General features: G+C 43.1%; 166 protein-coding genes, 5 tRNA genes, 2 rRNA genes and 1 pseudogene (1 of these 174 running past the window's edge). 65 read left to right on the top strand and 109 right to left on the bottom strand.

All coding sequences use genetic code 11. The features are described 5' to 3' along the window. The 4 genes from GKO22_RS12760 to GKO22_RS12745 form a co-directional block, all read left to right on the top strand. Nucleotides 1-2547 (top strand): 23S ribosomal RNA (locus tag GKO22_RS12760); the annotation flags it as partial. A 194-nt stretch (nt 2548-2741) separates the two neighbouring features. Further along, nucleotides 2742-2853 (top strand): 5S ribosomal RNA (gene rrf, locus GKO22_RS12755). Between the two features lie 113 nt (nt 2854-2966). Beyond that, nucleotides 2967-3872, top strand: coding sequence for a hypothetical protein (locus tag GKO22_RS12750; RefSeq protein ID WP_166335593.1), 906 nt, complete (start codon nt 2967-2969; stop codon nt 3870-3872). Between the two features lie 236 nt (nt 3873-4108). After that, nucleotides 4109-5530 carry a Gfo/Idh/MocA family protein gene (locus GKO22_RS12745; protein ID WP_166335591.1) on the top strand — a complete coding sequence of 474 codons (1422 nt, stop codon included), beginning with the start codon at nt 4109-4111 and terminating at the stop codon, nt 5528-5530. Nucleotides 5531-5625: 95 nt separating this feature from the next. Here GKO22_RS12745 and asnS read toward each other — a convergent pair whose 3' ends face one another. Together asnS and GKO22_RS12735 are read right to left on the bottom strand one after the other, a co-directional pair. Continuing rightward, the gene (gene asnS / locus GKO22_RS12740; protein WP_166335589.1) at nt 5626-7071 is read right to left on the bottom strand and encodes an asparagine--tRNA ligase; all 1446 of its coding nucleotides are present in this window, start codon (nt 7069-7071) and stop codon (nt 5626-5628) included. 88 nt (nt 7072-7159) lie between these two features. Further along, complete coding sequence (locus GKO22_RS12735) at nt 7160-7480, bottom strand: DUF3817 domain-containing protein (protein ID WP_240920287.1); 321 nt, start codon at nt 7478-7480, stop codon at nt 7160-7162. Between the two features lie 213 nt (nt 7481-7693). On the opposite strand from GKO22_RS12735, the gene lpdA (GKO22_RS12730) reads away from it, so the two are divergent. Then, nucleotides 7694-9082: a dihydrolipoyl dehydrogenase gene (gene lpdA, locus GKO22_RS12730; RefSeq protein ID WP_166335585.1), complete on the top strand. Its 1389-nt coding sequence runs from the start codon at nt 7694-7696 to the stop codon at nt 9080-9082. A gap of 99 nt (nt 9083-9181) precedes the next feature. On the opposite strand, the gene GKO22_RS12725 is transcribed toward lpdA (GKO22_RS12730), so the two are convergent. Next, nucleotides 9182-9676, bottom strand: coding sequence for a Dps family protein (locus GKO22_RS12725; RefSeq protein ID WP_206367894.1), 495 nt, complete (start codon nt 9674-9676; stop codon nt 9182-9184). 201 nt (nt 9677-9877) lie between these two features. Here GKO22_RS12725 and GKO22_RS12720 point away from each other — a divergent pair, with 201 nt between their 5' ends. Further along, a complete protein-coding gene (locus GKO22_RS12720; RefSeq protein WP_116773897.1) occupies nt 9878-10288 on the top strand; it encodes a BrxA/BrxB family bacilliredoxin in 411 nt (136 codons plus the stop codon). 134 nt (nt 10289-10422) lie between these two features. Then, nucleotides 10423-12063 (top strand): amidohydrolase, encoded by a 1641-nt coding sequence (locus tag GKO22_RS12715; protein WP_166335583.1) that lies wholly within the window; start codon nt 10423-10425, stop codon nt 12061-12063. A gap of 14 nt (nt 12064-12077) precedes the next feature. Here the strand turns inward: GKO22_RS12715 and GKO22_RS12710 are convergent, their stop codons facing one another. Further along, nucleotides 12078-13004, bottom strand: a complete 927-nt coding sequence (locus GKO22_RS12710; protein WP_166335581.1) for a hypothetical protein — start codon at nt 13002-13004, stop codon at nt 12078-12080. 45 nt (nt 13005-13049) lie between these two features. Next, a complete protein-coding gene (gene lipA / locus GKO22_RS12705) occupies nt 13050-13931 on the bottom strand; it encodes a lipoyl synthase (protein WP_166335579.1) in 882 nt (293 codons plus the stop codon). 213 nt (nt 13932-14144) lie between these two features. Between lipA and GKO22_RS12700 the strand changes: the two genes are divergently transcribed. The 3 genes from GKO22_RS12700 to carB all read left to right on the top strand — a co-directional run bounded on the left by GKO22_RS12700 (nt 14145) and on the right by carB (nt 19854). Beyond that, nucleotides 14145-16403 (top strand): glycoside hydrolase family 20 protein, encoded by a 2259-nt coding sequence (locus tag GKO22_RS12700; protein ID WP_166335577.1) that lies wholly within the window; start codon nt 14145-14147, stop codon nt 16401-16403. An 18-nt stretch (nt 16404-16421) separates the two neighbouring features. Next, nucleotides 16422-16883, top strand: coding sequence for a hypothetical protein (locus tag GKO22_RS12695; protein WP_166335575.1), 462 nt, complete (start codon nt 16422-16424; stop codon nt 16881-16883). A 151-nt stretch (nt 16884-17034) separates the two neighbouring features. Next, complete coding sequence (gene carB, locus GKO22_RS12690; RefSeq protein ID WP_166335573.1) at nt 17035-19854, top strand: carbamoyl-phosphate synthase large subunit; 2820 nt, start codon at nt 17035-17037, stop codon at nt 19852-19854. Nucleotides 19855-20114: 260 nt separating this feature from the next. On the opposite strand, the gene hemB is transcribed toward carB, so the two are convergent. The 7 genes from hemB to GKO22_RS12655 form a co-directional block, all read right to left on the bottom strand. Then, complete coding sequence (gene hemB, locus GKO22_RS12685) at nt 20115-21092, bottom strand: porphobilinogen synthase (protein WP_166335571.1); 978 nt, start codon at nt 21090-21092, stop codon at nt 20115-20117. Between the two features lie 4 nt (nt 21093-21096). Next, on the bottom strand, nt 21097-22683 hold the full coding sequence (hemC, locus tag GKO22_RS12680) for a hydroxymethylbilane synthase (protein ID WP_166335569.1): 1587 nt from the start codon (nt 22681-22683) through the stop codon (nt 21097-21099). A 97-nt stretch (nt 22684-22780) separates the two neighbouring features. After that, complete coding sequence (gene hemA / locus GKO22_RS12675) at nt 22781-24022, bottom strand: glutamyl-tRNA reductase (RefSeq protein ID WP_166335567.1); 1242 nt, start codon at nt 24020-24022, stop codon at nt 22781-22783. Nucleotides 24023-24216: 194 nt separating this feature from the next. Then, nucleotides 24217-24837, bottom strand: a complete 621-nt coding sequence (locus GKO22_RS12670) for a hypothetical protein (RefSeq protein WP_166335565.1) — start codon at nt 24835-24837, stop codon at nt 24217-24219. Between the two features lie 33 nt (nt 24838-24870). Beyond that, nucleotides 24871-25554: a leucyl/phenylalanyl-tRNA--protein transferase gene (gene aat / locus GKO22_RS12665; protein ID WP_166335563.1), complete on the bottom strand. Its 684-nt coding sequence runs from the start codon at nt 25552-25554 to the stop codon at nt 24871-24873. Between the two features lie 16 nt (nt 25555-25570). After that, nucleotides 25571-25951, bottom strand: coding sequence for a 30S ribosome-binding factor RbfA (gene rbfA / locus GKO22_RS12660; RefSeq protein WP_166335561.1), 381 nt, complete (start codon nt 25949-25951; stop codon nt 25571-25573). 435 nt (nt 25952-26386) lie between these two features. Beyond that, entirely contained in the window at nt 26387-29227 is a 2841-nt protein-coding gene (locus tag GKO22_RS12655; RefSeq protein WP_166335559.1) for an alpha/beta hydrolase family protein, read from the bottom strand. A 216-nt stretch (nt 29228-29443) separates the two neighbouring features. Between GKO22_RS12655 and argH the strand changes: the two genes are divergently transcribed. Further along, nucleotides 29444-30778, top strand: coding sequence for an argininosuccinate lyase (argH, locus tag GKO22_RS12650; protein ID WP_166335558.1), 1335 nt, complete (start codon nt 29444-29446; stop codon nt 30776-30778). 130 nt (nt 30779-30908) lie between these two features. On the opposite strand, the gene GKO22_RS12645 is transcribed toward argH, so the two are convergent. The 7 genes from GKO22_RS12645 to GKO22_RS12615 form a co-directional block, all read right to left on the bottom strand. Beyond that, nucleotides 30909-32510: a calcineurin-like phosphoesterase C-terminal domain-containing protein gene (locus tag GKO22_RS12645; protein ID WP_166335556.1), complete on the bottom strand. Its 1602-nt coding sequence runs from the start codon at nt 32508-32510 to the stop codon at nt 30909-30911. Between the two features lie 12 nt (nt 32511-32522). Further along, on the bottom strand, nt 32523-33959 hold the full coding sequence (locus GKO22_RS12640; RefSeq protein ID WP_166335554.1) for a tetratricopeptide repeat protein: 1437 nt from the start codon (nt 33957-33959) through the stop codon (nt 32523-32525). A gap of 11 nt (nt 33960-33970) precedes the next feature. Next, nucleotides 33971-37141: a SusC/RagA family TonB-linked outer membrane protein gene (locus GKO22_RS12635; protein ID WP_166335552.1), complete on the bottom strand. Its 3171-nt coding sequence runs from the start codon at nt 37139-37141 to the stop codon at nt 33971-33973. A gap of 113 nt (nt 37142-37254) precedes the next feature. Then, nucleotides 37255-38196 (bottom strand): FecR family protein, encoded by a 942-nt coding sequence (locus tag GKO22_RS12630; protein WP_166335550.1) that lies wholly within the window; start codon nt 38194-38196, stop codon nt 37255-37257. A 109-nt stretch (nt 38197-38305) separates the two neighbouring features. Then, nucleotides 38306-38914 carry an RNA polymerase sigma factor gene (locus GKO22_RS12625; protein WP_166335548.1) on the bottom strand — a complete coding sequence of 203 codons (609 nt, stop codon included), beginning with the start codon at nt 38912-38914 and terminating at the stop codon, nt 38306-38308. Between the two features lie 165 nt (nt 38915-39079). Beyond that, the gene (locus GKO22_RS12620) at nt 39080-40597 is read right to left on the bottom strand and encodes a redoxin family protein (RefSeq protein WP_166335546.1); all 1518 of its coding nucleotides are present in this window, start codon (nt 40595-40597) and stop codon (nt 39080-39082) included. Nucleotides 40598-40676: 79 nt separating this feature from the next. Next, the gene (locus tag GKO22_RS12615) at nt 40677-41738 is read right to left on the bottom strand and encodes an aldose epimerase family protein (RefSeq protein WP_206367893.1); all 1062 of its coding nucleotides are present in this window, start codon (nt 41736-41738) and stop codon (nt 40677-40679) included. 146 nt (nt 41739-41884) lie between these two features. Between GKO22_RS12615 and GKO22_RS12610 the strand changes: the two genes are divergently transcribed. Next, nucleotides 41885-43231, top strand: a complete 1347-nt coding sequence (locus tag GKO22_RS12610; RefSeq protein WP_166335544.1) for a deoxyguanosinetriphosphate triphosphohydrolase — start codon at nt 41885-41887, stop codon at nt 43229-43231. A 31-nt stretch (nt 43232-43262) separates the two neighbouring features. Beyond that, the gene (gene topB, locus GKO22_RS12605) at nt 43263-45380 is read left to right on the top strand and encodes a type IA DNA topoisomerase (protein WP_166335542.1); all 2118 of its coding nucleotides are present in this window, start codon (nt 43263-43265) and stop codon (nt 45378-45380) included. A 5-nt stretch (nt 45381-45385) separates the two neighbouring features. Here topB and GKO22_RS12600 read toward each other — a convergent pair whose 3' ends face one another. Continuing rightward, the gene (locus GKO22_RS12600) at nt 45386-46471 is read right to left on the bottom strand and encodes an acyloxyacyl hydrolase (protein WP_317165712.1); all 1086 of its coding nucleotides are present in this window, start codon (nt 46469-46471) and stop codon (nt 45386-45388) included. A gap of 182 nt (nt 46472-46653) precedes the next feature. On the opposite strand from GKO22_RS12600, the gene GKO22_RS12595 reads away from it, so the two are divergent. Next, a complete protein-coding gene (locus GKO22_RS12595) occupies nt 46654-47637 on the top strand; it encodes a hypothetical protein (RefSeq protein WP_166335540.1) in 984 nt (327 codons plus the stop codon). Between the two features lie 85 nt (nt 47638-47722). Further along, entirely contained in the window at nt 47723-48175 is a 453-nt protein-coding gene (locus tag GKO22_RS12590) for an energy transducer TonB (RefSeq protein WP_166335539.1), read from the top strand. Here the strand turns inward: GKO22_RS12590 and uvrA are convergent. The 6 genes from uvrA to GKO22_RS12560 all read right to left on the bottom strand — a co-directional run bounded on the left by uvrA (nt 48172) and on the right by GKO22_RS12560 (nt 57399). After that, entirely contained in the window at nt 48172-51033 is a 2862-nt protein-coding gene (uvrA, locus tag GKO22_RS12585) for an excinuclease ABC subunit UvrA (RefSeq protein WP_166335537.1), read from the bottom strand. The genes GKO22_RS12590 and uvrA overlap by 4 nt on opposite strands. A gap of 79 nt (nt 51034-51112) precedes the next feature. After that, complete coding sequence (locus tag GKO22_RS12580) at nt 51113-52168, bottom strand: DUF4097 family beta strand repeat-containing protein (RefSeq protein ID WP_166335535.1); 1056 nt, start codon at nt 52166-52168, stop codon at nt 51113-51115. A gap of 10 nt (nt 52169-52178) precedes the next feature. Continuing rightward, nucleotides 52179-53051, bottom strand: a complete 873-nt coding sequence (locus GKO22_RS12575) for a hypothetical protein (RefSeq protein ID WP_166335533.1) — start codon at nt 53049-53051, stop codon at nt 52179-52181. Beyond that, nucleotides 53041-53595, bottom strand: coding sequence for an RNA polymerase sigma factor (locus tag GKO22_RS12570; protein WP_166335531.1), 555 nt, complete (start codon nt 53593-53595; stop codon nt 53041-53043). Before GKO22_RS12570 ends, GKO22_RS12575 begins: the two co-directional genes overlap by 11 nt. Nucleotides 53596-53759: 164 nt before the next feature. Continuing rightward, a complete protein-coding gene (locus tag GKO22_RS12565; protein ID WP_166335529.1) occupies nt 53760-55007 on the bottom strand; it encodes a hypothetical protein in 1248 nt (415 codons plus the stop codon). After that, nucleotides 54997-57399, bottom strand: a complete 2403-nt coding sequence (locus GKO22_RS12560; protein WP_166335527.1) for a TonB-dependent receptor domain-containing protein — start codon at nt 57397-57399, stop codon at nt 54997-54999. The genes GKO22_RS12565 and GKO22_RS12560 overlap by 11 nt, the downstream gene beginning before the upstream one ends. 173 nt (nt 57400-57572) lie before the next feature. Between GKO22_RS12560 and GKO22_RS12555 the strand changes: the two genes are divergently transcribed. The 9 genes from GKO22_RS12555 to GKO22_RS12515 all read left to right on the top strand — a co-directional run bounded on the left by GKO22_RS12555 (nt 57573) and on the right by GKO22_RS12515 (nt 65437). Beyond that, nucleotides 57573-58772 carry an alpha/beta hydrolase gene (locus tag GKO22_RS12555; protein WP_166335525.1) on the top strand — a complete coding sequence of 400 codons (1200 nt, stop codon included), beginning with the start codon at nt 57573-57575 and terminating at the stop codon, nt 58770-58772. A 29-nt stretch (nt 58773-58801) separates the two neighbouring features. Next, the gene (locus GKO22_RS12550; protein ID WP_166335523.1) at nt 58802-59848 is read left to right on the top strand and encodes a YncE family protein; all 1047 of its coding nucleotides are present in this window, start codon (nt 58802-58804) and stop codon (nt 59846-59848) included. A gap of 40 nt (nt 59849-59888) precedes the next feature. Beyond that, nucleotides 59889-60863, top strand: coding sequence for an ABC transporter permease (locus GKO22_RS12545; RefSeq protein ID WP_206367892.1), 975 nt, complete (start codon nt 59889-59891; stop codon nt 60861-60863). Further along, a complete protein-coding gene (locus GKO22_RS12540) occupies nt 60860-61810 on the top strand; it encodes an iron chelate uptake ABC transporter family permease subunit (protein ID WP_166335522.1) in 951 nt (316 codons plus the stop codon). The genes GKO22_RS12545 and GKO22_RS12540 overlap by 4 nt, the downstream gene beginning before the upstream one ends. Further along, nucleotides 61807-62574, top strand: a complete 768-nt coding sequence (locus GKO22_RS12535; protein WP_166335520.1) for an iron ABC transporter ATP-binding protein — start codon at nt 61807-61809, stop codon at nt 62572-62574. The genes GKO22_RS12540 and GKO22_RS12535 overlap by 4 nt, the downstream gene beginning before the upstream one ends. Beyond that, entirely contained in the window at nt 62571-63512 is a 942-nt protein-coding gene (locus GKO22_RS12530) for a siderophore ABC transporter substrate-binding protein (protein ID WP_166335518.1), read from the top strand. Before GKO22_RS12535 ends, GKO22_RS12530 begins: the two co-directional genes overlap by 4 nt. A gap of 2 nt (nt 63513-63514) precedes the next feature. Continuing rightward, nucleotides 63515-64324 (top strand): siderophore-interacting protein, encoded by an 810-nt coding sequence (locus tag GKO22_RS12525; RefSeq protein ID WP_166335516.1) that lies wholly within the window; start codon nt 63515-63517, stop codon nt 64322-64324. Nucleotides 64325-64331: 7 nt separating this feature from the next. Then, nucleotides 64332-64991, top strand: a complete 660-nt coding sequence (locus GKO22_RS12520; RefSeq protein WP_166335514.1) for a class I SAM-dependent methyltransferase — start codon at nt 64332-64334, stop codon at nt 64989-64991. A 122-nt stretch (nt 64992-65113) separates the two neighbouring features. Continuing rightward, nucleotides 65114-65437, top strand: a complete 324-nt coding sequence (locus tag GKO22_RS12515) for a transcriptional repressor (RefSeq protein WP_166335512.1) — start codon at nt 65114-65116, stop codon at nt 65435-65437. Nucleotides 65438-65444: 7 nt separating this feature from the next. Here GKO22_RS12515 and GKO22_RS12510 read toward each other — a convergent pair whose 3' ends face one another. After that, nucleotides 65445-66314, bottom strand: coding sequence for a UbiA prenyltransferase family protein (locus GKO22_RS12510; RefSeq protein ID WP_166335510.1), 870 nt, complete (start codon nt 66312-66314; stop codon nt 65445-65447). 181 nt (nt 66315-66495) lie between these two features. Between GKO22_RS12510 and acs the strand changes: the two genes are divergently transcribed. Next, on the top strand, nt 66496-68400 hold the full coding sequence (gene acs / locus GKO22_RS12505; RefSeq protein WP_394352160.1) for an acetate--CoA ligase: 1905 nt from the start codon (nt 66496-66498) through the stop codon (nt 68398-68400). A 94-nt stretch (nt 68401-68494) separates the two neighbouring features. On the opposite strand, the gene GKO22_RS12500 is transcribed toward acs, so the two are convergent. The 4 genes from GKO22_RS12500 to rsmA form a co-directional block, all read right to left on the bottom strand. After that, the gene (locus GKO22_RS12500; RefSeq protein WP_166335506.1) at nt 68495-69268 is read right to left on the bottom strand and encodes a hypothetical protein; all 774 of its coding nucleotides are present in this window, start codon (nt 69266-69268) and stop codon (nt 68495-68497) included. Between the two features lie 79 nt (nt 69269-69347). Beyond that, a complete protein-coding gene (locus tag GKO22_RS12495; RefSeq protein WP_166335504.1) occupies nt 69348-70277 on the bottom strand; it encodes an NAD(P)-dependent oxidoreductase in 930 nt (309 codons plus the stop codon). Continuing rightward, nucleotides 70277-71446, bottom strand: a complete 1170-nt coding sequence (locus tag GKO22_RS12490; RefSeq protein ID WP_166335502.1) for an FAD-dependent monooxygenase — start codon at nt 71444-71446, stop codon at nt 70277-70279. The genes GKO22_RS12495 and GKO22_RS12490 overlap by 1 nt, the downstream gene beginning before the upstream one ends. Then, nucleotides 71443-72225 carry a 16S rRNA (adenine(1518)-N(6)/adenine(1519)-N(6))-dimethyltransferase RsmA gene (gene rsmA, locus GKO22_RS12485; RefSeq protein ID WP_166335501.1) on the bottom strand — a complete coding sequence of 261 codons (783 nt, stop codon included), beginning with the start codon at nt 72223-72225 and terminating at the stop codon, nt 71443-71445. Before rsmA ends, GKO22_RS12490 begins: the two co-directional genes overlap by 4 nt. Before the next feature lie 117 nt (nt 72226-72342). Between rsmA and pdxA the strand changes: the two genes are divergently transcribed. The 5 genes from pdxA (at nt 72343) to GKO22_RS12460 (ending at nt 77133) form a co-directional block, all read left to right on the top strand. Beyond that, complete coding sequence (gene pdxA / locus GKO22_RS12480) at nt 72343-73398, top strand: 4-hydroxythreonine-4-phosphate dehydrogenase PdxA (RefSeq protein ID WP_166335499.1); 1056 nt, start codon at nt 72343-72345, stop codon at nt 73396-73398. A 78-nt stretch (nt 73399-73476) separates the two neighbouring features. Then, nucleotides 73477-74898 carry a CCA tRNA nucleotidyltransferase gene (locus tag GKO22_RS12475; RefSeq protein WP_166335498.1) on the top strand — a complete coding sequence of 474 codons (1422 nt, stop codon included), beginning with the start codon at nt 73477-73479 and terminating at the stop codon, nt 74896-74898. A 37-nt stretch (nt 74899-74935) separates the two neighbouring features. After that, entirely contained in the window at nt 74936-75529 is a 594-nt protein-coding gene (locus GKO22_RS12470; RefSeq protein WP_166335496.1) for a plasmid pRiA4b ORF-3 family protein, read from the top strand. Nucleotides 75530-75561: 32 nt separating this feature from the next. Further along, the gene (miaA, locus tag GKO22_RS12465) at nt 75562-76482 is read left to right on the top strand and encodes a tRNA (adenosine(37)-N6)-dimethylallyltransferase MiaA (RefSeq protein ID WP_166335494.1); all 921 of its coding nucleotides are present in this window, start codon (nt 75562-75564) and stop codon (nt 76480-76482) included. 30 nt (nt 76483-76512) lie between these two features. Then, a complete protein-coding gene (locus GKO22_RS12460; RefSeq protein ID WP_166335492.1) occupies nt 76513-77133 on the top strand; it encodes an L-threonylcarbamoyladenylate synthase in 621 nt (206 codons plus the stop codon). An 11-nt stretch (nt 77134-77144) separates the two neighbouring features. Here GKO22_RS12460 and GKO22_RS16810 read toward each other — a convergent pair whose 3' ends face one another. The 6 genes from GKO22_RS16810 to tilS all read right to left on the bottom strand — a co-directional run bounded on the left by GKO22_RS16810 (nt 77145) and on the right by tilS (nt 81733). Next, the gene (locus tag GKO22_RS16810) at nt 77145-78068 is read right to left on the bottom strand and encodes an EamA family transporter (protein WP_166335490.1); all 924 of its coding nucleotides are present in this window, start codon (nt 78066-78068) and stop codon (nt 77145-77147) included. 28 nt (nt 78069-78096) lie between these two features. Beyond that, the gene (locus tag GKO22_RS12450) at nt 78097-78411 is read right to left on the bottom strand and encodes a DUF721 domain-containing protein (RefSeq protein ID WP_116773947.1); all 315 of its coding nucleotides are present in this window, start codon (nt 78409-78411) and stop codon (nt 78097-78099) included. After that, nucleotides 78398-79510 carry a DNA replication/repair protein RecF gene (gene recF, locus GKO22_RS12445; protein ID WP_166335488.1) on the bottom strand — a complete coding sequence of 371 codons (1113 nt, stop codon included), beginning with the start codon at nt 79508-79510 and terminating at the stop codon, nt 78398-78400. The genes GKO22_RS12450 and recF overlap by 14 nt, the downstream gene beginning before the upstream one ends. A gap of 22 nt (nt 79511-79532) precedes the next feature. Further along, nucleotides 79533-79838, bottom strand: coding sequence for a DUF4834 family protein (locus tag GKO22_RS12440; RefSeq protein WP_166335486.1), 306 nt, complete (start codon nt 79836-79838; stop codon nt 79533-79535). Nucleotides 79839-79919: 81 nt separating this feature from the next. After that, nucleotides 79920-80399: a hypothetical protein gene (locus GKO22_RS12435; protein ID WP_166335484.1), complete on the bottom strand. Its 480-nt coding sequence runs from the start codon at nt 80397-80399 to the stop codon at nt 79920-79922. A gap of 8 nt (nt 80400-80407) precedes the next feature. Continuing rightward, a complete protein-coding gene (gene tilS, locus GKO22_RS12430; protein WP_166335482.1) occupies nt 80408-81733 on the bottom strand; it encodes a tRNA lysidine(34) synthetase TilS in 1326 nt (441 codons plus the stop codon). A gap of 143 nt (nt 81734-81876) precedes the next feature. On the opposite strand from tilS, the gene GKO22_RS12425 reads away from it, so the two are divergent. After that, nucleotides 81877-84138, top strand: a complete 2262-nt coding sequence (locus GKO22_RS12425) for an OstA-like protein (RefSeq protein ID WP_166335481.1) — start codon at nt 81877-81879, stop codon at nt 84136-84138. A gap of 65 nt (nt 84139-84203) precedes the next feature. Continuing rightward, nucleotides 84204-85529: a PQQ-dependent sugar dehydrogenase gene (locus GKO22_RS12420; protein WP_166335479.1), complete on the top strand. Its 1326-nt coding sequence runs from the start codon at nt 84204-84206 to the stop codon at nt 85527-85529. Nucleotides 85530-85726: 197 nt separating this feature from the next. On the opposite strand, the gene GKO22_RS12415 is transcribed toward GKO22_RS12420, so the two are convergent. The 4 genes from GKO22_RS12415 to GKO22_RS12400 form a co-directional block, all read right to left on the bottom strand. Beyond that, nucleotides 85727-86143, bottom strand: a complete 417-nt coding sequence (locus tag GKO22_RS12415) for an OsmC family protein (RefSeq protein ID WP_166335477.1) — start codon at nt 86141-86143, stop codon at nt 85727-85729. Nucleotides 86144-86285: 142 nt separating this feature from the next. Continuing rightward, nucleotides 86286-87563: a hypothetical protein gene (locus tag GKO22_RS12410; RefSeq protein WP_166335475.1), complete on the bottom strand. Its 1278-nt coding sequence runs from the start codon at nt 87561-87563 to the stop codon at nt 86286-86288. Nucleotides 87564-88034: 471 nt separating this feature from the next. Beyond that, complete coding sequence (locus GKO22_RS12405; protein ID WP_240920285.1) at nt 88035-89357, bottom strand: SGNH/GDSL hydrolase family protein; 1323 nt, start codon at nt 89355-89357, stop codon at nt 88035-88037. An 11-nt stretch (nt 89358-89368) separates the two neighbouring features. Further along, nucleotides 89369-90583, bottom strand: coding sequence for an OmpP1/FadL family transporter (locus tag GKO22_RS12400; protein WP_166335472.1), 1215 nt, complete (start codon nt 90581-90583; stop codon nt 89369-89371). A gap of 200 nt (nt 90584-90783) precedes the next feature. On the opposite strand from GKO22_RS12400, the gene tpx reads away from it, so the two are divergent. Beyond that, complete coding sequence (tpx, locus tag GKO22_RS12395) at nt 90784-91281, top strand: thiol peroxidase (protein ID WP_166335470.1); 498 nt, start codon at nt 90784-90786, stop codon at nt 91279-91281. An 82-nt stretch (nt 91282-91363) separates the two neighbouring features. On the opposite strand, the gene GKO22_RS12390 is transcribed toward tpx, so the two are convergent. From GKO22_RS12390 to gltB, 15 genes are all read right to left on the bottom strand, one after another. Continuing rightward, complete coding sequence (locus GKO22_RS12390; RefSeq protein ID WP_166335469.1) at nt 91364-92758, bottom strand: peptidylprolyl isomerase; 1395 nt, start codon at nt 92756-92758, stop codon at nt 91364-91366. 144 nt (nt 92759-92902) lie between these two features. Then, nucleotides 92903-93340, bottom strand: a complete 438-nt coding sequence (gene mnhG / locus GKO22_RS12385) for a monovalent cation/H(+) antiporter subunit G (RefSeq protein WP_166335467.1) — start codon at nt 93338-93340, stop codon at nt 92903-92905. Then, nucleotides 93333-93605, bottom strand: a complete 273-nt coding sequence (locus tag GKO22_RS12380; protein WP_116773960.1) for a monovalent cation/H+ antiporter complex subunit F — start codon at nt 93603-93605, stop codon at nt 93333-93335. The genes mnhG and GKO22_RS12380 overlap by 8 nt, the downstream gene beginning before the upstream one ends. Next, entirely contained in the window at nt 93602-94078 is a 477-nt protein-coding gene (locus tag GKO22_RS12375; RefSeq protein WP_116773961.1) for a Na+/H+ antiporter subunit E, read from the bottom strand. Before GKO22_RS12375 ends, GKO22_RS12380 begins: the two co-directional genes overlap by 4 nt. 6 nt (nt 94079-94084) lie before the next feature. Then, entirely contained in the window at nt 94085-95593 is a 1509-nt protein-coding gene (locus tag GKO22_RS12370) for a proton-conducting transporter transmembrane domain-containing protein (RefSeq protein ID WP_166335465.1), read from the bottom strand. Further along, on the bottom strand, nt 95590-95946 hold the full coding sequence (locus tag GKO22_RS12365; protein ID WP_166335455.1) for a Na+/H+ antiporter subunit C: 357 nt from the start codon (nt 95944-95946) through the stop codon (nt 95590-95592). Before GKO22_RS12365 ends, GKO22_RS12370 begins: the two co-directional genes overlap by 4 nt. A 4-nt stretch (nt 95947-95950) precedes the next feature. Continuing rightward, nucleotides 95951-96364, bottom strand: coding sequence for a Na+/H+ antiporter subunit B (locus GKO22_RS12360; RefSeq protein ID WP_116773964.1), 414 nt, complete (start codon nt 96362-96364; stop codon nt 95951-95953). 6 nt (nt 96365-96370) lie between these two features. Beyond that, nucleotides 96371-98680 carry a putative monovalent cation/H+ antiporter subunit A gene (locus GKO22_RS12355; protein ID WP_166335453.1) on the bottom strand — a complete coding sequence of 770 codons (2310 nt, stop codon included), beginning with the start codon at nt 98678-98680 and terminating at the stop codon, nt 96371-96373. Nucleotides 98681-98894: 214 nt separating this feature from the next. Next, on the bottom strand, nt 98895-99335 hold the full coding sequence (locus GKO22_RS12350; RefSeq protein ID WP_166335451.1) for an SRPBCC domain-containing protein: 441 nt from the start codon (nt 99333-99335) through the stop codon (nt 98895-98897). Further along, on the bottom strand, nt 99326-99700 hold the full coding sequence (locus GKO22_RS12345) for an iron chaperone (protein ID WP_166335449.1): 375 nt from the start codon (nt 99698-99700) through the stop codon (nt 99326-99328). The genes GKO22_RS12350 and GKO22_RS12345 overlap by 10 nt, the downstream gene beginning before the upstream one ends. 107 nt (nt 99701-99807) lie before the next feature. Further along, nucleotides 99808-100257, bottom strand: coding sequence for an SRPBCC domain-containing protein (locus GKO22_RS12340; RefSeq protein ID WP_166335448.1), 450 nt, complete (start codon nt 100255-100257; stop codon nt 99808-99810). A 3-nt stretch (nt 100258-100260) separates the two neighbouring features. After that, nucleotides 100261-100677: a VOC family protein gene (locus tag GKO22_RS12335; protein ID WP_166335446.1), complete on the bottom strand. Its 417-nt coding sequence runs from the start codon at nt 100675-100677 to the stop codon at nt 100261-100263. Nucleotides 100678-100784: 107 nt separating this feature from the next. Continuing rightward, nucleotides 100785-101357 (bottom strand): Crp/Fnr family transcriptional regulator, encoded by a 573-nt coding sequence (locus GKO22_RS12330; protein ID WP_166335444.1) that lies wholly within the window; start codon nt 101355-101357, stop codon nt 100785-100787. 113 nt (nt 101358-101470) lie between these two features. Beyond that, nucleotides 101471-102937 (bottom strand): glutamate synthase subunit beta, encoded by a 1467-nt coding sequence (locus GKO22_RS12325; RefSeq protein ID WP_166335442.1) that lies wholly within the window; start codon nt 102935-102937, stop codon nt 101471-101473. Nucleotides 102938-102949: 12 nt separating this feature from the next. Next, nucleotides 102950-107464 (bottom strand): glutamate synthase large subunit, encoded by a 4515-nt coding sequence (gene gltB / locus GKO22_RS12320; protein WP_166335440.1) that lies wholly within the window; start codon nt 107462-107464, stop codon nt 102950-102952. A gap of 305 nt (nt 107465-107769) precedes the next feature. Between gltB and GKO22_RS12315 the strand changes: the two genes are divergently transcribed. Genes GKO22_RS12315 through GKO22_RS12305 form a run of 3 tightly spaced genes read left to right on the top strand, consistent with a single transcriptional unit; the run spans nt 107770 to nt 109892 of the window. Beyond that, a complete protein-coding gene (locus GKO22_RS12315) occupies nt 107770-108750 on the top strand; it encodes a deoxyhypusine synthase family protein (protein ID WP_166335438.1) in 981 nt (326 codons plus the stop codon). A gap of 7 nt (nt 108751-108757) precedes the next feature. Continuing rightward, on the top strand, nt 108758-109324 hold the full coding sequence (locus GKO22_RS12310) for a hypothetical protein (protein ID WP_166335436.1): 567 nt from the start codon (nt 108758-108760) through the stop codon (nt 109322-109324). After that, nucleotides 109317-109892 carry a non-canonical purine NTP diphosphatase gene (locus tag GKO22_RS12305; RefSeq protein ID WP_166335434.1) on the top strand — a complete coding sequence of 192 codons (576 nt, stop codon included), beginning with the start codon at nt 109317-109319 and terminating at the stop codon, nt 109890-109892. The genes GKO22_RS12310 and GKO22_RS12305 overlap by 8 nt, the downstream gene beginning before the upstream one ends. Before the next feature lie 25 nt (nt 109893-109917). Here the strand turns inward: GKO22_RS12305 and GKO22_RS12300 are convergent, their stop codons facing one another. Genes GKO22_RS12300 through GKO22_RS12280 form a run of 5 tightly spaced genes read right to left on the bottom strand, consistent with a single transcriptional unit; the run spans nt 109918 to nt 114371 of the window. Then, the gene (locus GKO22_RS12300) at nt 109918-110925 is read right to left on the bottom strand and encodes a LacI family DNA-binding transcriptional regulator (RefSeq protein ID WP_166335432.1); all 1008 of its coding nucleotides are present in this window, start codon (nt 110923-110925) and stop codon (nt 109918-109920) included. 15 nt (nt 110926-110940) lie between these two features. Then, complete coding sequence (locus GKO22_RS12295; protein WP_166335431.1) at nt 110941-112650, bottom strand: S41 family peptidase; 1710 nt, start codon at nt 112648-112650, stop codon at nt 110941-110943. A 45-nt stretch (nt 112651-112695) separates the two neighbouring features. Then, nucleotides 112696-113235, bottom strand: coding sequence for an HAD family hydrolase (locus GKO22_RS12290; RefSeq protein ID WP_166335429.1), 540 nt, complete (start codon nt 113233-113235; stop codon nt 112696-112698). Nucleotides 113236-113244: 9 nt separating this feature from the next. Next, nucleotides 113245-113703, bottom strand: coding sequence for a hypothetical protein (locus tag GKO22_RS12285; RefSeq protein ID WP_166335427.1), 459 nt, complete (start codon nt 113701-113703; stop codon nt 113245-113247). A gap of 11 nt (nt 113704-113714) precedes the next feature. Continuing rightward, entirely contained in the window at nt 113715-114371 is a 657-nt protein-coding gene (locus GKO22_RS12280; RefSeq protein ID WP_166335425.1) for an ABC transporter ATP-binding protein, read from the bottom strand. A 125-nt stretch (nt 114372-114496) separates the two neighbouring features. Here GKO22_RS12280 and sucC point away from each other — a divergent pair, with 125 nt between their 5' ends. Further along, entirely contained in the window at nt 114497-115690 is a 1194-nt protein-coding gene (sucC, locus tag GKO22_RS12275) for an ADP-forming succinate--CoA ligase subunit beta (RefSeq protein WP_166335423.1), read from the top strand. Between the two features lie 141 nt (nt 115691-115831). On the opposite strand, the gene GKO22_RS12270 is transcribed toward sucC, so the two are convergent. The 6 genes and pseudogenes from GKO22_RS12270 to GKO22_RS12245 form a co-directional block, all read right to left on the bottom strand. Further along, the gene (locus GKO22_RS12270; protein ID WP_116773982.1) at nt 115832-116233 is read right to left on the bottom strand and encodes an acyl-CoA thioesterase; all 402 of its coding nucleotides are present in this window, start codon (nt 116231-116233) and stop codon (nt 115832-115834) included. A 91-nt stretch (nt 116234-116324) separates the two neighbouring features. Continuing rightward, nucleotides 116325-117743: pseudogene (gene lpdA / locus GKO22_RS12265) on the bottom strand (dihydrolipoyl dehydrogenase); the annotation flags it as partial. Between the two features lie 125 nt (nt 117744-117868). Continuing rightward, nucleotides 117869-118399, bottom strand: a complete 531-nt coding sequence (locus GKO22_RS12260) for a plastocyanin/azurin family copper-binding protein (protein WP_166335420.1) — start codon at nt 118397-118399, stop codon at nt 117869-117871. A gap of 78 nt (nt 118400-118477) precedes the next feature. Beyond that, a complete protein-coding gene (locus tag GKO22_RS12255; RefSeq protein WP_166335418.1) occupies nt 118478-120085 on the bottom strand; it encodes a response regulator in 1608 nt (535 codons plus the stop codon). Between the two features lie 104 nt (nt 120086-120189). Further along, nucleotides 120190-121026, bottom strand: a complete 837-nt coding sequence (locus GKO22_RS12250) for a CheR family methyltransferase (protein ID WP_166335416.1) — start codon at nt 121024-121026, stop codon at nt 120190-120192. After that, a complete protein-coding gene (locus GKO22_RS12245; RefSeq protein WP_166335415.1) occupies nt 121014-124442 on the bottom strand; it encodes a response regulator in 3429 nt (1142 codons plus the stop codon). Before GKO22_RS12245 ends, GKO22_RS12250 begins: the two co-directional genes overlap by 13 nt. A 167-nt stretch (nt 124443-124609) precedes the next feature. Here GKO22_RS12245 and floA point away from each other — a divergent pair, with 167 nt between their 5' ends. The 3 genes from floA (at nt 124610) to GKO22_RS12230 (ending at nt 126820) form a co-directional block, all read left to right on the top strand. After that, nucleotides 124610-125587, top strand: coding sequence for a flotillin-like protein FloA (floA, locus tag GKO22_RS12240; RefSeq protein ID WP_166335413.1), 978 nt, complete (start codon nt 124610-124612; stop codon nt 125585-125587). 107 nt (nt 125588-125694) lie between these two features. Continuing rightward, entirely contained in the window at nt 125695-126213 is a 519-nt protein-coding gene (locus tag GKO22_RS12235; protein WP_166335411.1) for a KdsC family phosphatase, read from the top strand. Between the two features lie 4 nt (nt 126214-126217). Next, nucleotides 126218-126820 (top strand): Maf family protein, encoded by a 603-nt coding sequence (locus GKO22_RS12230; protein WP_166335409.1) that lies wholly within the window; start codon nt 126218-126220, stop codon nt 126818-126820. Between the two features lie 83 nt (nt 126821-126903). Here the strand turns inward: GKO22_RS12230 and GKO22_RS12225 are convergent, their stop codons facing one another. From GKO22_RS12225 to GKO22_RS12215, 3 genes are all read right to left on the bottom strand, one after another. Beyond that, a complete protein-coding gene (locus GKO22_RS12225) occupies nt 126904-129510 on the bottom strand; it encodes a TonB-dependent receptor domain-containing protein (protein ID WP_166335407.1) in 2607 nt (868 codons plus the stop codon). Nucleotides 129511-129579: 69 nt separating this feature from the next. Beyond that, on the bottom strand, nt 129580-130032 hold the full coding sequence (locus tag GKO22_RS12220; RefSeq protein WP_166335405.1) for a hypothetical protein: 453 nt from the start codon (nt 130030-130032) through the stop codon (nt 129580-129582). 60 nt (nt 130033-130092) lie between these two features. Next, the gene (locus tag GKO22_RS12215; RefSeq protein WP_166335403.1) at nt 130093-131265 is read right to left on the bottom strand and encodes a trans-sulfuration enzyme family protein; all 1173 of its coding nucleotides are present in this window, start codon (nt 131263-131265) and stop codon (nt 130093-130095) included. Nucleotides 131266-131416: 151 nt separating this feature from the next. Here GKO22_RS12215 and GKO22_RS12210 point away from each other — a divergent pair, with 151 nt between their 5' ends. Further along, on the top strand, nt 131417-132652 hold the full coding sequence (locus GKO22_RS12210; RefSeq protein ID WP_166335401.1) for a hypothetical protein: 1236 nt from the start codon (nt 131417-131419) through the stop codon (nt 132650-132652). Nucleotides 132653-132682: 30 nt separating this feature from the next. On the opposite strand, the gene GKO22_RS12205 is transcribed toward GKO22_RS12210, so the two are convergent. The 3 genes from GKO22_RS12205 to GKO22_RS12195 are packed head-to-tail and all read right to left on the bottom strand — an operon-like array spanning nt 132683 to nt 135686. Then, nucleotides 132683-133525: a transglutaminase-like domain-containing protein gene (locus tag GKO22_RS12205; RefSeq protein WP_166335399.1), complete on the bottom strand. Its 843-nt coding sequence runs from the start codon at nt 133523-133525 to the stop codon at nt 132683-132685. Between the two features lie 19 nt (nt 133526-133544). After that, entirely contained in the window at nt 133545-134246 is a 702-nt protein-coding gene (locus GKO22_RS12200; RefSeq protein ID WP_166335397.1) for a response regulator transcription factor, read from the bottom strand. Between the two features lie 9 nt (nt 134247-134255). Then, entirely contained in the window at nt 134256-135686 is a 1431-nt protein-coding gene (locus tag GKO22_RS12195; RefSeq protein WP_166335395.1) for a sensor histidine kinase, read from the bottom strand. A 203-nt stretch (nt 135687-135889) separates the two neighbouring features. On the opposite strand from GKO22_RS12195, the gene GKO22_RS12190 reads away from it, so the two are divergent. Genes GKO22_RS12190 through GKO22_RS12180 form a run of 3 tightly spaced genes read left to right on the top strand, consistent with a single transcriptional unit; the run spans nt 135890 to nt 141265 of the window. Beyond that, the gene (locus GKO22_RS12190) at nt 135890-136588 is read left to right on the top strand and encodes a basic secretory protein-like protein (RefSeq protein ID WP_206367891.1); all 699 of its coding nucleotides are present in this window, start codon (nt 135890-135892) and stop codon (nt 136586-136588) included. A 25-nt stretch (nt 136589-136613) separates the two neighbouring features. After that, nucleotides 136614-138926 carry a GH92 family glycosyl hydrolase gene (locus GKO22_RS12185; protein WP_166335393.1) on the top strand — a complete coding sequence of 771 codons (2313 nt, stop codon included), beginning with the start codon at nt 136614-136616 and terminating at the stop codon, nt 138924-138926. Continuing rightward, nucleotides 138926-141265 carry a GH92 family glycosyl hydrolase gene (locus GKO22_RS12180; RefSeq protein WP_166335392.1) on the top strand — a complete coding sequence of 780 codons (2340 nt, stop codon included), beginning with the start codon at nt 138926-138928 and terminating at the stop codon, nt 141263-141265. Before GKO22_RS12185 ends, GKO22_RS12180 begins: the two co-directional genes overlap by 1 nt. 89 nt (nt 141266-141354) lie before the next feature. Here GKO22_RS12180 and GKO22_RS12175 read toward each other — a convergent pair whose 3' ends face one another. The 7 genes from GKO22_RS12175 to GKO22_RS12145 all read right to left on the bottom strand — a co-directional run bounded on the left by GKO22_RS12175 (nt 141355) and on the right by GKO22_RS12145 (nt 152143). Beyond that, on the bottom strand, nt 141355-142020 hold the full coding sequence (locus GKO22_RS12175) for an ABC transporter ATP-binding protein (RefSeq protein WP_166335390.1): 666 nt from the start codon (nt 142018-142020) through the stop codon (nt 141355-141357). A gap of 159 nt (nt 142021-142179) precedes the next feature. Further along, complete coding sequence (locus tag GKO22_RS12170) at nt 142180-143139, bottom strand: glycoside hydrolase family 43 protein (RefSeq protein WP_166335388.1); 960 nt, start codon at nt 143137-143139, stop codon at nt 142180-142182. A gap of 361 nt (nt 143140-143500) precedes the next feature. Continuing rightward, nucleotides 143501-143803 (bottom strand): GIY-YIG nuclease family protein, encoded by a 303-nt coding sequence (locus GKO22_RS12165; protein WP_166335386.1) that lies wholly within the window; start codon nt 143801-143803, stop codon nt 143501-143503. 94 nt (nt 143804-143897) lie between these two features. Further along, complete coding sequence (locus GKO22_RS12160; RefSeq protein WP_206367890.1) at nt 143898-146162, bottom strand: ABC transporter permease; 2265 nt, start codon at nt 146160-146162, stop codon at nt 143898-143900. A 127-nt stretch (nt 146163-146289) separates the two neighbouring features. Next, a complete protein-coding gene (locus tag GKO22_RS12155; RefSeq protein ID WP_166335384.1) occupies nt 146290-148701 on the bottom strand; it encodes an FtsX-like permease family protein in 2412 nt (803 codons plus the stop codon). 11 nt (nt 148702-148712) lie between these two features. Beyond that, nucleotides 148713-149684, bottom strand: coding sequence for a DUF4097 domain-containing protein (locus GKO22_RS12150; protein WP_166335382.1), 972 nt, complete (start codon nt 149682-149684; stop codon nt 148713-148715). Between the two features lie 62 nt (nt 149685-149746). Then, nucleotides 149747-152143, bottom strand: a complete 2397-nt coding sequence (locus GKO22_RS12145) for an ABC transporter permease (protein ID WP_166335380.1) — start codon at nt 152141-152143, stop codon at nt 149747-149749. A gap of 234 nt (nt 152144-152377) precedes the next feature. On the opposite strand from GKO22_RS12145, the gene GKO22_RS12140 reads away from it, so the two are divergent. Next, the gene (locus GKO22_RS12140; protein ID WP_166335378.1) at nt 152378-152743 is read left to right on the top strand and encodes a hypothetical protein; all 366 of its coding nucleotides are present in this window, start codon (nt 152378-152380) and stop codon (nt 152741-152743) included. A gap of 12 nt (nt 152744-152755) precedes the next feature. Here the strand turns inward: GKO22_RS12140 and GKO22_RS12135 are convergent, their stop codons facing one another. The 6 genes from GKO22_RS12135 to GKO22_RS12110 all read right to left on the bottom strand — a co-directional run bounded on the left by GKO22_RS12135 (nt 152756) and on the right by GKO22_RS12110 (nt 156888). After that, entirely contained in the window at nt 152756-153673 is a 918-nt protein-coding gene (locus tag GKO22_RS12135) for an NAD(P)/FAD-dependent oxidoreductase (RefSeq protein WP_166335376.1), read from the bottom strand. Between the two features lie 226 nt (nt 153674-153899). Beyond that, complete coding sequence (locus GKO22_RS12130) at nt 153900-154460, bottom strand: type 1 glutamine amidotransferase domain-containing protein (RefSeq protein WP_166335375.1); 561 nt, start codon at nt 154458-154460, stop codon at nt 153900-153902. 97 nt (nt 154461-154557) lie between these two features. After that, a complete protein-coding gene (locus GKO22_RS12125; protein ID WP_166335373.1) occupies nt 154558-154764 on the bottom strand; it encodes a hypothetical protein in 207 nt (68 codons plus the stop codon). Between the two features lie 153 nt (nt 154765-154917). After that, nucleotides 154918-155559: a DUF2911 domain-containing protein gene (locus GKO22_RS12120; protein WP_166335371.1), complete on the bottom strand. Its 642-nt coding sequence runs from the start codon at nt 155557-155559 to the stop codon at nt 154918-154920. A 19-nt stretch (nt 155560-155578) separates the two neighbouring features. Continuing rightward, nucleotides 155579-156436, bottom strand: a complete 858-nt coding sequence (locus tag GKO22_RS12115; protein ID WP_166335370.1) for an AraC family transcriptional regulator — start codon at nt 156434-156436, stop codon at nt 155579-155581. Nucleotides 156437-156540: 104 nt separating this feature from the next. Next, complete coding sequence (locus tag GKO22_RS12110) at nt 156541-156888, bottom strand: hypothetical protein (protein ID WP_166335368.1); 348 nt, start codon at nt 156886-156888, stop codon at nt 156541-156543. Nucleotides 156889-157108: 220 nt separating this feature from the next. On the opposite strand from GKO22_RS12110, the gene GKO22_RS12105 reads away from it, so the two are divergent. After that, entirely contained in the window at nt 157109-157501 is a 393-nt protein-coding gene (locus GKO22_RS12105) for a hypothetical protein (protein ID WP_166335366.1), read from the top strand. Nucleotides 157502-157560: 59 nt separating this feature from the next. Here GKO22_RS12105 and GKO22_RS12100 read toward each other — a convergent pair whose 3' ends face one another. The 8 genes from GKO22_RS12100 to GKO22_RS12065 all read right to left on the bottom strand — a co-directional run bounded on the left by GKO22_RS12100 (nt 157561) and on the right by GKO22_RS12065 (nt 174241). Next, nucleotides 157561-159963 (bottom strand): ABC transporter permease, encoded by a 2403-nt coding sequence (locus GKO22_RS12100; RefSeq protein WP_166335364.1) that lies wholly within the window; start codon nt 159961-159963, stop codon nt 157561-157563. 23 nt (nt 159964-159986) lie between these two features. Then, nucleotides 159987-162413, bottom strand: coding sequence for an ABC transporter permease (locus GKO22_RS12095; protein WP_166335362.1), 2427 nt, complete (start codon nt 162411-162413; stop codon nt 159987-159989). Between the two features lie 29 nt (nt 162414-162442). Then, on the bottom strand, nt 162443-164848 hold the full coding sequence (locus GKO22_RS12090; protein ID WP_166335360.1) for an ABC transporter permease: 2406 nt from the start codon (nt 164846-164848) through the stop codon (nt 162443-162445). 145 nt (nt 164849-164993) lie between these two features. Next, entirely contained in the window at nt 164994-167372 is a 2379-nt protein-coding gene (locus tag GKO22_RS12085; protein WP_206367889.1) for an ABC transporter permease, read from the bottom strand. A 42-nt stretch (nt 167373-167414) separates the two neighbouring features. Then, a complete protein-coding gene (locus GKO22_RS12080) occupies nt 167415-169808 on the bottom strand; it encodes an ABC transporter permease (protein ID WP_166335358.1) in 2394 nt (797 codons plus the stop codon). An 11-nt stretch (nt 169809-169819) separates the two neighbouring features. Continuing rightward, nucleotides 169820-170497, bottom strand: a complete 678-nt coding sequence (locus GKO22_RS12075) for an ABC transporter ATP-binding protein (protein WP_116774016.1) — start codon at nt 170495-170497, stop codon at nt 169820-169822. A 101-nt stretch (nt 170498-170598) separates the two neighbouring features. Next, nucleotides 170599-172968, bottom strand: coding sequence for an ABC transporter permease (locus GKO22_RS12070; protein WP_166335356.1), 2370 nt, complete (start codon nt 172966-172968; stop codon nt 170599-170601). Nucleotides 172969-172987: 19 nt separating this feature from the next. Then, nucleotides 172988-174241, bottom strand: a complete 1254-nt coding sequence (locus GKO22_RS12065; protein WP_166335355.1) for an efflux RND transporter periplasmic adaptor subunit — start codon at nt 174239-174241, stop codon at nt 172988-172990. A 307-nt stretch (nt 174242-174548) separates the two neighbouring features. On the opposite strand from GKO22_RS12065, the gene GKO22_RS12060 reads away from it, so the two are divergent. The 3 genes from GKO22_RS12060 (at nt 174549) to GKO22_RS12050 (ending at nt 178658) form a co-directional block, all read left to right on the top strand. Beyond that, nucleotides 174549-175862, top strand: a complete 1314-nt coding sequence (locus tag GKO22_RS12060) for a TolC family protein (RefSeq protein WP_166335353.1) — start codon at nt 174549-174551, stop codon at nt 175860-175862. 99 nt (nt 175863-175961) lie between these two features. Beyond that, a complete protein-coding gene (locus GKO22_RS12055) occupies nt 175962-177320 on the top strand; it encodes a sigma-54-dependent transcriptional regulator (protein WP_166335351.1) in 1359 nt (452 codons plus the stop codon). 18 nt (nt 177321-177338) lie between these two features. Further along, the gene (locus GKO22_RS12050) at nt 177339-178658 is read left to right on the top strand and encodes a sensor histidine kinase (protein ID WP_166335349.1); all 1320 of its coding nucleotides are present in this window, start codon (nt 177339-177341) and stop codon (nt 178656-178658) included. Between the two features lie 65 nt (nt 178659-178723). Here GKO22_RS12050 and GKO22_RS12045 read toward each other — a convergent pair whose 3' ends face one another. Genes GKO22_RS12045 through GKO22_RS12035 form a run of 3 tightly spaced genes read right to left on the bottom strand, consistent with a single transcriptional unit; the run spans nt 178724 to nt 182667 of the window. Further along, a complete protein-coding gene (locus GKO22_RS12045; protein WP_166335347.1) occupies nt 178724-179968 on the bottom strand; it encodes an acyl-CoA dehydrogenase family protein in 1245 nt (414 codons plus the stop codon). A 24-nt stretch (nt 179969-179992) separates the two neighbouring features. Further along, on the bottom strand, nt 179993-181243 hold the full coding sequence (locus tag GKO22_RS12040; RefSeq protein WP_166335345.1) for an SfnB family sulfur acquisition oxidoreductase: 1251 nt from the start codon (nt 181241-181243) through the stop codon (nt 179993-179995). A gap of 29 nt (nt 181244-181272) precedes the next feature. Further along, the gene (locus GKO22_RS12035) at nt 181273-182667 is read right to left on the bottom strand and encodes an LLM class flavin-dependent oxidoreductase (RefSeq protein WP_166335343.1); all 1395 of its coding nucleotides are present in this window, start codon (nt 182665-182667) and stop codon (nt 181273-181275) included. A 369-nt stretch (nt 182668-183036) separates the two neighbouring features. Between GKO22_RS12035 and GKO22_RS12030 the strand changes: the two genes are divergently transcribed. Beyond that, nucleotides 183037-183378: a hypothetical protein gene (locus tag GKO22_RS12030; protein ID WP_166335341.1), complete on the top strand. Its 342-nt coding sequence runs from the start codon at nt 183037-183039 to the stop codon at nt 183376-183378. Between the two features lie 75 nt (nt 183379-183453). Here GKO22_RS12030 and GKO22_RS12025 read toward each other — a convergent pair whose 3' ends face one another. Then, nucleotides 183454-184611 (bottom strand): BamA/TamA family outer membrane protein, encoded by a 1158-nt coding sequence (locus GKO22_RS12025; RefSeq protein ID WP_166335339.1) that lies wholly within the window; start codon nt 184609-184611, stop codon nt 183454-183456. Nucleotides 184612-184897: 286 nt separating this feature from the next. Between GKO22_RS12025 and GKO22_RS12020 the strand changes: the two genes are divergently transcribed. The 8 genes from GKO22_RS12020 (at nt 184898) to nusG (ending at nt 187709) form a co-directional block, all read left to right on the top strand. After that, nucleotides 184898-184970 (top strand) — tRNA-Thr (locus GKO22_RS12020). A 26-nt stretch (nt 184971-184996) separates the two neighbouring features. Then, a tRNA-Tyr gene (locus GKO22_RS12015) sits at nt 184997-185080 on the top strand. 49 nt (nt 185081-185129) lie between these two features. Further along, nucleotides 185130-185205, top strand: a tRNA-Gly gene (locus tag GKO22_RS12010). Nucleotides 185206-185299: 94 nt separating this feature from the next. Further along, a tRNA-Thr gene (locus tag GKO22_RS12005) sits at nt 185300-185371 on the top strand. A gap of 75 nt (nt 185372-185446) precedes the next feature. Beyond that, nucleotides 185447-186634, top strand: a complete 1188-nt coding sequence (gene tuf, locus GKO22_RS12000) for an elongation factor Tu (RefSeq protein ID WP_116774028.1) — start codon at nt 185447-185449, stop codon at nt 186632-186634. 212 nt (nt 186635-186846) lie between these two features. Next, nucleotides 186847-186917: transfer RNA gene (locus GKO22_RS11995), tRNA-Trp, on the top strand. 32 nt (nt 186918-186949) lie between these two features. Next, entirely contained in the window at nt 186950-187144 is a 195-nt protein-coding gene (gene secE / locus GKO22_RS11990; protein WP_066756859.1) for a preprotein translocase subunit SecE, read from the top strand. Between the two features lie 19 nt (nt 187145-187163). Next, nucleotides 187164-187709, top strand: coding sequence for a transcription termination/antitermination protein NusG (gene nusG / locus GKO22_RS11985; protein WP_116774030.1), 546 nt, complete (start codon nt 187164-187166; stop codon nt 187707-187709). A 218-nt stretch (nt 187710-187927) separates the two neighbouring features. Here the strand turns inward: nusG and GKO22_RS11980 are convergent, their stop codons facing one another. From GKO22_RS11980 to GKO22_RS11965, 4 genes are all read right to left on the bottom strand, one after another. After that, the gene (locus GKO22_RS11980; protein ID WP_166335337.1) at nt 187928-189397 is read right to left on the bottom strand and encodes a glycine--tRNA ligase; all 1470 of its coding nucleotides are present in this window, start codon (nt 189395-189397) and stop codon (nt 187928-187930) included. Nucleotides 189398-189458: 61 nt separating this feature from the next. After that, a complete protein-coding gene (gene bcp, locus GKO22_RS11975) occupies nt 189459-189920 on the bottom strand; it encodes a thioredoxin-dependent thiol peroxidase (protein ID WP_166335335.1) in 462 nt (153 codons plus the stop codon). 12 nt (nt 189921-189932) lie between these two features. After that, nucleotides 189933-191654, bottom strand: a complete 1722-nt coding sequence (locus tag GKO22_RS11970; protein ID WP_166335333.1) for a M23 family metallopeptidase — start codon at nt 191652-191654, stop codon at nt 189933-189935. 3 nt (nt 191655-191657) lie between these two features. Beyond that, nucleotides 191658-192269, bottom strand: coding sequence for a fumarylacetoacetate hydrolase family protein (locus tag GKO22_RS11965; protein ID WP_166335331.1), 612 nt, complete (start codon nt 192267-192269; stop codon nt 191658-191660). Between the two features lie 381 nt (nt 192270-192650). Between GKO22_RS11965 and GKO22_RS11960 the strand changes: the two genes are divergently transcribed. From GKO22_RS11960 to GKO22_RS11930, 7 genes are all read left to right on the top strand, one after another. Next, entirely contained in the window at nt 192651-195800 is a 3150-nt protein-coding gene (locus GKO22_RS11960; protein WP_166335330.1) for a SusC/RagA family TonB-linked outer membrane protein, read from the top strand. 40 nt (nt 195801-195840) lie between these two features. After that, a complete protein-coding gene (locus tag GKO22_RS11955; protein WP_166335328.1) occupies nt 195841-197304 on the top strand; it encodes a SusD/RagB family nutrient-binding outer membrane lipoprotein in 1464 nt (487 codons plus the stop codon). A 168-nt stretch (nt 197305-197472) separates the two neighbouring features. Continuing rightward, the gene (locus GKO22_RS11950; protein ID WP_166335326.1) at nt 197473-197952 is read left to right on the top strand and encodes a gluconate 2-dehydrogenase subunit 3 family protein; all 480 of its coding nucleotides are present in this window, start codon (nt 197473-197475) and stop codon (nt 197950-197952) included. Nucleotides 197953-197959: 7 nt separating this feature from the next. Beyond that, nucleotides 197960-199675, top strand: coding sequence for a GMC oxidoreductase (locus tag GKO22_RS11945; RefSeq protein ID WP_166335324.1), 1716 nt, complete (start codon nt 197960-197962; stop codon nt 199673-199675). 209 nt (nt 199676-199884) lie between these two features. Beyond that, the gene (locus GKO22_RS11940) at nt 199885-203013 is read left to right on the top strand and encodes a SusC/RagA family TonB-linked outer membrane protein (protein WP_166335322.1); all 3129 of its coding nucleotides are present in this window, start codon (nt 199885-199887) and stop codon (nt 203011-203013) included. A 24-nt stretch (nt 203014-203037) separates the two neighbouring features. Beyond that, the gene (locus tag GKO22_RS11935) at nt 203038-204612 is read left to right on the top strand and encodes a RagB/SusD family nutrient uptake outer membrane protein (RefSeq protein WP_166335320.1); all 1575 of its coding nucleotides are present in this window, start codon (nt 203038-203040) and stop codon (nt 204610-204612) included. A 188-nt stretch (nt 204613-204800) separates the two neighbouring features. After that, nucleotides 204801-205988 (top strand): YbfB/YjiJ family MFS transporter, encoded by a 1188-nt coding sequence (locus GKO22_RS11930; protein WP_166335318.1) that lies wholly within the window; start codon nt 204801-204803, stop codon nt 205986-205988. 58 nt (nt 205989-206046) lie between these two features. Here the strand turns inward: GKO22_RS11930 and nrdF are convergent, their stop codons facing one another. The 7 genes from nrdF to GKO22_RS11895 form a co-directional block, all read right to left on the bottom strand. Next, entirely contained in the window at nt 206047-207033 is a 987-nt protein-coding gene (nrdF, locus tag GKO22_RS11925) for a class 1b ribonucleoside-diphosphate reductase subunit beta (protein WP_166335316.1), read from the bottom strand. Between the two features lie 92 nt (nt 207034-207125). Next, nucleotides 207126-209231, bottom strand: coding sequence for a class 1b ribonucleoside-diphosphate reductase subunit alpha (nrdE, locus tag GKO22_RS11920; protein ID WP_166335315.1), 2106 nt, complete (start codon nt 209229-209231; stop codon nt 207126-207128). Further along, entirely contained in the window at nt 209191-209598 is a 408-nt protein-coding gene (gene nrdI, locus GKO22_RS11915; RefSeq protein ID WP_166335313.1) for a class Ib ribonucleoside-diphosphate reductase assembly flavoprotein NrdI, read from the bottom strand. Before nrdI ends, nrdE begins: the two co-directional genes overlap by 41 nt. Nucleotides 209599-209628: 30 nt before the next feature. Next, a complete protein-coding gene (locus GKO22_RS11910; RefSeq protein WP_066756813.1) occupies nt 209629-209862 on the bottom strand; it encodes a glutaredoxin family protein in 234 nt (77 codons plus the stop codon). A 478-nt stretch (nt 209863-210340) separates the two neighbouring features. Beyond that, nucleotides 210341-211840, bottom strand: coding sequence for a RagB/SusD family nutrient uptake outer membrane protein (locus GKO22_RS11905; protein WP_166335311.1), 1500 nt, complete (start codon nt 211838-211840; stop codon nt 210341-210343). 11 nt (nt 211841-211851) lie between these two features. Next, entirely contained in the window at nt 211852-214860 is a 3009-nt protein-coding gene (locus tag GKO22_RS11900) for a SusC/RagA family TonB-linked outer membrane protein (RefSeq protein WP_240920283.1), read from the bottom strand. Nucleotides 214861-215230: 370 nt separating this feature from the next. Continuing rightward, nucleotides 215231-216391 carry the 3' portion of a serine hydrolase gene (locus tag GKO22_RS11895; protein ID WP_166335309.1) on the bottom strand. The gene runs 636 nt beyond the window's last position, so only the last 1161 of its 1797 coding nucleotides appear in the window; the start codon falls outside the window, past its right edge; the stop codon is at nt 215231-215233.

The following is a 216391-nucleotide window of genomic DNA, read 5'->3' as shown; positions in this document are numbered from 1 at the left end:
ATAAGGGTGACAGCCCCGTACAGGTAAAGAATGACAGCATAGTGGTATCCTGAGTAGGGCGGGACCGGAGAAATCCTGCTTGAATCTACCGGCACCATCCGGTAAGGCTAAATACTCCTGAGAGACCGATAGTGAACCAGTACCGTGAGGGAAAGGTGAAAAGAACCCCGAACAGGGGAGTGAAAAGAACCTGAAACCGTGTGCTTACAAGCGGTCGGAGCGGATTTATTCTGTGACGGCGTGCCTTTTGCATAATGAGCCTACGAGTTACTCTTGTCCGGCAAGGTTAAGTCGTTCAGCGACGCAGCCGAAGCGAAAGCGAGTCTGAATAGGGCGCATAGTCGGATGAGGTAGACGCGAAACCTTGTGATCTACCCTTGGGCAGGTTGAAGTTGCAGTAACATGTAATGGAGGACCGAACCGATAAACGTTGAAAAGTTTCCGGATGACCTGAGGGTAGGGGTGAAAGGCCAATCAAACTGGGAAATAGCTCGTACTCCCCGAAATGTTTTTAGGAACAGCGTCGGCATAGAGTCTTGTAGAGGTAGAGCTACCGATTGGGTGCGGGGGAGTCAAATCCTACCAAATCCAGACGAACTCCGAATGCTACAAGATATGGCCGGCAGTGAGGCTTTGGGTGCTAAGGTCCAAGGCCGAGAGGGAAAGAACCCAGACCATCAGCTAAGGTCCCTAAATATACGCTAAGTTGAACTAACGAGGTCCGGTTGCCCAGACAGCTAGGATGTTGGCTTGGAAGCAGCCATTCATTTAAAGAGTGCGTAACAGCTCACTAGTCGAGCGACCGGGCGTGGATAATAAACGGGCATCAAGTGTATTACCGAAGCTATGGATTTGTAATTTATTACATCTGGTAGGGGAGCATTCTATCGTCGGGGAAGCAGCAAGGTGACTTGTTGTGGAGATTATAGAAAAGCAAATGTAGGCATAAGTAACGATAAGGCGGGTGAGAAACCCGCCCACCGAAAGAACCAGGTTTCCTGATCAACGCTAATCGGATCAGGGTTAGTCGGGGCCTAAGGCGCATCCGAAAGGAGGTAGCCGATGGACAACGGGTTAATATTCCCGTACTTTTATATACTGCGATGTGGTGACGGAGTAGTGACACTGCCGCGAACTGACGGAATAGTTCGTTGAAGTGCGTAGGTATATTTTCTGTAGGCAAATCCGCAGAGAATGCTGAAACACGATAGTACTGCAAAGCTTCGGCGGCGCAGATAGTGCAGGTAATCAGACTTCCAAGAAAACCCGCTAAGCTTCAGGTATATAAAACCCGTACCGCAAACCGACACAGGTGTTCGAGGAGAGAATCCTAAGGTGCTCGAGTGAATCATGGCTAAGGAACTCGGCAAAATGGCCCTGTAACTTCGGGAGAAGGGGCGCTGTCTCTAGCGATAGAGCAGCCGCAGTGAAAAGGCCCAGGCGACTGTTTAGCAAAAACATATGGCTTTGCAAAATCGAAAGATGAAGTATAAGGCCTGACACCTGCCCGGTGCTGGAAGGTTAAGAGGGGATGTCATCGCAAGAGAAGCATTGAATCGAAGCCCCAGTAAACGGCGGCCGTAACTATAACGGTCCTAAGGTAGCGAAATTCCTTGTCGGGTAAGTTCCGACCTGCACGAATGGTGTAACGATCTGGGCGCTGTCTCAGCCATGAGCTCGGTGAAATTGTGGTATCGGTGAAGACGCCGATTACCCGCAACGGGACGGAAAGACCCCATGAACCTTCACTATAGCTTAACATTGGAATTGGATACAGGATGTGTAGGATAGGCGGGAGATGTTGAAGCGGCTTCGCTAGGAGTCGTGGAATCAACCTTGAAATACCGCCCTTTCTGTATTCGGTTTCTAACTCGGATTCTCCGAGGACATTGTTTGGTGGGTAGTTTGACTGGGGTGGTCGCCTCCAAAAAGGTAACGGAGGCTTTCAAAGGTGGGCTCAGTACGCTTGGTAACCGTACGAGGAGTGCAATGGCATAAGCCCGCTTGACTGTGAGACCAACAAGTCGATCAGGGTCGAAAGACGGACATAGTGATCCGGTGGTTCTGTATGGAAGGGCCATCGCTCAAAGGATAAAAGGTACTCTGGGGATAACAGGCTGATCTCCCCCAAGAGCTCATATCGACGGGGAGGTTTGGCACCTCGATGTCGGCTCGTCACATCCTGGGGCTGGAGAAGGTCCCAAGGGTTGGGCTGTTCGCCCATTAAAGTGGCACGCGAGCTGGGTTCAGAACGTCGCGAGACAGTTCGGTCCCTATCTGTTGTGGGCGTTGGAAGTTTGAGTGGATCTGTCCTTAGTACGAGAGGACCGGGATGGACTGACCGCTGGTGAACCAGTTATGCCGCCAGGTGTACGGCTGGGTAGCTACGTCGGGAATAGATAAGCGCTGAAAGCATCTAAGTGCGAAACTAGCCACGAGATGAGACTTCCTTATAGGGTCGTTGCAGATGACAACGTTGATAGGTCATAGGTGTAAAGGTAGAGATACCATAGCCAAGTGATACTAATAGCCCGAAGCTTTCGCAATGATAGAAAACGTGTTCTGTTGTTTCCTGTGTTTCTTAGCTAGCAATAGCAAATGATCTACAGATTATATTTTCTGATTGTCCTTCTTTCTTTCAACTATGTTATTTAAAAAACTTGAATGTAGAAGTTTGAAATGAGAAGTTAGAAATGTTTTTCTTACTTTTTAGTTCCCGCTTCTTACTTATCACAAGATATTCAGGTGCCTATATCGGCGGTGTCCACCTCTTCCCATTCCGAACAGAGTAGTTAAGCCCGCCAGAGCCGATGGTATTGCCGTAACAGGTGGGAGAGTAGGTCGGTGCCTAATTTTATACCAAAGCCCTTGCAACAACTTTGCAAGGGCTTTTTTGCGTTTAGAGATTTTCTAATTCCCTATCAAAGAGAAAAGACGTATATTACATACGATAACAATTTATTGATATGTATAATTTATTTTACTTCCGTAGTCTGGCCGTAGTTGTATTAGTATTTTTATTTACTTGCAGCAGCTTGTACGCACAAGAACCTCGATTCACGATTGCTCCGCGTATAGGTTACGGTGTCCAAAATCTAGACTGGTCTATAGCGGGTAATTTAGATGGTACAAGTCCTAATGTTTTCTCAGAGTTGATTTGGGATCAAATTCAGGGTATGAATTATGGAATACAAGGAACGATCCGTATACTGCCAAAATTAGATATCGTTCTAGAAGGTGATTATCAAAAGACACGCAGAGGTAGTGCACGAGATACAGATTACGATTTTGATAATCGCACAGGTCCTTTTTACGATGAGCAATTCAGTAGTGACGAAGGATATTTCTATAATTTTCGAGTTTCAGCGCGATATGTCCTTCCTGATCTTGGACCGGTTTCGCCGCGCCTCTTGTTGGGTTATGAGCAGCTCGGTAATGAACTTTTTCTATTGCCATTAGCCGATGGTAGTAGTGATCCCGATGTGCGTACTATTTACCAGACTGATTGGTATGGTGGACAAATGGCTTTAGAGCTTGCTTATGCTTATGATTCATTTTATGCATTAGGTAGCTATGGCTTCGGTTTGTTTGATTACAAGGCGAAAGCTAATTGGAATTTGAGGGATGAATTTCAGCAGCCTGTCAGCTTTCGACATTCGGCATTAGGTTTAAAACATAATGGTGTATTACGACTGGGGTATCAGGTTCATCCGGCGGTTGCTATCGAACTTTCTGGTCATTACACCAGTGCCTTTACTAACCAAGGCCTAGACGAACTATATACTCGCAACGAAGGTACAAAGTATACGCGTCTAAACGGAGCCAATCTTTCGCAATACAGCGGATCTTTAGGTCTTCGTTTCACTTTTTAAGGTTTAGAAGCATTGTTTTAAGCTTGTTCTCTACATGTAATGTAGATCTTCCTGCTATTTCTACTCACCAAGCTTAGGTCTCTTGTATCGATCGATTAAGCAATCGATTGCGTTGTCTGCCAAGTTTTATTTGTCCCTAAATTGATTTATACTTGCTGAGTCAGTGATTTCAAGCGTCTCTTAGTGTTGTTTCATAAGAGATGTCGCTGTGCATGACCTATAACACCTCATTTACTATGGATTCCTCAAGACGTTCCTTTTTAAAACAGGCCAGCCTGCTTTCCAGCTTAGCCATTTCATTGCCCAATATCGTCCATTCCGGGACTGCTTTTTCCTCAAACAATATGTGTGGATTCCGTGCCCCTAAAATCGATCAAGTACGCATGGCGATCGTTGGCTTGGGAAATCGTGGTTCGGGAGCTGTTTCTCGATTCACTTATATAGAAGGCGTCACGATAGTGGCGCTATGTGATCGGCATGAAGACCGCGTGCAACAAGAGCAGCAGAAAGTGAAAGATGCAGGTCTACAGGCTCCTAAGACCTACTCGGGAGACGAGGGCTGGAAGAAAATGCTATCAGAAAATGAACTTGACTTGGTATACATTTGTACGCCCTGGGATTTGCATGCGCCAATGTCTATCGCTGCCATGCAAGCAGGAGCACATGTAGGTTGTGAAGTGCCCATTGGATTAACTGTAAAGGAATTGTGGAAAGTAGTACAAGTTTCTGAACAGACACAAAAGCACTGCATGATGCTTGAAAATTGTTGCTATGACTTCTTTGAGTTAATTACACTCAACATGGTACAGCAGGGTTTGTTTGGTGAACTGATACACGCGGAAGGTGCATACATTCACGATCTATTGGATCTTAACTTCAGCAAAACCTATTATGATGACTTCTGGCGGTTGAAAGAAAACATCCGTTTGCACGGAAATCTTTATCCCACACATGGTATTGGCCCGATTGCGCAGTGCATGAATATCAATCGAGGCGACCAGATCGCTACCTTAGTCAATATGCAAAGTGCTGACTTTCATATGCGCGCAAAAGCATCCGAATTAGCCGCTACCGATGCAGATTTTGCGCCATTCGCTAGCAAATCCTACCGAGGAAATATGAATACTACCTTGATGAGGACACAGAAAGGCAAAACCTTAATGATACAACATGATGTGAGCTCCCCTCGCCCGTATTCTCGTATACACCTGCTGAGTGGCACGATTGGCTTTGCGCAAAAGTATCCTACCAAAGGCTTGTCTTTTAAGGATTATAAAGACGGACACGCATGGCTACCGCAAGAAGAAATGGCAGAGCTAGAGGCTAAATATACGCCGGACATGGTGAAGCTGATTGGTGAACAAGCTAAGGCGGTTGGTGGACATGGTGGAATGGATTTTATTATGGATTGGCGCTTGATTGATTGCTTGCGCAATGGTTTGCCATTGGATCAGGATGTGTATGATGCTGCATCGTGGAGCGCCATCATACCACTTAGTATACAATCGTCGGCACAAAATAGTCGGCAGTTGAATTTTCCAGATTTTACGAAGGGAAATTGGAAGAACAATAAACCAGTAAATCTGAGTTTAGCAGGTGGTGGCAATACGAAGATTCGTGCGGTAGCAAAAGCAAGCGAGGGACAGTTGCAGGTTTAAGGTTTTTTTGTCTTCGACTTCTGATAAAAAGCCCATCTCAACGCAATTTTGAGATGGGCTAATTTATTTTTTATATCACAAGGGTTGATTGACCTTTAGAACTCTGCGTTTTTCGGAGTACGTGGGAAAGGAATCACGTCACGGATGTTGCTCATACCGGTGGTGAATAGTACCAATCGCTCGAAACCAACTCCAAATCCAGCGTGCGGTGCCGAACCAAATCGTCTGGTATCCAAGAACCAGTCGATCTCATGTTCTGGAATACCTACTTCCGCCATACGCGCCAATAACTTTTCTAAGTTTTCCTCGCGTTGCGATCCTCCTACCATTTCTCCGATGCCTGGAAACAGGATATCCATAGCACGCACGGTGTGGCGGCCTTGTGCATCTGGTTCATTCTGCTTCATGTAGAATGATTTGATTTCCCTTGGATAATCCGTTAAGATCACCGGTTTTTTAAAGTGCTTCTCTACCAAATAACGTTCGTGCTCCGATTGCAAATCAGCGCCCCATTCTTCGATCAAGTATTTAAACTGTTTCTTTTGGTTAGGCTTACTGCGTTTCAAGATTTCAATGGCATCTGTGTACGTTACCCGTTCAAAATCATTGGTCAATACAAATTGCAATTTATCGACCAGATTCATTTCAGAGCGTTCACTCTGCGGCTTCGATTTTTCTTCCTCTACCAATCGGTTGCTCAAGAAAGCAATCTCGTCCGGACAGTTTTTCAGCGCATAGTTAATGACGTATTTCAATAACTCCTCTGCGAGATCCATATTGTCTTCCAACTCATAGAAAGCCATTTCTGGTTCGATCATCCAAAACTCCGCCAAGTGACGTGTGGTATTTGAATTCTCTGCACGGAACGTCGGTCCGAAAGTGTAGATATTCCCCAACGCCATCGCTGCCAGCTCACCTTCCAGCTGCCCAGATACCGTTAAATTGGTGGATTTCCCGAAGAAATCCTCCTTATAGTTTACTGTACCGTCTTCGTTACGGGGGACATTGTCAAAATCGATCGTCGTTACACGAAACATTTCACCTGCACCTTCTGCGTCAGAACCTGTCACGATAGGCGTATGTATATACACAAAGTCGCGTTCGTTAAAAAACTGGTGTACGGCAAATGCCAAGGCATTACGTACTTTGAATATCGCATTGAACGTGCCCGTACGGAAACGTAAATGTGCAATCTCTCTCAGAAATTCTAAGGAATGTTTCTTCGGTTGTAATGGATATTTCTCTGGATCAGAATCGCCCAAAATGGTCAATTCATTGACCTTGATCTCCACGCGTTGTCCTTTGCCCAACGATTGTATCAACTCGCCTTTTACGCGAACGGCAGCGCCAGTCGTCACGCGGCGTAGTAGCTGCTCATCGGTATTCTCGAAGTCCACTACAGCTTGGATATTATTCAGTGTGGAGCCATCATTAATGGCAATAAATTGATTGTTGCGAAAAGTCCGCACCCATCCTTTAACGATTACCTCTTGACCAAAGTCTTCTGCGATCAGCAGTTGTTTAATACGTGTGTGTTCCATTATAATTATCTATACCCTGCGCGATTGCGCTTTTGCTATGCAAGGATACGAAATTATGAGGTATTGCCGAAAATAAAGCCGATTTCCGCTAGATCTTTTCTTTGTTAATAATCTTCAGCACATCGCGCTCTACCCAGAAGGAAACGATGGGAATCAAAGATGCCGCAAAGTACATCACTACGCGTTTGAATTTCCAATGATACGATTGCCAACACGTAATCAATAGCACCACGAATATCACGACTAAAAAGCCATGAATAGATCCGGCGACACGTACTGTACCGAGACGAATATCATCAGGTACCTCCATAAAGCGAGGTAACACATACTTAATAGGCATCGCGACAAAGAATAAAAATATGGTGGAGATCGCCTCCCACAGCGCAACTTGTCTAAAAATTCTGAGCATAACTTTATTAATCGCGTTTGAACGGTTCGCAAAGAAAGGTATAAAAAGGGGATGTGTAGAATTCTTTTTCCGGAACTGACTTACACCTGACAAAATCTTGATGTTCATTGTCTTGTTCGTAAGTATTTTGACAGGGAATTTGCGGAATACAATTTAGAAAGGTGTATTTTTGGTATATTTGTCTAATAGAATCAAAACGACAACGTTATATTTATGAATTACGATATTATTGTTATTGGTAGTGGTCCAGGTGGGTATGTTGCTGCCATTAGAGCATCCCAACTCGGTTTTAAAACAGCGATTGTAGAACGTGAAGCATTAGGTGGAATCTGTTTGAACTGGGGCTGTATTCCTACAAAAGCATTGTTGAAAAGTGCACAGGTTTTCGAATACCTGAACCATGCCGAAGAATATGGTATTAAAGTGAATGGTGGAGAAGCAGACTTCGGTGCGATCATAAAGAGAAGCCGTGGTGTTGCTGATGGAATGAGCAAAGGTATCCAGTTCTTGATGAAAAAGAATAAAATCGACGTCATCATGGGAACGGCCAAAATCAAAAAAGGTGGTAAAGTCGAAGTAAAGGGTGCCGATGGTGCCACTAAAGAATATACGGCTAAACATACGATCTTAGCCACAGGAGCTCGCTCTCGCGAATTGCCTAACTTGCCTCAAGACGGTAAAAAAATCATTGGATACCGCCAAGCGATGAACTTGCCTACACAACCTAAATCTATCGTAGTAGTGGGTTCTGGCGCTATTGGTGTCGAGTTTGCTTACTTCTATAATACGATCGGTACTAAGGTTACGATCGTAGAATTTATGGATCGTATCGTACCGGTAGAGGACGAGGAGATCTCGAAACAATTGGAGAAATCACTGAAAAAAGCAGGCATCAATATCCTAACTAAATCGGAGGTTACCGGTGTTGATACGAAAGGTGATGTATCTAAAGTGAAAATCAAAACCGCCAAAGGCGAAGAGGTTATCGAAGCCGAAATTGTACTTTCAGCAGTAGGTATCACACCAAATATCGAAAACATCGGGCTTGAAGAAGTTGGTGTAAAAGTAGATAAAGGCCGCGTAGTGGTAGATGATTTTTATAAAACGAATGTAGATGGCGTATACGCTATCGGTGATATTGTAAAAGGTCAGGCTTTGGCACACGTAGCTTCGGCAGAAGCGATCACTTGTGTGGAGAAAATCAAAGGCTTGCATGTAGATGCCATTGACTACAACAACATCCCGGGATGTACGTACTGTTCGCCAGAGATTGCTTCTGTAGGTTACACAGAGAAAGCAGCGAAAGACGCTGGCTACGAAGTAAAAGTGGGTAAATTCCCATTCTCTGCTTCAGGTAAGGCATCCGCAGCTGGCGCAAAAGATGGTTTCGTAAAAGTAATCTTTGATGCGAAATACGGTGAGTTCTTAGGAGCACACTTAATTGGTGCTAACGTAACGGAGATGATTGCTGAAGTGGTAGTAGCACGCAAGCTAGAAACTACAGGACACGAAATCATCAAATCAGTACATCCACACCCGACCATGAGCGAAGCGATCATGGAAGCGGCAGCGGACGCTTACGGAGAAGTAATCCACTTGTAGACACTACAAACTATAATCAAATAAAGAAGCCGCTTGCCGAGTTGTCAATCAACAAGGTAAGCGGCTTCTTCGTAAATTAACTATAATAAACAGTTTCTTTTAACCGAGGTGAGAGCGCAACATCCAAGCGGTTTTTTCGTGCTCTTCCATCAATCCAGTTAAGAAATCTTCCGTACCAGTATCACCTGCCGATTCTGCTAATTCGATTCCTGAACGAATTACCATAATGACGGTTTCATAGTCAGAAGTTAATTCCTTGATCAACCCTTGGCTATCGGTGCCTCCATGTTGTATTTCTGACAAGTGTGTTAGTTGCAGGTATTTCGCCAATGATCCCACGGCATAATGACCCAACATACGTACACGCTCGGCTACGTCATCAATATTAACCGCTAATTGATTGTATAGCTCTTCAAAAAATAAGTGCTGTGAGTGAAAATCTGGTCCTTCCACATTCCAGTGTGCATGTCTGACTTTCGTATATAATACAGTATAGTCTGCTAACAATTTATTTAAAAATTCAGACACATTCGCCATATCTCTTTCTTGCAAGCCTATCTCAGGTTGCTTATGTGTTTTTGATAGTGTACTCATAATCTTTCTACTTTTTATACCATTAGGTATGCAAAATATATGCCTGATTAGTTGTTTTCCGTAAGGAAAATGTCAATTTTGAGCGGACTCGAAATACGAGGAAAATAGGGCATCTTACAAATCTTACATTCTTCTGATTCCTTGCTCTTGACCTGCTAGCGGTTTCCTATTATATTTGTAAATAATCAAAAACGAGAAGATATGTATCCAGAATATTTAGTAACCCCTATGCGTCAAGAATTGGTAGATGCTGGGTTCGAAGAACTAAAATCTGCAGAAGCAGTAGAAAGTGCTATTCCTTCGGAAGGAACCGTGTTTGTGGTGGTTAATTCTGTATGCGGATGTGCGGCAGCCAATGCACGCCCAGCGGCTAAAGCAGCCGTTAAAAACGAAAAACATCCAGACAAATTAGTAACCGTATTTGCTGGTATGGAAAAAGATGCTGTAGATAGAGCACGTCAATATATGTTGCCGTATCCTCCATCATCTCCAGCGATGGCCTTGTTCAAAGATGGTCAGTTGGTACATATGATCGAGCGCCACATGATCGAAGGTCGTCCGGCACAAATGATTGCAGACAACCTAGTGGCTGCATTCGACGAGTACTGCTAGTTAGTCTTTTGATTTTTTGAATGATAGGAAAGCTTTTCGCCCTCGCGAAAAGCTTTTTACGTATTCTATACCCGTATTTACAACTACAATCTCCACCAATTCTTTTGTAAATTAGCACAAAGCCCCAAAGATACATGAAATCAATACTTGCCGCTCTAGGTTTACTCTTTCTGTTTGCCTCCTGTACCACCAATCATGAGGTGGATCTAATCGTGTACAATGCGCGCGTGTACACGGTAGATTCCGCGTTTACCATCGCAGAGGCTTTCGCGATACGAGGAGGCGTATTCGTGGAGATCGGAAGTTCGGAGCGCTTGCTTCAACGCTACGAAGCAAAAGAAACGATTGATGCGCAAGGCGCGGCCGTTTATCCGGGGTTTTACGATTCGCACACGCATTTCTTAGATTTTGCTGCTTCGCTAGACATGGCGAATCTGTACGGAGCAAAATCATTTCATGATGTATTGCTACGTTTACAAGCACATCACAAAACCTATCCCGATCGTCCGTGGCTCGTCGGCGCTGGCTGGGATCAGGAGCGCTGGGACGACGAATCTTTTACCGTCCGCGATTCCTTGGATAAATATTTTCCAGATATTCCCGTTTATCTTTCTCGGGTAGATTATCAAGCAGCTTCGGTTAATTCTAAAGCATTGGAGCTCGCGAGTATAGACACGGCATTCTATGTAGAAGGTGGTTTGATTCTCACCGATTCTCTCGGCCGATTAAGTGGCGTATTGATGGATAATGCCATGGACTTGGTAAAATCACATATTCCAGAAGTAGACGATAATCAGGAGTTACTAGCGCTTACCAAGGCAGAACAATTGTTGTTTTCGGTCGGGCTTACTAGCATTGTTGATGCCGGCGTTAATGAAAGAGATCTGGAATTTCTACGAAATCTCTATACCAGCGAAAAGCTGAAAATTCGGAATTATGCGATGATCGAAGATAATCTCCGAACCGTGCGTCGGATGATTCGTAGTGGATACTATGATGATGGCCGCCTCCATATTCGTGCAGTCAAATTGACTGCAGATGGCTTGTTGCGCACGCGTGATGCCAGTTTGTTAACTCCTTACTCTGATGACAGTACCACAAGAGGTTTCTTGCTGCAAACGCCAGAAGAATTAGAGCGAACGATTAAAGAGATCGCTGCCACGAACTTCCAATTAAGTACACGTGCTGTTGGGGATTCCGCTGCGCGGCTGATATTGGATCTTTATGGCAAATACCTTGGTCAAAATAATGAAAGACGTTGGCGTATAGAGCATGCTCAAGTGGTGAATGAATTAGATTTTGAGAAATTCGATCGTTTCCGTGTTTTCCCTTCGTTACAACCAGCAAATGCGACTTCTGATATGTATTGGGTGAAAAATAGAATCGGAGAGGAGCGCTTGCACAATGCATACGCCTTAAAGCGCTTGGTAGATAATTATGGTATGCTGGCTATTGGAAGTGGTTTTCCGGGAGAAAATTTTAACCCTCTTAATAGTTTTCATGCCGCCGTGACTCGTGTCGATGCCAATGGGCTTCCAGAAGGTGGTTTTGAAATCAAAAATGCACTTACACGGCGCGAAGCATTAATGGGAATGACCATCTGGGCGGCGCAAGCCTGTTTTCAGGAAACCCGACGCGGTAATATTCAACGCGGAAAAGATGCCGACTTTGTGATCTTGTCGCAGGATATTATGACCATTCCTGACGGTGAATTGCGTCGCGTGGCCGTGCTTCGTACGGTGATCAACGGCGAAACAGTTTATCAGAAAAAGTAAGAATCCTACGGTTCTTATTCGATATGACGCAAAGACTGTTCGTCATCATCTTCCATTGCGATCAGATAAAGAATGATCAGCCAATAAAGAGGTATTACAATGAGTAGGAATCCCAACAGCGTGTACACAAAGTAACGCAAAGAAATCCAATCGCGATCCACGGAATTACCTTGGTATACGGCGCTGTAGGAGCTTTTAAAATAGGAGTGATTACGAGCTAGTTGTGTTAATACCTGTTTTTCTAGCCCTTGATCGTACAATTCAAAATACAAAAAAGCACCTACGTTGATCTTTTTAAAATGGCTCAGCGATTGCTCAAAGTAAGCACGACCTTTATTACGTGCAAATTCCTCTTTCGAAATCGTGTTTTCGTATTTAAATGCCAGCCAAGCTTTGGCCGCATTTTGATATGCATTCTTCTGGGAGAAAATTGGTAGTAAGAAAAGTGATTTGAGGTGAACCTTATCGTAGTTCCAGCCCTTTCCATTTTCGTAAGTATGAATAGGTATCACACGCATCCGATCCACATGCCATTCGCCAAGCGAAAGGAAAGTAGGTTGCTCGTATGGAGGCATTTCTTCTACGCTTTGCAAGTGCAATACCTTACCTACATTGTACCGAATACTCGTGGATAAAGGCTGAAATAAAACAATCGCAGTAGCGGTCAGGATGAACGTCAGCGTAAAACGATGCGCTGCATAGCGTTCAGCAGGAAGCAGGAGAACGTAGAAATTATTTTTCTGATAGAGGTGGGAAACAAATGCGCTGCTGATAGCAGCGCCCACCCCAAGTGGAAGCAAAATTCGGGTGATGAAAAAGGGAAGGCCGTCATCTTGCGTGTGAATGTACCAAGCATATAGCAACGAACTGACCAATAAAATAAAAAGCAATGCGATTAGCATTGCTCCTATAAAATATCGTCTATGTTTTGGCTGCTTCATGTTTTACTAATGTAATCAAAAACAGCTTAATAATCAATTTGATGCTTATTGCATGTCGAAGAGATGTTTCTCTGCGTGGTACGAAGATCTTACCAAAGGGCCAGATTCTACATACTTAAAGCCCATTTCCAGACCGATTTCTTGATAGCGTTTGAATTGATCTGGTGTGATCCATTCTACCACAGGATGGTGTGCTTTACTTGGTTGCAAATATTGACCGATGGTCAAAATATCTACCCCCACTTCGTACAAATCGCGCATCGCTTCTACCACATCTTCTTCTGTCTCACCAAAGCCCAACATAATACCAGATTTGGTACGTAATCCTGCTTCCGCAATACGACGAAGGCATTCTAATGAACGGTCGTATTTGGCTTGGATACGCACTTCGCGCGTAAGACGTCGCACCGTTTCTAGATTGTGCGATACCACCTCTGGACGCACGGCTAATACGCGATCAAGATTGTCCCATTGCCCTTTAAAATCAGGAATCAAAGTTTCCAGAGTAGTTTCCGGGCTTTCGCGACGAATAGCATTGACCGTTTCTGCCCAGATGGTAGATCCACCATCTTTCAAATCATCACGATCCACCGAAGTGATCACGCAATGTTTTACTTGCATCAGTTTTACCGATTGTGCCACACGATTTGGCTCATCCAGATCTACGGCTAATGGTCTTCCTGTAGCTACCGCACAGAAAGAACAGGAACGTGTACAGATATTTCCCAAGATCATAAAAGTAGCCGTGCCGGCACCCCAGCATTCGCCCATATTCGGGCAATTGCCACTCTCACAGATCGTATGCAATTTGTGCTCATCAACCAGTCCGCGCACATGGCGATATTCCTTGCCTACAGGTAGTTTTACACGTAGCCAATCAGGTTTTCGCTGTGTTTGTTGCGCTGGAATAACGGGTAATTCAATCATAACACAAAGTTACGCATTATTTCATTTTTTATGCAATGCATTTGTTGAGCCAGTTTCATATGTTTATCACATTTAGACAAAAGCTCGCTAAAGATTTTCTCAACACTTTGTTTTGCAAAAATTATAAGTTGTCTCATAAAAGTTTTACAATCCGCAGATTGTCGGTTCACACTTTATTTAGGATCTTTGGGTACAAACTATTACTGCTTTCCTATGAAATTTTCGCGAGTCACACTACTTAGTTGTTTCTTCCTAATAACGTGGTGCAACAGCAGGGCGCAAGAACTGCATGCCGATTTAATTCCTCGTCCGGATAAAGTCGTAATTAATGAAGGAGCGCTTGCATTGGATCAGGCATTTCCAGTATTCTACAGCGAACGTTTTATGGAGTTGAGTCAATTACTTGGCGATATTCCTAATTTACAAATCACTTCTTCCGAACTCTTTAAGCGAGTGAAAAAACAGCAACCCGCTGCCATTTGGATTCTAGAGTCTAAAGCATCGGATAATCTACGCCCAAGCGAATATACACTGTTAATCAATCCAGCAGGGATCACGATCAAATCTCCTGATGTGGCAGGTGCCTTAGCTGGAGTGCAGAGTTTGCATCAGCTCAGTATGTTACAGCATTCGGTAGTGCTTCCTTTTGTGGAAATAAAAGATAAGCCGCGTTTTGCGTATCGCGGATTACATTTGGATGTTTCCCGTCATTTTATGCCTTTTGAGTTTTTGAAAAAGTACATAGATGTGATGGCCTTATATAAGTTCAATCAGTTTCACTGGCATCTGACTGATGGCGCCGGATGGCGCTTGGAGATCAGTCGCTACCCTGAACTAACTAAAAAAGCAGCATGGCGACCGCAGGCGCATTTTGCGGATTGGGATAAGTATGGTAAACGCTATGTGGAGCAAGGCACACCCAATGCACACGGTGGATTTTATACGCAAGCGCAAGCACGTGAACTCGTCGCTTATGCAGCCAGAAAGGGCATCAATATCATTCCTGAAATCGAAATGCCAGGCCACTCCGAAGAGGTGTTAGCCGTATATCCAGAGCTTTCTTGCACTGGTCTGCCTTATACACAAAATGAGTTTTGTGTGGGCAATGAGCAGACTTTCACCTTTTTGAAAAATGTGCTGGATGAAGTGTTGGATATTTTCCCTTCGGAATACATTCATATCGGTGGCGACGAAGCGGATAAATCCCATTGGAAAACCTGTCCGAAATGTCAGGCCTTAAAAGAAAAAATCCAAGTAAAGACGGAAGAAGAACTGCAAAGCTATGCTGTGCAGCAAATGGATGAATACTTGCAATCCAAAGGTCGTAAAATGATAGGTTGGGATGAAATCTTGGAAGGTGGATTGACCGAAGGAGCCACCGTAATGAGTTGGCGTGGCGAAGAAGGCGGCATCGAAGCCGCCAATAAAGGGCACGACGTGATCATGACGCCACAAAGTCATTTGTACTTCGACTTTTATCAATTCGATCCGCGTACACAACCCAAAGCATTTGGCGGTTACTTACCATTGGAACGCGTATACAGTTACAATCCAGTATCTGATAAGATTGCAGCCGATAAGGCCAAACATATTTTGGGCGCGCAAGCAAACTTGTGGACGGAATATATGCCCAATCCGCAGCAAGTGGAATACATGGCTTTTCCTCGGGCTTTGGCCTTAGCAGAAATTAACTGGACGGCTCAGGATCAGCGTGATTTTCCGGATTTCAAACGCCGTTTGCAAAAACATTACACTATACTGCAAGATCTACAGATCAATTATTACCGTCCGAGCTTTGATGTACTGTATGATGTGGTATACGATGCTGCCAAGAAATCAAATCGTATTACTTTAACGTCAGAGCAGTTTGACCCGTCGATACGATATACCACCGATGGAACCGAGCCAAATAATCAATCTCCGCTTTATATCGCGCCGATTGATTTGGCCGTAAGTGCCACGCTCAAAGCAGCTTCTTTTTTAGATTCCGCTCGTATGGGTCCTGTCAAAACAGTAGAACTGGATATCCACAAAGCGATCGGAAAAACAGTACAATACAACACAAAGTGGAACGAGCGCTATGCCGCGCAGGGCGAGCAGACCTTGGTCGACGGTCGCAAAGGCGGCGTCAGCTACCAAGATGGTAAATGGCAAGGATTCACCTCCGATATTGAGTTGGTAATCGATTTGGATCGCCGCGAGGAAATCAACCGGGTGGCTGCGCGCTTTATGCAAATGCCAGGGCCGGGGGTATTCTTCCCAGGTTTGATCAAAGTTTGGATTTCTGACAATGGCAAAAGCTACCGCGAGGCGGGATCATTCGTGCCACATGTAGATAAAAATCCGGAAGTACTCGATATTCAATCTTTCGAAATCAAATTCGATAAACCGGTAATGGCGAAATTCATTAAATTCGAAGCGAAGAATACGAAGAAAGCCTTTTTATTCATTGATGAAATTGTTGTTGATTAATATTCAAAATCCCCTATCATGAAAAACACGTTACTACTAGTAGCTGCCGTAGTTTTCTTTGCCTCGTGCAACAAAATACCTCAGCCCAATGATGAATTCCGAAATTTGGTTGATCAAATGCATTTCCAAAAGGATACGGCAGATGCATTCAATAGCGTACTCAATACCTTGGATCATCAAAATGTATTGTTCGGTGATTTTTACAAATATTACCACTATACGATACAAGATTCTTGTGATCAGGTAGCCAATGCAAAGTATGACGATGGAGAATACCTTTACCGCGAAAAATCAGATGAAGAACACGAATTCTTATATCAAATCACAGTTAAGGCCATTGATGATTACCATCAGCGACTAGCCGTAGATACCGCTTTGCTACCGCTGGTAGAGGAGAAGGTAGTGCTCACACCGGATCTTAAAAGATATATCAATCAGCATTTTGATCTGCAAATGTATATCCCGGAGGAGAGCAACTAAAAATCTACGTAAATAATTGCTGGATTATTACAAAAAATACTGTAATTTTGCACTCCGACAAAGCAGTCGGAATTCCGCACTCTACCATGCACGTTTCGTTGCGCTGTCCCACAATTAACAATTTGTATTTTAACATTTTGAATTAAAAAAAATGCCAAGAAACACTTCCATCAACTCGGTTTTAATTATCGGTTCAGGGCCTATTGTCATCGGACAGGCGTGCGAATTTGATTATTCAGGCTCACAAGCCGCCTTATCTCTTAAAGAAGAAGGTATCCGAGTTTCGATCATCAACTCCAATCCAGCAACGATTATGACAGATAATATCGTCGCGGATAATGTGTATCTATTGCCACTTACTTGCGAAAGTATCGAGCAAATATTGGAAGAGCAACAAATTGATGCTGTATTGCCAACGATGGGCGGACAGACGGCATTGAACTTATGTATTGAGGCATCCAATAGAGGTATCTGGGACAAATACAATGTTAAAGTGATCGGGGTAGATGTTGCCGCCATCGAAAAAACCGAAAACCGCGAAGAGTTTCGCCAACTGATGATCGATATTGGTGTTGGTATTGCCAACTCTAAAATTGCGAACTCTTTTCTAGAAGGTAAAGAAGCGGCACAATTAATCGGTTTCCCATTAGTTATTCGTCCATCCTACACACTAGCTGGTACAGGTGGTGGTTTCGTACACAAAAAAGAAGATTTTGATGCGGCGTTGAACCGCGGTCTACACGCTTCACCAACGCATGAAGTATTGGTAGAGCAAGCGGTATTAGGTTGGAAAGAATTTGAATTAGAGCTTTTGCGTGATACCAACGATAATGTGATCATTATCTGTACGATCGAAAACTTCGATCCGATGGGTATCCACACAGGAGATTCGATCACGGTAGCGCCAGGTATGACATTATCTGACAAGTGTTACCAAGATATGCGTAATCAGGCGATCTTGATGATGCGCTCCATCGGTACATTCGCCGGAGGCTGTAACGTACAATTCTCGGTAAATCCTGAGAACGAAGAGATCATTGCGATTGAGATCAATCCGCGTGTATCCCGTTCATCGGCACTAGCATCTAAAGCAACAGGATATCCTATTGCAAAGATCGCTGCCAAATTAGCCATCGGCTACAACTTAGATGAGTTGCAAAACCAAATCACCAAAACTACTTCGGCTTACTTCGAGCCAACGTTGGATTACGTGATCGTGAAAGTACCTCGTTTTAATTTTGATAAATTTAAAGGCGCTAACAAAGAATTAGGTCTACAGATGAAAGCCGTAGGGGAAGTGATGGCAATCGGGCGTACCTTTATTGAGGCGTTGCAAAAAGCAGCACAATCGTTGGAGACAGGCCGAGCTGGTCTTGGAGCCGACGGACGTCAATCACGCGATCTAGAAGAGATCATGTACTCTTTGGAGCATCCAAGTGCAGATCGTCTATTCCACGTCAAAGATGCTTTCGAAATGGGCGTTCCTTTGGAATCCATCCGCAAGGTGACACATATCGACAAATGGTTCTTAGTGCAAATCCAAGAATTGGTACACTTAGAAACTGAATTACGTCGTTACCAATTGAATAATATTCCACGTGATTTCTTCTTAACCTTGAAACAAAAAGGATACTCTGACGTACAGATTTCTTGGTTGTTGGGCAATGTGACAGAAGATCAAGTATACGACCGCCGTACCGAATTAGGCATTCGTCGCGTGTACAAAATGGTAGATACCTGTGCGGCAGAATTCCCAGCACAAACGCCATATTACTACTCGACCTTTGAGGACGAAAACGAATCGCAAGTATCTGATCGCAAAAAGATCGTGGTATTAGGTTCTGGTCCTAACCGTATCGGTCAAGGTATCGAGTTTGATTACTCTTGTGTGCACGGTTTGTTAGCCGCCAAAGAATGTGGTTACGAAGCGATCATGATCAACTGTAATCCTGAGACGGTATCTACCGACTTCAATATGGCAGACAAATTGTACTTCGAGCCTGTATTCTGGGAGCACGTACGTGAAATCATCGAGATGGAAAAACCAGAAGGTGTGATCGTACAATTGGGTGGTCAGACGGCGTTGAAAATGGCGAAGCAATTGGAAGAGTTAGGGGTAAAGATCATCGGAACATCTTTTGCTAATATGGATTTGGCAGAAGATCGTGGTAGCTTCTCTGATTTGTTGAAAGAACTAGAGATTCCTTATCCGAAATATGGTGTTGCAACTTCTGCTGAAGAAGCTATCGTAGTAGCGAATCAAGTTGGTTACCCGGTATTGGTTCGTCCTTCGTACGTGTTGGGTGGACAAGGCATGAGCATCGTGATCAACGACGAAGATTTGGAAAAAGCAGTGGTGAAATTGTTGCGTACGCTTCCAGGAAACCAGATCCTGATCGACCATTTCTTAGATCGTGCAGAGGAAGCAGAATCGGATTCGATCTGTGATGGCGAAGATGTACACATCATCGGTATGATGGAGCACATCGAGCCTGCGGGTATCCATTCTGGAGATTCATCGGCGGTATTGCCACCATTCAGCTTGTCTGAAAACGTGCAATCCAAGATGGAAGAGTACTCCCGTAAATTAGCCAAAGCGCTGAATGTACGTGGTTTGTTGAATATACAATTCGCGATCAAAGATGAGCAAGTGTATGTAATCGAAGCTAATCCACGAGCATCTCGTACCGTACCATTCATCGCAAAAGCATACGATGTACCATATATCAATATCGCAACAAAAGTGATGTTGGGAGCGAATAAACTAAGCGATTTCACGATCGAGCGCAAGCTAAAAGGTTATGCGATCAAGGAGCCAGTATTCTCTTTCTCTAAATTCCCAGAGGTAGATAAGCAGCTCGGCCCAGAGATGAAATCAACTGGTGAAGCGATTCGTTTTATCAAAGATTTGGAAGATCCACATTTCCGCGAGTTATACAGTCAGAAATCCATGTTCTTAAATGCGCAGTAGAGATTAGATATTAGTATTTAGATATATGAACGGTGGCCATCCTTTTAGGATAGCCACCGTTTTGCATTTTAGAGCTTTGTGATTACACATTTATTCACTACATCATTACTAACCCGAGGCACGAGGGTGACGTAATCTATAAAACAAATAAGTCCCTTCGGCTAACCGAAGGGACTTATTAAATTCATCATTGCGAAACCGAAGAGGATCGCCGTAGCAAATGAACCTTAGTTTATAATCCTATCAACTTTTCTCTCAACCTATCTACTTAACCAACCATTCGCCAATACTTCTTTAGCATGGTAGGTAAGGATAGAAGAGGCGCCTGCACGGCGGAAGCTCAACAGCGTTTCCATCGTTGCGCGTTCTGCGTCTAACCAACCATTTTGTGCTGCAGCTTTTAGCATGGCGTATTCGCCACTCACGTTGTATACAGCGATTGGTAGATCAAAATTATCATGTAATAACTTTACGACATCCAAGTACGGAAGTCCTGGCTTAACCATCAAGAAATCTGCGCCTTCCTCGGCATCAAGCTGTGCTTCAATCAGCGCTTCGCGCACATTAGCAGGATTCATCTGATAGGTCTTCTTATCGCCTGATTTAGGTGCGGAGTTTAACGCATCGCGGAATGGTCCATAGAATGCAGAAGCGTATTTTGCGGTATACGACATCAACGATACATGGGTAAAGCCGTTCGTGTCTAGTACGTCGCGAATATAGCCAATACGGCCGTCCATCATATCCGAAGGCGCGATAATGTCTGCGCCAGATTCGGCGTGTGCCAAAGCCATTTTGCCTAAGATATCCAAGGTTTCATCGTTCAGGATTTCGCCATTCTCGACAATACCATCGTGTCCGTCCGAACTATAGGGATCCATCGCCACATCCGTCACCACGCAAGCTTCTGGGAAATTCTTCTTCACTGCTTCAATAGCACGTAGGTACAAGTTGCCTTTTTGATAACTAACCGTAGCATATTTATCTTTTAGCGAATCTTCGATGTTGGGAAATAGATCAAAAGCCTTCAATCCAAGATTCATACAGCTTTCTACTTCACGCAGTAGATTGTCTATACTATACCGAAAAATGCCCGGCATCGATTTTACTTCTGTCTTTTGGTTTTCACCGTCGACAATAAATAACGGAAAAATCAAGTTGCCCGCGTGTAGGTGTGTTTCTTGCACCATATCACGAATTACAGCCGATTTTCTATTTCTACGTGGTCGATTCATCATCTTATTATATATCTAATCCAAATACCGCTTCTGCCAATCCCACCTCATCCGGGGAGAATGGTAAAACGTAAGGAATGCCCATTTCATCAAATTTCTTACCAGTCGATGTACCAATCGAAATTACTTTCTGTCCCGGATCTAATAAATGTTCGCGGAAATATGCCTCTACATTGCTTGGCGATGTAAAGATCAATACCTGTGCATTGGTTTTGTCTACATCTTCCAATTGTACCGTTTCATAGATCGGAATGGTGATCACCTCCGTATCCGCACTCAAGGCATCACGAACCGTATTCATGCTTTCTTTGGCACAAGGAATCACGACTTTGGTGCCGTTTGCCACTTTGGCAAATTCCGCCGCAAATTCTTCGGCAGTTACACCAATCTGGTCGCCCGAAAAATCAGCAACGCGATCGTACTTGCGCAATGCCTGCTCCGATCCCTGTCCTAATACGGCGATCTTCGTTTTCTTCATCAGGAATGGCTCCAACTTGAAGAAATGATCGATGGCATTTTTACTACCGAAAAACAACCAATCCACATGCTTTAGGATAAAAGAATCCAAGTGCTTGATGATGGGGAATATTTTAATGAGTGATCTACCTTCTACCTCCACTTTGTGCTTGTTCAAGAAGCGAGAAAGGTACGACTCTTCGTCCAAATCACGTGTGATAAAAACGGACTGAGGAAGGGCACGATCTTTCTGGAATTTCTCAAATATATGTTGCGCCAAACCTTCGGTGCTTTCTGCACGTACGAATAAGCGATCTGGAAATTCTTCATTGTCTTCTGCCACCGATGTCCACACTTCATACAGACCGTTGTGCTTGCGACAATAGCAGCCAAGTGGTGCATGACAGCCGGCATCAAAAAGATTCAACACTTTACGTTCCACCGCTATGGTTTCTTGCACTGCCGTGTCATTAATGGGTTGCAAGATGTCAAATAGCTCCTGGTCGTTATCCCGAATCTGGATCGCAAGTACACCTTGTGCCGGTGCTGGAATGATTTTAATCGGTGGAATTTCTTCTACATGAAATTCTGATAGATCCATCTCCACACGCTCAATACCCGCTTTGGCCAGCATGATCGCGTCATATTTCCCATCACGCAATTTCTGTACACGCGTTTGTATGTTGCCTCGCAAATCGGCGAAGTCCAAATCCTCCCGCAAAGAAAGTAATTGTGCTTTACGGCGGTTGGATGACGTACCTACGTCTGCTTTCAGTTTCAGGGATAAACGCTGTGAGATATCCACCGCCTCGGGTCTGATGATCAGTAGTTCAGATGGATCTTCGCGCTCAGAAACTGCGGCAATAGATAAGCCCGGTGGGTTGATCGTCGGTAAATCTTTGTGTGAATGTACTGCCAAATCAATTTGGCTAGAGAGTAATTCCTCTTCTAATTCTTTGGTAAAAAAACCTTTTCCTTCTAATTTATCCAAGCGAAGGTGTTGTACAATATCACCTTGCGTTTTGATGATCTTGAGTTCGGATTCTACGCCAATCTCTTGTAGTCTATCTTTGATATAGTTAGCCTGCCATAGTGCCAAAGCACTTCCTCTCGTGCCGATTGTAAGTTTTCTTTTCACAATGAAATAGTAAAGGTATAAAGATGTGGAGCTATATTACCCAAAATGATGCTAATATGCCAGAGAAAATAGAAGAAAAAGGGCGGAAAGAATATATTTAATTCTGCGCGACGTCGGAAGATTGTACTAAAATCTCCTTCGCCATGACCATTGGAACTTTAATGTATTTCTTTTCCATGTAATTGATGACTTTCTCCAAAACTTCTAAAGCTTGAGGATCCAACCCATTCAATTCACGAGCAAATACTTCATTCATTGCGGTAGCGCGTATCTCCTTGATTTTATCAGGAACCTGACGCATAGCAACTTCTACCCGTCTTTGTTTGATCATCGGAAGAAATTCTTCGATGTTTTGATGTATGATTTTCTCCGCATGATGTAGCTCATCATAGCGTTCTTTAATGTTTTTCTGTGCAATAGCTTGCAAGCTGCTCACCTCAATGTAGTGAATCGGGTTTTGCGCGATCACTTCGGCATCGATATCATTTGGAATAGCCAAATCGACCACCACTTTCTTATCCACTTCACCGTTGCACAGGGAGGTGTACAATGCTTGGTCGACAATTGGTTCTGATGATCCTGTACAGGTAATCATCACATCAAAACCTTTTTTATAGTTAGCCAACTCCGATAATGGATATGCAGTTGCTTGCAGCTCGGAAGCCAAAGCATACGCTTTCTCCACGGTTCTGTTGAATACTACGAAGTTTTTATACTTATGTTTTTTAAGGTATTTTGCTAGATTTTGGTTGGTTTCACCTGCTCCAATAACAAGGATACGAGGATTTTCTACCAATTTCACTTCTCTTAGCTTACGGTAAGCCAAAGAAACGACAGATATCGGATTGCGAGAGATATTGGTATGGGTATAGACCTCCTTAGCAGTTTTGACCAAGCGATCCATCATCATACGCATGAAATCTCCAGTAAAACCGGCATCGCGACAGCGTTCATAAGCACGGCGAACCTGTGCAAGGATTTCTTTCTCACCAACCACTAAGCTCTCAATTGAGCAAGACATACGAAGTAGGTGATTAAGAGCGTCCATTCCAGCATACTTGTTTACCTGACCTAAGTAGCATTGAAGTCGCTCGGTAGGAACACAAAAATTCATGCTATGCATGAACTGCGAAATAAACTCGTCTGTAAGTTCATGCGCCCCGTAAAAGACAAACTCTACGCGGTTACATGTACCAATGTAAAAGATTTCAGGAATATCCAAGTTGTTCTTGAGATTGATCAATCTGTGGTTCAACTCTTCGTTGCAGATTACCAAATTTCCCAAGTCCTTCAACTCGACATGTTTGTGTGTAAACGCTATTACTTTTAAATTTTCCAAAGTCTGCTACTCGCGCTATGATTCGTCCTGCAAATGTAGATCAAAAGCCGTCTGTTTCTGTCAAAAATCTGTCAAAGCGACAAATTTAGAACGATTTTAAATAGTGTGAAAATTATTTTATGTATCTTATTTTCAATGATTTAACTTCCTTGTACGAAGCTTTGAACGAGTATTCGTTCCAATTATATGACCGTCTACTTACCGAAATCTTTTAATCGTTGTAATCCAATGTCTTTTTTCTCTATATCAAGCTGGGTGACCCAAGCTTTTTCAGAGAGTAAATCTAATCTTGTTTTCGGATCACTAAGCGATATCGGTTTGATGCGAATTTCTTCTTCCAATACTGGTTGGGCAGTGTGTAAGTTATTGCTGTGTCTGATCATACGGATTGTAAAAATAGGCCATTTGCCTACAGCAGAAAAATTAGCTTTATGAAATTCTACCGTTTTCTTTGCGCCCAGCAAGGAACTGAATAAGCCTTCCTGCTTGCCAGCTTTCGTTTCGCCAATGGATATCAATAATTGAAACGACGTTTCATTCACGATCCAGAATCGCGCTAATCCTTCTTTCTGTTCGCCGGTAACAGCGAGATAAATACCTTTCTCGATGAACTGGCCTACGATTTCTGCCGGAGCATCTTCATCGTCTTGGCGCTTCATGTCGCCATGCACTGCTGTTATTTTAGTGATCGATACAGGGATTTCAAATCCAGATTCGTCTGTAACGCCGATAATATCGTCGCTCAGAAAAGACGTGATATGGCCCTCAATAGCCTCATCCACAAATCGTACAAAGTCACCTATTTTGAAGTTCATATGCTATCTCCTTATGTTGTAAATCTAATTCTTCTATGTATTCGATTGGATCAATATATCCAAACCGTTCTTTGTGTATTCCTGCTGATCCAATAATCTCAGATAAGTTTCTTGAGAGATCATACTAGCGCCAAGGCTTTCCAAATGAGCGGAATGGATCTGGCAGTCGATCAGTTGAAGATCAAAATGTTTGGCAAATTGAATCAAGGCGTATTTGGAGCTATTACTGACGTGAGAAAACATACTTTCGCCACTAAAAACCTTCCCGAACAAAACACCATACAATCCGCCAATCAGTTCGTTGTCGGTATTCCACACCTCAATAGAGTGTGCAAAACCGAGTTCATGCAATTGGATGTAAGCGGCGCGCATATCGGCTACGATCCATGTGCCATCCTGATCTTTGCGACTTGCGCTTGCGCAAGCATCTATTACGTCTGCAAAAGCCTGATTATACGTCCAGTGGAAGCGGTCTGATCGCAATACTTGTCGCATGCTTTTGCTGATGCAAATGTTTTTTGGATCCAATACAAAACGTTCATGTGGTGCGTACCATAGAATTGGCGTTTCTTCACTATACCAAGGAAATATACCATTTTGATACGCGTGTAGCAATCGGGTAGGAGATAGGTCGCCGCCGACGGCGAGCAAACCATCTTCGTCGGCCAGCGCTGGATCAGGCATCTGCGTCGGATCTGCATTCAGTTGAAAGATCATGAACTATCGGTGTTCCTTAATCTTCTTCGTCTGGTTGACGAGGCTCCTTGCTAATTTGGTCAAATATTTTGTCCATATGTTCCACATATTCATTCGTGTCGTCTAAGAAGAATTCTAGATGCGGTACGATACGAGCATTGTTCTTAATGCGTGTGCCTAGTTTATAGCGGATTTCATTGGATTTGGATTTGATTTTCTCCAAATCCTCTTTCGCGGTCTGTGTATTGATGAAGCTCAGGTACACGCGTGCAATCGCCAAATCTGGCGTCACGCGTACTCTAGTCACGGTAATAAATGCATTCGGCGCCCACTGATGTGCTTCCCGTTGAAATATCTCTGCTAAATCTTGCTGGATCACACCAGCAAATCTTTGTTGTCTTTTGCTCTCAGTTGCCATGATAATATGAGGTTATAAGGTAACGCTATATTAAGCTACAAATATAGGCAAAATAGATCACATGAATTTTCGCTTAGAATAAGGCATGCCATGGGAAAATAAAATACCGTTAAAAGGAAAAAGCTTGTCTTAGGATTAGACAAGCTTTTCATCAAAAACTAGTTTATAATTGGATAGCATGAATTTCGTGTAAGTTTTAAGACTTTTTAGGTCTATCAAGTTTAAAGTTTACTGGTGGCAGTGATGAGTAAGGGTAAGCTTACTCAGATTTTTTTTTCATCTCCCTTTACATCACAAACATAGGGTTTTGATTTAGACCTCACAAACTAAAACTCAAAAAAAAGTAAGTGGTTACTTTCGTTGTTAAATCACATTTAGACCCACACTTTGCTAAATCGTATAAAGCAACGCTTAACCACTTACTAACGCATTTTATTAAAAAGCGCGATCTTCCAAATGTTTGTCCATATCCAGGTAATCAATACCTTTTTCCCACCAATCGGGAGAAGTTGCTCCCTTCAAATAGTGATCAAAAAATTCCATCATGCGCACGGCGTAGTCTTTTTTATTCACTTCTTTCGCTAAGCCGTGATTTTCTCCATTATAGGTTAGCATCGTTACCGGCTTCTGCAATCGGCGTAATCCATTGAAGTATTCTATCCCCTGCGTATAGTCCACCGCCCCATCTTTATCATTATGCAAAATGACCAAAGGCGTGTTCACATTTTTGATGTGGTAGATGGGAGAATTGCGCGTGTACGCATCCCAATTGTCCCAATAACCCGTCGTCAATCTGCCTTGCGAAGACTCAAAAATGCTTTGATTCGTCGTTCCCGAGTTCCAGTAAATCAAGCTGTACATACTAATCATATTCGTCAGCGGCGCTCCGGCCACGGCTGCTTTGAAAATATCCGTTTGTGTGATTAAGAACGAAGTCTGATATCCGCCCCAAGAATGTCCGTGAATACCCACGCGTTCTTCATCTACGATGCCCGTTGCCACCGCTGCTTTTACTGCTGGCACAACGCAAGCCACGGCAGACATGCCCGGATCATTCAATTTATAAGCGATATCTGGCATAAGGACAGCATAACCATTACTCGTGTATACGGCGCGATTAAAACCTCCGCCCGGAAAAGCAGGTTGAGAATAACTGTTCGTACCATCTGTTAATCGCTCGTAGATGTACGTGATTGTAGGGTATGATTTTCCTTCAACATAATCGGCAGGCAAGAAAAGTGTCGCTTGCAAAGTATCACCAAAGTCATTGACATAATCAATCAGTTTTGCACCGCTGGATAGCGCGTAATCATCTTTCTTCGGCGTATTCTCGGTCAGCTTTCTGGTTTTATTGAAAGTGCTGTTCTCCGCGATGTATAGCTCGGGCGATGTCGTATTATTCTCTTTTACGAAAAATAGGTCATTCGCTTGTTTCGGCTTGCTGATATACGAATACAAGTCAGCCGAATGTTGTACGATCGCTAGCTTGTTGCTGCCAGATTTCAGTACCGCAATGCCCGATTGCTTATCGCTTTCGTTGAACACCATAAAATACTGATCCTTCTTCGTGTCGGTAAAGTCATCATCTGGGTACAAATTGGACAAAAGTCGGTTGGCTGTCCATTGCTGATTTTTCCAACGGTCAGTTAATGCCACCGCCGATTTGCCATCTGCAGAAACCTTCCACAAATCAAAATTATCTCGTAAAAGCACGTATTTGCCATCAGCTGTCCAGCCAAAGTTGGGTGTGCCAGGCTTTTCGACGTTGTTATCTACTTTTTCCGCAATAAAGCTGGCTTTGATCTTATCGGTCAAGTTTGTAGAAGCCAGGCTGCTTGTATTCAGGTTGTGATAATGCCCGTTTTGGTAATACAATAAATATTTGCCATCCGGCGAGAAAGAGAGATTTCGTATGGCATTCAGATACAGTTTCTCAATCGCTTTACGGCTTTGGCCAGTAGTGATGTCTACCAGATACAAATCGGCAAATTGTTGTCCATCCAAGCTAGATGCCATCTCGTAAGGCGTGTAATCAAGTGCATAACCCAAATCTTGATTTGGTGCTAGCGCAATGCTCTTGCGCGCGCTATCTGCCAACGATACAAATTGCTTGCTTTTGATGTGATAAGCCGATTGCGCCGTATAGTTCTTATCGCGGTTAGATTGCGTGCGCTGCGCCGATTGTAATCTTTTATCCTGCCAGTTCCAAATGATCATGTCTGGCTTCTCGGCATCCTTATCGGCTTTTGGAGCAGGTTTTTTCTCGGCGATTTTGGTAGAATCTTGCGCCGTACTATCGGCCGCCGCTTTGTTTTCTGTCTTTTCCAGTTTGGCGATGCCAAAGAAAAGTGTGTTCAAGTCTTTCGACCAAAATGGCGTGCTGTTTTCGCTAATGCCAAAGCCAGCGCTGATTTCTTTATCATCCAATCCGGTGTAGCTGATGATGTTAGACGCATTTCCTTTGATATCTTTCACACCGATAAGCGTGTAAACAGGCGTTTTATACGCTTTATCTGTTTTTGCTTTCAACAAGGCTAGCGCCGTACCTTCTTTGTTCCAATTGATTTTGCTGTAGGCTGCTTTATCATTGTCTAATGCGTAGGTTGTACCGCTTTGCATATCGCGCAAGAATACCCCATTTCCGTTTTTGTTATTCGCGTCAATGGTGTACACGAGGTATTGTCCCGATTTGTTGAATTGAAATTCATTGACATTACCGATGTTGAACGTTTGCTTATTCTGTAAGTTATACAATAGTAAGTCACTTCCTTTAGCCGCGTCTGGGCCTTTTGGGGCATCACCCGAAGATTCAAATCTTACCGCCAGCCAGTTGCCGCCTTCGTTCGAAAATTCGAATGATCTTGCGCGTTCGAATAAAGTGCTGCTGGTGTCTTTCACCGTTACCAAACGTAAATTTTTGAAGCTAGGTTTCTTCGCTTTTTCGTTCGCTTTGATGGTTTTGTAAGGTGCGGCTTCAAAGAAAGCGATATGACTCGCCGATTCGTTGAAGCGAATTGGCCCTGCTTCGCCGCCTATATTGTATTGGTATTTCGTCGTGTCAAAAGCAGATTTCAATAACAGGTTGAGATCGCCTTGGGTTGGTCCTTCTGCGTAAGCGTACCATTTCGCATTGTTGGAGATCGTCATGACGTTCATGCGCAGGTATTCCCATTTCGGGATATCTTTCCAGGTAATGGGCGGTTTGCTTTCTTGTGCTTGGCCACCTAAAGCTGACGCTAAAAGGAAACCCAGAAGTATGCATTGTTTTAATTTCATAGTGAGGAATTCGTTGATCGTTATTTTGGATTTTCGAATATATTGAATTTTCTTTCTTTTTCCGGTAGGTATCAGCAAGGTTACCGTTGCCAAACAATTGATTTAACGGTCTGCAATTGCTACTTTTGGTGGATTTAACTCGATCCTTCGAAATGGAGTTGGCGCAATGATCACCAATTTTCCAAACTAGCAGGGCACAAGCACGAATATAGAAATATGAAGATTTGGCAAAAGAATATAGACGTTGATACTTTCGTAGAAAACTTTACCGTAGGCAATGACCGCGCAATGGATCTACATCTAGCCGGAGCAGATGTGCTGGGATCGCTAGCACATACGCAGATGCTACACAGCATTGGTTTGATGACGGCCGAAGATCTTGCGGCAGTACAAGCGGAGCTAAAAAATATTTATCAAGATATACAGGCGGGCAACTTCGAAATCGAAGCCGTGGTAGAAGATGTGCATTCGCAGATCGAGATGTTGCTGACGCAACGGGTTGGCGATGCAGGCAAGAAAATCCATTCGGGGCGCTCCCGCAATGATCAGGTTCTAGTAGATCTTAAATTATATTTCCGGACGGAGATCGAAAGCATGGTTTCGCACACCGAAGGTTTATTCCGTCAATTAATCGAGTTGAGCAATACGCATCGTGATGTGCTGATGCCAGGTTATACACATTTGCAAATCGCCATGCCTTCTTCTTTTGGCTTGTGGTTTGGTGCCTACGCAGAAAGCTTGGTAGATGATTTGCACATGATGAAAGCCGCTTGGCAAGTGTGCAATAAGAATCCGCTGGGTTCGGCCGCCGGTTACGGTTCGTCGTTTCCGTTGGATCGTACGATGACCACACGTTTATTAGGTTTCGAAGATTTGAACTACAATGTGGTGTATGCGCAGATGGGCCGCGGTAAAACCGAGCGCATTCTAGCGCAGGCTATGAGCTCTATCGCGGCGACATTAGCCAAATTCGCGATGGACGTGTGTTTGTTTATCAACCAGAATTTTGGGTTTATTTCTTTTCCAGCACACCTAACTACAGGTTCAAGCATTATGCCGCACAAGAAAAACCCCGATGTGTTTGAGTTGATTCGTTCGCGTTGCAATAAGATTCAGGCCTTGCCGAATGAGATTGCTTTGATGACCACTAACTTGCCGGTAGGCTATCACCGCGACCTACAATTATTGAAAGAAAACCTTTTCCCAGCGTTCCAATCGTTGAAAGATTGTTTGGAGATTGCCACCTTTATGCTACAGCATATCGATATCAAGAAAGACATTCTAGAGGATCCAAAGTACGATTACCTCTTCAGTGTGGAAGTCGTGAATAACGAGGTGCTGCAGGGTATCCCATTCCGCGAAGCGTACAAAAATATTGGCTTAGCGATTGAAGAAGGTACTTTCAGTCCGGAGAAATCTGTGAATCATACCCACGAAGGCAGTATTGGCAATTTGTGCAACGATCAGGTTGTTCGTTTGTTCGAAGAAGCAAAATCTTCATTTGGCTTTGATCAGGTGGAGAAATCGTTGGCTGATCTGTTAGCAGATTAAATAGCGTAATATGCTATAACATGAAAGAGGGCAGTCTATCCACAGGCTGCCCTCTTTGCTATTAACGTCCTTTGCAACGACGCTTTGTGTCGGCTTTCCATGCCCTTTTCAGGCGGCGCCTTTTATCCGATTATTTGAGATCCGGATAATCCTTTGTTGGTTCGATGCGGTAGGTACTCGTCGCTTCGTGTACTCGACCGTAATCATCTGTTGCACGTACTTTAATTTTATGTTCGCCGACGGCCAAGTCAATTGGTAATCCAACGCGCCACAAATGTGTGCTAGTCATGCCATCTGTCGGACGACGACCTGGAAGCAAAGTTTCCAGATTGTCCCAAGGATATAAAATCGCGGTATAAGCGGGGTCGATTGTTCTGGCCGGCATCATCTTTTCCCATTTGCCACCATCGATCGCAAATTCGACTTTATTACCATGATGACCCATAAAGAAGTTAGCAAAAATTGCCGCGCGAGTGCGTTTCCCTTGCCCAACTACTTTCGGATGGTACAAGTTGATCTGATAGGTGGAATCCTTGCCCGATGGTTTGTAACTAATGCGATAATCGTGTTTGTTGAAATCGATAAAGGCATAGCCATTTGGCGTACCATCGCGCATCGTTGCTGCTGGCACACCACGCTCATCCAATTCGCCGCTGTACCAATCTCCTGACGTTGTACCAGCGTTATATTCATGATGCGGTTTCGATTGTTGCCAGCCATCCGCTTTACCGTAAAAATGCTGTGTCTGCGTATGCATGTGTGCAGAAAGCGACAAGGTATGCGGATAATCTTTTAACAGATCAAACAGACGCTGTCTATCTTCCGCACGGAATGTATCGCCATTGCGATGCTCCAACGGAATATGGAACGCCAAAACAATTAATTTGGAATGATCCACGTGCTTGAGGTCATTCTCTACGAAATCCAGTTGATCTTTACGGAATCCACCCAAATATCCTTTTCCAGTGCGTGGATTCGGGTAGCGGACATTATCTAACACGATGAAATGTACGTGGCCGTAGTTGAAGGAGTAATTGGCAGGACCAAAGTTTCTTTCAAATGTTTCGTCTGATAAACTATCGGCCGTCACGTCATAGTTCATGTCGTGGTTGCCCTTTAGATTATACCAAGGCACGCCGATGCGTGCCACGCTAGCGCGATAGGATGGGTGTAAGCTCAGATCGTCGCCCACCAAATCTCCTAAACTCAAACCGAAAGCAACATTCTGAATGCCGACCACTTCATCTACAATCGCACGATTGAAAAAGGTCATTTCTTGTGCCGTGTACGCTTGTGGATCGCCAAATAGCAACATACGAAATTCTTCTTTTTCTGCATTTTTATGCAACGCAAAATCAATAGATTTCGGCAAGGGGCCGGTTGGATCCACACCCGCATAGGTCAACTCCTTTGGCGAACCTTTGGGTTTGTGGATGTAGTAAGATTTGTGCAGATAGTGCTCGTTTAGAGGCACAGTATATCCGCTTGGTTTGATAACAAATACAATATTGTCTTCGCCAACAGGAAGTTCGTACTGTCCTTTTGCATCGGTCAATACCACTTGAACGCCATTACTCACGGCTACTTGGGCAACGCCTTGCTCGCCTTTGTCCCATTTTCCATTCTTGTTGAGGTCTTCGTAAACCTTGCCTTTGGCCAATTCTTGTGCGTTGCCTGTTAGCGCTGCGAATACTAAGCCCGTAGCCAATAGGCCAAATAGATTCTTCTTCATAGTTCTTATAGATTATTTAATGAATGGCATCACGTAAGGCGATGCTTTGTGTTGAACCAATACTTTATTCATATCATACGCCATGGTCACCGTGGCATTCGCACGATCGTACGTAAAATCATCCAAGCCTCTGTTTTTTGGAATGAAATCTGGAATAATCGCCTTGATATGCTGCTCGCTCACGTTGCGGTTGTTCAACTGCTCGCGCTCCGAAACCGGGAAACGAATCCCTAAGTCCGTCATGCGACGACCTTCCGCGATAAAGATTTCTTGGCGCAGTAGATAGATCAGATAAAGCGCCTCGTCTTGCGATTGTATGGCATCGATTTCTACATTGGTGATGTGCGTGCCGGATACCGAGTAAGCCGGAATAGTTCCTTTGGCGCGATCCAGTACGAATCCAGATAGCGCTGGGCTTTGCGCGTCGAACTTGACCTGCACGGCCGTAATAGCATAATCGGTTCTATTACCGCCATTACGCGTGTCGTTCTTGTCGTTAAGCTGCGTTACGGGCCTTTTACTGACGGTATTGCTCAACAGATCTTTCAAGGTCTGCTTTACCGCAGTCAAATTATTCTGTACGGCTTGGGCTTCTGCCAAGATCAGGAATGCTTCTTCGGCTTTGGCGATAGCAATAGGCTTCTCATCGTCGAAGATATTGCTGGTTTGGTGAAAGTACTTTGGATCTAGAAAGTCCAATCGCGGCAGCGGAGCAAACCAATTAGTTGTGCTCGAGAAAATGGCGCTTTGGAAATTGTTAGACGGACCGCTCTGTGTACCATATTTTACTTGACGTAGCAGCAGTGGCGTTGCTACGATCTGATTCGCAAAGGTGGTGGCTTCAGTCATATTGCCTAAACCATAATGACAGCGCGCAATCAACAGCGTGCAAGCATTCTTATCGGCAGCAGCACTATATAAGGTTGACGCTTCGTTGAGTAATGCAATAGCCAGATTACGTAATTCTACGGGCGATTTTACTTCGCCCAATACCGTAGTCGGCAATCCTACATATAATTCTGCTCCTAAAATATGGGCATATGCTTTTGAAAACAGCAGTTCCGCACGGATTTGCTGGTCCTCTGGCGACTCAGAAAAGGTAAATTTGGTCAAACCAAATTCGCTCATCTCCAGCAACTTTTGGATGTTGGCCTGAATATTCGTGACGTCACGATCAAAGTGGTTGATCTCTGGATTGTCAAAAACCTTACTACTTTGCGTGTAATTGTTGAAGTAATTATCAGATACGATTTCGGTAAACTCCACCACGGTACCCACGGTCAGGCTGGTTTGGCGACGCACACCATTCAGCCAAGTAGGCAATGATTGTTGCCCGTCGATAAAACGTTCTTCGGTGACGTACGGATTTTCAACTTCGAAAAGTTCGCAAGAGCTCAGCATAAGGGTAGCGCCTGCTAATAGATATAATGGATTGAATGCTAATTTCATGGTATTATTTATTAAAAGGACATTTTAACAGAGATCAGGTATTGTCTAGGTGCAGAGTAAGTCGCGTAAGAAATACCGCCCGTCGTTGCGCGACCTTGACCTTGTGCCGATCCACTAATGGTTGCTTCTGGATCAAAGCTGGAGGTTGCAAAGTTGAACGGATTCATTACGGTGCCGCTCACGACCAGGCTTTTAGCGAAAGAACGGGTCATTTGTTGTGGCAATGTATAACTGGCTCCAATGGTTCTGATCTTGATGTAATCGGTTTTCTCTACAAACATGTTCGTGAATTGCAACCAACGAGTACGCTTGAATGCGGAGTTGATTTCGCCTTCGGGAATACCTTCGTTGCCAGCGCCATAATTGTATCGAAATTGGCTGTCCCAGTTGTTGGCATAAGCGCCTTGTTGGTAATCTGCATTGGCAAATAGGTTAAGTGATTTCCATTGGAAGTTGACGCCCATACTACCGAAAAGATCGGGAATCGTGGTACCCAAGTTTTGTAATGGCGTGGTACTCTCCAAGACACCATCTTCACCAAATACGCCATATGCACCGCGTATAAATCCGATCGGATAACCTTCCTGTACCACAGTCTGTATGGTACGCTCGCTAAATCCGGCCAAGTTGAATGGCGCAGCGCCATTAGAAGACAATACTTTGTTGTAAAGCGTGTTTACTGCTAGATTAAAACGCAGGGAAGTATTTTCTTTCTGAATTGCGACAATTTGTGTCGAGAACTCCAAGCCACGATTCAGGATCGTGCCGACATTTCTAAGCGCTAATGCTTCACCGGTGGAAGGTGCTGCTGGTACAGAAAATAAGGCATCATTCGTTACCGCATGATATAGGCCCGCCGACAAAGTAATGCGGTCTTTCCAGAAACCTAAATCCAAACCTGCTTCAAACGTGGTGGTTTTCTCTGGGCGCAAGTCTACGCCCGGCATGCCAAACATCGCCGCTTGACTGCCCAAATATCCTTCGAAACTCACGGTTCTCAAATTGAGAAAAGCAGGTGGAAAGTTTCCGGCCACACCATAGTTACCACGCAATTTGGCAGAAGGTAAGAAAGGAAGATGGTCACTCCACCAACCTTCGGAAGAAGGAATGTAGGAGAATCCGACTTTCGGATAGTACTGCACACCAATATCTTTACCGAAGGCACTATTGCCATCGCCACGAAGACCCAAATCCAAGAAAAGTTTGTTTTTCCAACCTAAGTTCGTTTGCGCGTATACACCGTAGTTAACCACTTCGTCTACAAAGTTGTCACTGCTCGTAGCGATCGCTTCGCGAATGGTTCTTGCGCCATCGCGCACATTCGTGCCATTGTAAGCTACTTGCTTGTCTTCGTTACGGAATAATTGTCCACCAACGGTTGTTACGGCCGAAAAGTCGCCGATCTCTGCACGATGTTGTCCGTTTAATTCCAAGGTTAATCCCCAGAATTTCCGTTCACCATTATTGATACTGCCACGATCTGTGGTCAAGTTACCTGTGGTGTGCGTTAGGTATTCATTCGTTTGGATCGTTTGGTTGCGTACCACACGGTAATCAATACCACCGACCGCTTTAATGTTGATGTTGTGAACGGGTTTATATTGAAAAGTTTGTCCGGTTTGGAAACGATTCACCACAATCTCATTATCCTGAAGTCGTTCTGCGGTGTGTACAAACGTTTTCATCTTTTCAAATTCCTCCTCAGATAGATCATCAATACGCGGATTGAATCTTGGCGTTGGTCCAGTTACAGCCGAAGCGCCACTTTCTGCATACCACAATCCAGTATAGCCGCCTTGGTTACCATTACGTGTACGTTTGAAGCTGTTGTTGACAAAAGAGAAACTACTTTCATACGATACTTTTTCATGCAATTCGGCTTTGAATCCTGTGCGCAGATCGAAACGTTTATTTTGATTTTGCTTGAATAGCTGTACGCCCGAACTGCTGAGATACGCACCTGTCACGCTGTATCCTACTTTTCCGCTGTTGCCATTCACCGCCACATTATAGCGTTGGAAAAGTCCAGGCTCAAACAAAAGTTCTTTCGTCCGTTGGAAATGTAGGAAATCTGTCGTTGCACGTTCCGCACCTAGCGTCGCCTCGGCTGATACGCTGGTGCGATCTGCGCCGCCTTTTTTGGTGAAAATCTGAATGACGCCATTCGCCGCATCCGAGCCATATAAAGTCGTGGCCGCACCACCGTTTACATATTCTACCCGTTCGATATTATCGATCGGAATATCCGCCAGCGCACTCACGCCAGCGCCTTGTGCGCTACCACCACCAATCGCCGAGGCGGTATTTAGATTATCCATACGTACCCCATCCACATATATCACGGGCGTAGAATTCATAAAGGCAGAAACGACACCGCGTGCGCGAATGATGGACGTTGCGCCAGATTGTCCACCCGTCAGGCGGATTTGCGCATTCGGCAGTTTGGATTGTAGGAGCTGGTCAAATCGGGTTGCCGGTACTTTCGCTAACTCGTCGCCACCAATGCTGGCAATGTTGGTAGAAAGCCTTCTTTTATTGATGTCGAGACCTTGACCAGTGATGACCACTTCATCCAATCCGAAAAGATCTTGTGCGAGGTCAATTTCCAATTTTTGTGATAAGCTGCTGCGCGAAACGGTAATATCTTTGGTTTTATATCCCATAAAGCTCACGCGAATGATCCAGCTTTCCGCCGTAGGAAGATCCAGCTTAAAATTTCCATCTACTCCCGCTTTGATGGATCTATTTTTAGCCACCACAGCAATCGTGGCTTCCGATACAGGTTGGCGCGTTAGCTCGTCACGCACAATACCGCGAAGTACTGATTGTTGTTGCGATTGGCTACGGGTCTCTACTTTTGGCGCCGGGTTTTCAGTCGATGCATGCAGCAAAATAATGTCGCCTTTGATTTGGTAGGCGATACCCGTGCCCCGTAGCAATTCTTCCAGCATCCGCGGTAGCGAATGATTTTTGTCGTAACTAGCCGCTTTTTTTCCGATCAGGATCTCTTTGTCGTAGACCAATCGTTTGTTGGCATTTTTGGCGATATTCTCCAAAGAGACAAGCAAAGCACTTCCATCTGCCTGCGTGGTGTACATGGAGACGGTCGTCAGCATCTTACCTTGTGTGGGAGCAGCCCCTAAAAGGCAGGCTCCGGTAAGCAGCAATAGGTAACTTTTCATTTTTTGTGGTTGATGTTTGTTTGTTTGATTAATAAGGAATGAAGTGGTGTATTTGGCTAGATTATATAGTTTGCGCGCGATCCAGCCTGTGTACAAGCACTCTTTCCAGTTTGTTATTTGGATTGAATAATTATTTTTCCATTTTCCTGTCGGTAGGTGGTTCCGGTAGCTAAGCAGATCATCTCCAAAATGTCTTCCATGTCATCCTGCGCTGTGAATTCGCCCGAAAATTTGTGGTCGTCTGCTAAGGATGGTTCGAGAATAATAGCGATGCCGTAGCGTTGCTTTAGCTTTTGGGCAATATTTTGAAAGTTGTCATCATGGAACAGCAGAGAACCCGATGTGGTTGCAGGATGTATAAATTGTCTTACTTGATCGTCTGTCTTGCTGTACACTAGACTGTCGGCAGCGATTAAGGTGTATTTTTTACTCGGATTATGCAGTGAGGATACGGCCACTTTTCCAGTCTTTACAGCGATGTGCCACAGCGATTCGTTTTCGTAAGAACGAATTCGAAATGAAGTACCAAGTACTTCGGTTTGCATCGCTGGGCCTTTAATCCTAAAAGGTCGGGAAGCATCTTTCTGCACTTGAAAGAAAACCTGTCCAGTGACCAAATGAATAGTACGTGCGGTATCCGACTGAAATTCTGGGCCAACTTCCATCTGCGAATTTTCCTCCAATATGATGGTCGAACCATCTGCTAGTGTGATGTGCTTCGTTTCGCCAGCACCTGTTTGGTAGATCAAGTGTTCCGGTTGAAAGAAATGATATAGACCAAAGGTCAGTAACAGCGAGGCAGCCGCTGCGGTAGCAGCACTCCAGATGGAAATGTGGTTATTCCCTGTTTTTGGTTCTTCATAATCTGCTGTACGCGTTGCTTCCTCGATGTGTAACCACATCTTTTCGCGGATGGCTTCCTGCTCATCTTGGCTATGCGGTAGCGGTTTTTTTGCTAAAAAGGAAAGCCACTGTCGCAGTGCTTCCGTCTGTTTTATGGTGTTTTTCTTTTTAAGGTAGTTTTCTACGATTTGCTGAATTTCTTTCCGCTGCATATAAGTACTGTTCGTTACTTATAAGTCTCGAAAAGATAGGGGGAGGACTAGTGAGCCGTGTTATGAAATCGTTACCTACCTATTAAAGATTGGTGCACGAATCTCCGGTTTACAACTGGTTCAAGAAAAATGCTACAGCTAAATAGGCCGCATCGCCCAATTGTGTACGCAGTTTGCGTCGGGCGGCAGCCAAGTGGTTTTTTACGGTAGCCTCTGAGATGAGCAATTTTTCCGCGATTTGCGGAATAGAAAGGCATTCTACGGTTCGTAGGTAAAAAACCTGTCGCATTTTTTCAGGTAAGAGTTTGACCTGTCGGTCGATTTCCTCTTGTAACTCTTGCACCAAAATTGGATCAACGGCTTCTGCAAAGCTGTCTACTAAAGCGTTTTCTAATGGGATATTTCGCTTGTTGTGACTTAATTTGGTCTGCAGTCGGGTGAGGGTTTTATAACGAACTGCTCCAAAGAGGTAATTGTCGATGCTAGTTTGGATTTGTAGTTCGTAGCGTCGATCCCAAAGGTTGATAAAAACCTCTTGTACCACATCTTGCGCATCATCATTATCCTTTAACAAATGGTAAGCAAGTCGATACAGTCGTTCCCAGTTACGTTGAAAAATAATGGATAGTTGAGCATGACTCAGCACATGGTGCGTCGCCAAATCCAGCGAATTATCTAAGTCGCTGATATGATCTTCATGGGTAGGTGATACGGGCATCGACCACAAAGGTCGTAAGCAAAGATTAAGGGAAAATTAAAAGAGCGTAAGGATACTGTTATAGTTTGTTGCTACAGATATCTGTTTTGATTACAGCAAAAAAAATCCTCCGGAAGAATTCTTCCGGAGGATTTTCGATACATTCAATATGTTATTAAAGGTAATTTAACCGCGTTTTGCTAAGGCAATCTTCGTGTCTAATTCTTTTACCAACTTATCTACATTGGGTTCCGATCCAGAGTTTTGGAAACGGATAAAACCTTCTTTGTCGATAATGACTTTCGCAGGGATACCTTGGATACCATAAGCCGTTACCGTTGCTTTTGAGCGATCTTTCATTTCGTCAAATAGCACGTTGAAGTTATAGTTGTTTTTGGCGATAAACTCGTCCACTAGTTCTTTGTAGTTTTCTTCGCGTTGCCATGTATCGATAAACAAAAACTCCACTTCATCATCGTTCGCATATTTGTTCACGGCTGCTTGCATACCAGGGAATGAAATGATACATGGTCCGCACCAAGTCGCCCAGAAATCTAATACGACTACTTTACCTTTCAAAGAAGCTAAGGAAACTTCTTTGCCTTCGCGGTTCATTAATGTAAATGCAGGCGCTTCCTCTTTCTTCATCTCTTGCTCATATTTTGCAAAATATGCTTCTGTCATTTGCTTGTCCAAGTTGGCAAGATGTGCTTGGAAGTCAGCTTTGTCACCATGTACGTCTTTGTACAACACCTGTGCTTCTGCTACGATCGTAGAGTCCTTGCCATTCGCGGCGATGAACTTTTCGTAAGTTTCCAAAGCTTTTGCTTTGTCCCCTTTTTGCGCGTAGGCGTTGCCTAATGACCGAGCATTTTGCAAGGCATAATAACCGCCATCATGAGATTCTTCCAACGAAGATTGCGTAATCGCTATGGCTTCATCATAGTTTTTTTCTTCAGTCAGCAACGTAGCGTATTGTGGCGCTATTGCATTATACGAATACGCATTATTACTTCTCTTAGTTTGGGGATCTTCTGATTCCGCGGCAGCCTTACCAACAGCATAAGCATCTTTCAATAAGGAAGAGTACGTGCTCAGATCCTGTTTTTCTGCTTCTGCCTTGGCAAAGGCATTCGAGATGGCGGTCACATAGTAATCAGAACCTTTTAGTTGTTTTAAGAGTTCTTGTGTCTTCGCTGTATTCGACTCTTTGATATAGCGGGACGATAAGTGATATAGACCAGCTTGATAGATGGCTTGATCTTTTTCGGCATAATTAGCAGCAGGATATTTCTGTGCCCAAGCAGTATATTGTTGCTCTAAATCAGTTGCCGAAGCATCTTCGCCAACTTCTTTCATCATGTCAGAATACGCTTTGTTGCGCACAAACTTTCCTTGAGGATATTGAGTTTCAATTGACGCTCGAATTTCTTGTGCACGTGCTTCATCATCGAGAGCTCTCTCGTATACCATGGCCGCTAGACTCATTTGGTCTTCATCTTTTTTCAGAACCAATGCTTCAGCTTCTTTTTTCAAGAGGACTTTGTCTTCGGCTGTGCCACTTGTTGCTAATTTGTTGATCTGTGCTACAATTTCTTCGTAGGTCGCCCCCTCTTTAGCGGCCACTACTTCCTGCGCATTAGCTTGCTGGAAATATAATACAGCGCTGCAGGCCAGCGCGATCCATTTTATCTTTTTCATCATGTTGTACCTTACTTTAGTTTCTCAGATAGATGTTTATGACCTTCCGTTGTTGGGTGAAGATCTGTTTGTGTATACTTTCTTATTTGTGTAATGAAAATTTGTATATCGTCTTAGACTGATATTCTTGCCCTTTGTCAAGGACCACCGAAGGAAATTCGGGCATATTTGGCGAATTGGGGAAGTGCTGCGTTTCAAAACACAAGCCCGTGTACGGTGTGTAGGCTTTTCCAGCCTTGCCCGTATCTTGGCCAAATAAATGATTGCCGGTATAAAAATGTACCGATGGCTCTGTGCTGAAAACTTCCAGCTGAATGCCCGAAGAAGCTGATCGTACCGTAGCTAAAGGTTCTTGATCACCAACAGTTACGACATAGCTGTGGTCAAATCCTTTGGCTACTTCCTGTTGCGGATTACTTAAGTCCAGTTGATCCGAGATAAGTGTTTCGGCTCGGAAATCAAATGGCGTATTCGCAACCTCTTCGCCCGTATTTAGTGGGATTTGATCTGCATTGGTCGGGATATATTGACTAGACGGAATGCGTACATAATGATCCAGTATTTCACCTTGGCCTTCGCCATGCAAATTGAAATACGCGTGATTAGTCAGATTAAGCACTGTCTTTTGATCCGTGACTGCTCTGTAAGCAATTTTCAATTCATTTGCATCCGTCAACTCGTAAGATACATGCACATTAAGATTGCCGGGAAACCCGCTTTCCTCGTCATTTGCTGTATAATAAAAGTCGACTTTATGCTGCAAGCTTACTTGGCGATCCCATACGCGATCATGAAATCCATCGCTACCACCGTGCAGGCAGTTGCTACCGTTGTTTTTCTCCAGCAGATATTCTCGTCCGTCTAGCTCAAAGCGCGCATTCGCAATGCGATTCGCATAGCGACCCACCGTAGTTCCTAAAAACTTTGCTTCTGCGGTCAAATAATCTCCAATGTTATCAAAACCTAAGATCACATCTGTCGGTGCACCTTGTTGGTTGGGCACGATAATGCTCACAATCCGTGCGCCATAATCGGTGAGCGCAACCTGCATACCGGCCTGATTTTGAAGCACAATAAGATGCGTATTTTTGTCGCGATGTTTTGTTTTGAATTGTGCTGGATCAGGTAGCTGATAAGTGATCATATGAGATTGTTGTTTCTATTTGGTGACTAAAGATAACGAATATTTTCAATCTCGGCAAATGGTAGATCAGCGTCTAAAAGTGGATCGCTGAGCATTCCCCTTCTCCCGATTAAACCGTATATTTGGCGGTCAAAACACGATATTGCATGCAGTGGAAACAACTATTATCGGCTAAAAGGTGGGGCTACGAAGCCCGAGAAATGAATGATCAGATTGATGCGCGCTCTGAGTTTCAGCGTGATTATGATCGTCTGATATTTTCGTCACCTTTTCGCCGATTGCAAAATAAAACGCAGGTATTTCCATTGCCCGGATCCGTGTTTGTACACAACCGATTGACACATAGTTTAGAAGTAGCCAGTGTGGGCAGGTCTTTAGGTCGATTATTTTACATGATGACCAAAAAGAGTAATCCCAATATCGATATCGAGGTTCCTTTCCTACAAGAGGTAGGCAATATTGTTTCGGCAGCTTGTCTGTCACATGATTTGGGAAATCCCGCTTTCGGTCATTCCGGCGAAGCCGCTATCTCTTCTTACTTCACCGACGGTGCAGGCTTACATTTTAAAGAACAGGTTACAGAGGCGCAATGGGCAGATCTAACCCATTTTGAAGGTAATGCCAATGCGCTACGCATTTTGACGCATCCTTTCAATGGTAAAGATGATAAAGGTTTTGCGCTCACGTATACCAGTCTGGCAGCGATTGTTAAATATCCTTGTCGTGCTATTGATGGCCATATAAAAGGTAATCATCATCGTAAGAAATATGGCTTCTTTGAGGGTGAAAAGCCTATTTTTGACAAGATTGCGGCCGAACTTGGTTTGAACACCGACCCTGAAAATCCAGACGGATATTTGCGTCACCCGTTGGTCTATCTGGTAGAAGCCGCCGATGATATTTGTTATAATATTATCGATCTGGAAGATGCGCATCATTTACGGATTCTGTCGTATCAAGAAGTAGAAGCGCTATTGTTGCCGCTTTGCGGCGATGCGAATCTGCGCGAGCGATTGGATGGATTGGCCGACGAAGGAAGTCGCGTGTCCTTGTTGCGTGCAAAAGCCATTAATACCTTAATCCACGGTTGTGCCAAGGTGTTCACGGATCATCAAGTCCAATTATTAGAAGGAACTTTTCAATCTTCTTTGATGGACGCGCTGGATCAGCCATTGGTCGATCAGATGAAACGCATTGAAAAACTGTCCATAAAACGGATCTATAACGCACCAAATGTGGTACAGATCGAGATTGCTGGTTTTAAGGTAATGAATGCTTTGTTGGGCGAATTCTTGCCCGCTTATCTTAAAACCAATAAAACTAAGTTCGATGAAAAGGTCGTCGCGATGATTCCAGAACAGTTTCATGCCGCATCAGATGATGTGTATAGCAAGATTCGCTCTGTGCTAGACTTTGTGTCGGGCATGACCGATGTGTATGCCGTAGATTTGTACCGTAAAATTCAAGGAATCACCATTCCTTCCTTAGACTAAACAAGATCCTGACGTTTCGATACGAAAAAGCATGAAAGTAGTAATTGCGGAGAAGCCATCTGTCGCGCGAGATTTGGCGCGAGTGATGGGAGCGAAAGATATTAAAGATGGCTATATCGAAGGAAATGGTTATGCTTTTACCTATGCGTTTGGGCATTTGGTGCAATTATGCACCCCGCAAGCGTATGGTTATCATAGCTGGGCGGCCAGCAACTTGCCGATCATTCCGCCTGCGTTTGCACTGGAAGTAAAAAAGGTGCGCAAAGATGGCCGTCAAGTAGATGATGGCGGCGCAGCGAAGCAATTGAATACGATCAAAGGCTTGTTGGACAAAGCCGAAGAAATCATTGTGGCAACGGATGCAGGGCGCGAAGGCGAATTGATTTTTCGCAATATTTATTATTACCTCAAATCTGATGTGCCGTTCAAGCGTTTGTGGATTTCGTCGCAAACGGACAAAGCCATCAAAGCGGGCTTTGCCGCACTGAAAGAAGGGAAGGAGTACGATAGCTTGTATATGTCGGCGCGATCTCGTTCGGAATCCGACTGGCTGATTGGTATCAATGCCACGCAAGCTATTACGCTGGCAGCCGGCAACAAAGGTTTACTTTCCTTGGGTCGTGTGCAAACACCAACTTTGGCCATGATCTGCGCGCGCTATCTGGAAAATCTTGATTTCAAGCCGCAAGCCTTTTTTAAGATTCAAGCTGGTTTTGAAAAAGACGGTATTTCTTTCACGGCGACTTCCAATAAGTTCGACAAAAAAGAAGATGCCGATGCACGATTCGCGCAGCTCAAAGTCGGAGATAACGCGGAAGTGATGCAGGTAGAAGCCAAAGAAACGAAAGAGCAACCACCGCTCTTGTACGATCTGACTACGCTGCAACAAGATGCTAACAAGAAATACGGTTATTCTGCCGATCAAACGCTCAGCATTGCACAAACATTGTACGAGAAAAAAGTGATTACTTATCCACGTACGGGCTCGCGGTATATTGGAGAAGATGTGTTCGAAACCATCGATCCTTTATTCCAACATTTGGCAGCTACTGCTCCAGAAAATATTGCGGCGATTAGTCGAAACCTGATTGGAGCGAAGCTCAATAAGCGCTCGGTAGACGACAAGAAAGTCACTGATCACCATGCTTTGCTCGTGACCGATGAAAAACCGGGACCGATGCCCAAAGATCAACAACATGTGTATGAGATGATCGCGAAGCGAATGGTCGAGAGTTTTTCCGAAATATGTATTAAAGACATCACGACCGTGGTGCTCAAAGCCGCAGATACGGAACTTATTGCCAAAGGAACGGTGATCCGTCAGTACGGCTGGCGCTTATCTGCCGAACAAGTAGAACCCGCCGCAGAAGACGAAAAAGGCAATGAAGATCAGGATAATGAAAATGCGCAATTGCCCAAGTTGACGACGGGTGAATGGCATGCCATGCGTTCGCTGGCCTTGTCCGAGCGCTTTACCAAAGCCAAGCCTGTGCATACCGAAGCTTCGTTATTAAAGGCAATGGAAACTTCGGGTAAGGAAATCGAAGACGAGGAAATGCGTCAAGCGATGAAAGACTGTGGATTAGGAACGCCAGCCACGCGCGCTGCGACCATCGAAACTTTGTTTCAACGAGAATACATCCGTCGGGAAAAGAAAAAATTGGTACCTACCGATAAGGGATTGACGATCTATAATCTGGTGAAGGATCGCTCGATTGCCAAAGTCACCCTAACAGGTAAGTGGGAGCAGAAACTTGAAGAGATGCGCGCCAACAAAGTGTCTTACGACGTATTTATGAAGCATATCAAAGATTACACGGCGAAGATTACGGGTGAGTTGCTGCAATTGAAAATTGCCATTGCACAGGAAGAAGCCAAGCCGCAGCAAAAAGGCAAGATTAAGTGTCCGAAATGCGAACCGGGCAACATCCATCTCTACGAAAAAATCGCGCAGTGTGATCGCTATGCACAAGGTTGCGACTTTAAGATTTGGCGCACCTTGAATGGCGTATTCTTGGAAGAAAAGGAAATGAAAAACCTGTTGGAGAAAGGAAAAACTTCGGTGCTGAAAGGCGTGAAGAATAAGCAAGGCCAACTGGTAGAGGCGGCCTTGACATTCGAAAATCTGCGCGTTAGCCCGGTAGAATAAACGAGCTAGCGATTAAAGGTATAACCGACGGTCCATTCGATGAAATCGGCCTTGCCCATATGTGCTTTGATCGATACACCGGCATTGATATTTTGGTATACATAATAACGTGCTCCTGCACGTAGAAAGAACTTGTTTATTTCTCCATTGAAGACCTGATTGTGGATATAATATCCCACATTGCCATTCAATACTAATCGTTGATTGAGCACATGCGCTAAATAAAACGACGGGCCGCCCGAAATTTTCGAACCTAGATCGCCTGATTTATCGCCCGCAATTTCATTATCATTGCCAGAAGAAGAATAGAAAAGGTCTAAACCGCCTCCGATACGCCATTTATGGCTCACGTGCCGGCTCGCATAGGCGCTTACGGTAGATTTGAAATACAGATGATCATTATCTTCACTAAGCTGTTTAACACCGGCGCCATAGTTGATGTGGAAAAGCGTTCGTCTGCTGTAAGACGGAATATCGGCTTTTCTTGCATGTACGGGCATCGGGTTCGGTTGATAATTAACCGAAATCGTGACGGGAACTAGATTCACACCAGAATTGGGCAAAGCCAATGCGCCATTGGAAAAATGATGGAAGGCCAAACCTAATCCTGCACGCCATTTGGGGTGAAACGTATATTGAGCGCGAATACCGAAATCTATAAATACATTGTTCTTCGAGCCAATAACAAGATTCAAAGGATTATCCTCCTCATCGAATGGGTAAAAATTTCCTGATAAACCTAATCCAATGCGATAATCATAAGACCAGCGGCTGTGCTCACGCGGTGCGATCGGCGTCTGTACGAATCCATACAATGCATATGGATTACCGATGATATCATTATTGAACGTGCTGGAGTAAAATCCTATTCCATAAATCGGATTGTTGTATAACTCAAAATAAGGATCTGTTTTATCACGTTGCTGCCAGCCAATTTTGAAGTTTACGCCTTCATAATAGGCGTCTTGATAGGCTACACGCGCATTTTTCTGCTGCAGAATACCGCCATTCTCTATCTCCATTTCAAAAATAATAGGAGATTTTCGCTTTGCGATAGAATCCGTTTGTGCGTATACATTATTTGCAGACACGATAAAAAAGAAAATGTATAGCGTAAGTAGACCTCGCACGAATAGAATTTATTGAATAAGGCGCAAAAATACGTACATTTTTAGAATTTTTTGTTTCGCTGTAGTCATCATCCGCCATTTTTTCGTCATTAGCTAATCAAACTATCAAATAACTTATCCAAAGCCCTACCTTTGTTTGAGATATGGCGACACGACTCTACAACCCTTTTCAAGACTTCACATTTGATAATAAGACTTGTTTTTTGACCGGCAAAGCCTTGCATTCTGCCGATGAACAAATTCAGGTATTTCCAGTATGGATGATGCGTGCTTTCAATTTGGAAGAACAGCCCTTCAAGATGCTGGATGAAAGTTTTTCTACCTACAAAAAGTTGAAGTTGCCCTGCTCTGCGGACGCAGCTCTGCAGCTAGAATCGGTAGAATCTGCGGTAGAACGCGCTATGGCTGTTGGTTATGATGCGGTGAAGGAATTGCCAACTACCATTTTATTCCAGTGGGTAGCCAAGATTCTGTATGGTGTCGTGTTTAATGAAATACAAGCCGGAATTCGACAAGCTACCATGAGCGGGGAGGAGATGAACTTCTCGCAGGCTTTGGTGCACAAATTTCGCAATCTGCATACGATGTTGCAATCGGCCATTCACCCCATGGAATTTGAAAATAGAAACCCATTCTCGGTGTTGGTTCTTCCTGTGGAGAATGCGCCGGAAACCTTTATCTACCGTGACGAGATCAATACCTTGATATTCTCCTTGCGGATGAATGATTTTGCGATCATTGCTACGCTACAGGATAATGGCACACATGCTATCTATCATGAAGATGTGCTGGCAATGATACATGGTAAGGTATTGCATCCGATTCAATTCGAAGAAATCTGTGCACGTTATTTCTACTCGGCTTATTTATTTAATAAGTTGCCAGAATACACCTATATGGATACACCCAACATGATCTACGTAGAGCCAATGCCGATGCAAGATTGGACGATGAAACCTATTTTCGATCATTGGCAGGTGAAAACTTATGGACAGGTGTTGGAGAATTTTTGGAAACCTTGGGGATATACGCTTTTTGAGATCATCAAAAATCCTGAAGAGCCGATGAGCTTTATCTCCGATGAAGACGGAAATTTTCGGGATAAGGTCGATCTTCCCCTTGCTTAAGCGGTCTTGGTCTGCGCTGCACACTTCTTCTTACTTCGTGGAGTGATTTTTGTTTCTTTCCTCTCTGAAAGGTAGGAACAAACATATGCAGACGATAAAATACATATTCTCGATCGCGCTTGGGCTTTCGCTGAGCGCCGTGATGACCTCGGCTTATGCCCTTAAAAAAAATCATATCTCGGTGGATACCATTTATACCGAGGTAGATGTTATTCCACGATTTTCGGGTGGTGCGAGAGGCTGGAGCAACTTCCTGAATAAAAATCTGAACGTTCGTAATATACAAGAAAGCATCGACGAAGATAGCTACATCAGCTTCGGACTAGTGCAGCAAGCCAATCTGGAGTTTACCGTGTGTGAAGATGGTAAAGTCTGCGACATAGAAGTGCTCAACGCCGATAAGATCAGTCCCGAGTTCAAAGAAGAAGTAATGCGCGTGATGCAACGTTCACCACGCTGGAAACCAGCGCTGCGCGATGGTCAGCCTGTGAAGACCCGTTTCCGGCAACCGGTCGTGATCAATTTAAAAGACCGTTAAACAGCAGCGGCTTTTTGCGGTTTCATTTCTTCTTTCAGGAATCTACCCGTTTCACTTTTCTTCACTTTGATCAGATCTTCTGGTACGCCAGCAAATAGCATTGTGCCGCCTGCTGCTCCACCTTCAGGTCCCATATCAATCACCCAGTCTGCTGTTTTGATCACATCCAAGTTGTGCTCAATAATCAAAACACTATTTCCGCGATCTACTAAACGATTGATGACGCCCATCAAGACATTCACATCCTCAAAGTGTAATCCAGTGGTTGGCTCATCCAGGATGTAAAACGTACTTCCTGTATCTTTCTTGGATAATTCGGTCGCTAGCTTGACACGTTGTGCTTCACCGCCAGACAATGTCGTAGATGATTGTCCTAAAGTGATATATCCTAAACCAACATCTTGCAAGGTTTTGATCTTACGGAAGATGGATGGGATATTCTCAAAGAATTCCACGGCCTCGTCAATACTCATGTGCAACACATCCGCAATCGATTTTCCGCGGTAGCGTACTTCCAATGTTTCGCGATTATAGCGCTTGCCATGGCACGTTTCACAAGGAACTTGCACATCAGGTAGGAAGTTCATCTCAATAATCTTCATACCAGCTCCCTGGCAGGTTTCACAACGCCCACCTTTCACATTGAAAGAAAAACGTCCCGGTTTGTAACCTCGGATCTTGGCTTCCGGCAGTTGGACGAATAGCGTGCGAATGTCGGAGAATACACCAGTATACGTCGATGGATTCGACCGTGGAGTTCGTCCGATCGGACTTTGGTCAATCTCGATCACCTTATCGATATGCTCTAGCCCTTCGATGGATTTGTAAGGAAGCGGTGTCGCTTTCGCACGAAAGAAATGATGGTTCAAGATCGGATACAGCGTTCCTGTGATCAAACTGGATTTTCCAGAACCCGATACACCCGTGACAGCGATGAGTTTTCCTAACGGAAATACCGCATTTACTTTTTTCAAGTTATGTCCTGTTGCTCCCGACAGCACCAATTCTTTGCCATTGCCTTCACGTCGTGTGGCAGGAATGGCGACTTCTTTTCTACCGTTTAGATAAGCTGCGGTCAGCGTATCTGCTTTCAGAATATCTTTTGGTGTACCTTCTGCCACGACTTTACCGCCGTGTAAACCAGCTTCCGGCCCCATGTCGATCACATAATCGGCATGCAAGATCATATCTTTATCATGCTCTACGACCAATACTGAATTACCGATATCACGCAGATTTTTTAAAGCATGAATCAGGCGTTCGTTGTCGCGCTGGTGCAAACCAATACTCGGCTCATCCAAAATATACAATACATTGACCAACTGAGAACCAATCTGCGTGGCCAATCGGATACGTTGCGCCTCGCCGCCCGAAAGGGTTTTCGAACTACGGTTGAGCGTAAGGTAGGTAAGTCCGACATCTAGCAGGAAGCCCAAACGCGTACGGATCTCTTTCAAAATCTCAGTCGCAATGGTGCGCTGGCGATCGTTCAAGCGATCTTCTAATCCTTCGAACCAAGCGTGTAAGTTAGAGATATCTGTAGATGCCAACTCATAGATATTCTTGTCGTCTATCTTAAAGTGAAGCGATTCTTTTTTCAATCGAGCACCTTGGCACGTAGGGCAGATTACTTTAGTACGAAAATCTTCAACCGGACGGCTATCTTCCTGTTGTTTTGGAGCGTGCTCCTCCAACATCGTAAAGATGCCTTGAAAATTAACTTTATATTCTCTGGCGCCGTAGCTACCATAGGAAACGGTGAGTGGAATAGGCTCGTCTGCACCGTACAAAAGCAGATCTATTTGCTCTTCCGTCAGTTTACTGATCGGCGCAGTAAGCGAAAAGTCGAATTTAGTGGCGATGGCTTTAATGATGGCCGAGGTCCACGATTCGCGCAGCGCGCCAATCGGTACAATAGCACCTTTCTGAATGCTCAAAGAACGGTCGGGGATGACCATTTGCTTATCGATCTCAAATACATAACCAAGTCCGTCGCACTTCGGACAAGCGCCATAAGGCGAGTTGAACGAGAACGTGTTGGGCTGTGGCTCGTCGTAGGAAATGCCGGATTCTGCATCCATCAAATAACGGCTGTAGAAATTCTCCTTATCTTCTTTGTTGACGATCTTGATAATTCCTTTAGCGGTTTTCAACGCTTGCAATACCGAGGTGTACAAACGCTTGCGATCGTCTTCGTTTACGTACAATCGATCGATAACAATCTCGATATCGTGGATTTTGTATCGGTCTACCTGCATTTTAGCAACCACATCTAAGATGTCGCCATCCACGCGTACTTTGGTATAACCTTGTTTACGTATTTGCTCGAATAGTTCACGGTAATGTCCTTTCCGGCCTTTGATAACTGGTGCTAGAATGTAGATGGGGTCGCCTGCATACTCGTCCATAATACGATCGATGATCTGATCGTCGGACATGCGCTCCATCTTGCGGCCGCTAGCATAAGAATACGCTTCACCGGCACGCGCATAAAGCAAACGTAAGAAATCATAAATTTCGGTAATAGTACCGACGGTGGATCTCGGGTTTTTCGAAGTGGTCTTCTGTTCGATAGAAATAACAGGACTCAATCCCGATATTTTATCCACATCGGGTCGTTCCATGCCACCCAAAAATTGCCGGCTGTACGCCGAAAAAGTTTCCATGTAACGGCGTTGTCCCTCGGCATAGATGGTGTCGAAGGCCAAGGATGACTTTCCACTCCCGCTTAAGCCGGTGATCACGACCAGCTCATTACGCGGAAAGGATACATCAATGTTTTTAAGATTGTGTACCCTTGCTCCAAAAACCTCTACCTCACGTTGTTCACCCAGATCTACCGTCTTATCTTTTGCCATTAGAATCCTGATTTATGCAGGTGGCAAAGTTACGCATTTTAAAGACGACTTTTGCGTTTTGCTTGGGTATACTTCGTGCTTACTTGCTGGTAGTGCGTAAGTAAATTTTGCCATGCGTCGTGCGCAAGTTGATGTTTTCACCACCACCATTAATCGTACCTTGAATTCGATTGGAGGAAGAACCAGAAATAGTAAAGGACTGTGGTAATTCAGAAAAAGCAGATTCCATCGCCACATTGGCAGATTCCATCGCTTGTTCTATCACTGTTCCAATCGAGTCAGATAAGCCTTCAGATTGAAGATCAATGCTCATCTTGTTCCTTAAACTATCGGTATTCACGTAAGTTTTAGTTTTTGCCAATACAATCGTAGCATCTTTTTGCTTCGTGGTCGGCTTCAAGTCAATATTGAGTTCTTCTGCTGCAAAAATTTCTCCCATAGTGGTCCGCAGTTCTAAATTAGCAGGCGTTGATTTGGGGATAGCGACATCGATAAAACCTAAGGTTGAAACTAAGGAGACAGGTCCTTTCACGGGCTTGTCTAATACGGCTTCGATGTTTCCATGTACCGTTTTAATGGTCATAGGGCCAGTTACTTGCTGCAGTTTTACATCGCCAAATGTATTACTCACTTCGATCTCTGATAGCAAATCCTTTAATGTAATAGTGCCTTCTGTCCAGCTTGAAAGCGATTTTACCGCCAATGAAATTTTATTTGGTAAGCGAAGGTGTATTGAATCCAATTTTTGACGATTTACGACGCTGAGTATAGCGATACCGTCTGATTCGGTCAGTTGTAGTCCAACACCGGTATTGTCTTTTAAGCCGGAGCTATTAATGCCTTGCAAACCCGCTGCACGCTCATCTTGTTCTGAACGTTCAACCCAAGTGGAAACTATGACTTCATTACCATCATATCCTTCTACCGATACGGAACTAGCATTCACGAGTAGTTTGCCGCTATTTTTCTTAAATCGGTATTCTTTTTTTTCACGATTCGTGTTATTGGATTGTGCTGAATTAAATGCATCTTCGCCAAATACCGCCTGAGGTGGTCTTTTAGGTTGTGTTTGCGCTGTACCCCAAGTACACATAGCTAACAAAGCTATTACGCTGCTGATTATTTGTGTTTTCATAGTCTTGTGTTTACCAATTTTTCATTAATACGGCATACGCCTGATTTTTTACGAGGTCAATAGCCAAAGGATCGTCTACGATTGCTTCCAAACGTTTGGTCGTGGCATCATTAATCTTTAAATCTTCTGTTTCAGCCATGGCCTGCATCAATTCCACTTGCATAGTTGCATCTTTTTGTTGTAGAAATGCGTCCTGAATTTGTTCTTCCTTTTGCGCCGCAGAGGCATGTTCCATGAAGATGTCATACGCTGCCAAACGGATGTTTTCATTTGGGTCGCTCGCCATGAGGTATTGGATTTTTTCCATGCCTGCATCCGGTACATAATCCATACTCGCCAATTGCAATACGCCTTCCATTCGGTTGATGGCAGAGCTTTCATCTGCTAGCAAAGCATAAGATTTCTCCAATGGATCTTCTATCTCGACCTGTTTTGATCGATCTTCTTGGATCTGTTTTTGCGGTTGTCTTGTCGTTGCTTGTGCCGTACGCGCATCGATATCATACGTCAATCCATCCTTGTCAGGACTAACCTTCGATGTTGGTTGATCAACAGTTGGACCTTGTGCACTGTTGTTATTTTCCGGTTGTGCTTGTTGTGCGATTTGAGAATTTGTATCTTCTTCTACAATGGCATTGCTTGCATTGAACTGTTTCCAGATGATTCCGCTCACCATTAATATCGCCACAATCGATGCCGCAGCATACCATATACGTGCTGGGCGCATGCGCTTGACCGGAGTAACCGCTTCTTCTTGCTCCGCTGCCACCTCGATTTGCTGCGGTAATTTTCTCTTAATCTGATCCCAAACAAGCGGTGAGGGCTGATGCCGATCAAACGCCTGCCTATTCTCGTTCACAAATTTTTTCAGTTTATCTTCCATAACACCCTTTCTCCTTTATCATTTGTGCTATTTTTTGCTTCGCTCGGTGATACTGACTACGTACCGCCGTGTGTGATAGACCTAGTGTTTCTCCGATCTCTTCTTGCGACATATCCTCAAAAAGAAACAGATTGACGATGGTCTTTGCCGTATCAGGCAGTTTTTCTATTGCCTGTTCGATATCCTCTATGCGACTTTGCTGCCACTCGTTCTCTTCGTCATCCCGTAGTATTTCCGATCCTTGTACTTCATCGATATCCGTAAAATAGATACGACGTTTGCGCAAATGGGAAATGCTTTTGTTGATGGCAATACGCTTTGTCCACGCTTCGAAGCTATCCAATTCTACTAGGCGATTCACATTCGAAAATACATTGACAAATACTTCCTGCAAGAGATCTTCTGCTTCGGCTATATTATTGACGAGCCGATAGATCGAATTGTAGATCGATGTAGCATACCGCTCGTATAGCCGAGTATACCCGCTGTCTTTACCAGCAAGACATAAGTCTATTAACTCCTTATCGGTCCAGCTCGCTTTCACCTTTTTATTTTACCCTAATGTCTTTCATCTTGTTTCTATACTATAGTCGCCATCGTTCATACAATGTTGCAAATTATTATAAAAAAACTTATTCATAGCAGAAAAGCCACCCGTTAAGGTGGCTTTTTGATCTGTTATGCAGGTTACTTGATTGCTAATAGCGTTTACTGCACATTTGCTTTTGTGAAGCCAGCTACGTGACCATCTGATACATGAATGATCTGTTTGGCTTGTGTACCATTCAATTCGTAGTAACCTGTTACGCCCGTTTTTGAAGGTGCATTAACGCGTAGGATAATTCTGCCATCAATTTCAAATGCTGCATAAGCGCCACCCGCATTGGTCGATAACTCTAAACCTTCTACCGCAGTAATCGCTTTGGAACTGATATCTACTACGTGGTACTTCCAGATTTCACCCGTATTAATATTATTCGGTGTTAACGAAAGCGGTACCGAATTCGAGAATACAATCAGTTTGCCATTTTTGGCCAATAAACCGGTGAATTTACCCGTATCTACCGAATAGATATCGGAGTATTTCAATTCCCAGCTAGTATCAATGTCTGTTTCCGCAGCTTTGATGCGTGCAATTTTAGAGCGTCCGCCCAATGCACCAGGACCTCCTTGGCATAGGATGTACAAATCACCGTTGGTGTCAAAAGAATACATTTCATTATCATTGATAAAAGCGATGGATTGTGTATTCGGAATAGTAATGGTTTTCTCATATTTCTGCGTAGCCAAATCAATCACCGCAATAGAAACATCGTTGAATACGTCATTGAACATACCTCTCGCCATACCTGTACCGCTACTATATACGACATCAGCATAGAGCTTGCCACCTTTTATGGCTAAGAAGTGTTGTCCAATCCCTTGGAAAGTGATACGACTATCATTTCTGGTTAATATGGCTTCGAAATCTACGTCGATCTTGCCTGTTTTTTGTACCGATTCTGGGTTAAATGTTTGGATTCCCCAAGGCTCATTGCCATCCCAGTAGTAACCTTTGGTATCGTTTTCGATCACAAAATTACCAGAGCCGTTCAAGGTATTGCCAGTGATGATTGATGCACCGTAAGAGATCACACCTTGCGAAGTAATATTTAGTTGGTGGATACCGCGTTCAAAGCTCGCGTTAAACATTTTATAGACGTTGCCATTATGCGTACGCCATCCTTCATTGGCTTGTCCTTGGCGAGCAGTAGGCTGTTGTGCATTGGAAATAGTTCCTGAGGGGAACTCCGCATAGCTGCTCATAAAGCCAGGTTTCAATTGCGTGACCTCGCTCATGGTTTGTATTAGATAGACACTTTCTGTTTCGTTTCCCGGATTTGGAGCGTCATCCGAGCAAGCGGTCAATCCGAATAAAGAGAGCGCAAGTGCTTGAAATATAAATCTAGTTTTCATGTGCATTGAATAGTTGATAGGTGAGTTTTAAGTGAAAGCTACGTCCGGCGCGTTGTACGCGGAAGTAATCGTATAATCGGGCATCCAGCATGTTTTTAACTTCCATGCTGATGCGGTATTTGTCGTTTTTCATGCGGTAGCTCAAACCACCGCTTAGTAGATTTTGGTTGGGAATGATGAGGTCGGATGCTACGCTCGCGCTGCCTGATAATCCTAGAAAACCTCCGGGCTCGGCTTGGCGAGGGATCGTCTCCAAGTAGAACTCGCGCACAAAATTGTAATTCAAATAGATGTCCAATCTATTGTCGGGCTTTCCAACCCCATCGATATGCGCATTCAATCCAAGATTCGCAAAGAAATAAGGCGTATTTTGCAATCGCGTTCCATTGCGCCACTGATCACTAGGTAAGTCAAAGCCCATTAGCCGAAGACTTTGCCAAGTAGCATTACCTCTCACATCCAAGAAGGAATTGATCGGATGTGTCAAATCCAGCTCTACGCCATAACCTTCTACGTTATTGATGTTCTGAAATTGTGCGTATGGTGCTAATACGGGAACTAATAGGATTAATCCTTTAGTACGTCGGTAGAATGTGTTGACTTCGTAGTTCAGATTGCGGAATCGGTTGCGCGTACCCAAATTGAAGTTGAGACTGCGTTCTGGATTAAGATCGAAGTTTGGAACAGTCCACACCGCATCACCAAATAACTCATCGATCTCGGGAATACGATACGCGTATTCGCTCGAGAAGCGTACATTTCTATCTGCATCCCACTCATATTTTAACGATCCGCCAGCACCAAAGTAGCTCTTGGAAACGGACGATTCCTCGTTTTCCGAAATAGGCCGATTAGCCCACGCCTCAGTGCCTACTGAACGATAATGATACCATTTGCCCATAATAGAATATGACCAACGGTCGCTTACTTTTCCCGACCAGTCCAATCCCAATACTTGTTTGTCAAATCGCGTACGCGCCGAAAGTACGTCTACATCGGAGTCGGCAAAGCGTGGGCCAAATGGATCTTCGCCTGTTCGCTTGCTACTTGTTACCGTATAATTGGCAGACAAGATGTTATTTGCCTTCCATCGCCAACTGGCCGTCGTGCGAGAAGTGATCTGTTGGATGCGAATGTCGGATAAGGATGGGCGCCCACTTTCGCCAATATTTCCCGGCGTCGGGGTAAAATTGCCAAACCAATCGTAGCGGCCTTGTACCGTATCGACTGTGTTAAATTTCAAGGTATTGGCTACGGCAAATTGTTCAATCGTCAAACGGTCGTCGAAAAAGCTGCCAACATAGCGTAAGGTTGGGATCACAGAAGATTGCTTAGCTAAGGCTGCACCGTAAGGTGAAGTCATCAAAACAGGATGCTGTTGCTGTCGCTCTACATCAAAGTAAGCAAGGCTGAATCGTAAATCCTTGGCCCATGGCTTATCTTTCACACCAACAAATGCCTCACCATACACGCCGCGATACGCATTGTGAAATAGCTCGACGGATTGCTCACTCGGATTGCCCGTGCTGGGATCAGGCACCATGACAAACGCATTGTAATTATTGTCAGAGTAATTATAAAAAGCTTCTAAACCAGTGTAAAAGCCATTTTTCTTACGGGTGGATGCATTGACAGCAAAACGATGCGTGTTGAAGGAAGCGATTTCATAACTGGCATCCAATTGATCGCCTACCGGCAAACCTTTGGTCACTAAATTGACCGCCCCGCCCAAAGCATCTGCGCCTAATGAGATGGGCAACACGCCTTTAAAAACTTCTACGCGCTCCAGCGAATTGACTGGAATATTGTGAATGCCGTATCCGCCAGCCAAGTAATTCAAAGGAATACCATCTTTGAAATAGCGTACCGCGCGCCCTTGAAAACCATTGACCGAAACATCCACCGCATTGCCCAATCCGCCGCTTTGGCGAATGCGCACACCCGGCGAGCGATTAATCAACTCGGCCAAGGTAACGGGTTGCTCTGCCACCGCACGCGTATCCACAACGATTGCACGAATCGCTTGTTTGCCCGCGCGCTCGGTGTCGGATTGTCCCATGACTTGCACTTCAGCAATCTGGCTGTCTGCTGCAGAAAGTGTAATATCTAGATACAATGATTTGTTCGCTACTTTTTGCACGATTTCCTCTTGTTCGCGGTATCCAATGCCCGACAACCGAACTATTTGTGTACCATTGGCAACATCGCGAAAGACAAAGCCGCCCAAAGAATCGGTACTGGCGCGCTGATCACCTAAAATTACCGTAATGCCTGCCAAAGGCGTAGCTTGCACATTCTTCACACGACCGTATACATCCGAGTGTTGTTGGGCGTAAGAAGTGCATATCCAGCAAAAAGTGATGAACAAAAAGAAGCTTGATTTTGTGCTCATGTAGCGGCAGAAATAATATTTGCCGCTAAATTAGATTAAATCTTAATAAAATCAAAGGATTACGGCTGCACGCAAGCTAATCTGACGATACTAATTGCTAATTGTTTAGAATTTGTCTAAATTAGCGATCTGTTTACACTAAAACAGAAATTGATATCGACAACAATATGAAAATGAAGGTTTGGCTGCTATGCCTAACGACAATCTTAATAGCAAAGTGGGGAATGGCGCAGGAGCTGTATGAGGTAAAAATAACGATACAAAATCGCGATCAATCGTCACATATTGGTGAGAACTTCTTTATCACGGGCGCGTTTAATGGTTGGAAACCAGCGGCCGTATTAGTAGGAGCTATTCCGAAATACGGCGAAACGATTCAGGTCACTATTCCTTCAGTTTCCAAAGGGCTTTTTGAGTATAAATTCACGCGTGGAAATTGGGAAACCTTGGCCTCTACCTCCCAAGGGAATCTGGAAGGTCCGATCAAGCTAATCGTTACCGGCGATACCGCCTTGACGGCTACGATCGACGGTTGGCGCGATGATTATCCAGCTTCTACAGCTAGTCCGCAAGTACATATATTAGATAGCGCATTTTATTTTCCGAAACTTGACGTGCGGCGCCGCGTGTGGATTTACTTGCCAGAAGGATATGCAGATTCGCAAGAAAGCTATCCCGTGATTTATATGCACGACGGGCAAGATCTCTTTGACGAAGCCACTTCTAAAGGTAGGATTGGTCCGCTAGAATGGCGCGTAGATGAAGCGATTGATGAAGCAAAAGAAAAAGCTATAGTAGTGGCTATTGCCCATGCGGAAGATATTCAGCAGCGGCAAAATGAATATTTTGTGCGCCCGACTACGTCATTTCCGCAACCATTAGGCGAAGCCTACCTGCAAGATATCGTATCGGTGTTGAAACCATATGTCGATCAGCATTATCGTACTAAGGCAGATCGTGCACATACGGCGATGGCGGGAAGTTCAGTAGGCGGTTTGCTCACCTTTTATGCGGGCTTGTTGCATCCCGAAGTATTTGGAACAGTTGCTGTGTTATCGCCTTCAATTTGGCTGGATGAAGGCAATATTGACCAATCCATCGCCAACATTCCTGTGAAAGATGCATCTTTAATTCCCCATTTCTACTTCTACGGTGGCGGAAATGAGAATCGCATAAAGCCAGACGGCAGTCGCGTACGCATGCACGATGATATCGAACGCATCATCCAGATGATGCAAAATAGCGGACGGCAGCAGATGCAGGTGGTGATTGAGCCAGATGGCCGACATGGTGCGTGGTATTGGCAAAAAGCTTTTCCCTATTTCTATAGCTGGTGGACTTCACAGCTTTCCCAAAATAATAATCAACCTTAAATAAGAATTTTATCAATTTTTTTCAAAACATGAATCTACATATCAACAAACATCAGAAAAATGCCGCACGCTTGGTGATGGCCTTAGGGTTATTAGGTGCTGCTCACGGTGCTGCGGCGCAGCAAGTAGAAAAATCTGCTCCTGCTGGAACAGGTATTTATGAAGCGGTCATCAATCAGGCCGATGGACATATCTATATATCGAGTGCTGGTTCGAGATCAAATCCAGGTGGTGCCTTGTACAAAATTGATCCAGAAACCTTAGCGATTGTGGATAGCATTTCGATGAAAGATAATCCTCCTTTCGGATTGGGCATTAACAATAAAACGCAAGTGGTGTACACCACCAATACCAGAACGAACTCGGTAAGTGCCGTCGATCTAAAGACTAAAAAAGTGTTGGCTACGTTCAACGCCGGAGGCGATAAATCGCACACGCGTGAGGTATTGGTAGATGAAGATAACAATATGGCTTATGTGACTAATGTAGGCGATCCAAGTGATATTTGGGTAATCGATGGCAGAAGCAATACCGTAGTTCGCACCATTCCTAATACCGGTAAAACAACGACTGCATTGGCATTCAATAAGAAGAAAGACAAATTCTTCGCGACGAACATGGGTACAAATGAAATTGCGGTGATCGACATTAAAAGTGGTCAAGTAGAGAAAAGCTATCCTTCTGGTGGTGAATCACCAGTGAACTTAGTGTCTGCTGACGATCGTCTGTTTGTTGCTAATCAAAAATCCGGAACGGTCACGGTATTAGATGCGAAAACGGGTGCGGTTTTGAAGAGTATTCCAACAGGAGCAGGCGCTATCGGTATCACGTACGATAAGAAAACCAATCGCGTATATTCTGCTAACAGACAAACAGGCACGACTACGGTAATCGATGCGAAGTCTTATGAAGTATTGGCTGATCTGCCTACTGGCTCACATCCAAATCATGTGCGTGTCAATCCTAAAACGGGTGTTGCATTCGTCGTCAATAAAACAAAAGGTGGCCGTCCAGTCGAAGGGCAACCTGCTCCAGCAGCCGATACAAATGGCGATACGCTAACGAAAATCAAATAAAAAACGATATTTGCAGTTCCGGACAGTATAGCACAGCCTATTGGAGACAACAAAGAAAACTTCTATTCCAATACTATACGCAGGCTCCATCGTGAGCCTGCTCGTATTGATCTGGATTTCGCTATTTACTGGCGTCAAAGACATCGCCATGCGTGATGTCTTCGCGATGAATTCGGATCAGTTACTAGTGTTTACTATTGCGCGTATTCCAAGAGCGATCGCATTGGTGCTCACGGGCGCAGGACTGAGCGTAGCGGGCTTCATTATGCAGCAGCTTTCGCAAAATAAGTTCGTGTCGCCCACGACCGCTGGATCATTGGAAGCGGCGAAGATGGGAATTCTTTTCAGTATTTTGTTGATTCCACAAGCTTCTATGGGCATCAAGTCGCTTGCTGCTTTGCTATTTACGCTGGCGGCGAATCTATTGTTTATGCTGATGGTGCGTCGGGTGCGTTTTCGTAGTTCGGTGTTCATCCCCTTGGTCGGGATTATGTTTGGCAATATCTTAGCGGCCGTATCTACCTTCTTTGCGTTCAAGCATGGCATTGTACAAAATGTACAGGAGTGGATGATAGGTGACTTTTCTTCGGTATTGCAGGGGCAATATGAATCGATTTACCTGATTTTGCCGGCCGTGGTACTGGCTTACATTTATGCGGATCAGTTTACCATTGTGGGCATGGGAGCCAGCTTTGCCAAGAATTTGGGGATTTCGTACACGGCCATTGTGAATCTGGGCTTGTTTGCCGTTTCGCTTACCGTGAGTGTAAGCGTGGTAACGGCAGGAGCGATTCCATTTCTTGGTCTGATTGTACCCAACATGGTGAGTATGATGATGGGAGATAATCTCCGTCGTACGTTGCCGATGACGGCGCTGGCTGGTTCGATTTTTTTGCTGTTCTGCGATATTCTAGGCCGCACCATCATCTTTCCGTATGAAATACCGATTGGCTTGATGGTAGGCGTTATCGGCGGAATCATCTTTTTATTCTTAATCCTAAGACGAAATCGATGAAGCAGCAGAACAAAATAATTGTCTTGGTATTGCTAATGGGGACCATCATCGCCTTATTCATGTTGTACAATACGGGTCCGAATTTGGATTATGTGATTCCACGACGTGCAGTACGTTTGGCGACGATCTTATTGGTGGGCGTGAGTGTGGCCTATTCTTCACTCATCTTTCAGACGATTACGAATAATAAGATTCTGACACCAGCGATTATGGGCTACGAATCCGTATTTATTTTGTTCCAAACGGTCATCGTCTTTATTTATGGCGATAAGACCTTTCAGGTGATTACGCATCAGGATAATTTTTTCTATGCGGTATTGCTGATGATGGCATTCTCTTTTTTGATGTACATACTGATCTTTGGCAAAAGCAAGCAGAATATCTATCACCTGTTGCTGCTGGGTTTGGTGCTGGGTGCCTTATTTCAGACATTCGGGCAATTCTTACAGATCGTAATCGATCCCAACGAGTTTTCTGTCATTCAGGGATTTATGTTTGTTTCATTTAATAAGATTAACACCGATCTGCTGCTGATCGCTGGCGCCACGCTGCTGGGTGCGTTGCTCTTTGGTCAGCGTTATCTCAAATACCTCGACGTTATCGCGCTCGGGCGTGAGCACGCCGTAAATCTGGGGTTGAATTATAATAAATTGGTCAAGATTTACATGTTACTGATCTCGCTATTGGTGTCGGTATCTACCGCATTGGTTGGGCCAGTTACCTTCTTGGGGATTTTAGTGACCAATCTTACTTACGAATTATTTCAAACGCGCAAACACCATTACATGGTGTGGCTCTGTAGTGGCATAGCTTGTGTAGCCTTGTTATTAGGGCAATTTTTGGTAGAGCATATCTTTAACTTTTCGACGACGGTAAGTATCGTGGTTAATTTTGTGGGAGGGCTCTATTTTATGTATTTGATGCTTAAAACAAGGAAAGCAATATGATTCGTTTCGAACAAATCACGAAGACGTATGGAAAGCGCTTAGTGCTGGATAATATCTCTTGCAGCTTGCCCAAAGGGAAGATCACCTCGTTGATCGGGCCGAATGGAGCTGGAAAAAGTACCTTACTTTCTACTATCAGCCGGCTGCTAGATGCCGATCAAGGCAAGATTTACCTGGATGATATATGCTTGGACGATTATAAAAGTGAAGATCTGGCCAAGCGTTTATCCATCTTACGGCAGTCCAATCACATTGATCTTCGGCTTACGGTGAGGGATTTGGTGGCCTTCGGCCGATTTCCATATTCCAAAGGTCGACTCACAGCCGAAGATCAGGCACAGATTGATAAAGCGATTCACTTTGCGCAGCTCGAGGATATGGCTCATAGCTACATCGATGAGTTGAGTGGCGGTCAGCGGCAACGCGCCTTCATCGCGATGATTATTGCGCAGGATACCGATTACATCTTGCTAGACGAACCGCTGAATAACTTGGATATGAAGCATGCTGTTCTCGTGATGAAAACCCTGCGCCGTCTAGTCGATGAGCTCGGCAAAACGGTGGTAATCGTGATTCATGAGATCAATTTTGCGTCGCAATACTCTGATTATATTATTGCTATGAAGGATGGCAAGATCGTATATAATGACGAGACAGATCAGGTCGTGCAAGCCCACACTTTAAAAGAAGTATTCGGCATCGACTTCGATATCATTAGTAAAAACGGAAAAAATATTTGTAATTATTTCAATATAGAAACATGAAAAATCTTTTAAAATTGACGAGCATCGCTTGCCTTTTGTTTATGATGGCAAGCTGTAATAATAGCAGTTCTGAAAACGAAAATACCGCTTCGGATTCGACGGTAATTAGTCACAAACTGGGCAATACTACAATTTATGGGCAGCCGACCAAAATTGTGGTCTTCGACTTCGGATCGCTAGAAACCTTGAATGAATTGGGCATTAAGCCAGTCGGTATTCCTAAAAACTATACGCCCGATCATTTAGCTACGCTAAAAGACGATTCGGAAGTGGCGGATGCTGGCGGACTGATGGAACCGAATTTTGAGAAGATCAATAGCTTAGCACCCGATCTGATTATTATTTCGGCAAGACAAGAACGCTTTTACGACGAGTTTATCAAAATTGCACCGACCATATTTGTCGATATCGATAACAGCAACTACATGAAATCTTTTGAGGACAATTCGTTGCTATTGGGCAAGCTCGTAGGGCAGGAAGAAGTCGTAAAAGAAAAAATTGCCGCTACCAAAGAGAAATTGAAACAAGCGCAGGAACAATTAAAAAGTAATACCGAGAATGCCTTGATCGCGATGCACAATAATGGTCGTTTCAGTGTATATGGTGCCGGTTCTCGTTTTGGTTTTATCCATGCTGAGCTCGGTGTGAAGCCTGCTGTAGATCAGTTGGAAGAAGCGACACATGGACAGAAAGTATCCAATGAATTCATTGTAGAAACTGATCCAGATTACCTATTCATCGTTGACCGCAACGAAGCGGTAAAAGGAAAAGGCGCGGATAAAAGGGAAATTGAAAATAAGTTGATTCAGCAAACCAAAGCCTATAAACAAGGACACATCGTTTACCTGAATCCGCAAGTGTGGTATTTATCGGGCGGTGGTATTACCTCCACCAATATGATGATTGACGAAGCATTAAACGTGCTGAAAAAAGGATAGCTATGGAGCGACCAGTGATTGCCAAACACGTATTTCGGGTTTGGGCAAAAGAATATATAACCCCACATTATATCCGAATCACCTTGGAAGGGGAAGGAGCCAAAGAATTTGCGGCTTGTAGTTTGGGTGCGAACAATAAAATAATGATTCCGCCAGCGGGTCAAAAGGAAGTGAAATTAGCGGTTTGGGACGAAGCCAATAGCGAATGGATCTTGCCAGCAGAACATGAAAGACCACTAATACGTACGTACACGCATCGAGCAATTGATGTCGAGCATGATCGTATTGTGATCGAGTTTGTCGACCATGGTGATACAGGGCCAGCCTCTTCCTGGGCGCGTCGCGCCGAAAAAGGCGATGAATTGGGTGTAGCCATGAAAATCCGAAAAAGCACGCTGTATCCGGCAGCCGATTGGTATTTATTAGTTGGCGATGCGACGGCCATTCCAGTGCTACGTGTTATTTTAGATTCTTTACCTGCAGATGCAAAAGGACATTGTATTGTTGAGGTTCATGGACAAGAAGACGTGCAGGACGACTTTAAACATCCCGGATTCACGATCGATTGGGTATTCAATGCGGATCCAACTGCTGGAAGTACGCTACATCAAAAGGTGGTAGATACCATCATTCCGGCAGGCAAAGAATGTTTCGGTTATGTAGCCTGCGAATATCAAAGTGTAAAACAGATTCGCGAGTATTTTAAGAGTACGCTGGGTTGGGACAATAAATCGTTCTATGCATTTTCGTATTGGAAAGCGGGTACGGCCGAAGACAAATCGGCTGAGGAGCGTCGCGACGAAAGTAAATAAGAAGCATATGGCAACGGAAGAAGAATTGCAGGGCATCGCAGCACAGCTGCGATGCCCTGATGGCCAACATGGTGTACAGATTGGCGACAATATGAACGAGACCAACATCGACATGACCTTGCAAACGCTAGCTGCGCTGCAGTTAGCTGATGGTGATCAGGTGCTGGAGTTAGGTTATGGCAATGGCGGTCATCTTACCCAATTGATAGATTGCGCTAAAGATTTAAACTATGTGGGTGTCGATATCTCGCAGACTATGCAGACTGAAGCGCAGCAGCTCAATGCGGCACTGATGACACAACATGCGATCTGCTTCGACTGTTATGACGGATCGGTACTTCCTTATTCGGGTCAGTTTTTTAATAAAATATTTACGGTGAATACGGTATATTTCTGGGCAGATCCAGCAGCGATGTTGCGAGAGCTGGCGCGGGTGGCTAAGCCCGATGCGGTGCTGGCCATCACGTTTGCTAGTAAAGCCTTCATGCAGACTCTGCCATTCACGCAATATGGATTTACATTATACGAGCCCGCAGATCTGGAAGATTTGTTGCGCGATAGCGCTTGGGCAATGGCAGATCTGCAAAAAAGGACAGAGCAGGTGCGTAGTAAGGTAGGAGATCTGGTCGAGCGCATCTATTACATCGCGCTATTGCGTCAACGTTAAGCTCCTTCGTGATTCTTCTCTTAATTCGTGATTCTTCTCTTAAAATGAATCGGCATTATGCCGTTTCGATAATTCCTCCGTTATTTGTAGGACAGTAAGAAGGCTAAATAAAGGAGGGCTTGATGAAGAAGAACGAAGCAGATCCAAAGCAAAAATCGATCGGAGAATCGTCGCAACAAGCGTTGACTTCGCAGGTGTATGAAAGGCTGATAAATCATAATTTTATCGTCAATAAACAGCGGAAGATCGTCATAGAAGAGCTAGTTTCTCAAGAAGAACGTACTACGGCGGAACAACTTTGGTTAAAAATCTACAAAACGAAAAAGATTAGTATCACTACCGTATACAATACCTTAAACATCCTTTGTAGAAATGGTATTGCATACAAGTTTTATGACGAGATCAACCAAGCATTTTACATGATTGACCAAACATTTTTCTTGTAAGCTGGCATCATACAGATGTCGTGAGCGACACCAATACGAATTGCACAATCAGTGCAAGATCCAATAAATACACGGCATGATAATGTTTTTGCTGCGCGACAAAAATAAACTGGCGCAACAAAATGAATATGAAGAGATTAGTTGTCCACAATCCTACCTGAATGGGGAAAGTAAAAGGAGCGAATGCGATCAGCAACGTATGGAAGGCAATAAGCACATAATTTAGTTGTATCGCCTTTTGCTCGCCAATCATGGTCGGCACCGTTTTCAAATTGTAGTACGAATCTTGTTTGATATCCCGTACGTCAAACGGAAGTGTACATACCAATAGGAATAAGATTTTAATGATACCCAAAAAATTGGCGGCAGTCCAATCGATCGCGTGACCATCCATCCACGCTTCCACGACAGGTAATCCCACCGTACTCAACGACCACAGCACGGCAATATGAAACAACTTCAGTCCTGGAATCTGACGTAAGCCGCCGGTATTTTTTCCCAATCGAAGAAAAGGAATATTGTATAGCAGACTCAGTACACCGATAAATCCTAGATACAGCATGGTGTACCAATGAATATGCCATAAGCTATACGCTAACAACAATCCCGCAATAACAGTAACACTTATCATCGCTTGCTGATGACCAAAAAACCACCGCGTTCGTGCAAAAGGAGAATCAGCTGGCTTTGCAGGTTTTGCGTAAAACAAGCTCATATTATATAATGCCACTGTGGAACATCCTTCTATTAGCAAGATAAATGGGTTGGTCGGCAGATCAAGAATTAAGTAAGTCAGTGCGCTCTGCGCCACACTCGCTAGCGCAATGATCCCATTAGAAAAGACCAATATCCGAAAGACGTGAACCAGAAGCTTCATAGCTGCAGTCGAACAAAAACTTGTTTAAACATTCTTCTAAAACTTGGGTTTTTTTAATATAAAAGCTAAATTAGTTAAAGTTACGGGTCTTTAGGTCAATCAAATAACGATTTGGCTGGAAATAATAAATTCACCGTAATCTATAAACCTAACACAATACTTGAGAGAGATGAGTTTCCAAATGAATACCTTTGAAGCCTATCAACAGGCTTATGACAAAAGCGTTTCCGATCCGGAAGCATTCTGGGGAGAAGTTGCTGAACACTTCTTCTGGAAGAGAAAGTGGACCAATGTGCTTAATTGGAATTTTAAAGAGCCAGATATTCGTTGGTTCGAAGGCGCAAAGTTAAATATCACCGAAAACTGCTTAGATAGACATATTTACAATAATGGCGACAAGCCTGCCATTATCTGGGAGCCCAATGATCCGCAGGAGGCACATCGCGTTCTTACTTACAAACAGTTGTTAGCTAAAGTCGAGCAATTTGCACATGTGCTCAAAAATAACAACGTGAAGAAGGGCGATCGCGTGTGTATTTATTTGCCGATGGTTCCCGAGTTAGCGATTGCTACTTTAGCCTGTGCGCGAATCGGTGCGATTCATTCTGTGGTATTTGGTGGTTTCTCCGCTACATCGATTGCTGACCGTATCAATGATGCGGAATGTAAGCTGGTCATTACTTCCGACGGTGGTTTTAGAGGCAACAAAGTGTTGGAACTGAAAAATATTGTAGACGATGCATTAGTGCAATGCAAATCTGTCGAGCGTGTTATTGTACTTACGCGATCGCGCACGCCTGTGTCGATGATTAAAGGGCGCGATGTCTGGTGGGAAGATGAAATTTCGAAAGTAGAAACGCAAGGAAATCTTGCCTGCCCAGCAGAAGAGATGGATTCCGAAGATCCTTTATTCATTTTATATACTTCGGGTTCTACCGGTACGCCAAAAGGTGTGGTTCACAGCACGGCTGGATATATGGTATATACCGGTTATACTTTCTCTAATGTATTTCAATATCAACCCGATGAGGTTTACTTTTGTACAGCCGATATTGGTTGGATCACCGGTCATTCGTACATCGTTTACGGACCACTTTCTCAAGGGGCGACTTCGGTCATGTTCGAAGGAATTCCAACTTTTCCAGATGCAGGCCGTTTTTGGGATATCGTAGCCAAACATAAAGTGAATATTCTGTATACAGCTCCTACCGCCATCCGATCTTTAATGGCATTTGGCGATGAATATTTGGAAAATAAAGACTTGAGCAGTATTCGAAAATTGGGTTCTGTTGGTGAGCCAATTAACGAGGAAGCTTGGAATTGGTTCAGCGAAAAGATCGGTGGGGGTGAAGCTCCAATAACCGATACGTGGTGGCAAACAGAAAATGGTGGAATCTTAATAGCGCCATTAGCAGGTGTGTCTCCAACCATTCCAGGTTATGCGATGTTGCCACTTCCTGGTGTGCAACCTTGTTTGATGGACGAAAATGGAAAAGAGATTGTCGAGAATGATGTTACCGGAAATTTGTGTATCAAGTTTCCTTGGCCAGGCATGCTGCGCACCACCTGGGGCGATCATGAGCGTTGCAAGAAAACCTATTTCTCTACGTACGAAGATATGTACTTCACAGGTGATGGTTGCTATCGCAATAAAGATGGGTATTATCGTATTACTGGACGTGTGGATGATGTGCTGAATGTTTCCGGACATCGTATCGGTACTGCAGAGGTAGAAAACGCGATTAATATGCACTCCGACGTGGTTGAATCGGCTATCGTAGGCTATCCGCACTCGGTAAAGGGACAAGGCATTTATGCGTATGTAATCGCTAACCATCATGGTAATGAAGATGAGACGAAGCAGAATATCTTGCAGACGGTCACTCGATTAATTGGTGCGATCGCGAAACTTGATGTAATTCAGTTCGTAGATGATCTGCCAAAAACACGATCTGGTAAAATCATGCGTAGAATCTTACGCAAAATCGCTGAAGGCGATACCGATAATTTTGGTGATACGTCGACATTGCTGGATCCATCAATCGTAGAGAAAATCGTTGCCGGAGCGAAAGAGCAGAAGAAATAAGAACCTCGGCATCGCAATGACGCGATATTTTAATTAAAAAAGCCGTCTGACATAAAATCAGACGGCTTTTTTGATGTTATTCCGTTAAGAAAAACTACAAGTTTTTCTTAACCAATTCTGGGTTAATGACCACAGCAGCATCTTGGCGCTCTTTACCGCGAATATGCGTCACAGAGATGGGGCCTTTGATATCTACCGTGAAATCGCTAATCTCATCAGAAGCCAATTGCTTGGCCTTCGCTTTGAAAGACAATTCAATAAAACCTTGATTGTAGATCAATCCTTTGTCACCAGGCTTATTGCTGGCGTCGAATTTAGGCAGATCCAAGCGTTTGATTTTGATTTTATAATCCGAACTCGTTTCTGGTGTCAATGCGTGACGAGTTTCATGTGTTCCGAAATTGTACGCAGCATTACCCACATATGCTTTCTTCAGATCCATCGTACCATCCGCAGCAACAGGGACTTCGATGTATAATTTGATACCTTCTTTGACAGTTTTTAGTTTGTAATCTTGCGTTTGATCCGTCTGCACCTCATCGTAACCGGTGTTTTTTGCTGTAATCTGGAAGCGACGTACTTTAACTACATTTCCTTTAGGATCAACGCTTTCATAGACTAATGGCGTAATATCATTGCTTTGTCCTTCGATTTCTGAACCTTCTGCGGCATATAATACACGAACAAATTTTGTGCTATGTGTTTTGCCTTCGGCAGTAAAGGTTCCTACGTCCTTCGCTTTTTTATCCGAGGTTAGTGTCGTTTCGTTTGCTGGAGTTTTGTCATGATCTTCACTATGTGCGAACGATGTCGCTGCGGTAAAGGTAAGTCCGCACGCCAAAAGAACAAGTTGTTTGCTAAATTTCATTGTCGATGATTTTAAGTAGTGTGTTTCTTTAGACAAACATACTATTTAAAATCATTCTAAACAACAAATCCTAGGGTTTTTATCCTATATGCTGTAAAATTTTGTCTGCTAATACATCGGATAGCTTATAGTAACTTTCTACCGTCCAGCCAGCCACATGCGGACTGAGTAATACATTATCTCGACTCGTTAGGTCAGCAAACCAAGATTGCTCGGCGAGCGCTGGAAATTTTTCTACAGGGAGCACATCGAATGCTGCGCCACGGATTTTTCCTTCATCCAATCCCTTCAATACGGCAGGTACGTTGACAATGCCGCCACGCGCTCCCATTAAAAAGAAGATAGGTTTGCGAAAATGACGTAGGTATTCCTCGTCGACCAAGCCTTTCGTTTCTCTTGTCAATGGAATATGGAAGCTGAGTACATCGGCTCGCTTTACGATTTCTTCCATCGATACTTCCCGTGCATATTGATCGGAAAAGCCAGTTTTATATTTGTCGTACGCAATCACCTCGACTTCAAAACCGGACAGTTTTTTGGCCATGGCTTGTCCATTGTGGCCATAGCCAATCAGCGCCACGGTCGCACCTTTGAGTTCGAGTCCGCGGTTTTCTTCGCGCAACCATTGTTGATTGGCAATTTGCTGGTGCGCACGACGCAAATTGTTCATCAAGCTAAGCAGCATACCGATCATATGTTCGCCTACCGCATCACGGTTACCTTCGTTGGCTGGGAAAAGCTGAATGCCGCGTTGCTGCGCTGCCACCTCATCAATATTATCCATACCTGCGCCAGCACGGCCGATAAAACGAAGTTTAGGCGCCTGCAGCAGAAAAGCTTCATCCACAAAAAATTTCGAACGTATAATTAAGCCCTCAACATTTTTTACTAGTTCTTCTGCTTCTTGGCGAGAAATATCAGGCTGATAAATTAACTCAAGATTTGCTCGTTGAAGTTTTTCTAAAAATATCGGATGTATATCGTCTACGATAAGAATGCGTGTTGTCATCAGGAAGGATTGATAGTCAAAAAATCTTGCTTTAATAATTTATTCAGCGAGGCTTCGCTCCATTTGGCCGGCATCGCCCGCATCAAGGCATTGCGGATTGGCACAAGAATCGGATTAGACCACTGTGCGATCTGGCCGATTCGCCAAGAAGTATCCGTGATATAGCGTGTGCGCGCTAATCTTCTACGCTGAAAGTTTATAAATGCTTGTTCTGCTGTTTGGTTCTTTTTTAATTCATCGGTCAGCACGGCCACATCTTCCAATGCTTGGCAAGCGCCTTGTCCCATATTGGGTGTCGTTGCATGTGCTGCATCACCAATTAAAAGGATGGCGCCGAAGGCGAATTGTGATAGCGGCTTGATATCCACAATATCATTCCACAACAAATCCTCGGGCGCGGTATGCTGTAGGATGGTAGGAATAGGCGCGTGGTAATTGCCAAAATGTTGGAGTAGATCTTGCGGCCTGTAGTTTTTATATTTTTCGTCTTGCGCTTTGGCATTCAGGCAGGCGTACCAATATACGCGATCGCGTACAAGCGGCGTCATGCCAAATCGGCCGTTGATGCCCCAAGTTTCAGAGCCATGTTTCAGTCCGATGTTCGCATTATTGATCGTGGCGCGCCAGCAGGTATAACCAGCATAGCGCGGCTTAGCATTTGGCAACAATTGTTGGCGGATTGGTGATTTGACGCCATCCGCAACGATCAGATAGCGACAGCGATAAGTGCTGCCATCGGCAAAAAAGAGTTGAATACTTTCTTGCTGCTGTTCGTAACGAAGGATTCGTTTGCCAAGCAAGATTTGTTCGGCATTTATTTTTGATTGCAGAAAAGTATGCAAATCTGCCCGATGTACGGTGAGGTTTTTTTGCTGATACTGCGTGCCTAAACGCGCGGTATCAGGCGCAATCAACACGCGACCTTTGTCGTCGAGAATATTGTAAGTTTCGGTATAAAAACCAAGCTGCTCTGCTTCTTCTCGTAATCCCAAATAGTCAAAAGCGCGCATTGCATTGGCCGCGAGGCCAAATCCAGCTCCAATGCCGCGAAGCTCATCTGCTTGTTCGAAAATTAGAAAATCTCTGCCCGAGGCGTTTAGGGAAATGCCCATACTCAATCCTGCTACTCCGCCGCCGATGATGGCAAATTCACAGTCTAGGCTTTTCATAGCGCGGCGGCAATCTCGTTGGTGAGGTTTTCGAAGTCTGAAACGGTTAACCGCTCTGCGCGTAGTTCATACAAAGGATTATCGGTCATGCGATCTTTTGGAATCACGGCCGATAAGGCGTTGCGAAGCGTTTTTCGACGTTGATTGAAGCCCGCTTTCACCACGCGCCAGAAAAGTTTCTCATCGCAATCTAACGTAACTCTTTCATTGCGCGTCATGCGCATCACGCCCGAAAGTACCTTTGGTGGTGGCGTAAAAGCGCCTGCTTTGACCGTGAAAAGATATTCTACCTCGTAATAAGCTTGCAGAAAAACACTCAAAATCCCATATTCTTTGTTGCCCGGTTTGGCGACACAGCGCTCGGCGACTTCTTTTTGAAACATACCAACCATCTGTATCACTTTTTGGCGTTCGTCTAAGATTTTAAATAAAATCTGTGAAGAGATGTTGTACGGGAAGTTGCCGATGATGGCTAAGCTATCCGGAAAATGTTGGCTGAAATCCAATGCTAAAAAGTCGCCGTGGATCAACCGATCTCCCAAGTTGGGATATTGGTTGGCAAGGTAGCCCACCGATTCGTCATCCACATCAATGAGCCAAGTTTGGTAGTTTTCTTCGCGCGTTAGCAAAAAATCGGATAAAACTCCCATTCCCGGTCCTACTTCTAGTACCTGTTTGAATCCTAGTTCAGGTTGCAAAGCATCGACAATTCGCAAGGCTGCGGATTTGTCGTTTAGGAAATGTTGGCCGAGGTGTTTTTTCGCGCGTACTGTACTCATAGTGCTTGTTTGATGTATCAAAAGTACGCAAAAAACTCGGGGCGACCGATTTTAAATAGTTGCCATTTCCCCTTTTACTGTTTACTTTTGAGCAATCAGCGTTATAAGCAGTATAGAATGAAGGATAAGCTAAAAATTGGTATTACCGTAGGAGACATTAATGGAATAGGCTTGGAAGTGATCATCAAATCACTACAAGACAGTCGTGTATTAGAGTATTTTACACCGATTGTATATGGTAATACGAAGGTGGCCTCCTTTCATCGCAAAGCCATTCATGCGAATGACTTCAATTTTCAGGTCATTTCTTCGGCAGAAGAGGCTATTCCCAAAAAGGCTAATATGATTAATTGCTGGCAAGAGGATGTCAAGATTACGTTGGGCGAAGAGAATGAAACTGGCGGTAAGTATGCCTTTTTATCGTTAGAAAAAGCTTGCGATGATTTGTTAGCCGGACATATCGACGCCTTGGTAACCGCGCCCATCAATAAGCATAATATACAACAAGAAGGTTTCGAATTTCCGGGACATACCGAATACTTGCAAGCTAAATCGGATGCTAAAGATGTGTTGATGTTTATGGTGAGCGACGACCTCAAAGTGGGCGTTGTGACGGGACATATTCCGGTCAAAGATGTCGCGAACGCACTGAGCGAGGAAGCCATTTTGCATAAATTGCGCATGATGCATGCCAGTTTGAAAACTGATTTCTGGATTCAAAAACCAAAGATCGCCGTATTAGGTCTGAATCCGCATGCGGGCGATAACGGATTGATTGGACAGGAAGATGGTGAAATCATTGCGCCAGCGATCGAAAAAGCGAAAGCAGAAGGTATTTTATGCTTTGGTCCATATCCTGGAGATGGTTTTTTTGCCAGCGATACGTATACCAAATTTGATGCGGTATTGGCGATGTATCACGATCAAGGATTGATCCCATTCAAGCATATTGCGTCGCGCGCTGGTGTCAACTTTACGGCTGGATTACCATTCGTGCGCACGTCGCCGGATCATGGTACAGGCTATGATATTGCGGGCAAAAATGTGGCTTCGGCAGATTCTTTTGTGGAAGCGCTTTTTTCTGCGGTGCATATCGTAGAGCGCCGTCGGGAGCAAAAAGTACTTTCTGCAAACCCATTGACGTTTAGACGACTTTCGAGAGACCGCGATTAATAGATCAAACCACATTTTCGATCTTCTCCAAGTGTGATTGCACTTGGAGAAAAAATCGTATTTTTGCGCCTTGCAACTATGGACGATAATTTACAACACCCTGTATTTCATATCATTGGAGAATTAGCTGATCAAGAAAAGCGCTCCTGCTACGTGATTGGTGGCTATGTGCGTGATCGCATTATGGGCAGAGCGTTTAAAAATGATGTGGATATCGTCGTAGTAGGTAGCGGGATAGATTTCGCGACAAAAGTCGGCCAAAAATTAGGCGCAAAAGTGACTATTTTCAAATCTTTTGGTACAGCGATGCTGATGCACGAGGACTTGCAAGTCGAGTTTGTCGGTGCACGCAAAGAATCCTATCGCGGCGATTCTCGCAAACCTATCGTGGAAGATGGTACGTTGGAAGACGATCAAAATCGCCGGGATTTTACGATCAATGCCATGGCATTTTCGTTGAATAAAGCGAATTACGGAGAGTTGGTCGATCCATTTGACGGCTTGGCTGATGTGGAATCCAAACTAATCCGTACGCCGCTAGATCCAGATATTACCTTTTCGGATGATCCGCTTCGCATGATGCGTGCCATTCGCTTTGCGACTCAATTGGATTTTACCATAGATGCTGCTTCAAAAGATGCCATTGTGCGCAACGTGGCTCGCATTCGTATCATATCCAAAGAGCGCATTATTGATGAGCTCAATAAAATTGTGCTGGCGGCTAAGCCGTCCATCGGTTTCAAATATCTATTTGATACTGGATTGTTACAGGAAATATTTCCGGTCATGTGCCAATTGCATGGCGTAGAATATATTGATGGCAAAGGCCATAAAGACAATTTTTACCATACGCTCGAAGTGCTCGACAATGTAGCAGAATTGTCGGATGATTTGTGGTTGCGCTGGGCAGCTATTATGCACGATATTGCGAAGCCGCCGACCAAGCGCTTTGATCCAAAGATCGGCTGGACATTTCACGGGCATGAAGATCGGGGCGCTCGCATGGTGCCCAAGTTATTTGCCGAGTTGAAGCTCCCGCAAAATGAGAAGATGAAGTTTGTGCAAAAGCTGGTACAATTGCATTTGAGACCGATTGTGTTGGTAAAAGATATTGTGACGGATTCTGCGGTACGAAGATTGCTGTTTGAAGCGGGAGATGATATTGACGCCCTCATGATGCTTTGCTATGCGGATGTCACCACCAAAAACGAGTATAAGAAAAAGCGCTATCGCGATAACTTTGAGCTGGTCAAGCAAAAGCTGAAAGATGTAGAAGAGCGCGATCATATTCGTAATTGGCAACCGCCTGTTACAGGCGAAGATATTATGATGATGTTTGGGGTAGCACCCGGCAGGATGGTGGGCAAGATTAAAAATGCGATTCGCGAAGCGATATTGGAAGGAGAAATTCCGAATTCGCGCGAAGAAGCCATCAACTATATGAAAGCGCAAGGAAAAGCATTAGGTCTGCCGGTTTCATCAGAAAACGAAGAGAAGTAAATTATAAATCGGTTAAAATAATAAAGCGTAGTACACCATGGCAATTTATAGATTTAAGGTCACTTTTGAAGATTATGAAGATATCTATCGCGAAGTGGATATGCAATCCAAAAGTACTTTCCTCGAATTACATGAAGTTATTCACAGTACCACCAGCTATGAAGTAGAACGTTCGTCTTCTTTCTTCGTGAGCAATGATCAGTGGAAAAAAGGGACAGAAATAGCACACCTTCCTAATGACCGCAAGAAAAAGAACGAGGTGCTGCTCATGGCAGATGTAAAACTTAGTAAGTTTATCGATGATCCGCATCAAAAATTTTACTACGTCTATAACTTCGATAGACCGTACGATTTCCACGTGGAGCTGGTGAAGATCCTGAAAGAGGAAGAAGGAAAAGTATATCCTGCTGTTTTCAAATCGATTGGTCAAGCGCCTAAAAATGCCGCTGCTGCGGATTTCCCCGTAACTGATGATACAGATGAGGAAGAAGAAGACTTCATTCACGAAGGTGCAGAAGAATATGGCGTAGACGAAGAAGATGACTTTGATACATTTGACGAAGAAGATGAAAAGTCGGAAGGCGGAGAAGATAGTGAAAAGAGTTCTTCGGGATATAGAGACGATTACTAAAACCAAATAGTGCCTACAGCGGCATAAGTCCTATGAAAAAAACGCTGGTATCCGTTGTCGGTCCTACCGCTGTGGGCAAAACTGCCTTAGCCATTCAGCTAGCGCAGTATTTCCAGACGGAGATCGTGTCGGCCGATTCCAGACAGTTTTATCGGGAAATGACCATTGGTACGGCAAAACCTGACGTGCAGGAATTAGCCGCCGCCACGCATCATTTTATTAATTCGCATGCGGTAGATACCGTTTATTCTGCTGGCGATTTTGAAAGAGATGCGCTGGTTTTGCTCGATACGCTTTTCCAGCAGCATGATGTGGTGGTATTGGTTGGAGGCTCGGGATTATTTGTACGCGCACTGACCGAAGGTTTGGACGATTTACCGCAAGCACCGGAGCATATTCGACAGCGATTGAATGAAGCCTTGCAAATAGATGGTTTGCCGTCTTTGCAACAACGTTTAAAAGCAATCGACCCTGTGCATTACGCACAAATGGACTTTCAAAATCCGCAGCGCGTGGTACGTGCGCTGGAAGTATTTGAGACTACGGGTAAATCTATTGCCGATTATCAACAACAAAAGCAAGTAGCGCGCCCCTTTGATGTCATCACCGTTGGCTTGAACGATGATCGAGAAGCGCTGTATAATCGCATCAATAAGCGAGTCGAGCAAATGATGGAAAACGGATTGTTGGAAGAGGTGCAATCCTTGGCATCCTACAGAGATCATCCTGCTTTGCGTACCGTTGGCTACACCGAAATATTTGATTTCCTGGACGGAAATGGAACATTGCAAGAGGCCGGAGAAAAGATTCAGCAAAACTCCCGACGTTACGCCAAACGACAGATCACCTGGTTCAAAAAATATGGCAATACCCATTGGTTTGCACCAACGGATATAGAAAAAATAAAGCAATTTTTGCATGAATCGGGAGTTATTGATCCGCAAAAAGCCTAAACTTATTCCAATACCGACTGTTTCTAAAGTATGTTAGTCAGAATTTACGAAGAAAATCCGAATCCGAAAGCTATAGAGCAAGCGGTAGATATATTAAAAAGTGGCGGGGTCATCATTTATCCGACCGACACGGTGTACGGTATTGGTTGCGATATTACTAATCAGAAAGCGATTGAGCGCGTATGTCAGATCCGAGGTTTGCAGACGCAGAAAGCCAATCTTTCTTTCATTTGTTATGATTTGACAGATATTTCTCAATACACCAAGCCTTTTGATACCTCGGTATTTCGATTATTGAAAAAAGCACTTCCTGGGCCATTTACATTTATCTTCAATGCGAGTGGTCAAGTGCCAAAGCTGTTAAGTTCGAAAAAGAAAACAGTAGGTATTCGTGTTCCAGATAATAATATCGTGCGCGAGATCGTCAAAGAATTGGGCAATCCCATCGTTACGACCTCCATTCATGACGATGATGACATCATTGAATATTCCACTGATCCAGAGCTTATTTATGAAAAATACGGCGAAAAGGTCGATATGGTGATCGATGGCGGCTATGGCGACAACGTAGCGTCCACAGTGGTCGACCTCACAAACGGCGACTTTGAAGTAATCCGTGATGGCAAAGGTGATTTGTCGGCTTATTTATAAGTCCGAATCCCTTACTGCGGTACGATAGGCATTTCTTCTTCTGGAGGAGTGACCTTTTTGGGTTTCTGAAAATACAAGAAGTTGAACCAGAGCACCGCGAGGAAGATCATGCCGTACGCCACCACTTGTACTCCGGTAATAGGCTCTTTAAAATACGTCACCGCTAAGGTAAAAGCGAGTAGTGGATTGATGTATAAAAGAATGCCCACCAATGACGAGTTCAATCCTTTTAAGGCATATGCATTTAAGAATAGTGGAATGATGGTAAACACCACGGCAATCAATAAGACTAACTCATAAAATAAGGCAGACTTATTACCTCCTAATCCTACTACGCCAAACAACGGCAATAAGATAATGGTGCTTAGTACAAAATGAATAGATAGCGAAAACAGTTTATCAATCCGCGTATTGCTTTTCTGTAAAATGAGATAAATCGCATAGGTCAATGCGATCATCAAACTATAAAACAAGTCCATAAAATGACCGAGGGATAGTAAGATACAACTGAGCGCACTTACACCAACAGCCAACCATTGTCCAATCTTCAATCGCTCACCCAAAAATGAAGTGGCCAAAACTGTGGTGAGAATTGGGCATAACAGGTAAGCGAGTGAGGTAGCATTGACACTCACCGCATTCATCACATAGATAAAGACAAACCAGTTGAGCGACAGCATCAGCGCACTCACGATGAAGTTGGTGAAGATTTTACGTTTTTCGCTGCTTTCTAATTGGGCAATTTCTTGCATAGCACTTTTGGTCTGCTTACGTCGAAAAAGCAAATTGACAAGCCAAATGGTAATCGTCGCAAATAGTACACGGTACAGGAGGATTTCCAAGGCGGCATATTCGTGCAAAGGGCGAAGTACCAAACTAAATAATCCCCAAATGGCAAAACCGGTAAGTGCCGAGATATAATATTTAAGATTCACCGAAATAATAGTATAAACGTCGGATTAATTACAGAATCACAAATTCCTCCACCATCACATAGCCCACATGCTCATTGATGCGGCCTACTATTTGACGGCGCATCATGGCTAATTCATTTTTGATCACGGCAGACTCTACTGATACAAATAACTTCTTGTCTCGAATATAGATTCTTTCCGTTCTATTGGCGATTGCTTTACCAATGATTTCTGGCCAGGCATTTACGATGGAGGTTTCATCAAACTTCTGCCGAAGTCGGTAAACTTCCAACATCTTTTCTACCGCTTGTTTGATGGATATATCGTCACTTCTTCGGACATCTTCGCCTCTATATTTTCTCATTTGCCGCACCTTCTTTGACATCAAAGATACGAATAGGCTTTCCGATTTCTTGAAAAATCTGACGAATTCGATCGGCATTGGTATCCGTTACGAATATCTGGCCAAAAGCATCATCAGAAACCATTTGCATGATCTTTTTGGTGCGCTTATCGTCGAGCTTATCAAAGATGTCATCGAGCAACAGTAAGGGAGAAAAGCCTTTCTTCTCTTTGAAAAAGGAATACTGTGCGAGTTTTAAAGCAATCAAAAAAGATTTTTGCTGTCCTTGAGATCCAAATTTTTTGAGTGGCATACCCTCATGAATGCTGAAAAGCAAATCATCTTTATGGATGCCTTGGCTGGTGCGCTCCAGTGCGCGATCTCGATCTTGATTTGTCGCTAGCAGACTAGCAAATGTGTCGTGTAGCAGTGGTGATTCGTAGTGAAGTTCCACCATTTCGGCTTCATCTGAAATATAATTGTAATGCTGCTCAAAAAAAGGAGCAAATTCCCGCATGAAAGCCTGGCGTTTGGCAAAAATCTGATCTCCAACTTCGATCAATTGGCTGTTGATCACTTCCAACAGACCCAAGTCCAATTGTCTGCTTGCTGCGGCCATCTTGAGCAATTGATTGCGTTGCTGTATGATGCGATTGTATTGGATCAGCGTATCCAAGTAGCGGTTATCCGTCTGCGAGATCACGTTGTCGATAAATTTACGACGTTCTTCACTGCCATCAAGGATGATGCCCACATCATTAGGCGTAATCATCACCAATGGATACTGGCCAATATGATCTGCTAATCTTGGGTAATCTTTTTTGTTTTTTCTAAACTGTTTCTTCTGATTTTTCTTGAGGCTGCACGAAATGCTATCTGACGCATCGGATGTCTTTTCAAAAAGACCTTGTACCATAAACCAATCTTCGCCTTTCTTGATATGCTGCGAGTCGATTGGGTTGAAGTATGATTTACAAAGGGATAAGTAGTGAATAGCATCCAACAAGTTGGTTTTCCCCGCACCATTGAACCCTGTGAATGCATTCGTAGCAGGAGAAAACTCCAGCGTAGATTCTGTGTAATTCTTAAAATGTAATAAGGAAAGCTGTTTTAGCCACATATCAGATGCGAAGTACGGCTATTTATTTGACTTCTTCAAAATCCACGAATTCTCCAGCAGTTGCTTGGCCACTACGCGTATCTTCTTTGGGTGGCACATATGCCACTTTTACTTTTCCGTTGCCTTTATGATCTTGTCTTGTATCTTGTTGCTGTCCAAAACCTTGATATTGAAAAGGTCCGCTTTGCCCATTAAAATTACCCTGCTGGGCTTTCTTCATGATTTTTTCGGCCATCTTTTTCATGGCAAAAGGGAGCAAAAACCGAACACTCAGCTTGAATGCATAGTAACATGCAACTAAAATAACGACGACTTTTAAAAATTCCATGGTAAACCGCTTTGTTCAAATTTAACAAAACTCCTTAAGAATGTCTGACGAAAATGTCAGATCAGGATCACTTAACAAAATTTAGCTTTTAGCAGCTTGAATAGCTATCGCCAATTCGTTGGGGCGCTGCGAACCGATCACATAGATCAATCCATCCAAATCCGTAAGCCAGACCGCATTTTTGCCGCCAGAATAAAAACGAATTTTGCCATTTTTGTGCAGGTTATACACCGGATTATTGAAGATAAAGGTATTGTAGGGTTTCACTTCTACCTTCGCGATCGATCGTAGATCGATCTTTACCAAACTCGTCGTCCACAAGCCGCTTAGCGTCAATTTATGATCCTGCACCAAGGTACGGTAGCTGATCATATACAACATGAGGATCGAGACAAATAGAATACCTACTCCCGTAATGAAAAACAACTGACTAGAGACAATGTGATCTATATTGAGATAATAGGCCACAAAACAGAATAGTGCCAGAATAAGACGCACGCTCACCCAAGTCATATCACGACCTAAATACTGCTTTTCTTCAAATGCAAATTGCTCTCCCATACCGTCAGTTAACTATACACGAATGTAGCTACTTTCTTTGTATTTTCCTTTATTCTGTACCTATTATCTAGTTGGTAGCCCACTACCCAAATAATTTCTCCATTGCCATTCACTAAAAGGGGGATTTGGTCTTTTTCGAGTAAAGGGATCTTCTTTTGGATGAAAAAATCGCTTATTTTTTTACTAGAATTCATGCCCAAAGGCATAAAACGATCCCCCAGTGACCAGCGTCGAACGGTGAGCGGAAAAACCAAATTTTCGAAATCCACTTTAGCGACGTTTTGCGCGAGATCTAATGACGTATCTGTACTAATAGACAGGGATAAAGTGTGCGCAGCGATATGCACCTTCATATCATCTTGCTGCACCTCATAAGTGTCCAGCGGTACTAATTTTTTATCATATACAAATACCTGTGTTCGATCTACTACGATTACGTGGCTTTCCGATTCAAATCGCGATCCAATATGGTTTAGGGCCGTATTGGCTAGATCTGCTACGATATTTTTTTCAAAGTGGTAAGGTCTAAATAGTTCATACAGCAGCGGAATATCTTTCACATAGGTTAGCAGCGAATTTTTATCGATTTCCGTGCGATCTGCTGCCGCAATGAAAAGTTGCTGACGAATCGTTTCCGTCAATCGTTGAACCAAGTTATAGCTGTCTGTAAAGCGTTCAATATTTTCCAACATCACCTGATCGAATTGCGGTTGTAACGCCCGAAATTGAGGTAAAATATCCAAACGCACTTTGTTGCGTGCATATTTGTTGGAGAAGTTGCTCTGATCATCTCGGTAAGGAACATGATACTGCGCGACGGTTTGCACAATCTCTTCATTAGACATCCACAAAATCGGTCGAATGATCCGGTCACGCTTCGCAGCAATACCCCGTAGGCCACGCAAACCCGTTCCGCGAGCAAGATTGATGAAAACCGTCTCGATATGATCCTGTTGATGATGCGCTACCGCAATAGCTTTGAAGTGATGTGCGTTTAGTAGTTCTTCGAACCATTGATAGCGCAATGCACGAGCACTCATTTGTATAGAAAGCTGCTGTTCTTCGGCGTAGCGTTGCGTTTCGAACGAAATGTGATAGAATGGAATGGCGCGTTCTTTGGCAAATTGGCGAACCAGTTGTTCATCCAAATCCGATTCAGCATCGCGCAACTGAAAATTGCAATGTGCGATCGCGATCTGATAGCCCAATTTCCACAATAAGAAAGCCATTAACATAGAATCCTTTCCGCCGCTCACGCCCAACAAGAGACGATCTTGAGGATCGCATAATTGCTCACGGTCAATATATTCAGAAAGCCGATCTAAGATCTCCATGGTCAAAGTTAATGAGCGTAAAACGAATTTTCAGATAATAAATAAGATAGTTTTCGATCCAAAATAGGAGGAAGCAATTTATTACGTGATGTACACCTCTATTTTAACATTTTTTTGGGGATTAAATGTATATTTTTGCGCTTGTGAAACCAGTATTTACCCTTTTCATCTATCTGTTGTCCATTGCGGCTTTACACGCTCAGCAAGGAGCTGCGGACGCTATGCGTTTGGTTTCTTCTACGCGCGGTGTGATTATTGAGCAGCGTGTCATGCGTCATTACAATCCAGTGTACGAGCATAAGAGCAACACGTTAATGGCTGATAGTGGCGATTTTTGGCGCGATGATATTGGTAGAGAGTTTTTTGAAGCATACGGTAATGTGGTGATTACACAGCCTTCCGGTACGGTGATCTATGGTGATCGTCTGCATTATGAAGCGGCCACACAACATGCCGTGCTCACAAACAATGTCCGTGTGGTGGACAATAAATCGGTATTGACCACGAATTATCTGACCTACAGTTTTCGAGATCAACGCGGTACATATACTGGCGGCGGCCGCATCGTCAGCGGAACAGATACGATTACTTCACGGAATGCCTATTACTTCGAGCGCACTAAAGATTCGTATTTCAGAGAAAAGGTCATTGTGCGTTCGCCCGATGTGGTGATTTACACTGATACGATGCGCTATAATTCGATCACGCGCGACAATTTCTTTTTCGGACCGACCAATATTAAAGGTCGAGCAGGAGAGAACTTATATACCGAGCGCGGAGTATATAATACAGGTACGGGTATTGCCAAATTCAACCTGAACAACCTTTATACTGAAGGTTCCAAATTCCTAAAAGGCGATAGCTTGTATTATGATCGATCTATAGGAGATGGAGAAGCGTTTCGGAATGTGGTGTTTGTTGATACATTAGAGAAGTTCTATGCTAATGGCGGGTATGGAAAGTATCGTGGTGGCGAAGAATCCATCACCATGGCCGACAAACCGCTCGTGAAGATGGTGGTCGATAATGATACTACCTCGAAAGCACCCGCGGATAGTGTGAAGACCATCGAGCCCGAGGCGGAGAAATTGTCGCGGCGCGAGCGCAAGCAACGTGAACGCGATCTTGAAGAACAACAACAGCAAGAAGAACTCGCACAGCAAGAACTCCAACTCTCGATCGATTCATTGTCTAAAGACAATGTGCTTTTGGATACCGTGCATGTTGCTTCTACACCAAAAAGTAAGGTCGACACTGTTTATATGACGGCCGATACCATCTTTTCAAGAACAATTCCGCGAGTAGAATATGTGGCCTTGGATCTCGGCTTGAGTCGGGACGGCGGTCAGCTGCTTGTGGATGAAGATGTGGATTATGGCGATGACGATGACCTGATCGGCGGCGAAGAATCTGGTGAATTAGAAGAATTTACAGATCCATCTACCATTTCAGAGCTTGATAGTGTTAGCGTAGCGGGTTTAGCAACAGCGGCAATCGATACCATTCAGAAAAAGTTACCTTCGCGAACCGACCGGAAGCCACCAGATATCGCCAAAAAAACCGATTCACTCACGATTGCCAATACACTGAAAGCAGATAGTACCTTACGTGATCAAGTAGTCATTCCGGCAGGAAATGAGGCCGGCACACGCATTGATGAAGCGATGGAAACCGTGATGAGGCCAGATTTATTGTCTGCGCCAGATTCCTTAAAAGCAATTTCGGACACGGCGCGAACGCGTATTGTCAAAGCGTATCGGAATGTTCGCATGTTCAAGTCCGATTTGCAAGCGGTGGCCGATTCGGTGTATTATGGCATGCAAGATTCTATGTTTCGTTTCATGGGCAAACCCATGATCTGGTCGGATGGTTCTCAGATCTCGGCAGATACGATATTCATGCAGATGATCAATAGAAAGCTGGATAATGCACTGTTGAAAGACAATGCTTTCATGGTCAATGCCGTGCTAGACTCTATCAAATTCAACCAACTCAAAGGTCGAAAGATCACGGTGTTTTTTGATCAAAATTACATCGAAAGGCTATTTGTGGATGGTAATGCTGAAAATCTCGTGTTCAATGTAGATGAACCCACCCGTATCATTCGCGATATGTTTCATGATCGTGGAGCTCGGATTAAAATCATCTTTAAAGACAAAAAGGTCAATATCTATAACACCTTCAAGCCCAATCAACAAGTGTATCCGTTGAAGTTGGTCAATCAAGAGAACGAGATTCTGCCCGGTTTTATTTGGCGTCCGCAAGACCGACCATTATCCGTCGACGATATGATGAATCGGAAACGTGACAACACAGTCCCTGATACCAAAGAAGAAGTGGATAAAGAAGCGCAGGAGGGCGGTAAAGAAATACGTCCGCCAGATCCGGTGATCTTCGAAGAATAGATTTTCTGTAAACTATTCACAGCGAATGTTGTTGTAACAGCATATTTGTCACTCAAGAAATTGTTATGAATACGTTTATCAAAACATCGCTTTTTTCCGGGTTGTTCGCCTCTCTATTTCTCTATAGTTGTAATTCCAGTAATCAGTCTAAAGAGGGGAATACGGATCATGATTCTACTACGGTGGAGCGGGAGTACGGTGATTCGCTGGCATTGCAAGAGCCGATGGCAACCGAGCCCACCAATAAGTACGCTACTATAGTAGGTTGGAAAGATGGCACAATGCCCAAAGCGCCGAAAGGCTATAAAGTCGTCAAGTTTGCCGAAAATCTAAATAGTCCGCGAAATATTTATGTTGCACCAAATGGAGATATTTTTGTAGCACAATCCCGCACTCAAAAGGAAGGTGAAAAAGATGAGAAGATAGATGCTCGGAATATCTTTCGAAGCGCAAGTCCCAATGAAATTTTATTATTTAAAGATAAAAATGGGGATGGTGTGGCAGAGGAAAAAACGATTTTTCTTAAGGATCAAGCACAGCCCTATGGTATGCTGATTCTTGGGAATCACTTTTATGTGGCCAATAGCGATGCGCTTGTGCGCTACCCGTATAATAGTGCGAATGGAAAAGTAGATGCCTCTGCTAGTGAGAAATTGGTTAGCTTGCCTGCTGGTGGTTACAATAATCACTGGACGCGCAATATCATCGCGAATAAAGCAGGTAATAAGATTTATATATCGGTAGGATCAGGAAGTAATGTCGGGGAGAATGGGATGGAGCATGAAGTACGCCGTGCGGTCATTTTAGAAGTAAATCCCGATGGCTCAGGCGAGCGTATCTTTGGATCTGGATTGCGTAATCCGGTCGGGATGGATATCGAACCGCAAACTAATATGCTTTGGACGGCCGTCAATGAAAGAGATGAGTTGGGCGATGAATTAGTGCCAGATTATATTACCTCCGTACAAGCAGAGAAATTTTATGGTTGGCCATATTATTATTGGGGCATGCAGGTTGATCCAAGATGGAAAGATCGTATGCCTACCGATTTGCCAAAATCGCTAAAACCAGATTACGCAGTAGGCGCGCATACCGCATCGCTGGGCTTTGCTTTTAACAAAGCGCCCGGTTTCGAAACAGGTGCTTTTATTGGACAACATGGCTCATGGAATCGTTCGGAGTTCGTTGGTTACAAAGTGGCTTTTGTACCCTTCGTAAATGGCAAACCTAATGGTAAAACGCAAGATTTCTTGACGGGATTTGTAGCTAATAAAGAGAAAAAGGAAGTTCATGGCCGACCGGTCGGCGTGGCGTTTACAAAGAATTATATGTTAGTAGCAGATGATGCCGCGAATGTGATTTGGGCAGTTATTCCAGAGAAAGGGAAGTAGATAAATGCACGAGTAAGGATTGTATTGCTGCGGAAAGCAGTCGTTACAATACGTAAAGAGCGACCCATTTCGGGTCGCTCTTTACGTATTGAATATCGTTAGGTCTGCGTCTGTAATTGTGATCAAATACACATCCTTGCGAAGCCGAGGGAGGTACGAGGCTGTGGCAATCTCTAAAAGATGCGCATAGAATAAGCCTAATTAATCTTGATGCTATAGGTAATATCTACACCACCTGCGGCCAACATATCATGTACAGAGCAATACTTTTTGACGGCCAATTCGGCAGCCTTAGCAGCTTTATCCGCATCGATCTCACCTTTCAACGTAAAAGCAATGTGAATGTTGGTGAAGATGGTCGGTATTTCTTCTCGGCGTTTTCCTTCTACCTCGACTTGAATATCGTCGATTTGTTGACGTTGCTTCTTTAAAATAACCGATAGATCAAATACACTACAAGAACCTAGGGCAAATAACACCAATTCCATTGGGCGCACGCCCAAGCCTTCGCCTCCAATTTCGGGCGAACCATCGATATGTACTTTTACATCACTAGAGGCACTGCTCCCAGCAAAGTGCATCGCATCGTTTTCTCTTTGTAAGGTTACTTTCATCGTATTACAAATATAATCATTAACGATGTAGCAAAAAAGCGTTGATTTTCGAGAAAACCAACGCTTTATTATTAAGTTTTTCTAAGTTGCAATGACAAATACTTGTTCTTCTTTTACTTTGCGATCATCTAATGAATAGAATCTAATTTTTAGGATTAGGGTTAACAGACGTCCGGCTCATCAATACATTGTTAGTAATAGAAAAATTATTAATCGCTAAGGTTGTTGCAGAATAGCTGACGTCGTCAAAAAAACCATTGATAGTAATTATTTTACCTGTGTTTAATCCTCGTAAAATTGCTGTGTACGGAACTCTAACAGTATGTCTAATAGCGCTAAAGGTGAGTACAGAACGTGTTTGACCTGGGACTGGAACTGTATAGCTTTCTGATAAAGAAATTGTTTTTGTGACATTTGTCCCATATTGTAAAGTTTGTGTAGTTCCACGCGTTACTGAAAAGTTTCCTCCGATTGATACAATACTAGCAATACTAACACTTGCACTTGCCCCATTTGTGAATTGATAGCTAACAGCAGAAGATTGATTAAAGGAATAATTTTCTTGCAGAGTCTCATTGAATGTAAGTGTTCTGGAAGCAGATTCGGCTGGGAAGTTATCTACTATTCTTTCTGACAGTACAATCGGATTAGAAGATACGATGTTAGCACCTTCGATATTCATATCAACTCTCTCTACGATAAATTGATCGTTAGGGATAAATTGAAATTGCTGAAAAGGGTCATTTGGATTAGGTCTCTCATCGGTAATAATTCCATTACTATTGCGTATGCTAACATTAGTAAAATCATTTGTGATTAATGGATTACCAACATTATAGCCTGAATTTATCATTAGATAAGCATTTCCTGATTCATTAGGACGAAATCTCCATTGATAGGCAGGATGACCTTGAGCGGGGACAAAAGGTCCCACCCATGGAGCACCAGCACTAGTGTATGTACGTAAGGAACGATCAGGTGGCGGCGGGGGGGGCGGGGGGCCAAATGATATCGGAGGGAAACTGGATATACCAAATCCTAATCCTATTGCTGCGTCTTCAAGACGGGAGAAAATTTCTAGATTAGTACTATTGGTACTGTATAAAGGCTTCCTTACATAAAAAAGTTGATTTGGAGGTGTTACCGTTGTAGGTGCTACTACGGATATTATTTGCCCCTTACCTTGTGTTTGCAATGCATTTCTTCCCTGAAAATTACCAACGCTTCGTATGTAGAAACCCATGCCTACTAGTTGTATTAAATCATCATAAGCATTTTGCTCTATTTCATTGATAGATAGTTCTGTAGCGTTCCTAGAGATTGTATTTTCATTAATACTATTTTCCAAAATTTCATTTTTGGAACAAGAAGCGAGTGCTATCAGCACTGCTAGACCGATTAGACAAATTAAATTTTTCATAATAAAATTAATTTAATATGTAGTTTTTTATAAAGTTAGGAGTCTTAACGATTAATCACATTTAATTTTATTTATAATTTAATTATAAAGAAAATTAAATGTGAATTTTATTCATATTTATTAGACTTTAGGTGTATTTATGATTATTTAAATATAATACTCAGCCTAACATAAGTGGTGGGATAAAGCGTAGGATCAAGAATTGAACCTGATAACATGGGTATTTTGAGGGTATAGACAAACGTCTTTAAATGAGAAAATTAGGTGGATATTTTTTTCTAAAAATACTTCGGTTGAAGTAAGAGGAGTCTAGTATTTGTAACATTAAAGAGTAAGTTGGAATGTTACTTTCATCGTAGTACAAATATAATCATTAACGATATAGCAAAAAAGCGTTGATTTTCGAGAAAACCAACGCTTAACAACTTTTAGTATTTATTTTAAATCAGTTTTAAGAAGTAAGTCAACCGCTTAATTGTGGTTTGGCAATTGTACGCCACGGTACCGTGTGACGTCTACGCGCGGAATCGTCGCATTGTATTTTCTATTGATTTCATCAATAAATAGGTTGGCGATAACGGCATTTCCGATCGGCGTAAGGTGAATACCATCTAAGGAAAATGCGTTACCTGTAATGAACGAGGAGCTAAATGGTATACCATTGTAGATAAAGCCAGTTCTAGCCTGAGCTAGAAATGCATGCACATCTACAAGTGCCAAATCTCTTCTGTCTGCCGCTTGTCTAATCGCATTATTGTACTGCTGTACACGCGCCACGACTTCCGCAACTTCATCACGATCGAGCACCATGTTATCTGGAATTGGATTTTGTTCGATTATTCCGAAGAATGGCCGGCCTCTAAAAGTATCACCAATGCTATCTGTAGGCAATGTTAAGATAAAGAGATCTTCCGGCGTAGCCGGTCTAATTCCAGTTTTGGTTTGGATCAAAACATTGTCTGTTTCTAAAGGCGTACCAAGTGTACCTACTGTCACTGCCGCGGCCAACTGTGGCTGTGTTACCGTCGTAAAAAACGGAATGCTAGTTACATCAGGTATGGTCGCTATAACACCCTTACGATCGTTTGTTGTCAGTGAATCAATATACCTGTTATATAAAGCGGAGAATAGGGCAGCATCAGTCAATGTCGTTGTCGGAGTTCCGCCAACAGCACCATTCATCGCATAGCCTAGAACATCATTATTTCCGAGCCAGAAAGAAAAGAACGTATGTTGTCTACTTCTGGTAAAATCAAAGTAAGAGGTGGTGCCTACTGCTGCAGCATCTGCCAGCAAACGCTCGAAATAAGAATTTAATCCAGAGAATTGGGGTACAAATGCTAAATCCAAACGCATGCCCGGTACGCCATAGTTATTAATTTCTGGTCCTTCGTATTTGGTGTATAAGGGAAGTCCCGTTGCCGGGTTGATTCCACGAATCGCTAGATTATCGGTTACAGGTGCAGTTACCGGTCGTCCATTCACGAGTGAGTCTAAACGCAGATAGCCAGAGCCATTCGCTTGATTCGCGTTGAAGAATGGCGAGGTAAATGTACCGCCACCCACAGATTGCATTTGTGCAGCGATTAGATTCGGGAAAGCCACTTGCTGTCCGGATAAGTACAGCCCGCCATCGGCAAAACCTGCAGTAAGCGAGTTTCCAATAGCAATGTATTTATTGAAGTCTGCGGTGGACGTATTCCGTACTTCGAATTCATCCAAGCTTGGAGAACAGGAAGCGACGAAAAACAAGCCAAAAAGGGCAGAAGTATATATGTTAAAGATCTTTTTCATAATAGTTTGGTTTACCATTTATAGCTTACTGAAACACCGGGTGCATGGATATAGGTTTCATATCGTCCTTGCAAATTGATAGCCGTATTGGTCGTGGTACGCGGTAAGATATGTTGGAAAGCGTACGCGGCATTCAGCTCCCATTTTGGTGTAATATCATACGTCACACCAGCTGATAGGACATAGCGGTTGTTGTCCGGTGTTTCCGGACTAACAAAATTTTCGCGCACGGGTGTGCGAATATAACCTACACCGGCACGAAGCGCGAGTTTCTCTTTTGCTTGATAATTTACACCAACACGAGCAGTATATGATTTTTGATAATTCTTCTCCGAAACTGTATTCGCAATCCGATCTGATTCGTATTCGAAGGCCAATTGCTCATAGATATTATAATTAATAATAGACCCATCAACCGCCATCTTTATCTTTTCTGCGACGGGAAAGGCGATGCCTACACTCAAAGAAGATGGTAGGGGCAATTCAGAAGAAAAGTTCGTGTTAGGGAAGTTGCCCGCTATGGATTGCGGAACATGGAACTCCGCATCGCCATCATTCAAGGAGGTGACTACTTTTGATCGATAGGTGACGGAAAATGCAAATTCATTATCCAAGTGATAGTGCGCGCCTAAGGTGTATCCCGTTCCCGTTCCTGTTCCTGTTAATCGGGCGGTAGAAGGACTGCCGTCGGCATTAAAAGCCGGTAAGACTCGTCCTAGTTCGACTGTTCCAATGTTGTAGATAAAACCACCACCCACAGAGAATTGATCTGTAATTTTGAAACTAACGGTGGGTTGTATAAAAATAGCACGAAGTGATAATTCATTCAGTTCATATCTTCCGGGCCAATTGTTTCCCCAATCTACTCCGCCACCAAAAGGCGTGTATACCGCGAGGCCCGCTCTCCAAAATGCCCCATCGGGCGCATAAGTAGCGTAAGCTGCAAAGGGAGTGGAGACTTGAGATCGGGTTCTGTACGAATCCATCGATCCCACCTCTTGGAATGCCGACCGGAACATGATGGCATTACCGCCGACTTGTACGGCGTTGTGATCCATTTTAGCTAGGGCTCCAGGGCTGTATACCATGGAAGCCTCATCGATGAACAATGCGCTACCTGCACCAGCCATACCGACAATCTTTTGATTTTGGGTATTAACGACAGATCCTTGCGCAAACACCAGTACGGGGGATGCCAATAAAAGGCCGAGTAATAATCTTTTCATACACTTTTATTTATACTTGGTTAGAATTACCTAACTAGGTTAGGTCACAATCTTTAGATTTAATATGCTAACATAATATTTTAATCCGAGAAAACTATAATTTATTTCTGATAAATTTAAATAGATAACCGACAGGATTTGATAATGTTTCGCTTGGCTCTTGATAATTTCCTATCTTGCTATCACAAAAAAAAAGATTTATGGCTACAATAACATTTAAAGGTAACGAAGTACACACGCAAGGGACATTGCCCAAGGTGGGGGATAGCGCTCCTGATTTTTCTTTAACAGGAAGTGATTTGTCACAAAAAACATTGGCAGACTTTAGCGGTAAGCATGTCGTGTTGAATATATTTCCAAGTGTGGACACAGGTACTTGCGCAGCATCTGTACGGAGGTTCAACCAAGAGCTTTCGGAGTTACAAGATACCGTTGTTTTGTGTATCTCAAGAGATTTGCCATTTGCGCAAGGTCGCTTCTGTGCTGCAGAGGGATTGGAGCAAGTATTGTCCTTGTCCGAATATAAAGACGCTAGCTTCTCGGAAGCATACGGCGTGAAGTTTTCAGATGGTCCGTTGGAAGGTTTATTAAGCCGTGCTGTAGTGGTCATCAGCCCAGATGGAAAAGTGAAATACACAGAGCAGGTCGCAGAAGTAACAGAAGAACCTAATTACAAAGCGGCTTTGGCATCGATTTAAATTTTTGTGCAATAGCACGAATATACAGAAAAGGGGCTTCAACATTGTTGAAGCCCCTTTTTTTACCGTTTTTTTTAGTCTATCAATTGGCTTGCGCTACCTTTTCATCCTGCGTTGGTTTTTTCAGCCAAAGTTCCAGATCATCACAAGTCGAGAAATCATCGTTAACATGAATATACGTCGCTGCGGTGCGTTTTTCAAACCATTCACTTAAGAAGCGGTTTACTTTATCTTGCTGTGCAGCTTCCTGTATCTTCGCAAAGTCTTGCGCCATATTTGCTTGGTGTGGTGCTACACGGGTTTTCAAATAATTAAACTTATATGCTTTTATACCATCACGGTGTGCATCTGTCACATGTGAAAATAGGTAAGGCTTCGAATATTGTCCGGGCTTCAATGTATCGATTGCGGCAAAAAGATCTTTGTCCAAACCGTCTACTGAAATCACGGTACTCCGTGTGTACGAGTTTTGGTCAAACACCATACCGCCATTAAATTTCGTTTCTTTAGCATCAGAATACATGGACGCCGCTGTGTGGAAGCTCATCTTGCCAGTGGCTACCAGATTGTATACACTATCGATCTTCGATTTTGCACGATCTAAGCTGGCTTGTGTAGGCTTCATGGTGATTAACAAGTGGCGCACATTCACCTCTTCGCCGCGTCTTTCCAATACTTGTAAAAAGTGAAATCCAAAAGGAGTCTCGAATACTTCTGACACTTCACCTGGTTTCAATTTGAAGGCTACAGCCGAAAACTCTTTAACGTAGTTATCACGTGTCGCAAAACCTAAATCACCGCCATTAGGAGCCGAAGGACATTCGGAGTAAAAACGAGCGATCGTTCCAAAGTCCGATCCTGCTAATATTTGTTGACGATACCCTTCAGCCTTGCTTTTGTATTGTTCTTTTTCGGATTTGGTCAATACCGGCTCAATCACGATCTCACCTGTTTCAATTTCTGTATTAAAGTAAGGCAGACTATCTTTATTCAGTCCGTCAAAGTAGCGGTTTACTTCTTGCGGAGTAACACTGATTTTTTGAACGATATTCCCTTGCAAACGCTCTGCGCGCATTTGTTCGGATAGCGTTGGGCGAATTTCCTCTTTATATTGTAATACAGAGCGCTTCAAGAATCCTTCTAAGCGTTCTTGATTCCCTGCTTGTCGTACCATGCTACGCATTCTACGATTCAATTCATCATCCACCTCTGCCTCCGAAACTTCAACGGAGTCAATCACAGCCTGCTGTGCCAACAATTTGGTCATGATGAGCTGTTGTAAGGCCTGGCATTTAAAGTTTGGATTTGCAGGCCCACCATTCGCTAAATATTGCGTGTATTGCATATCGACATCCGATTGTAAAATGATGTTTGACCCCACCGTAGCAACAACCCTATCGATTAATTTATCTTGCGCTTGCGCGAATTGCACTACTGAGAATGCAAATACAATAAATAAAATCGCGTACTTCTTCATGTTTCTTGTTGATTTATTCATCCAAAGATATTCATCCTTCTGAGATACAAAGGTATGGAATTATTTACACTAAATACCGTGTGCAAAGGTAGCTGTTTTTTGAGGTGCCACTGCTGCTTTAACCCTTTTTAACGTTGTGAAATCCTATTCCGTTTTCTCGTCACTATCCGCTATTTGTCCGTTTGGCATGTTAGGATCTTGCTCATTCTCCTCTGCGGCTTCTTCCGGATCGCTTTTTAGTTCGTGCGTTTCTTGATTATACATACCGTGCAATTCATCAATTACGGTTTCTTTCCACAAAGGTGTTCCTGTAATATACGCCGTACGGGCAATCATGTGCGCTGCCACAGGTGCGGTTATAATCAGAAAGAAGAGAATAGCAATCGCTTTTGTCGTGACCGAAATATCATCGGGAAACATAATGGCAGCACAGATCAAAAAGAGTCCGACACCAAGAGTCGACGCCTTAACCGTCACGGATAAGCGCAGGTAAAAGTCTGGCATCCGAATCAAACCAATAGATGCAAATAAAATCGATAGCGCACCAATCGTGCTCAGAATACCTAATATAATATTAATCATCTTTTTGTTTTTCTATGTAATACGAAAAGGCAATAGTACCTAGAAAGGCGATCAGTGCCAAGATAATCGCCACGTCGAGCAATACCTCTTGGTTCTGCCGAATACTATAAATTGTAATAATACCTATACCAATCGTAATCATGACATCCAGCGCGACCACACGATCCACTACGGACGGGCCTTTCGCGATGCGAATGAAAACCAATAATACCGATAAGGTAAGGATCGGTAAGATTACATAATCAAAGTAGGTGCCTAGTGTCATCGTAATACCTCCATCAATCTGCGTTCTACACCCATTTTAAGACTATTTACAAAAGTTTCGGGATCATTCAAATACATGACATGAATGTACAACGCTTTCTTATCCTCGCTCACATCCAAAATTAAAGTGCCTGGTGTCAACGAAATAAAGGTCGATAAAACGTTGATCTCTAAATCTGTCTTAGCACTCAGCGGAAATAACACGACACCCGGGCGGAAAAAGTACTTCGGTGTCATCACATCGTAAGCCACCTGTAAATTTGCTTTGATCATCTCCCAGATGAAATACAGCAGAAAGCTAATGATCTTCGGTACACGGTAGAAATAACGTTGATCGTACTCATTGCGACTCATGATCCATAGTACGAAAAAGCCTAATAGCAGACCAAAGATGAAATTGGAGTAAGAAAGCGAACCCGTCAATGCTACCCAGATAAAGGACAGCAATAGATTCATCAAGAAGTACTTAATCATATCAAATTATCTTTTAGGCCCTAATACCGCTTCGATATAAGGGGTAGTGTCTATTAATTCATTAGATATTCGGTCTGCCACTTGTACGACACCTTCGGCATACAATCCAATGTATAGTGATGCGCCCGCCAAAATAGCTACCGGCAAAACCAACAAAATCTTCTTAAACAACGGCATGGGCTCAAACTTGTTCTCTAGCACAGATGGATCGGGCGGATTCTTCCAAAACACTTCCGACCATAGTTGTGCAATTACATATAATGTCGCTAAGCTTCCCACAATCAATGCGGCAACAAAGAAGTATTGTCCTTGGCCAAATGCTTCTTGGAATAGAAATATTTTTGGCCAAAAACCAGACAGTGGAGGGATACCGACGAGTGAAAATAGTACAATAGCAATAAGGAGTGATATTTTAGGATATTCACCGTAAATGCCGCCCAATTTAGCCAGATCCATCGAGCCCCTTAACTGTCGAATAACACCGGCAATCAAAAACATATTCGTTTTGACCATGATATCATGAATCAAATAAAATATCGTTCCCATCAGCGCGATCTTGGTAAACATAGCCAATCCACCTACCATAAAACCGATATGGCAGACAATAAGGTAAGAAAAAAGTCTGCGTACGTTGGTTTTCACTAATGCGCCCAATGTGCCAGTAAGAATGGTGAGCACCGCAATGACTAACAGTAATTGCTTCGTAAATTCATCGGGGATGAAGATCAAACTAAAGACACGTAGCATTGCATAGATTCCTACTTTTGTCAGCAAGCCGCCAAAGGTAGCCGCTACAGCAGATGGTGGCGTATGATAAGAGGATGGTAGCCAGTAGTATAAAGGGAATACAGCAGACTTAATACCAAATCCTAAAATGAAAAAGATAGAGGTAATTCCAATTAGCGTTTGGTTCTTTACGGCTTGAATCTTCAATGCCAAATCGGCCATATTCAGTGATCCAGTAATGCCGTACAGAATTCCGATTCCGGTCAAGAAAAACATCGATGCCAGGATGTTGAGTGCCATGTATTTGATAGCGCCTTCTAACTGTGCCTTTCGCCCGCCCAGAGTCATGAGTACAAAGGAGGAGATAATAATTACCTCAAACCACACGTATAAGTTGAAAATGTCGCCCGTAAGGAATGCGCCAATTAACCCCATTAATAGAAAATGAAAAATAGGGAAATAGCCGTACATCATCCGTTGCCGACTCAGACCGGTGGTGGAGAATATGGATACGGCAAAGCCCGCAATGGACGTTAAAAGCACGAGAGTGACCGCCAATAAATCGGCGACAAAAACAATCCCGAAAGGCGCTTCCCAGTTCGATGCATTCAACGTCAGTGTACCATCTGTATAGACTTTTTCAAATAGCCGAATGGCTACGATTAATGCTAAGAAGGTGCCGCCCACGGATAAATATCGCTGCGTGATGGTCTTGCGCCACGCAATTAACTGCAAGATCGCAGTAATGAGATGAACGAAAATAGCGGCTAAAATATGGTTGTCTATCATATATCTTCTTCTTCGGGGGTATTAAGATCATCCAAATCATCTTTTTGCAACAGGGCGTATGCTCGCTTGAGCAATACAATAGCGAATGCCGATAAGGCAAAGCTGATGACGATGGCCGTCAAGATCAACGCTTGCGGAATCGGATCGGCATAAATGTCTTGAAAGATATTATGATTGCTATTGATAACGGGTGGTTTTCCTTTGGTGATCGAGCCCATGACGAAGATCAGAATGTTGGTACCATTCCCCATCATCATAATACCTAACAACAACTTAATCATACTGCGGCGAAGAATCAGGTATACGCCAGCGGCATACATGATGCCAAGAAGCAATATTAGTAGTAATTCCATGTGCTTAGTCTTGGGTGAGCGATATAGTGAATAGAATGGTGAGCACTACGCCTAACACAACGAGATACACGCCAATATCGAAAAACAAGGCCGTGCCGACCGAACCGATTACTGGAAACTTCTCCTCCAACCATAATCCGGTCATCGGCGGATAGCCAAAGAAAGTCGGAATAATCACACTAAGTACAGCTAACCCCAATCCGATCGGGATTAGAGAAAGCGGCTTGCGGCGCATGATTTTCATAGAGGCTTCTGCACCATTAGCAAAGCTATGTAGCACAAAGGCAATCGATGCGACTAATCCACCGACAAAACCTCCTCCCGGGAAGTAGTGACCGCGTAGTAGCAAGAACACCGAAAACAGGAGCAGTATAGGCAGCAAATACCGCGTAGCGGTTTGTAAGATCGTACTTCTCATAACAGATTATTCTTTTTCAGAAGATTTTAAACGCAATTTCAATAAGCTATACACGCCAATGGCTGCAATACTCAACACTACGGTTTCAAACATGGTGTCTATTCCCCGAAAGTCAACGAGAATCACATTGACCACATTTTTGCCCTTGGCTAACAGGTACGCATTTTCACCATAAAACTGACTGATGCTCTTATCGATCGGTTCATTAATTACTTTGAGCGCAATAAGCGAAAGAATGACGCCAAAACTCATGGCTACTACAATATCTCGGTAGCGGCGTGTGGAACTTTCTAGCTTCAAGAACGGCGGCAATTTGTACAATACTAATACAAACAGTACCGTAGTCAGCGTGTCAATCGTGAACTGCGTCATTGCCAAATCTGGTGCGCTATAGAATACAAACATCAAACAGATACAATAACCTACTACCGTCATGGCCACAACAGCCGTAAGAAGGTAAGGTGTGGATAATACAATGCCCACAGCACCGATCAGTATCAGTACAACCGCTACTTCGTAAATGGACAGTGCTGTCAAACTTGACCAATCTAATTGAATAGGACCACTAAGCCAAAGCTTGTAGGCCAATAAGGCTTCGGCAAATAGAATGATCTTCAAATGGTAGGAGCGTAGGTATCCATTGTGCACTACGTTCGTATAGCCTTGCGACAGCTTTAGTAATCCTTGTCCGACTAGGTCAAAGAAATATTGAGGTGAGATCACGTTTAAGCGTTCTAGTGCTTTTAATTTTTTAGGATTTGGTTTGTTGGCAAGATATACCAAGGTACCTGTTCCCAGCGTAGCCAAACTTAATATCAATACAGTATTGACCCCGTGCCAAAGCGCTAAATGAAGATCTGTATTGCCACCAAAAACGGCATCAGCAGCTTGTAGCGAAAAGTAGTTTCCGATTATGCCCGGGAAGATGCCGGCAATTAAACCGAATAGTCCTAAAATTAGAGGTGGAATCCAAAGCGCTGCGTATGGTCGATGCGTATCTTGTAACGTTTCTGGTAGTGCACCAAAAAAAGGTTTTAATCCAGCCATAAAACCGGCAGCAACCAAAGCGATGTTAGTGCCGACCGCCAAGCTGGTTAAGATCACAGAAAGTGTGCCTCCACCTTCGAGCGTGGCTGCATAAATTAAATCCTTACCAATAAAACCAAATGTAAGCGGTAAGCCAGCACTGGATAAAGCGGCCAAACCGCCAGCTACAGCTACCCATGGCATTATTTTTCGCAATCCAGCCAGTTTGCTAATGTCTCTCGTGCCCGTTTCGTGATCGATAATACCTGTGACCATGAAGAGCGTGGCCTTGTATAACGCGTGCACTACTATGAAAACGACGGCAGCAATAATCGCATCTTTGGTGCCTAATCCAATTAAGAAGGTCAGCACACCCAGAGCAGATATCGTAGAATACGCTAATATACTTTTCAAATCCAGTCGGAAGAGTGCATGAAATGCCGCGAAAATCATGGTAAATCCACCAACAATCATCAAAGTATAGCTCCATAATTCGGTCTGGCCGAGCACAGGATTGAAGCGGGCTAAGAGGTAAATACCAGCTTTGACCATGGTCGCCGAGTGCAGATAAGCCGAAACGGGTGTCGGCGCTTTCATCGCTCCCGGAAGCCAAAAATGAAACGGAAATTGAGCGGATTTAGTAAATGCTCCCAAGCAAATAAGTGCCAGGATCAGCGGATATAAGTTGTGCCCAATGATGAGATCTCGTGCTGCTACCAGATCCGATATTTGATACGTGCCGGCGATATTTCCCAATAGCGTTAACCCTGCTAGAAGAAAGAATCCGCCCATTCCAGTGACGGTCAACGCACGCAGAGCGCTTTTGCGAGACTCATCACTATCATTATTAAACCCAATCAGAAAGAATGAGCTTATACTCGTTAATTCCCAGAATATAAATAAGGAAAAAATATTGTCGGACAGCACCACACCGAGCATGGCTGCCATAAACAGACATAAATAACCGAAAAAGCGATCAAAGTACGGATGCCCTTTCAAGTACTTGATAGCGTATACAAATATGGCGCTACCAATTCCCGAAATCAACAAGGCAAAGAGAAGCGATAGGCCATCCAATCGAAATGCAAAATTGATATCCATGGAAGGAACCCAAGGAAGAATTTGCGTATAAACCGTTCCGGTCGATACTGCAGGAACATATTGTAGATAATATATGAATATGATAGCAGGTACGAGCGTCAGTAAGGCGCTCCATCTTGTCTTAATTTTGTTGCCAAAAGGCAACATCAGCAATGCGCTGAATAATCCTAGAATTACCGTTAATAGCATGTATCCGACCTAAATTGTGATGGTTGCGGATAAAATTACTAAAAAAAGCCCGTTTTTTTGCCTTAAACGATGGGTTGTTTAACGAGAATGGCTGATTATATTGTAAAATCAGCCATCATTAACTTTGAGTTGCTACTCGATTGTTTCAGTTTGCTGAAAACTATTGACCATAGCGTATCAAGTAACATTGTAGTGTTTTAAAAGGTACTTCAGATTATTCAAAATCCGGAGGTGTTTCCATCTGTAGTTCTGCGTACTTTTTAAAGTTGTCGAGAATCGCTTGCCAGCCTGCGCGTTGCATTTCTGGATCGTTGGTTTGTTCAGGATCGAAGATCGTGGTGACGATTACACCATCCGCACTTTCCGAAAAATGCGTGTTCACCTTGCGGCCATCCGTCATGATGTAGCTTACTTGGTCTGGTGCCGAAACGTCGGAAAAAATGGCTTCAAGATCAAAGCCCATTGTACCATCTTTCGACTCCATACGAACCTTGTATTCGCCGCCTGGCTGTAGATCTACCGATGCACTTGGACATGCCCAATCGTCGGAAGCAAAATTCCATTGTACGATATGCTCTGCTTCCGTATAAAATTTCCATGCTGCTTCGAGCGTGGTGTCGATGGTCGTTGAAATGGTAATCGCTGTTATATGCATGATTTTTTGTGTTTAGTATCCTGTTCTTCTTTTCTAAAAAGAATAATTCGTTCGATAAGATTCAAAGGCAAGTGATCTGTTAAAGGAAATTGCACCGAGCCTTTTCCCTGTTTGTACATCGACAACTCTTGAGCAAACGCTTCGTGACCAGTTGGCGTTGCATAAAAACCGATGTGACTCTTGAAAGCTGCAAAATATACCAGCGGCTTGCCATGCAGTTTGTACGCCGGCATACCATAAGAAATCTGTTCTTGTGCATCCGGAGCTATGCGTACAATGATTGCTCGAATATCTTGCAATTTTTGTTGCACTTCCTTTGGGAATGACGCGATGTAGCTCTCCACATCTGCCCAGTCTTTTTCCATGGTAAAACGCTTAACCTTTGTAAAACACTTTAATCGAATATCATGCCTAAACGTAAGCTGATCATAAAAAACAGCTTTAGTCTGCGCGATAATTAGCTGCGCTAATCTTAGCGCTCGCACATTGCTTTTAACTTCTCCAGCGCCTTTGGCCAGATTTCATCCATATGTTGAGCGTGCTCGCCATCATCAGTCACCTCCACACGAACGGTGGTGACGCCTTCTTCTTCGTCGAAATAGTAGTTTTCAAAAGAGTTTTCCCATCCAGCAAGTTCTGATCCTTCTGTTATTTCCTGATCAGCATGCAAATAACCGTAATGATGCATGGAGATAAATTGATGTGGTATATGCTCCACAATTTCTGCTAAGATGCCGTGCTTTGTGCCATGCTCATCCAGCGAAGTGAACTTAATTTTGTCGCCTTTGTTCCAGCCGCCTTCAAAGTCTGACGTCGGACTGAAAGGCGTTGTCCATTGCGGATAGGTTTCTTTGCCGATCATCTGATCAGCAACCCATTTGGAGGGGGCATTAATGTTGATGTTATAGTGAAGTTTTTTCATTTCTTATTTAGGGTTTTCAAAACAAATCATCCAACGGACACCAAATTGATCGTTGAATGAACCAAAATAATCGCCCCAAAACATATCCTCCATCGGCATTTCGACCTCACCTTCAACGGATAATTCATAGAAGAGTCGATCTGCTTCATCACGGCTATCTACGATGAGGCAGATGTAATTATTGTTGCCTGGTGTCACGGTTTGTCCAGCGCTTTTTAGGCAGTCGGAGGCCATGAGAAGTTGATTTTTACCTAAGGGAATGGAGGCATGCATCACATAATTCTTTTCCTCTTCGGCTACATCAAAGTCGGGCACTTGGTGCATGTATTGTATGTTTAGTTCGCCACCAAAGATGGATTGGTAAAAACGAAAGGCTTCTTCCGTCTTGCCTTCAAAATTGAGATAAGGATTTGCAATCATAGTATAGTTGTTTATAAAGTGAGAACGACAATTAGTGATGCCGAAGTATAAACAAATCTAATGCATAAACGCTTGATTGTTCTTGTCTTATGGCAAGAAATTGGCCGCTAACCAATGTCTTTACGAATGCGACTAAGAGAAGTATCGGTGATGCCTAAAAAACTAGCAATTTGCTTCAATGGTGCGTGGCGAATAATCTGTGGCTTGTTGGTTAAAATGTCCAAATAGCGCGCTCTGGCCGATTGGGTAATAATGTCGATAGATTTTTGTTTGAATTGAAACAATTTGTTCGTCATCCAGAGTCTTCCCCATTCACTTAGTCCCGGAATCGTATGATATAATTCTTGAAAAGTGTCATACTGTATCGTCCATCCGCAGCCGTCGGTAAGTGCGTGCAGGTCTTCTTGAAGCGGGGTTCGCTGGAATAGCGAAAGCACTTCGATGACCACCTCGTATTGGCCAAAAAAATCGGTCGTAATCTCATCGCCATGATAATTGTGTGTGTACGAACGAATCAGTCCGTTTTCGAGTACTAGGTATTCGTTGAGGACTTTACCTCGCTTGTAAATCAACTCACCTTTTTTGAAAGAGCGCGGATGATGTGCGTCTATAATGCGGCGAAGATCTTCCGCTGAGATCAATGGATGTTGATAGACTTGTGATAATATAACCTCTTTCATAAGTTTAGCGCGTCGGGGTGCTACGAATATAAAGAAAGCCTGTTCAAATAAGAACAGGCTTTGCTTTCAATTAATGATTATATGCGCTCAATAAAGCTACACGCTACCGTAATTTACGCGTAGGAATAAATAGCATCTTTCGATTCCAGTTCCGAATATCCCATCAGGTATTCATCGACTTTGCGTGCGCATTCGCGACCTTCTGATATAGCCCAAACCACTAAGGATTGTCCTCTGCGCATATCGCCTGCAGCGAAATATTTCGCTTTCGAAGTTTGGTATTCGCCCTCTTTTGCATTGACGTTACCGCGCTCATCATAGCCAATACCAGCTTCGTCCAACAAACCATCATGCTGCGGATGTAAGAATCCCATCGCGAGTGTGACTAATTCACAAGGAATTTCACGCTCAGAGCCTTCTACTTCCGTGAATTTTGTTGGTCGGCCAAGTGCATCGGTTTCCCAAGCCAGATCTACGACTAATGCAGCGCGTAGATTACCTTGTTCGTCACCTAAGAATTCTTTAGTGCTTACGCTCCAGTGGCGCTCACAACCTTCTTCGTGCGATGTCGTTGTTTTCAACAACATCGGATAAGATGGCCATGGCATCGCTGCGGTACGCTCTTTTGGTGGCTGAGGCATCAACTCAAATTGCGTGACGCTTTTTGCGCCATGACGGTTGGATGTACCCACACAATCCGATCCGGTATCACCACCACCAATGACTAACACATTTTTGCCCGTAGCGGTGATTTCTTCCACGTCAATCGGAGAGTTGCCAACACGCTTATTTTGTTGTTTCAAAAATTCCATGGCGTAGTGCACGCCTTTCAATTCCCTTCCTTTGATATTGAGGTTGCGTGGGATGGTCGATCCACCAGATAATACCACCGCATCGTACGCATCTAATTCTGAGGTAGGCACATTTTTGCCGACTTCTGCATTCGTGCGGAATTCTATACCCGATTGCTGCATGATCTCTACCCGACGATCAATGACCGATTTATCCAATTTAAAATCCGGAATACCGTAGCGTAGTAAGCCGCCGACTTTATCATCGCGCTCATAAACCACCACATCATGTCCTGCTTTGTTGAGCTGCGCAGCAGCAGCCAATCCTGCCGGTCCGCCACCTACAACCGCTACTTTTTTGCCTGTTTTCAAAAAGCTTTTGTTTGGCTTTACGTAGCCTTTTTTGAAAGCGATCTCGATGATGTGTTTCTCAATTTCTTCAATAGATACCGGTGGTTTATTAATACCCAATACACAGGCAGCTTCGCAAGGTGCAGGGCATATTCTTCCTGTAAATTCGGGGAAGTTATTCGTCGACACCAATATTTGGTAAGCCTCTTCCCACTTACCATCGTATACGGCATCATTGAACTCCGGAATCACATTTCCAAGCGGACAACCCGAATGGCAAAATGGAATACCACAATTCATGCATCGCGCCGCTTGCTCGTTGAGTTGCGTGTCGGAATAAGGTTGAACAAACTCTTCATAATTTTTTACGCGACTGTCTGCTTTATCCTTTTGAGGCGCAACTCTATCATATTCTAAAAATCCTGTTGGTTTTCCCATAACTTTCCTCCGCTAAGCGACCACTAATTTTTTATTTAACACATTCTTGTATTCTCTCGGGAATACTTTGATGAACTTGTATTTCTCATTTGCCCAATGTTGCAAGATGTAAGCTGCTCTTGCACTATTGGTCAGATGGATATGTTTCTTTAATAAGATGATAATCTCGTTTTCATCTTCGGTATCCAAAGGATCTAAATCTACCATCTCTTGATTACAATTGTCGCGGAATGTCTCGTTGATATCGTAAATCCACGCGATACCGCCACTCATACCTGCGGCAAAGTTTCTTCCTGTAGCACCTAAGATCAACGCTCGGCCGCCAGTCATGTATTCACAACCGTGATCACCAATGCCTTCCACAACCGCTGTAGCGCCAGAATTTCGTACGGCAAAACGTTCACCTGCTAATCCATTGATATACAAGTGTCCGCTAGTGGCGCCATACAATGCTACGTTGCCAATAATGATATTGTTTTCAGGTACTAAGGTGCTTTCCTTGGCTGGATAAATGGCCAACTGCGCACCAGATAAACCTTTACCGACATAATCGTTGGCTTCGCCTTCGAGCTCAAATGACAATCCTTTGGTAGCAAATGCACCGAATGATTGACCGGCCGAACCTTCGAATTTGAAGTTGATGGTATCCTCAGGCAAGCCTTTCGAACCATATACTTTCGAGATCTCGTTGGATAACAACGTGCCAATGGTGCGGTCTGTATTCTTGACTTTGAACGTGCCAAATACAGGATCTTTGGATTCAATTGCGCGCTCTGCTTGTTTGAGCAGTGCCCAATCTAAGATCATACTCATACCATGATCTTGTTCTTCGGTGTTGTATAAGGAATCTTCCGCAAAATTTCTGGCTACGTGTAGAATGCCGGAGAAATCTACCTTTTGTGCTTTCCAGTGTGGAATATCTTCGCGTTTTTTCAAGAACTGTGCTTTACCAACCATTTCATTGATGGTGCGGAAGCCCAACTCAGCCATAGTTTCGCGCATTTCTTCTGCTAAGAAGTGGAATAGGTGCACCACGTCTTCTGGTTTACCAGAGAATAATTTGCGCAATTCTGGATCTTGTGTAGCCACACCCACTGGGCAGGTATTCAAATGACATTTACGCATCATGATACAGCCGCCTGCGATCAATGCCGCCGTCGCAACGCCCCATTCTTCGGCACCCAACAACGTGGCGATTACTAGATCACGACCTGTTTTCATTTGTCCGTCAGCCTGCAAAACGATCCGACTACGCAGTCTGTTTTGTACTAACGTTTGGTGTGCTTCGGCCAAGCCCAATTCCCATGGCAAGCCAGCATGTTTCACCGAGCTTAGCGGTGAGGCACCTGTACCACCATCGTATCCAGCAATCAAGATCACATCTGCGTGTGCTTTTGCCACACCCGCTGCAATCGTACCAACACCTGCTTTAGAAACCAATTTCACGTTGATTCTAGCAGCACGGTTGGCATTTTTCAAGTCAAATATCAGCTGCGCTAAATCTTCGATCGAGTAAATATCATGATGCGGCGGCGGAGAGATTAGTCCTACGCCCGGCGTGGAGTGGCGTGTTTTAGCAATCCAATCATCTACTTTATGACCTGGTAGCTGTCCACCTTCTCCCGGTTTCGCTCCTTGCGCCATTTTGATCTGAATTTCATCCGCCTGTGTCAAGTAGTTGGAAGTAACTCCAAAGCGAGCTGAAGCAACTTGCTTGATCGCGGAGCGCATCGAATCACCATTCTCCAAAGGTGTGTAACGAATCTCGTCTTCTCCACCTTCACCGGTATTCGATTTACCGCCAACGCGGTTCATGGCGATCGCTAAGGTGCTGTGTGCTTCGTGTGAGATCGATCCGAAAGACATCGCACCTGTAGCAAAACGTTTTAATATTTCGCTAGCCGGTTCTACTTCTTCCAGCGGCACTGGCGTACGGTGCTTGGCGAAGTCCAACAAGCCACGCAAGGTAAACATGCGCTCTTGTTGATTATTGATCAGTGAAGCATATTTTTTGTACGATTGGTAGTCATTATTACGACAAGCTTGCTGTAATAAGTGTACCGTTTGTGGATTCCACAAGTGGCCTTCGCCACGACGTTTCCATTGGTAAATTCCGCCTTCTGGCAAGATTTCTTTTGGTACGCGACCGGTCTCGAAGCTCTTGGCATGTTTGGCCAACGCTTCGCGCGCAATGTCATCTAATGTCAATCCGCCTATGCGTGATACCGAGCCACAGAAATAAGTATCTACCACCTGCTTGTCGATTCCCAAGATCTCAAAGATCTGCGCACCGTGATAGGATTGTAGCGTCGAGATACCCATTTTAGAAAAGATTTTCAATAAGCCGGCGCATACTGCCTTAACGTAGTTCTTGCGTAACTCATCCCACGAAAGATCGGTGTCTAGTTGCTTTTCTTCTTTCATCGTACGGATGCTGGCCAAGGCCATGTACGGATTGATCGCCGTAGCTCCGAACGCTAGCAAACAGGCAAAATGGTGTACTTCCCATGCATCGCCCGCTTCGACTACCAAGCCAACTGCGCCACGATTACCCGTTTTGATCAGGTGATGGTGTACGGCGGAAACGGCCAAGATAGATGGGATCGCAGCGTGCTGTGAATCGATCGCGCGATCGGATAAAATGATGACTTCAAAACCATCTTTTACGGCATCATCTGCATAGCGACACAAGCGTTCGATACCTGCTTCCAAAGAACCAGGTTGTCCATCCGCTTTGAAATACGTTTGCAAGGTTTTCGCTTGGAATACACCGGTATCGATAGAACGTAGTTTCTCTAATTCGCTCGACGTGATGATCGGGTGCTCTAATACAACACAGTGACAGAATTTTTTGTCTTCGATCAAAATGTTTCCTGCATTACCGATAAATGTCGCCAAACTCATCACCAAGCGTTCCCGAATCGGATCGATAGGTGGGTTCGTTACTTGTGCAAAGAATTGCTTGAAATAGCTCGATAAATGCTGCGGTTGATCGGATAGCACAGCCAAAGGCACATCGGTACCCATAGAACCAATCGGCTCATAGCCGGTCAACGCCATCGGTGCGATGATGGTTTCTAGATCCTCGCGTGTGTATCCGAATGATTGTTGGTATTTAAATACCGATTCTTTTGATAGATAAGTGAAGGTAACGCGGGGTTCCGCTAACTCTTTCAACTTGATTTTATAGTTGTCCAGCCATTCTCCATACGGTTGTTGGCGTACCAATTCTCCTTTTACTTCTTCGTCTGTACGTACACGTCCTGCTTCCATGTCGACTACGAAGATCTTTCCAGGCTGTTGTCTGCCTTTTTCGATGATCAATTCTTCTGGAATTGGTAGAGCACCAGCTTCTGATGAGGCAACCACACGATCATCCGAAGTGATCGCATAGCGCAATGGACGTAGTCCGTTGCGGTCTAAGGTTGCACCGATGATTTTTCCATCGGTGAAACACAGCGCAGCAGGACCATCCCAAGGCTCCATCAAGGTGGCGTGGTATTCATAGAATGCGCGTTTTAATGGGTCCATCTGCGTATTGCCATCCCAAGCTTCTGGCACGAGCATCAACATCACATGTGGCAGACTACGGCCAGAATGCAGCAGTAACTCCACCACATTGTCCAAACATGCAGAATCTGATTGCCCTTTATCGACTACTGGAAGAAGAATGTCCATCTCTTCTTTGGTGAAATACGGAGAAGATAATGCTCTTGCACCGGCATAAAACCAGTTCAAGTTACCCGTCAAGGTGTTGATCTCCCCGTTGTGCGCCATCATGCGGAATGGCTGAGCTAAAGCCCAAGATGGGAATGTATTCGTAGAGAAACGAGAGTGAACTAAGCCGAAGGCAGAGGTCACGCGCGAATCGCGTAAGTCGTTGTAGTACGTGCCTACTTGATAGGTGGTCAATTGTCCTTTGTAGATGATGGTTTTACAAGACAAAGACGCAAAATATAAGGGTAGGGGATATTCTTGGTGTTCTTTTACTTTCTGTACGATCAGACGGCGAAGAACATATAGTTTTCGTTCGAAATCTTCCGTGTTTTTAACGCCTTCTGGGCGAGAAACGAAAAATTGTACAATCTCTGGCTCTGCACTTAATGCAGTCGGGCCAATGCCTTCGCGATTGACAGGCACATCGCGAAATCCTAGGAAATCCATGCCGCGATCTTTCGTTGCTTCTTTGATAAGCGATCGGCAAAGTGCATTCAATTCTTGTTCCTTTGGTAAGAATACCATGCCGGTGCCATAGTAGCCCGGTTCTTCTAGCTGTATGCCCAGATTAATGCATTCTTCCCACAAAAACTCATGTGGCAATTGAATCATAATCCCAGCACCATCACCACTCTCTGGATCGCAACCACAGGCACCACGATGCTCCATGTTTTCTAACATGGTCAATGCATCAGCCACTTGATTATGTGATTTAACCCCTTTTATATGTGCAACAAATCCTACACCACAGGCATCATGCTCAAACTCCGGATTGTATAATCCGGCTGCCTGCAAACTATCGTACATCATACTTCCTCTATTATTTAGTTTGCTAATATAGTAATAAATACAATATGATTTTAATCAATTTTCATTTTTTAGCTTGTTATATTGATACAAATTTAAACATGAACTGATTATATCGTATTATTTGTATTTTATGCTTGATTTGTTGACAATATTGAAATACTCACAAATCTATATCTTCTCTGTAAATACGAGCCATATTCGAGCCAAACCAAGTAGATCAGGGAGATTTTAACTGGCGATTAGCTTTTCGTCAAAAAAGGCTACCTTTGTTAGAAAGGATTTACCATCTAAATTTTTAATAGATCATGACGAAAAACAGAGGTCCTATTTCTCAATTTATTGAGAAAAACTACCTTCACTTCAATGCTGCAGCGTTAGTAGATGCAGCTAAAGGCTACGAAACGCATTTGGACGAAGGTGGAAAGATGTTGGTTTCATTAGCTGGCGCGATGAGTACAGCAGAATTGGGTATTTCTCTGGCGGAGATGATTCGCCAAGATAAAGTTGCCATCATTTCATGTACAGGTGCTAACCTAGAAGAGGATGTAATGAATTTAGTAGCACATTCGCACTACAAGCGTGTGCCTAACTACCGCGATCTTACTCCGCAAGACGAGTGGGATTTATTGGAGAATCACTATAACCGTGTTACGGATACTTGTATTCCAGAAGAAGAAGCTTTCCGTCGTTTGCAATCACACCTAGAGGCTGCTTGGAAGAAGGCAGAAGCCGCCGGCGAGCGCTATTTTCCGCACGAGTTTTTATATCAAGTAGTTCGCTCTGGTGAGCTGGAACAATATTACGAGATCGATCCGAAAAACTCTTGGATCTTGGCTGCTGCCGAAAAAAATATTCCTATTGTGGTACCAGGTTGGGAAGATTCTACGACAGGTAACATCTTCGCATCGTACGTGATCAAGGGACAATTGCAAGCGTCAACTGTGAAGTCAGGTATCGAATACATGGTTTACTTGACCGAATGGTATCGCGAGAATTCTGGTGGCAAAGGAGTTGGTTTCTTCCAGATTGGTGGCGGTATTGCCGGTGATTTTCCGATCTGTGTGGTACCGATGATGTACCAAGATTTGGAATGGCATGATGTGCCTTTCTGGTCTTACTTCTGTCAGATTTCAGATTCTACGACTTCTTACGGATCGTACTCTGGCGCTGTTCCCAACGAAAAAATTACGTGGGGTAAACTAGATATCGACACGCCGAAATTTATTGTAGAGTCGGATGCTACGATCGTAGCACCATTAATCTTTGCTTGGATCTTAGGTCAATAAAAATACGATGTCCAACCTGCTGACAAATCACCCCATTGCGCTTAACGCGCTGATGAACGAAACGTTGTTCTCTGCGGATTTTACCGTCGCTGAGCAACCTTCGAATAGTTTTCAGCAGGCGCAAGCACAACCATTGATTACTCCTCCGGAAAATATCGTCGCCACGGCGAGTACTCCGGAGGAGTTTATTTATCAAGGATCGGTCGAGAAACGTATTCTCTTTATCCTGCGTTATCCCGACTTTGATTATTTCTCTCCAGGTGCATTGGATGCTTTCGAGAAAATCCTAGCGGCAGTTGGGCTTACGGTAGCTGATGTGGCGGTGGTCAATTTAGCCAACGCGCACAATCCCAACGATTTCAAGCGCATTATGCAATTCTTCCAGCCGACTCGGATTACGTTGCTTGGTGTAGATCCGGCTTCTTTGTTGTTGCCACTAATTCCGCATAATGAATATATGAGAGGTAAAGTGGCGACCGTCTTCAATACGTATAGTTTCGAGGAGATGTTTGCTAATGTAGAGAAGAAGAAAGCCTTCTGGCTTGAATTCAAAAAATTTATTACGAATGACTAAACTGGTATTTGCGACCAACAATGCACACAAGCTTCAAGAAGTAAAAGCGATGTTGGGCGAAGAATTTGATTTGCTATCGTTGGCAGACATTGGTTGCACGGCAGACATCCCGGAAACGGGTGATACGTTTGAACATAATGCGCAGCAAAAGAGTGATTATGTTGTGAATCATTTTCAGATGGACTGTTTTGCGGATGATTCGGGTTTAGAAATCGATGCCTTAGACGGTGAGCCGGGCGTGTATTCTGCACATTATAGCGGCACGCGAGATATGGTGCAAAACATCGCGTTGGTGCTGGAGAATTTGGGCGAGAATCAATTTCGTACTGCGCGGTTCCGTACCGTAATTTCGCTTTCCATTGCTGGCCAACAGCATTTCTTCGAAGGATCCGTGGAAGGGCGTATTATTACGGAAGAGCGTGGTGTTGCTGGCTTTGGCTATGACCCCATTTTTATACCAGAAGGCTATGAGCAGACTTTTGCAGAGATGACCGCAGAACAGAAGAATAAAATTAGTCATCGTGCGGTGGCAGTCGAGAAGCTAATAGCATTTTTGCGGAGCCAGTAAAAAAACTTTACTTCACGTTCCATTATCAGGTGAGTGCCAACTTAGACGGAAATATGACTGTTTGAGCAGGTAGATCTTCTTGCTGTTCTATAGCTTCAAATAAGATTTCAGCAGCCTTTAATCCTTGTTTTCCAGGGTATTGCTCAATACTTCCCATGGGCGGATTGTCTATGTATTCCCATCCGGGATTGTTTGCAAAACTGATGAAAAAAAAGTCCTGATTTGATATTAGACCTTTGGTTCTAAAATAGCGCATAACATCCAGCGTCACCATGTCATTAAAAGCAACTACTGCCGAAGGTCTTTCCGGCAGATTAATCAGTGTTTCCATCGCTTGTTCATTGCTAGCTGCAGCCAGATCGGTACTAACGATGTAGTTCTCATTGGGTGTGAGATTTTGTTCCTTCATAGCAGCCTGAAAGCTCAATAGTCTTTCTTGCGAAGCGATCATCGTGTCAGGCCCATTAATTAAGGCTATATTTTGGTGTCCTCGCTGTACAAATGCCTCAATAGCTTCTCTCATACCGGTAGATAGATCGCTAAACACACGATGCACATCGGTGCGCTCAGGTACGCGATCAAAGAATACTACCGGAATCTTCGCTTGACCTAAAGCTTCTATAAAGGAAACATCAGTCGTGTTTTTGCTTAAAGAAATTATTAGTCCATCAACCCGATGTCTTTTAAAATTTTGAACAATCTTTTGCTGGCGCTGTTCATCATCCAGTGACTGACCCAAAATCACCGTATAATCTTTTTCACTTGCATACTGCTCAATCGAGCCGATGGCATCTGCAAAAAATGGTTCTGATAAATAGGGCAAAATAACGCCAATGGTAAATGTTTTGCGTTGTTTAAAAAAGATCGCCGTTTGGTTTGGCTCGTAATTGAGCTCTGCGGCCATTTCTTTTACTCGCATTGTAGTAACCAAACCAATACTTGGGTGGTTGTTCAAAGCTCTGGAGACGGTCGAAGTTGAAATCTTTAGTTTTCTCGCTATTTCCTTTATGGTAGCAGGTTTACTATTCGGCATAAGCTAAGTTAAAGATTATTGTTTGTACTTCTTCAACTCACGTGGGCTTCTGGGGTGTAGTTCTTTTACGATTTCTACGCCATTTGTGCTCATGCTCGGATTGCGAGCACTACGAGCTGCCGTGCTGGCTGAGGTAATCGGATAGGAATTATTCACGCTGTGATACAGGGCTGTATATATCATAGATTCACGCGGATCTCCAAAGTTGTACAAAATGTTGTCTTGCACAGGTATAGGGTAGGTAGCAGGAATACCATTAAAATAATCTGTGTAGTTTCTAGCATTGATGATTTTGAAAGACGCCGCCCATAGATCAACTCTGTTCATGATCGTTTGCGGGAAGAAGCCCATGGGTTTGCCATAGGTGCTTGGTATGTTGGTGCCCGGTTTCACGGCTGATGGAGTACCAATGATCTCCATTCTGCGAGATCCTGCATCATCATTGCCGTTTGGATTATAATAGGCCATGAGCGCGCTGATAACGAGTTCACTTGCCGACGCCGTATTGTTGCCCACCAAGAAGTAAAGCTTTCGGGGATTAAGAGTCGTATTTTTTAAAAAGTTGACATCATCAAACTCTCCGGCGTAACGCCCTTGGCGCAGATTGGGGTTTGTATCCGACTTATACATCAATCGTCTATCACCTTCATTGTTAATCAGGTGGTTGGCCACATATTCTGCCGCGTGGACATATCCACCTATATTGTATCGAAAATCAACGATAATATCCTGCACTTGTGCTGCATTGAATCGGGAAAATATAGCGTCTAATCTCGATCTAAAAGCGGTGCCAATATTGCCGCTGGTTCGAGTCTGTTCGAATGAAGAAAGACCGAAATAACCAATGCTTCGGCCCTGTATTGTATATATGGTATCGGCTATCAGCGGGTCGATTTCGTAATTGTCGTATTGTAAATTGTGACGATATGTTACACCTTCGCGCTCTACTTCGATCGTGAAGGCCGGACTTTCTAAAGCTTGCCTAACGAGCAGGATTGCTGTTTGGTTTTGAGCTACACCTCCCACGATGGGCACTTGCAAATTTCGATTGTTATTGATCCCTGTAATCTTGTCGCCACGTCTTATGCCAGCGCGAGCGGCGGGCGAACCACCTTCCGCTAGGCTGATGTAAATATGGCCAATCGTATCGTTGTTGATTCGAGCCAATGTTTCATAAATGCCATACCCGTCTTCTCGATCTGCACGTAGGCTACTACCACTCAACGAAGCTTCGGCTACGTAAGAAAATCGATCTATGGCACCATTATATCCCGCGTGTACAGGCGTTTGCGCGACTAACTGAGAAAGAGCAAGGCGTGCATTCGTCATTAAGTCTACATTACTTACAAAGAATCGGTCGGTAAAGGAGCTAATCGGATTTGCAGTGGCAATCGCGCTAGACCAATACGATTGTTCTTTATAGTAATAGCAAATGCTATCGGCAACTAGTTGTTCTGTACTGCGCGTGCTTGGGACGACAGGAGGTTCCGTCGGCTCAATTTCTTTGCTACAAGATGTGACAATGCTAGATATCGCCACAAAGAGTGCTAAGAATATGGTGATATATTTTTGAGTAAATCGATATTCTTGATTGTTATGTTGATTTTTATTATCGTCGTCATGACGCGTAATATTATCAATCGCGTGAATGGTTTCTTTTTGGACAGACGTCCATTCGAATGCTGCTGACGCAGACCTCAATTCGAAATATGATACTTTATCCATGACAATATCCTTAAATAATAAGCGCTATTGATGGTCTACCAAACGCTATCGGATATATTCAATCGCTGCTTTATCCAGACCATACTCACTGGCAATATAAGAAAAAGGGTCTAAATTTCTGAAAACCAATTCGTCTGTAAAAAATATTTTGATTTGTCGATCCCAACCGGCCCAATCCACATGTTTTAATTTATTTAATTGTAACACGGGATTTCCTGCTGTCAAGATTGCTATTTTCTTGCCTAATTGTGTTAGTGTTTGAAAAGTGTCTTTTGTTTCTTCGAATAACAAGAGTTTTAACGGCAAATGTGCGTTCGCTTGCAGACGTTCAAAATTTTCAGCGTAATCTTCTAACAGGTCAAATTCCTTTTGCGTTGCCTGTAGCAGTCCAGTGATGTTGTCGGCTTCGAAACGCTCTTTCATAAATTGCGTGATCGCTGCCGCAATGGGTTTAGATTCGGTAAATTCTACAAACTGACCAAATAGATAATAGATTTGTAATACGTAATCACGCTTGGGATACAACACATCATCCACCTCAAATAAATAGAGTTGCTTATCTGCTGCAGGATTTATGATTTTCATAGATACGAGTTAGATGATGACTGGAAGCCAATTATTACCTACCACAGCATACACACCATTTTCTATAGCATCAGGTGATTGGCTCTCGTCTAATAAAGATTTACCGTTCTGTACAACTTGTAATGGCGTTTCGGATGGAACTTGCTTAGCAATTTCTAGCTGAGGATTCATCGAAGGTAGAAGGATGGAAATGCCATATTCTTCAAATAAGATTGTCGATGGGCCCAACACTGCTATCTCAGATTCACCCAGTGGTAAAACCAGATCAATGCTCTGATCCAAACAGATTTTCAACATTTCGTGCGCAAAGACTGGATTGGCAGGATTAGGTATGGATTTGTATGCGTGCGATAACACGGAGGGAATTTCCTCATTGGTCGCAAGAATCAGCTGATGCTTTGTATTTAACAACTTGATAATGCGCTGCGCAATAGGTCTTGTACCGTACGTAAGTAAAATGGTGGACATAAATAGTTTGATTATTCGTAGATCAACCCATCTCGCATATGGATGGTGCGATCAGATATGCTAGCCAGTTCTTCATTGTGTGTTACAATGATGAAGGTCTGTTGCATGCTGTCGCGAAGATCAAAAAAGAGGCGATGCAATGAAGCTGCATTTTCCGAGTCGAGATTCCCAGAAGGTTCGTCGGCTAATATGATTGCGGGGTTATTGATTAATGCTCTGGCGACCGAGATGCGTTGTTGCTCTCCACCAGATAATGCACTCGGTTTGTGCATCGCGCGATCAGCCACGCCCAAACGCTCCAATAACTCCAGCGCTCGTTTCTCCACCATTTTTTGCGGAGCTCCTGCAATATATCCTGGAATGGATACATTTTCTAAAGCGGTAAACTCTGGTAGTAGATGATGAAACTGAAACACAAACCCAATGTTGCGGTTGCGAAAATCACTTAATTTTTTCTCGTTTAATTTGTGGAGTTCCTGTCCATTGAGTGATAGATAGCCTTTGTCTGGTGTGTCGAGCGTACCGATGATGTGTAATAGCGTGCTTTTTCCAGCTCCAGAAGCGCCCACAATTGATACGACTTCTCCCTTCTGTACTTCAAGGCTTACGCCTTTCAATATTTGGAGTTCGCCATACGTCTTAAAAATGTCTTTGGCCTGTAGTATCATAGAGCGAAGTTACACAAAATAGCTAGATTATGATTCGCAATTTAGCTTGTCAAAATTGTCGTTTACATAACAATAACTTGCCCCTTACAAATAAAAAAACTACTTTTACTGGAAATATTGAATCAATGAATATTCACGAATATCAAGGAAAAGAAATACTTAAAAGTTTCGGAGTACGCATACAAGAAGGTATTGTAGCCGAAACCCCTGAGCAAGCCTTAGATGCTGCAAAGAGATTGAAAGAAGAGTATAATTCGGACTGGGTGGTTGTCAAAGCCCAAATTCATGCTGGTGGCCGCGGAAAAGGTGGTGGAGTGAAATTGGCTAAAAACCATGATGAGGTCGTACAACGTGCTACCGATATCATTGGAATGCAGTTGGTAACTCCTCAAACAGGCCCAGAAGGAAAGAAAGTGAGCAAAGTGCTTGTCGCACAAGATGTATACTACCCCGGAGAAAGTGAAACAAAAGAGTTCTATATGTCTGTTCTTTTGGATCGTGCTTCTGGTCGTAATATGATCATGTACTCTACCGAAGGAGGAATGGATATTGAAGAAGTGGCGGAGAAAACACCACACCTTATCTTCAAAGAAGAAATTGATCCTAAAGTAGGTTTGCAAGGTTTTCAAGCTCGCAAAATTGCATTCAATTTAGGCTTATCAGGTGCTGCGCAAAAAGACATGATCAAATTTGTAGCAGCATTGTACAAAGCGTATGATGCTATCGATGCATCTATGTTCGAAATCAATCCTGTACTAAAAACATCTGATGACAAAATATTGGCGGTAGATGCCAAGGTGAATTTGGATGAAAATGCCCTATACCGCCACGCTGACATTGCTGCTTTGCGCGATCTTTCAGAAGAAGATCCTACCGAAGTAGAAGCTGGTAAATCAAACTTGAACTACGTGAAATTAGATGGTAACGTTGGTTGTATGGTAAATGGTGCTGGTTTGGCAATGGCGACAATGGACATCATTAAATTAGCAGGTGGTGAGCCAGCTAACTTCTTGGATGTTGGTGGTACTGCAAATGCGGAAACCGTAAAAGCTGGATTCAATATCATCCTTCAAGACCCGAATGTAAAAGCAATCTTAATTAACATTTTTGGTGGTATCGTTCGTTGTGATCGTGTTGCTCAAGGTGTGATTGATGCTTACCAAGAAATTGGAAATATTCCAGTGCCGATCATCGTTCGTCTTCAAGGTACGAATGCAGAAGAAGCTAAAAAACTAATCGACGGATCTGGTTTGAAAGTATACTCTGCAATCGCATTGAAAGAAGCAGCAGATCTAGTATCTGAAGTATTAGGCGGTTAAGTTTAACGTACAAATACAAAAAAAGCCTTTCGGATTTCCGAAAGGCTTTTTTTGTATTTTAGCAATCATCGCGTCATCGCGCGAAAGTACGACAATGCGATCTATTTCTTTTTGAGTTGATAAAGTTAATAGCGTTAAAATCTAATCTCTCTTGTCCGGTTCGATTCCCAAATAATTGTAGTGAATCTCTGTCTTGCCATGCGGAGTTGGTGTGCCTTCTTCGTTTAAGTTTACGAATACCAACTTGTCAATAGACAGGATCGTCTTACGTGTGATCTTGTTCCGCACCTCGCAACGCATGGTGAGTGATGTTCTGCCGAAATCAATCGCTTCGATGCCCATTTCGATAATATCCCCCGTGCGCGCCGAACTCACAAAGTTAATCTCCGAAATGTATTTGGTAACGATGTTGGGATTTTCCAATTGTACAATAGCGTAAATTACGGCTTCCTCGTCTATCCATCGAAGCAGTGTTCCTCCGAATAGGCTACCGTTAGGATTTAGATCTTCTGGTTTGATCCATTTGCGCGTGTAAAAATTCATAGGTAAAAAAACTTGGCGTTTAATTATATTGTGACATAGTCATTAAAAAAGGGAAACAAGCTTATTGTTTCCCTTTCGTATAGTTTCAAAACTAAGCGTGTATTGCTCGATTGTCTGTAGCGGCCAATGCGGCTTCTTTAAACGCTTCCGTATAAGTTGGGTGAGCGTGACAGATACGACCAATATCTTCTGCAGATGCACGGTATTCTAATGCCATTACAGCCTCCGCAATCATATCTGCTGCACGTGGGCCAATCATGTGTACACCTAATACCTCATCGGTCTCAGCATCCGCTAATACTTTCACAAATCCATCGGTATCGCCAGATGCTTTCGCACGGCCAGATGCTTTGAATGAAAAATTGCCTGTTTTATATTTTTTACCAGCTTCTTTTAGTTGCTCTTCTGTTTGTCCAACAGCTGCCACTTCTGGCCAAGTATATACAACTCCAGGGATCGCATTGTAGTCAATGTGTGGTTTTTGTCCAGCAATACGCTCTGCCACAAAGATACCTTCATCTTCTGCTTTGTGTGCTAGCATAGCACCTTTGATCACGTCACCGATTGCATAAACGCCTTCTACCGATGTTTCCAAATGCTCATTTACGGGGATCTTGTTACCGCGTTCTTCGGTTTCAATACCAATTTTATCTAAGCCTAAGCCTTCCGTATAAGCTGTACGACCTACTGCTACGATGCAGTAATCGCCTTGGAAAGATACTTCGTTGCCTTTGGCATCTTCTGCTGTTACAGTTACCTCTTTACCTTTGGTAGTAGCACCTGTTACTTTGTGACCCAAGAAGAATTCAAAACCCAATTGTTTTTTTAAAACACGCTGCAGCTCTTTGCCTAAAGAGGCGTCCATCGTAGGAATAATAGATTTAGCATATTCTACCACAGACACTTTTGATCCTAGGCGCGCGTATACTGAGCCCAATTCCAATCCGATCACGCCGCCACCAATTACGATCAAGCTTTTTGGGATTTCTTGAAGTTGCAAAGCTTCAGTAGAGGTGATGATTCTCTTTTTGTCGACAGGTAAGAATGGCAAAGCGGTAGGTTTCGAACCTGTCGCGATGATGATGTTTTTACCTTTTATCTCTTGTGCATCCGCACCTTCTTTTTCAATTTTAATGGTGTTTTTGTCCACAAAAGAACCCATGCCTTCAAAGCTATCAATCTTGTTTTTCTTGAATAGGAAGGTAATGCCGGCGGTGTTTTGTGAGATAACATCATTTTTGCGATCGATCATTTTCTTAACATCGATCTTCAAGCTGTCTAGACTGATGCCGTGATCTGCAAAGTTGTGTGCAGCATTATGATAGTGTTCTGATGTGTCTAATAATGCTTTGGAAGGAATACAGCCTACATTTAGACAGGTTCCACCAAAAGTGCTGTATTTTTCAATAACAGCGGTTTTAAGGCCAAGTTGAGCGCAACGGATAGCGGCTACATAGCCGCCTGGCCCACTTCCGATTACAATTACGTCATACTGCATATAGTCGTGTTTTTTCTCTACACAAAAATACGATTAAATTAAGAATGATCGAATCGGATAGTTGGAAATTTACGTTATTGTTAAAAAAAAACGACAATCTGTACAGATTGTCGTTTTCTTTATCGCTGATTTTGCTATTACTCGGCAACGATTTTACCCTGCATGATCCCGAAGTGACCTGGGAAGCTGCAGATATATGGATAAACGCCAGCTTCCAAAGTGAATGTGATCTTATCTTCTTGACCTGGGCCTAATAATTTTGTGTGCGCGATGATAGAGCTTAGAGACGATTTTGGAATGTACTCGTTGTCTGGAGCACCAGCCGCTTCGCCGCCGAAAGTAGGAATGTCTACTGTTGGTTTCAATACGACAAGGTTATGTCCCATAGATTCGATAGGCAGTTCGCCTGCGTTTTTGAACGTAATCTCTACTGGCTCGCCTGCTTTTACGCGGATCAAATTGACATCAAATTTCATTTGATCATTACCTTGAACTGTCCAATTGTTGGATAATTCTACATTCTCGATGCCAGGTACGGTTGCGGCAGGGGATACTGGTGCTGCTTCTTCAGAAGGTGTATTTTCTTTTTTGTCTGAATCTGTGTTGCCGCCACAAGATGCTAAGCCAAATGCTAAAGCCGCGATAGGGGCAATAAATATTTTTTTCATAGTCTATATTTGTATGTATTACAAGACGAATTTAAGTATTATTCGTTAGAAAGCAGCTACATGAGAATTTTTTAAACGTCAATTTTCGGTCGTACTTGTTTCTACTACGCTGGATATTTTACTGTAAAGATCTACGGGATCAAACGGTTTTACAATAACGTATCGTGCGCCTACCTCGTAGGCTGCAGCTTGTTCGTGGGCAAGTACAGAAGCCGAAATGGTGATGATAGGCATGCTGTTCTTTTCGAGATCGTCTAGTGCTTTGATGGCCTTGATGGCATCAAAGCCACTCATGACAGGCATATGCGTATCCATCAAAACGAGATCGTATGTTTTGTGCAACACGGCGTCTAATGCCTGCTGGCCATCTTTTACAATATCCACTTCGCAATTCCAAGTCTTCAGCATATGTGCCAGCATAAACGCATTTAGGTCATTGTCTTCTGCCACCAAAATTTGTACACCATCTAATTTTGGGAAATTAATATAGGGTTCATTTGGTTTTTGAGTTTGCTCGGTTTTACTTTTTTGAAACCAAGCTTCAAAGTAAAAGCTTGACCCTATTCCCACATCGCTCTTTGACCCAACTTCTCCATCTAATAATTCAGCCAATTGTTTCACAATTGCCAATCCGAGTCCAGTACCACCGTATCGCTTGGTGATGGCGCCGTCTCCCTGTTCAAAAGGTTGGAATATTTTAGGCAGATGATCGGTAAGTATGCCAATGCCGGTATCTGTGACGGTAAAACGAATCAAGTATCCTTTCGGACCAATGTCCAATAGCTTAACATTGAATGTAATGCTCCCTTGCTCTGTAAATTTGAGACTATTAGAAATGAAATTAGTCACGATCTGTTGAAGACGCAAAGCATCAAAAACCACATTGTCTGGTAAATCTCCTTCCTTCTCTACTATAAAATGTAGGTCTTTATGGTCCGCTTTCACCTTAAACATGCGATCCATATTATCAATGAACTTGGTAAGTGAGAAATCTTCCATCTCGATTTTGAACTTGCCCGAATCAATTCGGGATAGATCCAATATGTCATTGATAATCACTAAAAGGGATTGCGACGCATTGTCTAATATGCCCAGCCATTCTAATTGTTCGTTGCTAAGTGGCGAAGTTTTTAATACATGGATCACGCTCATGATACCGTTTATCGGTGTCCGTATTTCGTGACTCATATTGGCTAGAAAGATTTCTTTGGACTTTCGAGCATGCTCCGCCTCTTCCTTCGCCAGCAAAAGCTCCTTGCCAGATACTTCTAAGGCTATATTTTTTTGTTTTATTTCTTCTTGTAAACGGACTTGATGTATAAAAGATCGTACTTTAGCGCGTGTGATCTCTGGATTAAGCGGTTTATACAAATAATCAATCGCTCCACTTCGTAAGCCTTCTAGTAAATAGCGTTCTTCTTTAGAAATGGCCGTCACCATAATGACCATGATGTGATTGGTCTTTTGATTTGATTTAAGTAGGGAAACAAACTCAAAACCATTCATCTTTGGCATCTGTACATCTACCATAGCAATGGTAATATCTTCATGCCAACACACCTTGAGCGCTTCATTAGGATCAGTGTGCGCTATGATGTGCAAGTCATCCAACTCTTCTAATAAAGCACGCAAACTGATGATGTTTTCTTCGCGATCATCTAGTATAAGTAAATTAATCTTTTTCATGCTCCTCACTGGTTGACGTTACAAAAGTAGTCAATTATTTTACGAAAGATGTTAAGCAGGGGCTATTAAGTTGTTAGTCAGTGTCTTGCACGCCTGTTATTCTGCTATTTTATTTTTTGGTAGATGTTGTGTTTGCGACTAATGATCCTAAACTTATCGATAATAGGATGATTCGTTAAATTCTCTTTGGCACCAAGACAGAGAAAGCCAAAAGGAGAGAGCGAATTATAGAGCAATTCTAGTACTCGACTCTGCAAATTGTGGTCAAAATATATCATCACGTTTCTGCACGTGATCAACTGAAATTCGTTGAATACAGAATCTGAGACTAGATTGTGGGTCGAGAACAGGGTGTTGCTACGTAAGTGGTTGGATATGATAGCCATATCATACTTTACGGTATAGTATTTAGAAAAGGATTCTTCGGTCGTATAGTGGTTAAAATTCTCGGTGTATGTCTTGATTTTTTGTAAAGGATAAATGCCTTTTTTGGCGACTTCAATAATATGAGAGTTCACGTCTGTTCCGTAAATAAAAGAACGTTCGTACAATTTATTCTGTAACAATAAAATCGCTAACGAATACACTTCCTCCCCACTAGCGCAGCCTGCACTCCAAATTTTGACTCGTGGAAACGTGCGTAAATAGGGGATAACAAGCGCATGCAGTGCTTGGAAAAAATCTGGATCTCTAAACATTTCCGTCACGTTAACAGTAATCTCGTACATGAGATAGGTCTGAAAACCCGGCGCGTTCACTAGCGCATTTTTGAGATCAACAAAATCCATTCGATCCAGACCCATCACGCGCTGAATCCTTCTTTTTAGAGATGATCGGCTATATCCAGATAAATCGAAGCCTGATGTTTGCCTAAGTAATCCTATGATCTCCTCTAACTCTTCAAATGATAAGTATGCCGGTTCACCTTTTAACTTAACCATACTTGCATCAAAGCGATTAATTTATCCATATCTATTGGCTTGCTGATATAATCATTTGCGCCAAGTTGTATCAATTTTTCATGGTCTCCATGCATAGCTTTGGCCGTTACTGCAATAATGGGTAATCTAGCATATTTGGGTTCTTTCCTGATATGTTCAATAGCGTTATAGCCATCCATTTCAGGCATCATGACGTCCATGAGGACTATGTTGAAAGGTTGTTCTTGATTTTGAATGATATCAAGTGCTTCTCTCCCGTTGTTCGCGATTTCAATATGAAGATCATGCTCTTTAAGTGCCGTAGTCAACGCAAACACATTCCGCATATCATCATCAACAACCAATACGCGCTTGCCGCGCAGGTTATTTGCTTCGGTATAGGTTGCTTTGTCGAGCTTTTTGCTGTTACGGATCGGTTCATAATCTACATTATTGATCTTGTTCAGAAATAGATTGACCTCATCGATCAGTCTGTCGGTAGATTTTCCATCCTTATGGATCATCGATTTGGTGTATCGCGCGATTCGATCGGTTTGCTCCGCTGTCAATTCCTCCGCTGTGTTAATAATCACGGGAATGTTCTTGAATGCATCATCTTTTTTGATCTGCTCGAGCAACCCAAGTCCGCTACTATCAGGCAACGTGATATCCAGAATGATACAGTCTATATTGTCTTCTGTCCGTAATTTCTCTAATGCAGATTTCTTAGTAAAAGCCTGTATTATATTGATGTTTTGCTCGGCAAAAGAATTTTTAATAAACTCACTCATGACCTCTTGATCTTCTACCAGTAGTACTTTTTTGACGTCTTGATCGATATTGAGAATAATATTAGAAAATGCTTTTTTAATATTTTGTTCTGTTACCGGTTTGGACAAAAATCCGATGGCACCTTTTTCTAGCGTATCTTTTTGCTTGATATTGGCTGCAGACATCATGTGTATCGGTATACCTTGGGTTTGCGGATCTGACTTAAGCGTACGCAATACATTCCATCCATCTGCGATAGGCAGCATCACATCCAGAATGATCGCGTCGGGTAAATGCGTTTTTGCCATTTCAATCCCTTGCGGCCCATCGTGCGCTAGCATCACGTCAAAGGAATATTGTTCTGCAAAATCTTTTAAAATGTAGGCAAAATTGATATCGTCTTCCACGATCAATATACTTCGCGCCGTTTTTAATTTCTCTACGTGAGGTATGATCTCGTCTAATGCAGGTGAGCTAGACAAAGATACTGTTGGTGCTGGAGCGACTGCTGCTGTAGCATCCACAGATGTCTTGAAAGGTATAGATAACGTGAAAATACTACCTTTATCCAATTCACTTTCTAGCTGAATATTTCCGTTGAGCAAGGCGGCAATTTCTAGACTAATAGAAAGCCCAAGTCCAGTACCACCATACTTTCTACTGGTAGACCCATCTTCCTGTCGGAAAGCCTCAAAGATTAATTGTCTTTTCTCTGCAGGAATTCCTTTGCCCGTATCCTTTACCGAAAATAACAACTGGTCATTCTCTTGCGTCAATTTGAGAGATATAGAGCCATTCGCATTGGTGAATTTGAAAGCGTTTGATAAGAAATTTTTAATGACCTGCTCTAAGCGATATTCGTCTGAAATGAACGTATCCGGAAATTCGGACGTCTCTATATTGAATTGAATATTTTTCTGTGTTGCAGTCTGCTTGAATAGGTTTTCAAGATTTTGTGTTAATACCGAAGTATGTATTACTTCAGATAGCACATCGACTTTTCCAGATTCAATTTTTGCTAGATCTAACAATTGATTGATTAGTTCTAAGAGATCTGACCCAGCGCTGTAGATTACCGCTGCATGTTTACGTTGATCTTCATTTAGGTTGTGGTGCTTATTTTCTTCCAGCAATTTGGCCAATATCAAGATACTATTCAATGGCGTTCGTAGCTCATGGCTCATGTTGGCCATAAATTCCGATTTATACAAGCTAGCTTGTTCGACCTCTGCAATTTTTGATTCTACCACTTTTTGAGCTTCTTTGAGCTCTTGGTTACGATTTTCTAGCTCTTTTGCCTTAGCATTCAGCTCGGTATTTGTTTGAGATAGCTCTTCTTGCTGTACGCGTAATTCTTCTTCGCTGGATTCTAAAAGGTTAGTTTGGTATACTAATTCATCATTTGTCATCCGCAATTCTTCTTGCTGCGCACTTAATTCTTCTGTTTGCTTTTGAGTTGTGAGCAATAATTTTTGAACAACCGCATGATTCTGTCCCGACTTGATAGCTGCCGCTATGATCCGTGTGGCACGGCTGAGGTATTCGGTGGTTCGATCGATACTTTCCGAATCTATTTTGAGAGCCAATTCAAGTAATCCTACCACTTCAGAATCGTGGATAATGGGAACTAATATAATCTGAGGATTGATCCGATCAATAAAGGTAGAATATAGTTTGATGTGTTCGGCCTCTGATCCTTCATAGATTTTTTGTTTATTGTGCTGTACAGCCATTCCCAAGATGCCTTGTCCAGTTTTAAAACTGGTTACAACTTGAGTATCTTCAAAGCCCATCATTGCGATGCGTTCAAAGATGTCACTATGCTCTTCTTTGATGTAAATAGCGCCTGCATAAAATGCTTGCTCCATCGATCGCATAATCTTGCGGAGCGAGATCTCGGCAATATCCGCTAGTTTATCAATACCGATGAGTTCATCGTATATTCTGTTGGTTCTATCCAAAATCCAGTTAGTGCTCTCAAAGCGTTTATTTGCGATGGTAAGCTCCGATTTGATTTGTTTTTCTTGAATAGTGGATACACGCAACTTTTCGCTAATCATATAGGTACTATACAGCACATAAAGTATGGCGAGCAAAGCCACTATGTTTAGCGGAAGCACTACGTACATCGCATCTTGTAACTTAAGTGTTTCTTCCTTTATTTTTTGTTTGTTGATCTCAAATATTGCCGTTATCACCACGTCACAGGTGTTGTGAATCATTTGCTCTTCAACTGCGAGCGCAACTGCTTTTTCATCAAGCGTCTTATCTTTCATCACTTGCTGTAGTGAGTCGAGGTGGCTGATGCGGCGAAGCAGTCCGCGCAACATTTCGAACTCAGGTAGACTGCCGCTATAAAGGTCATTAGATTGTTCAAACTCGATGAGATGACCAGTTGCTTTTTGGATATAATGATTGAGTTGCAATATCGTATTGGTAGATCCTCGCGTGAGGAAGTCAGATTTTACCCGATTGATATTCAAAAGCTGGTTCTCAAAGTTGCTCAATACATCGGCCTTTTGTCTAAATGTCTCGCTGTATTGCAACGTCGTCTTGGCATAGTCATTCTGTCTGTTTAAATAATAAACGAATGCGTAGATCAAAATGGCGTAGGCAGCGATAACACCCGTGAAAAACTGGATCTTTAAGATATGGTGCCTTTTCATAAGATATTTGGTGGTAATTGCTAAACGATGATTCAAATATGGATAAAATGCGTCGAATGGTGAAATTATTTTACGGAATCGAATATTAAACCTCAAGTTAAGGCTAGCTAAATCGCGTATTATGTATACTTTTTTATATCTTTAGGAGATATACAATTAATCTGAATATGGGATCTGAAATACAAATTGTTTTAATTATTGTAGGTGCAGTCATTGCCCTATTTCTATTGCTTTACCTCTTACCAGTCAATCTGTGGTTCACGGCGCAATTATCCAATGTAAAAATCAGCTTGTTAAATCTAGTGCTGATGAGACTCCGTAAAGTACCACCAGCATTAATTTCTAATGCGATGATTATTTCGACGAAAGCAGGTTTAAGAATTACCACCAATGAAATTGAGACGCATTACCTCGCGGGTGGAAATGTAAATAAAGTAATTAAAGCATTGATATCGGCTGATAAAGCCAATATTCCACTCGATTTTAAATTAGCTACAGCCATCGATTTGGCAGGTAGAGATGTATTTGATGCAGTGCAGTTGTCGGTAAATCCTAACGTGATCAACACGCCGCCCGTAGCCGCTGTGGCGAAAGATGGTATACAGCTTATCGCCAAAGCGCGTGTGACTGTTCGTGCGAATATTAATCAACTCGTAGGTGGTGCTGGCGAGGAAACAATCCTCGCGCGCGTCGGAGAGGGTATCGTGACCACCATTGGTTCATCCATCGATCATAAACATGTGTTGGAAAATCCAGATCGGATCTCGAAGACGGTGCTTTCCAAAGGATTGGATTCGGGTACGGCATTCGAAATCTTATCCATCGATATCGCCGATATTGATATCGGCGAAAACGTAGGTGCAAAACTACAGACGGATCAGGCAGAAGCCGATTTGAAGGTAGCGAATGCGCGTGCAGAAGAGCGCCGTGCGATGGCCGTAGCCAATGAGCAAGAAATGCGCGCCAAAGCGCAAGAAGCGAGAGCGAAGGTAATCGAAGCCGAAGCACAGGTGCCAATGGCGATGGCTGAAGCATTCCGCAATGGTAATCTCGGTATCATGGATTATTATAAAATGCAAAATATTCAGGCAGATACGGATATGCGTACGTCGATCTCCAAACCTGGAGAATCTAACAAAAAATAAACTAGAACAAATGGTTTTGTAGGCTTCCCAACGGGAAGCCTTTTTTGTTATGGAATGAGCAGCGCTTTGATTCGGCATCCGGATTTTATCCCTACTTTTGAAGCGATATGATATTGAGAGATTTTCAACACATCCAGACCGTCGTGCTGGATGTAGATGGCGTATTGACCGATGGAACGATTCTCGTTACCGAAGAAGGCCATCAACTCCGCACTTTTCACGTGCGCGACGGATTTGCCATCCAAGCAGCCGTGCAAGCAGGCATACTTATTCTGATCATTACAGGCGGTCGCTCTACTGGCGTAGAAAAACGCTTACGCGGATTAGGTGTAGAGCATATCCATTTGGGCGTTGCCGACAAGAAAACATTGCTATTGCAACTTTGCGAACAGCTTTCGATTGATCTAAAATGCACACTGTATATGGGAGATGATATGCCCGATTTAGAAGCCATGTCTATCATAGGCTTGCCAGCCTGTCCGAAAGACGCGGCGGAAGAGATTAAAGCGATCAGTCGTTATCAATCTCCCTTTGCTGGCGGCCAAGGTGCTGTGCGCGATGTATTAGAAAAAGTATTGAAAACTCAAGGAAAATGGCCGGCTTCGTCCAGTGTTAAAAGTAATTAGTAGCATGATATTTATTGAAAAATTAAAAGATACTCCGATTATATTGGGTTCACAGTCTCCCAGAAGACAGGAGCTACTTCGAAAATTGGATTTAGATTTTACGGTAGAGATTCCAGAAGTGGATGAGCATATTGATACCACGCTCACGCCAGAAGAAATTGTATCGGCCATTGCGGCAGCTAAACTAACCGCTTTCTCGGACGAATCTTATCATGATCGTCTGGTGATCGTAGCCGATACTTTAGTGGCTGACGAACACGGTACGATGCTGGGCAAGCCGGCCGATGTGGCTGAAGCGAAATCTGTACTTGCTCAGTTATCCGGTCGTGAACACGCAGTCTATACAGGAGTGACCTTGGCCTTGCGCGGTCGGGTGCATCAGTTTGTGGAGCGCACCGCGGTATGGTTTGTGGAGTTGGAAGAGCAAGAGATTGATTATTACATAGCCAATTACAATCCAATGGATAAGGCCGGTTCGTACGGGATTCAAGAATGGATCGGCCGTATTGCGGTAGAACGCATCGATGGCGCGTACGAGAATGTGATGGGATTGCCGACCGCTCGTTTATATCGTGAATTGAAACAGTTTATAGCAGGGGATCGATAAGAACTGACATGGTCTTTATAAAAAGAATCCCTGATTAACAGAAGCTGTTAATCAGGGATTCTTTGTTTTCGATCACCTCATGCTTATTTGATGTGATAGCGAATTCCGGTGTAAAACATGCGTCCGGTGAGCGGGCCCCAAAGCATATTGGTGTCGAAATTGCTGCCAAATGGCTGATCAAAAGCCAAAATTGGATCTTTTTGGAAGAAGTTACTTAGATTCTCACCACCGACATATATATCGAAGTTTTTGTTCTTCCCAAATGTCTTGGATACTTGTGCATTCATGGTGACGTATGCTGGAGAACGATCTTCTAATTGATACTGTACAGGATTTCCTGTGGTTGGTGGAATCCGTTTTTGCCCCACCACATTTAGCGTATAATCAAACGACCATCCGCCATGCGTATTATAACCCAAATTCATAAAACCACGGTGTTTTGCAATTAATGGTTTTTGCAAGCGACCAGTTTGATAATCGGTCTGCACATCCAAATAACGGTAAGCAAACCGCGCTTCTAAGTGCTGGATCGGCATAAAACGAAACTCTGTCTGCAAACTGTTGGAGAAGGATTTTCCCTCTAAATTATAGAAGCCGACTTCACGCGGATTCTCCCAATCGATCACGACCTGATTCTGAAAATTGTTGTGAAAAAGTTCGAAGGATACACCCGCCTCGCGGCCAAATAATGAAAAGTTTTGATCTACGCTAAATCCAGTGTTCCAAGATACTTCTGGCCGAAGGCCATAAGCGCCAGCACCATTCACGATACCATCTAGATTCGCAATACTTCTGCTCGAAGCAAAAATCCCTAAATTTTCTGCAAAGATATTAGCCGTCCGCTGTCCGCGGCCAGAGCTCAAACGCAAGGTCGTGTTGGTGGCTGGCTGATAACGAATCACGCCGCGCGGTGTGGTGAACCAACCGTACAAATTATTATGATCTTGGCGCAATCCCAAGACCACGTCTAATTTTTCAACCGGGCTGTAGGTATATTCTCCAAATACACCTGCTACGCGCTCTTGCCGACCCATTTGGTAGTTGATGCCTGGGGAAGTGTAAAAAAGATCTTCCTTGTACTTATCATATTGCAAGGACGCACCCACTTTATATTTGTGCGCTTCGCTGCCGATCACATCTTGGAAAATCAGGTTGGCGTAGCCGGAAGAATGATTGTTGTTGTATCCTGTTAGTCCGAAGAAGCTTTCTTGATCGTAGTTGCTTGCCGACAGCTGCAAGCCAATGCTGCGGTGCAGATTGGTCGGAAATACATAGCCTACTTTCGCAAAACCTTCTACTCGCTTATTGATAAATCCTAATCCATATCGATTGGTGGTAAATTGATCGTTGTTTTTGTCAAAATCAATCTCACCACCAACACGATTATCGTGCAAATATTTGATGCCAAATTGTACAATCACGCCGTGATCATTCTGGTAATGCCAACGGTTGACACCGCTAAACAAATTTCCGACTGGGATGTCGCGAAAACCATTATTACTAAAGTTCATGTGACGATTGTACATGAAATTGTCATGCAATAAGAAGCCCACAGACCAATTATCACTTAGTCGCTGCGAAACGTTGAGGTTGACGTCAGTACGGCCCATATTGTTGCCATAGGCATTGAAATAAAGACGATCCGTATTATGTGGTTTTTTAAGCTCAACGTTGATTTGCCCGGCCATATTTTCAAAACCATTGACCACCGAACCAATACCTTTACTGATGTTAATCGCATCAATCCAGCTGCCAGAAATGCTGTTTAATCCCAAGGGAATCGCAAAACCTCTTGGTCCTGGTAATCCTTCAACGGTCAATTGGGTATAGATGCCGCTGAGTCCCAACATCTGGATTTGCTTGCTGCCGGTGACGGCATCACTGCTCACGACATCTACGGATGCATTGGTCTCAAAACTTTCGCTCAGATCACAACAAGCGGCTTTGAAAAGTTCTCTTGCGGTCAACGTTTCTACGCGAGTCGCATTCATGCGAGAGATGTAGTTGGACTTCTGTTGACGAGAAACCACCACTTCCTTCAACACATTGTTTTTGGACTGTACCACCAGCACTTCATGCATCTTCGTGACTTCCAACGTATCCGCCTGCATGGCTGTGTGAGACACGACCAAACGCTTATAATCATGTTCGTGCATGATCTTGAAAATTCCGTCCTTGTCCGATTGTACTTTCTTCTCTGGGTTTTCTAGCCAGTACACCGTAGCGCCTTGGATAGGTTTCAGGTTGCCATTCTCGCTTTCATTCACCACCACGCCACGTACTTCGTGATCATGATCGTGATGTGCAGGATCATCCGGATTGTTTTGCATTTTTTTCCCTGTCACAGCACCTTCTTCGCCCATGCGCTCATACAGACAGCAGGTGTGGAGTGCATTGTATACTTCGTCAGGCGCTTTGAACTCGTCAGTATCATGTCCCGCTGCCGCAATGGCTTCTTTTATCTTCGAAACGCTAGTTTTTTTGCTATTGAAGATAACTTCGGCTTTGCCCGTGTTAGGATCCCATACAATTTGGGATGCACCGGCATCTTTACCGGCTTTCTCGATTCTTTGTTTACACATACCGCAATTGCCTGCTACGTCAAAGGTAACCTTGTTAGCTTCTTGCGCGTATGACCATTGTATAGCCGCTAAAAATAACGCTATACACAAATAATGTATATTTTTCATAAATGTATTTTAATGTAGAGTACTTGTTTGCTGCCAATTACGTGGCAGAATAATGAGACTACACTAAAATCAAATACGGAAATTGCAATTGACGAGATAGGTATTTGGGAATGTGCCTGTAGGCACTAGAGAAGCAAGTGTGGTCTTATTTGGTGCAGGGGCATCAAATAATGCATGGTGAAATACCATGATCCAAGGAATAATAAATTCTGCTGGCGAAAGCGTGTTAAAATCCTTTAATAAGTTGGTAACGGCTTGATCGTCACCGTTGTTTAGTTCGACCTGTACATCCGTACAGCACGTGTGATCCAGTTCACAAGAAGTATCCGTGTGATCTTGCTCTTGTTGCTCCAAACTACAAGAACCTTCGTCTCCCGTGCAGAAAGCACAGGCCTTGGAGTTATTTTGCTTCTTAAAAATGGAGATCTGAGAGTTTTGTCCACAAGTATGGTAATACACCGTCGCACCCGTGCTGGTAAGCGAGTATACTAACAATAGAAATATGGACAAAATTCTAATCATCTATTACAAATGTCAAAAATATAAAGCAGATACACAAATTCTGCTGAAGCAAGTTGATGCCTATTTTGTCTGATCCAACGCATTGGTGACATCGGCAATGATGTCTTCTTTGTCTTCTAAGCCAACCGAAAGACGGATAGATCCAGGCTTAATGCCTAGGTTCAATCTTTCTTCTTCCGACAGTTTGGAGTGGGTGGTAGAAGCTGGATGAGTGACAATCGAACGATTATCACCTAAGTTGGATGTACAGAGAATCATTTCTAAATGATCAATGAAGTTCTTCGCACGTTCGAAACCGCCTTTCACCACGAAAGTGACGATGCCTCCACCGGCTTTCATTTGTTTCTTCGCCAATTCGTATTGCGGATGCGAAGGTAGAAATGGGTATTTGACATCTTCGATTTCTGGATTATTTTCCAAAGCTTCTGCCAGCGCTAATGCATTAGAACAATGGCGATCCATGCGTAAACCCAGTGTGTCCAAGCTTTTAGATATAAGCCAAGCATTGAACGGAGACATGGATGGACCCGTGTGGCGAATGAAGAACATCATCGTATCAATCAGCTCTTTTTTACCGACCGTTACGCCGCCCAATACGCGACCTTGTCCGTCCATATACTTCGTAGCCGAATGAATCGACAAATCAAAGCCATATTGCAATGGTTTTTGTAAATATGGCGTAGCAAAGCAGTTGTCGATGATCAACAATATATGCGGATATTTCTCTTTGAATTTGCCCAACCACTCCAAGTCCACTAATTCTAAACCGGGATTGGAAGGTGATTCTAAAAAGATGATTTTCGTGTTTTCTTGAATCGCTTCTTCCCATTGCGCTTTGTCAACACCGTCGACGTACGTCGTGGTAACGCCCCAGCGCGGGAAAAGTTGCGTAAACAATTGATGTGTAGATCCGAAGATGGCTCGGCTCGATACAATGTGGTCGCCACTATGAATAAAGGCTGCAAAAGACGCAAATACTGCCGCCATACCCGACGAAAAAGATAAGCCAGCTTCAGCACCTTCCATAATACATACTTTGCTGATAAACTCATCTGTATTTGGATTGGAATACCTAGAGTATACCATTCCCTCTTCCTCTTCTGCGAAGATAGCACGCCCTTGCTCTGCGCTATCGAAGATAAAGCTGGACGTTAAATACAAAGGTGCAGAGTGCTCTCTTTTATCCGAACGAGGAACCTGATTGCGTATGATTTTGGAATCGTCTTTATGCATAGTTCGCAAATGTACATAAATGTGGTATTCATTTCCAATGGTTTAGTAACATTTGTATCTCGAACAACGTGCAGGTGAAGATGTGTTAAGAAATGTAATGGCATGTATTTCGTAATACTTTATTTTTTACATTTGTAGTAGTTTAAATATTATGGTAAACATGGTGAGCTGGAGTCGATTGATGATTTTGGGATTAATATTAAGTACGTTGACAGGTTGTCTGCGTGATGATGACGAGCCTATCCGTCCAACTCGTCCAATTAGTAGGTTGTATATATCGACATCACAGTTTAGTCTTTCCGATGTGGAAGTCATCCAAAATGTATATGTGGTTGATCCGGCAGATGATAATAGTTTTACTCGACATGACTTAAATTATCGGACTTTTGCTATCGGAGGCTCTGCTATATTTTATAGTCCTGAAGCGAGATTGCTTTTTCAATCTGCGCAGAATATCGCCAGAACTGACAATTCTGTGCAGGTCATGAATATTGATACCGTTCGTGGAACTCTTGCTGCGCAAGGAACTGTGAATAGCGAACTGATTACAGCAGTCCGTGGGATTGCTTATCACCCTAGTACCGACATGTTGCTGCTTGCCAACGCTCGTGCTGCCGCGACCACAATACCGCCTGCTTTACAAGGGTCGAGATTAGTTACTGATGCAGGACCTACTCAGTCAGATCTATTTGTATACAGCCGCCCAAGATCTAGAAGTAATCCGGCTCTCCCTAATTACCGACTTCCGTTTCCGGACAAAATAATTCGTGCTGTGTTTATACACGATATCAGTATACAGGAAAATGATCGCCGTAACAAAACTTATATATCCACCGCATCGACACAGGGAGAGATTCTAGTTTACGAAGAACTTCCCAATCGTTTAATGAGTAATCCGTTGGATTCTTTACCTAACATTACTCCTGATTTTACTTTAAATATTCCATCTTCCCGCAGTTTAAATAGTATGACGTATTCACCGCAGTTGGACTTAATGGTGGCTACAGAAGCTGTAGATCTTACTGGGACTCTCGTGGCTGGTCAAGGTCGTATTTTATTTTTCGAAAACTTCTCTACTCATTCAGCAAATACTCAAATTGCACCGAGTCGTGTTATTACTGGTGTTCAAACACTATTAACAAACCCGGTAAGTGTAGCTATTGATACAAGAGATGGCGCACAGTATCTATATGTAGCCGATTCAAATTCGGGAACAAGTGGATCCGTTCTACGTTTTTTAATTACCGATGAAGGAAATGTGCAACCTGATGATGTATTACAGATCGCAAATCGTACACCTGTCGGTGTGTCGCTTGATGCACGCGGAACGATTCCCGCAGATTCTACAGCTAATGGTACTGGAGCTTCCGCTAGAATACGTCGTTAACACGAAGCGTATAATTTGTTTGAAGTACTATTATTGAATAAGTTCTAATAGAAGCGCAATATCATTTCTTTTGGTCATGTTATCCACGTGTTCGTAGGCCGAAATTAGATTGCGCAGTACGCGCTTGATGATGGCTGGATTGTCGCAAGGGTGCGTATATTCTGGCGATATTGGAAGATTGAGCTGTCTGAGGAAAGCCTGAATATCTTCTTCTTGCATGATCTGCCCACGATTGAATACATTAATGTAGAAGAGTGCCTTGCTTGGCTCGGATTCATCCATATAAGCCAATACAAAATGTTTAGGTAAGTTGACCCCGTAAATGGGTAAATCTAATTTCTGTGCTACCAAAGCATAGATGCATGCCAGTGAAATGGGATTACCTTTCTTTGTTTCTAACACTTGATTGATAAACGAGTTTTGCGGATCGTGGTAATTGCTTGTATTTCCAGATAGGCCAAATTCACGGAAAATCACGTTATTTAATAATCGCACTTTTTCTACCGCACTCATGTCGTACATCATGCCCATCCAAGCAGCGCTACGTAGCTCTGCTAATTGGTAATAAACCTGATCTTCATTCATGTTGGGGTACTGATACCGATTGATAATCATTAACCCATCTAACAAATCATCTGCATTGTTTAGCTGCCAAATTTGTAGTTCATTTTTGACTTCGTCAAATTGAATTTTGTGGATAATGTTTTCAATGCGTGATTGCGCGAGCGGATCAAAAGACTCTTCCCAAGTTTGTTCTAGTACGGGTATTACGTCGGGTCCGCAGGTAATCAGTTTGTGCTCAATCTGCTGGAAAATAGCATAATCGGGGTCGTCCAACAAGGATACTAAGGCGGTGAATTCGTTGTTGGTCATACGTCGCATCGTTTTTAGATTATCTAGGAGAAACTAGTTTAAATCCCACACCATATACGTTATCTATCTTGACACTGTTGGATCTGGACAACACTTTCCTCAATCTTGATATAAAGACATCTAAACTGCGACCTAGAAAGTAATCATTGTCGCCCCAGATGTGTAGCAGAATCTCCTCTCGCTTTACTATTTGGTTACGTTGTTTGTACAAAAACGTAAGCAATTCTAGCTCTCTTAGGGTTAGTGTTGTCGTGAAACTTTCTCCTATAGATAATGACAGCAATTTTAAGTCCAATTTTACGTCATCGATGAAAATTTCGTTTTTAGCGTGCTCGCGCGATGAATTGGCAAAGCGCATTTGTCTATTTACAAAATTGCGAATGCGTAGCACCAGCTCATCTACATCAAACGGTTTGGTAACGTAATCAAAAGCACCTAATTGAAGTCCTTGAATCTTATCTTCTTTCATATTTCGAGCCGTCAGAAATAGAAATTGCGCTTGCTCATTGATTTGTCCGATTTGCTTCGCTAATGCGAATCCATCAGTATCGGGCAATTGTATATCGATAATACTGATATCGTACTGCTCTTGTCCATACGCCTTTAATGCGGAAGTGCCGTCGAGTGCCCAATACACGTCGAATCCCATCATCTCTAAGTATTGTTTGGTGACATTTCCCAGATCTGATTCATCCTCCACATACAAAATGCGTGTTTTCATGCCCCTATATTACGAATTTTTGGGGATATCGATGATAAATGTACTGCCTAGTTCTACGATGCTCTCCACCTCAATGCTCCAGCCATGTGCGATAACACATTGTCTTACATAATACAAGCCAAGTCCGAGGCTACTTTGCATATTGGAAGCGGATCGGTAAAATTTTTGAAACACAAGCTTAATTTCCTTATCAGCAATGCCTTCGCCGTTATCTGATAGACGTATGCGCCAGTTATGTCCATTCTCGCTAAGCTCTACTTTGATCGATTTCTCTGATTTGTGATTATGTTTCACGGCATTCTCCATCAGATTAGAAATCATGGTTGTAAAGAAGAATGGATTCATACGGACGTTAGCTGGCTGATCGGCTAGATCAACAAAAACAATCTCCACATTACTTTCACTCGTTTTCAGGCGGTAATCGTCCACCATCTCTTGGAGAAGGTTTGAGATGTTGCTCGGTTCTTTTTGTAAAGCATAACCACTCATCGAAGTGATGTCCAATACCTGAGCAAATAGGCGTTGCAAACGACTTGATTGACGTTGGATCACATCGGTCAATGCTTCGAGTGGCTTGTTTTCTTTTACGAGTTGCTGCGATTTCAGTGTTTTATTAGCGACTTGTATGGTCGCAATAGGCGTGTTGAACTCGTGCGTAATGCTGTTGACAAAGTCCGACTTCATGTCTGCCAATCTTTTTTGCCTAATCCAATTTCGATATGTCGCCAGATAGATAATGATGATAGTCACAATGGCAAATATGCCGAGTAGAAATACTGGTGCGATCAGCTTAAGTAAGGCTATAGTACGATGCTTGCGGTCGGCAAAAAGTGCAAACGATACCTGATAACTATAGTTTTCTGTGCTACTTACATTGAGTTCAGTTACCAAATTTTGTTTGCGAAGTTTTTCTAATTGCCCACCCATCCGCAGTCCGTGCATACCCGGAATGGTATGTTGATCACCGGCTTTGATAGTAGGCGGACTATAGATATCCACTTTGCGATCATCTGTCAGATTAACGCGTACACGATTTAACAAAAGGGCATATTCCCAATCGTCTCCTAGCTGAAAATTCGTCTTGATCTGCTCAAACACACTATCCATCGTATTGTTGGCTTTGAGTTCTTGATCTAGATTTTGTAAAAGTGTGCTGACGGTATCTGCAAGGGCTCGCTTATCATGCTTATCCAAACTATCTAGCAGTGCTAGTTTCGGATTAATGTTTGCATCGAAAACCTTCTGCCCGCCTGGGTACAATTTATCATTGCGGATCGCATTAAAATAAAACTCCTTAATCAACAGTTTTTCCGTATTCTGGTACTGCTGGTCATTCAGGATAAAGGTATTATAGGTCAGGTAAACGAGCAGGCTGATCAATGTAATAAAACTGAATACAGCTGCGATCTTATAAACCAGAGATATGGAGGTGAGTTTCATGTTCGCGTCACGCAATTATTGGCAGAAAGTTATGTCCTAAAGCAGGCTGAATATACACAAAATCAATGGCTACTGTTGGTGTCTTTAGTTTTTGTTAACAATTTGTTGGGGTTTTGTTAACAGCGAAATACCGTAATTCGAATTACTTTTATTTTCAGATATCGCAAAGAACGATGTCTTATTAGACACCTACATCTACACCCATGTTAAATTATTTCACTCGCCAATCTGCGCAGCGCACCCTAAACCTTGGAATGCTGCTTGCGCTATTTTTGCCTATGGCACTATTTGCGCAACAACCGCAAACGATCACAAAAAAGGGTTATACGTTGCATTTTCATGCGCAAAATCCAGATTTTGATGCCGTACAGCAAAAACGCCTTCAAAATGTATTCTTTACCAACTACCCTAAGCTGGTAAAAGACTTTAATAAAAATTCGTTGAAAGAAGTGACTATCACCATTGATACGGCTTACGACGGCGTGGCTTATGCTCATAATGGTAAAATCGTTATTGCACAAGCTTGGATGGAAAAAATGCCAGAAGATATCGACGTCGTGACGCACGAGGTAATGCATATCGTACAAGCCTATCCACCGCGCAGCGGACCAGGATGGTTAGTGGAAGGTATTGCCGATTACGTACGATACAAATACGGTATAAATAATAAAGCTGGCAATTGGTCTTTGCCTGAATTGAAGGAAGACCATCACTATACCAAAAGCTATCGCATATCTGCTCGCTTCTTGGATTGGATAGAAAATAATAAAAAGAAAGGCGCTGTAAAGCAATTAGATGCTGCCATGCGCGAAAAAACTTATACACCAGAAATCTGGGTTAACTTAACCGGAATGGAACTGGATGCGCTTTGGGATGCGTACGTAGCAGCCAACAAAGCATAGAACATTTTTTTAGTATATTCGAATTATGAACCTACGTTACTTAATTTATTCCCTATCCTTTTTATTTTCGATAGGGGCACTTTCTGCCCAACAAATTGATCAAGTAGAAAGACCTGAAGAATGGGTAAATACCCTGATGGGAACTGACTCAAAACCATCTATGTCTAACGGAAATACCTATCCTGCTATTGCTGTGCCATGGGGGATGAATTTCTGGAGTCCGCAAACTGGAAAAATGGGCGATGGCTGGATGTATACGTATGCGTCGGACAAGCTTCGCGGTTTCAAACAAACACATCAACCTTCTCCTTGGATGAATGATTACGGTCAGTTCTCCATTATGCCGGGTAGTAGAAAACCCGAGATCGATCAAGACAAACGCGCTAGCTGGTTTTCACATAAATCAGAAACAGCTAAGCCATACTACTATAGTGTGTACTTGGCCGATGCCGATGTGACGACAGAGATCACGCCAACGGAGCGTGCTGCGGTATTTCGCTTTACGTTTCCAGAAAGTGATAGCTCGTTTGTGGCTATCGATGCATTTGACAGAGGATCTGAAGTGAAATTCATTCCTGCGGAGAATAAAATAATTGGCTACTCTAGCCGCTACAGCCGTGGTAAGTACGAGAACTTTAAAAACTACTTTGTCATCTATTTCGACAAAGACGTGACCTTTACCAAAATCTGGAAAGATAGCGTGTATCAAGCATCGAGTGAACAAGCAGCTGCTGGAAACCATACCGGTGCCATCGTAGGTTTCAAAACCAAACGTGGCGAGCAAGTCAATATGCGTGTAGCATCTTCTTTCATTAGCTACGAACAAGCAGAACTAAATCTTTCTCGCGAAGTCGGTGCTAAATCGTTTGCGAACGTGCATGACGAAGCTAAAGAAGCTTGGCACCAAACATTGAACCGCGTAAAAGTAGGCGGTGGAACACAAGATCAATTGAAAACATTTTACTCTTGTCTGTACAGAACGGTGTTGTTTCCAAACAAACTGTATGAAATCGATGCAAACAACGAGCCGGTACACTGGAGTCCATACAATGGCAAGATTTTACCAGGTCGTATGTTTGGCGGTACAGGTTTTTGGGATACGTTCCGCGCGCTATATCCATTCTTGAATTTGGTGTATCCAGAGATCAATGTGGAGATGCAAGAAGGATTGGCCAATGCCTACAAAGAAGGCGGTTGGTTGCCGGAGTGGAGCAGTCCGGGTTATGCCAACATCATGGTGGGTAACAACTCGGCTTCTGTGGTGTCAGATGCGCACATCAAAGGGTTGCGCGGTTATGATATCGAAACCTTGTACGAAGCGTTGCTAAATGGTGCAAATAATGAAGGGCCAATGACGGCAGTAGGCCGTGCAGGCGCGCCATATTATCTAGACCTTGGTTATGTGCCTTACGATGTAGGCATCAACGAGAATGCGGCTAGAACCTTGGAGTACGCTTACGATGACTTTGCCATTTATCAATTGGCAAAAGCATTGAAAAAACCGAAGAAAGAAATCGAATTGTACCGCTCACGTAGTCTGAACTACAAGCATCTATTTGATCCAGCAACTGGATTGATGCGCGGTAAAAATAAAGATGGATCATTCCAGTCGCCATTCAACCCGTTCACTTGGGGGGATGCATTCACCGAAGGAAATAGCTGGCACTACACGTGGTCGGTATTCCACGATGTAGAAGGTTTGGCGCGTTTGATGGGTGGCCATAAATCGTTCACCACCAAATTAGATTCGGTATTCTCTTTACCTCCAGTTTTTGATGAAAGTTATTATGGCGGCGTGATTCACGAGATTCGCGAAATGCAAGTAGCCAATATGGGCCAATATGCGCACGGTAATCAGCCAATCCAGCACATGATTTACCTGTACAACTATGCAGGTGAGCCTTGGAAAACACAATACTGGGCACGTGAAACGATGGATCGGATGTACACGCCGTATCCTGATGGATATTGCGGTGATGAGGACAACGGACAGACTTCGGCTTGGTACGTGTTCTCGGCATTAGGATTCTATCCTGTTTGTCCGGCTACGAATGAATATATCTTAGGCTCACCCTTGTTTGATAAAGCAGAAATTACCTTGGCCAACGGCAAAACTGTATCAATCCAAGCTGGGAACAATAGCGCAGAGAATCGCTATGTACAGCAGTTGAATGTAGATGGCAAAGCGCATGCGAAGAATTTTATTACGCATGAGCAATTGCAAAAAGGTACGAAAATCGACTTCTCGATGGGAGCGAAGCCTAATACGCAACGCGGAACGTCTGCAAAAGACTTCCCGTATTCGTTGAGTTTAGAAATGGAAGGAAAATATAAATAATGATAAACTTAGGTTTAGCTTATAAAGTGCGCTGGCAGGAATGCCTGCGCACTTTTGGTGTAGTGAGTTTGCTACACCTTGCTGTTGCTTCGCAAGCGCAAGAGAAAAGACTCGTAGATTATGTAGATCCGATGATCGGCACGGCCAAAATGGGACATACGTATCCTGGGCCAACTGTGCCATTTGGATCGGTGCAGCTCAGTCCGGATACCGATACGATTCCTTACGCCATGAACGGCAAGTACAACGGCGATGTGTACAAATACTGTGCTGGCTATCAATATAGCGATCCTACGATTGTCGGCTTTAGTCATACACATTTCAGTGGTACAGGTCATTCGGATTTAGGTGATTTCTTATTGATGCCAACCAGCGGTGCATTGAAACTAAACCCTGGTACGGCAGATAAACCGGGAAGCGGTTACCGTTCGGCATTCAGCCATGACAATGAAACAGCTGCAGCAAATTATTACAAAGTAAAATTAGATGCACACAACATTACTGCAGAGCTTACGACAAGTTCACGCGTTGGTCATCATAAATATACTTTTAGTCAAGCAGGCGAGAGTCATATCGTGTTCGACTTGATGCACGGTATCTATAATTACGATGATAAAAATGTGTGGACGGTAGCACGTGTGCTAGATGACTATACCATCGTAGGATATCGCCAAACGCATGGTTGGGCAAGAACGCGCGTGGTGCATTTTGCAATGAAGTTCTCCAAGCCATTTAAAAATTATGGCACGAAGGATTTCGAAAAACAGCAAGTGTACAAAGGTTTCTGGCGCAAATTTGATCAAACGGACAATTTTCCAGACATCGCTGGCACGAAGATCCGTATGCACTTCGACTTTGATGTAGCGGCTAACGAAGAAATTCAGGTGAAGCTGGCGATCTCGCCCGTAAGTATGGACAACGCCTTGGCGAATATGGAAGCAGAAGTGCCACATTGGGACTTTGAACGTACTAAACGCGAAGGACAGGATCTGTGGGAGAAAGAACTAGGCCGTATTCATGCGAAGTTGCCTACTAAGGCTGATTATGTTAATTTCTATACCGCCATGTACCACGCTGCGCTGATGCCAACGGAATATATGGATGTAAATGGACAATACCGTGGCTTGGATCATCAGGTGCACCAAGCAGATGGTTTTGTAAACTATTCTTCTTTCTCTTTGTGGGATACTTTCCGTGCCTTTCACCCGTATATGAACTTAGTCAACCCTTCACGCAACGCGGATATGGTGGCTTCGATGATGGCGCACTACGATCAAAGTACGCTGAAAATGTTGCCGATCTGGTCGCATTATGGCAATGATAACTGGTGTATGAGTGGCTATCACAGTGTTTCTGTCATTGCAGATGCTATTCTCAAAGGCGTGTACAAAGGCGATGCGAATAAGGCATTGGATGCCTGTATTGCGACAGCAAATTACCGCCGCTATGAAGGCATTGGTGAATACATTGATTTGGGTTATATTCCTGATGAGAAAAATGGTACTTCGGTATCCAATACCTTGGAATATGCTTACGATGATTGGTGCATAGCGCAACTGGCAAAGCATTTGAACAGAGAGGCTGATTACCAGACGTTTGCTAAACGGGCTGAAAACTGGCGCAATATGTTTGATCCATCGATCGGCTTTATGCGTCCGAAAGATGCGCAAGGCAAATTCCGTGAACAATTTGATGTGTTGGAAACACACGGACAGGGTTTTATAGAGGGCAATACATGGAACTACAGCCTGTATGTGCCACATAATCCAGCAGGATTAATGGAGTTGATCGGTGGTCAGAAGAAACTGTCCACTTACTTAGATTCCTTGTTCACGATGCACCTTCCCGACAAATTCTTCGAACATACAGAGGATATCACACGTGAAGGTATTATCGGGAATTACGTGCATGGAAATGAGCCGGCACATCACGTTGTTTACCTATATCAATTGGTTGGCGAAGGTTGGAAATCTCAAGAGTGGATTCGTAAGATCTTGAAAGATCAATACCACAACGGGGCGGATGGTCTTGGTGGCAACGACGATTGCGGGCAGATGAGTGCTTGGTATTTGTTTTCTAGTCTAGGATTCTATCCGGTGGCGCCGGGTTCTACCGATTACTGGTTGGGTAGTCCATTAGTGCAATCTGCATCTGTTCGACTGGAGAATGGAAAAACTTTCGAAGTAGAAGCTATCAATCAAAGCGATAAAAATGTGTATGTGCAAGAAGTCCGTCTAAACGGCAAACCGTTGAAAGGCTATATCTTGAAACATGCCGACATCGTGAATGGTGGTAAGCTGCAATTTAAAATGGGAGCGAAGCCCAATAAAAAAGCCTAAAAAAAGCTTAGGAAATACTAAAAAGCGCTATGAAGATCGATCTTCATAGCGCTTTTTAATTGGTGCACCTAAGATAACATTTGGCGATATTAATCTTTCTTAAGCTGTCCGTCTAATAAGTTAATGATACGGTTGCCGTATTCTGCATTCTTTTCCGAATGCGTCACCTGAACGATCGTTACGCCTTCCTCATTCAGTTGTTTGAATAACTTCATTACATCTTCACCTTGCTGAGAGTTGAGGTTGCCTGTTGGTTCATCCGCCAAAATAAGGTTCGGAGATCCTGCCAAGGCGCGTGCGATACCTACGATCTGCTGTTGGCCGCCCGAGAGCTGATTTGGAAACAAGTCTTTCTTACCGACAATGCCAAAACGGTCCAACATATCTCCCACAATGGCTCTTCGCTCCGAACCAGAAATATTCTTATAGATCAAAGGTGTTTCGATGTTTTCATACACGGTGAGCTCATCAATGAGATGATAAGACTGGAAAACAAAACCAACACGCGATTGGAAAAGTTCGGCTCTTTTGCGGCTTTTTAACGCATATACATCCTCTTCCAAGAAATGATACGTGCCTTCATCTGGTGTGTCCAGATTACCTAAGATGTGCAGGAGCGTCGATTTTCCCGATCCCGAAGGGCCCATAATGGAGATGAACTCCCCTTGTTCTATACGTAGGTTAATGTCTTTGAGCACAAATGTCTTCGTACCTCCGACATTATACCACTTGAAAATATGTTGTAGTTCGATCATATATGCAATGGCTTTATGCTAGAACCTCTGTCTAAGGATGTGCCAGAGTGGTAAATTGCTGTATATCAGGTGGTGTGGTGTGTTTTAGTTTTGATTAATGTTCGGAACTGAACAGTTCGTTGTTCAGTTCCGAACAGATCATCTTGTACTAGCCGTGTATTATTTCAACGGATGACTTACACCTTCAAAAGTCATCTTCACTGGCTTGATGAAGCCCTGCTCGTCAAAATGCAATTCTTCTATACAGGTTACTCGATCGTGCGCACTGGTTTTGCCTAAGGGACGGCGGTGATATACAATGAAGTATTTTTCTTCGTTTGGTACTTTAATCACCGAATGATGGCCTGCACCAGTGGCAATTTCAGGATCTTGCTCTAAGATCGTGTTTACTCGTTTGAATGGGCCAAATGGCGAATCCGCAATCGCATAAGCTACTTTGTAATCTGGACCTGTCCAGCCACCTTCGGACCACATGAAGTAGTACTTGCCATCTTTTATAAACATGAATGGGCCTTCGACATAATTTTCAGGAGTGACTTCTTTGTAGAAAGTCCCATCTTCAAATGGCAGTATGCCAGTGAAATCTGGTTTTAACTTTACCATATTACAGTGCTTCCAACCACCGTAGTACATATAGTACGTGCCGTCTTTATCCTTAAATACGAATTGATCGATTGGTTGTGCTCCATTGACATTTTCCTGGATCAAAGGCTTGCCAATTAAGTCTTTGTATGGTCCTTCGGGTTTATCGGCTACGGCTACACCAATTCCTCCCACTTCGCCTGGGTGTACATCATTGGCGCCAAAGAAAATATAGTATTTACCATCTTTTTCTAGTACAGCTGGTGCCCACATGGCTTTATTCGCCCATTTCACCTCTGTATTATCCAAAATGCGCTCGTGCTTTTCCCATTTGACCAAATCTTTCGAAGAGAAAGCATCAAAGAATATTTGTTCTTCATACGGTGCGGAATAGGTAGGGAAGATCCAATACGTGTTGTTGTATACAATTCCTTCCGGATCAGCGTAATTTCCTGGGAAAACGGGGTTTTGTTGTGCTAGTGCAAATGAGCTGCAACTTAGCACAGCAGTAGCCACGAGGGCAGTTAATTTAATCATGCTTTTTCGATTTAGCGTTTATGTCATATAGGTAATTACCTTCTAATATAGCGTTTTTTTTGATTGCTTGGTGGTACTACACTGTGGTGATGGTACCAAATGGGATGTATTTGTAATAATTGTTCTCAGATTGGTTTTCTTCGGAGCGGTCTATGGCTTTGGCAATCTACAATTCTACTATAAGATCGCGTTGTCGTACCTCCGCGCGATGACGAGTCAACGTCCTTGCGAAGCTGAGGTACGAGGCTGCGGCAATCTTCTAACCATACTGCAAGCTACGTGTTGTATTCAACAATATTGTCTTATTGATCATTGATCCCCCGCGCAGTGACGGGTTATGATCGAAACTTGTAAAGTGTCACTACCAGTGTTTTACTTCTGTTTCATATAAGTCAGACCAAGTTGGATTTAAAGCATTTATTAACGCTTCCTTTTTTGATCTGCTTCCGGCTTTAATTCTTTTTTCTTCTGCAATGGCATCTTCGATAGTAGAGAAGACATTGTAATAAACCAATTTGTATAGCTTGTACTTTTTAGAAAAAGAATTAGGAGATAGACCGTGGATGTGCGAATATATTCGGCCTTGTAAATCCGATGTCACTCCCGTATACAGTGTTGTATTATTGTAATTGGTTATAATATAAACGCAGCCGCCTCGTTCCATAATTCTTTCTTGTTCGAAGATCGCTTTGTCGTACCTCCGCGCGATGACGAGTTGACGTCCTTACAAAGCCGAAGTATGAGCCTACGGCAATCTTCTAATCATCCCGAAGGCTACGTGTTGGGTTCATCAAGGCGGCTTTAAGCGATTCATAGCCGATGGTCAGCAAGGCGATCATCAATGCGATAGCAGAAGCTAAAGTTGCAATCCAGATACTCATATCAATCCGATAAGCAAATCCATTCAACCACTGCACGGCGCCATACCAAGATATTGGAATGGCTACAAGAATAGCCACAACCAACAGCCCGATGAAACTCTTCGTTAGTAGCGTCACAATGCCAATCGTAGAAGAACCCAACACTTTACGGATACCAATTTCTTTAAAGCGCTGCTCGGCCATAAATGCCGATAATCCATACAATCCTAGGCAAGAAATAAAGATGCCCAAGCCTGCGAATAGAGCGAATAACTTACTCAAACGTTGTTCGCTCTCGTACAGCCTCGTGAGCTCTTCGTCGAAGAACCCATAGTTAAACGGATAATCTGGGTTTAGCTTTGTGTTGACCACTTCTACAGCCGCTAATGTAGCTGTTAGTTTTCCGGGTTTTGTACGTATCACCGCCATGCCGCCCCATTCGTTGTATTGCATCATGAGTGGACCGACAGATTGGCTCACCGGTTTGAAATTAAAATCTTTCACCACACCAACGACCGTACCTTTTTTATTCCAGACAGCAAAATGTTTCCCTACTGCCTCTTCAGGCGAGAGCCCCATGACAGCAGCCATACTTTCATTGATCATATAGCTGGTAGAGTCTGTAAATAGTTTAGAGAAAGTACGTCCTGCCAGCAGTTCCATACCAAATACCGAGATAAAATCGGCGTCAACATCCATCATGGGCACGACCAACTCCGAGTTAGCGTCTTTACCTTCATACCAGTAATCTATAGTGCCGCTGCCGAGATTAGATGGCAAAGCATCTGTAATTGTGAAATTGCTGGTGAGTGGATTGTCGGCTAGTGCATTTTTCCAAGTTTCTTGTTTGCCCCAGATATCTCCCGTCATGTTCACATAGAGAAGGTTCGACCGATCGAATCCGTTATCTCGATTTTTGATGAATTCCAATTGTTTGTAAATGACGATCGTACCTACCAATAAAAAAATAGACACGACGAATTGCACGACTACCAAACCATTGCGAAAGAGACGGTGACCACTACGCTGCGAGGTCAAAATTCCTTTCAACACTAAAAGTGGCTTAAAACTGGATAAGTAAATCGCTGGATAGCTTCCAGCAAAAAGTCCGGTAATAGTCGCAATGGCTAATAAGTACATCCCCATTTCCCGACTCAAAAGAGAGATTGATATTGTTTTCCCAATCAAGAGGCTAAATGCAGGTAAGGCCAGTATCACCAGCGCTAGAGCGATGATGACGGAGATAGAAGTGATCAATAATGATTCTCCTAGAAACTGCATAATCAACTGTTTGCGATCCGCACCAACGACTTTTCGAAGACCGACTTCTCGAGCCCTTCTTGCAGATCGTGCTGTTGATAAATTCATAAAATTGATGCAGGCCACAATTAAGATAAATAGACCTACGAGCGATAGTGTGTTTACATACAAATAATGCCCATGCACGGCCACATCGACCTGAAAGTTCTGCGAGTGCAAGTGTATGTCTGACAAGGGCTGGAGTTTGAATTCCGTCTTGGCTATCACCCCATCTACATGCGTTTTGTACTGACGCATAATCTCCCCAGTCACATTGGATAGGACTTCGGCCGTAGGTGTAAGTTGGTCGTCTAGCTGAAAATAGGTGTAATAAATGAAGTTGCCCCAATCTTGACTCGGGTATTTCCAATCATTGTCCTTTATCGCTGAAATCGGTAGAATATAATCAAATTGGAGGTGCGAATTACTTGTAATATCAGCCAGTACAGCAGACACCGTGACCAGATTATTGTTGTCTCGGATCAAGGTTTTGCCCACGACATCCGCGTTGCCAAAGTATTTATTAGCCATCTTTTCTGTGAGCAAAATGGCATCTGGACTTTGCAATGCGGTAGCCGGATCGCCTTTCAAGACAGTAAAAGAGAAGAAAGATAAGAAGTTAGCATCAGCATAAAAACCTTCTTTCTCCTCGAATTTTTTTCCATCATGCTCAAACAGATGATCTACCCGATGTGTAAGACGCAGGTAATCTTTGATTGTAGGAATCTTACTGGCCATCTCGTGTCCGATCGGAGGTGGTGTGGTGGCTGCCACAAAATCTTGTGATATGCCACTGGTCAAGCGATAGGTTTGTGCGGATTTATCGTGAAATTGATCATAGCTGCGTTCCTGATGTACCCACAAAAAAAATCAAAAAGGTAGAGGCCAAGCCTATCGAAAGTCCCAAAATGTTGAGCAAAGAATAGGCTTTGTATCTCCAGAGATTCCGATACATGATTTTTAGGTAGTTTTTCCACATAACGTTTTAGACTTAGTTATTCCGTAAACTATTGACCGGATTGCGCAGGCCTGCGCGAATAGCTTGTCCGCTTACCGTTAAGATGGCGATCACCAAAGAAATTATTCCCGCTAGGGCAAAGATCCACCAAGCCATATCGATACGATACGCGAAGCCATCTAACCAATGTTGCATACCCCACCAAGCTAATGGCGAAGCAATCAGCAAGGCTAATAAAACAAGCAGGATAAAGTCTTTGGATAGGAGCAACACAAGATCGGATATGCTCGAACCTAATACCTTTCGGATGCCAATCTCTTTAACCCGTTGATTGATGCTTAGAAGTGCTATCGCGAACAATCCCATACAGGATATCACGATGGCGATGACAGCACCACCAACAATGATATGGGCAAATCGACGATCCTTTTTGTACATATTTTCGGTGTTTTCATCTAGATAAGAGGCTTCACTAGCCGCTTTCGGATTGATGTTTTTCCAGACTTTTTCCACGTCTTTTAAAGCTGTAGCCAGGTTGTCGGTTTGTACGCGCACAAATATATATTCTACATCAAAACCAATATTTGGATTGATGTGCATGGTTAGTGGTTCGACTTTTTGCCTTAAATCTTTAAAATTAAAATCTTTGACTACGCCAATCACGGTCGAAGTAATCCCCATGTCAATATTTTTTCCAAGAATGGCATCAGTACCACCAAGCGCGATCGCCATTTGTTCGTTGACGATAATGGCACTGGTATCGGTGCCAAATGCACGGGAGAAATCACGCCCAGCTAATAGGTCGATATCTAACGCGTCCAAATAATCGTAATCCACCCGTAGAAAATGCGTACTGATTCCGCGACCTTCGTAATCAAATCCAATCTTAGAGTTGGATGTGCTGCCATCTCGGCCACGACCCATATTGATATCTGTACCTGTCACATGCGTCACGAATGGTACTGTGGCCAAGTCCGCCCGCATTCTTTCTAATGCCTGCTGATGGTTGATACCACTGCCAATCGGTATGCTGATTACTTCTGTTTTATTATACCCAAGGGAACGATTAGAAAGGTAACTCAGTTGAGCACTGATTACGATCGTGCCGATAATCATAAAGGTGGCGATGGCAAATTGCACGACCGTCAATGTGTTGCGTAAGCCGTGTTTCGTACTGCCCGAGGAGGTGCCCTTTAACGCCTCGATCACATTTGATTGTGCATTTTGCCAGGCGGGATAGCCACCAGCGATCAAAGCGATCAGAAGAAATGTGAGTGCAAATAGTGCGAGGTTGGTGGGGCTAAATAGTTCTGCTATTTTGAGATTGTAGCCCATGTTGGCATTGTATTGCGGCAGCAACAACCAAGCTAGTACTAAGCCAAAAATCAATGCTGCGCCAGTGATTAGTAGCGATTCTGTCCAAAACTGTGTGATCAATTGTCCGTTGGTACTACCCAACGTTTTGCGCGTACCTACTTCGCGTTTGCGTGTAATGGAGTTCGCCAATGACAGGTTGATAAAATTCGAACAGGCAATAAATACCATCAATCCGGCAATGCCGATCAACATCCAAGGAAAGGTTGTCGATCCAGCATCACCTAAGCCTAGTTCGTTCAAATGATAATCTGAAAAAGGAAGTGCTTGTAAGGTGATATAATCGCCATTGGCATCGGCGGTGGCGCCATCTCTTTTCAGTTCCTCGGTTTGTGGTTTGAAATGATTGGTAATTACCTGTCGAGTTTTAGTATTGAATGCAGCTTTTTGGTTTATGGGCAGCGTCGTTTTTACAAATACGCTATGATCATTATGATTCCACTGATCTAAGTTGTTCAGGTAGTTTGGTTTATGTTCGAAGCGAATTAGAGAGGTGAACTCTAAGCTGGAATTTTTAGGAAGATCCTGAAGAATCGCAGAAATAATCTTAGAAGTCCAAGATCCGTTGAGGTATACCTCAACGGATTGACCGACTACAGTACTTACACCAAAAAGTGAAGTAGCCAATTTCTTAGTAATCGCAATATGATCTAAATCTTTCAGCGCATTGTCTGCACCTTCTTCCAGTCCAAAATCGAAGATGGATAGAAAGTCGGGATCGACAAATTTTGCGTCGGAGCTGATTTGCTTATCGCCATTGCGGAAAAGAAGTGTGCTGTTGTAATAACGAGACACGCCTTCCAAACCTTCTATCTCAGCGTTCAATATGGGCGCCAACGGCGTAGGCATCGTACTCGAGTAGGTCAGTCCATGTGCAGGATTAGATTGAAAATAAAGCAAGCCAATGCGATCCCGATCTTCGTGCTGATCGTCGAAAGACAACTCAAACATAGCCGTGAGAAACAATAAGGTCGCCACACCAATGGCTACGCCCATGCCTAAGACATGGATCGCAGCAAAGCTTTTTTGGCGTTTAATGTTTCGCCAGGCTGTTTTGAGGTAATTTTGCATGTTGATGTTTTTTATAACCAGCTTAGGTTCACTGTTCCAGCAGAAGTTTTGGCTGTCACTGAATGGCCACCGCCACCTACATTACCCGTTACTCGGTCTCTCTTGGTGCTTCCGGAGAAATTATCTAAGTTATTGACATTGACTCTGGTGCCACTCAAATCTAAGTTGTAGCCACCTTTTGGAATTTTGAGGTTGATGCTGCCACCGCTGGTGCTCAAACTTAATGGATTCGTAATTTTTGCGATCGTTGCATTCACGCTACCGCCTGATGTTGCTGCTTGGATATCTCCTTCTATGCTGTCGAAATTGATTGACCCACCCGAAGTCGCTGCATTCAACTTGCCAACTACTTGTTTTGCGGTGATGGATCCGCCCGAAGTTTTTGCTACGATTGTGCCGCTCAATTGCTCCATGGTGATCGATCCGCCAGAGGTCGAGATTTGAATGTTGCCTTGAGAGGATTTTGCCGTGATGCTACCGCCAGAAGTTTTGCCGTTAATGTTGCCATTTAGGTTATTTGCCGTCAAGCTGCCGCCTGATGTTGCGAAGGTTTGGTCTCCTGTTAGGTTGCTCATAGAAATGCTTCCTCCAGAAGTTTTTACTTGAGACGAAATTTTTGTGGGAACGTGAATAATATAGGCTACAGAAAGTGAATTATTTCCGCTAAAACCGGATTTACGCTTCACTTTTGCAACCAATGTGCCGCCTTTTAGACCTAGATCTAAGTCATATTCTTTTTCGAATATGGACTTTAGTTCTTCGATTCGGGAATATTTTAGCTTTCCATTGGGAGATAAAACAATCTCGACGCTGGCTTCGCCGCTAGTGCCCTCTACTTGAATAGATCCACCACTTGTACTGGCATCCAAAGATTTGATAGAAGATGCCTTAAAAGTTTTGGTGGTGTACGTGATTTTTTTCTGTTGGGCTTGTAAGCTGAAAATACTGGTTAATAGTAGTGTGGTTAAGATAATGTAACGCATAATTGGTGGTGTTTGTGTGAATAAAATATGTGTGATTCGTGTTAATAATTTACAGCATTTTCCTACTCATTGCGTAGGCTTTGTATTGGCTTTGCCAGCGCAGCACGAAGTGCTTGCCCGCTGATGGTTAATACGGCAATTAGTAATGCGATGAGGCCAGAGATTCCGAATACCCACCATTCTAATTCTATTCTATAAGAAAAATCGGCTAACCAACTGTGCATCGCCCACCATGCAATAGGTGTGGCGATGACAATTGATAAACACACCAATTTAATGAAATCTTTTGATAATAAGAGTAGTATGCTGTTCACGCTAGAACCCAAAACCTTGCGAATACCAATTTCTTTGACACGCTGTTCGGCCATAGAACTGGCTAGTCCAAATAAGCCCAAGCAAGAGATCAGGATCGCTAAACCGGAAAACAAACCCGTGATGTTTGCTGTACGAGTTTCTTCCTGGTACATGCGCGCTACATGCTCATCGGTAAACTCGTATACAAAAGCGCCGTCTGGCACATGTTGCTTGAATACTTCCGCTACTTGAGTCAGATAAGTGCTCACTTGCGCCGATTGGAAACGGACGAACAACTGCCCTTGCGATTCTGAGGGGCGGTTCATACGGTAATATAAATAGCCACCCACGGATTCTTTGAGCGAGGTGTAGTGAAAATCGCTCAACACACCAGATATAATGGAATTGTTTGGGCGCATTTCGGTGATGATTGGTTTGCCAATAGCTTCTTCTGGATTGACGTAGCCTAAATATTTCAACACGGCCTCATTAATTAAGACATAACAAGTCGTGTCGGTAGTAGACAAGTTTTCTGGTAAATCATTACCCGCTAAAAGGTGAAGCTTCAGGGTTTCTGCGATTGGCCCACTCACGCTATTGGTAGATACTGGCAATCCTTTCTTGTCAGTTACTAATTTTCGAACCTGCTTGCCACTTTCGCGCATCCCCATCATACTTTGTGCTGCTACCGAACTAGTGGTGGAGGCGAGGTTGCGTAAACCATCGTTCAAGGCTTGAAATTGCGCTTTGGAAGACAACGAATTGATGGAAATAGCCATTACACCAGATGGTTCGTAGCCCAAGTCTTTTTGCTGTACATAGCGCATTTGCTGTGCTATTATCATAATGGACGACAATAGTGTAATAGAGGCCGTAAACTGACAGACGACTAGAATACGGCGCATGCGATTGGCAAATGAATTTTTTAGCGCACCTTTATTCATTAAGATAAGCGGACTAATCTTGTGCATATAATATGCTGGATAGCTGCCTGCTAATAAGGTAACACCCACCCACAGTACGAATGTGATGCCTAGTAATTGCGGATTCCACAACGCTTGATAGTTCCAGTTTGTCTGCGTTATTTGTTCGAAAATTGGAGCTAATAGGATGGCGATTCCATACCCCAGTCCAATGGCTATCAAAGTCACTAAAGCCGCTTCGGCATAAAATCTAAAAACGACCTGCTTGCCTGTGGCACCTAGCACCTTTGCGACGCCGACATCTTTCGCATTCTTGGAAGAGCGTGCCGTAGCCAAATTCATGTAATTGATGCAGGCGATAAGAAGTGTGACTGCGGCCAGAAGAATCGCTAGCTTGATGGTGACATGATTTCCAGCACGGGCATTATTGCTTTCACGTAAATCTGTCGAATACAGATGTACATCAGCCAAAGGCTGTAAGAAAAGCCGCTTCAAAAAGCGATTATCTGCCATGTACTTGTCCAATAGAGCGTTGGTTTGCTTTTCTACCAACTGCGGATCTACAGCAGGATTCAACAAAGCGTAGGTTTCATAGCTCGCATTGGACCAGTATACATTTTTCCCCATCCAACTATCCATCATGCTGTAGATCATGTTACAGTCCAAACTGCTGTTTTCGGGCAAATCTTGAAAAACTCCTGCCACACGCATGGTATCCTGGTTGTTGATGGTCAGTATTTCATCTATGACCAATCTATCTCCAAAGATTTTATCCCTTGTAGAAGCTGATATAACAATGCTGTTAGGCTGATCAAAAACATGTTTTGCGTTTCCTTCAATAAACTGAAAATCAAAAATCTGGAACAGGCTAGAGTCGGACAAATAGAGTGCAGACTCAGGAAAATTCTGATCACCCACTCTGATTGATGCGATAGTGCCAAAGTCGTGTTTTACCAAACGTGCGGTGTTTTCGACGCCAGTTACTTCGGCCATCATAGCAGGCGCCACGGAGTTAGGTAATTGTGGTGTTTTTAGATTGTCATATTCTGCTTCGAACTCCGTATTGACACGATAGATGTTCCTATAGTTGCTATTAAATTTATCAAAGCTGGTCTCTTTCCATACAAAGGAAAGCAGTAAAATGGTGACGGCAAAGGAGGTAGCTAAGCCCACAATGTTCAATATACTGAAGAGCTTATTGTTAATGATATTACGCCAAGCTGTTTTGATATGTGATGTCATGCTAATAGTATCAAACGTTATATTAAATGGTAAGCGTACCTTTTGTACTTTGCTTTGCCAGTAAGGGCATACCAAATTTGACACCTAATAGATAAGTTGTTGTTTTTGAAATAATTATGTTTTTTATTGTACTTGCCAAGTGTTCGATACCGGACAATTATTCGTTCAATTCCGAACAGCTATTTGATCTGTGACGATAATTGCGTATCTTATAATCAATACCTAAAAGAATATATGAAAATAATCAGCTTATCATTGATTGCATTAGTAGCTATTGGAATCATCTTAGGATTAATGTTTGGTTTGCCACGTTACAATGTTTGGCAGCAGGAGATGGCCGGTCGAGCGCGACTGGCCGAAGCGACACAGTCACGTCAAATTTTGATTGAACAAGCCCGTGCAGAAAAAGATGCCGCCCTACTACAGGCAGAGGCTATCAAAATCATGGGCGAGGCAGCACAGCGCTACCCCGAGTATCGTAAACAAGAATTTATCGGTGCATTTGGTGAGGCCCTTAAAGCAGGCAGAATCAACCAAATAATCTATGTGCCGACAGAGGCCAATATTCCAATTTTGGAAGCGGCACGCAATGCGCAATAATTTATAAGATAGTTATTGGGGATGTTCTTCGCAGAGTGCCATATTTACCATAGCACCTGCGAGGTTTGCTGTATATACGGCGCTAGCAACTGATCGCATCGGATTACAAATATCGCCGCAGGCGTAGATGCCAGGAACGGTCGTTTTTTGAAATGCATCGACTTGCAATAGTCCCATCTCTGTTTTGGAGCAACCAAGTTGTTCTGCGATATTATGATGCAGGTCAAATGGCACACGTGCATATAAGGCGTCGAGTGCTACTAGTTCTCCATTTTCAAACGTTAAGTGCGCAATGTTTCCGTTTTGATGTATGATTTCTGCGATTTTGCTACTATTGACGTGGATATCACGATTGGCGAAATTTGACAATTGCGCATCATCAAATGGATTTTTACCATTGGTAAATAAGGTAACATCATCGCTAAGATTTTTCACTAATCCGGATAGATGAAGCGCAGCGGCTGGATCCTCGGGCACTAAAATGCCATTGCGCTTTCCACGAAACTCGTAACCATGGCAGTAGGGGCAATGGATTACTGATATTCCCCAAGAATCCGCAAAGCCAGGAATTAGAGGCATGATATCGCGGATACCTGTAGCAATGATGAGTTTCTTTGCTCTAAACTGTTTTTGAGTGATAGTTTCAATCGTGAAAATTTCTTCCGATGATGAAGCGGTAGTCACGGAATCCGAGAGAAACTGCACGGTATCGTATAGCGCAACCTGTTCTCTGGCCACTGCCGAGATTTCGGCGGGCGTCTTACCATCCTGCGTTAAGAAATTGTGGGAATGTGGTGTTTGGCGATTGCATGGTTTATCATTATCAATAATCAAAACGGTTCTCAACGACCTACCTAAAGCCATTGCGGCTGATAAACCGGCATAGCTGCCTCCTAATATGATGGTGTCGAATATAAAATCTTGTTTCATGAATACTGAATTTAAATGCTAACGTTTATGGGATAAAGGTATTTCTAAAAACAGTCAAATGCAATTTAATTGCGTTTATAATGGACATGATATTGTCATAATGTTTTTATGTCTCCTTCTGTTTGGTCTTATGGTGTATTAGCAACAGATTGTAGCACCATAAAAAAAGAGGATGATCCTGTTAAGAACCATCCTCTACCTACGATGTATGTATATCTAGCAGCGATTACGCATGCTGTCCTTTATGTTTGCCTTCGGCATATTCTTCCACAATTTTTTTGTTGAATGCTGGAAGATCATCTGGTGTACGACTGGTCACCAGACCTTGATCAGTCACCACTTCGCTATCTTCCCAATGCGCGCCTGCATTGATCAAATCTTTCTTAATAGCGCCCACGGACGTGATCTTTCTTCCTTCTACGACCTCCGCATCGATCAATACTTGCGGACCATGACAAATTGCAGATACTGGTTTTCCTGCGGCGAAGAATGCTTTTACGAATGATAGGGCAGCTTCATTAACGCGTAATTTATCTGGATTGATTACTCCGCCTGGGATCAACAATCCGTCATAGTCATCGGCAGAAGCACCCTCAAGCGGTTGATCTACTGGATAATCACCTTTCCACTCATCACCAGATTTAGCACGTACTACATCGCTTTTTGGTGATACGATGTGCACGGTAGCGCCCGCTTCTTCCAAGGCTTCTTTTGGGCTCGTTAACTCAATTTCCTCAAATCCATCTTCTGTCAATATAGCTATCTTTTTTTCTGTCAATTTTCCCATGATATAATTATTTATAGTTTTTGTTGATATTCATTTACTATCGGATTGCATACGTATGTGGTATGTGCAATCCTACTATAATCGTTATGATTTTGAACTAATATGGACTGTTAGGTGTATCCAGTTCGGGATTTAGCGAATCTTCCGATAATGTATCTTTGGTAGTGCTACCTGTCATAGGCATTGGATTTACTTCGTCGGAGGTATTCTCGAGATTATCGCCTTGGTGTGCTGCTGGATCTGCGCAAGATAGGATACCAAACATACCTGATGCTGCTATCGCCGCTAAATAGGATTTCTTCATAACATTCCTTCTTTTGTTTGTATAGAGAACAGAAGGTACGAGGAAATGTTACCCCCAAATTTCAATTTGGGGGTTTGTACTCAAGTGGTTACCGTATTTATTGATATGCATTGCGTCATTTTTTACAATACGATATCGGTAGGTTGCTGCTAACTAAGGAGTGTAGAAAGGTATGGCAATTTCCAATTCTTCCCACAGCATACGCATGATGCCATTTTTCTCATCAACCACTTGAATTTCATAAGTTAATCGAGGTGTAACGGGATGAGGTTTTGGCTGAATTGTTGTGCGCAGAACATCTTCTTCCGCCCGGTAATCGTCTGCCAGATGTTGCTTATGGTTCTTGTTTAGGATAAATGTCCACGTGTCCAATTCCGGAATGGTGAAAATAGCATAAGTTCCTGCAGGTACAGTCTGCCCATCGATCACGATGTCTGATGTAAACATAATACTGGTGGCAGTATGTGCGCCCGTTACCCAAACTTGACCGTATGGAACGAGACCGCCCCAGATTATTCGATTTTTCACACCGGGAGAATTATAGGTGAGGTGCACATGCGTGTTTCCTACATTGGTCATCGTCACACGTTTCGGACTTCCTTTCAAGGTATCTTGCGTGATTAAACCTTGATTAAGGCTGTCTACAAATCCCTGATTACTGCCCGTCGCCTGTTGATGGTGTACGTGTGGATCTGTTGGCGCATCTGTTTCCGTTTTCTGTCGCTCTCCGCAACTTAGCATAAATGAAGTTATCAGCGCTGCGTTTATAACTAGGAATGGTTTACTGTGAGACATATATTTAATGGATAAAAAATTAAGATTCTTGTTTGCGGTAGCGTTCTGGTGATGCGCCAATCCGTTTTTTAAAAAAGGTATTGAAATAGGAGGGACTTTCGAACCCCAAGCTATAGGCGATTTCAGCTATGGAGCTTTTGGTATGTACGAGCAGCCTTTTTGCTTCTAGTAGGATACGTTGTTTGATGATTTGCCCACTAGTTTGTGCCTGATTAGTCTTACAAAGTTTGTTAAGGTAGTTCTGCGAAATATGCAATTGCGATGCATAGAAGGATGGATTTTTGTGCTCCACATAATGTCGGTCTACCATTTGGATGAATTGTAAGACCTTGTCGTTGTGAGAGAATACTTCGTTAGCTTCGATTATATTCCCTAAATAAGTTTGTGTTTCCTGCAGTAATATATTGAGGTAAGACCGAAGAGCATTTTTACGCCACAACGCAGGTTTTTGCTCTTGGAGCATAAAAGTCAATAGGGTATGCCACTTATATTGCTCTGGCTGTGGAATCCGAAAAAAACATGTCTGCTGCGTTTGGAAGAACGAAAACTGATGTAGCACGTTGCTATTATAACGCAGAGAGAAAAAACTTTCTGTAAAACCGATCAGATATCCTTTGCTATCGCCTTGTAGTTGCATGCTGCTCACCACCAACGGTCGATTGACGAGCACCTGATAAGCTGTCAATGGTATATGCTGACCTTCGGTATAGACATGTGCATCGCCCTGAAAAAGGAGCAACATCGAAAAGAAGTTTGGCCGATGTGCTTGCTCAAGCCGACGTAATGTCTCTTTCTCTGTATGGAGTTTTAGTAGGAAAAAGTGATCTGCGTCGTGTTGTATGTCTTCAATCTCCAGTATGGGTAATGTTGTTTCCATAGCCATATTGCTCCGCGTGGATTTAGTATAAAAAGAATATTCTGGGATAGATAAACCAGGAATCATTCGAAGTAAAAAAAATTGATAAAACTTGTTGGCTAAGATTAAGCCAAAGGCGGACGGAATAAGCGGGTGTGAAAAGCAAACGCATACGGCGAAAAAGACCAAGATAACATCTGATCCGAAGATTGTTCGACTCCATCTGGGATAGATAAACAAAAGCCGAATGGAGGGATTATATAGGCAGAAACTTGCGTGAGTCGCTCCAAAGCGTCATCTTGTTGCTCTTGTGCTTGTTTCAGCTTTTTCATGAGAATACATTCGCCGCCGCAGGCAGAGTTCTTGACATTGCGGTAAGCGCATAGATTTTTAGCAATGTAATCCCTATTAGCATAAAAACTAGCATACACACCTAGCACAGATATGCTCTGTGCAAAAAGTAGTATACTCATTATGATGACTATGCAGCGCTTCACGACTACAAAGGTATCGTTTCACGGCGATATTTTATAACCCAGAAAGTGCCGTTCCGTATAACCATGTTTTGTGTTGATATCTAAATTCCTTTGTATGTCCAAATTTTTTACCTTTGCCAAAACAAAAATTAATCTTTATTTCGCTTAATACTTTTGGATAATTGCATCGTCCAATTCTTAACTAATTAACACCTCTATGAAAAAAATATATTTGAGCGTTATCGTATTGCTAGGTATCTATCTATTGTCCAGCTGCGCTACTTATAAACAACAATTAGCATTGGATATGTTTAATGTACGGTTGGGTATGACTAGAGAAGAGATGGTTGCTATACTAGGAAGACCAAGCTTGATTGTTTCCGCTTATACAGCGGAGAATGGTGACATTATAGAAGTGCTAGAATATGTGCGTAGTGAACAAAATTCGTTGACCGAACAGGTGGAAGCGCGTCCGATTTGGACATATTTTGTGAACAATGAATTATTCGAGTGGGGACCGGGAGAAAATTGGGAAACCGATGCTGCGTTCCGTCGTGCCATTTTAAACCGTTCGAAGGATTATCAACTCAATCGACGCAAACATCTATAATATAGTAATTCATTTTTTTGAAGATGCAATCGTATCTTTCAAAAAAATGAATTTTAACCTTACTCATCTCTCAAGCTATCTACTGGATTGGCGGAAGCTGCTTTCGCAGATTGTATGCTAATGGTAATCAGCATCACAATAATCAAACTTCCCGCAGAGATCATAAATGGCCATGGACTTAGGTTGACCTGATACGCAAAGTTTTCTAACCAACGTTTTAGCAAAAAATATCCGATGGGTACGGCCACCAGATTGGCCACGATAAACACTTTTAAAAATGGCTTGTTAAGTAACAGAAATAATTGTGGTATGCTCGCTCCCAGTACTTTACGAATGCTCACCTCTTTTCGCTTTGAGGTTACGTGATAGGCCGCAAGATTAAACAAACCCAAGGCTGCTATAACAATGGCTATTGTGCCAAATGCACTCGATACATTTTTCAACTGCTCTTCCTTGGCTTGCAGCTTCGCGTAGTTGCTATCCATAAAAGTGTAATCGAGTGGCAATCTTTCGGAATTAGGATTCTTCTTCCATTCTAGATCCATCGCTGCAAGAGCCTCTTTAGTTTTGCCTTTTTCCGTACGGATCAACACATCTAGCTTATACGAGCTGTAGCCGCATTCATCCTTAAAACTATATACTGCTGGGGGTACTTTACTTTCGAAACCATAGGCTTTATAATCCTTGACTACACCAATAATCGTGAATTCCGTTTCGCAACCGCTTATTTTCTGCCCTAATGGTTGATCAACTTCCATTGCTTTAGCCATACTTTCATTAATCACCGCAAAATGGTTCACCGTATCCTGCTCGAATTCTACATCGGTCAGTTTATTTCTACCAGCAACGAGCGGGATAGACAATAAATCAAAATAATCTAAGTCGACACCTACCAAATCGACTTCAGATGTTTTCTTTGGACTTCTGAATTGCTTTTTTACTGGGAGCTGTCCTTCGGCCGGACTATTTGAAGTTGTTGCTACATGTGTAATGGCACCACTATTTACTAATCGATCTCGAAAATCATTTTTCCAACTATTTCCTATTTCGTATACGAGTGACATACCTTTAAAACTGATCACTTGTTCGGTTTCGAAGCCGCGTTCGGAAGAACGCATAAAGTCAAGTTGGTTATTGATAATGATAATTCCCGAAATAAAAATGCTGGCGATAATAAATTGAAAAGTAAGTAGTATGGTACGAAACCCAATACGCGTATGAGCCGTCTGCATATTGCCGCGCAACATTTCAAATGGTTTAAATCCTGATAAGAATACGGCCGGATAAATGCCAGCTATCGCTGTCGTAAGTAAGATCGCTATACCCAATTGAATTAGCGTGTTGATGTGGTACAAATATTCAGAGATATCATCATTAAACCACTTCTGTAATACATTGCTCGAAAGCACCAATACAAACCATGCTACACCAGCAGCCAACAAACATTGGATAAAAACTTCCAACATAAACTGCAAAATCAAAGTACGTCTACGTACGCCGAATAGCTTCTTGATGCCAATCTCTTTGCTACGATTTTCGGATTGTGCGATCACCAAATTGGTAAAGTTGATCGCTGACAAAATCAAAATAGTCAACGATAATCCGCCCAGTACCCAGATGGTAATGTACGGCATATTGGAGCCATGCTTGGGCTGCAGATGTAGTTTGCTCAACGGATCTAGAAAGACGCTTCCGTTTGCAAAAGCCGAAGATTTAACCAGATGATGTTGAGACGTGTTTTGTTCGTAATAGCGACTTATTTTAGAAGTTAATGCGGCGATATCGGTGTTTGGTTTGACCTGAATATAGGTTTGAAAGGTATATGGGTTACCTATTTCTACCTCGTCGTAAATGGGTTTAACGAGGAGCATGTCGTAAGACAAAACAGATGGCCTTCGCTCTTCTGCTATGCCGTAAAAAGTCTCGTAAAAACTCTGCTGTAATGATAGTGCCTTCCATTCTATAGGTGCGTCCGCCGTGGGAAGCGAATCTTGAGCAAAAAGCAGTGCCGAAATCTCTTCATTAGCGATGGTGCCTTCCGTTTTGTCCAACTCGGTAAACAGTTTGCCATCGGCTGTTTTCATCTGAAAGATGGTGGCAGCTGCTGAATCTACCATGAGTGCATTTTTGACATTAACCGTTTCCTTTCCAAATATCGGGTACGATCCGTACATATACGGAATAGATCGTCCTGCTAATACAATCTCAGGAAATTCTTGAATGATCGATGGCGCCAATGAAGGTGGCGTCTGATCGGTGTAATCGCCATTGTAAGTCAATCCAACTAGATAGATATTGTCTATGTTTGGATTCCACGTATCATAGCTCGTTTCCCGATTGATATATTGATACGATAAAATAAAACCAGCAAACCCAATGGCCAATCCCAAAATATTCAGTCCAGAGGAGAGGGTGTTTTTCTTGAAATTACGCCAAGCAGTCTTCAGATAATTTACACTCATTTTTACATCTTTTATAAGGTTAGTTACTCATCTCTCAAACTATCTACTGGATTGGCTAGTGCCGCTCGGATCGCTTGATAACTTACTGTCACCAGAGCTACGACTATTGCCATTGCGCCAGCAATCGCAAACATCCACCATTGGATTTCAATACGATAGGCGAAATCTTCTAACCATTTGTTCATCGCCCACCAAGCAATAGGCGAAGCAATCAGGATGGCAATCAGTACGACTTTTACGAAATCCTTCGACAGTAAACCTACTATTCCAGCAACGGAAGCGCCCAATACTTTACGAATGCCAATCTCTTTGGTGCGCTGAAAAGCGGTCAAGGTAGCCAAGCCAAACAAACCCAAACAGCTTATCAAGATGGTAACAGCGGTAGCTAAGTCAATCAACTTGGTAGTACGATGCTCTTTCTCATATAAGTTCTTGATTTTTTCATCTGCAAACACATATTCAAAAGGAGCATTAGGATATAGTTTTTTCCATTCCTGCTCCATGATGGAGAAGGTATTCTCCCATTTGGTACGATCGAAAGATAATTTGATGTGAAATGTTTGCAGCTCGTTTGATTTACTGGATGATACGAGTAGTAAAGGCTCTATCTTAGAACGTAATGATTTTTGATGAAAGTCTTTAACAACACCCACAATCGGAAAAGCAACTTGATTACTTTGAACAAGAAATTTTCCAATTGCTTCGTCCGCAGATTTTAATCCCAAAGTTTTTACCGTCGTCTCATTAATCACTACGTCGCGCATGGTGTCGGTTTGCTGTAAATTACGTCCGGCGATCAATTCTATTTGATAGAGACTTACAAAATCTTGATCAACATACTTTCGAGGCGTAGAAAGTTGAACGCTACCCGTATCGGCAGCGAAATTATAGATGTTGCCCCAGTGATTTTGGCTTTGCGGCTCGTGGCCAAGCGCGATTTGTTTTATACCGGGATACTTAGCCAGAGCTTCTTTATACAAGAATGGGTCCACATCGGCATTTTGATAAGATTTATACGGCATCCGTACCATCACCACGGCATCATGTGTGAAGCCTAAATCTTTGCTTAATGTGAAATTGAGCTGATAAGACATGATCAGAGCGCCCACAATAAAAAATTGTGCAATCACAAATTGAAAGACAATTAAACCTTTACGTAGCGTCAATCTCGTGCCTTGTATCCGTGTTTCTACTTTACCTTTTAGGGTTTCGATGGCACGAAGTTTATTGATCAAATAAGCGGGGTAAAGGCTAGCGAAAATGGTAATGAAGACGACTAGTCCCATTAGAAATGCTGTAATAATCCAAGGGTTACTATACATTTCCATACTCTCTGGAATGTATTCAGGATAGAGCTTGGGAAAAAGCGAAACAAATGGCCAGGATATAATCAAAGAAACTAGACAAATACAAAAGGTTTCTGCCAAAAACTTGAATGTCAATACGGTCGGTAGAGCACCCAGCGTCTTACGAATTCCAATTTCTTTGGCGCGCTGTGGCACTTGCGCTGTACTGAGGTTGATGTAATTGATACAGGCTAACAATAATAGAAAACCTCCAATAGCGATCAGACCATACATCACTTTTCTATTGACAGTTGAGCCATCGGCATCATACTGAAGCTCGAAATGCTTTGCAAGGAGAGGGGTTGTTGTGAATTCAGTGGTATATCCCAGCTTAGCATCCTCTTCTCCCGCTATTTCCTGATAACGTTTTTGTCCAACTTTCAACAAATGATCTAAAGAGTTTGGATTGCTCGTCTTTACATAGAGCAAATGTGCCGAGTTGAGCATTTGCCAGTTGGCGTCGCTCCATTCTTTATGCGGGATAGGCATAAAAATCTGCGCCTGAAAACTACTAGGAAAAGACAGATTCTTTACAACTCCCGATACCACGAACTGCACGGTATCGACCATGATGACGCGCCCCAATAGAGTAGATGGATCGTCTTTCGGGAATAAGCTTTTGGCTTTGCGCTCGGTGATTACCATACTCTTTGGATGCTGAAATGCTGTTTGCTTATTTCCTGCGATCCATTCATACGGCAACATGTCGAAATAACTTTTTCGAGAACCAATTATGTCGCTCTGCTCCTCTAAAATAATTGTTTCCTCACCATCTTTCGGGGTTACTATCAGACGTTCAAAATACTGGCGGTAAATAGGGACGACAAGAACTCCGTCTAGTGCTTGCTCTTCCAATAATGGAGCTAAGCCTAACGTTATTCCTGCGAATCCAGACTTTTCGCCTTTATATTCGTTTTGGGTGACAATTTGATAGATATTATCTGCCTCAGGCGTCTTCTTATCAAATGAAAATTCGTAGTGAACAATACTAAACACCAACCAGCAGGCGCTGATGCCTATAGAAAGCCCAACCACGTTGAGGGAGGTAAATAGCCTGTTCTTCCACAGGTATCTAAGCGTTGTTTTTATGTCGTGTTTTGTCATGTTTTTCATTTTAAGGTTAATGCAATCGGTTACTCATCTCTCAAGCTATTAACCGGATTAGCTAGTGCCGCTCGGATCGCTTGATAGCTTACCGTCACCAGAGCTACAATCACAGCTACTAAACCAGCAATCGCAAACATCCACCATTGGATTTCAATACGGTAGGCGAAATCTTCTAACCATTTGTTCATCGCCCACCAAGCAAAGGGGCCAGCAATGAAAATAGAGATAGTCACCAACTGCAAGAAATCAACGGAGAGCAAGCGTACGATATTAAAGGTGGAGGCACCGAGTACCTTGCGTACACCAATCTCTTTGGTACGTTGCTGAGCCGTGTAAGTGGCTAATCCGAGTAACCCGAGCGAAGCAATGAATAACGCTAAGCCAGAGAAGGCGGAGAAGAGCCGTCTAAAACGATAGTCGGCCTCATATTGGCGATTAAAGCTATCGTCCAAGAAGCTATAGAGAAATGGACGGTGTGGCGCTACGCTAGTCCAGATGTCCGCTAATTTTTCGAGTGTTTCGGGATTGCCGGCATCTTGGATTTTCAGCGTAATGAATTTACTGCTACGCGGCTCCAAACGCAGCGTCAGTGGTTCTACCTTTTGGTGTAGTGACAAGTAGTTAAAGTCTTTTACCACGCCGATGACCTGTCCTTCTCGTCCCCATTGGGCAAAGCGTTTACCAATAATCTGTTCGGGATCGGAATAGCCCCAGAGTTTGGCAGCGGCTTCATTAACAACTAACGAATGTATCGTATCTACTGGGAATTCTCTGGAATAGGCACGACCAGCAGCCATCTCAATTTCATAGTTTGGGATAAAATCGACATCTACCTCGAAAATCGCTTGAATAAAGACTTTCATTTCACCGTCGGGCAATTCGATCTGTGTGCCGGCATCTGGAAAATAGGAACCGGGTATACTCCGCGAAGAGGAAACCGAAAGGACATCTTTCTGCTGCGCAAAAGTGTGCTTGATGGCTTCCAAATTCTGCAATACTTGATTGTCATAATTGAAATCAACATTCAACATCTGCGTTTTCTCGAAGCCGAGATCCTTTTTCTGTAAGTGACCCAATTGCGAAAAGACGATATACGTGCCAGCGATGAGCGCGATCGACAAGGAGAATTGGAATACAACTAACCCTTTTCTTAACCAAACACTTTCGGATGTCGCATTGGAAGATCCTTTAAATACTTTGACCGGTTTGAAGTTGGCCAATACGAAAGCTGGATAGCTGGCTGCAACAAGTGCTGTCGTCAACACGATACCCACAAAAAGCAAGAGGATTGTGCTGTTGAATAAAGTGGATATCATGAACTGCTTACCGGCAAACATCTCCATAAAAGGAAATAAGCACAGCACCAGTACCACACCCAATACACTGGCGAAAAGCACTAACAGTATGGATTCGCTCATGAACTGTATGATCAGGTCTTTCTTGCTCGCGCCCACTACTTTGCGAACGCCCACTTCTTTTGCCCGCTCCATAGATCGCGAGGTGGCGAGATTCATAAAATTGACGCAGGCAATACATAAAATGAAGACACCGATGACGGCGAAGATGTAGATATTCTGCATGTTGCCAACTGGTCCAGGCTGCCGATCTGCTTTGGAGTTGAGATAGGCGCCCAGCATGGGCTCAAAGTGAATACTGTATTTTCCTTCCTCAGAAGCATCATGTCGCGCGATGAAATCGGGAACCTGCTTCTCTAATTTACTGATGTCGTAATTTTCAGGTAGAAGCAGATAGGTGTAGAAATCTACATAGCCCCACGCTTCAAAAACCTCCGACCAAGATTGTCGGAAAGAACTCATAGAAAGTAAGGCGTCGAAGGTGAAGTGCGAATTTGACGGAAGATCTTCGATCACGGCAGTAACGGTATAAATGCCCGGCGCAGCACGACCACCGGTCACACCGCCTTCTACGGTTTGGCCGATTGGATTGCTATCTCCAAAGTATTTCTTTGCGAGCTTTTCAGTAAGTACGATAGAATATGGTGCTGTTAGTGCGGTTTTCGGATCGCCTGCAATAAATTGCCAACTGAATACGTCGAACGCCGTAGAGTCCATACAGAAAATATTTTCCTCCTGAAATGCTTTATCCCCTTGCTTCAGCAAGATGGAGATCTGGCCAGAAAACTGTACGACTTTTTCTATCTCTGGAAAGTCTGCTTTTAGCGCCGCGCCAACAGGTGCATTTCCCCAAATTTGATGTGTTTCTGTGCCATTCTTTTCCTTCCAATCGTGTACCACGCGATAAATGCGATCTTTATTTGTATGATAATGGTCGAACGAAAGCTCGTCTTGAATATACAACACGACCAATAAGCAACATGCCAAGCCAATAGCTAGACCAAGAATATTAATAGAGGAGTAACCCTTGTTCTTGAGGAGATTTCTCCAAGCGATTTTTATATAGTTCTTGATCATAGTACTTTGTGTTTCGATTATAGTATTGAGAGGTGAGTATTTAGATATTAGTATTGAGTATTGAGATGTGAGTATTTAGATATTAGTATTAAGTATTTAGACCATTGAGATCTTTTTACTTTTCAATTTTACCTTCTTTTTTCTCCTATTCATCTCGTAAACTGTTCACAGGGTTAGCCAATGCGGCCTGCATCGCGCGAAGCCCAATCGTGACATACGCTAGTAACACGGCGATCACACCGCCACTCACGAATAAGGAAATGCTAATCGATGTGCGGTACGAGAAGCTACTTAACCATTCGTTCATCAGGTACCAAGCAACCGGACAAGCAATTGTGATAGCAATCAGCACCAATAGAATGAAGTCTTTGCTCAACAAATGCACAATGCCCAATACATCTGCACCAAGAACTTTGCGGATGCCAATCTCTTTAATGCGGATCTGAGCCGCATAGGTCGTGAGCGCAAAAAGACCGAGTACAGATATGAAAATAGCAATGCCCGAAAAGATATTGAACAGCAATCCCGTCCGATTGTCGGATTTGTACAAATCATCGAATTGGCTATCGAGGAAATTGTATTTAAACACGTAGTCCGATGGATATTTCTCATAAACCTTTGCAACGGCGGCGATAGCTTCCTCCGTCTTGTTTGCGGAGGTCTTCACATAAAGCGTACTACTGTATGCATGCGTCCACAGCACGATTGGACTGACTTCTTCTTTCAATGATTTAAAATTGAAGTTCTTTAATACACCGATTATTTTCCCTGGGATATTATGTAAGCTCATTTCCGTACCGACATAGGGTGCCTGCAAGCCCATTTGTTTCACCAGTTCTTCGTTGACAACAAAGGCAGCAGAGTCGGCAGGCAGTCCAGAAAGATTATTTCCTTCTACAAACTCAAGCCCCATCAACGGAATAAACTTTTCATCGATGCGTGCTCGTGCTACAATAATATTGCTTGACGCCGGTTTCCCCGACCATTCAATGTCGCCCGTGGCATTGCCGTAATCCATCAAGTTGTAAAACTCGGATAGAGACGTACTCTGAATAGCAGATACAGAGGCCAATTCTTGATGAATAGCATCGATATGTTGAACAGCCTCGTAGGGTAATGGAACTGTAAACACATGCTCGCGATCATACCCCAAGTTAATTTCGCGAATATATTGTAACTGCTTCCCGATGATGAGCGTGCTGATGATGAGCGTGATGGAGATGGAAAATTGAAACACAACCAATGCCTTACGAAGTGTCTGATTGGAAAAATGGTTCCCTAACTGTCCTTTAAGCGCGCTGATGGCATGAAAAGATGAAAGCTGCAGTGCAGGATAAATTGCAGCTAGCAATAACGTAACGACAATGGCAGTACTAATGAACAGCCAGACCTGCATATTTCCAAGAGCGAAGGATAAGGATTTTCCTGAAATTTCATTGTAAGCTGGGACGCACAAGAATACTAAGGCTACCGCTAAAAGAATAGCCGTGAAAAAGATAACAACAGTCTCGGTACTAAATAAAAAAAACAGCTGTTTTTTGCTGGCACCAATCACTTTTCGAATACCAATACCTTTGGCACTTTCCATTGATCTCGCCGTGCTTAGATTCACATAATTAATAGCGCCAATAGCCAGAAGTAGTATCGCAATGATGGAAAATACCTGGACAACATGTAAAGCAGATTTATTGCCATCTGCGGAAATCAAATGGAGGTCTTCGAGACGATCTAAGGAGAAATCTACAAAGTGAGCACCATTACGTGCTTTTAGAAAGGCGCTGTTCACAAAGTTTGTTACATCGGATGAAGATGCGGTTGGACTTAACTTCATGTAGGTGTAAAAACCATAATTACCCAGATCCTCGTCAATGGTTTTCCAGTTCCCATTGCCGCCATACTCGGTAAATCTTTGTGCATAATAGCTCAGTGGTAATATGACATTGGCTTTAATGGAAGAATTTTGGGGGAAATCCTCTATAATACCAACCACGGTAAACTGTTCGTCGTCAAAATGGAAGATTTCTCCGATTACATTTTCATCTCCATATAGTTTGATGGCTGTAGATTGTGTGAGAAAAGCATTCTTTGGTTGTTGAAAGAGCGTGTTTACCTGTCCCGAGCGTAAGGGAAAATTAAATAGGGAGAAGAACTCTTCGTCAGCATGCAGTATGCGCATATTCGATACTTTTAGGTGCGTGCTGTCGTTTCTTAAGGTGGCATTTCCATCGTAGGTTATGCGCGATGCAATTTCTACGTTGGTGTTCTCTCTAGCCAAATTGGCAACAGGGCTGGGAGAGCCTAACCACACGTTTTTCGTGCCGTCGCCCACCAAGTGCGAGCTAACTTTGTAAATCCGCTCATGATCGTGATGAAATTTATCAAAGCTCCGTTCATCCTGCACCCAGAGTATGATCAGCATTGCGGCAGCCAAACTTACAGCAAGTCCCAATACATTTACGGCCGTATAGAACTTATTGTTTTTCAGTCTTCGCCAAGCGGTTTTGATATTTTCTGTATTCATCATAAGTCAGTTTTTATAGATAGTTGAAGCTATTATTTCTGTTGATTATTCATCTCGAAGGCTATTGATTGGGTTGGCGAGCGCTGCGCGAATGGCTTGAAAACTTACCGTAAGGAAAGCGATAGCAATAGTGGCCGCACCAGCAATCAGAAATACCCACCATTCGATGTTGATGTGGTAAGTAAATTCCTCCAGCCAACGATGCATAATCCACCAGGTGATCGGTATGCTGATGCATAATGCGATGATCACCAAAGTCACAAAATCAATCGTCAACAAGGTCACGATCCGAACAACGGAAGCGCCCAATACTTTTCGAATGCCGATTTCTTTGATCCGCTGTTGCGCTGCGTAAGCCGATAATGCAAACAATCCTAAGCAGGCGATGCTAATCGTAATGCCGGAGAATAAACCCATGATTTTTGCCGTTTGGCGCTCGTGTATATACAACGCGGCATAATCGTCATCCAAGAAATGAGATTCAAAAGGAATATCTGGCTTGATGCGTTTCCAACTAGTGCCGATTGCTGCTAAAGTGGCCGCCATATCGGCATGTTGATCTACCTTGACGAAGATATTACCAAAGTAATCGTACTCTGGAAAGATCACAATGGGTTGTACTTCCTCTTTTAGCGAGGCAAAGTTGAAATTGTCTACCACTGTCTTAATTCGTCCAATGCGACCATTTAAGTTCATGCGCTTACCAATCGCTTCATCTGGCGAAAAGCCCATCGCTTGCGCAGCTAGTTTATTGATCATGAAACTATATTCCTGTGCGGCACTGGTATCGCGAGCGCGTAATATATCCGCTTCGGTTAGGTTTTCACCAGCCACAATAGGGATCTCGAAGACAGTCAAAAAATCCTTTTCTACCGGAATTGCGGTCACGCTGATGGCTACATCATTGCCTTTACCTTCGATGTCAGATGCGGTGTAACCACCTTGTACCGAAACCGGTGAATCGTAAGAAGCGGTGACGCCTTTTACGGCATTAAGTCGAAGCAAATCGTTTTTCAACGTCGTACGATCGGCATCTTTCAATACGCTACCATTCAGTACGATGACCTGCTCCCGATTGAGACCGGTGTTGGTTTGTTGTAGAAATTGTAGTTGCCGTGTGGCAAACAAGGTACAGGTAATAAATAGCAGTGAAATACAAAACTGTAATACCACTAATGCTTTGGCCGAACCGAATCCCTCTTTAGCGGTAGCACCTTTACCTTTCAAGATACGCAATGGACGTAAACGCGAAATCATCCACGCTGGCCAACCGCCACCGAGTAAGGACATGAATAGCGTAAATAGGAATAGTGCTAGATAAAATAGCGGTTCATGCCATAGCTGCAATTGCATCTCGACACCGATATACTGACTGAATGCAGGAAGTAGCAGCCAGGTACAAAACAGCCCAACTAAAGTTGCGATGCCAATCATCAACGCGCATTCTAATAAAAATTGATAGAAAATGGTGTACCGAGCTGCGCCCAATACCTTTTTGACACCGACTTCTTTCGCACGTTCGGAAGAGCGCGCTAAAATAAGATTGGTAAAGTTGACACTGGCCAATACAATAATTGCTACCGCTAGCGCCGCAAAGATGTAGATATACATGAGATTGCCACGACCTGCTTTGGAAAACAAATGTACATTCGATAGCTTTTCGATATTAACCTGTACGGAAGCGGCCTTGTCTGGTGAAGTTTTAAATCTTTGGTCAATGAATGCCGTAACCTGTTTTTGTAAGGGGTCAAAGCTATCGGCGTTTTTCAAGCGTAGTAAGGTGACATCATTTGCCGAGTGCCACACTTGTTCTTGATAACGCTTGACATGTTTATTAGATAATACGGCGTGGAAAGAAAAGCGCGTGTTGGTCGGCGGATTCTCGACCACGCCAGTAACTTTCCAAGGCTGATCGTCGATCACCAAGGTTTGTCCTAGAGCAGACTGATCACGAAAGTACTTTTTAGCTAGATCCTGCGTGATGACAATTTGGTAAGGCTCGGAAAGCAATTCAGTACTAAGCGCACCTTGAACAAAAGGATAATTCAACACTTGAAAAAATCCTTCATCGGCAAGCATTAACTGTGTTTCTACCACGGTTTGCGTACTCGTTTTTACCACGCCTTCACCGCCATATTCGCTTAGGCGAATCGCTTCTTCTACGTCGGCAAACTCGCTTTTTAGCGTAGGAGCTACCGCCGTTGGCGTCGTAGCAATGTATTGGTATTCGTTTTCCGAATCTCCCTTATAGCCGTAGGAAACCCAAGCCAACCGATCGATATTCGGATAAAATCGATCGTAATTCCACTCATGTACCAGGTATGCACACAATAGCATGAAGCAGGTAATCCCCATGGCCAACCCAAAAATATTGAGAAAGGTAAAGCCTTGATTTTTGCGAATGGCTCGCCAGGCGGTTTTAAAATAAGTTTGGGCCATGTTGCGGGAGATTAAACGGTGGTAGTTTCCATAATGACTTGTCCGTCCAGCATGCGGATCACGCGGTCGGAGAATTTCGCATCGTGCTCACTGTGCGTTACCATCACGATCGTGGTGCCAGCTTCATTCAATTCAGTTAACAAGTTCATCACCTCATTACCATTCGACGAATCCAAGTTACCGGTCGGCTCATCGGCCAAAATCAGTTTCGGATTGTTGACTACGGCACGTGCTACTGCCACACGCTGTTGCTGACCACCAGAAAGCTGCTGTGGGAAGTGATTACGACGGTGCATGATTTGCACTTTTTCCAACACTTCTTCCACACGTTTTTTGCGTTCGGCAGCTGGTACATTGGTGTAGATCAAGGGCAACTCCACGTTTTCAAAAACCGTCAATTCATCAATCAGGTTAAAGCTCTGAAATACAAACCCAATATTGTGCTTGCGCAAGTCCGAGCGTTTGCGCTCATTAAACTTGGCTACCTCCACATTGTTAAATACATAACTGCCTTCGTCCAAATCATCCAATAGTCCGATGATATTCAATAAGGTTGATTTTCCACAACCTGAAGGTCCCATGACAGCGACAAATTCGCCCTCTTGTACGTGAATATTCAGGTCATTTAAGGCTACCGTCTCTACCTCTTCGGTACGGTAAAATTTTTGGAGGTTAGTTATTTTGATCATTTTTATTCGATTTTAGTATTTAGATATGAGTGTTTAGATATTCTAACTTCTCATTTTTTCTTTTTTTAATTTTTTACTTCCCACTTATTACTTTTTCCATTCTATTGTTCTTTTAATGTTTTTGTTGGATTGGCTGTTGCCGCACGCCAAGCATGCGAACTCACCGTGAGTACTGCAATCAGAATCGCCAGACAGGCGGCCAGCAGAAATACCGTCCAACTGATGTCAATGCGATATTTATAGCTGCCCAACCAATCGTGCATAAACCACCATCCAAGAGGAAAAGCGATCAAGCAAGAAAGACTGACCAGCAGGATAAATTCTTTATTTAACATGCCTACTAAGCGACCAATAGAAGCACCTAATATTTTGCGGATGCTGATTTCCTTGGCGCGTTGCTCTGCGGAGTAAGATGCGAGTCCGAATAAGCCCAGGCAGGAAATAAAAATCGAAAGTACCGCGAATATGGAAGCCAAGTTTTGTACGCGTACCACAGAAGTGAATTTACTGTTGAAGGTTTCATCCAGAAAACGGTATTCAAACGGATACTCTGGATTATTCGCTTTGATAATGCGTTCGATCTGGGATAGCGTTTCGGGTAGATCAACTCCTGCCTTTGTTTTGATATAGAGCGTTCCATATTCATAATTTGTCGGAAAAATGACGAGTGGTTCTGGATTAACCGAAAAAACGCTATTGAACATAAAATCATTGACTACACCGATGATGGTGTGAAGTTCATTGTTCCAATGCAAAGTCTGTCCGGTCACCATGCCATCCGCTTGCATCATTTTAGCTAATGTTGCATTCACAATCACAGAAGTGCTATCGCCTGTGAAATGTGGTTTGAAGTTTCTGCCATCGTGCAACGTCATGCTCAAGCTCGGGATAAAATCATCGTCGGCATTCAAGATGCTTATTAAAATTTGACTTTTCGGATCTTTACCTTCCCAATCAAATCCACTGGCGTTAGAGCCAATGTCCATGAGGTTATTATCACTCACCCCAACATCCTCGATATTTCCTGTTGCCTTCAACTGATCTTTAATGACGTCAAGGTGTTTGGCCATATTTCCTTGAAGCGAGGTATTGATCACCTGACTGCGCTCAAACCCTAAATCTCGATTTTTGGTGTGTTGGATTTGTTGGTATATAATGACTGTACAAATTACTAACAAAACAGAAGCGGTATATTGTAAAACCACCAAGCCACGACGGATGAATCCAGCTGTTCCGGCTTTCTGCTTAGCGCCTTTTAAAGTTTTCAAAGGATTGAAAGAGGAAAGATAAAAAGCGGGATAGCTACCTGCCAGCAAACCGCAGGTTAACAGTATTCCACCGAGGAAATACAGATGTGTGGGCTCGAGTAGATCTACGGTCAAGTTCGTGTTGAGCAAGCTATTGAAAGAACCAATAGATAGATAAATAAGTCCAACAGCCAGCATAACTGCAAAGGCAGCACTAATCAATGCTTCACTCAAAAATTGCAGAATCAAGGTATAGCGCTTTGCACCTACGACCTTGCGCATGCCTACTTCTTTAGCGCGTTTCTCAGATCGTGCCGTGGCCAAGTTCATAAAATTGATACAGGCTATCAATAAGACCACCCAAGCGATAATACTAAATAAGCGGATATGCTTGAGTGCACCTTCTTGTTCAAAACCATCACTATCAAATACGTCATACAGATTCCAACGAGTCATCGGATAGAGGAAGTTTTGATAAAACGTCACCTCACCATTCGTTTTTGCTTTGGCAAAATCTAACAAAGTAGCATTTACAGCTGATAAGTTGGCTGTAGGCTCTAACTGTACTACAGTAATCAATCCATTAGAACCCCAGTTTTCTAGCCAAGGATTAGCCAATTGATATTTCTTAAAGTCGATGATCCAATCAAATTTAAAACTACTGTTTTCAGGAAAATCCTTTACCACCCCGCTTACCGTGTAGCTTTCATCATTGTTTACACGAATAGTTTTGCCCACAGCTGCTTCGTCTCCAAAAAAACGTTTTGCGGTAGATTCGTTCAGCACAATATTGTTCAATTCTGAAAAAGCCGAGCGGCGATCACCTTGTACGTATTCTACCGATAGAATGTCTAGCAACGCGGGATCCGCATAAGAACCGCGTTGGAATATGGCCTTGTCTCCTACAGTTAAAAGAAAGTTTTGCCCCCAATCTAATCTTGCCGCATGCTTAATGCCGGCAATATCGTCCGCAATAGCTTTAGCAAAAGGACCTGGTGTTGCTTGGAAAACATAAGTAGCGCCATCATACTTTTGCTTGGATTTGACGACGTAGATGTCTTTCTTGTTAGGGAAGTGATCATTTTTGGTCACTTGATCTTCTACCCATAGGAATATGAGTGCTGCTGCGGTAATGCCTACCGCTAACCCGAAAATATTCAGAAAGCTGTACCCCTTCGTTTTCCAAAGATTGCGAAAGGCTGATTTGATAAAGATTTTGATCATGGCTTGGTGCGGTTAATAATTATTTCTTGATATTCAGTTCCTGCACTTTATCATAGGTTTCGTAGCTAGATACCACGACTTTGTCACCTGGTTTCAAGCCGCCAATTACTTCATAATACTCTGGATTTTGACGGCCTAATTGAATATCCATGCGATAAGCCGTTTGCCCATCTTTATCTAGCTTAAAGATCCAGTTGCCACCCGTTTGTTGGTAGAAACCGCCCTTGGCTAATAGAATACCTTTGGTTTCATCACTTAGTGCCAAACGTGTTTGTAGCGTTTGGCCCCGGCGAATGCCAGATGGAACTTCACCCACAAATTCCATGTCTACTTGAAAACGCCCGTCTTTTACTTGCGTGTATACTTTCTTGATTTCCAATTTGTACGGTTTGCCGCTGATCGTGAATTGACCTTCCAAACCTGGAAAAATGCGGTTGATATAATGCTCATCAATATCGGCGCGTACTTTAAATCCGGTAAGTACATCCAATTGACCTAATCGCTCGCCCGAATTTTTGTTCTGACCAATCTCTGCATCAAATGAGGTCAATTGTCCATCTACGGGCGATCGTACAATCAAGTCGCCGACTTTCTGGCGCATCAGTTCCAATGCGCTTTGCGTACGTTCGTAGGTTTTACGATCTTGACCGGCTTTCTGGTTATTCGATACCTCATCTTGCTTTAAGATTTGACTAGTCAGCTCAATGCGTTGCTTTTGGTAGTTATAATCATTGACTGATTTCTGGTATTCTTGTGAGCCGATGGCTTTCTCGTCGTACAGTTTTTTGTTAAGCGTATACAGGCGTTCGGCTTCTTTGACCGCCAATTCCACATCGGCCATTTGATTACGGTTGGATATCGTCACCTGCTGTGCATTAGTCTGTGCGATTTGTGCCTGAGTCAACAAATTGAGTACCTGTGTTTCTTGATTGACCAAGCTTAGTTCTAAGTCTGTATTGGAAAGGCGCATAATGGGATCCCCTTTTTTGAGGTGTGCACCATCTTCCACATATTTTTCTTCCACGCGGCCGCCTACAGAAGCATCTAGATAAATACTGCTGATCGGTAGCACGGTTCCATTGATCGGGATAAACTCCTGAAATGTTCCTTCTTTAACTTCGAAAATGCTAATACGCTCGCTATCTACATTGAGCCGACTATTGCCGCTGGTATAGTAATAGCTCGCGCCGATTAATCCGACCAAAGCCAGTACACCGACGATGGTCAATATGCGTTTAGTTCCCCACTTTTTTTTCTCAATTGCTCTGTCCATTGGTACAGCAAATATTTAATGTATAATAAGATGTTGACGTATTGATCGCCAACCATCTATATACAATGATGTGCCAAAAACGTAATCATTTGATTTTCTGTTCATTATACTGATGTGAGATGCTATTCCTGTTCGATATCGTACACTTATTGTGCGAAGATGGACAATCCGGCTGTTGTTCAGTAGCGAACAAACATTGTTCGAAAATGAACACTAGGTGATCAGTGGTCGATGTATTGATGTTGATAATCAGTGTTTTGCGACTTTGGCACTTGCTGTGAATTGATCGATGCAAACTATTACTATAATGTGGTACAAACTTATACTTCTTATCGTCACGCTTATTACGTACATCACGCAGGCATTTGCTCAAGTAGATAGTGTTCGTAGCTTATCCGATTGCTTGGAATTGGCGGTGGCGAATAACCCAACCTTACGACAGTCTGCCTTGGATCTTAGAACCAATGATATACAATACAAACAGGCGAAACAAATTCTGATTCCCACCTTGAATGGTGGAATAAGCCACGGCATTAGTACGGGACGAAATGTGGATCCAACGACCAACCTCTTCGTAGAGGAAACGGTTAATTCTGGGAATGTGAACTTAAATTCTGGCCTCTCTTTGCTAAATGGTTTTCGTATTCTGCATGATATCCGCGGACGCTCTTCGGCTCGCGAGGCGGGAAAGCTTGAGTTTGATGGTCAGATCAATGTGTTGAAGCTGGATGTCATTACCGCTTATATTCAGGTGCTCACGGCAGAAGATTTAGTTACGCAGACTGTACAGCAGTTTGAAGTCACTAAAGAACGCTTGCGCAATGCGGAAGTGATGCATCGCGAAGGCGCCATGGCTCCGGGCGATTACTATGATATTAAAGGCGAGTACAGCGCCAATCTCAATACGATCGAGCAAAATCGACAAATATTAAACAATACGCGTACAGAATTGGCTACTTTGTTGAGTGTACCGGTAGATCGTATAGGTTCGCTGCGACGCATCGATATTCCGGCGCAAATGCAAGTATTAGAGAATGAACGGTTGTACGAATTGGCCAGAATGAATTTACCTCAGTTTCAGGCGTGGGAATGGCGTAAAAAGGAAGCAGAAAGTGCGATCAAAAGTGAGCGATCTGGTTTCTTCCCTTCTTTACGTTTCGATGCAGGACTTAATACCAGATATTCAAGCTTAAATTCTAGCCCATACACCACACAAGCAAGAGATTTCTTAGGTCGATTTGTCTCGGTGGGATTGAATATTCCTATTTTCAATCAGTTTACGGTGCGTAACCGGGTGGATCTGGCAAAGGTAGATCTAGAAAGAGTAAAATATGAGGAACAAATTGCCTTAAATACCTTGCGAGAGAATACCGCAAAAGCAGTCTTCGACTTAGATATTGCGCGCAAAAACGTAGATAATCTGCAACAGCAGGAGCAGAGCTATTCCGAGGCTTTTCGGGTAGCACAATTGCAATTTGATTTGGGCGCTACCAACTCGGTCATTTATCTAACGGCTAAGAATAAATTGGAAAACACCCAAAATCAATTGGTGATTAAGCGCTACGAATGGCTTTTGCAAAAATATATCAATGATTTCTATTCTGGCTCATTAGATTTATAGCTATCTTTATCCTGTGTTGCACACGATAGTACAACAGCGCTAATTACCAATACACAGAATAGCTCCTGATGATCTTTGTGGAGCTACCAAATAGACAATATGAAAAAGGCTTCCATACTGGTAGTGGATGATGATCAAGATCTGCTGACCGCGGTACGCATTCTTTTACGTCCTAAAGTACATCAGGTATTTATAGAATCCAATCCCGAGCAACTGCTACATATTCTGGCCAAAGAACAAGTAGATCTGGTGCTATTGGATATGAATTTCAAAAGCACGATTCATACGGGCAACGAAGGTTTATATTGGCTTTCGGCGATTAAAGATAAATATCCACACGTGCGAGTGGTCATGATTACGGCTTACGGTGCAGTGGATCTGGCAGTGAAGGCATTGAAGCTAGGCGCTTCTGATTTCATCGTTAAGCCTTGGCACAATGAGCAATTGTTGGAAACATTGCAAAGTGCGTTATCCGAAGTGAAGCAGGCTTCGCGAGCAATTAAATCTGTCAACAAAAAGATCACGGAAGACAATCCGCTAATTGGCCAATCTGCGGTCATGGAAGATTTGCAGTATAAAATCAGTAAAGTGGCGCCAACCGATGCGAATATCCTAATCATGGGCGAGAATGGTACGGGTAAAGATGTGATTGCGCAAGTATTGCACAAGCAGTCGTTGCGACAGGCTATGCCATACATCAAGGTGGATGTCGGATCGCTCACGGAAACCTTATTTGAAAGTGAGCTTTTTGGCTACAAAAAGGGTGCTTTTACGGATGCGCGTGAAGATCGTAAAGGCCGGTTCGAACATGCGAATGGTGGAACGCTGTTCTTAGATGAGATCGGAAATATTAGTTTGCATCAGCAAGCCAAATTGCTTAGTGTCTTACAAAATCGGCAAGTATTGCCTTTGGGCTCATCGCAACCTGTGCCGGTAGATATTCGCTTGTTATCTGCTACGAATGTGCCCATTCGTTCGCTTGCGGATGAAGCCCGCTTTCGCAAAGATTTGATTTATCGCATCAATACGGTAGAGATCCAAGTACCGCCGCTGCGCGAAAGGGGAGATGATGTGATTTTGCTGGGCGAATATTTTCTGGCGCATTACATTACCAAATACCATAAAACAATCGAAGGCTTTGAGTCGGATGCCATACAGAAATTGAGGCAGTATCATTTTCCTGGCAATGTGCGGGAGTTGCAATACAGCATTGAGCGCGCCGTGATCATGTCGGAGCATAGTGGGTTGCGCGCTTCGGATCTCTTGTTTTCTCCGATCGAATCTGCACCGCCTGTCGAGAATCCATTGGCCGATCAACCGCGTAATCTCGAAGAATTAGAACGCAAAGCCATTCAGCAAGCGATGGATCGCTACAGCGGGAACATCAGCAAAGCCGCCCGCGAATTAGGTTTAACACGCGCAGCCTTGTATCGGCGTATGGAAAAATACGGGATCTAGCGCTAGAGACAATTCGATATGGGAAATCTGCAACTCAAAGAATTTGTTCGCGCACTGCTCCTTATGGCATTATGTGCTGCAGCTGGCTATTTATTCTTCGCGCAATCATTGGCTTATGCCATTGCGGCAGCTATACTAGCGTTGATATTGGTTTTCCAATGGTTCAACCGGCATCTTTGGTTGCACAAACAAATCGATGAATTTTCTGAAGCGGTGAAGTACCGAGATTTCACACGCCGTTATGCGGTCAAGAAAACACGTAATATAGAAAACCAGCTCTACGCTTCCTTCAACCGCATCAATGAAGCATTCAAAGACGTGAGTGCCAAACGTGAAATTCAACATCAATACCTAACGAAGGTGATCAATATGTTGGATTCAGCGCTGATCTTTTACCATGCCGATAGTGGAAAGGTGGAGTGGGTGAATGATGCTTTCAAAGAAATGTTTGAAACGCCACACTTGGGCAATATCAAGGGGCTGAAGAAACGTCGCGAAGAATTGTATGACAAAACCATGCAGCTCAAGATTGGTCAACAGCATATCGAAACGGCTCATTCGAGCAAGGGGCGCATCAAATTACTTATTCAGGTGTCGGAGTTTGAAACAGAAAATGGTTTGTACCGCATTGTGATGTATCAAAATGTGAACGATGCGATGGACGAGACGGAGAATCGCGCTTGGCATAAATTGCTACGTGTACTGACGCACGAAATCATGAACTCGATCGCGCCCATATCATCCATCGCCGAAACCTTGCATGGCCGACTCGAACAAACAGCCTACAGCGACGAGCTGGAAGATGTGAAAGTAGGCGTGCACACCATCAAAAAGCGTAGCGAAGGATTATTGAAATTCGCGAAGAGCTACCGGCTGATTAATAAAGTAGACAAACCACAGTTTACAGAAATACCCGTCGTACAGTTATTTGAAAATATCTACAATTTATTAGAACCTTCCTTTATCCAAAAAGGGGTGGATGTGGATATTATTCTGAAAAACACACGTGCTACCATCCAAGCCGACTTGCACCTGATCGAACAGGTGATCATCAACTTGATGCTGAACGCCATGGAAGCGGTGAAAGATGCTGAAAATCCGTATATCAGCATGTCGGCATTGGAAGAAAATGGTCGCGTGCAACTCAAGATCTCGGATAATGGCGAAGGCATGGAAGCAGATATTCAAGAACAGATCTTTACCCCTTTCTTCACCACAAAGAAAACGGGTAGCGGAATAGGATTGACCTTGAGTAAGCAAATTATGCTCGTGCATAATGGGAATATTTTTGTCCACAGCACACCTCAAAAGGGCAGTACGTTTACCTTGCAGTTTTAGTAGTTGGTGTTATTGCATCATCTTTAAACGATAAAAATGGATTCCTTTTCCAAAAATAAAGCCCATCAGTTTTTGCTTGCCCCAATCTGCCATGAAAATGGTAATGGTGTGCGGTTCACTTCCCAGTCTCCAATCACTTTTTCTTTATAGATCAATGGATTATGAGAAGACACAACACGCGCATTTCGCCAGAATCGATCTAATTGTTTGTTCGTGGTGCTGGCGGATGCACTAAGTGCATTAAATAACTTGCTCGTCAAGTCTAACACAAGATCGGAAATCACGACTTGGCCTTGTGCAGAAGCCAACTCAGCCTCATTATTCGCTTCTATGTCTACGATTTCTGATTCGGTAAGAGGAGCCAGGTAAGCTTGCTGTAAGCTGTGTGCTACTTGAATGGTGATAGATTGAGCAGCGTGTGATTGTGCGGAAGCTTTTCCGATTACTTGTAAGATTTGCGGGTCGTGACGCACCAAATTGGCATTTCCATGGCTAAAGGTGCGATTTCGCTTTTGAACCTCTTCTGTGAAAGTGCTGACCGCAGATTGTGCGATTCCTGTTAGTGTAGCGAGGTGAAACGTCTGATAGAATGCTGTTTGATATTTAAATCTATTCTCAAATGGTATGATATGATCTATTGGAATTTCAACGTTCTTTATTTTTAGCGTTCCACTTCCTGTCGTCTTTTGACCAAAACCATCCCAATCATCCAGAATTTCAACACCTTCGGCGTGCCTAGGAAGTGCTACAATCACGTCTTGTTGCTTTGTCTCATCATGCGCCAAGAGATCTATCCAATCAGCGAAAATACTACCTGTAGAATAATACTTTTGTCCGTTTACCAACAAGCTATCTCCACGTTTGGTTACCCGCGTGTCTAGTTCACCTACTTTAGCAGAGCCAATTTCTGTCCACCCGTTTCCAAACAAATCTCCTTTTACAAAGCGGTCAAACCAAACTTCTTGAGAACTAAATCTTTGGGCATTCAGACGATCTTCTACAAAGGCAAAGTGACCACGCAATGCTTGAACAATATTGGAATCTGCTTTCGCCAGTTCTGTAAGCAATCGAAATAGCTGTGGCAAGGAGAGGCCATCTCCGCCAAATTTGGCAGGAATTCTTAGTGCCCCAAATCCGGCTTCTTTCAGCCATCCGATCTCTTCATACGGCAATCTCCGTTCTTTCTCTCGATCTAATGTGCCTCTTGCTATTTTATCGAATATTGGACGAAATCTATCGGCTACTTTTGCATAATCAGCATCACTGGATAATTCTTCTTCTATTGGATTGTTAAGATTAATTTGATTCATTTTTGTTGAATTTTAGTGTTTTATTTAGCTCCAAGGATGTCGAGGCGGCAGTACATTGTTCAAATAATAGTTGCCTACGATGTGAAACTTCCAACGTACGGGATCATGTAAGGTGTGTGTGCGTGCATTGCGCCAATGTCTATCCAAATTTAGTTCGGATAGTGTTGATCGTGTACCGGATAGCTCAAACAACTTATTAGAAGAGAGCAAAGCGATTTCAGTCGTTAACACCTTTGCTTCGGCAACCAATAGTGTAGCTTCTGATACATCTTCTTCAGAAGTATTTACGATAGCTGCATCTATTTTATCACCAGCTAAATCTAAAACGGCTTCTGCGGCACGTAGTTTAATTTTCAATTCGCCAATGTTTGAAATTGTATAAGGATCGTCGGTTGCTTTTTCTAAGCCAGAGTCGATCCAAGGTCGTGCGTATTGGCGCACGTATTTAATTGTCTCCTCGATAGCTCCACGTGCGATGCCAGCGTCTACCGCGGCTTGGATAAATTGAGAAATGGCACCTGCAGCGGTCGGCCTTTCAAAGGCTTTGTAAATAGGGATAATGTGGTTGGGGTCTACTTTAACTTGTTTTAGTAGTACTGTTCCGCTAAACGTTGTTCTTTGTCCAAAACTTGACCAATCATTCACCACGCTAACCCCTTCCGTATGGCGCGGCACAATTGCACCGTGAGGATTACCCTCCTCATCTAGTGCGACGACGGGAATCCAATGAGCTAACAAGGCTCCGGTGGCGAAGAACTTTTCTCCATTCACTTCATATCCATTGTTGGATTTGGTGATTTTAGTCTGCAAATCCGCGACTGTTTTACTTCCCTTTTCTGAAAAAGCATTTCCTAGCCGCTCCCCTCGTAATACATTGCCGAAGAAAAACTTCTTTTGCTCTTCCGATGCATCCAGACGAATATGCTCTAGAAAGACCCAATGGTTTTGAGCGATTTGTCCTAAGGAGGGATCTACGCTTGATATGATTTTTACAACTTCTCCCAGCGTTCGGTACTTGACCTCCGCACCTCCATATTTTTTAGGAATATTGATTCCCCAAAGGCCACTTTGAGAGTACAATTTGATTTCTTCTAGCGGCAATCGACGTTCTATGTCTCTTTGAGAAGCCTCTTTGGTAAATTGGACTGCTAATTTCTGGGCGATTGCAATGGCTTCATCATCTGTCTGAATGATATCGGCAGCCGTATTGGTTTCAAAAAAATCTTTGGAGATATTGCTGTTCGACACGGAGTTATTTTGATTTATGTGGCTCATATGAGATTTCTTTTGGTTAGCTAATACTCTTAGGACGTGATTGCTGGGATTTGATCTTTTACGATATGTCTATACGACGCTCCGCGATGGTTGCCGGAGAGGCGTGCACCTTGGCCAAACAGCTTTTCACGCAGTGTGCCCGATTGATATTGAGTCTGGTATACACCACGTTTTTGCAATTCTGGAACGATATATTCGACGATATCTTCAAATGTTTGATGGGCCAAGATGTAGGCCAAGTTAAAGCCGTCAATATCGGTGTCTTCGATCCAGCTTTGCAATTCATCTGCGACCGTTTGTGGCGAACCGACAAGCACCGGTCCATTTCCACCTACGCTCGTCCACTTGGCCACTTCTTCAATTGTCCAGACTCGGTTTGGATCAGCATTTCGATAAGAATCAAGTATGGATTGTATCGCGTTAGTTTGAATTTGCGCTACTTGATCTTTAGCTTGATATTGAGAGAAATCGATACCAGACCAACCAGATGCTAGTGTCAATGCGCCATCATAACTTCCATATGATTGATATTCTTTGAATTTCTTTTGTGCTATAGCATCTGTTTCGTCGGTAACGATAGATAATAGATTGTAGATTTTGACGGAATATGGATCTCTTCCCACTTCCATTAATTTTTGCCGAATACTGGATACGATTGTTTTTGTTGAACTTTTTGAAGGTCCTGCAATAAAGATGCATTCTGCATTTTCGCCCGCAAATTTTTGTCCTCTAGCCGAAGCTCCAGCTTGATATAAAACGGGTGTACGCTGTGGCGACGGCTCAGATAAGTGAATTCCGGGCACACTGAAGTATGCTCCATCATGTGAGATTGGATGGACTTTCAAGTGGTCTGCAAAAATTCCTTTTTCTTTGTCCCTAAGAATAGCCTCATCTTCCCATGAACCTTCCCATAGTTTGTACAGCACTTCCAGGTATTCATCAGCGAGCTCATAACGTTCATCATGATTTAATTGCTTTTTCAGGCCGATATTCTTAAAACCACTTTCTAGATACGACGTGACGATATTCCAACCTATACGGCCTTTAGTTAAGTGATCCAACGTGCTCATACGCCGAGCAAAAGGATAGGGATGTTCAAATGATATGGAGGTCGTTACACCAAAACCAAGATGTTGTGTGACAGTGGCCATCGCAGGAATAATTTGTAAAGGATCGTTTATAGGTACTTGCACCGCGCCACTCAACGCATGTATACTATTCTGTTGATACACATCATAAATGCCTAGTACATCGGCAATGAATATCCCGTCAAAAAAACCTTTTTCTAATATTTTAGCGAGATCTGTCCAGTACTCCAGATCCTTATATTCTGTAGATCGATCTTTCGGATGCCGCCATAAGCCTGGAGATTGGTGGGCAATGCAATTCATTTCAAATGCGTTGAAGCTGATTTTTTTTCCCATATCTATAATTATTAAATCCATTAAAGACTACAAAGTCTATAAAGATAGTATAATTTATTTTAAACAATGTATTTTGTTGAGTTAATAAAATATATTTCTTCATTGGAATTTTCGTAAAATCAAGTTTTACTATATAATAGCTGGTGACTGGTATTTTCTACGTGGCTCTATGACTACAAGTGTGTAAGTGTTTCTTCTATGCATTATGCATTATCTTGTATCTTTACCTCAATGTTTACCTTTATTCAGCATATAAACCACTTTTTTAGATCCAATAGCCGCCATGGTACACATTCTCCTTTTGTGTATGAGCTAGCAGATCAGGCTATATATAGGTCATCTGTATCCGTCTCCAAAGAACTTCATGGTTTGGAAACAATACCTCCACATTACCGCCAAGTATTGACTAGGGTGTTGTGTTATTGGAACAAAGAGAAGGTATATGATTTGCAGAGAGAGCGGGGAGACGTATTACTGGTGAAAGCGGAAGAACTTTCTAAAAGCATCATCTGCCAGCATCTTAACGACCATGCATTGCTAATAGTGGATGGCATCTACAAGAGTAAACGAAATCGATACGCATGGCACTGTGCCCGACAAGAGGATGAAGTGACGGTTAGTATTGATTTATTTCATTTTGGTATACTGCTTACTCGACCTGGTCAAGTAAAAGAAGATTTTGCTTTGCGTTATCCTTTTTGGATCAGGTAATTGCGCTATAGCAGATCCTCACCCAAATACAGGAAGCACCATTCGCTCATCGATAGTTGTCAAACTAACTTTTGACTAAAATGCTTCCGACAAACTTAAATAAAATCCTTTCTGACGTTGTTCGCCTGGTCGTTTTTCGCCGATAGCGTAATCAAAGCGAATGGTAGTGCGGTGCTCAAGATTGAAGAAATACCGAAGTCCAGCGCCATAGCTAGGAATCATCCGGATGTTTTGTTCATTAGAAAATGTACTTCCTGAACCAGCAAATGCGGTAATACCTAAGCGGGGATGAAAGCGGTAACGTGCTTCGACTTGTGCTGCTACAAAATTTTTGTCGCGGTATCGACCTAAATAATACCCGCGCATCATATTGTCACCGCCTAACTCATTAAGCACATAAAATGGTACATCCGATCCGTAGGTACCACGATAATCTAATTGAGCTGCAATCGTTAGTTTGTTGTTGATCGGTTGGTAATGGCGGAAATCGGTTTCTAATTGATGGCCATTGAAATTTTCACCGCCGAAAAAGTTCGGCGCATAACCATACTTAATACGTCCGTACCAGCCATTTGTTGTATATGTCGTATAATCTCGGGAATCATACAATGCCGACGTGCCCAGGATTAGATGTTTACCGCCAGCTTTCCCGCTGAATTGCTCTCTTTGAAAGATGCCATTGGCATCAGAACTCTCAAACTGAAAGTTTTCAAAGTTGACGTTCAAACCCGCATATATGGATGGAAGGATTTTTCGTTCCACATCAATTCTTGCTCGGAAAAGGCGATGTCCCAAGAATTCTTCATTGGCATGTTGGGTGGTATTTCCAATACCGTAGAAATTAAATGGCCAATCTCGGTATCGAATTTCGGATAAGATATGATAATCGTTATGGCGTGTCCAGATATCGGTATTTAGTTTGATATTCTTCTGCTTTTCTGTCGTAGCAGTTCCCATCAACGTGACCGTAGAAGTACGACTGTTGCGATCTGAGCGATCCATATAAAAATTGTACGAACTAGCCAGACCAAATTCAAGTCCTGTTTCCTGTGCATAACCCAACGCCGGTAATACGAAGAAACTTGATGCGCGAGTCGTGTCGGTCAATTGTGGAGAAAAGAATTTATGGAAGGTGCGTTTAATAAGACCTACATCTTCTACCTGAGCTTGACTCAAAATGGGGGATATACTAAATAAGGCAAGCAAAAAAACTTGCTGAAGATTGCATTTCATACTTCTTTAAATGTGCCCAAATATAGGGAAAGATTCAAGTATTCGATAAGGGCTACATTTGGCATCAAAATTATTTGGTTGCGAATCAGGCAAATGCATATTTGTGCGGTAGAAAAGACAAAATATTTTTTGATATATGGCTGGAGTCGCTATCTTTGCACCATTGAAAAACACAAGTAATTGTCGCTTCAAAAGTTCTTTAAAAGAAAAATGAAATAAAATTTGCAGAAGTCAATTTAAAGTAAGATTTTTGCACACGCTATCGGAAAGATAGTTGTCTAAATAAGCCTCCTTAGCTCAGCTGGTAGAGCAACTGACTTGTAATCAGTAGGTCATTGGTTCGATTCCGATAGGAGGCTCAAATGCGACAATACGTTGCAGGTCTGGAGGGGTTCCAGAGCGGTCAAATGGGACGGACTGTAAATCCGTTGCTTCGGCTTCGAAGGTTCGAATCCTTCTCCCTCCACCATAATTGGGTCTGTATAAAGTGATGTAAATTACCTTATACAGGCTTTCAAGCGGAAGTAGCTCAGTTGGTAGAGCGATAGCCTTCCAAGCTATAGGTCGCGAGTTCGAACCTCGTCTTCCGCTCCATTTATAGAACAATGTAATGTCTCTGTCTTTGTTTAGTGTTTTAATCTAAAAGGGGTAGGGGCATATATCTGTAAATAAGCTTTTAGGATTGAAAGCCGAAGTAGCTCAGGGGTAGAGCACTTCCTTGGTAAGGAAGAGGTCGTGGGTTCAAATCCCATCTTTGGCTCATTTAAATAAGTTTGTTACTTTTGTAAATACAATTTAATTAAGGAATAATTTATAATTACTAATTCGCATAAACATGGCAAAAGAGAAATTTGACCGGAGTAAACCACACTTAAACATTGGTACAATCGGTCACGTTGACCACGGTAAAACAACAACTACTGCAGCTATTACTAAAGTTTTGGCTGACAAAGGTTTTTCGGAAGCTCGTTCATTTGATTCAATTGACTCTGCTCCTGAAGAGAAAGAGCGTGGTATCACAATCAATACAGCACACGTAGAATACCAAACACAAAACCGTCACTATGCGCACGTTGACTGTCCAGGTCACGCTGACTATGTGAAAAACATGGTTACTGGAGCTGCACAAATGGACGGAGCTATCATCGTAGTTGCTGCGACTGATGGTCCTATGCCACAAACTCGCGAGCACATCCTTTTGGCTCGTCAGGTAGGTGTTCCTGCGTTAGTAGTTTTCTTGAACAAAGTTGACTTAGTGGACGATGCTGAATTGTTAGATCTAGTTGAAATGGAAGTTCGTGAACTATTATCTTTCTACGAATTCCCAGGTGATGATCTTCCAGTTATCAAAGGTTCTGCATTAGGTGCTTTGAACGGTGAAGAGCAATGGGTTGATTCTATCATGGAGTTGATGGACGCGGTAGATAACCATATTCCAATTCCTCCACGTTTGACAGATCTTCCTTTCTTGATGCCTGTAGAGGACGTATTCTCGATCACTGGTCGTGGTACTGTTGCTACTGGTCGTATCGAAAGAGGTGTAATCAACTCTGGTGATCCAGTTGAGATCTTAGGTATGGGTGCTGAAGATTTGAAATCTACAGTAACTGGTGTTGAGATGTTCCGTAAAATCTTGGATTACGGTGAAGCAGGTGATAACGTAGGTTTATTGTTACGTGGTATTGAGAAAACTGATATCCGTCGTGGTATGGTTATCGTGAAACCAGGTTCAGTAACTCCTCACTCTGATTTCAAAGCAGAGGTTTACGTATTGTCTAAAGCTGAAGGTGGCCGTCACACGCCTTTCTTCAACAAATACCGTCCTCAATTCTATTTCCGTACAACAGATGTAACTGGTGAGATCTCTCTAGAAGAAGGAACTGAAATGGTTATGCCTGGTGATAACGTTACGATCACTGTAAAATTGATCAACCCTATCGCAATGGAAAAAGGTCTACGTTTCGCTATCCGTGAAGGTGGTAGAACTGTAGGTGCTGGTCAGGTAACTGAAATCCTTAAGTAATCTATAGTAGATTATCTTAGCGCATATGAAATAAGCTAACCAGTTCTGCTGGTTAGCTTATTTTTTCAATGCCTATAAAAGGTAAGTCTTTCACATCCATATCGCTGCACTATTTTAGTAGTTATATTGGGTTTTAAAAGACAAAAAAAGTAAATAACATTTGCTGTAATGGTAGTTAAAACCTATATTTGCAGCATTCAAAAACAAATTCTACGGGCATAGTTCAATGGTAGAATAGAGGTCTCCAAAACCTTTGATCTGGGTTCGAATCCTAGTGCCCGTGCTAAGAAACTCTTAATACAAGTAAACTAACAAATGGCAAAAGTACTTGATTTTTTTAAAGACTCGTACGTCGAAGTTACCGAAAAGGTAACTTGGCCTACATGGGCACAATTGCAAAATCATGCGGTCATTGTGCTTGTTGCTTCTATCATTATTGCTTTGGTGATCTTCGCCATGGATAAGGTGTCGAGTAACGTACTAGAGCTTTTATACGGAATTAACTCTTAATTTACAGGAATTATAAGGTATGGCGGATCAAAGTCTGAAGTGGTACGTAGTTCGTGCTGTAAGTGGTAAAGAGAAAAAGGTAAAACAATATGTGGAGGCGGAGATCAATAGGCTCGGCATTCAACATTTGGTAACCCAAGTGCTCATTCCCATGGAGAAGTATTATCAAATGCGTGATGGCAAGAAAGTAGCCAAAGAGCGTAACTACTACCCTGGATATGTCTTGATTGAAGCTGCCTTAGATGGAGAGATTGAACACGCCATCAAAAATGTGAATAGCGTAATCGGTTTCTTAGGTGATAAAGCGGGTAATGCTATTCCACTTCGTCCTTCAGAGGTTAATCGCATCTTAGGTAAGGTCGATGAAATGGCCGAGCAAGGTGAAAGCATCAATGTTCCTTATTATGTAGGTGAGACTGTAAAGGTAAACGATGGTCCATTCAATGGCTTTACCGGTGAGATCGAAGAGGTGCATGAAGATAAAAAGAAACTTATTGTGATGGTGAAGGTTTTTGGTCGTAAAACACCATTAGAACTGAACTACATGCAAGTAGAAAAAGAATAAGTTTCTAAGACACAAGACATATAAAAGCCCTTTTGCAATTTGCAGAAGGGTTTTTTTGTGGTCTACGATTATAGTAGCCCATCATTACAGGATTTAGCTATTTTTATAGCTCCGCTAAAAAATGATTTCTGTATTTGCTGAATGCCCTCTATAAAACAACAAAGCGAGGTGCATGCACCTCGCTTTGTTGTTTTATGATGATCGTGATCTGTATCACATTACATCAACTGTTTCAATAAGTTAGTCCAACCTACATTATTCTGTATGATCTGCTGAAGCTGATCTACGCTGACACGCTCTTGCTCCATGCTATCACGATGACGAATTGTAACCGTATTATCTTCCAATGTTTGGTAGTCTACCGTGATACAATATGGCGTTCCGATCGCATCCTGACGACGATAGCGCTTGCCAATTGCATCTTTTTCATCATACTGCGTATTGAAGTCTAATTTCAATGTAGCAAGTATTTCCTTCGCCTTATCTGGCAGCCCATCTTTCTTCGTTAATGGCAATACCGCTGCTTTCACAGGAGCAATCGCTGGGTGGAATTTCAGTACTACACGTGAATCTTGCTTCTCCTCTGTTGATAAATCTTCATGTACCAACGAATTGGCGAAAACCGTTAAGAACAAGCGATCCAAACCGATCGATGTTTCGATCACGTAAGGCACATAATTCTGATTGACTTCTGGATCGAAGTACTGCATCTTCTTGCCAGAGAACTTTTGATGTTGGCTCAAGTCGAAATCGGTACGAGAGTGGATACCTTCTACTTCTTTAAAGCCAAATGGGAAATCGTATTCGATATCTACTGCGGCATTGGCATAATGCGCCAATTTCGCGTGATCATGATAACGGTATTTTGCCGCATCTGGTCCTAGTGCCAAGTGCCATTTCAAACGTAGTGCTTTCCACTTGTCGTACCATTCCATTTCGGTACCAGGGCGCACAAAGAATTGCATTTCCATTTGTTCAAATTCGCGCATGCGAATGATGAACTGGCGTGCAATGACTTCATTACGGAAAGCCTTACCTATTTGTGCAATTCCAAAAGGAACTTTCATACGGCCAGTTTTCTGCACGTTGAGGAAGTTGACAAAGATTCCTTGTGCTGTTTCCGGACGTAGGTAGACTTGTTCAGCCCCATCGGCCATGGCGCCCATTTGCGTCGCAAACATCAGCTTGAACTGACGAACATCGGTCCAGTTCTTAGTTCCCGACATCGGACAAACGATATTATGCTCTTCGATAAGTGCTTTTAGCTTCGCTAGATCATCTGCATTCAAAGCAGCATCTAATGCCTTCTGGAGTTCGGCAGCTTTATCGCTTTTCCCGTCCTTTTCGTAGCGATCGATTTTGTCTTCGATCAATTGATCCGCTCTATATCTTTTTTTAGAATCTTTGTTATCAATCATCGGATCGCTAAAACCATCCACGTGGCCAGAAGCTTTCCAAGTAGTTGGATGCATGAAAATCGCCGCGTCGATCCCGACGATGTTATCATTCAATTGCACCATAGATTTCCACCAGTAGGTCTTTAAGTTATTTTTCAACTCCGAACCTAGTTGACCATAGTCGTAGACAGCACTTAGGCCATCGTAGATTTCGCTTGATGGGAATACGAAACCATACTCCTTGGCATGCGAAATGATATTTTTAAAAAAATCGTCTATCTGTTTGCTCATAAGTAGCAAATATAATTATTTAAGGCATGCAAAAGGATATGCATTTTGCTTTGTTAAGGGTTTATTTATACAATGCTCTGATCTGTTCTGAAGCATTTTTATTATCAACTTTTTTGATGATGTGGGCGATCTTACCTTGCTCATCAATCACGAATGTCGTGCGTGCTGTGCCCATGTATTTTTTGCCATACATATTCTTTTCTACCCACACGCCATAATCATTTACTATTTTCTGATCTTCATCGGCCAATAAATTAAAGGGCAACTCGTGCTTCGCAATGAACTTTTGGTGCGATTGTTCGCTGTCAATACTAACGCCTAACACCTCGAACCCGTCTTTCAACAAACTCTGGTAATTGTCTCTAAAATTACAGGCTTCCGTAGTACATCCTGGTGTATTATCCTTCGGATAAAAATATAAGATGACGCGTTTGCCCTTGAAGTCTGATAGATGAATGGTATTACCTTCCTGATTTTTGGCGGTGATAGCCGGAGCTTGATCGCCAATTGCTAATGTGCTCATATAAAACCTTGTTTATCGTGTAAATTCTGCTTGATAGATACGTTCATTATCTTTCCAATCTTTGACCACCAATCGAAACTCGTGTTTTCCTTTGCTTAAGGAGGATTGGAAGGTATGCCAAAGGTGTCTATTTTTGGGATCGTACTCCATCAACACCCATTCGCCATCGATGTACCCATCAAATGACTGAATGCCCGAGAAATTGTCAGAGATCGTAAAATCGATCTTTGATTGTTGCGCCACATTCTTTCCTTGGCTGAGATTGCGCGGCGTGATGCTCGGTGCTACGGTATCGACTGCCACATAAAACGAACCTAAGTTGCGCGTATTCACAACGACCCAGCCATCCTCATATTTGCCACCTTCCGAACCGGATTGTGTAGAGGCGATCAAAGCTTTGTCGCGTAATCTTTCTGGCAAGCTGGTTGGCTTGATTTTTAGTTGATAGGTGCTGAAGAGCGGCGTCATCGGATTGTGTACATGGTGGATTTCAGAATAACCACCAGCCGGTTTTGCACTGCTGCTATATAGAAAATCCAGATCGGTATACAACACACCTTTTGGAATGTCCAACTGAATGTGGTCTTTCGCAAATTGGTTATTCTTATTGTATGGCATTAATTGCCCTTTTACCGTATTGGCCTTCGGCTGATAATTTGCGGAGTTCTGAATCTGAAAGTTAAGCTCCGAACAATTGCCTTTTACATCCTTCACCACGTATTTCACATCGTGAACCTGATTGTCTTTTAACTCCAAGATCCCATCATTCGGAAGATGATGGAAGATCTCAATTGGGTTGCCGGGATCTTTAAAGCTTTTTTGGTATTTTGCTTTCGAACGTTTCCATTGAGCGTAATCAATATACGAATGTATACCGCGTGAAGTATTGAAATCCAATTCCTCAAATAGGACAGTAGACATCGGCTGGCCGTCAATAAACAGTTCGATCGAGTACACCCCATTTTGAAATCCACCAGCGCGATGCCGATCAATGGTGTTGATGCCGAGTCCAAACTTTCCATTGACTTGTATTGCAGCATTATTACTCAGTCTGTAATCCGTGCCGTTCACCGCGCGTACGGATACTGGTCGGCGGAAGGTGTTTTCGTTGAACATGCTTTCGCCCAAATCATACACCATCAATCCTTGAATAGTTGGCGCAAAGCGATCTGTAAATTGCAAACCAAACAGCTGTGTGTTTAGCGGATGTTGGCTCTTGGTATCTCGGATTTCAAAATGTAAATGCGGCCCGCCAGAAGCGCCCGTATTTCCTGAATTGGCAATGACGTCACCTTTTTGGAAGCTTAAAGTGCCTTTGTCTACCATGACATCCACATCGAACTTTTTTTGCTTGTATTGTTCGGCGCGTACAATGTTGGTCAATGCATCGTTGAAGTTTTCGAGATGCAGGTACACCGAGGTGTATCCATTGGGATGATCAATGTAAACCGAATTGCCACCACCACCGATTTGTACGCGAACGCGAGAAACTTGTCCGTCCGCAACCGCATAAACCGGCAAACCGGTACGTTGCTGCGTACGATAATCATCGCCAGCATGAAAGTGCGTAGAACGCAGTTCGCCAAACGTGCCTGAAGCATCTGGGGTAATATTTAGTGGCGAACGGAAGTAATTGACCGGATAATCCCGCGTCGTAATAAATTTGTTTTGTTGAGCCTGCACAGCCAATGCTCCAAAAAGGCCTGCCAGCAGACTGGAAAATAATCTTTGCATGCTTTATTTAATTTGGCAACTAAACATTTTTCGCTCTCCCAAATAACCTTCTAGCAGATCGCCAATCTGTACCGGGCCAACACCTTCGGGCGTTCCCGTGTAGATCAAATCACCTTTGCGTAAAGTGATCCGCTCAGAGATATAGGCGATCAATTGATCGAAATGAAAGATGACATCTTTGGTATTGCCTGATTGCACGGTTTCTCCATTTTTCTGTAGCGAGAAGGATAGGTTAGATAAGTCACCCAGTTCTTCTTTTGGGATTAGCGGACTGATCACAGCGGATTGATCAAATGCTTTGGCCAGTTCCCAAGGCAAACCTTTCTCCTTATGTTTTTGCTGAATATCTCTTGCTGTAAAATCAATCCCTAATCCGATCGCATCATAGTACTTGTGCGCAAACTTCTCGGCGACATGTTTGCCCTCATTACATATACGCAATACTACTTCCACTTCGTAGTGGATATCCTTCGAGAATTCAGGATAATAAAAGTCTTTATCGTCTCGTAGTACGGCTGTGTCTGGTTTTAGAAATATCACCGGCTCCTCCGGTACAGGGTTGTTTAGCTCTTTTGCGTGGTTGATATAATTGCGTCCTATGGCGACTATCTTCATGGATTTATTGAGTTAAATGTAAGGCGTGTTGATGTGCTTGTGAGCAGTAAATCATCTCAGCATAACAAATATAAGCAAATCGCGAGCCGAGACAAGAGAGAAGGAGGATTGCTTACATGGCGTGAAATGATTATTTAATTATTCAGCAGCGGAGTTGCTAAAATATATTGTTGTTATAAATACGTGTTTTTGTTAAATACGATGCTTTTTATAGTGTTTTGTAGCAATAATGATCCATCAAATGCTAAAAAGTGACTATAATTGTCTAATCACTACTGAAAAACTAATGATTTCCTCTGATTTCTTAGTTTTACAACAAGACTAACTTCCGTATTGGCGGATAAGATAATGCACGAACACACACTAACTACATATTTTACTATGGAAAGAAAACTATTCAGTTTTATTTTGGCGTGGCTACTTCTGATGGGAATAGCGCATGCTCAGACGCGAACAATCTCCGGTAATGTTGTATCGTCTCGCACAGGTCAGCCATTAGCGGGAGCTACAGTACGCGCTACAGGAACGGATACGGCCGTACAAACTAATGCACAAGGTAAGTTTACGATCGATCTATCTGGAAGTACAAGCACACTTACAGTTAATTTCGTTGGTATGCAACAGCAAATATTTCCCTTGGGCAGCGATAACACAATTAACATTCAATTGGATGATGAAGATCAGAGCGTTGGTGAAGTTATCGTTACCGCGCTTGGCGTACAGCGAACGCGAAACTCACTAGGATATAGCGTTCAGGCTATTAAAGGAGAAGATTTGTCTATGGTACGTCAGCCAGATTTGAATACGGCATTAGCAGGTAAGATTGCTGGTGTACAAGTACAATCTACGTCTGGTGCCGCTTTCGGTACTTCTACCATTCGTATTCGTGGTATCAACTCGCTATCGGGGGGGAATCCAATTTATGTGGTGGATGGAATGATTACTGAGCCAGAAGCCGTTAACATGGATGATGTAGCCGATCTTACGGTTTTAAAGGGACCAGCAGCGACAGCGTTGTACGGTCAGCGTGGTTCAGAAGGTGCGGTAGTTATCAAGACATTAGGCGGACGTACACGTGATGGCGTTGGTGTGAACTTCAACCAAGCAACATCTTTTGAAAGCGTTTATTTATTGCCTAAATATCAAAATGAATATGCTGGTGGATACTCGCAAGAATGGAGTACGTATAACCACAATCCTAATATAGCACCAGACTATTTAGCACCATATGATGGTGTGAATATCTTAAATTATGGAGCTGATGAAAGCTGGGGTCCACGTATGGATGGTACGATGTATATGCCATTTTATGGATGGGATCCATCTCACCCTCAATTTGGTCAGCTAACAGCCTTAGTGCCTCAACCAAACAATGTTCGTGATTTTTACAATACGGGCGTAAGCGCAAATACTAACATAGCTTTTGATAAAGCAGGAGATAATTACCAAACTCGATTCTCGTTTACGAATGTTTCTCGCACAGGTATAGTGCCAAATAGTAAGTTGGGGAGAAATTGGTTTTCTACAAACTCTTCCTTAAATCTGACAGATAAACTAACCGTATCTGCTAATGTGAACTTCCAACATGAGGTGTATAATAACCGACCAAAGGATGGTTACAGTTCTCAAACTACAGGGTCTTTTAATCAGTGGTTTCAGCGTCAGTTGGACATGAGCACGTTGCGTGACTATAAACGTCCGGATGGTACCTTTAGAAGTTGGAATATTGTGAGTCCAACAAATCCTAATCCTGCATATTGGGATAATCCATACACAGAAGTTTATGAAAATACACAACTTGACACTTATCAGCGGATCTATGGTAATATTACCGCAAGTTATCAATTAACGAATGCCCTGAGTGCTTCCGTGATTGCGCGAGGAAATTTCCTGAACATGGAGGAGACTGAACGTATTGCCAGTGGTACCTTGCAACAAGCGAGTTATTCTCAATACTTAAATAATCAAGATGAGGTAAACTATGTTGGTACATTGGCGTTCAAAGAACAATATGGAGATTTCACCGTGGATGCGGCCGCATTTGGAGAGTATCGTCGCAATCAACGTCGTTTCACAGATGCAGCGACTGCCGGTGGTTTAGCAGTACCAGGTTTGTATACTTTGGAAGCCTCTATTGACAGACCAACAGTTCAAACCAGATATTTTGATCAACGAGTCAATTCGCTCTATGGTTATGCTGCGGTTGGTTATAAAGATTTTCTATATTTAGAAGGAAATATCCGTAATGACTGGTCTTCTACACTACCAAGGGACAATAATTCATTTTTATATGGAGGATTATCTACCTCGTTTATTTTCAGTCATTTTATCGAGCCGAATGAGTTTTTCTCTTTTGGTAAATTGAGAGCCTCATTCGCTAAAGTAGGTACAGATACCGATCCATATCAGATCTTGCAAACATATAACATTCGTAACGCGTACGGAAGTAATCCGCTATTAACAGTACCTGATGTTATTCCAAATGCAAATCTATTACCAACCCTATCTACTTCGTACGAGATTGGTACCGAGTTGCGCTTCTTCAATAGCCGTTTATTATTTGATTTTAACTACTACACGCGTAGTGCTACGAATCAGATCCTAAACTTGCCGATTTCAGGTACTACAGGTTTTGCGCAAAGTTTGATTAATGCAGGTCGGATTGATAATCATGGTTACGAATTTACCCTAGGTGGTACACCTATTCGCAACAGTAATTTCAAGTGGGATCTAAATGCCAATATCGGTATCAATAGAAATAAAGTAGTTCGTCTAGATGAACAAGTAAGCAATCTACAAATAGAATTAGACGATACACCTTCCTCTTTCGGATTCGTAGGTTCTCCATTGATTACTTTGAATGCGTATGAAGGCCAGCCATATGGTCAATTGATCGGTATGGGGATTGTGAAAGACGATAATGGTAACCGAGTGGTGGGTGAAGATGGGTATTATCTACGGGAAGACAATATGAATTTGGGAAGCATTATTCCAGATTTTACTGGTGGTCTTACGTCATCTTTCTCTTACAAAAATTTCCGTGCTGGTTTCTCACTTGACTTTCAAAAAGGGGGTAAATACATGTCTATCTCTTCTATGTTCGGAAATTATACCGGCGTATTGGCCGAAACTGCAGGTTTGAATGAAAACGGTGTACCTCGTCGTGATCCAGTTGAAAATATGGGTGGTACTCTCTTACCTGGTGTTAAGGAAAATGGGGAAGTCAATGATATCTTTGTAGATACCCAAAATTTGTATGAAAATGATATGTTCTCGTTATGGGAAGAATGGGTATATGATCGTAGTTTTATCAAGTTAAGAGAGGTAAATATTGGATATGATCTGCCAACTCGATTATTCCAAAACACACCATTTAAATCGGCTAGTTTCTCATTAATAGCGACGAATCCTTGGTTGATTTATGCGAAAAATCGAAATGTAGATCCGTCAATCTTAGAAACATCTTGGTTTGAAGGTGGGCAATTGCCAAGTACACGTTCTTGGGGTTTCAGTCTTCGTTTAGGTTTGTAAGGGAAGATAAATCAAGTAATCATCAATAAGCTCAATAACAATGAAAAGATATATAAAACAATTAAGTACTTGTGTGGTAGTTGCCGCTGTACTGAGCAGCTGTACCAAGAACTTTGAATCCATCAATACAAGTCCAAACGATGCACTAAATCCTAATACAACTCTATTGTTGTCCAATGCATTACGCTCTTTGGGTAGTCAGACAGAAGGTGTTGCCGGCTGGGCCAAGGATTTGTATCCACAATATATGGCCGAAATTCAATATACAAGTGAATCTCGCTTTCAAAACACGATCTACAACTTCTATCCTATATACAATGCACCATTGCAGGATCTGCAGACGATCATTGCGCTAAATATGGATCCTGTAGCCTCTACGCAGGCTTATGTGACTGATGGTGGAGATAGTGAAAGTCAAATTGGTGTCGCCAGAGTGCTTAAAGCATTCTACTTTATGCACATGACCGATCGTTGGGGTATGATACCATACAGCGAAGCGCTGCAAGGTAGAGCCAATCTGACACCAAGCTATGATTCGCAAGAATCTGTATATAACGCGCTATTTGTAGAGCTGACCGAAGCACAAGAGCAATTAAAAGGCGGAGGATCTGTCAATGGAGATATTGTTTTTAACGGCAACGTTAGCCAATGGGTAAAATGGGCAAATACTTTACGTATGGCTGCCGCTTTGCACATTCGTAAAGTAAATCCAGAAAAGGCTAGAACTGAATTTTTAGCGGCATATGAAGCCGGTGCCATGTCAGCCATAGGGGATAATGCGGTATTTCGCTACTTAAATGACGCCAATAACCAAAGTCCGTTATTCAATAATTATGAAGTGACCGGCCGTGTGGACTACGCAGTAAGTGAATACATGATCGAACAACTCGAACTGCATAACGATCCTAGATTGTCGATTTTTGCGCTTCCAGCATTAAGCACAGGCACATATGTAGGGATGCCTTTCGGTTTAATACAAGGACAGACTGGTGCGTACAATCGTGAAAATGTTTCCTTAATTGGAGATCGTTTCACGGCACAAAATTCTGAACTTCCGCTCAGCACCTATGCGCAAGTCGAATTTATGTTGGCTGAAGCTGCTTTTCTTGGATGGATTCCTGATGCGCAAACACATTATCTCAATGGAATACGTGCATCGTTTATGCAATATGAAGTAGAAGACTTAGAAGAGTCCTATGCTGAGTATGTAGCGCAACCAACAGTTGCTTATAATCCAGCGTCAGGTCTAGAACAGATTATTACTCAAAAATGGTTTGCCAACTATATGGCCAATGGTTATGAATCTTGGACGGATTGGAGACGGACTGGTTTTCCTCGTTTAAATCCCGGACCTGCGCCACAAAATACCAACGGTAGCTTGCCAAGAAGACAAGCTTATACTACGGAAGAGGCCGGTCGAAATACGCAAAGTTACCAAGATGCTATTGCTCAACAGGGAGCTGATGCATTAACCACACGAGTTTGGTGGGATGTAGAAGATTAGATTATCTTAATTTTAAGCATTAAACATGAAAAAGGATTACGAGAGTAATCCTTTTTCATGTTTATATATATTGTAACAGATATGATGTGTCAAATATTCGATTTAGCATCATCCAACATTCAATATTATTTGTAAATTGGCCGGATCAATTATCTACAAACACACAACATGAAGAGAAGAGAGGTCATCAAACAAATGTTTGTGATGGCGGGTGGTCTATTGATAGCTAGTTCTTGCGATTTCAGCGGGAAGAAAGCATCTATCGCCCTCCAAAATATCGATTTTTCGGCAGATGATGAAGAGCTTTTAGGTCATCTAGTGAATGTGATCATTCCGGAAGGCGATTCGCCAGGCGGTAAAAGTCTAAACTTGCATTTATTCGTGATGAAAATGCTGGACGATTGCGCATCGCCAGAACAACAAGAAGCCTTCTTGGTCGGTCTAAAAAAATGTCACAAAGAATCGAGTAACGATGATGCCAAACTGTTAGCTTATCTAAAAGGTTTACCCGAAGATGATCAGTTTGCTACCATGCTAAAAGCGCGTACCTTACAAGGTTACCTCAACTCAGAGTACGTGATGACTAATAAATTGATCTATGAATTAGTACCAGGTAGATATGATGGTGCTGTGAAGATAAACGCGTAAACTAATTATGGCAAATTTAAATATTGACTCCGTCAAAGACAGAAGCTATGATGCGATTGTGATCGGATCTGGAATCAGTGGTGGATGGTCGGCAAAGGAATTGTGTGAGAAGGGATTAAAAACGCTAGTATTGGAACGCGGTCGCGATGTAAAACACATCAAAGATTATCCGACGACAAATATGAATCCTTGGGAGTTTGAACATCGCAATGAGATGACTTTTGCGGACAAACAAGAAAATCCCATCGTCAGTCGTTGCTATGCTTTTCATGAAGATGCGGCGCATTTCTTTGTGAAAGATAAGGAGCATCCTTACGTTCAGGATAAACCATTTGACTGGATCCGTGGATATCAAGTAGGCGGTAAGTCATTGCTTTGGGCACGGCAAACGCAGCGTTGGTCGGACTTTGACTTTGAAGGACCACAGCGTGATGGTTTTGCCGTCGATTGGCCGATTCGCTATCAAGATCTCAAACCTTGGTACGATTATGTAGAGCGCTTTGCCGGCATCGCTGGTGATAAAGATGGATTGCCAGAATTGCCTGATGGCGAATTCTTGCCGGGATATCCACTCAACGTAGTAGAGAAATACTTCAAACAAAGCGTAGAAAAGAAATACCCAGAGAGAAAAGTTATCTCTGCACGTTGTGCGCATATTTCCAAACCACAGCCTATACATATTGAGCAAGGCCGTACGCAATGTCAAAATCGTACGTTATGCCAGCGTGGCTGTCCATTTGGTGGTTACTTTAGCTCCAATGCATCTACATTGCCGTGGGCGGCGAAAACGGGTAACATGACCTTGCGTCCTGATGCGGTGGTACATTCCATTTTGTATGATAAAGATAAAGGTAAAGCGATCGGTGTACGTGTAATCGATCGGAATAGCAAAGAAGAGATTGATTTCTATGCGAAAGTGATCTTTGTAAATGCTGCTGCAATCAATACCAATCTTATTTTATTGAATTCCAAATCCGAACGTTTTCCAAACGGTTTGGGGAATGACAGCGGGACGTTAGGTAAATATGTGGCATTTCATAATTATAGTGCTCGCATTTATGCGGAGTACGAAGGCCTTTCTGATTTTACGACGGCAGGTCGTAATCCTGCAGGTGGGGGCTATATTCCACGGTTTCGAAATTTGCATAAACAAGAAACAGATTACTTACGCGGATATGCAGCAGGATTTGGAGCTTGGCGTTCTAAAAACTCAGATCGTAGTGGTTGGGGAGAAGAATTGAAAAACTCCTTGCTCAATCCAGAGTGGGGCAATTGGGGTGTGGGTTCGCACATGATGGGCGAGACTATTCCAAAAGAAGCCAGCTATGTCGCGCTAGATAAATCGCAACAAGATGATTGGGGTATCCCATTGCTACACATCTCGGTAGATTATGATGATAATGATGCCAAGATGAAAAAGGATTACCTCGATACGATGGAAGAAATGTTTACGGAAGCCGGTTTTACCAACATCCGTAGAGACGAGAATTCCCAAGCTCCAGGTTTGGACATTCACGAAATGGGCGGTGCCCGAATGGGACATGACCCGAAAACTTCTGTGCTCAATAAATGGAATCAGATGCACGATGTACCCAATGTATTTGTTACAGATGGTGCGGCGATGACATCTACTTCCACACAAAATCCATCTCTCACCTATATGGCTTTTTCGGCAAGATCAGTAGATTACGCTGTGAATGAGCTGAAAAAAGGTAATCTGTAACGATTCCAATACATATACATTACATCATTGACGGAATGCGGAAAATATTTATGAAAAATATTTCGGCATTCCGTTAAAGTTTTGTTAATTGCTGCCGAAGAACACAACAATTATAAACATCGGGGGTCAACGCTTATTCTTCATTTAGTAAGCCTTTTTTTATTGACCGTCGATAAAACGATTTAGCACAATTTTAAATTTGATGATGTATGAAAAACATGTACAATCCTGATGGGCGTCTATGGACTGCGCTATTAGCTGTTGCTGCACTCAGCTTCAACAGTCTGCAAGCGATTCCAAATTCTCCCCGCGCTGGTGAGCGGACACAGATTACACAGCGCCAAGAAAAGGTGATGGGTCGCGTGAACGATGCTAGTACCAATGAACCTATTAGCGGTGTTACGATTACCGTAAGAGGCACCAATGTAAGTACGCAAACGGATGAAAACGGACAGTTTACCATTGATGCTAGCAATGGACAAACACTCGTTGCTACCTTTTTAGGCTACAAAAGAGCTGAAATGCGTGTTAGCTCTACTACAGTGAACTTCTCCTTAGATACCGAAGGTGAGGATCTGGAAGAAGTCGTCGTAGTAGGTTACGGTACGATGCGTAAGTCAGACGTGACTGGATCTATCTCGATCGCTAAAGGTTCGGATATGATCAAAAACCAAAACTTTAGTGCGTTAGACAATTTACGTGGTCAAGCTGCCGGTGTGAATGTGTATTCCAACTCAAGCCAGCCAGGTGCGTATGCTAACCGCGTAGTAATTCGTGGTACCGCTTCCATCAACTCTTCTTCGAGCCCGCTTTATGTAGTGGACGGAGTAGTGATGGAAAATTTCCACTTGGTAAATCCGAATGATATTGAGCGTATGGAAGTGTTGAAAGATGCTTCTTCTGCAGCGATTTACGGTGCACGTGGAGCCAATGGGGTAATCTTGGTTACCACAAAAAGAGGTTCTAAAGATGGGCGCAAAACCATCAGTTACCAAGGATCAGCTAGTGTCAGCTCTCCGCAACGTTATATGGATCTTCTGAATGCAGAAGAGTGGGTACAGGCCTTTATGATTGGTTTGGAAAATGAAAACACCTACATGCCAGATAAATACAATTGGTCTCTTGATCGTAAAGACTGGTTCAATGATCCAAACTACTTTGATGCTAATGGTAACCCATTGTACGATACCGATTGGCAGCGCGAGGCTACTCGTACTGTCCTTTCTCAAAATCATCAGTTGAACATCCAACAAGGAGATGAGAATTCTTCTATGGGAGCTTTCATTAATTATACTGATCAGCAAGGTGTGGTCAATAATACCTACAACAAACGTGTAAACGGTAAGTTGGCTTACGATTCGAAAGTAAAGGATTGGCTTTCTACAAGCATCAACTTGACGGCGAATCATACTTTCGGTCGCTTTACACCGGAAGATGGTGGCGGTCAGGAAGCACGTCGTACGATGATCGAGATGCTACCTTGGTTGCCAGTGTACCAACCTGATGGGCAATACTCATTCTCGGGCTCTTCTACTGTCAATGGTTTATTGGGTTTCGAGGGGATGTCCAATCCAGTTTCTATCTTAGATCTACAAGAAAGACGTCGTGCGAATACCCAAATCTTTGGTAACGCGGCCTTGACTTTCCACCTAGCTGATGGTTTGGATTTGAAAACTCAGTACGGTGTAGATAAGCAAAGAAGACAGTACAATGGTTATTCGTCTGTATTGCTGCATAATATTTCTCGTCCAAACGGTTGGGCACAAATTGAAAACGAAGACATCTTCTACTGGCAACAAGAAACGTACTTAAGCTACAACAAACAGTTCAATAATCACCGTATCAACGCGGTAGCTGGTTTATCGTGGCAAGGACGTGAGCGTAACTTCAGTATGAATCGTACCGAAGGCTTTACTAATGACTTCTTCAAGTGGAATAACATGGCAGCCGGTTCTTTACCGCAAGCACCACAGTCGGCTTATGAACGTTGGGGTATGAACTCGTACTTTATGCGTGCAGCCTACACATTAAACGATAAGTACTCGGCTACAGTTACTGGTCGTTATGATGGTTCTTCTCGTTTTGGAGCAAACAATAAATTCGGTTTCTTCCCATCTATGGGTCTGGCTTGGGTCGCATCTAATGAATCTTTTTTGCAAGATGTATCTTGGTTGAATAATTTGAAATTGCGCAGTAGCTTTGGTATCACGGGTAACTCCGAAATTGCCCCTTATCAGTCGATCGGTAGAGCGATTAACAATACGCAACTATTGAATGGTACACGTGTATCCACCTCTTACTTGGGGAATTTGCGTAATGACGACTTGAAGTGGGAAAAAACAGCTACGATCGATGGAGGTTTTGAATTAGGTTTATTTCAAAATCGTTTGAACTTCGATATCTCCTACTACAATCGTAGAACAACCGATTTGCTTTTACAAGCACCGCTTCCAAATGCATCTGGATTTGAGTTCGTAACCCAAAATATTGGTGCGGTAAACAACAGAGGTTTTGATATTATGATTAGCGGTGCTCCGGTACGTAATGATAACTTCCAGTGGACGTCTACTATCAATATGAACTACAACAAGAATCGCGTTGTTCAATTAGCAAACAACAACGCGGATATTCTTCAAAATAGCTTTGTATCTGGTCCAAACAGTGTAATCCGTGTTGGTGAAAACTTAAACAGCTTCTACGGATACCGCCGTAATGGCATCTTTACAGTAGAAGATTTTGAGAATGGTCTAATTACTAGAGAGCAGATTGGTAGACCAAATCGTTCGGCAAATCAGGAAATCCTAGGTAAAGGTATTCCAGATTGGTCAGGAAGTTTCATCAATACATTCAACTACAAGAATTTTGATATGACGGTTGATATGCAGGTTGTCTATGGTGTAGAGACATTGCAACAATTCTATCACTCTACCTACGATCGTTTTGGTATCACCAATGGTTTGAGCGAAATTTTGACAGATGCTTACAGTCCTTCTAATCCAAACACGATGCAGCAAGCTATTTTCTTGACTAATGGCGGTCACGCTGGTCAGGATACGCGTATCGATTCTTCTTGGATTGTGGATGGTTCATTCCTACGTTTTAACTTGATTCAAGTAGGTTATTCGTTTGATACATCATGGGCGCAACGTTTGGGCATCTCTGGTTTACGCGTGTATGCTAGTGCAAATAACCCATGGGTAATCACTTCCAAAGACTTTAAAGGATATGATCCTGAAAGTACTTCAACAGGAGATGGAAATAAGTTTGGTCAGAATGTAACGTTCTTCTCTTATCCGAGAGCAAAAACATTCACATTTGGTTTGAACCTAACGTTGTAATTAACCATTTAATACTTAAGACAGATGAATTTTAAATATATCATATTAGGACTTAGTGTGTCAACTATGTTGAGCATGAGTTCTTGTAAAGACTTTTTGGATGAAAATCCAAGAACTGATGTGGGTGAAAATGATTATTACACCACGCAGGCACAAGCACAAGAAAACGTCAATACCTTGTATCGCTTAGGAGCACCTACTTTTTATGGTAATGCCAATGGCGCGTATCAAGGACCTTTTGCTTCTATTCCAGTCATGTTGACGGGCTATTTCGAAAATAGTTACGAGGGACAAGAGCAGATCAACCAGTATTCGCGTTTGTTGACTAGACAACAAAATACACGTATTGTATCCAACAGAGTAAATGAAATTTGGCGTACTGCTTTTCAAGCAATTAATATTGCGAATGGTGCGATCAAAAATATTCCTAACATCACTATGCCTGATGATGTAAGAGCGAGGTTGACTGGAGAAGCCAGATTCTTCCGTGCTTTCAACTACTTTTTCATGGTAAAAATGTTTGGCGGTTTGCCGTTATCTACTGATCAATACGCGAGCTTGGATCAAGATTTCTTTTTAGCACGAAGTGCGCCAGCAGAAGTGTATAAAGTAATCGAAGAAGACCTTATTTATGCGGTAGAATCGTTGCCTGATGGCATCTTTAATAGTAGTGGCCGTCGTGTCAATAGAAATGTGGCGGCAATAGCGCTAGCGAATGTATACTTGCAACAAAACAAATATGCAGAAGCCGTACCTTACATTGATATCGTGCTTCAGTCAGGTCATACGTTAGCAACCAATACTGACCTTGCCGCAAATAGTGCTTACAATAAATTGCGTACTTCGGATCTTTTGGAAGAAACGATTTATGCGATGGAGTTTGACGCCGTAATCAACCCTGGAGGCTCATGGCCAACATATGGTTTTACAGCCTCCGCGAATGCTATCTTCGATAAGTATACCATCTTCGAGCGTGTTTATGGCCCTACTAATCGCTTCTTGAACGTATACGAAGATGACGATTTGCGAATTAAACCTAATCAGTATTACCATTGGAGCTATACCAATCCTTTAAATGGTAGAACATGGAATGGTGGTACGGTTGCAGGTGTATGGGCTTTTGTAGAAGAAGATGCTTTGTTAAATACAGGTCGCTCCGTGAAAGATCGTAATATTTACCGTTATGCAGAAGCGCTGTTAATCGCAGCAGAAGTGAAAGCGAGAGCAACGGGAGTTGCAACAGCAGCAGGTCACTTAGCAGAAGTGAGAGCACGTGCAAGTACAACTGGTGAAACAGTGGCGGCAATTACTTCACAATTGCAAGGCTTATCGGTTGATCAATTCGTGCAAGAAGTATGGAAAGAGCGTTTGCGCGAATTGCCGTTAGAATTCAAAATGTGGGATGACTGTCTGCGTACAGGCATGTTCCCTAACATTTCGTCAACGGTAAAAGGTCAAGTTACTTTCCAACCGCTAGTAGGAGCAGCGAATGGTTCAGGAGCTACATTCAAACAGTCGGATTTAGTTTACCCGATTTCGATGGACGAGCTACAACGTAACCCTAACTTAGAGCAAAACCCAGAGTATCAAAGGAATTAATATTCTGGTATATCCATTATCAAAGCTACAGCAGAAATGCTGTAGCTTTTTTTATTTTACAAACATTTTATTGTCTTTGCATAAAACATGTTAACTTATAATAGGTTACATTTGAAAAGTTGAAATTTTAAATTTGTTTTACGCCATGATATCAATTGTGATGAACATGCTATATACAATGATAAAGCATGATGCGCTTTAAAGATAAAAGTCCATATTGGCTAGCAGGCCTGTTAAGCACATTAATTGGATTAGGTATTGGAAGATTTGCCTTTACCGCATTGATTCCGCTACTTATTCAAGATGGTTGGAGTTCCGCTTTTGAAGCAGCTCAATTGGGTGCTGCGGCACTGGTGGGCTATTTGGCAGGACCCATATTCGTCAATGTGACGCAAAATAGGTTTCGGACAGCCACGATGATCAAGGTAGCTCTAATATTGTGTGCACTTGGATACATATTTGTAGCGTGGCATGATTTGGGTTTTTACTGGATGTATGTGTGGCGATTCTTAGCTGGTTTTGGCGGTGCTTTGCTGATGGTGTTATCTCCGACATTGATCTTGCCTTATTACAAAAAATCACAGAATAGAGGTTTGCTTTCTGGTATCGTTTTTTCCGGTATCGGTATTGGTGTCTGCGTTTCCGGTTTGCTGATTCCGTATTTGTATGAGCACATTGGTTTGTCGGAAGTTTTCATCGCTCTTGGTCTGGTGTGCCTGCTTTTTACTTGGCTTACATGGAGCACTTGGGATCGTGTACCTGTCGTGTCAGAAAGCCAGCCGCTGGGCGATCATTCTACCGTGCGATTTGATTACCGTAACAAAAACTTTTTGTTGCTCCTAACAGCCTATTGCTGTAATGCGGTAGGCTATATACCGCACACACTATTTTATGTAGATTTCCTAGTACGGCAAATGCATAAGAGCTTCGCATTTGGTGCTATGGGTTGGACATTTTTTGGTATTGGTGCACTTTTGGGCCCCGTTTTATTGGGCAAACTATCCGATCTCATCGGATTGAAAAATACCATTCTAGTAAGTTATTTTATATATATATTGGCCGTGTTTATGCCCGTCTTAATCACATATGATATCGTATTTTATGCTTCGGCTTTTATTGTAGGCTTTTTTACGCCCGGCATGATTACGCTGATATCTTCTTACGCCTTGCGTATTTTTGGAGATCTGAAATATAAACTCGCCTGGAGCAACCTGACCTTGGGTTTTTCCTTTTTTCAAGCTATTGGGGGATTTTCTATGGCTTTTTTGATCAAGAATGATAATTATTATCCGCTATTTTACATTGGGGGAGTATTCCTTATCGTTTCGTTTATATCGATTTTAGCCATCAAACACAAAGAAACCAAAGGAACATAAAAATGCCCCATATTACGTTTTTACTATGGGGCATTTTATGCTTTAGCTTTTATGAGCACTAAATATCTACCGTAGCATCCATTTCAAAATCTTCGTGCATCAAATGCACAATTTCTGTCGCTTTCTCGTAGTTGGTTGATTTCTTTGAGAAGAAATCGTGTTGTGTCGTTTCTGTGCTTAGCCCATTCATCACAATAGGGTTGACTTGCTTCACTTCGAATATCGGTTCAAAGGCTAAATTCATCAACGCTTTATTCCCATTGTAACGCACATATTCTTTTACCTCTGCGGTCAATCCTACGACCGTGTATAATTCTTCAGTGTACTTCAATTCATTCTCGTACAAGTCATTTAGAAGCCTCAAGAAACGCGCTTTGACTTCTTCCTTGTTCGGTAGACGGTTGAAGACTTCCTGTGCCATCAATCCGACGAAGACACCGTGTATCGATTCGTCTGCGATGATCTTTTTGATAATATCTGCTGAGGCCACCATTTGCCCTTGGCCACATAACCACAATGGCAAGAAGAAACCCGAATAGAACAAGAATGACTCCAGCAATACCGAAGCACCTAAGGCCATGAAAAGCTCTTCGTCGGTCACTGTTTCTTTGTCGATCGCGCGGTAATATTGATCGATAGTCGATGCCTTGTACTGCAAAAATTTATTTTCGGATACCCAGCCAAATACATCGTTGATCTCATTGGTAGTAGACACCGTGGTGAAGATCGTAGAGTAGGATTTAGCGTGAATCGCTTCCATCATACACATGTACGATAGCACCGCTTTATTTTGTAGGGAATTGATATGGTCAATGATCTTAGGCATGCCGGTGTGGCTTTGCAACGTATCTAGCAAAGTCAAGCCGCCCAAGGCTTTTTTATAGCATTCTTTCATATCCCAGCTCAAGCCTTTCCAGCTATCAATATCCTTAGAAGGAATGTATTCGGTATCGATCCAAAATTGCTTAATATTCTGTTCCCAGAACATCAATGCATAATCATTATCGGGTGTGTTCCAGTTTACTGCGGTATATTGTTTGCTCATGGTTTGCTTTATAACTTAAAGAAACTGAACCGGTATACCAAGGTATTCCGATTCAGTTCCGATTGGGATTGAATTATACTATAATAAAATGTTTATGCCGAACACGAGATACATTCCTCGATGGTCGATTTGCGCGTACGAGTGTAATACAAAGACTTCAGCCCTAATTTGTGTGCGTAAATATAATACTTCGCTAAATCGCGGGTACTGTCCTTAGAATTGGTGTGCAAGATCGTGGATACACCTTGATCAATATGACGTTGAATAACAGAAATCATTTTCAACACTTTCATCTGATCCATATCATACGCAGACTTGAAGTAGAAGTAATTATCGTTGGTCAAGTATGGCATTGGGTAGTATGTAGTACTATCACCGTATTCGCGCACTTCGATGATATCTACAATCGGCATGACCGATGCCGTAGCATTCATGATGTACGATGTCGATTGGTTTGGTGCGATCGCCAAACGGTACGCATGGTAGATACCATGTTCTTTTACTTGTGCTTTTAAGTTTTCCCAATCTGCAATAGTTGGAATATGTACACCTTCGAATAATTCTTGAACTTTATCTGTTTTAGGAAGATAATCGCGTTCTAGGTATTTGTCGAAATACGTACCATCAGCATAAGCTGATTTCTCAAACCCGACGAAAGTACGGCCACGTTCTTTGGCGATATCCATAGAGGCTTCCAACGAATAGTAGTTCATCATCATGAAAAAGGTATTCGCAAAATCTAATGCTTCTGTAGATTCATACATGATAAAACTTTTGGCCAAGAAGCCATGCAGGTTCATCGCGCCTAAGCCAACGGAGTGCAACTCACGGTTTGCTTTAGCAATAGTTGGTACCATTTCGATATCCGTTACATCCGTGACGACAGTAAGGGCACGCATAGCCGTTTTTACGGTTTCTTTGATCCGCTTATTGTCCATTACCGTCGCGACGTTTAATGAACCTAGATTACAAGAAATACCGTAGCGAATGGTGTCTTCCTTACCGTAGATATTGATATCAGATACTTCAGATACCTGCATAATCTCGGTACAAAGATTCGAGAATTTCACATTTCCGATGCCGTTAAGTGCATGCGCTCTATTCGCATTTTCTTTATAGAAGATATAGGGGTATCCCGACTCTTTTTGAGTTTGCGCAATCTTAACCAATAGGTGGCGCGCATTGATTTTCTTCTTTTTAATATTAGGATTGGTGATCAATTCATCATACATGGCATCCATATCTAGCTCATCTAGATATTTGCCATACTCTTGCATCACCGTATGTGGGTAGATCAAATAGCAAGCTTCATCTTTCTCTGCCAATTCCATGAATTTGTCGGGCACGATAATACCGATGGATAAAGATTTGATACGCACTTTCTCATCGGCATTGATCTTTTTACAATCCAAAAACTCTTCAATATCGGAGTGGAAAATATTGAGATATACCGCACCAGCACCTGGGCGTTGGCCTAATTGATTGGCGTAGGAGAAGGTATCTTCCATGATTTTCATGATCGGCAACACACCGCCAGCACGGCCTTCCACACCTTTGATAGCTTCGCCACGAGCTCGTATTTTTGAGATATTGAACGATACACCGCCACCGATCGATGATAGCTTCATCGCCGAGTCGATGGCATAGCCAATACCATTAAGATTGTCGCCTACTTCATCTAAGAAGCAAGAAACCAATTCTCCGGATCTTTTCTTACCAGCGTTCAGGAATGTCGGCGTAGCGGGCTGATATTCTTGGCTGATCATAATTTCTGCATATTCAAAGGCTTTTTCTACACCTTCTTCACGGGCTAGAAACAACGAAACTGCCATGACGCGGTCTTCATATCTTTCTAAGAATTTCTCGCCCGAGTCATCGCGCAACGCATAGCTTTGAAAAAACTTGAAAGCGGCCATGAAAGACTGGAAGCGAAATTTCTTCGCATATACATAATCGTATACTTGTTGAATCTCTTCGAAGGTAAACCACTGATAGAAATCAATGTAATAGTTATTCTCAATAAGATAGTCTACCTTTTCTTTTAGGTTATAAAAGAAAACGGTGTTCTTATTTACATATTCTAGGAAATAAGCTCTTACCGCTTCTTTGTCTTTATGTAAGCTAAACTCGTCATCATGTTTGATCATGATTTCGTTGTTAAGCAATATCCAGTTTTTCGCTACGTCGTTTGCAATCATAATATTGATTTTTTATAATGTCAATAAACTCATTAATATCTACCAGAGTCCCCGAAAGTTCGAACTTTAAACCAATAGGGAGGTCGAAGTTCTCTGCGAGTTTATCTGCTGCAACGGCGAAGTTTCTTCCCCAGTTGCGGTTGCCACTTGAACTCACGGAATGAATCATGTGGTTGTATTTTTCGATGAAGGCTTGTGTCTTTTCAGGCACTTTGCCAAAGTTAATCGTGTAAGTCACTAAATGACCCATCGTTGATGGTATGGTATCCTCTTCGATACGGGTAGCTTGCCACCCAGTTATCTGGATCACTTTATGAATAAAGCGATCTACATTTCCTGTTTTTGAATCGTAGTAAATATGAATCATGGTTCGTATTTAGAGGGTTTACTATACGGTTTACAACGCGATATGGTCTAGTTCCTCTGGTTTGAAACCAATGATTCTGTGTTTGATTTCATCTTCTTCCAACACTAGTACCGTAGGTACCGTGCGTACTTTGAATTTTACAGCCAATTCTGGCTCATCAAACGGGTTGATTGTTTCGTAAGATACACCCTTGTTGTCCAAGTAGGAAGATACCTGTGCGCATGGTGCACAGTCATTCTTTTCAAATTTAATGATTCTTGCCATGTCTATTTAAAATCTTTTGGGGGTAACTTTAAGCTGACTATAGGGTTCAGCTTACGTTTGCCATAAATAAATATTCTATTGAGTCGGAATCGTAATAATTCCTTAGTGTTAAACAAAGATCAACTATTTTTTGATGGGTAAGTTAACTGGACTTTTCCACATGGCGTTGCTGAAAGGCAGTTAAAGCTCGCTTCCCGAATGTGTTGTTTGGTAATATTCTGATTTACAGGGTCAAAAGTATGTGGATAACTTTGAAAAGCAGAAAATATTTTCCTGATAAATCGTCTAAATCTACAGTAATTTTGACGAAAAAATAGCAGGAAAACGGATGGAATTCTATTGACTTTGTAGAATAAATTTTGTACAGTAGATTAAGCGAATGGCTGCGCTGCCTTACTTCCTAAAAAGACAAATTCCTCCGGTTTTATTTGCCGGAGGAATTTAATGGTTAAGGAATTCGGTTTCAGCAGTCTACTGCTTAATAGCCTGGGTTTTGTGTCAGATTGGTGTTCCCTAATTGATTCAGAGGAATCGGGAATAGCAGTGCTCGAGGATCTGATGCCGGTTTTTCCTGCCAAGCATCCAAGTACTTGCCAAAGCGAATTAGATCTGTACGGCGGTGCGATTCCCAGAAAAATTCACGACCAAGCTCATCCAGCAGATCGTCTGTCGTCAATGTGGCCAAAGCCGTGGCGTTTCGCTGCGTCCGCACTTCGTTTACTAAAGGCAACGCCAAGGCGGCCTGATTCATGCGTAGCAAGGCTTCTGCTTTCATTAATAAAACGTCTGCATAACGTAGGAAAACCCAATCATTCTCGGCATGTCCTGCGCCAATGTTAGCATAATCTGGCACATATTTGACGACGCGTATGCCTGTTACTTCCAGATTATTTCCGCGCTCAATGATACTCACTTCTGGTGTGAAGCTTAGCGGATTGCCGCGACGGTCTTCCCGCGCTACTCCTTGCGCATTGACCTGTGGGCCCATCAAGAATCCCATATTCATACCAGAGATATTGGTCACGCCTGGGTAGGGAGAGCTCCTGCGTTGATCGGCTTGCTCATATTTATCGTAGAAATCGGATAGCGTGGCAAAGCCATTCCATCCACTTGGATTCATATTATAGTGTAAGGTAGTTCTCAGAATGGAATAAATATCTCCAGAATTACTGCCGCCAATATTCGCCCCGACAAAGATGTTTTCAGACGATTCGTGGTTGTTCAGGTTGAAGTTGTCAAAGTAGTTTTCTGTTAAGGAATAGCGACCGATGATCTGGTCGGCCAATGTTACGACCATTTGCATATCGGCATTGTCGAATGTTGGTGTTTCTCTATTCAAGAATGCGCCTCTATTCAGATATACTTTCATGAGCATCATGCGAGCGGCATCTTGATTGGCTACCTGTGGATTTCCTGTTGGCAAATCGGGCATAATCTCGTTTAATTCGGAGATCAAATATTCCATTTGCTCTTCGGCGCCGCGAACGCGTGGCATACCCAAAATGTCTTCGCCCGGTTCGCGGTAGGGAACCTGACCCCAACCATCTAAAATAGAAAACTGCGCAAATGCGCGAATAAAACGCGCTTCGGCCGCTTGTCTTGGCGTAGGATTGTAGCGCAACAAATCTGTTCCGGCATAACTCACGGCGTTTAAGTTTCTAAAAACATCGTGAATGCGGACGTGATCTGCCTGCCATTGATGTAAAAATAAGGCGCGCCAAGCACCATTATCATCCCAATCGCCACCGCGTGTTGGTGGAATGGTTTCGTCTGATGTGGTTTGTTGTAATGCCCACCAGCCACCATTTCCTTGATAGGGTGATCGCATAGAAATATAAGCTCCTTGCAACAAAGCTGCGGCATTTACAGCTCCTGGTTCGGTATCCGAAATTTGTCCGTTAAGCTGTTCATCTAGCTTCGTACATCCGCCAAAGGCGATGCAGCCCGCTAATATCATACTATATATGTTTTTTTTCATGTTTTCGAAGATTAGAGAGAGAAGTTAACACCTAGATTAAAAGTCCGTACTGGCGGGTAGCCAATGTAATCAATACCCGCAGAGCCCGTGTTGCCTACGCCTTTGGCGGTGTTGACTTCTGGATCAAACCCAGAATATTTGGTGAATAGCAATAAGTTGGTACCATTGAAGAAGATATTGAGATTCTTCAACGAAGCGCCAATATTACCTACACGGTAACCAATCGTTGCATTCGCTAATTTTAGGTAACTTCCATTCTCGATAAAACGGGAAGACGGCGCGGCCGAGTTGGTCAATGATTCCTGAATAGGAGAGTCTAACAAACCGGCTGCAATATTTCTGAATCCACCCAAATTGGTGATTGGTAATACCGTGTTGGCGGTATTATTATAAATATCCTGCCCCAACATACCGTTGAAGTTCGCAGAGAAAGTGAATCTTTTGTACGCCACATCAGTGCTAAAGCCAATCAAGGCACTAGGATTTGGATTGCCCATGTACAGCATAGTAAAGCCATCATCGGTATAGGTGGAGAATCCTTCTGGGCTTAAGCCAGTATATTCACGCGTCATGATAGCAAACATCGGCAAGCCTGCTTGAATGACTTGCACCGTAGCACCTGACACACCTTGGCCACTTAGTGCACCGGTGAGGATCACATTGTTCATATTGTTCACTTCATTTTTCAATAAAGTCAGGTTAGCCCCGATATTCCACGTCAAGTTTTCTTTTTGAATTACGTTCGAATGCAAGCCAAATTCTACCCCGCGGTTGCGAATCTCTCCATCCAGATTGCTCCAAATAATGGGTGCATCCGGTGCATTTGGATACAATGGAATGGTCGGATAGAGAAGATCGGTGGTTTTCTTATCGAAAACATCAATCGAACCCGTCAACTTCGTGCCGAATAACCCGAAGTCTAAACCGATATTCAATTGTTCGTCGCTCTGCCAACGCAAATCTTGATTACCGTTATTAATCGGTCTTACGGCATTATCATTTATAAAGCCGTAACGGTTGATGGCTGATCCAGCTGGAAATTCCTGGTTACCGGTACGTCCCCAACCAGCGCGCAAGCGCAATTCGCTCAACCATTCTACATCTTGCATAAAGCTTTCATTGCGAATGTTCCAAGCCGCAGAGAAAGAAGGGAAGTTACCATACTTGTTATTAGCGCCAAACTTGGTTGAACCATCACGTCGTATCGTAGCGGTCAATAAATAACGCGAGTCGTAGTTGAATATCGCGCGGAAGAAGTAAGATTGTAACTCCGTGGTTGGGTCGTTGAACGAATTAACAGTGCGATTTCCGCTGGATCCTGCTTGTAATGCATCGGTATAATCAATGTCGATATCACCATAATTGATGCCACGAAAATCCATGCCTTTGTACGTGAAATTCATATACTCATAACCGATTACCGCATTCAAATTCAGTTTGTCGGCAATCTCTCTATTGAAGGTCAACGTATGTGTTAATTGGCTCGTTAATAGTTCATTATTAGCATACGATGCTTCGCCGCCTAGTGTGCCACCATCTTGATCGGCTACAATGCCGGGGATGTTGATCCAACTTCTGGTCGAAGCACGACGAATACCTGAGCTGTAATTTACTGCTCCTAAAACACGGTATTCTAACCAATCATTGAATTTGTAATAAGGGGAAACGCTACCGATCACCGTCGTTACGCGCGCATGATCATTATTGGCCTCTGCCATCCCTAATGGATTGATGATCGATGTACCGTACTTAATATTAAGTGAACCATCTTCATTATATAGCCGTTCGGTGGGATTCCAGTTGAGCGCTTGACCGACTAAGCTGCCTTCAAAACCCGCATCGGTCGTTACCGCTGCCAATTGTTCATTGGTTTGCGTACCAATCAGTCCCAAATCAAGACCTAATTTTTTGCTTTCCAGCATGCGAAAGTTACCGTTGACCGAAGCAGCCACCTTTTTAAAGCCACTTTTGATCAGGATACCTTCTTGATCTTGGTAACCGATGGAAGCACGAAATTTGGCATCTTCCGTACCGCCACTCATGGATACCGCATAATCTTGAATGATGGCGTTGCGCGTAATCGCACCCATAGCATCCACATCAGCTCCCAAATCACCGCCCGTAATTCCATAACTATTTAAGGCGCCACGGAACTGATTGGCATCTAAGATATCTAAGCGGCGCATCAGGGAAGAGACACCGGTAGATGCATTGACATTGACCTGCAGATCGCCCGCTTTACCGCGTTTAGTATTGATCAAAACCACACCGTAGGCTGCACGCGCACCGTAAATCGCGGTGGCGGAAGCATCTTTTAGGATTTCCATGCTTTCTATATCCGACGTGTTGAGAAATACCAATGGATTTCCACCCGGCGTAGCCCCAACTGCAGCACTACGTGATGGACGTGGTGAGCGACCATCTAAGGCAATTCCATCCACCACATATAGTGGTTGGCCATTTCCCGTGACGGCAGAATTACCACGGATACGCACCGTTGTTTCGCCACCCGGTTGGCCACTATTGTTAATCATTTGTACACCAGGAGCTTTACCTTGGATCAATTGATCTGGCGCGGTGAATGGCCCCTGATTAAAGTCTTTTTCACTCACCTTGGTGACCGCACCGGTTAGGTCTTTTCGCTGTACGGAAGCATAACCGACAACGGTAATTTCACCAATATCTTCGCTAGACGAGGCTTGCAAATTGATACTTAATGGCGACATGTTTTCGCTAACGCGAATGGTTTCCCGATAGGTTTCATAGCCTAGGAAAGAAACAATAAGCGTGTAGCTTCCCGCAGCTACGCCACTAAAACTAAACGATCCGGTGGCATCTGTACCGGCTTTTCGATCCAATTCTACTAATGTTAAGGTAGCTCCCGAAATAGCCTGTCCGTCGCCGGTTACTTTGCCATTCAGAGTAGCATTTTGAGCAAACGCAATGTTTCCGTGTAGTAGGAAAAGTACTAGCGCGGACACAAGCATGCGAATACCTTGAGCAGGTAATTTTGATTTCATGTGTAGTGTGTATTAAGTTTATTAAATAGTAGTTTTCACGCCATAAACTTGGGACAGCGTGATTAGACTGCTCCAAAGCGTACATTTTTTAAGTTTATATTTTTATAAGTGGTAACCAAATTTAATAAAAAATGACACCTGTGGAGTATAAACTTGGAAATATATTCCTTTCTGGGAAAATTTGTTGGGAACAGACCGAAAGTCGCTATGGGATCATCACCTGAGAAAAAAATGCGCATAGCAGTGCTAACACCGAGAGTTTTGAGGTGGCTGCTGTCGATTAAAGAGATGATTTTATTATCTCGTGTTTATGAAATAATACTGTGTTTGCGAACAAAAAAGCGCAAATTCGATACCCATTTACAAAAGGTTAATCACCAATTCTTTTGGCGGCGAATGTACCATTGGGTTGAATCGCATAGAGCGTGCTTGCTTTTCCAGTGCTTTCATCCAGCACAAAGCGAATCGCAAAACCAGCGAGGTCTTTGATCTTAAAATTGTGGTTGCCTTGCGCGATCGTTTCATAATTATTTTGGCCAGGTACATCCATATAGATTACATTATCCTTTACTGTGATCGTAATCTTCATATTACCCACAGCGTATTCGCCTACGTAAGCTTCTAAATCTTTTTTGCTTACCTCTTTGGCGCTGGCCTTACGTGTGAATTCGAACGATTCTGGAAGATCTAGTTGTGCGCTTTTAATGTCGCCATCAAAACCAGTGTGAAAAGTGATCTTTTGCGCCTCGTCATCATCTTGCTTTTTCTCTTTATCGGTACTCAGCTCTCTAAGCGTGAACGTGTCATAATGATAATGCTCCAAGTGGTGTTCTTTTGTGGCTAAATGTGTTTTTAGAACACCATTTTCGAAGCGTATCTCAAATTGTCCGTATGCGGGATGATGATATAGTCCTACATAATCCGCGAACAGATGGGATGGCTTAGTACCTTTCACTTGTTTTAAATCATCTTCTAGCGGTTTTACTGCCGTTTCTACACTGTCTTGTTGCACACCACGCGTATTCCAATTGACGTAAGATAATCCCAATAATTGATCGCTAATCAAATTGCGAACAACGCTCGGTACTTCGGATCCATTTTGATTCGTCAGCACCACAATGCCCAAGGAATCACTAGGAAAGAACGCCACGGACGCAGAAAATCCGTCAATATTGCCGCCGTGCTCTACTTGGTAATGACCGCGATATGAACCAATCATCCAACCCAAACCATAGTTTTTGAGGTGTACGTCTGTTTGTTTGGTAGAAGGTAAGGCCGCGGCGATCACCATCTGCGAACTCATGGCTTCCTGAACGTATTTTGCTGGCAAAATCTGTTTGTTGTTGTACTTCCCTTCGTTCAACCATACTTTTAACCAATTGGCCATTTCTGCCACGCTGCTATTAATACTACCGGCCGGGCCCATGCCGTTGATATTATAATAAGGCATATACTCGATCTTTTTTTCGTCGTCTACCGTGTAGCCTCGTGAAGCATTTTTATTGGTCGACATATCAGCAATACCCAAATT

It is taken from the genome of Sphingobacterium chungjuense (assembly GCF_011316935.1).
GTDB classification, from domain to species: Bacteria; Bacteroidota; Bacteroidia; order Sphingobacteriales; family Sphingobacteriaceae; genus Sphingobacterium; species Sphingobacterium chungjuense.
Note: the sequence above shows the minus strand (reverse complement) of the source record. Positions and strands in the feature narration are given on the sequence as shown.

Coding starts and splice junctions, on each gene's coding strand:
- GKO22_RS12750 (WP_166335593.1), top strand. CDS start 2,967: ATGTATAATTTATTTTACTTCCGTAGTCTGGCCGTAGTTGTATTAGTA.
- GKO22_RS12745 (WP_166335591.1), top strand. CDS start 4,109: ATGGATTCCTCAAGACGTTCCTTTTTAAAACAGGCCAGCCTGCTTTCC.
- asnS (WP_166335589.1), bottom strand. CDS start 7,071: ATGGAACACACACGTATTAAACAACTGCTGATCGCAGAAGACTTTGGT.
- GKO22_RS12735 (WP_240920287.1), bottom strand. CDS start 7,480: ATGCTCAGAATTTTTAGACAAGTTGCGCTGTGGGAGGCGATCTCCACC.
- lpdA (WP_166335585.1), top strand. CDS start 7,694: ATGAATTACGATATTATTGTTATTGGTAGTGGTCCAGGTGGGTATGTT.
- GKO22_RS12725 (WP_206367894.1), bottom strand. CDS start 9,676: ATGAGTACACTATCAAAAACACATAAGCAACCTGAGATAGGCTTGCAA.
- GKO22_RS12720 (WP_116773897.1), top strand. CDS start 9,878: ATGTATCCAGAATATTTAGTAACCCCTATGCGTCAAGAATTGGTAGAT.
- GKO22_RS12715 (WP_166335583.1), top strand. CDS start 10,423: ATGAAATCAATACTTGCCGCTCTAGGTTTACTCTTTCTGTTTGCCTCC.
- GKO22_RS12710 (WP_166335581.1), bottom strand. CDS start 13,004: ATGAAGCAGCCAAAACATAGACGATATTTTATAGGAGCAATGCTAATC.
- lipA (WP_166335579.1), bottom strand. CDS start 13,931: ATGATTGAATTACCCGTTATTCCAGCGCAACAAACACAGCGAAAACCT.
- GKO22_RS12700 (WP_166335577.1), top strand. CDS start 14,145: ATGAAATTTTCGCGAGTCACACTACTTAGTTGTTTCTTCCTAATAACG.
- GKO22_RS12695 (WP_166335575.1), top strand. CDS start 16,422: ATGAAAAACACGTTACTACTAGTAGCTGCCGTAGTTTTCTTTGCCTCG.
- carB (WP_166335573.1), top strand. CDS start 17,035: ATGCCAAGAAACACTTCCATCAACTCGGTTTTAATTATCGGTTCAGGG.
- hemB (WP_166335571.1), bottom strand. CDS start 21,092: ATGATGAATCGACCACGTAGAAATAGAAAATCGGCTGTAATTCGTGAT.
- GKO22_RS12670 (WP_166335565.1), bottom strand. CDS start 24,837: ATGAACTTCAAAATAGGTGACTTTGTACGATTTGTGGATGAGGCTATT.
- aat (WP_166335563.1), bottom strand. CDS start 25,554: ATGATCTTTCAACTGAATGCAGATCCGACGCAGATGCCTGATCCAGCG.
- rbfA (WP_166335561.1), bottom strand. CDS start 25,951: ATGGCAACTGAGAGCAAAAGACAACAAAGATTTGCTGGTGTGATCCAG.
- GKO22_RS12655 (WP_166335559.1), bottom strand. CDS start 29,227: ATGAAATTAAAACAATGCATACTTCTGGGTTTCCTTTTAGCGTCAGCT.
- argH (WP_166335558.1), top strand. CDS start 29,444: ATGAAGATTTGGCAAAAGAATATAGACGTTGATACTTTCGTAGAAAAC.
- GKO22_RS12645 (WP_166335556.1), bottom strand. CDS start 32,510: ATGAAGAAGAATCTATTTGGCCTATTGGCTACGGGCTTAGTATTCGCA.
- GKO22_RS12640 (WP_166335554.1), bottom strand. CDS start 33,959: ATGAAATTAGCATTCAATCCATTATATCTATTAGCAGGCGCTACCCTT.
- GKO22_RS12635 (WP_166335552.1), bottom strand. CDS start 37,141: ATGAAAAGTTACCTATTGCTGCTTACCGGAGCCTGCCTTTTAGGGGCT.
- GKO22_RS12630 (WP_166335550.1), bottom strand. CDS start 38,196: ATGCAGCGGAAAGAAATTCAGCAAATCGTAGAAAACTACCTTAAAAAG.
- GKO22_RS12625 (WP_166335548.1), bottom strand. CDS start 38,914: ATGCCCGTATCACCTACCCATGAAGATCATATCAGCGACTTAGATAAT.
- GKO22_RS12620 (WP_166335546.1), bottom strand. CDS start 40,597: ATGATGAAAAAGATAAAATGGATCGCGCTGGCCTGCAGCGCTGTATTA.
- GKO22_RS12615 (WP_206367893.1), bottom strand. CDS start 41,738: ATGATCACTTATCAGCTACCTGATCCAGCACAATTCAAAACAAAACAT.
- GKO22_RS12610 (WP_166335544.1), top strand. CDS start 41,885: ATGCAGTGGAAACAACTATTATCGGCTAAAAGGTGGGGCTACGAAGCC.
- topB (WP_166335542.1), top strand. CDS start 43,263: ATGAAAGTAGTAATTGCGGAGAAGCCATCTGTCGCGCGAGATTTGGCG.
- GKO22_RS12595 (WP_166335540.1), top strand. CDS start 46,654: ATGGCGACACGACTCTACAACCCTTTTCAAGACTTCACATTTGATAAT.
- GKO22_RS12590 (WP_166335539.1), top strand. CDS start 47,723: ATGCAGACGATAAAATACATATTCTCGATCGCGCTTGGGCTTTCGCTG.
- uvrA (WP_166335537.1), bottom strand. CDS start 51,033: ATGGCAAAAGATAAGACGGTAGATCTGGGTGAACAACGTGAGGTAGAG.
- GKO22_RS12580 (WP_166335535.1), bottom strand. CDS start 52,168: ATGAAAACACAAATAATCAGCAGCGTAATAGCTTTGTTAGCTATGTGT.
- GKO22_RS12575 (WP_166335533.1), bottom strand. CDS start 53,051: ATGGAAGATAAACTGAAAAAATTTGTGAACGAGAATAGGCAGGCGTTT.
- GKO22_RS12565 (WP_166335529.1), bottom strand. CDS start 55,007: ATGAAAACTAGATTTATATTTCAAGCACTTGCGCTCTCTTTATTCGGA.
- GKO22_RS12560 (WP_166335527.1), bottom strand. CDS start 57,399: ATGAGCACAAAATCAAGCTTCTTTTTGTTCATCACTTTTTGCTGGATA.
- GKO22_RS12555 (WP_166335525.1), top strand. CDS start 57,573: ATGAAGGTTTGGCTGCTATGCCTAACGACAATCTTAATAGCAAAGTGG.
- GKO22_RS12550 (WP_166335523.1), top strand. CDS start 58,802: ATGAATCTACATATCAACAAACATCAGAAAAATGCCGCACGCTTGGTG.
- GKO22_RS12540 (WP_166335522.1), top strand. CDS start 60,860: ATGAAGCAGCAGAACAAAATAATTGTCTTGGTATTGCTAATGGGGACC.
- GKO22_RS12535 (WP_166335520.1), top strand. CDS start 61,807: ATGATTCGTTTCGAACAAATCACGAAGACGTATGGAAAGCGCTTAGTG.
- GKO22_RS12530 (WP_166335518.1), top strand. CDS start 62,571: ATGAAAAATCTTTTAAAATTGACGAGCATCGCTTGCCTTTTGTTTATG.
- GKO22_RS12525 (WP_166335516.1), top strand. CDS start 63,515: ATGGAGCGACCAGTGATTGCCAAACACGTATTTCGGGTTTGGGCAAAA.
- GKO22_RS12520 (WP_166335514.1), top strand. CDS start 64,332: ATGGCAACGGAAGAAGAATTGCAGGGCATCGCAGCACAGCTGCGATGC.
- GKO22_RS12515 (WP_166335512.1), top strand. CDS start 65,114: ATGAAGAAGAACGAAGCAGATCCAAAGCAAAAATCGATCGGAGAATCG.
- GKO22_RS12510 (WP_166335510.1), bottom strand. CDS start 66,314: ATGAAGCTTCTGGTTCACGTCTTTCGGATATTGGTCTTTTCTAATGGG.
- acs (WP_394352160.1), top strand. CDS start 66,496: ATGAATACCTTTGAAGCCTATCAACAGGCTTATGACAAAAGCGTTTCC.
- GKO22_RS12500 (WP_166335506.1), bottom strand. CDS start 69,268: ATGAAATTTAGCAAACAACTTGTTCTTTTGGCGTGCGGACTTACCTTT.
- GKO22_RS12495 (WP_166335504.1), bottom strand. CDS start 70,277: ATGACAACACGCATTCTTATCGTAGACGATATACATCCGATATTTTTA.
- GKO22_RS12490 (WP_166335502.1), bottom strand. CDS start 71,446: ATGAAAAGCCTAGACTGTGAATTTGCCATCATCGGCGGCGGAGTAGCA.
- rsmA (WP_166335501.1), bottom strand. CDS start 72,225: ATGAGTACAGTACGCGCGAAAAAACACCTCGGCCAACATTTCCTAAAC.
- pdxA (WP_166335499.1), top strand. CDS start 72,343: ATGAAGGATAAGCTAAAAATTGGTATTACCGTAGGAGACATTAATGGA.
- GKO22_RS12475 (WP_166335498.1), top strand. CDS start 73,477: ATGGACGATAATTTACAACACCCTGTATTTCATATCATTGGAGAATTA.
- GKO22_RS12470 (WP_166335496.1), top strand. CDS start 74,936: ATGGCAATTTATAGATTTAAGGTCACTTTTGAAGATTATGAAGATATC.
- miaA (WP_166335494.1), top strand. CDS start 75,562: ATGAAAAAAACGCTGGTATCCGTTGTCGGTCCTACCGCTGTGGGCAAA.
- GKO22_RS12460 (WP_166335492.1), top strand. CDS start 76,513: ATGTTAGTCAGAATTTACGAAGAAAATCCGAATCCGAAAGCTATAGAG.
- GKO22_RS12450 (WP_116773947.1), bottom strand. CDS start 78,411: ATGAGAAAATATAGAGGCGAAGATGTCCGAAGAAGTGACGATATATCC.
- recF (WP_166335488.1), bottom strand. CDS start 79,510: ATGTGGCTAAAACAGCTTTCCTTATTACATTTTAAGAATTACACAGAA.
- GKO22_RS12440 (WP_166335486.1), bottom strand. CDS start 79,838: ATGGAATTTTTAAAAGTCGTCGTTATTTTAGTTGCATGTTACTATGCA.
- GKO22_RS12435 (WP_166335484.1), bottom strand. CDS start 80,399: ATGGGAGAGCAATTTGCATTTGAAGAAAAGCAGTATTTAGGTCGTGAT.
- tilS (WP_166335482.1), bottom strand. CDS start 81,733: ATGGAGATCTTAGATCGGCTTTCTGAATATATTGACCGTGAGCAATTA.
- GKO22_RS12420 (WP_166335479.1), top strand. CDS start 84,204: ATGAATACGTTTATCAAAACATCGCTTTTTTCCGGGTTGTTCGCCTCT.
- GKO22_RS12415 (WP_166335477.1), bottom strand. CDS start 86,143: ATGAAAGTAACCTTACAAAGAGAAAACGATGCGATGCACTTTGCTGGG.
- GKO22_RS12410 (WP_166335475.1), bottom strand. CDS start 87,563: ATGAAAAATTTAATTTGTCTAATCGGTCTAGCAGTGCTGATAGCACTC.
- GKO22_RS12405 (WP_240920285.1), bottom strand. CDS start 89,357: ATGAAAAAGATCTTTAACATATATACTTCTGCCCTTTTTGGCTTGTTT.
- GKO22_RS12400 (WP_166335472.1), bottom strand. CDS start 90,583: ATGAAAAGATTATTACTCGGCCTTTTATTGGCATCCCCCGTACTGGTG.
- tpx (WP_166335470.1), top strand. CDS start 90,784: ATGGCTACAATAACATTTAAAGGTAACGAAGTACACACGCAAGGGACA.
- GKO22_RS12390 (WP_166335469.1), bottom strand. CDS start 92,758: ATGAAGAAGTACGCGATTTTATTTATTGTATTTGCATTCTCAGTAGTG.
- mnhG (WP_166335467.1), bottom strand. CDS start 93,340: ATGATTAATATTATATTAGGTATTCTGAGCACGATTGGTGCGCTATCG.
- GKO22_RS12380 (WP_116773960.1), bottom strand. CDS start 93,605: ATGACACTAGGCACCTACTTTGATTATGTAATCTTACCGATCCTTACC.
- GKO22_RS12375 (WP_116773961.1), bottom strand. CDS start 94,078: ATGATTAAGTACTTCTTGATGAATCTATTGCTGTCCTTTATCTGGGTA.
- GKO22_RS12370 (WP_166335465.1), bottom strand. CDS start 95,593: ATGATAGACAACCATATTTTAGCCGCTATTTTCGTTCATCTCATTACT.
- GKO22_RS12365 (WP_166335455.1), bottom strand. CDS start 95,946: ATGGAATTACTACTAATATTGCTTCTTGGCATCATGTATGCCGCTGGC.
- GKO22_RS12360 (WP_116773964.1), bottom strand. CDS start 96,364: ATGAGAAGTACGATCTTACAAACCGCTACGCGGTATTTGCTGCCTATA.
- GKO22_RS12355 (WP_166335453.1), bottom strand. CDS start 98,680: ATGCTATTAACGGTAATTCTAGGATTATTCAGCGCATTGCTGATGTTG.
- GKO22_RS12350 (WP_166335451.1), bottom strand. CDS start 99,335: ATGCATATAACAGCGATTACCATTTCAACGACCATCGACACCACGCTC.
- GKO22_RS12345 (WP_166335449.1), bottom strand. CDS start 99,700: ATGGAAAAAGACTGGGCAGATGTGGAGAGCTACATCGCGTCATTCCCA.
- GKO22_RS12340 (WP_166335448.1), bottom strand. CDS start 100,257: ATGAAAAAACTTCACTATAACATCAACATTAATGCCCCCTCCAAATGG.
- GKO22_RS12335 (WP_166335446.1), bottom strand. CDS start 100,677: ATGATTGCAAATCCTTATCTCAATTTTGAAGGCAAGACGGAAGAAGCC.
- GKO22_RS12330 (WP_166335444.1), bottom strand. CDS start 101,357: ATGAAAGAGGTTATATTATCACAAGTCTATCAACATCCATTGATCTCA.
- GKO22_RS12325 (WP_166335442.1), bottom strand. CDS start 102,937: ATGGGAAAACCAACAGGATTTTTAGAATATGATAGAGTTGCGCCTCAA.
- gltB (WP_166335440.1), bottom strand. CDS start 107,464: ATGATGTACGATAGTTTGCAGGCAGCCGGATTATACAATCCGGAGTTT.
- GKO22_RS12315 (WP_166335438.1), top strand. CDS start 107,770: ATGACGAAAAACAGAGGTCCTATTTCTCAATTTATTGAGAAAAACTAC.
- GKO22_RS12310 (WP_166335436.1), top strand. CDS start 108,758: ATGTCCAACCTGCTGACAAATCACCCCATTGCGCTTAACGCGCTGATG.
- GKO22_RS12305 (WP_166335434.1), top strand. CDS start 109,317: ATGACTAAACTGGTATTTGCGACCAACAATGCACACAAGCTTCAAGAA.
- GKO22_RS12300 (WP_166335432.1), bottom strand. CDS start 110,925: ATGCCGAATAGTAAACCTGCTACCATAAAGGAAATAGCGAGAAAACTA.
- GKO22_RS12295 (WP_166335431.1), bottom strand. CDS start 112,650: ATGGATAAAGTATCATATTTCGAATTGAGGTCTGCGTCAGCAGCATTC.
- GKO22_RS12290 (WP_166335429.1), bottom strand. CDS start 113,235: ATGAAAATCATAAATCCTGCAGCAGATAAGCAACTCTATTTATTTGAG.
- GKO22_RS12285 (WP_166335427.1), bottom strand. CDS start 113,703: ATGTCCACCATTTTACTTACGTACGGTACAAGACCTATTGCGCAGCGC.
- GKO22_RS12280 (WP_166335425.1), bottom strand. CDS start 114,371: ATGATACTACAGGCCAAAGACATTTTTAAGACGTATGGCGAACTCCAA.
- sucC (WP_166335423.1), top strand. CDS start 114,497: ATGAATATTCACGAATATCAAGGAAAAGAAATACTTAAAAGTTTCGGA.
- GKO22_RS12270 (WP_116773982.1), bottom strand. CDS start 116,233: ATGAATTTTTACACGCGCAAATGGATCAAACCAGAAGATCTAAATCCT.
- GKO22_RS12260 (WP_166335420.1), bottom strand. CDS start 118,399: ATGAAAAAAATATTTATTGCCCCTATCGCGGCTTTAGCATTTGGCTTA.
- GKO22_RS12255 (WP_166335418.1), bottom strand. CDS start 120,085: ATGAAAAAGATTAATTTACTTATACTAGATGATCGCGAAGAAAACATC.
- GKO22_RS12250 (WP_166335416.1), bottom strand. CDS start 121,026: ATGGTTAAGTTAAAAGGTGAACCGGCATACTTATCATTTGAAGAGTTA.
- GKO22_RS12245 (WP_166335415.1), bottom strand. CDS start 124,442: ATGAAAAGGCACCATATCTTAAAGATCCAGTTTTTCACGGGTGTTATC.
- floA (WP_166335413.1), top strand. CDS start 124,610: ATGGGATCTGAAATACAAATTGTTTTAATTATTGTAGGTGCAGTCATT.
- GKO22_RS12235 (WP_166335411.1), top strand. CDS start 125,695: ATGATATTGAGAGATTTTCAACACATCCAGACCGTCGTGCTGGATGTA.
- GKO22_RS12230 (WP_166335409.1), top strand. CDS start 126,218: ATGATATTTATTGAAAAATTAAAAGATACTCCGATTATATTGGGTTCA.
- GKO22_RS12225 (WP_166335407.1), bottom strand. CDS start 129,510: ATGAAAAATATACATTATTTGTGTATAGCGTTATTTTTAGCGGCTATA.
- GKO22_RS12220 (WP_166335405.1), bottom strand. CDS start 130,032: ATGATTAGAATTTTGTCCATATTTCTATTGTTAGTATACTCGCTTACC.
- GKO22_RS12215 (WP_166335403.1), bottom strand. CDS start 131,265: ATGCATAAAGACGATTCCAAAATCATACGCAATCAGGTTCCTCGTTCG.
- GKO22_RS12210 (WP_166335401.1), top strand. CDS start 131,417: ATGGTAAACATGGTGAGCTGGAGTCGATTGATGATTTTGGGATTAATA.
- GKO22_RS12205 (WP_166335399.1), bottom strand. CDS start 133,525: ATGACCAACAACGAATTCACCGCCTTAGTATCCTTGTTGGACGACCCC.
- GKO22_RS12200 (WP_166335397.1), bottom strand. CDS start 134,246: ATGAAAACACGCATTTTGTATGTGGAGGATGAATCAGATCTGGGAAAT.
- GKO22_RS12195 (WP_166335395.1), bottom strand. CDS start 135,686: ATGAAACTCACCTCCATATCTCTGGTTTATAAGATCGCAGCTGTATTC.
- GKO22_RS12190 (WP_206367891.1), top strand. CDS start 135,890: ATGTTAAATTATTTCACTCGCCAATCTGCGCAGCGCACCCTAAACCTT.
- GKO22_RS12185 (WP_166335393.1), top strand. CDS start 136,614: ATGAACCTACGTTACTTAATTTATTCCCTATCCTTTTTATTTTCGATA.
- GKO22_RS12180 (WP_166335392.1), top strand. CDS start 138,926: ATGATAAACTTAGGTTTAGCTTATAAAGTGCGCTGGCAGGAATGCCTG.
- GKO22_RS12175 (WP_166335390.1), bottom strand. CDS start 142,020: ATGATCGAACTACAACATATTTTCAAGTGGTATAATGTCGGAGGTACG.
- GKO22_RS12170 (WP_166335388.1), bottom strand. CDS start 143,139: ATGATTAAATTAACTGCCCTCGTGGCTACTGCTGTGCTAAGTTGCAGC.
- GKO22_RS12165 (WP_166335386.1), bottom strand. CDS start 143,803: ATGGAACGAGGCGGCTGCGTTTATATTATAACCAATTACAATAATACA.
- GKO22_RS12155 (WP_166335384.1), bottom strand. CDS start 148,701: ATGCAAAATTACCTCAAAACAGCCTGGCGAAACATTAAACGCCAAAAA.
- GKO22_RS12150 (WP_166335382.1), bottom strand. CDS start 149,684: ATGCGTTACATTATCTTAACCACACTACTATTAACCAGTATTTTCAGC.
- GKO22_RS12145 (WP_166335380.1), bottom strand. CDS start 152,143: ATGACATCACATATCAAAACAGCTTGGCGTAATATCATTAACAATAAG.
- GKO22_RS12140 (WP_166335378.1), top strand. CDS start 152,378: ATGAAAATAATCAGCTTATCATTGATTGCATTAGTAGCTATTGGAATC.
- GKO22_RS12135 (WP_166335376.1), bottom strand. CDS start 153,673: ATGAAACAAGATTTTATATTCGACACCATCATATTAGGAGGCAGCTAT.
- GKO22_RS12130 (WP_166335375.1), bottom strand. CDS start 154,460: ATGGGAAAATTGACAGAAAAAAAGATAGCTATATTGACAGAAGATGGA.
- GKO22_RS12125 (WP_166335373.1), bottom strand. CDS start 154,764: ATGAAGAAATCCTATTTAGCGGCGATAGCAGCATCAGGTATGTTTGGT.
- GKO22_RS12120 (WP_166335371.1), bottom strand. CDS start 155,559: ATGTCTCACAGTAAACCATTCCTAGTTATAAACGCAGCGCTGATAACT.
- GKO22_RS12115 (WP_166335370.1), bottom strand. CDS start 156,436: ATGGAAACAACATTACCCATACTGGAGATTGAAGACATACAACACGAC.
- GKO22_RS12110 (WP_166335368.1), bottom strand. CDS start 156,888: ATGAGTATACTACTTTTTGCACAGAGCATATCTGTGCTAGGTGTGTAT.
- GKO22_RS12105 (WP_166335366.1), top strand. CDS start 157,109: ATGAAAAAAATATATTTGAGCGTTATCGTATTGCTAGGTATCTATCTA.
- GKO22_RS12100 (WP_166335364.1), bottom strand. CDS start 159,963: ATGAGTGTAAATTATCTGAAGACTGCTTGGCGTAATTTCAAGAAAAAC.
- GKO22_RS12095 (WP_166335362.1), bottom strand. CDS start 162,413: ATGACAAAACACGACATAAAAACAACGCTTAGATACCTGTGGAAGAAC.
- GKO22_RS12090 (WP_166335360.1), bottom strand. CDS start 164,848: ATGATCAAGAACTATATAAAAATCGCTTGGAGAAATCTCCTCAAGAAC.
- GKO22_RS12085 (WP_206367889.1), bottom strand. CDS start 167,372: ATGATGAATACAGAAAATATCAAAACCGCTTGGCGAAGACTGAAAAAC.
- GKO22_RS12080 (WP_166335358.1), bottom strand. CDS start 169,808: ATGGCCCAAACTTATTTTAAAACCGCCTGGCGAGCCATTCGCAAAAAT.
- GKO22_RS12075 (WP_116774016.1), bottom strand. CDS start 170,497: ATGATCAAAATAACTAACCTCCAAAAATTTTACCGTACCGAAGAGGTA.
- GKO22_RS12070 (WP_166335356.1), bottom strand. CDS start 172,968: ATGATCAAAATCTTTATCAAATCAGCCTTTCGCAATCTTTGGAAAACG.
- GKO22_RS12065 (WP_166335355.1), bottom strand. CDS start 174,241: ATGGACAGAGCAATTGAGAAAAAAAAGTGGGGAACTAAACGCATATTG.
- GKO22_RS12060 (WP_166335353.1), top strand. CDS start 174,549: ATGTGGTACAAACTTATACTTCTTATCGTCACGCTTATTACGTACATC.
- GKO22_RS12055 (WP_166335351.1), top strand. CDS start 175,962: ATGAAAAAGGCTTCCATACTGGTAGTGGATGATGATCAAGATCTGCTG.
- GKO22_RS12050 (WP_166335349.1), top strand. CDS start 177,339: ATGGGAAATCTGCAACTCAAAGAATTTGTTCGCGCACTGCTCCTTATG.
- GKO22_RS12045 (WP_166335347.1), bottom strand. CDS start 179,968: ATGAATCAAATTAATCTTAACAATCCAATAGAAGAAGAATTATCCAGT.
- GKO22_RS12040 (WP_166335345.1), bottom strand. CDS start 181,243: ATGAGCCACATAAATCAAAATAACTCCGTGTCGAACAGCAATATCTCC.
- GKO22_RS12035 (WP_166335343.1), bottom strand. CDS start 182,667: ATGGGAAAAAAAATCAGCTTCAACGCATTTGAAATGAATTGCATTGCC.
- GKO22_RS12025 (WP_166335339.1), bottom strand. CDS start 184,611: ATGAAATGCAATCTTCAGCAAGTTTTTTTGCTTGCCTTATTTAGTATA.
- tuf (WP_116774028.1), top strand. CDS start 185,447: ATGGCAAAAGAGAAATTTGACCGGAGTAAACCACACTTAAACATTGGT.
- secE (WP_066756859.1), top strand. CDS start 186,950: ATGGCAAAAGTACTTGATTTTTTTAAAGACTCGTACGTCGAAGTTACC.
- nusG (WP_116774030.1), top strand. CDS start 187,164: ATGGCGGATCAAAGTCTGAAGTGGTACGTAGTTCGTGCTGTAAGTGGT.
- GKO22_RS11980 (WP_166335337.1), bottom strand. CDS start 189,397: ATGAGCAAACAGATAGACGATTTTTTTAAAAATATCATTTCGCATGCC.
- bcp (WP_166335335.1), bottom strand. CDS start 189,920: ATGAGCACATTAGCAATTGGCGATCAAGCTCCGGCTATCACCGCCAAA.
- GKO22_RS11970 (WP_166335333.1), bottom strand. CDS start 191,654: ATGCAAAGATTATTTTCCAGTCTGCTGGCAGGCCTTTTTGGAGCATTG.
- GKO22_RS11965 (WP_166335331.1), bottom strand. CDS start 192,269: ATGAAGATAGTCGCCATAGGACGCAATTATATCAACCACGCAAAAGAG.
- GKO22_RS11960 (WP_166335330.1), top strand. CDS start 192,651: ATGGAAAGAAAACTATTCAGTTTTATTTTGGCGTGGCTACTTCTGATG.
- GKO22_RS11955 (WP_166335328.1), top strand. CDS start 195,841: ATGAAAAGATATATAAAACAATTAAGTACTTGTGTGGTAGTTGCCGCT.
- GKO22_RS11950 (WP_166335326.1), top strand. CDS start 197,473: ATGAAGAGAAGAGAGGTCATCAAACAAATGTTTGTGATGGCGGGTGGT.
- GKO22_RS11945 (WP_166335324.1), top strand. CDS start 197,960: ATGGCAAATTTAAATATTGACTCCGTCAAAGACAGAAGCTATGATGCG.
- GKO22_RS11940 (WP_166335322.1), top strand. CDS start 199,885: ATGAAAAACATGTACAATCCTGATGGGCGTCTATGGACTGCGCTATTA.
- GKO22_RS11935 (WP_166335320.1), top strand. CDS start 203,038: ATGAATTTTAAATATATCATATTAGGACTTAGTGTGTCAACTATGTTG.
- GKO22_RS11930 (WP_166335318.1), top strand. CDS start 204,801: ATGATGCGCTTTAAAGATAAAAGTCCATATTGGCTAGCAGGCCTGTTA.
- nrdF (WP_166335316.1), bottom strand. CDS start 207,033: ATGAGCAAACAATATACCGCAGTAAACTGGAACACACCCGATAATGAT.
- nrdE (WP_166335315.1), bottom strand. CDS start 209,231: ATGATTGCAAACGACGTAGCGAAAAACTGGATATTGCTTAACAACGAA.
- nrdI (WP_166335313.1), bottom strand. CDS start 209,598: ATGATTCATATTTACTACGATTCAAAAACAGGAAATGTAGATCGCTTT.
- GKO22_RS11910 (WP_066756813.1), bottom strand. CDS start 209,862: ATGGCAAGAATCATTAAATTTGAAAAGAATGACTGTGCACCATGCGCA.
- GKO22_RS11905 (WP_166335311.1), bottom strand. CDS start 211,840: ATGAAAAAAAACATATATAGTATGATATTAGCGGGCTGCATCGCCTTT.
- GKO22_RS11900 (WP_240920283.1), bottom strand. CDS start 214,860: ATGAAATCAAAATTACCTGCTCAAGGTATTCGCATGCTTGTGTCCGCG.